Source organism: Variovorax frigidus, assembly GCF_051216515.1.
Taxonomy (GTDB): Bacteria; Pseudomonadota; Gammaproteobacteria; order Burkholderiales; family Burkholderiaceae_C; genus Variovorax.
The window spans coordinates 385522-607484 of sequence record NZ_JBPJZF010000005.1; the positions used below are offsets into that span (position 1 = coordinate 385522).

Annotated in this window: 201 protein-coding genes, 1 tRNA gene, 2 pseudogenes and 1 other annotated feature (1 of these 205 running past the window's edge); of the genes and pseudogenes, 129 read left to right on the top strand and 75 right to left on the bottom strand. The window is 67.2% G+C overall.

Annotated features, from left to right (window positions below; all coding sequences use genetic code 11):
- From ACSFBC_RS17170 to ACSFBC_RS17285, 24 genes are all read left to right on the top strand, one after another.
- On the top strand, positions 1–132 hold the 3' end of the coding sequence (locus ACSFBC_RS17170) for a hypothetical protein (protein ID WP_435511546.1). Its footprint begins 666 nt before the window's first position; 132 of the gene's 798 nt are visible here — the last part of the coding sequence; its start codon lies off the left edge, out of view; its stop codon occupies positions 130–132.
- Between the two features lie 280 nt (positions 133–412).
- Positions 413–922 carry a hypothetical protein gene (locus ACSFBC_RS17175; protein WP_435511547.1) on the top strand — a complete coding sequence of 170 codons (510 nt, stop codon included), beginning with the start codon at positions 413–415 and terminating at the stop codon, positions 920–922.
- Between the two features lie 5 nt (positions 923–927).
- Positions 928–2991, top strand: a complete 2064-nt coding sequence (locus tag ACSFBC_RS17180) for a phage terminase large subunit family protein (RefSeq protein WP_435511748.1) — start codon at positions 928–930, stop codon at positions 2989–2991.
- Positions 2988–3392 carry a Mor transcription activator family protein gene (locus ACSFBC_RS17185; protein ID WP_435511548.1) on the top strand — a complete coding sequence of 135 codons (405 nt, stop codon included), beginning with the start codon at positions 2988–2990 and terminating at the stop codon, positions 3390–3392. The genes ACSFBC_RS17180 and ACSFBC_RS17185 overlap by 4 nt, the downstream gene beginning before the upstream one ends.
- The gene (locus tag ACSFBC_RS17190) at positions 3389–3622 is read left to right on the top strand and encodes a hypothetical protein (RefSeq protein WP_435511549.1); all 234 of its coding nucleotides are present in this window, start codon (positions 3389–3391) and stop codon (positions 3620–3622) included. Before ACSFBC_RS17185 ends, ACSFBC_RS17190 begins: the two co-directional genes overlap by 4 nt.
- A gap of 8 nt (positions 3623–3630) precedes the next feature.
- Positions 3631–5151 carry a phage portal protein gene (locus tag ACSFBC_RS17195; RefSeq protein ID WP_435511550.1) on the top strand — a complete coding sequence of 507 codons (1521 nt, stop codon included), beginning with the start codon at positions 3631–3633 and terminating at the stop codon, positions 5149–5151.
- A 106-nt stretch (positions 5152–5257) separates the two neighbouring features.
- Complete coding sequence (locus tag ACSFBC_RS17200; protein ID WP_435511551.1) at positions 5258–7300, top strand: ClpP-like prohead protease/major capsid protein fusion protein; 2043 nt, start codon at positions 5258–5260, stop codon at positions 7298–7300.
- A gap of 78 nt (positions 7301–7378) precedes the next feature.
- Positions 7379–7723 (top strand): DUF2190 family protein, encoded by a 345-nt coding sequence (locus ACSFBC_RS17205; RefSeq protein WP_435511552.1) that lies wholly within the window; start codon positions 7379–7381, stop codon positions 7721–7723.
- Between the two features lie 19 nt (positions 7724–7742).
- A complete protein-coding gene (locus tag ACSFBC_RS17210) occupies positions 7743–8066 on the top strand; it encodes a head-tail joining protein (protein WP_435511553.1) in 324 nt (107 codons plus the stop codon).
- A gap of 1 nt (position 8067) precedes the next feature.
- The gene (locus ACSFBC_RS17215) at positions 8068–8514 is read left to right on the top strand and encodes a hypothetical protein (RefSeq protein WP_435511554.1); all 447 of its coding nucleotides are present in this window, start codon (positions 8068–8070) and stop codon (positions 8512–8514) included.
- Between the two features lie 12 nt (positions 8515–8526).
- Positions 8527–9171 (top strand): phage tail tube protein, encoded by a 645-nt coding sequence (locus ACSFBC_RS17220; RefSeq protein ID WP_435511555.1) that lies wholly within the window; start codon positions 8527–8529, stop codon positions 9169–9171.
- 3 nt (positions 9172–9174) lie between these two features.
- A complete protein-coding gene (locus ACSFBC_RS17225; RefSeq protein WP_435511556.1) occupies positions 9175–9540 on the top strand; it encodes a hypothetical protein in 366 nt (121 codons plus the stop codon).
- Between the two features lie 65 nt (positions 9541–9605).
- A complete protein-coding gene (locus ACSFBC_RS17230) occupies positions 9606–9875 on the top strand; it encodes a phage tail assembly protein T (RefSeq protein WP_435511749.1) in 270 nt (89 codons plus the stop codon).
- Positions 9876–9887: 12 nt separating this feature from the next.
- On the top strand, positions 9888–12380 hold the full coding sequence (locus ACSFBC_RS17235) for a coiled-coil domain-containing protein (protein ID WP_435511557.1): 2493 nt from the start codon (positions 9888–9890) through the stop codon (positions 12378–12380).
- Complete coding sequence (locus tag ACSFBC_RS17240; protein ID WP_435511558.1) at positions 12380–12979, top strand: DUF2460 domain-containing protein; 600 nt, start codon at positions 12380–12382, stop codon at positions 12977–12979. The genes ACSFBC_RS17235 and ACSFBC_RS17240 overlap by 1 nt, the downstream gene beginning before the upstream one ends.
- On the top strand, positions 12976–13965 hold the full coding sequence (locus ACSFBC_RS17245) for a DUF2163 domain-containing protein (RefSeq protein WP_435511559.1): 990 nt from the start codon (positions 12976–12978) through the stop codon (positions 13963–13965). The genes ACSFBC_RS17240 and ACSFBC_RS17245 overlap by 4 nt, the downstream gene beginning before the upstream one ends.
- A complete protein-coding gene (locus tag ACSFBC_RS17250) occupies positions 13962–14390 on the top strand; it encodes a C40 family peptidase (protein WP_435511560.1) in 429 nt (142 codons plus the stop codon). Before ACSFBC_RS17245 ends, ACSFBC_RS17250 begins: the two co-directional genes overlap by 4 nt.
- On the top strand, positions 14391–17984 hold the full coding sequence (locus ACSFBC_RS17255; RefSeq protein ID WP_435511561.1) for a phage tail protein: 3594 nt from the start codon (positions 14391–14393) through the stop codon (positions 17982–17984).
- 10 nt (positions 17985–17994) lie between these two features.
- The gene (locus tag ACSFBC_RS17260; RefSeq protein ID WP_435511562.1) at positions 17995–18729 is read left to right on the top strand and encodes a DUF2793 domain-containing protein; all 735 of its coding nucleotides are present in this window, start codon (positions 17995–17997) and stop codon (positions 18727–18729) included.
- Positions 18729–19457: a hypothetical protein gene (locus ACSFBC_RS17265; protein ID WP_435511563.1), complete on the top strand. Its 729-nt coding sequence runs from the start codon at positions 18729–18731 to the stop codon at positions 19455–19457. Before ACSFBC_RS17260 ends, ACSFBC_RS17265 begins: the two co-directional genes overlap by 1 nt.
- Before the next feature lie 273 nt (positions 19458–19730).
- On the top strand, positions 19731–20273 hold the full coding sequence (locus ACSFBC_RS17270; RefSeq protein WP_435511564.1) for a hypothetical protein: 543 nt from the start codon (positions 19731–19733) through the stop codon (positions 20271–20273).
- Positions 20260–20754, top strand: a complete 495-nt coding sequence (locus ACSFBC_RS17275) for a hypothetical protein (RefSeq protein ID WP_435511565.1) — start codon at positions 20260–20262, stop codon at positions 20752–20754. The genes ACSFBC_RS17270 and ACSFBC_RS17275 overlap by 14 nt, the downstream gene beginning before the upstream one ends.
- Positions 20755–20761: 7 nt before the next feature.
- The gene (locus ACSFBC_RS17280) at positions 20762–21409 is read left to right on the top strand and encodes a hypothetical protein (protein WP_435511566.1); all 648 of its coding nucleotides are present in this window, start codon (positions 20762–20764) and stop codon (positions 21407–21409) included.
- Positions 21406–21942: a hypothetical protein gene (locus ACSFBC_RS17285; RefSeq protein ID WP_435511567.1), complete on the top strand. Its 537-nt coding sequence runs from the start codon at positions 21406–21408 to the stop codon at positions 21940–21942. Before ACSFBC_RS17280 ends, ACSFBC_RS17285 begins: the two co-directional genes overlap by 4 nt.
- Positions 21943–22005: 63 nt before the next feature.
- On the opposite strand, the gene ACSFBC_RS17290 is transcribed toward ACSFBC_RS17285, so the two are convergent.
- Positions 22006–22221 (bottom strand): hypothetical protein, encoded by a 216-nt coding sequence (locus ACSFBC_RS17290; protein ID WP_435511568.1) that lies wholly within the window; start codon positions 22219–22221, stop codon positions 22006–22008.
- A 38-nt stretch (positions 22222–22259) separates the two neighbouring features.
- Positions 22260–22547, bottom strand: a complete 288-nt coding sequence (locus tag ACSFBC_RS17295; protein WP_435511569.1) for a hypothetical protein — start codon at positions 22545–22547, stop codon at positions 22260–22262.
- A 662-nt stretch (positions 22548–23209) separates the two neighbouring features.
- Between ACSFBC_RS17295 and ACSFBC_RS17300 the strand changes: the two genes are divergently transcribed.
- Complete coding sequence (locus ACSFBC_RS17300; RefSeq protein ID WP_435511570.1) at positions 23210–23446, top strand: hypothetical protein; 237 nt, start codon at positions 23210–23212, stop codon at positions 23444–23446.
- 92 nt (positions 23447–23538) lie between these two features.
- Here the strand turns inward: ACSFBC_RS17300 and ACSFBC_RS17305 are convergent, their stop codons facing one another.
- The 3 genes from ACSFBC_RS17305 to ACSFBC_RS17315 all read right to left on the bottom strand — a co-directional run bounded on the left by ACSFBC_RS17305 (position 23539) and on the right by ACSFBC_RS17315 (position 27676).
- The gene (locus tag ACSFBC_RS17305) at positions 23539–23871 is read right to left on the bottom strand and encodes a hypothetical protein (RefSeq protein ID WP_435511571.1); all 333 of its coding nucleotides are present in this window, start codon (positions 23869–23871) and stop codon (positions 23539–23541) included.
- Positions 23872–24072: 201 nt separating this feature from the next.
- Positions 24073–25842 (bottom strand): CocE/NonD family hydrolase, encoded by a 1770-nt coding sequence (locus ACSFBC_RS17310; RefSeq protein ID WP_435511572.1) that lies wholly within the window; start codon positions 25840–25842, stop codon positions 24073–24075.
- Positions 25843–25945: 103 nt separating this feature from the next.
- The gene (locus tag ACSFBC_RS17315) at positions 25946–27676 is read right to left on the bottom strand and encodes a CocE/NonD family hydrolase (protein ID WP_435511573.1); all 1731 of its coding nucleotides are present in this window, start codon (positions 27674–27676) and stop codon (positions 25946–25948) included.
- A gap of 252 nt (positions 27677–27928) precedes the next feature.
- On the opposite strand from ACSFBC_RS17315, the gene ACSFBC_RS17320 reads away from it, so the two are divergent.
- Positions 27929–28978, top strand: coding sequence for an AraC family transcriptional regulator (locus ACSFBC_RS17320; protein ID WP_435511574.1), 1050 nt, complete (start codon positions 27929–27931; stop codon positions 28976–28978).
- A 208-nt stretch (positions 28979–29186) separates the two neighbouring features.
- Entirely contained in the window at positions 29187–30623 is a 1437-nt protein-coding gene (gene shkS, locus ACSFBC_RS17325; RefSeq protein WP_435511575.1) for a surface-behavior sensor histidine kinase ShkS, read from the top strand.
- Positions 30624–30767: 144 nt separating this feature from the next.
- On the opposite strand, the gene ACSFBC_RS17330 is transcribed toward shkS, so the two are convergent.
- From ACSFBC_RS17330 to ACSFBC_RS17360, 7 genes are all read right to left on the bottom strand, one after another.
- Complete coding sequence (locus tag ACSFBC_RS17330) at positions 30768–31370, bottom strand: response regulator transcription factor (RefSeq protein ID WP_435511576.1); 603 nt, start codon at positions 31368–31370, stop codon at positions 30768–30770.
- Between the two features lie 60 nt (positions 31371–31430).
- Positions 31431–32756 (bottom strand): tryptophan--tRNA ligase, encoded by a 1326-nt coding sequence (locus ACSFBC_RS17335; protein ID WP_435511577.1) that lies wholly within the window; start codon positions 32754–32756, stop codon positions 31431–31433.
- Between the two features lie 19 nt (positions 32757–32775).
- Positions 32776–33447, bottom strand: a complete 672-nt coding sequence (locus tag ACSFBC_RS17340; protein WP_435511578.1) for a site-2 protease family protein — start codon at positions 33445–33447, stop codon at positions 32776–32778.
- Positions 33448–33512: 65 nt separating this feature from the next.
- Positions 33513–34148, bottom strand: coding sequence for an L-threonylcarbamoyladenylate synthase (locus ACSFBC_RS17345; protein ID WP_435511579.1), 636 nt, complete (start codon positions 34146–34148; stop codon positions 33513–33515).
- Between the two features lie 3 nt (positions 34149–34151).
- Positions 34152–35099, bottom strand: a complete 948-nt coding sequence (locus tag ACSFBC_RS17350; RefSeq protein WP_435511580.1) for a DMT family transporter — start codon at positions 35097–35099, stop codon at positions 34152–34154.
- Complete coding sequence (locus ACSFBC_RS17355) at positions 35096–35950, bottom strand: 3',5'-nucleoside bisphosphate phosphatase (RefSeq protein ID WP_435511581.1); 855 nt, start codon at positions 35948–35950, stop codon at positions 35096–35098. The genes ACSFBC_RS17350 and ACSFBC_RS17355 overlap by 4 nt, the downstream gene beginning before the upstream one ends.
- Before the next feature lie 65 nt (positions 35951–36015).
- Entirely contained in the window at positions 36016–37050 is a 1035-nt protein-coding gene (locus tag ACSFBC_RS17360) for a transporter (RefSeq protein WP_435511582.1), read from the bottom strand.
- 141 nt (positions 37051–37191) lie between these two features.
- Between ACSFBC_RS17360 and ppk2 the strand changes: the two genes are divergently transcribed.
- Together ppk2 and ACSFBC_RS17370 are read left to right on the top strand one after the other, a co-directional pair.
- Positions 37192–38109: a polyphosphate kinase 2 gene (gene ppk2, locus ACSFBC_RS17365; protein WP_435511583.1), complete on the top strand. Its 918-nt coding sequence runs from the start codon at positions 37192–37194 to the stop codon at positions 38107–38109.
- A gap of 105 nt (positions 38110–38214) precedes the next feature.
- On the top strand, positions 38215–39258 hold the full coding sequence (locus ACSFBC_RS17370; RefSeq protein WP_435511584.1) for an extracellular catalytic domain type 1 short-chain-length polyhydroxyalkanoate depolymerase: 1044 nt from the start codon (positions 38215–38217) through the stop codon (positions 39256–39258).
- A 30-nt stretch (positions 39259–39288) separates the two neighbouring features.
- On the opposite strand, the gene ACSFBC_RS17375 is transcribed toward ACSFBC_RS17370, so the two are convergent.
- The 6 genes from ACSFBC_RS17375 to ACSFBC_RS17400 form a co-directional block, all read right to left on the bottom strand.
- On the bottom strand, positions 39289–40596 hold the full coding sequence (locus ACSFBC_RS17375; RefSeq protein ID WP_435511585.1) for an amidase: 1308 nt from the start codon (positions 40594–40596) through the stop codon (positions 39289–39291).
- A gap of 28 nt (positions 40597–40624) precedes the next feature.
- The gene (locus ACSFBC_RS17380; RefSeq protein ID WP_435511586.1) at positions 40625–41311 is read right to left on the bottom strand and encodes a DUF2848 domain-containing protein; all 687 of its coding nucleotides are present in this window, start codon (positions 41309–41311) and stop codon (positions 40625–40627) included.
- A gap of 82 nt (positions 41312–41393) precedes the next feature.
- Positions 41394–42677 (bottom strand): TRAP transporter large permease, encoded by a 1284-nt coding sequence (locus tag ACSFBC_RS17385; protein ID WP_435511587.1) that lies wholly within the window; start codon positions 42675–42677, stop codon positions 41394–41396.
- The gene (locus ACSFBC_RS17390; RefSeq protein WP_435511588.1) at positions 42674–43312 is read right to left on the bottom strand and encodes a TRAP transporter small permease subunit; all 639 of its coding nucleotides are present in this window, start codon (positions 43310–43312) and stop codon (positions 42674–42676) included. Before ACSFBC_RS17390 ends, ACSFBC_RS17385 begins: the two co-directional genes overlap by 4 nt.
- Positions 43313–43319: 7 nt before the next feature.
- Complete coding sequence (locus tag ACSFBC_RS17395; protein WP_435511589.1) at positions 43320–44369, bottom strand: TRAP transporter substrate-binding protein; 1050 nt, start codon at positions 44367–44369, stop codon at positions 43320–43322.
- Positions 44370–44438: 69 nt separating this feature from the next.
- Complete coding sequence (locus ACSFBC_RS17400) at positions 44439–45626, bottom strand: M24 family metallopeptidase (RefSeq protein ID WP_435511590.1); 1188 nt, start codon at positions 45624–45626, stop codon at positions 44439–44441.
- A gap of 193 nt (positions 45627–45819) precedes the next feature.
- Here ACSFBC_RS17400 and ACSFBC_RS17405 point away from each other — a divergent pair, with 193 nt between their 5' ends.
- The 12 genes from ACSFBC_RS17405 (at position 45820) to ACSFBC_RS17460 (ending at position 59658) form a co-directional block, all read left to right on the top strand.
- Entirely contained in the window at positions 45820–46455 is a 636-nt protein-coding gene (locus ACSFBC_RS17405; RefSeq protein WP_435511591.1) for a GntR family transcriptional regulator, read from the top strand.
- Between the two features lie 31 nt (positions 46456–46486).
- Positions 46487–47299, top strand: coding sequence for a putative hydro-lyase (locus ACSFBC_RS17410; RefSeq protein WP_435511592.1), 813 nt, complete (start codon positions 46487–46489; stop codon positions 47297–47299).
- Positions 47300–47445: 146 nt separating this feature from the next.
- On the top strand, positions 47446–48714 hold the full coding sequence (urtA, locus tag ACSFBC_RS17415) for an urea ABC transporter substrate-binding protein (protein WP_435511593.1): 1269 nt from the start codon (positions 47446–47448) through the stop codon (positions 48712–48714).
- A gap of 188 nt (positions 48715–48902) precedes the next feature.
- Entirely contained in the window at positions 48903–50450 is a 1548-nt protein-coding gene (urtB, locus tag ACSFBC_RS17420) for an urea ABC transporter permease subunit UrtB (protein WP_435511594.1), read from the top strand.
- Positions 50451–50845: 395 nt separating this feature from the next.
- Positions 50846–52027 (top strand): urea ABC transporter permease subunit UrtC, encoded by a 1182-nt coding sequence (urtC, locus tag ACSFBC_RS17425; protein WP_435511750.1) that lies wholly within the window; start codon positions 50846–50848, stop codon positions 52025–52027.
- Positions 52024–52896 (top strand): urea ABC transporter ATP-binding protein UrtD, encoded by an 873-nt coding sequence (gene urtD / locus ACSFBC_RS17430; protein ID WP_435511595.1) that lies wholly within the window; start codon positions 52024–52026, stop codon positions 52894–52896. The genes urtC and urtD overlap by 4 nt, the downstream gene beginning before the upstream one ends.
- Before the next feature lie 636 nt (positions 52897–53532).
- Positions 53533–54225 (top strand): urea ABC transporter ATP-binding subunit UrtE, encoded by a 693-nt coding sequence (gene urtE / locus ACSFBC_RS17435; RefSeq protein WP_435511596.1) that lies wholly within the window; start codon positions 53533–53535, stop codon positions 54223–54225.
- A gap of 160 nt (positions 54226–54385) precedes the next feature.
- Positions 54386–55663 carry an MFS transporter gene (locus ACSFBC_RS17440; protein ID WP_435511597.1) on the top strand — a complete coding sequence of 426 codons (1278 nt, stop codon included), beginning with the start codon at positions 54386–54388 and terminating at the stop codon, positions 55661–55663.
- A complete protein-coding gene (locus tag ACSFBC_RS17445) occupies positions 55660–55815 on the top strand; it encodes a hypothetical protein (protein ID WP_435511598.1) in 156 nt (51 codons plus the stop codon). The genes ACSFBC_RS17440 and ACSFBC_RS17445 overlap by 4 nt, the downstream gene beginning before the upstream one ends.
- Before the next feature lie 70 nt (positions 55816–55885).
- Positions 55886–56506 (top strand): sugar dehydrogenase complex small subunit, encoded by a 621-nt coding sequence (locus tag ACSFBC_RS17450; RefSeq protein ID WP_435511599.1) that lies wholly within the window; start codon positions 55886–55888, stop codon positions 56504–56506.
- Between the two features lie 59 nt (positions 56507–56565).
- The gene (locus ACSFBC_RS17455; RefSeq protein ID WP_435511600.1) at positions 56566–58218 is read left to right on the top strand and encodes a GMC family oxidoreductase; all 1653 of its coding nucleotides are present in this window, start codon (positions 56566–56568) and stop codon (positions 58216–58218) included.
- A 3-nt stretch (positions 58219–58221) separates the two neighbouring features.
- On the top strand, positions 58222–59658 hold the full coding sequence (locus tag ACSFBC_RS17460) for a cytochrome c (protein WP_435511601.1): 1437 nt from the start codon (positions 58222–58224) through the stop codon (positions 59656–59658).
- On the opposite strand, the gene ACSFBC_RS17465 is transcribed toward ACSFBC_RS17460, so the two are convergent.
- Positions 59618–61075 carry an MFS transporter gene (locus tag ACSFBC_RS17465; protein ID WP_435511602.1) on the bottom strand — a complete coding sequence of 486 codons (1458 nt, stop codon included), beginning with the start codon at positions 61073–61075 and terminating at the stop codon, positions 59618–59620. The two genes, ACSFBC_RS17460 and ACSFBC_RS17465, sit on opposite strands and share 41 nt — an antisense overlap.
- A gap of 157 nt (positions 61076–61232) precedes the next feature.
- Between ACSFBC_RS17465 and ACSFBC_RS17470 the strand changes: the two genes are divergently transcribed.
- A complete protein-coding gene (locus tag ACSFBC_RS17470; protein ID WP_435511603.1) occupies positions 61233–62399 on the top strand; it encodes a GGDEF domain-containing protein in 1167 nt (388 codons plus the stop codon).
- Between the two features lie 5 nt (positions 62400–62404).
- Here the strand turns inward: ACSFBC_RS17470 and ACSFBC_RS17475 are convergent, their stop codons facing one another.
- Genes ACSFBC_RS17475 through ACSFBC_RS17485 form a run of 3 tightly spaced genes read right to left on the bottom strand, consistent with a single transcriptional unit; the run spans position 62405 to position 64813 of the window.
- Complete coding sequence (locus ACSFBC_RS17475; protein WP_435511604.1) at positions 62405–63235, bottom strand: urease accessory protein UreD; 831 nt, start codon at positions 63233–63235, stop codon at positions 62405–62407.
- A 31-nt stretch (positions 63236–63266) separates the two neighbouring features.
- Positions 63267–63788, bottom strand: coding sequence for a nucleoside deaminase (locus ACSFBC_RS17480; protein WP_435511605.1), 522 nt, complete (start codon positions 63786–63788; stop codon positions 63267–63269).
- Positions 63785–64813, bottom strand: a complete 1029-nt coding sequence (locus tag ACSFBC_RS17485; RefSeq protein ID WP_435511606.1) for an ABC transporter substrate-binding protein — start codon at positions 64811–64813, stop codon at positions 63785–63787. The genes ACSFBC_RS17480 and ACSFBC_RS17485 overlap by 4 nt, the downstream gene beginning before the upstream one ends.
- 395 nt (positions 64814–65208) lie before the next feature.
- Here ACSFBC_RS17485 and ACSFBC_RS17490 point away from each other — a divergent pair, with 395 nt between their 5' ends.
- Both ACSFBC_RS17490 and ACSFBC_RS17495 read left to right on the top strand, forming a co-directional pair.
- Positions 65209–66285, top strand: a complete 1077-nt coding sequence (locus ACSFBC_RS17490; RefSeq protein WP_435511607.1) for an aromatic ring-hydroxylating dioxygenase subunit alpha — start codon at positions 65209–65211, stop codon at positions 66283–66285.
- Between the two features lie 49 nt (positions 66286–66334).
- On the top strand, positions 66335–66733 hold the full coding sequence (locus ACSFBC_RS17495; protein WP_435511608.1) for an OsmC family protein: 399 nt from the start codon (positions 66335–66337) through the stop codon (positions 66731–66733).
- 4 nt (positions 66734–66737) lie between these two features.
- Here the strand turns inward: ACSFBC_RS17495 and ACSFBC_RS17500 are convergent, their stop codons facing one another.
- From ACSFBC_RS17500 to gcl, 9 genes are all read right to left on the bottom strand, one after another.
- Positions 66738–67283 carry a hypothetical protein gene (locus ACSFBC_RS17500; protein WP_435511609.1) on the bottom strand — a complete coding sequence of 182 codons (546 nt, stop codon included), beginning with the start codon at positions 67281–67283 and terminating at the stop codon, positions 66738–66740.
- Positions 67284–67350: 67 nt separating this feature from the next.
- Positions 67351–67836, bottom strand: coding sequence for a nucleoside deaminase (locus ACSFBC_RS17505; RefSeq protein WP_435511610.1), 486 nt, complete (start codon positions 67834–67836; stop codon positions 67351–67353).
- 7 nt (positions 67837–67843) lie between these two features.
- On the bottom strand, positions 67844–68617 hold the full coding sequence (locus ACSFBC_RS17510) for an ABC transporter permease (RefSeq protein WP_435511611.1): 774 nt from the start codon (positions 68615–68617) through the stop codon (positions 67844–67846).
- Positions 68614–69480: an ABC transporter ATP-binding protein gene (locus ACSFBC_RS17515; RefSeq protein ID WP_435511612.1), complete on the bottom strand. Its 867-nt coding sequence runs from the start codon at positions 69478–69480 to the stop codon at positions 68614–68616. Before ACSFBC_RS17515 ends, ACSFBC_RS17510 begins: the two co-directional genes overlap by 4 nt.
- Before the next feature lie 130 nt (positions 69481–69610).
- Positions 69611–70642: an ABC transporter substrate-binding protein gene (locus ACSFBC_RS17520; protein WP_435511613.1), complete on the bottom strand. Its 1032-nt coding sequence runs from the start codon at positions 70640–70642 to the stop codon at positions 69611–69613.
- Between the two features lie 158 nt (positions 70643–70800).
- Positions 70801–73101 carry an NADP-dependent malic enzyme gene (locus ACSFBC_RS17525; protein ID WP_435511614.1) on the bottom strand — a complete coding sequence of 767 codons (2301 nt, stop codon included), beginning with the start codon at positions 73099–73101 and terminating at the stop codon, positions 70801–70803.
- A 105-nt stretch (positions 73102–73206) separates the two neighbouring features.
- Complete coding sequence (locus ACSFBC_RS17530; protein WP_435511615.1) at positions 73207–74109, bottom strand: 2-hydroxy-3-oxopropionate reductase; 903 nt, start codon at positions 74107–74109, stop codon at positions 73207–73209.
- Between the two features lie 136 nt (positions 74110–74245).
- Positions 74246–75013 (bottom strand): hydroxypyruvate isomerase, encoded by a 768-nt coding sequence (gene hyi / locus ACSFBC_RS17535; RefSeq protein ID WP_435511616.1) that lies wholly within the window; start codon positions 75011–75013, stop codon positions 74246–74248.
- 138 nt (positions 75014–75151) lie between these two features.
- Positions 75152–76945, bottom strand: coding sequence for a glyoxylate carboligase (gene gcl, locus ACSFBC_RS17540; protein ID WP_435511617.1), 1794 nt, complete (start codon positions 76943–76945; stop codon positions 75152–75154).
- A 191-nt stretch (positions 76946–77136) separates the two neighbouring features.
- Here gcl and ACSFBC_RS17545 point away from each other — a divergent pair, with 191 nt between their 5' ends.
- Positions 77137–78042 (top strand): LysR family transcriptional regulator, encoded by a 906-nt coding sequence (locus ACSFBC_RS17545; protein WP_435511618.1) that lies wholly within the window; start codon positions 77137–77139, stop codon positions 78040–78042.
- A 17-nt stretch (positions 78043–78059) separates the two neighbouring features.
- On the opposite strand, the gene ACSFBC_RS17550 is transcribed toward ACSFBC_RS17545, so the two are convergent.
- The 6 genes from ACSFBC_RS17550 to ACSFBC_RS17575 all read right to left on the bottom strand — a co-directional run bounded on the left by ACSFBC_RS17550 (position 78060) and on the right by ACSFBC_RS17575 (position 84375).
- The gene (locus ACSFBC_RS17550; protein ID WP_435511619.1) at positions 78060–79193 is read right to left on the bottom strand and encodes an AI-2E family transporter; all 1134 of its coding nucleotides are present in this window, start codon (positions 79191–79193) and stop codon (positions 78060–78062) included.
- Positions 79194–79206: 13 nt separating this feature from the next.
- A complete protein-coding gene (locus ACSFBC_RS17555; protein ID WP_435511620.1) occupies positions 79207–79923 on the bottom strand; it encodes a GntR family transcriptional regulator in 717 nt (238 codons plus the stop codon).
- A 5-nt stretch (positions 79924–79928) separates the two neighbouring features.
- Positions 79929–81248 carry a C4-dicarboxylate transporter DctA gene (locus ACSFBC_RS17560; protein WP_435511621.1) on the bottom strand — a complete coding sequence of 440 codons (1320 nt, stop codon included), beginning with the start codon at positions 81246–81248 and terminating at the stop codon, positions 79929–79931.
- A gap of 699 nt (positions 81249–81947) precedes the next feature.
- Complete coding sequence (locus ACSFBC_RS17565) at positions 81948–82370, bottom strand: addiction module antidote protein (RefSeq protein WP_435511622.1); 423 nt, start codon at positions 82368–82370, stop codon at positions 81948–81950.
- A gap of 228 nt (positions 82371–82598) precedes the next feature.
- Positions 82599–82811: a hypothetical protein gene (locus tag ACSFBC_RS17570; RefSeq protein WP_435511623.1), complete on the bottom strand. Its 213-nt coding sequence runs from the start codon at positions 82809–82811 to the stop codon at positions 82599–82601.
- A gap of 67 nt (positions 82812–82878) precedes the next feature.
- Positions 82879–84375, bottom strand: a complete 1497-nt coding sequence (locus ACSFBC_RS17575) for a nucleobase:cation symporter-2 family protein (RefSeq protein ID WP_435511624.1) — start codon at positions 84373–84375, stop codon at positions 82879–82881.
- A gap of 283 nt (positions 84376–84658) precedes the next feature.
- On the opposite strand from ACSFBC_RS17575, the gene ACSFBC_RS17580 reads away from it, so the two are divergent.
- Positions 84659–86530 carry a DUF3857 domain-containing transglutaminase family protein gene (locus ACSFBC_RS17580; RefSeq protein WP_435511625.1) on the top strand — a complete coding sequence of 624 codons (1872 nt, stop codon included), beginning with the start codon at positions 84659–84661 and terminating at the stop codon, positions 86528–86530.
- A 100-nt stretch (positions 86531–86630) separates the two neighbouring features.
- On the opposite strand, the gene ACSFBC_RS17585 is transcribed toward ACSFBC_RS17580, so the two are convergent.
- From ACSFBC_RS17585 to ACSFBC_RS17600, 4 genes are all read right to left on the bottom strand, one after another.
- Positions 86631–87857 carry a M20 family metallopeptidase gene (locus ACSFBC_RS17585; RefSeq protein WP_435511626.1) on the bottom strand — a complete coding sequence of 409 codons (1227 nt, stop codon included), beginning with the start codon at positions 87855–87857 and terminating at the stop codon, positions 86631–86633.
- Positions 87858–88015: 158 nt separating this feature from the next.
- Positions 88016–89794 (bottom strand): 2-oxo-4-hydroxy-4-carboxy-5-ureidoimidazoline decarboxylase, encoded by a 1779-nt coding sequence (uraD, locus tag ACSFBC_RS17590; RefSeq protein ID WP_435511627.1) that lies wholly within the window; start codon positions 89792–89794, stop codon positions 88016–88018.
- The gene (gene puuE, locus ACSFBC_RS17595; RefSeq protein WP_435511628.1) at positions 89791–90753 is read right to left on the bottom strand and encodes an allantoinase PuuE; all 963 of its coding nucleotides are present in this window, start codon (positions 90751–90753) and stop codon (positions 89791–89793) included. The genes uraD and puuE overlap by 4 nt, the downstream gene beginning before the upstream one ends.
- Positions 90750–91415 carry a GntR family transcriptional regulator gene (locus ACSFBC_RS17600; protein WP_435511629.1) on the bottom strand — a complete coding sequence of 222 codons (666 nt, stop codon included), beginning with the start codon at positions 91413–91415 and terminating at the stop codon, positions 90750–90752. Before ACSFBC_RS17600 ends, puuE begins: the two co-directional genes overlap by 4 nt.
- Positions 91416–91499: 84 nt before the next feature.
- On the opposite strand from ACSFBC_RS17600, the gene uraH reads away from it, so the two are divergent.
- Positions 91500–91850, top strand: a complete 351-nt coding sequence (gene uraH / locus ACSFBC_RS17605; protein WP_435511630.1) for a hydroxyisourate hydrolase — start codon at positions 91500–91502, stop codon at positions 91848–91850.
- A gap of 4 nt (positions 91851–91854) precedes the next feature.
- Here the strand turns inward: uraH and ACSFBC_RS17610 are convergent, their stop codons facing one another.
- Entirely contained in the window at positions 91855–92373 is a 519-nt protein-coding gene (locus tag ACSFBC_RS17610) for a hypothetical protein (RefSeq protein ID WP_435511631.1), read from the bottom strand.
- Positions 92374–92441: 68 nt separating this feature from the next.
- On the opposite strand from ACSFBC_RS17610, the gene xdhC reads away from it, so the two are divergent.
- Complete coding sequence (xdhC, locus tag ACSFBC_RS17615) at positions 92442–93242, top strand: xanthine dehydrogenase accessory protein XdhC (protein WP_435511632.1); 801 nt, start codon at positions 92442–92444, stop codon at positions 93240–93242.
- 16 nt (positions 93243–93258) lie between these two features.
- Here the strand turns inward: xdhC and ACSFBC_RS17620 are convergent, their stop codons facing one another.
- Complete coding sequence (locus tag ACSFBC_RS17620) at positions 93259–93612, bottom strand: VOC family protein (RefSeq protein WP_435511633.1); 354 nt, start codon at positions 93610–93612, stop codon at positions 93259–93261.
- Between the two features lie 235 nt (positions 93613–93847).
- On the opposite strand from ACSFBC_RS17620, the gene ACSFBC_RS17625 reads away from it, so the two are divergent.
- Positions 93848–95053, top strand: a complete 1206-nt coding sequence (locus tag ACSFBC_RS17625; protein ID WP_435511634.1) for a urate hydroxylase PuuD — start codon at positions 93848–93850, stop codon at positions 95051–95053.
- 559 nt (positions 95054–95612) lie between these two features.
- Entirely contained in the window at positions 95613–95777 is a 165-nt protein-coding gene (locus ACSFBC_RS17630) for a hypothetical protein (protein WP_435511635.1), read from the top strand.
- A 23-nt stretch (positions 95778–95800) separates the two neighbouring features.
- Here the strand turns inward: ACSFBC_RS17630 and ACSFBC_RS17635 are convergent, their stop codons facing one another.
- The 8 genes from ACSFBC_RS17635 to ACSFBC_RS17670 form a co-directional block, all read right to left on the bottom strand.
- Positions 95801–96145, bottom strand: a complete 345-nt coding sequence (locus ACSFBC_RS17635; protein WP_435511636.1) for a DUF3325 domain-containing protein — start codon at positions 96143–96145, stop codon at positions 95801–95803.
- Positions 96142–96465: a DUF3649 domain-containing protein gene (locus tag ACSFBC_RS17640; protein WP_435511637.1), complete on the bottom strand. Its 324-nt coding sequence runs from the start codon at positions 96463–96465 to the stop codon at positions 96142–96144. Before ACSFBC_RS17640 ends, ACSFBC_RS17635 begins: the two co-directional genes overlap by 4 nt.
- A 5-nt stretch (positions 96466–96470) precedes the next feature.
- Positions 96471–97190, bottom strand: a complete 720-nt coding sequence (locus ACSFBC_RS17645) for a nickel uptake transporter family protein (RefSeq protein ID WP_435511638.1) — start codon at positions 97188–97190, stop codon at positions 96471–96473.
- Complete coding sequence (locus ACSFBC_RS17650) at positions 97187–98821, bottom strand: PepSY-associated TM helix domain-containing protein (RefSeq protein ID WP_435511639.1); 1635 nt, start codon at positions 98819–98821, stop codon at positions 97187–97189. Before ACSFBC_RS17650 ends, ACSFBC_RS17645 begins: the two co-directional genes overlap by 4 nt.
- A gap of 37 nt (positions 98822–98858) precedes the next feature.
- Positions 98859–101480, bottom strand: coding sequence for a TonB-dependent siderophore receptor (locus ACSFBC_RS17655; RefSeq protein ID WP_435511640.1), 2622 nt, complete (start codon positions 101478–101480; stop codon positions 98859–98861).
- A 300-nt stretch (positions 101481–101780) separates the two neighbouring features.
- Positions 101781–102749, bottom strand: coding sequence for a FecR family protein (locus ACSFBC_RS17660; protein WP_435511641.1), 969 nt, complete (start codon positions 102747–102749; stop codon positions 101781–101783).
- 61 nt (positions 102750–102810) lie between these two features.
- On the bottom strand, positions 102811–103386 hold the full coding sequence (locus ACSFBC_RS17665) for a sigma-70 family RNA polymerase sigma factor (RefSeq protein ID WP_435511642.1): 576 nt from the start codon (positions 103384–103386) through the stop codon (positions 102811–102813).
- Positions 103387–103602: 216 nt separating this feature from the next.
- Positions 103603–105414, bottom strand: a complete 1812-nt coding sequence (locus ACSFBC_RS17670) for an acyclic terpene utilization AtuA family protein (RefSeq protein ID WP_435511643.1) — start codon at positions 105412–105414, stop codon at positions 103603–103605.
- 167 nt (positions 105415–105581) lie between these two features.
- Between ACSFBC_RS17670 and ACSFBC_RS17675 the strand changes: the two genes are divergently transcribed.
- Positions 105582–106133 carry a DUF2889 domain-containing protein gene (locus tag ACSFBC_RS17675; RefSeq protein WP_435511644.1) on the top strand — a complete coding sequence of 184 codons (552 nt, stop codon included), beginning with the start codon at positions 105582–105584 and terminating at the stop codon, positions 106131–106133.
- On the opposite strand, the gene ACSFBC_RS17680 is transcribed toward ACSFBC_RS17675, so the two are convergent.
- Positions 106130–107689, bottom strand: coding sequence for a class I adenylate-forming enzyme family protein (locus tag ACSFBC_RS17680; protein WP_435511645.1), 1560 nt, complete (start codon positions 107687–107689; stop codon positions 106130–106132). The genes ACSFBC_RS17675 and ACSFBC_RS17680 overlap by 4 nt on opposite strands.
- Positions 107690–107831: 142 nt before the next feature.
- Here ACSFBC_RS17680 and ACSFBC_RS17685 point away from each other — a divergent pair, with 142 nt between their 5' ends.
- From ACSFBC_RS17685 to ACSFBC_RS17695, 3 genes are read left to right on the top strand one after another with little or no spacing between them, the layout of a single operon-like run.
- Positions 107832–109007 carry an acyl-CoA dehydrogenase family protein gene (locus ACSFBC_RS17685; RefSeq protein ID WP_435511646.1) on the top strand — a complete coding sequence of 392 codons (1176 nt, stop codon included), beginning with the start codon at positions 107832–107834 and terminating at the stop codon, positions 109005–109007.
- Positions 109008–109028: 21 nt separating this feature from the next.
- Positions 109029–109838 (top strand): TIGR03084 family metal-binding protein, encoded by an 810-nt coding sequence (locus ACSFBC_RS17690; RefSeq protein WP_435511647.1) that lies wholly within the window; start codon positions 109029–109031, stop codon positions 109836–109838.
- A complete protein-coding gene (locus tag ACSFBC_RS17695) occupies positions 109835–110704 on the top strand; it encodes a phosphatidylglycerol lysyltransferase domain-containing protein (RefSeq protein ID WP_435511648.1) in 870 nt (289 codons plus the stop codon). The genes ACSFBC_RS17690 and ACSFBC_RS17695 overlap by 4 nt, the downstream gene beginning before the upstream one ends.
- A gap of 19 nt (positions 110705–110723) precedes the next feature.
- On the opposite strand, the gene ACSFBC_RS17700 is transcribed toward ACSFBC_RS17695, so the two are convergent.
- A complete protein-coding gene (locus tag ACSFBC_RS17700; protein ID WP_435511649.1) occupies positions 110724–110927 on the bottom strand; it encodes a hypothetical protein in 204 nt (67 codons plus the stop codon).
- An 81-nt stretch (positions 110928–111008) separates the two neighbouring features.
- Between ACSFBC_RS17700 and ACSFBC_RS17705 the strand changes: the two genes are divergently transcribed.
- The 10 genes from ACSFBC_RS17705 to ACSFBC_RS17750 are packed head-to-tail and all read left to right on the top strand — an operon-like array spanning position 111009 to position 122924.
- Entirely contained in the window at positions 111009–112631 is a 1623-nt protein-coding gene (locus tag ACSFBC_RS17705) for an acyl-CoA carboxylase subunit beta (RefSeq protein ID WP_435511650.1), read from the top strand.
- Positions 112632–112653: 22 nt separating this feature from the next.
- Positions 112654–113808 carry an acyl-CoA dehydrogenase family protein gene (locus ACSFBC_RS17710; protein ID WP_435511651.1) on the top strand — a complete coding sequence of 385 codons (1155 nt, stop codon included), beginning with the start codon at positions 112654–112656 and terminating at the stop codon, positions 113806–113808.
- 22 nt (positions 113809–113830) lie between these two features.
- The gene (locus ACSFBC_RS17715) at positions 113831–115831 is read left to right on the top strand and encodes an acetyl-CoA carboxylase biotin carboxylase subunit (RefSeq protein ID WP_435511652.1); all 2001 of its coding nucleotides are present in this window, start codon (positions 113831–113833) and stop codon (positions 115829–115831) included.
- Between the two features lie 48 nt (positions 115832–115879).
- Complete coding sequence (locus ACSFBC_RS17720; protein ID WP_435511653.1) at positions 115880–116665, top strand: enoyl-CoA hydratase/isomerase family protein; 786 nt, start codon at positions 115880–115882, stop codon at positions 116663–116665.
- Complete coding sequence (locus tag ACSFBC_RS17725; RefSeq protein ID WP_435511654.1) at positions 116650–118230, top strand: acyl-CoA synthetase; 1581 nt, start codon at positions 116650–116652, stop codon at positions 118228–118230. The genes ACSFBC_RS17720 and ACSFBC_RS17725 overlap by 16 nt, the downstream gene beginning before the upstream one ends.
- 2 nt (positions 118231–118232) lie before the next feature.
- Positions 118233–118847: a methyltransferase domain-containing protein gene (locus ACSFBC_RS17730; protein ID WP_435511655.1), complete on the top strand. Its 615-nt coding sequence runs from the start codon at positions 118233–118235 to the stop codon at positions 118845–118847.
- 22 nt (positions 118848–118869) lie between these two features.
- Positions 118870–120087, top strand: a complete 1218-nt coding sequence (locus ACSFBC_RS17735; protein ID WP_435511656.1) for an acyl-CoA dehydrogenase family protein — start codon at positions 118870–118872, stop codon at positions 120085–120087.
- Positions 120084–121154: a phosphotransferase family protein gene (locus tag ACSFBC_RS17740; RefSeq protein ID WP_435511657.1), complete on the top strand. Its 1071-nt coding sequence runs from the start codon at positions 120084–120086 to the stop codon at positions 121152–121154. The genes ACSFBC_RS17735 and ACSFBC_RS17740 overlap by 4 nt, the downstream gene beginning before the upstream one ends.
- Positions 121151–121918: a glucose 1-dehydrogenase gene (locus ACSFBC_RS17745; RefSeq protein WP_435511658.1), complete on the top strand. Its 768-nt coding sequence runs from the start codon at positions 121151–121153 to the stop codon at positions 121916–121918. The genes ACSFBC_RS17740 and ACSFBC_RS17745 overlap by 4 nt, the downstream gene beginning before the upstream one ends.
- Before the next feature lie 10 nt (positions 121919–121928).
- Positions 121929–122924 carry an NADPH:quinone oxidoreductase family protein gene (locus ACSFBC_RS17750; RefSeq protein WP_435511659.1) on the top strand — a complete coding sequence of 332 codons (996 nt, stop codon included), beginning with the start codon at positions 121929–121931 and terminating at the stop codon, positions 122922–122924.
- A gap of 23 nt (positions 122925–122947) precedes the next feature.
- Here ACSFBC_RS17750 and ACSFBC_RS17755 read toward each other — a convergent pair whose 3' ends face one another.
- The gene (locus ACSFBC_RS17755) at positions 122948–123934 is read right to left on the bottom strand and encodes an alpha/beta fold hydrolase (RefSeq protein WP_435511660.1); all 987 of its coding nucleotides are present in this window, start codon (positions 123932–123934) and stop codon (positions 122948–122950) included.
- Positions 123935–124208: 274 nt separating this feature from the next.
- On the opposite strand from ACSFBC_RS17755, the gene ACSFBC_RS17760 reads away from it, so the two are divergent.
- The 6 genes from ACSFBC_RS17760 to ACSFBC_RS17785 all read left to right on the top strand — a co-directional run bounded on the left by ACSFBC_RS17760 (position 124209) and on the right by ACSFBC_RS17785 (position 130989).
- Entirely contained in the window at positions 124209–125390 is a 1182-nt protein-coding gene (locus ACSFBC_RS17760; RefSeq protein WP_435511661.1) for an ABC transporter substrate-binding protein, read from the top strand.
- 25 nt (positions 125391–125415) lie between these two features.
- Positions 125416–126291 (top strand): branched-chain amino acid ABC transporter permease, encoded by an 876-nt coding sequence (locus ACSFBC_RS17765; RefSeq protein ID WP_435511662.1) that lies wholly within the window; start codon positions 125416–125418, stop codon positions 126289–126291.
- Entirely contained in the window at positions 126288–127364 is a 1077-nt protein-coding gene (locus tag ACSFBC_RS17770) for a branched-chain amino acid ABC transporter permease (RefSeq protein ID WP_435511663.1), read from the top strand. Before ACSFBC_RS17765 ends, ACSFBC_RS17770 begins: the two co-directional genes overlap by 4 nt.
- A gap of 145 nt (positions 127365–127509) precedes the next feature.
- The gene (locus ACSFBC_RS17775; protein WP_435511664.1) at positions 127510–128310 is read left to right on the top strand and encodes an ABC transporter ATP-binding protein; all 801 of its coding nucleotides are present in this window, start codon (positions 127510–127512) and stop codon (positions 128308–128310) included.
- A complete protein-coding gene (locus ACSFBC_RS17780; protein ID WP_435511665.1) occupies positions 128307–129110 on the top strand; it encodes an ABC transporter ATP-binding protein in 804 nt (267 codons plus the stop codon). The genes ACSFBC_RS17775 and ACSFBC_RS17780 overlap by 4 nt, the downstream gene beginning before the upstream one ends.
- A 34-nt stretch (positions 129111–129144) precedes the next feature.
- Entirely contained in the window at positions 129145–130989 is a 1845-nt protein-coding gene (locus tag ACSFBC_RS17785) for an AMP-dependent synthetase/ligase (RefSeq protein WP_435511666.1), read from the top strand.
- 16 nt (positions 130990–131005) lie between these two features.
- On the opposite strand, the gene ACSFBC_RS17790 is transcribed toward ACSFBC_RS17785, so the two are convergent.
- Positions 131006–131767, bottom strand: a complete 762-nt coding sequence (locus ACSFBC_RS17790; protein WP_435511667.1) for an SDR family oxidoreductase — start codon at positions 131765–131767, stop codon at positions 131006–131008.
- A gap of 221 nt (positions 131768–131988) precedes the next feature.
- Here ACSFBC_RS17790 and ACSFBC_RS17795 point away from each other — a divergent pair, with 221 nt between their 5' ends.
- The 10 genes from ACSFBC_RS17795 to ACSFBC_RS17840 all read left to right on the top strand — a co-directional run bounded on the left by ACSFBC_RS17795 (position 131989) and on the right by ACSFBC_RS17840 (position 144011).
- Positions 131989–133047 carry a zinc-binding dehydrogenase gene (locus ACSFBC_RS17795; protein WP_435511668.1) on the top strand — a complete coding sequence of 353 codons (1059 nt, stop codon included), beginning with the start codon at positions 131989–131991 and terminating at the stop codon, positions 133045–133047.
- A gap of 72 nt (positions 133048–133119) precedes the next feature.
- A complete protein-coding gene (locus tag ACSFBC_RS17800) occupies positions 133120–135231 on the top strand; it encodes a 3-hydroxyacyl-CoA dehydrogenase NAD-binding domain-containing protein (protein WP_435511669.1) in 2112 nt (703 codons plus the stop codon).
- Between the two features lie 46 nt (positions 135232–135277).
- Positions 135278–136462, top strand: a complete 1185-nt coding sequence (locus ACSFBC_RS17805) for an acetyl-CoA C-acyltransferase (RefSeq protein WP_435511670.1) — start codon at positions 135278–135280, stop codon at positions 136460–136462.
- Between the two features lie 33 nt (positions 136463–136495).
- Positions 136496–138061 carry a long-chain-fatty-acid--CoA ligase gene (locus ACSFBC_RS17810; RefSeq protein ID WP_435511671.1) on the top strand — a complete coding sequence of 522 codons (1566 nt, stop codon included), beginning with the start codon at positions 136496–136498 and terminating at the stop codon, positions 138059–138061.
- 56 nt (positions 138062–138117) lie between these two features.
- Positions 138118–139308: a substrate-binding domain-containing protein gene (locus tag ACSFBC_RS17815; RefSeq protein ID WP_435511751.1), complete on the top strand. Its 1191-nt coding sequence runs from the start codon at positions 138118–138120 to the stop codon at positions 139306–139308.
- Between the two features lie 219 nt (positions 139309–139527).
- On the top strand, positions 139528–140331 hold the full coding sequence (locus tag ACSFBC_RS17820; protein ID WP_435511672.1) for an ABC transporter ATP-binding protein: 804 nt from the start codon (positions 139528–139530) through the stop codon (positions 140329–140331).
- A complete protein-coding gene (locus ACSFBC_RS17825) occupies positions 140324–141070 on the top strand; it encodes an ABC transporter ATP-binding protein (protein ID WP_435511673.1) in 747 nt (248 codons plus the stop codon). The genes ACSFBC_RS17820 and ACSFBC_RS17825 overlap by 8 nt, the downstream gene beginning before the upstream one ends.
- Before the next feature lie 27 nt (positions 141071–141097).
- Entirely contained in the window at positions 141098–142144 is a 1047-nt protein-coding gene (locus tag ACSFBC_RS17830) for a branched-chain amino acid ABC transporter permease (protein ID WP_435511674.1), read from the top strand.
- An 11-nt stretch (positions 142145–142155) separates the two neighbouring features.
- Entirely contained in the window at positions 142156–143235 is a 1080-nt protein-coding gene (locus ACSFBC_RS17835) for a branched-chain amino acid ABC transporter permease (RefSeq protein ID WP_435511675.1), read from the top strand.
- Positions 143232–144011, top strand: a complete 780-nt coding sequence (locus tag ACSFBC_RS17840) for a crotonase/enoyl-CoA hydratase family protein (RefSeq protein ID WP_435511676.1) — start codon at positions 143232–143234, stop codon at positions 144009–144011. The genes ACSFBC_RS17835 and ACSFBC_RS17840 overlap by 4 nt, the downstream gene beginning before the upstream one ends.
- Positions 144012–144015: 4 nt before the next feature.
- On the opposite strand, the gene ACSFBC_RS17845 is transcribed toward ACSFBC_RS17840, so the two are convergent.
- Positions 144016–144744, bottom strand: coding sequence for a GntR family transcriptional regulator (locus ACSFBC_RS17845; RefSeq protein ID WP_435511677.1), 729 nt, complete (start codon positions 144742–144744; stop codon positions 144016–144018).
- A 195-nt stretch (positions 144745–144939) separates the two neighbouring features.
- Between ACSFBC_RS17845 and ACSFBC_RS17850 the strand changes: the two genes are divergently transcribed.
- The 10 genes from ACSFBC_RS17850 to ACSFBC_RS17895 all read left to right on the top strand — a co-directional run bounded on the left by ACSFBC_RS17850 (position 144940) and on the right by ACSFBC_RS17895 (position 156893).
- The gene (locus ACSFBC_RS17850) at positions 144940–146556 is read left to right on the top strand and encodes an AMP-binding protein (RefSeq protein ID WP_435511678.1); all 1617 of its coding nucleotides are present in this window, start codon (positions 144940–144942) and stop codon (positions 146554–146556) included.
- On the top strand, positions 146553–148145 hold the full coding sequence (locus ACSFBC_RS17855; protein WP_435511679.1) for an acyl-CoA carboxylase subunit beta: 1593 nt from the start codon (positions 146553–146555) through the stop codon (positions 148143–148145). Before ACSFBC_RS17850 ends, ACSFBC_RS17855 begins: the two co-directional genes overlap by 4 nt.
- A gap of 120 nt (positions 148146–148265) precedes the next feature.
- Positions 148266–149057, top strand: coding sequence for an enoyl-CoA hydratase-related protein (locus ACSFBC_RS17860; protein WP_435511680.1), 792 nt, complete (start codon positions 148266–148268; stop codon positions 149055–149057).
- Between the two features lie 30 nt (positions 149058–149087).
- On the top strand, positions 149088–150266 hold the full coding sequence (locus ACSFBC_RS17865) for an ABC transporter substrate-binding protein (protein WP_435511681.1): 1179 nt from the start codon (positions 149088–149090) through the stop codon (positions 150264–150266).
- 5 nt (positions 150267–150271) lie between these two features.
- A complete protein-coding gene (locus ACSFBC_RS17870) occupies positions 150272–151846 on the top strand; it encodes a class I adenylate-forming enzyme family protein (RefSeq protein ID WP_435511682.1) in 1575 nt (524 codons plus the stop codon).
- Complete coding sequence (locus ACSFBC_RS17875) at positions 151843–152673, top strand: crotonase/enoyl-CoA hydratase family protein (RefSeq protein WP_435511683.1); 831 nt, start codon at positions 151843–151845, stop codon at positions 152671–152673. Before ACSFBC_RS17870 ends, ACSFBC_RS17875 begins: the two co-directional genes overlap by 4 nt.
- A 134-nt stretch (positions 152674–152807) precedes the next feature.
- Entirely contained in the window at positions 152808–153866 is a 1059-nt protein-coding gene (locus tag ACSFBC_RS17880; RefSeq protein WP_435511684.1) for a phosphotransferase, read from the top strand.
- Positions 153867–153930: 64 nt separating this feature from the next.
- Positions 153931–155133, top strand: coding sequence for an acyl-CoA dehydrogenase family protein (locus ACSFBC_RS17885; protein WP_435511685.1), 1203 nt, complete (start codon positions 153931–153933; stop codon positions 155131–155133).
- Positions 155134–155187: 54 nt separating this feature from the next.
- A complete protein-coding gene (locus ACSFBC_RS17890; protein ID WP_435511686.1) occupies positions 155188–156039 on the top strand; it encodes a helix-turn-helix transcriptional regulator in 852 nt (283 codons plus the stop codon).
- Positions 156040–156080: 41 nt separating this feature from the next.
- Positions 156081–156893 carry an SDR family oxidoreductase gene (locus ACSFBC_RS17895; protein ID WP_435511687.1) on the top strand — a complete coding sequence of 271 codons (813 nt, stop codon included), beginning with the start codon at positions 156081–156083 and terminating at the stop codon, positions 156891–156893.
- Positions 156894–157115: 222 nt separating this feature from the next.
- Here the strand turns inward: ACSFBC_RS17895 and ACSFBC_RS17900 are convergent, their stop codons facing one another.
- On the bottom strand, positions 157116–158060 hold the full coding sequence (locus ACSFBC_RS17900) for a LysR family transcriptional regulator (RefSeq protein WP_435511688.1): 945 nt from the start codon (positions 158058–158060) through the stop codon (positions 157116–157118).
- A gap of 74 nt (positions 158061–158134) precedes the next feature.
- Between ACSFBC_RS17900 and ACSFBC_RS17905 the strand changes: the two genes are divergently transcribed.
- The 5 genes from ACSFBC_RS17905 to ACSFBC_RS17925 are packed head-to-tail and all read left to right on the top strand — an operon-like array spanning position 158135 to position 162832.
- Positions 158135–158803, top strand: coding sequence for an RraA family protein (locus ACSFBC_RS17905; RefSeq protein WP_435511689.1), 669 nt, complete (start codon positions 158135–158137; stop codon positions 158801–158803).
- The gene (locus ACSFBC_RS17910) at positions 158800–160176 is read left to right on the top strand and encodes an amidase (protein ID WP_435511690.1); all 1377 of its coding nucleotides are present in this window, start codon (positions 158800–158802) and stop codon (positions 160174–160176) included. The genes ACSFBC_RS17905 and ACSFBC_RS17910 overlap by 4 nt, the downstream gene beginning before the upstream one ends.
- The gene (locus ACSFBC_RS17915; protein WP_435511691.1) at positions 160169–161125 is read left to right on the top strand and encodes a Bug family tripartite tricarboxylate transporter substrate binding protein; all 957 of its coding nucleotides are present in this window, start codon (positions 160169–160171) and stop codon (positions 161123–161125) included. Before ACSFBC_RS17910 ends, ACSFBC_RS17915 begins: the two co-directional genes overlap by 8 nt.
- 20 nt (positions 161126–161145) lie before the next feature.
- The gene (locus ACSFBC_RS17920) at positions 161146–162120 is read left to right on the top strand and encodes a tripartite tricarboxylate transporter substrate binding protein (RefSeq protein WP_435511692.1); all 975 of its coding nucleotides are present in this window, start codon (positions 161146–161148) and stop codon (positions 162118–162120) included.
- 22 nt (positions 162121–162142) lie between these two features.
- Positions 162143–162832 carry a hypothetical protein gene (locus ACSFBC_RS17925; protein WP_435511693.1) on the top strand — a complete coding sequence of 230 codons (690 nt, stop codon included), beginning with the start codon at positions 162143–162145 and terminating at the stop codon, positions 162830–162832.
- A 15-nt stretch (positions 162833–162847) separates the two neighbouring features.
- On the opposite strand, the pseudogene ACSFBC_RS17930 reads toward ACSFBC_RS17925, so the two are convergent.
- A pseudogene (locus ACSFBC_RS17930) lies at positions 162848–163913 on the bottom strand (transposase); the annotation flags it as partial.
- Positions 163519–163635: a sequence feature (AL1L pseudoknot), on the bottom strand. (Overlaps the previous pseudogene by 117 nt.)
- Positions 163914–163930: 17 nt before the next feature.
- Between ACSFBC_RS17930 and ACSFBC_RS17935 the strand changes: the two are divergent.
- The 11 genes and pseudogenes from ACSFBC_RS17935 to ACSFBC_RS17985 all read left to right on the top strand — a co-directional run bounded on the left by ACSFBC_RS17935 (position 163931) and on the right by ACSFBC_RS17985 (position 183447).
- Entirely contained in the window at positions 163931–164278 is a 348-nt protein-coding gene (locus ACSFBC_RS17935) for a sigma factor-like helix-turn-helix DNA-binding protein (RefSeq protein ID WP_435511694.1), read from the top strand.
- Positions 164279–164446: 168 nt separating this feature from the next.
- Complete coding sequence (locus ACSFBC_RS17940) at positions 164447–164572, top strand: hypothetical protein (RefSeq protein ID WP_435511695.1); 126 nt, start codon at positions 164447–164449, stop codon at positions 164570–164572.
- 51 nt (positions 164573–164623) lie between these two features.
- A complete protein-coding gene (locus ACSFBC_RS17945) occupies positions 164624–164890 on the top strand; it encodes a DUF3363 domain-containing protein (protein WP_435511696.1) in 267 nt (88 codons plus the stop codon).
- Between the two features lie 464 nt (positions 164891–165354).
- On the top strand, positions 165355–165951 hold the full coding sequence (locus ACSFBC_RS17950; RefSeq protein ID WP_435511697.1) for an STN domain-containing protein: 597 nt from the start codon (positions 165355–165357) through the stop codon (positions 165949–165951).
- Positions 165948–166463 (top strand): RNA polymerase sigma factor, encoded by a 516-nt coding sequence (locus ACSFBC_RS17955; protein WP_435511698.1) that lies wholly within the window; start codon positions 165948–165950, stop codon positions 166461–166463. Before ACSFBC_RS17950 ends, ACSFBC_RS17955 begins: the two co-directional genes overlap by 4 nt.
- Before the next feature lie 122 nt (positions 166464–166585).
- Positions 166586–167578 carry a FecR family protein gene (locus ACSFBC_RS17960; protein WP_435511699.1) on the top strand — a complete coding sequence of 331 codons (993 nt, stop codon included), beginning with the start codon at positions 166586–166588 and terminating at the stop codon, positions 167576–167578.
- A 282-nt stretch (positions 167579–167860) separates the two neighbouring features.
- Entirely contained in the window at positions 167861–180895 is a 13035-nt protein-coding gene (locus ACSFBC_RS17965; RefSeq protein ID WP_435511700.1) for a filamentous haemagglutinin family protein, read from the top strand.
- Positions 180896–181096: 201 nt separating this feature from the next.
- Positions 181097–181762, top strand: a complete 666-nt coding sequence (locus ACSFBC_RS17970) for an RNA polymerase sigma factor (RefSeq protein ID WP_435511701.1) — start codon at positions 181097–181099, stop codon at positions 181760–181762.
- Positions 181737–182747, top strand: a complete 1011-nt coding sequence (locus tag ACSFBC_RS17975; RefSeq protein ID WP_435511702.1) for a LysR family transcriptional regulator — start codon at positions 181737–181739, stop codon at positions 182745–182747. The genes ACSFBC_RS17970 and ACSFBC_RS17975 overlap by 26 nt, the downstream gene beginning before the upstream one ends.
- A gap of 115 nt (positions 182748–182862) precedes the next feature.
- Positions 182863–183003: pseudogene (locus ACSFBC_RS17980) on the top strand (LysR family transcriptional regulator); the annotation flags it as partial.
- 231 nt (positions 183004–183234) lie between these two features.
- Positions 183235–183447 (top strand): helix-turn-helix transcriptional regulator, encoded by a 213-nt coding sequence (locus tag ACSFBC_RS17985; RefSeq protein WP_435511703.1) that lies wholly within the window; start codon positions 183235–183237, stop codon positions 183445–183447.
- 187 nt (positions 183448–183634) lie between these two features.
- Here the strand turns inward: ACSFBC_RS17985 and ACSFBC_RS17990 are convergent.
- Positions 183635–183710, bottom strand: a tRNA-Lys gene (locus ACSFBC_RS17990).
- 94 nt (positions 183711–183804) lie between these two features.
- Here ACSFBC_RS17990 and ACSFBC_RS17995 point away from each other — a divergent pair.
- Positions 183805–184527, top strand: coding sequence for an SDR family NAD(P)-dependent oxidoreductase (locus tag ACSFBC_RS17995; RefSeq protein WP_435511752.1), 723 nt, complete (start codon positions 183805–183807; stop codon positions 184525–184527).
- Positions 184528–184884: 357 nt separating this feature from the next.
- Positions 184885–185226: an H-NS histone family protein gene (locus ACSFBC_RS18000; RefSeq protein ID WP_435511704.1), complete on the top strand. Its 342-nt coding sequence runs from the start codon at positions 184885–184887 to the stop codon at positions 185224–185226.
- 87 nt (positions 185227–185313) lie between these two features.
- On the opposite strand, the gene ACSFBC_RS18005 is transcribed toward ACSFBC_RS18000, so the two are convergent.
- Positions 185314–186300 carry an NADPH:quinone oxidoreductase family protein gene (locus ACSFBC_RS18005; RefSeq protein WP_435511753.1) on the bottom strand — a complete coding sequence of 329 codons (987 nt, stop codon included), beginning with the start codon at positions 186298–186300 and terminating at the stop codon, positions 185314–185316.
- Between the two features lie 125 nt (positions 186301–186425).
- Between ACSFBC_RS18005 and surE the strand changes: the two genes are divergently transcribed.
- From surE to rlmD, 4 genes are all read left to right on the top strand, one after another.
- Positions 186426–187184: a 5'/3'-nucleotidase SurE gene (surE, locus tag ACSFBC_RS18010; protein WP_435511705.1), complete on the top strand. Its 759-nt coding sequence runs from the start codon at positions 186426–186428 to the stop codon at positions 187182–187184.
- A 10-nt stretch (positions 187185–187194) separates the two neighbouring features.
- Positions 187195–187977, top strand: coding sequence for a protein-L-isoaspartate(D-aspartate) O-methyltransferase (locus tag ACSFBC_RS18015; protein ID WP_435511706.1), 783 nt, complete (start codon positions 187195–187197; stop codon positions 187975–187977).
- 12 nt (positions 187978–187989) lie between these two features.
- A complete protein-coding gene (locus ACSFBC_RS18020) occupies positions 187990–188892 on the top strand; it encodes a peptidoglycan DD-metalloendopeptidase family protein (RefSeq protein ID WP_435511707.1) in 903 nt (300 codons plus the stop codon).
- A 100-nt stretch (positions 188893–188992) separates the two neighbouring features.
- Positions 188993–190438, top strand: coding sequence for a 23S rRNA (uracil(1939)-C(5))-methyltransferase RlmD (rlmD, locus tag ACSFBC_RS18025; RefSeq protein WP_435511708.1), 1446 nt, complete (start codon positions 188993–188995; stop codon positions 190436–190438).
- 42 nt (positions 190439–190480) lie between these two features.
- Here rlmD and ACSFBC_RS18030 read toward each other — a convergent pair whose 3' ends face one another.
- Complete coding sequence (locus ACSFBC_RS18030) at positions 190481–191182, bottom strand: Bax inhibitor-1/YccA family protein (protein WP_435511709.1); 702 nt, start codon at positions 191180–191182, stop codon at positions 190481–190483.
- 159 nt (positions 191183–191341) lie between these two features.
- Between ACSFBC_RS18030 and ACSFBC_RS18035 the strand changes: the two genes are divergently transcribed.
- Complete coding sequence (locus ACSFBC_RS18035; RefSeq protein WP_435511710.1) at positions 191342–191749, top strand: GlcG/HbpS family heme-binding protein; 408 nt, start codon at positions 191342–191344, stop codon at positions 191747–191749.
- 181 nt (positions 191750–191930) lie between these two features.
- On the opposite strand, the gene hemP is transcribed toward ACSFBC_RS18035, so the two are convergent.
- The 13 genes from hemP to bfr all read right to left on the bottom strand — a co-directional run bounded on the left by hemP (position 191931) and on the right by bfr (position 203136).
- Positions 191931–192143: a hemin uptake protein HemP gene (hemP, locus tag ACSFBC_RS18040; RefSeq protein ID WP_435511711.1), complete on the bottom strand. Its 213-nt coding sequence runs from the start codon at positions 192141–192143 to the stop codon at positions 191931–191933.
- Between the two features lie 100 nt (positions 192144–192243).
- On the bottom strand, positions 192244–192660 hold the full coding sequence (locus ACSFBC_RS18045) for an ExbD/TolR family protein (protein ID WP_435511712.1): 417 nt from the start codon (positions 192658–192660) through the stop codon (positions 192244–192246).
- 43 nt (positions 192661–192703) lie between these two features.
- Entirely contained in the window at positions 192704–193414 is a 711-nt protein-coding gene (locus ACSFBC_RS18050) for a MotA/TolQ/ExbB proton channel family protein (protein WP_435511713.1), read from the bottom strand.
- A gap of 20 nt (positions 193415–193434) precedes the next feature.
- Complete coding sequence (locus ACSFBC_RS18055) at positions 193435–194133, bottom strand: energy transducer TonB (RefSeq protein ID WP_435511754.1); 699 nt, start codon at positions 194131–194133, stop codon at positions 193435–193437.
- 96 nt (positions 194134–194229) lie between these two features.
- Positions 194230–194502 (bottom strand): (2Fe-2S)-binding protein, encoded by a 273-nt coding sequence (locus ACSFBC_RS18060; RefSeq protein ID WP_435511714.1) that lies wholly within the window; start codon positions 194500–194502, stop codon positions 194230–194232.
- A 112-nt stretch (positions 194503–194614) separates the two neighbouring features.
- Positions 194615–195295, bottom strand: coding sequence for a Fe2+-dependent dioxygenase (locus ACSFBC_RS18065; RefSeq protein WP_435511715.1), 681 nt, complete (start codon positions 195293–195295; stop codon positions 194615–194617).
- Positions 195296–195383: 88 nt separating this feature from the next.
- Positions 195384–197771: a catecholate siderophore receptor Fiu gene (locus ACSFBC_RS18070; RefSeq protein ID WP_435511716.1), complete on the bottom strand. Its 2388-nt coding sequence runs from the start codon at positions 197769–197771 to the stop codon at positions 195384–195386.
- A 220-nt stretch (positions 197772–197991) separates the two neighbouring features.
- A complete protein-coding gene (locus tag ACSFBC_RS18075) occupies positions 197992–199344 on the bottom strand; it encodes a sulfite reductase subunit alpha (protein ID WP_435511717.1) in 1353 nt (450 codons plus the stop codon).
- 2 nt (positions 199345–199346) lie between these two features.
- The gene (locus ACSFBC_RS18080) at positions 199347–200366 is read right to left on the bottom strand and encodes an FAD:protein FMN transferase (protein WP_435511718.1); all 1020 of its coding nucleotides are present in this window, start codon (positions 200364–200366) and stop codon (positions 199347–199349) included.
- Positions 200367–200389: 23 nt separating this feature from the next.
- Positions 200390–201211 (bottom strand): DUF4198 domain-containing protein, encoded by an 822-nt coding sequence (locus ACSFBC_RS18085; protein WP_435511719.1) that lies wholly within the window; start codon positions 201209–201211, stop codon positions 200390–200392.
- Positions 201212–201246: 35 nt separating this feature from the next.
- The gene (locus ACSFBC_RS18090; RefSeq protein WP_435511720.1) at positions 201247–201774 is read right to left on the bottom strand and encodes a DUF2271 domain-containing protein; all 528 of its coding nucleotides are present in this window, start codon (positions 201772–201774) and stop codon (positions 201247–201249) included.
- 30 nt (positions 201775–201804) lie between these two features.
- Positions 201805–202452 carry a PepSY-associated TM helix domain-containing protein gene (locus ACSFBC_RS18095; RefSeq protein ID WP_435511721.1) on the bottom strand — a complete coding sequence of 216 codons (648 nt, stop codon included), beginning with the start codon at positions 202450–202452 and terminating at the stop codon, positions 201805–201807.
- A 207-nt stretch (positions 202453–202659) separates the two neighbouring features.
- A complete protein-coding gene (gene bfr, locus ACSFBC_RS18100) occupies positions 202660–203136 on the bottom strand; it encodes a bacterioferritin (RefSeq protein WP_435511722.1) in 477 nt (158 codons plus the stop codon).
- Between the two features lie 262 nt (positions 203137–203398).
- On the opposite strand from bfr, the gene ahpC reads away from it, so the two are divergent.
- The 8 genes from ahpC to ACSFBC_RS18140 all read left to right on the top strand — a co-directional run bounded on the left by ahpC (position 203399) and on the right by ACSFBC_RS18140 (position 212251).
- Positions 203399–203962: an alkyl hydroperoxide reductase subunit C gene (gene ahpC, locus ACSFBC_RS18105; RefSeq protein WP_056520682.1), complete on the top strand. Its 564-nt coding sequence runs from the start codon at positions 203399–203401 to the stop codon at positions 203960–203962.
- 95 nt (positions 203963–204057) lie between these two features.
- Positions 204058–205644 (top strand): alkyl hydroperoxide reductase subunit F, encoded by a 1587-nt coding sequence (gene ahpF / locus ACSFBC_RS18110; RefSeq protein WP_435511723.1) that lies wholly within the window; start codon positions 204058–204060, stop codon positions 205642–205644.
- A gap of 143 nt (positions 205645–205787) precedes the next feature.
- A complete protein-coding gene (locus ACSFBC_RS18115) occupies positions 205788–208028 on the top strand; it encodes a TonB-dependent hemoglobin/transferrin/lactoferrin family receptor (RefSeq protein WP_435511724.1) in 2241 nt (746 codons plus the stop codon).
- 26 nt (positions 208029–208054) lie between these two features.
- The gene (locus ACSFBC_RS18120; protein ID WP_435511725.1) at positions 208055–209125 is read left to right on the top strand and encodes a hemin-degrading factor; all 1071 of its coding nucleotides are present in this window, start codon (positions 208055–208057) and stop codon (positions 209123–209125) included.
- The gene (locus ACSFBC_RS18125; protein ID WP_435511726.1) at positions 209122–209499 is read left to right on the top strand and encodes a VOC family protein; all 378 of its coding nucleotides are present in this window, start codon (positions 209122–209124) and stop codon (positions 209497–209499) included. Before ACSFBC_RS18120 ends, ACSFBC_RS18125 begins: the two co-directional genes overlap by 4 nt.
- A gap of 7 nt (positions 209500–209506) precedes the next feature.
- Positions 209507–210379, top strand: a complete 873-nt coding sequence (locus ACSFBC_RS18130) for a heme/hemin ABC transporter substrate-binding protein (RefSeq protein ID WP_435511727.1) — start codon at positions 209507–209509, stop codon at positions 210377–210379.
- Positions 210380–210437: 58 nt separating this feature from the next.
- Positions 210438–211475, top strand: a complete 1038-nt coding sequence (locus ACSFBC_RS18135) for a FecCD family ABC transporter permease (protein ID WP_435511728.1) — start codon at positions 210438–210440, stop codon at positions 211473–211475.
- Positions 211472–212251 carry a heme ABC transporter ATP-binding protein gene (locus tag ACSFBC_RS18140; RefSeq protein ID WP_435511729.1) on the top strand — a complete coding sequence of 260 codons (780 nt, stop codon included), beginning with the start codon at positions 211472–211474 and terminating at the stop codon, positions 212249–212251. Before ACSFBC_RS18135 ends, ACSFBC_RS18140 begins: the two co-directional genes overlap by 4 nt.
- Before the next feature lie 4 nt (positions 212252–212255).
- On the opposite strand, the gene ppsR is transcribed toward ACSFBC_RS18140, so the two are convergent.
- Positions 212256–213077 (bottom strand): posphoenolpyruvate synthetase regulatory kinase/phosphorylase PpsR, encoded by an 822-nt coding sequence (gene ppsR, locus ACSFBC_RS18145; RefSeq protein WP_219210014.1) that lies wholly within the window; start codon positions 213075–213077, stop codon positions 212256–212258.
- Between the two features lie 201 nt (positions 213078–213278).
- On the opposite strand from ppsR, the gene ppsA reads away from it, so the two are divergent.
- From ppsA to ACSFBC_RS18185, 8 genes are all read left to right on the top strand, one after another.
- The gene (ppsA, locus tag ACSFBC_RS18150) at positions 213279–215672 is read left to right on the top strand and encodes a phosphoenolpyruvate synthase (protein WP_435511730.1); all 2394 of its coding nucleotides are present in this window, start codon (positions 213279–213281) and stop codon (positions 215670–215672) included.
- Between the two features lie 151 nt (positions 215673–215823).
- Positions 215824–216309: a hypothetical protein gene (locus ACSFBC_RS18155; RefSeq protein WP_435511731.1), complete on the top strand. Its 486-nt coding sequence runs from the start codon at positions 215824–215826 to the stop codon at positions 216307–216309.
- A 102-nt stretch (positions 216310–216411) separates the two neighbouring features.
- The gene (gene rpsF / locus ACSFBC_RS18160) at positions 216412–216786 is read left to right on the top strand and encodes a 30S ribosomal protein S6 (RefSeq protein ID WP_183026194.1); all 375 of its coding nucleotides are present in this window, start codon (positions 216412–216414) and stop codon (positions 216784–216786) included.
- Between the two features lie 4 nt (positions 216787–216790).
- A complete protein-coding gene (priB, locus tag ACSFBC_RS18165) occupies positions 216791–217096 on the top strand; it encodes a primosomal replication protein N (RefSeq protein WP_435511732.1) in 306 nt (101 codons plus the stop codon).
- 21 nt (positions 217097–217117) lie between these two features.
- On the top strand, positions 217118–217399 hold the full coding sequence (gene rpsR / locus ACSFBC_RS18170) for a 30S ribosomal protein S18 (protein ID WP_007830781.1): 282 nt from the start codon (positions 217118–217120) through the stop codon (positions 217397–217399).
- Between the two features lie 11 nt (positions 217400–217410).
- Positions 217411–217863 carry a 50S ribosomal protein L9 gene (gene rplI / locus ACSFBC_RS18175; RefSeq protein WP_435511733.1) on the top strand — a complete coding sequence of 151 codons (453 nt, stop codon included), beginning with the start codon at positions 217411–217413 and terminating at the stop codon, positions 217861–217863.
- Between the two features lie 178 nt (positions 217864–218041).
- Entirely contained in the window at positions 218042–219451 is a 1410-nt protein-coding gene (gene dnaB, locus ACSFBC_RS18180) for a replicative DNA helicase (RefSeq protein ID WP_183026192.1), read from the top strand.
- A gap of 2 nt (positions 219452–219453) precedes the next feature.
- Complete coding sequence (locus ACSFBC_RS18185; protein WP_435511734.1) at positions 219454–221436, top strand: UvrD-helicase domain-containing protein; 1983 nt, start codon at positions 219454–219456, stop codon at positions 221434–221436.
- Positions 221437–221963 lie beyond the last annotated feature (527 nt).

Consider the following 221963-nt stretch of genomic DNA (forward strand, 5'->3'; position numbering starts at 1 on the left):
GGAACATATCGCGCGCGGTTCCACTTCAACGACGTTGCAGAGGCCACGGTGACTCGAGTCTTCCCGGGGCATTTGCAGGAGTCGGTGATCCGGGCGCTCGCTACGGCCAAGCCGGCTCGAGGGGCGTCATGACGAGTAGAAAAGTTATGGACGCTAACCCTCTGTCCTGCCCACTTTTTTTCGTTCGTGAGATGTCGAGGTCGGGTCGCCTCGAGGTGGCGATTCGGGGCCGCCTCGGGCAGTGCACACCCTTGGTGCATCCCCACCCCCCCTTTCGCGGGTCCCTCCGCCGAGGGTCGAGTACGGGTAATTCGAAGCGCGTTCGCGGCCTGTTCACAGAACTCACTAAGGGGGTTAAGTGAAGATGGTCGTTGACTTGGATGATCAGGTTTCACAAGCGCGCTTCGCCGAGATGGTTGGCGTCAGCGAGGCGAGCATCAGCCAACGCGTCTCGGAGGGCGTGCTGACGCGCGGCGACACCGCGGGCGAGTGGCTGGTGGCGTACTGCGAGCGACTGCGCGACCAGGCCGCTGGACGTGCCGGCGCCGAGGTCGGCGGCCTAGACCTGGTGCAGGAGCGCGCGGCGCTTGCGCGCGAGCAGCGCGAAGGGCAGGCCATCAAGAACGCCGTGGCCCGCCGCGAGTTCGCGCCCGTCGGGCTGCTGGCGGATGTGCTCGGCCAGGCCGCGAGCGCGGTGGTCGACCGCTTTGACCAGCTCGAGGGCACGCTGCGCAAGGCCGTTCCTGACCTGCCCGACGAAGCGAAGACTGCCGTGCTCATGGTGATCGCCAACGCACGCAACGAATGGATTCGCGCCACCGAGCGCCTGGTCGTCGAGCAGATCGATGCGATGGCCGAACCTGAGGCGAACGCCGACAGCACGCCCGACAGCGCTCTGGACCTGGAGGGCGCACCGTTTTGACCACCATGCCTCCCGTGTTGCATCCGGAGACTGCAGCCGCCATCAAGGTCGCGCTGCGCATGGGCCTCGATAGCTTGCGTGCCGATCCGCCGCGGCGTCTCGGCGACTGGGCTGCGGACGAGTTCAAGCTCGCGGGTGAGAGCAGTCACCAGAAGGGCGCCTGGCTGGCCTGGGCCTTTCAGGTGGGCATCCTCGACTTCATGTCCGACGACCGCATCGAGGAGCTCGATGTGATGAAGGCTAAGCGCGTCGGCTACACCAAGATGGTCACGGCCTTCGTCTGCTACAACATCGCGCACCGCCGCCGCAAGCAGGCGCTGTGGCAGCCCACGGACGACGACCGCGACAGCTACGTCAAGAGCGAGATCGATCCGCTGCTTGATCCGCTCACTGGCGTGCCCGCAGTAAATCGCGCGCGCCGACAGGGCCGCGGCACGGGTGACGAGACGATCCGCTACAAGCCGTTCCGCGACAGCGCGCTGCATCTGCTCGGCGGCAAGGCTGCGCGCGCATACCGGCGCATCACCGTGGCCGTGGCCATCCTCGATGAGTGGTCTGCTTTCGACCAACAGGTCGAGAAGTCCGGCGACCCCGGCGGCCTGGCCAAGGGCCGACTCGAAGGCGCCCCGTACCCCAAGTTCGTCGGCGGCAGCACGCCACGGCTCAAGGGCTTGTGCCACGTGGAACGTGCCTGCGGCGAGGCGCAGGGCATGGTCCGCTTCCACATAGATTGCCCGCACTGCGGCGCCGATCACCCGCTTACGTGGGGCGGCAAGCATCTGCCCCACGGCTTCAAGTGGGAGCGCGGACAGCCAGAGACTGTCCGCCACGTTTGCCCGCATTGCCGCGAGCCGATGACCCAGGCGGACTACTTGCGCGGCGGCGCGCCGATGACAGGCGCATGGGTGTGCAGCCGAACCGATCGTCGCTACGGTGCGGATCGGATCTGGCGCGATGCCAAGGGGATGCCATGCAATCCGCCGCGCACGCTCGGCCTGCACGTGTGGACGGCATACAGCCCGCAGCGCAGCTGGACCAGCATCGTCGAGGAGTTCGAGAGCGCGTTGCGCGCGCTGGAGAAGGGCGACGTGGGCCCGATGCAGCTCTTCGTCAACGAGACGCTCGGCGAGACCTGGGAGCTGGCCGGCGAGCGCACCGACGAGCATGCGCTGCAACTGCGCGCAGAGCCGTACCGCATCGGCACGGTGCCGGCCGGCGGCCTAGTGCTGACCGCCGGCATCGACGTGCAACGCGACCGATGGGAGATTGCGGTCTGGGCATGGGGCCGTGGCCTAGAGTCCTGGGTGGTCGACGTAGCCGTGCTCGACGGCAACCCCGCATCCGATGACGACTGGCAGCAGGTCACTGACTACCTGCAGCGTCGATACCTGCAGACGGGCGGCGGTGGCCGGTCGCTCGGGCTCTCAGCGATAAGCATCGACTCCTCCGACCAGACCCAGGCCGTCTACAACTGGGTATCGAAGGCGCAGCACACGCTGCCGCAGCTGCGCGCGATCAAGGGCGACGGCAACGAGAACGTCAACATCCTCGGCGCGAGCAGCCTGCAGGAGATCAATTACCGCGGTCGCAAAGTAGTGCGCGGCATCAAGCTCTGGCGCGTCGGCGTCGATGCGGCAAAGGATCTGTTGCTGGGGCAGCTCGCCCTGACCAAGCCCGGCCCCGGCTATCTGCACTTCAGCGACGAGCTGAAGAAAGAGTTTTACGAGCAGCTGACCGCCGAGCAGCGTGTGCTCGCGAAAGTGAACGGTCGAGAGGCCTACCGATGGGTGAAGCGCCGGCCGCGCAACGAGCAGCTCGACAACCGCAACTATGCGCTGCACGCCGCCTATGGGCTGGGCCTGCACAAGTACACCGACGAGCGCTGGTCACGCCTTGAAGCGGCCGTGCAGCCGCCGACAGACGACCTGTTCGCCGCGGCGCCCATCTTGGTTCCGCTGGCGCAGCACGACGCCGCCGCGCCGAACCCGGCACCACCACCTTCCAGCACGCCGCGGGCCGCCGCCGCGCCGCGCTCCTTTGCTTCCGATGAATGGAGTAACCGCCTGTGATCGAACTACCTTTTTGCGTTGCCTCAAGCCAGCCCGACGATGCCGCCGCGCAGCTCGAGCAGGACATCATCACCATCGTGCGCGAGGAGACCGGCATGCATCTGGGCATTGCCACCATGTTCTCCGAAGCCCTCGTGCGCGGGCTGCGCCGCCGGCTGGGCGGTCAGGAACTCTACATTCCGGCGCCCGACCGCACCGAGCGTGACACGGCCATCCGGCGCGACTACAACGGTCGGAACATGGATGAGCTGATGCGCACGCACCAGATCGGCCGCACGAGGTTCTACGAGATCATCGGCGCGCGGCCCGATCGGGAACGCCGTGGCACCGTCCCGCAGGCGAAAAATCCGCCTTCGCCCCTAAAAAGCGGACAGCCCAACGGATACGGTGAGGCACCATGAGTACCGCCACCGAAATGCTCGCCAGCTATCTGGCCGCCGAAGCCGCCGTGCTTTCGGGAAAGACCATCCAGTTCGCCGGTCGCACCCTGACCAACGAGAACCTCAGCGAGATCCGTAAGGGCCGCATCGAGTGGGAGCGGCGCGTGTCCGGCGAGACGGGCCGAGGGCCGACGATCGGCGGCCTGTCGTTCTCCGTCGCTCGATTCGACGGCCGAGGATGCGACCGATGAGCGCCGCGATGAACCTCATCGACCGCATCGTCGCCTGGCGCGATCCCGTTGTGGGTCTTCGTCGCGCCCAGGCGCGTGTTGCGCTCGCGCACTATGAGGGCGCCAAGCCCAGCCGGCAGCGGCAACGTCGCATGGACAACAGCAGTCCCAACACCCTGGCCGGCAACAGCGCCGCGGCGTTGCGAGCGCACGCGCGGTATCTCGAGCGGAATCATGACCTTTCGCGCGGTGCGCTGCGCGTGCTGGTCAACAACGTGGTGGGGCCGAGCGGTATCGGCATCGAGCCGCAGCCGCGTCGCGCCGACGGCTCCATCCACGCCGAGTACGCGCGGGACCTGCGCGAAGCGTTTCGCGATTGGCAGCGGCGGCCGGAGGTCACGGGCAAATACCGATGGGCGCTCGCGCAGCGCCTCATGGCCTACACCTGGCTGCGCGACGGTGAAGCCTTCGCGCAGCAACTGTCCGGTCCGGTGCCGTTCCTCAAGCACGGCACGCGCGTGCCGTTCTCGCTCGAGCTGTTCGAGCCCGACTTCGTGCCGCTGGACTACGACGACATGAGCCGGGGCATCCGGCAAGGCATCCAGTCGAACGCGTGGGGCCAGGCCACGGCGTACATGGTCTTTAAGGGCGATCCGCGGGACGGGCTGTTCTTCGCCGGGCAAGATGGTCTGAAGTCCATTCCTGCGGAGCGCATGCTGCACGTTGCGACGCTCGACCGCCTGCATCAGCAGCGCGGCGTGTCGGAGTTCGCCAGCGTGCTCACGCGTGTCGAGGATCTCAAGGACTACGAGGAGAGCGAGCGCATCGCGGCGAAGGTCGCGGCCTCGCTGACGGCCTTCGTCAAACGCACGGACCCGGAAGTTGGCTACAACTCCGCCAACCTGCCGAAGGACGCCGAAGGCAACCCGCTGCCGCGCGATCTGCACATGCAGCCCGGAATGATCATCGACTCGCTCACCGTTGGCGAAGAGATCGGGATGATCGACAGCAACCGGCCCAACCCCAACCTGGTGACTTGGCGATCCGGACAGCTGCGCGCTTTCGCCGCGGGAATCGGTGCCAGCTACTCGAGCGTGAGCCGCGACTACGAGGGCAGCTACAGCGCGCAGCGGCAGGAGCTGGTGGAGCAGTGGGTGCACTACGCTGTGCTGGCCGATGAGTTCGTGGGCATGTTCGTTCAGCCGACGTGGGAGTCGTTCGTGCAGGCGGCGAGCCTGAGCGGTGTCGTGCGCACGCCCGCCGATGTACGGCCGGGCTCGGAGGACGATGCACTGTTCATCGGCCAAAGCATGCCCTGGATCGACCCCGTGAAAGAGGCGAATGCCTGGGAGAAGCTGGTGCAGGCCGGCTTCGCGAGCGAGGTGGAGGTCATCCGCAAGCGCGGCGGCAACCCGCGCGATGTCGTCGAGCAGATCAGCCAGTTCCGCGATGAGGTGGCGGGCAAGGGGCTGATCTTCACCAGCAATGCGGCCAACACACCGGGCGTGCCGTCCGCGGTCGTCGAAGCGCCGGAGCCGGCGGTCGAGTAGAAGGCGCCGACGCGCTGCCGTTGTCTCCAAATAATCCGGTTTCTTCCCTAAAAACCGGACGCCGCTTTTTCGACACTGAGTGCTCTCAACAGAGGTCACTCAGCCCATGTCAAAAGCGCAAAACACCTGGTACGCAATCCGCCGCCGCACAGCGGTCGCGGCGGCCGTCATCGGCGTCGCAGCAGCTGCAGAGATATTCATCTACGGCGACATCGGCGAGAGCTGGTGGGAAGAGACCGTATCAGCTGCCAGCTTCGTGCGCGACCTGCAGGAGCTGGATGTCGAAGCGATCACGGTGCGCATCAACAGCATCGGCGGCTCGGTGCCGGACGGTCTGGCCATCTACAACGCCATCCGCCGCCACAAGGCCACGATCACCACCGAGGTGGATGGCATGGCCTTCTCGATCGCCAGCCTGATCGCGATGGCCGGCGACAAGGTGCACATGGCGAACAACGCCATGCTGATGATCCATGCGCCCTGGACCTACGCCGCCGGCAATAGCGCAGAGCTGCGCGAGCAGGCCGACCAGCTCGACACCTGGGCCGCGGCCATGTCGACCAGCTACGCCGCGCGCACGGGCGATCAGCCCGGCATGTTGGCCTTGCTGACCGACGGCAAGGATCACTATTACACCGCCGACGAGGCGCTTGCCGCCAAGCTGATCGACACCGTGACCGACCCCATGCCGGTGTCTGCCAGCGCCGCGCGTGACCTTCCTCTCAATCGATATCGCTCGCTGCCTGCGTCTCTTGCGCAAGCGGCGGGAATTCCCGCGGCAGCCGCCGCACCTTCTCCGGAGCCTTTCATGCCCCAAACCATTCCGCAGGCGGCCACCCCGAACCCCGCCAATCCCGCCGCCCTGGTGGTGCCTGATGCCGCCGCAGTGCTGGCTGCCGACAAGCAGCGCCGCGACGGCATCCGTGCCAGCTTCGCGCGCTTCGCCGCGCAGACCGGCGTCGCCGATCTGCAGCGCACCTGCGAAGACGATCACAACGTCACCGTCGAAGCGGCCGGCACGCGCCTGTTGGCGCACCTGGCAACGGGCGTGACTCCGGTGGCCGGCGGCCACGTCAACACCGTCGAAGACGAAACCGACAAGCAGCGCGCCGCGGCTTCGCAGGCCGTGATGGCCCGCGCTGGTCTCGACAAGCCTGAAGGTGCGAACCCGTATCGCGGCTACACGCTGTCGGAGCTGGCCCGCGCCAGCCTGGCCCGCGCCGGCATGCGCACCGAAGGAATGGACAAGATGTCGTTCATCGGTGCCGCATTCACGCACAGCACGAGCGACTTCCCCGGCCTTCTGGCCAACGTCGCGAACAAGGCCATGCTGAAGGGCTACCTGGAAGCCGAGGAAACGTTTCAACTCTGGACCCGCGCCGGCACGCTGCCCGACTTCAAGACCGGCAAGCGCGTCGACCTCAACGCCTTCCCGAGCCTGCGTCGGGTTGTCGAGGGTGCCGAGTACAAGTACGCCAGCATCGGAGAACGTGCCGAGAGCGTCGTGCTTGCTACCTACGGCGAGCTCTTCAGCATCACGCGCCAGGCTGTCATCAACGATGACCTCGATGCCTTCACGCGCATCCCTCGCCTGATGGGTCGCGCGGCCATCCGCACCGTGGGCGACCTGGTGTACGCCATCCTGACGGCGAACCCCGTCATGAGCGACGGCGTGGCGCTGTTCCATGCGACGCACGGCAACCTGCTGACCGGCTCGGTCATCAACACGGCCAGCGTCGACGCGATGCAAGCGGCCATGGCGGTGCAGAAGCAGGGGTCGGCGACGCTGAACATCGGCATGCAGTACCTCATCGTGCCGCGCGCTTTGAAGGGCCTGGCCAACGTGGTTCGCGCCAGCGAGTACGACGTCGGCACCAGCAAGGCGAACACGATCCCGAACTCAGTGCGCGACACCTTCGAGGTGATCTCCGATGCGCGTCTCGATGCGGCGTCCAGCACGGCCTGGTTCGGTGCTGCCAATCCCAACAGCGCCGACACGATCGAGGTGAACTACCTCGACGGCAACGACCAGCCTTACCTCGAGCAGAAGACCGGCTGGACGGTCGATGGCACCGAGTTCAAGGTGCGCATCGACGCAGGCGTCGCGCCGCTCGACTACCGCACCCTGGCCAAGAACTCGGGCGCCTGAGCGACTGGCTGACCCAAGGCCCGGCGGGTCGCCGCCGGGCCGCAGCGAACTCCATTCCCAACTTTCGAGGACAGCATCATGAAGAACTTCATTCAGCGGGGCGACGTGCTCACCCTGACCCCGGCCGCCGATGTGCTCTCCGGCGTCGGTTACCTGTTCGGCGTGGGCCTCTTCGGCGTCGCTGTGGCTGACACCCTCAGCGGCACGCCCGGCGCCTTCATCACCGAGGGCGTGGTCAACATGCCGAAGACCAGCGCGCTCGCGATCGCAGTCGGCGACCACGTCTACTGGGACGCAACGAACAAGGTGGTCAACAAGACGGCCACGGCGCAGCAGTGCATCGGCATCGCAGTCGAGGCGGCCGCCAACCCTTCGGCCAACGTCGCGGTGAAACTCGGCGCCTACGTCGCCGTCGCTGCCTGATCTGCCGCCTCGCGCCGCCATGCTTGCAGCCTTCGCAATCCTCGAACTCCGCGCAAACGCTGTGGTGATCGAAAATCTCTCGAATCGAGAGGTGACGGTCCCTGCGTTGGATCTGACGTTCGTGGGAATGTTCGAGGATGCGGGCGTCGACGCGCTGGACGGCATGGTTGAAACCACCCAGCCGCGCCTGACCGTCTCGCTAGCCGATGCAGCGGAGCTTCCGCGGCAGACGGTCATTGTGCTGCGCAACCCGGCGACCCTCGCAACGGCGTCTTACCAGGTTGTGGGATCGGATCCCGATGGCGCGGGCTTCATGGTTTATCAGCTGCGTTCGGTGACCTGACATGGCGCACGTTCAACAGCAGATCCTCGATGGCGTACAGACCGCGCTCATTGCCGCGGCGACCGCTGCCGGCGCCCGCGTGTACCTCGATCGCGTCGACACGCTTGAGGAGGGTGACCTGCCTGCGCTGCTGGTTCAGGAATCTCCGGAAGGCGAGTCCATCGACCCGAAGACCGTGAGTGGCCTGGAGCAGCGGACGTTCTCTGTGTTGGTGGCGGCTGTGGTCGCACACGGCACCGACTACGCCAAGGAGGCGCGAGCGCTGGGTTTGCAGGTCGAGCAGGTGCTCGGCGTCTCGTCCTTCGCTGTCCCTAAGCCCGGGCGAGCTCGTATCGTCGCGTCGCGCATCACGCTGAGCGGCGAGGGCAATCAGGCCATGGCTGCGAAAGAGCAGACGTGGCGGTTCACTTATTTCACCCGGCGCGGTGCGCCGGATACCGCATCTTGAACGGAGTCCACCATGTCTGAAGTCCAACTCTGGTCCGACGTGAATGTCGATGTGCAGACAGCACTCGCCGCGCCGAAGACCATCACCGCCATCTCGAAGGCGACCACCGCAGTGGCCAGCGCCACGGGCCACGGCTACACCGAGGGCGACATCGTCCTGCTGAAAGTCTCCGGCATGGTCGACATCGACTATGCCGTTGTGCGCGTCGGCACGGTGACCACCGACACATTCCAGCTCGAGGGCATCGACTCGCTGGACTTCCCCGACTTCGTCTCCGGCACCGCGGAAGAGGTCACCTTCGGTGCCAGCGCTGCCACGTTCACCGAGGTGAATGCGACGGGCGGCGAGGCCGACCAGGTGCTGATTCAGACCATCCACACGAAACGCGGCTACAACAAGCCGGGCAACGAGACGCCGCTGAACTTCTCGTTCGGTTCCCTCTGGGTCCCTTCGGACCCCGCGCTGGTCGAGCTCAAGAAAGCGTCGCGGACGCGCACCGTGCGCGCAATCCGCTTTGTGTTCGCCGACGGGACGCTGGGCCTGTTCTCGGGCTACCCCTCGGCCAGCCTGGTGCCCACGGGATCCGCGGGCGCGCCGGTGACCACGCCGGTCACGATCAATGCGCGCGGCTGGTTCCAAGACTACGAGGCCGCGTAACTCATGGCACTCGAGCGAAGCCAGATCAAGCTGCCGGTGCTGCCGAAGAAGGTCATCGACTTTCCTCTGCTGGGTGGCGAGGTGATCGTCCGCGGCCTGTTGTTGTCCGAGCAGTTGGCCAACACGTCCCGCCAGGTGTCGGAGCGCGAGCCTCGGCCCGGAGAGACGGAGGGCGAGGCCTCTGCGCGTGCCAACGGGGTCATGGCGCTGCGCCTGCTGTCGCAGGTAGTAGTCGACGCGGAGGGCAAACCGCTTCTCACTCTTGAAGAGTGGGAGGCGCTCAGCGCTTCCAGCCCTGGCGAGCTTTTCGAGTTCGCCCGCGCCGCCGCTGACTTCGCAGTCGGCGGGCAGGACGTCGCAAAAAACTGATCGCCCAGCCCGAGCGCCGATTTGCCTTCGTTCTCGCGCTCGCGCTGGGCTGCACCGTCGAAGAGCTGGGCGCGCGTCTATCTGTTCAGGAGTTTGCGGAATGGCAAGTGATCTTCTCGGCCGAGCAGCTGCATCCGGCAGTCGCACGCATCCGGCATGCCCAGGTGCTGGCCGCGACGTACCAGGGCCAGAGCACGAAGCGGAGCGGCAAGGGCTGGGATGCCAGCGACTTCCTCGCGGCGGATCCATGGATGGTCCGGAAGGTCGCGCCCGTTGTTCAGGGGGCGCAAGCGCGGCGTATGGCTGCGCTCTCGGGCCGCGGGCGCAAGCGATGATCGAGGATTGAGATGGCGACAAACAAAGCCGAGATCGTTCTCTCAGCCGTCGATCGGACGAAGGCGACCTTCGCCTCCATCGGACAGTCATTCGATGGCTTGCAGAGCCGAGTAGGGAAGTTCGCCGGCATCGCCGGAAAACTCACAGGCATCGGTATCGCGGTAAGTGGCGCCTTCGCCGCACTGGAAAACATCAAGGCCATTCAGGTTCTCGACCAACTGGATGACCTGGCCGAGAAAACCGGTATCAGCGTGGAGAAGCTCAGCGAGCTGCGCTTTGCCGGCGAGGCGGTAGGCACGCCCATCGCGGCTCTGGCGACCGGCATCTCGAAGCTCGGCAAGACCATGGCAGAGGCTGCGGGTGGCGGCAAGGAAGCCGTCTCGGTCTTCAAGACCCTGGGTGTCGAGTTCGCCAATGCCGACGGCACGCTGCGCAGTAGCGACGAGGTGCTGCGCGACGTGGCCGATCGCTTCTCCACCTATGAGGATGGAGCCGCCAAGGCTGCACTCGCGCAGAAGATCTTCGGCAAGAGTGGCGAGGACATGATTCCGCTGCTGAACCAGGGCGCCCTTGGAATCACCAAACTGCGCACCGAGGCCGAGCAGCTGGGAGCCATCTACGACAGCAAGACCGCGAAGGCTGCGGCCGACTTCAACGACAACTTGACGAAGATCAAGCTGTCGTCGGAGGCAGCCGCGGTGTCGATCGCCGGGCCGCTGGTTGCGTCGCTCGCGTCGCTGAGCTCCAAGTTCCTCGAGGCGAAGAAGAATGGAGGGCTGTGGTCCGCCGCAATGGCGACGCTCGGTGCTGGCGTCGACAACTATTGGGCCGGGGTTCGCGACATCTATGGCATGGACCCCAAACCAGGGACTGCTCCAAAGTTCGCGGACCCCCGCTTGCTGGGTGACGTGGGCTCGATCGCAGACCAGACGTCGGCGTGGAAGAAGCAGGCGCCAGTGGTGCCAACTGCTGCCGGCGCGAAGGGCCCCACGGACGACCCTACGAAGAAGTTACTCGATAACCGGCTGAAGGAGCTGCAGCGCGCCTCCGATGCGGAGCGTGAGCTGCTGGCTTCGCGCAACGAGTTCCTCAACCTTTACAACGAACAGGGGCTGCTGTCGATCGCTGACTACTTCGGCCAGCGGCAGACCATCCTCGACGAGGCGACAAAGAAGCAGATCGCGTCGTACGACCAGCAGATCAAGGCGCTCGAGGAATACCAGGCGAAAGCGCCGAAGGCCACCGATCGCGCCGAGACCGAGGGCAAGATTGCCGACTTGGTCGAGAAGCGGTCCAAGCTCGAGCGCGAGGCCGGTACGCAGGCCATCAAGTCCGGCATCGAGCGCCAAAAGGTCGTGAAGGAATATCGCGACGATCTGGATGAGGTGAATGCGAAGTTGCTGGAGATGCAGGGCCGGTTGGGCGAGGCCGCGGCCATTCGCTTCGACAGGCAGTTCGACGGCCTGCTGAAGCTCTTCAGCGCCAACAACAACGCGCAGGCCGTCGAGATGGTCCGCAACCTGAAGCAGATCCAGGTCGCGCAGGCAGAGATTGGCAAGCTCCAACAAGGCTTCACCCTCGTGCAGGGTGACCTGCAGATGGCCGAGGAGCGCATCACGATCGCGCGCGAGCGCGGCACGATTGGCGAGATCGCGAGCCTTCGTGCCAGTGGCGAAGCACGCCAGCGTGCGCTCGGCCAGCTGCGTGAGCAACTCGCTCTCTTCGAGCAGATCGATGCCGCGGCGCGTACGCCCGAACAGCAGCAGTCCGTTGAGCGGATGAAGTTGCAGGTCGAGCAGCTAGAGGCCCAGCTGGATCCGCTCGCAGACCGCTTCAACACGATGATTTCCGACTCGGCCGGCAGCGCGCTGGCTGACGTGTTCTCGGGAGCCAAGTCGCCGAAGGACGCGGCCAAGCAATTCTTTGCCTCGGTTACGAACGGCATCGGTGGGATGGTGGCCAAGGACCTCTCGGCGAGCTTCTTCAAGAGCGTACTCGGTGGGGAGGGCGGGGGCATCGGCGGCATGCTCTCCAAACTGTTCGGCGGTGGCAGCGCTGGCGGCCTCGGGGGCCTGTTGGGCGGCAAGGGCGCTGTGCTGGGCTCCAGCCCTGTGAACGCGATGTACGTGCGCTCCGCTGATCCCCTCACGGGTGGGACTGGTGGGGCTGGGTCCTTGGGGGGCTTCCTCAGCAACTCGGACTGGCTCGGCGGCGTTGCAAGTGGCATGCAGGGCGACGGCCTGGAGAACCTCTTGGGCCTGACGGGCGCCTTCGGGACGATGCCGAGCTTTGCAGTCGGCACGCCATTCGTGCCTGAAGACATGATCGCGAAGATTCACAGGGGCGAGCGCATTGTCACGGCCGAAGAGAACCGGCGCACCGGTGGCGGTGGCTTCACGCAGAACGTGCAGTTCGCGGTGGAGGGAAGGATCGATCGGAGCACCGAAACCCAGCTCGCGCAGAAGACGCGGCGGGCGACGGTGTCGGCGGCGGCGAGGTTCTGATGGCCTATCTCGACACCTACCTCGACATCGACCCTGCCTATGGGTGGCAGGGTGGGCCATCGTTCCAGACGCGCATCGTCTCGATGAAGAACGGCCGAGAGCGTCGCAATGCCGAGCGTTCCGAGGCCCGCCACTCCTTCGGCATCAGCTTCGAGCACATCGAGCGTGAGGAGTATCGCAAGGTCAAGCAGCACCACCTCGTGTGCCGTGGCCGACTGCACTGCTTCCCGTTCCGCGATGCGCTGGACTTCGAGGCGGCCGGCGAGATATTCGGTCAAGGCGACGGAGCCACGACAGTGTTCCAGCTGTGCAAGATCTCGGTGCTCGACGGCGTCAGCTATGTGCGGAACTGCTACGTGATCCCGAAGGCGGTGATTACCGAAAACGGGTCGCCCGTCACGCCGACCATCGACCCGCGACGCGGCCTCGTTACTTTCTCGGCCGCGCCGGCTGCCGGCGTCATCCTGCGGTGGTCTGGGCAGTTCGACATCTGGGTGCGCTTCGACCAAGACGATCTGCCGTTCTCGATCCCGGCTTTCGAGATGGCAACGGGTGCGATCGACCTGATCGAAGTGCCGCCGCCGGGAGAGGGTGAATGAGGTCGATTTCCCCTGAGCTTCAAGCTCACTTCGACAGTGGCGCAACGACGGTGACTGACCTGATCCGTTTCGATCCCGTGGTGCCTGGGTATCCCTCCTTTGGTGCCACGTTGCTTGATCGGGACGTTGTCTATGACGACGGGAACGGAGCGATCGTCTACCGCGCTGCGATCGGTATGGCCTTGTCGAACATTTCGGCGTCTGCGGGCATGGACGTGGATAACGCCGAGAGCGAGCACTTGCTCCCTGAGTTCGACCTCGACATCACTGAGGCGGCCATCGCCGCAGGGGCTTTCGACTTCGCGTGGTTCACCGTGATGCGCGTGAACTACGAAGACCTGTCCATGGGCCACGTCGTGTTGCCTGCGGGGCATGGCCAGCTGGGCCAGGTGAAGACCGTCGACGGGCTGACATGGGTGCCGGAGCTCAACGGCTTGGTGAAGCTGCTCAAGCAGTCGATCGTCGAGAAGGACTCGCTGACGTGCCGGGCGATCTTCGGCAGCCAGCCGTTGGGCTCTGGCGCGCCGGTGGAGCAGCGATTTCCGTGCGGCAAGGACACCACCGGCCTGTGGGTCGAAGTCATCGTCACCTCGGTGGACCTCGAGACGAACCGCACGTTCACCGCCAGCGCGCTCGGTGCGGCCGCCGGTGCCTACGTGCCCGGCATGCTGCGGTGGCTCACCGGAGCCAACACCGGCCGCAGCCACGAGGTGGAAGAGCAGGCCGCTGACGGCACGATCAACCTCGCGTTCGAAACGATGTTTCCGATCGAGGTCGGAGACACCTTCGAGATCCGACCCGACTGCACGAAGCAGGTCAACGGCCCGAACGGCTGCAAGGTGCACTTCGCCACCGAGTGGGTGCTGCACTTCCGAGGCGAGCCGCTGATTCCTGTGGCCGACGCTGACCAGATCAACATGCCGGGCGCCTCCATGAACCTCAATACTTCCGGCACCGGCGGCCAGTACGAAGGCGGTGGCGAATGAGCGCGCTTGTCACGTCCGCGCGCAAGTACCTGGGCGCGCCATTCCAGCACCGCGGCCGCACGGCGAAGGGCCTGGACTGTGCCGGCCTGGCCTGGCTCGCCTACGCTGACCTGGGCTACACCCCGCCCGACCTTCGCCGCTACGGCCGCACCCCGCATCGCGACGGCCTCATGCAGGCCATGAGCGACGCGCTGGGCGAACCGGCGTGGGAAGGCCGCGCCGTGCCGCGCGAGCTGCTGCAGGTCGGCGACGTCGTCGTGATGCGCTTCGTTGAGGAGCCGCACCACGTCGCGATCGTCTGCGACTCGGCCTCGCATGGCCTGGGCCTGATCCACTGCTACGGCAACATCGGCCGCGTGGTCGAGCATGGCCTCGACGCGATGTGGCAGGACCGCATCCTTGCCGTCTTTCGGAGGCCCGTCTAAATGGCAAAGACCATCCTCCCGATCGCCGGCGCGGTCGTCGGTGCGTTCTTCGGAATGCCGCAGCTCGGCTATGCGATCGGCTCGCTGGTAGCCGCAGCGATCCCCGGCGAGGCCCAAGGCCCGCGCATCGGTGAGACCGGCGCCCAGACATCGCAGGAGGGCTCGCCGCGCGCCATCATCTACGGCACGGCCATGTGCTCGGGCAACGTCATCGCCAGCGGCCCGCTGATCAAGCGTGAAGTCGAGGAGAACCAGGGTGGGAAGGGCGGCACCGATGTGTCCACAGAGCACGCCTACCGCTCCTATGCAGTGCGGGTGTCAGAGCCCATCGCCGGGTTCCTGCGCATTTGGGAAGACGACAAGCTGGTCTATGACATGCGGTACGGCTCGACGATGCTGGCCGAGTCGGCGAAGTGGGCGGCGAACAAGGTGTTCTACCTCGGCGACGAAGCGCAACTGCCCGACCCCACGTTGCAGATGATCTTCGGTGTCGGCGAGGTGCCGGCGCATCGGGGCTCGGCCTATGTCGTCTTCATCGAGGAGGACCTGACAGACCGCCGCGGTTCCATCCCCCAGTACCGATTCGAGGTCGCGACTTCCGTTGAGGACGTGACCGTCGACCTCACCAAGATCGATTCGCTAGAACGGTCCGGTTCTACTGGCTATGGGACTTCCACGAATTACTTCCTAGACCCGTTGCCGCTGGAGACGCCCGGCAACGTGTGGCTCTGCGTTTGGACGATGGTGCCCATCTTCGCGACAAACGTCAGCCTCCAGGTGAAGATCGCGGGGCTGGTCGTCTGGTCGAGACTTCTCTCGTTGAACGCTGGCGTGCCGATGGCGTTCAAGGTGCAGATCAACGCACCCGCCGACGGGAGGTCGATGACTGCCGGCGTCGAAGGCACCATCGTTGGCGCGCTGGGCGTGTTCATCGGGGGGCTGACGGGCGACGAGGACTTCTTCCCCGACCACGTGCCAGGGCAAGACCCGCCGAACTCCTACGAGCCCGAGGACCCGTACTTCGGCTTGATCCGTGACCAGGAGGGCGTGCTCTTCAGCGCTGGGCCCATCGCGCAATACGTCTGGGGCCCTGACTCCGTCGTGGCCGGCGTGATCGGATCGCCGATGGTGTTGAGTGACATCGTCGCCGACATTCACGCGCGTTGCGATTTCCCCGAGGACAAGGTCGACGTCTCCGAACTGGGCAATTTGGTGGCCGGCTTGGTGCTCGCTGGTGAGTACAGCGGCGCCGACGCGATCAACACGCTGCGCAGCCTATACCTGTTTGACCGCGCTGACTTCGACAAGAAGATCCACTACCCGAAGCGCGGCGGCGCGGTGGTGGCCACGCTGACCTACGACGACCTAGTCGAGGAACCCGAAACCTCGCGCCGCGAACAGGCGATCGAGTACCCGAAGAAGCTGCACCTGGGCTACCAGAACGCGGTGGGCGGCTACGCCGTCGCCAAGGCCACCAGCAGCCGCAGCAGCCCCGATGTGCGCGTCGTTGGCGAGACGACGGTGCAGGTGCCAGTGGTCCTCACGCCGGACCAGGCCGCGCAGGCCGCAGCGATCCTGCACAAGGTGGCATACGCGGAAGCCGAGGGCGAGGTGAAGCTCTCGGTTCCTGACAGCTTCCTGCGCTTCGTGCCCAGCAATTGCATCGGCCTGGCGTTGCGCGGCCGTGTGAGCCGCCTGCGCATCGAGCAGATGGACGTCGCCGCCGGCATCATCGAGTTCACGCTGCGTCACGACCGGCAGAGCGCCTACACATCGAACGTGACCGGCGTGCCGATCCCAGCGCCCACGCCTCCGCCGCCGACCATCGTGGGCGACTCTGTGCTGGCCGTGATCGACATCTCGGCGCGCATCGACAGCGAGGATGACCTGCACTACCTGGTCGCGGCCACTGGCGGCATGCCGGCCTGGGCCGGCGCGACGGTGCAGCGCAGCCTCGATGGCGGCGCGAGCTACGTGAATGCGGCGGACGTCGGCCGCGGCGTCATCATGGGCTCCCTGGTCAACGACCTAGCCAGCGCTTCGGAACTCTTCACCGACACGACTAACGTGATCCGCGTGCGTCTGTTCCGCGACACCCTGCGGATCGAAGACATCACGGAGACGCAGTTCCTCAGCGAGGGCGGGGCGTTCGTGATCATGCGTCCCGACGGCTCGAGCGAGGTGCTGCAGTACCGCGACGCAGTCGAAGTTTCGACGGGCGTGTTCGACTTGAGCCACCTGCACCGCGGCCAGCTCAACTCGGGCGCGTCTGCGCACCTCGCCGGCGCAGTGCTGGTGGGGCTGGGCCGGGCGGTCCACGTCAATGCGCAGTCGGCATGGATCGGCGCCGAGCTGACGCACCGCGCTGTGAGCAATGGCGAGTCCCCAGAGCTTGCCGACGAGCAAACTGCGATCTACACCGGAAAGTCGCAGCGCGAGTGGCCCGTGGCCTACCTATCGACCACTTTTGACGGCACAACGCTGGCAGCCAGTTGGACGCCGCGGCATCGCCTGGGCAGCGAGGATGCACCCGTGGCCTCGATCAATTTCCAGGGCTACCGAGTGACGATCACCAACCTGCTGCAGACGATCGCCTTCGACACGACGTCGCAGAATTTCAGCGTCGACGCCTCGGCCATGGCGCTTCCGTTCTCGTTGTCAGTGGCGGCCCTGAACCGCATCACCGGGCCGGGTGAGGCGACCGTCGAGATCATCGGTGGCGTGCTGCCGCCTTCGGTTTATCGCCCGAGCGGGCTTGAGGTGTCGTCGACGGCTGACGTCGCCCACCAGATCGGCGACACCATCGTGATCATGGGAAGGGCGGGGGCATCCGCTTCGATCGCGTTCTATGACTCGGCGACGTTCGTGCAGGACGGGGCGCACGGCGTTGCTGCATCTGAGCCTGTCGCCGCAGTCAGCGAAGGAGATCTGACCTTCTGCGTTTTCGCCATGGCATCCGGAGACGCGAAGATCTTGCGGTTCGACCGGCTGGCCGGCTTCCTTCCCACGCACACCGTCGACCTGACCGAACCCATCACCGACATCTGCGTCGGAGGAGGGTTTCTGTGGGCTTCCGATCCGTTCAACGGCTGGACTCTGAAATACGACATTGCCGATCTCTCGCTGCTGAGCTACGTGCCCGCGCCATCTCAGCATGTGGTCAGCGATGGGGCGACGGTCTATGCCGGTGGTGTTTCAGCGGATATCACTCGGATCGACATTGCGTCGATGACGCTAGACACCTTCCCACTCGTGGGATCGTCTGGCGTCACCGGACTCTGTTTGGCGGGCGGCAAGCTGATCGTCCACGAAGGCGAAGTCAATGCCTACAACCCAAGCACCGGCACGCGACTGTTGAAGTTGTCTGACGGCGCGGATCAGGTGTCGGCCGCAGGCGGTGCAGTAGTGGTGTTCGGCGGCCTATCTCAGCCGGGCGTGGTCTACGAGGCGGCCACCCTCACGCCGGTTGCATCGGTTGAAGACCCAATCCGAGAAACCATGAACGTCCTTGCACTCACCGATCAGCGCGTCCTCGTGGCCGTTAACCCGACCGTGAGCGATCCCGTGCCGCGCGCGCAAATCTGGATTCCTTGAAAGAGACCCCATGAGCACTCCCTTCACTCCGCCCGCGTTCTGGCTCTCAGGCACGAACCAGAACGCCATACCGGCGAATGACAACGCCCTGCGGTTCTGGATCTCTCAGGCCGACGTCGACGACACCACCACCGCACAGCCGGCCAGTCCCGCTGAAGGCCAGTGCCACATCATCCAGGCCACGCACACAGGCGCGCAGTGGTCGGCTTTCACGCCGAACGATCTGGCCATCTTCAGCGGCGGCACCTGGTACGCCTTCGCGCCTGTCGAAGGCAACAAGGTCACCATCGGTGGGGCGATCTACGTTTTCAACGCCGGTGCGTGGGTGGCCGCGGGAGGTGGTGGCGGGTCGGTGGATTCGGTGAACGGCCGCACCGGCGCTGTAGTCTTGCCGACCTGCATCCCGATCGCCTGCAGCGACGAGACTACGGCGCTTACGGCCGGCGTCGGCAAGGTGACCTTCCGCATGCCGTTTGCCATGACCGGCGTGACAGTGCGGGCATCGCTCACCACATCCCAGGCATCGGGCTCGATCCTCACGGTCGACGTGAACGAAGGCGGCACGTCGATCCTGTCGACCAAACTGACCATCGACAACACCGAGAAGACCAGCACGACGGCCGCGACGCCGCCAGTAGTGAGCGATGCCGCGCTGGCCAGCGATGCCGAGATCACGATCGACATCGACCAGATCGGCGACGGCACCGCGAAGGGGCTGAAGGTCTACCTGATCGGGACCGTCTGATGTTGCTCAACCCCTATCGATTCGGGAGCGCGCCGCCACCACCCGGGGGCTACTTTGGCGAGGTGATGGCCGACTCGCCGATCATCTACTGGCGTCTGGACGAGACAAGCGGCACAGTCATGGGAGACGTGTCCGGCAACGGCAACAGCGGGGTATATCGGGCAACCGACGTTGCATCGGAGTCTGTAGCAGGGCTGCTCACGGACGACAGCAATAAGGCGGTTGCCATCCCCTCGGGCCTACCAGGCTACGCACACGGCATGAAACGGGACGTGTGCCCGTTCAACACGGACACGTCGTGGACGTTCACGGGGCTGGTCAAGCCGGCGACCGAAGGGACGGTGCTCCAGATCGGTGATCCTTTCGGTGGTTCTTTCATGCCCGAGCTGGGGGTGGTCGATGGTGACGGCCCGGGTCAGTTCAAGTTCCGCGTTCTCCGCTCCGGCGTGGCTCTCCTGTTCATCACCGGAAACTATAACTACGGTGACCCACACCATTTTGGGCTGCGCGCGATCGCGGGAGGTGGCATCTCGCTGCTGGTCGACGGCATCGGCGTCGGCACTTCCGCAGCAGCGTTCAGCAGCTCAAACACCGGCGAGATCCGTATCGCCTCGGCACTCCACGCGGGGTCCTACCAGACGCAGTTGGCCGGCACGTTCGACGAGCTGGCCTTCTTCACCGCTGCCCTCTCGGATGCGCGCATTGCCGCGCAGGCGGCAGCAGTTTGACCGGCCCGCACACCACCCCTCTGCAACCCGCTTTGGCGGGTTTTTATTGGTGAGCGCGTCTTTCGAATAGTCCGGTTTCTTCCCTGGAAACCGGACGGTTGGATTGGGACACTGGGTTTCCAACAAGGCTGCAACACGTGACCACGACCCTATCTGAACCCGCCTTGGCGGGTTTTTTCATGCCTGAAAGGTTCCCATGACCGCCTTCTCCATCACCTCGCTCGGCTGCGCGCTCGCGCAGCGGGCCGACCGCCGCGCGGGATGAAAACGACCATGACCGTCCATCCATCTGACCTTCTGCGCTACCTCGGCACCTCGCAAGTGATCCGGCTTGGCAGCGACCGTGCCGAGGTGCGCAGCCTGTCGTTCATCGTCATGTCGTTCCTGCTGTACCAGCTGGTCGAGCCTGGCGTCTACATCGTCTTCGTGCGCGACAGCATCACGCACAAGGTCGCGGGCCTGACCTACGCGCCGCTGCTGGCCGCGGGCTACTTCATCAGCGCCGCGCTCGTGCTGCCGCACCTTCTGGCCCTGGCGTTCGCGCCTGGGCTTCTGGCATGCCGGGCGCCGCGCAAGCTTGCGGCCGTCGGCGCCTTCATGGGCGCGATTCTCTGGGGCACGCTGGCACTGCTCTCGGCGCCGCTCGACTTCGACTGGGTCACGCCGGTCTACATCGCGCGGGCCATGTTCGACCTCTGGATCGCGGTGCTGATGGGCATTTCGCTCAACGCACAGCAAGCCCGGCTGAAGGCAGAGGATCTCGCGCGGGACGGCACCGCGGCCGAAGCGCAAGGAGGTGCCGATGTCGGCCGGTAGTGTTCGCCGCATGGCCCTGGTGTGGGTGGTCTGCTATTCGTGGATGGTGTACGCCTATGCGGCCATCCCGACGCTGTCGGCCGAGGTGTCTGGCTACGACTACAGCAGCCTGATGTGGGCTGCGCTGTTCGGCTTCATGGGCGGCGTGGGCGGCACGATCGTCTCGCTCATGTCGGACAAGGTGATCGTGCTCTACGTCTGGCGCCAGATGCTGCGCGACCTGGTCGTCGCGCTGATCGGCGGGGCCTTCATCTACGTGGTCTTCCTGTGGCTGCAGACGGTGTCCCCATCGATCTTCAACAAGGAGCTGCGCATGCTGGCCATCGTGCTGGCCGGTGCCAGCAAGGGCCGATGGAAGGACGCGGCAACGCGCCTCGTCGCCGAGGGCCTGGCCAACGCCAGCGCCAAGCTTTTTGGCAGCCAGCCGAAGCCCCCCGAGGTGCCGCCGCCGTCTGTGGCCGCGCCGCTTTCCGACAAGTGAGGTGCCTATGACCCGCACGAAAGAAGACTGGGCCCGGATCCTGACCATGTGCGGGATCAAGTCGGCACAGGTCGCGATGTGGTCGGGCGTGTTCGCGCACACGCCGAGGATGGACCGCTTCAGCCAGGGCGACGCCGACCTGGCGCAGTTCCTGGCCAACGTCCTGGTCGAAAGCCAGGGCCTGCAGAAGCTGAAGGAGAGCGGCAACTACAGCGCCGCGCGCATTCGCGAGCTCGGCAACGCATCGCCGCCCGGCAGCCGGTGGCGCTCCCTGGTGCCGCGCGCCGAGGAGCTGGCGTTCAACGAGCAGAGGTTCTTCGAGGCCTGCTACGGCGGCCGCGGCGGCAACCGGCCGGAGGGCGCTGGCGACGGAGCACGCTACCCGGGCCGCGGGCTGATCATGCTGACCTTCTACGACGGGTATCTCTGGCAGGGCAAGCGCAGCGGCCAGGATCTGACCGTTCTGCCCGAGCTCGCCGAGCAGCCGCACTTCGCGCTCGAGTTCGCCTTCGACTGGTGGGAGGGCAAGGTGCCCGACGCCTACCTGGCCGACACGGTCAAGGTGCGCCGCGTGGTCAACGGCGGCACGTTCGGCCTGCGCGACGTCGAGGAGATGCTCGTGAAGGCGCGCCGCGCCCTGCAGGTGGCCGCGTGATCGCCGCCGTCCGTCTGCTGCTGGCGGACTGGAAGCTGCTGCTGGTCGCCTTGCTGCTGGCCGTGCTGGGCCTGCAGACGGTGCGCCTGGCCAACCGCGGCGAGGACCTGGCCGCCGAGCGACTCGCGCGCGTCACCGAGACCAACGACCGCAACCGCGCCGCGCTGCGCGAGTCCGAGCGCGTCGCCACCCTGCAACTCACCCACGCTGCCCAGCAGCAGGAGACCGTCCATGCCTTCGAACAAACCGTGCGCGCGCTGGAGACTGGGCGCGCTGCCGATGCTGCTCGCGCTGACCGCGTGCGCCGCCAGTTCGCCGCCACCGCCGCCCGTGATCGCGAAGCGGCCCGTAGCGACCCCGCTGCCTGCGAACGTGTCGCAGATCGATCCGAAGTCATCGCAGCCGCTGCTGCGGAGGGTGGAGAGCTACTTGCTGAAACTCGACGCGCTCTCGAGCAGCGAGACGCCGAGGTGACCCTGCTGCTGGGCATCGTGCGCAACGACCGCGCGTTGCTCCAGCCCGCCGCCCAGTAACGCGGCCGTGTCCTGAACGCGCGACCTTTTACTCAGCCCCCCGGAGTGAGAGGCTCACCAGGCTCAGTTCGACGTTTCTTTCGCCCGTTCCTCGAATGTGCGCCGCAGGTCGAGTAACGCGCTTTCCGTCGTGTCCATCATGTTTGCCACCTCGTCCGGGCTAAGTTCGGGATATCCTGGGGTTGCACGAAGAAAGTGGTCAAGCTTCTCGCACGCCGCCTTCCAAGCGAGAGCCGCGATCATCTGGTCTGGTGTCAGGCGAGGGTTGTTTCGTGGCATTTAGAAATCTTAGCTGTCTGGACCGACCTGCAGCAGATTCAGGCCAGGCGAACCTCGAAGAATGCTTCGTGGGAATAGCCCAGGCCTTGGAAGCCGGCTTGCACACCCAGATGACGTGCGACCATGTACGCCGCAGCCGCCTCAGCGTCCGCCTTCCCTAGCTGGTCAGCATCAGCGGCATGGGTGAACGCGCGGTAGCAATGCGGCACATTCATGGCTCCTCCGAGCTTCGCCTCGAACGCACGTCTATAACGTGCTTCAGCATCTTGACGCTCTTCGTCTGAAAGGTCGTCGGGGTAGTCAACAAGGGTGACGGTGTAGGTCATGGCGGCAGTCTAAGCGGCGGCCGCTTAAGACTAAAGCGCCAAGCAGGGGAACCGTTGAAAGAGAGCCGGCAGGCGCATCCTGCCTTCCAGCGCCGGCCGATTCAGCGCCCGTTGTTTCAGGTCTTGCGCTTGCAACCAATCTGCAGCTGTCGGTTGACGCGTACCTTCTTCGGCAGACAGTGTCTGGATCAGGGCAATGAGCTCGAGCCGTTTGAACATGCGCCGAACGTGATGCGGTACTGAACGCGAACGTGTAGGGGAATGCCGCAAGCTCGGCCGCTCGGCATGCGGTTCGTGTTCGGGCGCAGCTGTGATACGAGGCGAATTCTTGCGGTCCGCAATCTCTCAAATCTCCGGACACTCCCTCGACTCGATCCAGTGTGTACCCGGACCGTGAATGGCGTTACCGGCCTTGACCATCGACTCGAGCAGCAAAACGCTGAAGTTCGTCTGCTCTTGCCATTCAAGCAGATTGAGGATTTCCTCACGGATGTGCAAGATCTCGGGCTTCCAATGTAGGCGTATTTCTGTCATCTGTACGCATTTTCCTACGCCCGCATACATTGTTCAATGTCTTAAGACCATTCGACATGACTGTCAAGGAGCTGGCCTCGAGCGGTTGATCGCTTGCGCGCGCCGCGGCGTGCGAGCAGAGTACGGCCATGAACCAGACGGACGTGATGGTACGAATCGTTGAGTTGGCCAAGGTCGGTGGCGCTATGCCGCTACAGGAGGCCGTAGCGGCCCTCGCAGCGGTCATCGATCACCTGGATATGTATAGCGACACCTACGAGGCCGATGTAGCGGCATTGATGGGGGTCGGAGCCGCCATCTGCGTGCTCAATGGGCCAGGCGCTGGTCACGATCCAGAATGGGTGCCGCCCGTACTGAGGCCGTGAGACGGTCGAGCAGAAGCGCGGGCAGATTGCGCAAGTTGAGGTAGTGAGGATGCCCGCGGATTCAAATCGTGCGTCGTCGGTCTGTAGGCATGTTAGTAGGCATCGCTCGGGAATATCGCTTGCAGGCCGCGCCAATGCTTGAGATTCGCCTCCCTCCCTCTCCTCCAGTGATCGATCCGTGCGGACCGACCACTGCACAGAAGCCCCGCATGACGGGGCTTTTTTGCGTCTGCATGCACCGCAGGCTTCAGCATCGACCAGGTCGTGGCGGCCTCGGACGGGTACCACAGCCGATGGCGTCGCGCATGGCCGAGAAGCGGCCCTCGTCGATCGAGTCGTACCTGCTGATCCAGACCGTCGAATGCCGTAGCCGTCTTGTCGCAGGCGGCCATTGCGATGGGCGAGACGATGCTGGGTGACTGCATGGGGTCGGTGTACCGGGCGGCCTCGGGCGGCCCCGAGCGGCGTTGGAAGTCGGTACAGGTCGGCCTTGGTCTGGGCAAGGGTGGTGGCAGAGGCCATCGCGAAGGCGAGGTCGAGCGGCGGTGACGCAGCGACAGCGTCATCGGATTTTTTGGCAGGGGAGAGGGCGCCGAGGCCCGGCGTGGGGCGCCGGGCCGGTGCGCTCAGGGGTTCGGGTTCCCCGATGGCCGGACGAAGGGGATGCCAGGCACCGGGAGTTGCAGCGTCGACTGACTTTCCGGGCCGAACTCGAAGCGCACGCCGAAGCGCTCGCCTGGATGGACGGGCGGCGCGTACAGGCTGTCCATGGTGTCCAGGACGACACCGATGTGGTGGCCTGCAGGCACGTCGTAGGCGGTCCCTGAGAATTCGAGCGGCAGGTCGACGGCCTTGCCTGGCGTCGCCCAATGCAGGGTGGCCGTGCCGTGGGAGATCAGCACACCGGTGCCGACCGCATCGACGTCGTACAGATAGGCCACCACCTGGGCGCGTGCTTGCGATGGCGTGACGCGCAGGCGCAGTTTGGGAATCCCCCGGATTTTCTGGACACGCTGCAGCGGGGGACCTTCGAAGCGGATGCCGGTGGCCAGCGCGACCGAGGGCAGCGCATTGACCACTGGAAGATTCAGGCTCTCGCCCAGTGTGGACACGACGGGGACCGGCCCGCTGGTGGCGGTTGTATCGGAGAAGTTCTGGATCAGGTCGGAGCCACGGGCGTTGTTGGGTGACGAGGAGATCGAGCCCTTGTCTCCCTTGCCGCACAGGCACGAAGGGTCGAAGCGCGGCATTCCACGCGGGCCCAGGTAATAGGTTTCGTCCCCGAGGTTGCGTGCGGGCCAGTTGTCGAAGGACTCGCGCCGGTCGCTGAACTTGATCTGCATCGTCACCTTGGGCTCGGTGTCGATGCCGTTGGCAACGCCCTTGAGCCAGCGGTCGAACCAGCGGTGCGCCTGGTCGTAGGGGTAGTTGTCGATGCCCGTCAGCGCGCCTGGCAATTCCGCGGAGGCATGAATGCCGGGGTTGAAGATGATCTTCTTCGGCACCGTGAGCCTGGCGAACATCTCCAGCGTCGAGTTGGGCGTGAACAGGTCGTCCTGGAAATTCTTGCTGATGAACACCGGCGCGCCACGGGCATTGATGGCGTCCACATAGCTCGACGGCGAGCGCAGCTTGCTCCATTCCCTGAGTTCGGCGATGCGCGCCGCCGGGGTGTCTGGGCTCATGATGGACTGCATGTTCGGGTTCACCTCGTCACCGAGCCGGCCGCCCGTGTTGCCGAGGAGGGCGAGGAGCGAGCCCCAGGTCACGTTGGGCGAGCCCCCCGAGTAGAGCTCGTCGATCAGCGAGCCCCAGGTCGACAGCGCCGCCACGGTCTTGATGCGTCGGTCGTGCGCCAATGCGATCAGCGAGATGCCGCCGCCGTGGGAGATACCGCTGGCGCCGATGTTGTTCACGTCCACGGGCGCGTTGGCGAGCAGCCAGTCGATCACCGACGACACGTCGCGCACGTCTTCGGACGCGGCCACATGGACCTGGCCCTCCGACAGACCGAAGCCGCGCGTGGTGTAGCTCGCCACCACGTAGCCGTCCTTGGCGAGGCGCTGTTGCTGGCCGAGGTACTCGATCCGGCCCCGATTGGCCCAGCTGGCGACCATCAGCACGGTCGGAAATTTCTGCGTGGCGTTGGTGCGCCGCGGCAGGAAAAGATTGGCCGCGAGCTTGGTGCCGTCGAAGCTGGCGACAGTCACGGCCGGCAGCCAGCAGGTGCCGTCGATGGGCGAGACGATGCCCGGCGACGTCACGGGGTCGGTGTAGCGCGCGGCCTCGGCTGGCGTGGGAAGTCGACACAGTTCGGACGCGGTCTGGGCGAAGGTGGTGGCAGAGGCCAGCGCGAAGGCAAGGCCGAGCAGTGGCCAGCGGAGGGACAGAGGCATGGAAGCACTCCTTGAAAGAGGGGCGGTTTCAAGGCCCGGCGTCGAGGCGCCGGGCAAGCGGACGCCCGGGGCAGGGCGCCCCGGGGTGCGAGACGAAGGTCTGTCAGCGCGTCGGCAACACCAGAGTGGACTGCCGTTCCGGGCTGAACTCGAAGCGCAGGCCGAAGCGCTCGCCCGGGTTCACCGGCGACCCGTACAGGCTGTCGGCGGTGTCGAACACGACGCCGATGTGGTGGCCTGCAGGCACGTCGTAGGCGGTGGCTGCGAACTCGAGGGGCACGTCGAGGGTCTGGCCCGGCGTGGCCCAGTGCAGCGTGGTGGCGCCATGGGTGATCAGCACGCCGGTGCCGATGGCGTCGACGTCGTAGAGGTAGGCCGAGATCTGCGAACGTGCCTGGGTCGGCGTGACACGCAGGTTCAGCTTGGCGATGCCGCGGATCTTCTGCACGCTGCGCAGGGCTGGCGCTTCGAAGCGGATGCCCGACGCCAGCGCGACCGAAGGCAGCGAGTTGATCACCGGCACATTCAAGCCCTCGCCGAAGGTCGAGAGGATGGGGATCGGGCCGCTGGTGGCGGTGGTGTCGGAGAAGTTCTGGATCAGGTCGGCGCCCTTGGTGCTGTTGGGCGACGAAGAGATCGTCCCCTTGTCGCCTTTGCCGCACAGGCAGGCGGGGTCGAAGCGCGGCAGGCCGCGCGGGCCGAGGTAGTAGGTCTTGTCGCTGAGTTCGGGGGCGGGCCAGTTGGCGAAGGATTCGCGCCGCTCGCTGAACTTGATCTGCATCGTCACCTTGGGCTCGGTGTCGATGCCGTTGGGGATGCCCTTGAGCCAGCGGTCGAACCAGCGGTGGGCCTGGTCATAGGGATAGCTGGAGGTGCCGAGGAACGCGCTGAGCAGTTCGGCGCCTGCATGAACGCCGGGGTTGAAGACGATCTTCTTCGGCACCGTGAGCCTGGCGAACATCTCCAGCGTCGAGTTGGGCGTGAACAGATCGTCCTGGAAGTTCTTGCTGAAGAACACCGGCGCGCCGCGCGCATTGATGGCATCCACATAGCTCGACGGCGAGCGCACCTTGCTCCATTCCCTGAGTTCGGCGATCTTCGCGGCCGAGGTGTTCGGATTCATCGTGGCCTGCGTGATCTCGTTCAACTCGGGCGAGGGGCGGCCCACGAGGTTGCCGCTGAGGCTGAGGATGGTGCCCCAGGTCAGGTTGGCCGTGCCCCGGGTGTACATCTCGTCGATCAGCGAACCCCAGCCCGACAGTGCCGCCACGGTCTTGATCCGCTTGTCCTGGGCCAGCGCCATCAAGGACAGGCCGGCGCCGTAGGAGATGCCGCTGCTGGCGATGTTGTCGACGTCCACGGGCGCGTTGACCAGCAGCCAGTCGATCACCGACGACACATCGCGCACGTCTTCGGGCGCGGCGACGCCGACCTTGCCCTCGGAAAGCCAGAAACCGCGCGCGGTGTAGCTGGCCGCCACGTAGCCGTCCCTGGCGAGTTTCTGCTGCTGGCCGATGTACTCGAGCCGGCCCGGCTCGGCCCAACTGCCGATCATCAGCACGGTCGGAAACTTCTGTGTGGCGTTGGTGCGCCGCGGAAGAAAGAGATTGGCCGCGAGCTGGGTGCCGTCGAAGCTGGTGATGGTCACGGCCGGCAGCCAGCAGGTGCCGTCGATGGGCGAGACGATGCCCGGGGACTTCATGGGGTCGGTGAACCGGGCCGCCTCCGGTGGTGTGGGAAGCCGACACAGTTCGGCTGCGGTCTGGGCCTGCGTGGCCGACGTGGCCAGCGCCAGGCCGAAGCCGAGTGCGATCCACAGTGAAGAAATGCGCATGAATTGTCTCCCTGACATTGTGATGGGGGTTTTGCGCGATGCGCCTCGAACGTTCTGGCGTCTACGCTTTCCGACAGTTGCCGTTCCTTCTCCACGCGACGCAACGCAAGCGCCGGCATGGCGAAGGGAACGCTGGCATCGTAGGAGCGCCTGCGATGGGGTGTCTTCGCTCGGCGGGCCAAACGCTTCGCTTCGCCGTGTGGGGTAAACCATGGGGCGCGAGGACGAAAGAGAAGCAAGGGGAGCAAAAAAATGAGCGAAAGATCGACATCCGCGATCTGGGTGCGAGGCATCGTCGAAGCACTGTCGGCGACCGGCCTGGACATGAAGAGACTGTGTGCCGAGGCCGCGATCGACGACACGGCGCTGGCGGATGCGAGCGCGGTGTATCCGACCGAAAAGATCACCTTGCTGTGGCAGCTTGCGGTCGCGCGATCGGGCGACGCGGCCATTGCGTTGCGCGCGGCGGACGGCGTGCGCCCCGCGATCTTCGGCGTGGTGGGCTACGCGATGATGTCCAGCGCGAACCTGTCGGCGGCGCTGGAACGGCTGATCCGCTACCTGCAGATCATCAGCCACGCGGCCGACGTGCGCTCGGAAATGCAGAGCGACGGCACCGCCTTCATGCTCGAGTTGCACGGTGGCGAGGCGCCGGTGCCGCGCCAGCGTTTCGAGTTCGACCTGCTCACGCTGCTGGCCTTCGGTCGCTGGGTGCTCGGGCGCGAGTTGCGGCCGCTGGCCGTGACATTGACGCACGACGCGCCGCCCGACCCGCAACCCTATCTGCGGGCTTTTCGGTGCATGCCGCAGTTCGGCGCGCGCAGCAATGGCGCGGTGCTGGCGCGCGCGGATCTGGAGGCGCCGCTGCCCACCTTCCATCCGCAACTGGCCGAACTGCACGACCGCTTTGCCGGCGACCGCATCGAGGCGCTGGAGAAGCTCCAGGCCACCTACACGCAACGCGTGCGCCAACTGGTGGCCGATCGCCTGCCCGAGGGCGAGCCGGGGCGCACGGCCATTGCGCGCGCGCTGGGCGTGGCCGAACGCACGCTGCAGCGTCGCCTGCAGGACGAAGGCACGAGTTTCCATGCGCTGATCGACGAAACCCGTCGCGAAGGGGCCGAACGCCATCTGGCGCAGCCGCATCTGTCGCTGGCCGAGGTGGCCTATCTGCTGGGCTTCGCGAGCCAGGGGAATCTCACGCGGGCCTGTCGTCGCTGGTTCGACATGACGCCGAGGCAGTACCGCGCGCGGGCCACGGCCGCCGATTCGGCGTTGCAGGTCTCGGGCCGGCAGGCCTGAGCATGCGGGACTGACGCCCCGCGAAGACCGCTTGACGCTGGTTTTTCGGGCTGCCGGTCGAGCCTGAGGGGCGTCTTCGCGTCACGCGGCCCTCACCCGAAGATCATCCGGCCTTCGAACACCCGCGCTGCCCCTAGAATCTCGCCACGCCAGGCCCTCCGAAAGGGGCATTTCTCCAGGCCAGTCAGACAGACAGAGGTAGTGAGCCATGAAGGGTAATTCGTCGTTCGTGGGTCTCGGCAACTCGTCTTTTGCGAGTCTGACGCCGGCCCCCGCGACAGTGGACGAAGCCGAACCATGGGTCCGCGGCGAGCTCATTCGCAGCCTGATGCGCGCGGCCCGCGGTTCCTACCTGCTGGCGGCCGCGCTCATGCCGGCCATGATCGGCCTGAGCTGGGGCCACGTGCCGCAATGGCAACTGTTCGTCTGGCTCGCGATCGGCATCGCCGCCACCGGCTGCCGCGTGTGGGGCGAGAGGCGCTACATGCGCGACTACGCCGACAAGGACTCCGTCTCGCAGCAGGAGTTCGTCGACCGCTACCGCTGGCTGTGGGGCACCAGTGCCTTCGCCTGGGGCCTGTCGATCCTGATCTTCTTCGAGCGCACGCCGATCGTGAACCAGTTCATGAGCTGGCTCATCGTGGCCGGCGTGGCCACCTTCCCGCTCAATGGGCTGGCGCTCTATCCACCGCTGCTGCGCCGCTATGTCAACGTGCTCTTCATCACGATGATGAGCGCGGTGGCCTTCCGGGTGGTCGAAATGCATTTCCAGCGGCCGCACTTCCACTACGGTTTCCTGCTGCTGCCGGTGCTGCACTGGTGGCTGTTGCTGCGGGCCGGGCGGCGCATCCACGAGACCGCGCGCAACAGCTTCGAGCTGCTGTTCCACAACCACATCCTGATCAACTCGCTGACCCAACAGCGCCAGGCCGCAGTCTCGGCCGTGGCGATGAAGAACCGCTTCCTGGCCAGCGCCGCGCACGACATGCGCCAGCCGGTGCTCGCGCTCTCGCTGTACGCCGACTGGCTGCGCAACGAGCCGGAGCTGGTACAGGAGATCGCGCCGAAGATCGTGCGCGCCACCCATGCGGTGAACGCGCTCTTCGATTCGCTGTTCGACCTGGCGCGCATCGATTCGGGTCAGGTCCGGCTGCACATCGAGCGCGTCGACGTGGGGCAGCTGCTGCACGACCTGGAATTGCAATACCGCCCGGTGGCCGAAGCCAAGGGCCTGCGTTTCCGGGTGCATGTGTGCCGCGGCACCGTGCTGACCGACCCGATCCGGGTGCGCCGCATGATCGGCAACCTGCTGGCCAACGCCATCAAGTACACGAGCGAAGGCGGCATCCTGCTGGCGTCGCGCCAGACGCCCGACGGCTTGCGCGTCGAGGTCTGGGACACCGGCATCGGCATCGCGCGCGAGCATCTGCGCGACGTCTTCCTGGAGTTCTACAAGGTGGCCGACCACGCCGGCACCTCCGACGGCTTCGGCCTCGGCCTGGCCATCGTGGCCCGCCTGTCCCATGCGCTGGGCCACCCCGTGAGCGTCCGCTCCCGCCTCGGCCGCGGCAGCGTGTTCCGCGTGGCGCTCAACGACGCCGACGAATCCCAGGCGCAAACGAGAATCTCCGGCGCCGTAGGTTAAGACCCGAAAGAAAAATGCCCTCGACAGAGGGCATTTTCACTTCCAGGGACACCGCGGAACCGGCTTCGCCGGGCCGCCGGTGTCGCCCCCGGAGGGGGAGGGCGGAAGCGACACGAAGTGCGCGCCCCGCCTTCGGGGGAGAACCTAGGAAGTCGAGAGCAGCCCATGGTTGCGCGCATGGTGCAACGCCTGGGTCCGGCTCTTCACGCCCAGGCGGCGGAACAGGCGCCACAGGTGCACCTTGACCGTGTGCTCGCTGATCTCCAGTTCGGTCGCGATGTCGCGGTTGCTCATGCCCTTGTCCAGCATCGCGATCAGCTGGGTCTGGCGCTTGGACAGCTTGCTGTTGGCGGAAGCCGCGAGCGACTCTTCGGCTTCGGCGTCGGCCATCAGCAGGCCGCGCAGCACCGCGGTCAGTTCGGCGGAACTGGCCGACTTCTCGATGTAGGTGTCGGCACCGGCTTCGATGCAGGCCTCTTCCATGTCGGCGGCAGGCGAGGCCGAGTACACGGCGATCGGCACGTCGGGATAGATCTGCTTGACCGCGATCACGCCCGAGCAGCCGGTGGTGTCGGGCAGCTTCAGGTCCAGGCAGAACAGATCGGGCATGCCGTGCTGCTTGACCGCGTTGGTCAGCTTGTCGAGCCGCTCGAGCTCGACGATGTTCTCGGCCGGACGAAGGCGGCGCAGCACCATCACGATGGCGTCGCGCATCAGGGGGTGATCGTCGATGACGTAAATGCTCATGGTTTGCTTTCTTTGTGCACGCGCGGCCGATGGTGGTGGTCTCTCGCGTGGTTTGTTCGTTTAACCACCGCTGGCCAGTCGGGCCAGCACCTCCAATGCGTCCGTTGCCGCACGCAAGCCCTCATTGTCAACCGGTTCCAGCTGTTCGGCGAGTGCGGCCAGCGCCGCGCCGCGCTCGGCCTGCAAGGTGCCGATGGCCCGGCCGGCTTCCTGCGGGGAGGCGAAGGCGCGGCTTTGCAGCAGCAGCGTGCCGTCCGCGTCGAGCAGCTTGAAGTAGAAACGGCCGTCGCTTTCGCGGTACTGCTTGAAGCTGGGCCTGGCGGTCTTGGCGGCCTTCGGGGCAGCGGTCGCGGCCGGCGTCTCGAGCTTGCGCAGGCCCACCGCGTGGCGCAGCCGGCCGATGAAGGGGCGCGACAGCGCGCGGGCCTTTTCGGCGCCGGCCAGCAGGATGCGCTCGATCTGCGCCGGGTCGTTGATCAGTTCCTCGTAGCGCGCGCGCAGCGGCGCGATCTCGCGGTCGATGCGCTCGAACAGGATCTGCTTGGCGTCGCTCCAGGCGATGCCGTCGGCGAAGGCCTGGCGCAGCGCGGCGGTTTCCTCGGCGTCGGCGAAGGCCTGGTAGATCTGGAACAGCGCCGAGCCCTCGGTGTCCTTGGGCTCGCCCGGCGCGCGCGAGTCGGTCACGATGCCGCCGATGAGCTTCTGCAACTGGGCGCGCGGCGTGAACAGCGGGATCGTGTTGTCGTAGCTCTTGCTCATCTTGCGGCCGTCGAGGCCCGGCAGCGTGGCCACCGCCTCGTCGATGTCGGCCTCGGGCAGCGTGAAGTGGTCGCCGTACAGGTGGTTGAAGCGTTGCGCCATGTCGCGCGCCATCTCGATGTGCTGGACCTGGTCGCGCCCCACGGGCACCTTGTGGGCGTTGAACAGCAGGATGTCCGCGCCCATCAGCACCGGGTACATGAAAAGGCCGGCGCTCACGTCGGCGTCCGGGTCCTCGCCCTTGGCGGTGTTCTTGTCGACCGAGGCCTTGTAGGCATGGGCGCGGTTGAGCAGGCCCTTGCCGGTGACGCAGGTCAGGAACCAGCTGAGCTCGGGAATCTCGGGGATGTCCGACTGGCGGTAGAAGGTCACGCGCTCGGGGTCGAGCCCGCAGGCCAGCCAGGTGGCGGCGATCTCCAGCGTCGAGCGCTGGATGCGCGCCGGGTCGTCGACCTTGATCAGCGCGTGGTAGTCGGCCAGGAAATAGAAGCTCTGCACGTCGGCCCGGCGGCTGAAGCGCACCGAATGGCGCACCGAGCCCACGTAGTTGCCCAGGTGCGGCGTGCCGCTGGTCGTGATACCGGTGAGGACGCGGAGGGTGGCGGAAGAAGGGGAGGAGGTGGTCATGACGGGAAACGAAGCGGGCTTAGCGCAACAGCGCGGTGAGCGGCGAGATCAGCAGGCCGATGGCCTGCGAGCCGAAGGCCATGAGCGGCTGCAGCCACCAGGTGCTGACGATGCCGGCCAGCACCAGCGCCATCACGATGAAGAAGCCGAAGGGTTCGATGCGGATCAGCAGGTTCTGGGCGGCGCCGCGCGGCAGCAGGCCGGCCAGCACGCGGCCGCCGTCGAGCGGCGGCAGCGGGAACAGGTTGAAGGCCCACATCACCAGATTGACCAGCACGCCGCCCTGCGCCATCTTGAGGAAGAAGGTCTCGTCCACGCCGGCGGCCAGCAGCCCGACCAGCAGCAGCGCCCAGCCGATCGCCATCACGAAGTTGGAAGCCGGCCCCGCCAGCGCCACCCAGATCATGTCGCGCTTGGGGTTGTGCAGCCGGCCGAACTGGACCGGCACCGGCTTCGCGTAGCCGAACAGGAAGGCGCCCGAGGTGGCGAAGTACAGCATCAGCGGCATCAGGATCGTGCCGACCGGGTCGATGTGCTTGAGCGGGTTGAGCGTCACGCGGCCGAGCGCGTAGGCCGTGTCGTCGCCGAAGTGGCGGGCTGCATAGCCGTGGGCCGCTTCATGCACGGTGATGGCGAAGACCACCGGCAAGGCGTAGATCAGGACGGTTTGAACGAGGTTGGAGATATCCACCGGACGATTGTCTCAGACGCTCTCGACGCGCTTGCGGGCCCGGCCGTATCCCGGCGGCCCCTGTGTCACAGGCCCAGCACCGCCACCGGACCGCGGCCCTGGCGCACCACCACCGGATCGTCGCCAGTGCCCATCGGCGTCAGGTCGACCACCGTGGTCGGCTCGGAGGCGCAGGCGCCGGCGTCGATCACCGCGCCGATCTGCTTCTCGAAGCGCGCGCGGATCTGCTGGGCGTCGTTCAGGGGCTCGGTCTCGCCCGGCGGGATCAGCGTGGTCGCGAGCAGCGGTGCGCCGTGCAGCGCGAGCAGTTCGCCCAACACCTTGTGGTCGGGCACGCGCAGGCCGATGGTCTTGCGCTGCGGATGGCTCACGCGGCGCGGCACTTCCTTGGTCGCCTCGAGCAAGAAGGTGTAGGGCCCGGGCGTCGCGGCCTTGAGCAGCCGGTACTGCTTGTTGTCGACCTTGGCGTAGTTGGACAACTCGCTCAGGTCGCGGCACAAGAGCGTGAGGTGGTGCTTGTCGTCGACCTGGCGGATGCGGCGCAGCCGGTCGACCGCGTCCTTGTCGTCGAGATGGCAGGCCAGCGCGTAGCTGGAGTCGGTCGGCACGGCGATCACCTCGCCGCGCTCGAGCAGCGCCACGGCTTGCTTCAACAGACGTTGCTGCGGATTTTCGGGATGGACTTCGAAGAATTGCGCCATGGGTCAGCCTTCCACTGGTTCGATCGGGACACGGCGCTCGCGCACCGTCAGCCAGGCGCCGGCCGCGCCGCAGATGGCGATCATGCCCATGCCGACCAGCGACACCGCGTCGGGGACCTGGGAGAACATGAGCCAGCCACCGAGCATCGCGAAGGCGATCTGGGCATAGAGATAGGGGGTGAGCGTCGAGGCCGGTGCGCGCTGGTAGGCCAGGATCAGCATGAAGTGCCCGACCGTGCCGGCCAGCCCCATCAGGCTCAGCAGCGCCCACCAGTGCCACGAGGGCAGGGCCTGCCAGACGAAGGGCAGCGCGACCGATGCCAGCAGCGTGCCGACCCAGCCGGTGTAGAAATGCATGGTCAGCGGGTTCTCGGTCTGCGCCAGCTTGCTGGTCAGCACCTGGAAGCAGGCATTGCTCGCCACCAGCCCGAGCGGCAGCAGCACCGCCCAATTGAACGCGCCGCCACCCGGCCGCAGGATCACCAGCGTGCCCAGGAAGCCGCCGGCCACCAGCGTCCAGCGCAGCACCGATACCTGCTCCTTGAGCACGGTGGCGGCCAGCAGCGTGACCGCCAGCGGCGCGATCAGCACGATCGAGGTGAACTCGGCCAGCGGCATGTAGCGCAGGCTGAAGAAGGCGAAGATGCTGGTCGTGAGCAGCAGCGCGCCGCGCAGCGCGTGGTACTTCGGGTGGGCGGTGCGCAGCAGCGAGGTGCCGTGGCGCGGCAGCAGCACCAGCGTGGTCACTGCCGCCTGGAAGGCGTAGCGGAACCACACGCCCATCAGGATCGGCACCGCGGTGATCGAGATCTTGGTGGCGGTGTCGAGTGTGGCGAAGCAGGCCACGGCGACCAGCACCAGGCCGATGCCCGCGAGGATGCGCTCCGAGGCCAGGTCGCGGGTGGGGCGCGGGGGGGCGTGCGCCGCTGCGTCTTCCTGCGCGGCGCTCACTGAATGCGGTCTTCGAGCAGTTCCCAGACCGGGGTCAGCGTGCCTGGCAGCCAGGGCAGCTTGCCCAGGTCCATGTGGCTCTCGTCGGGGCTGTGGAAGTCGCTGCCGCGCGAGGCGGCAAAGCCGTATTCGACGGCCTTCTCGGCGTACTCGACGTATTCGGCCGGCGCGTGGCTGCCGGTCACGACCTCGATCGCGCGGCCGCCGTGGGCCTGGAATTCGGTGAAGAGCGCGTGCTCCTCGTTGGCCGTGAAGTTGTAGCGCCCCGGATGGGCGACCACCGCGATGCCGCGGGCCTCGGTGATCCAGCGCACCGCGTCCTTGAGCGCGGCCCAGCGGTGCGGCACGTAGCCGGGCTTGCCTTCGGTCAGGTACTTGCGGAACACCTCGGGCGTGTCCTTGCAGACGCCGCTCTCGACCAGGAAGCGCGCGAAGTGCGTGCGGGAGATCAGTTCGGGGTTGCCCACGAAGCGCAGCGCGCCCTCGTAGGCGCCGACGATGCCGACCTTGGCCAGGCCCTCGGACATCTCCTGGGCCCGTGCGCCGCGGCCGCCGCGCGTGGCCTGCAGGCCGGCGCGCAGGCCGGCGTCGTCGGGGTCGAAACCCAGGCCGACGATGTGCACGGTCTCGCCGGCGAAGGTCACCGAGATCTCGGCGCCGGTCAGGTATTTCATGCCGTGGGCCCGGGCCGCGGCGATGGCGCGGTGCTGGCCGCCGATCTCGTCGTGGTCGGTCAGGGCCCAGAGCTCGACGCCGTTGGCGGCCGCCCGCTCGGCCAGCGCTTCGGGCGTGAGCGTGCCGTCGGACACCACGGAATGGCAATGCAGGTCGGCGTTGAGGATGGAAGGCACGCCACGATTTTAGGCCCTCGCTTCAAAGGCCGCCGGGCACGCCCGCGACAACCCTGCATGGCGCTCTACCCGTCCTTGCGACGCCGCGCCACCCAGGCCGCCACGACCGTGAAGCCGAGCACGATCGTCACCACGATCCAGAAGCCGTGTGGATGGTCGGCCAGCGGGATGCCGCCGACGTTCATGCCGAACAGGCCGGCCAGGATGTTGATCGGCAGCGCCAGCACGGTCACCACCGTCAGCACGAACAGGCTGCGGCCGTTGTCCTCGTTGACGCTCGCCGCGATCTCCTCCTGCAGCAGCTTGATGCGTTCCTGCAGGCCCTGCATGTCGCGCAGCACCACCGAGAACTCCTCGGTCGCGCCGCGCAGCTCCTGCACGTCGTCCTCGGCCATCCAGGCCGGCGGGTGCTGGAGCAGCCGGAACAGCGAGGCCGGCTCGGGCGCCAGCAGCCGCTGCAGCCGGACCAGCAACCGGCGCAGCACGCCCAGGCGCGCGCGCTTGTGGTCGAGCCGGCCGCTGAGCAGCTCGTCCTCGACGCCGTCGATGCGCGTGGTCACGCCGCGCACGATGCCGACCAGCCCTTCGGCCTGGGTGCGCAGCAGCTGCTCCAGCAGCGCCACGCTGGAACGCGGCGATTGGCCGTTGCGCACCGCGGTGCGCAGCGCGTCCACCGTGCGCAAGGGCTGGGTGCGGGCCGTGACCACCAACTGCGGCCCGACGCTGGCCCAGAGCGTGGCGATGTCCGAGGGCTCGAAGCCGAAATCGAAGTGCACGTCGTTCACCACCGCGATCAGCGCGTCCTCGTCGCGCTCGATGCGGGTCGAATGGGTGCCGTCCTTGAGCGTTTCGTAGAACGTGTCGCTCAGGCCGGCGTGGCGCAGCATCCAGCGCTCGGCCTGGGTGTTGTTGAGATTGAAGTGCAGCCAGAGGAAGGCGGCCGGCGCCTTGTCGCCGGCCAGCCACTGCGCGGCCTCGGCCGCATCGACCGCGCGGGCCGCGCCGCCGCTGTCGAAGAGGTAGGCGCAGATCAGGCCGGCGTCGTCGGAAGCAGAAGGCAGGGCGGGCAGGGCGGCCGGGCCGGTGCCGGGCGTGGTCATGGTCAAGGGCGCATGTCGGACAAGGAGGAGAGGCCGATGCTTGCGCGGCGATGTGACAGAGACATGTCAGTGTCGGGAAAGTGTCATGTCGCCGTCACAACGGCTCGTCAGCATCCCTTCACCTCCTTCAGAGCCCACCCCATGTCCTTGCCCAATGCACACCCCGACCACGACGACCTGATGCGGCGCATCGCCCGCGACCTGGTCGACAGCTACGACGAAGAGCTGGAGCTCGAGATCGAGGACCGCAACGTCGACGAGGACGGCGCGCCCGTCGGCATCGACAAGGCGGCCCGCGCGGCCTATTTCCGCGAGCTGTTCCGCCTCCAGGGCGAGCTGGTCAAGCTGCAGGACTGGGTGCAGCACAGCAAGCAGAAGGTGGTGATCCTGTTCGAGGGGCGCGACGCGGCCGGCAAGGGCGGCGTGATCAAGCGCATCACCCAGCGGTTGAACCCGCGCGTGGCCCGGGTCGCGGCCTTGCCCGCGCCCAACGACCGCGAGCGCACCCAGTGGTATTTCCAGCGCTATGTGGCCCATCTGCCCGCGGCCGGCGAGATGGTGCTGTTCGACCGCAGCTGGTACAACCGCGCCGGCGTCGAGCATGTGATGGGCTTCTGCTCCGACGACGAATACGAGGAGTTCTTCCGCACCGTTCCCGACTTCGAGCGCATGCTGGTGCGCTCGGGCATCACGCTGATCAAGTACTGGTTCTCGATCACCGACGACGAGCAGCACCTGCGCTTCCTGGGCCGCATCCACGACCCGCTCAAGCAATGGAAACTGAGCCCGATGGACCTCGAAAGCCGCCGCCGCTGGGAGGAGTACACCAAGGCCAAGGAAACGATGCTGGAGCGCACCCACATCGCCGAAGCGCCCTGGTGGGTGGTGCAGGCGGTCGACAAGAAGAAGGCGCGCCTGAACTGCATCGCGCACCTGCTCGACCAGTTGCCCTACCGCGAGGTGCTGCATGCGTCGATCGATCTGCCGGCCCGCGTGCGCAACCCCGACTACCTGCGCCAGCCGGTGCCGGCGGCGATGTACGTGCCCGAGCGTTACTGACGCGCAACAGGGTAGGGCCTGTTCACACTATTTCCGCGATCCCCTGAAATAGTGTGAACAGGCCCTAGACGACCCGGCGCACGCGGAAGCTGCTACCGTGCGCCCATGGCCCGACGTTCCACCACTTCCGCGCTGACGCGTGCCTACACACGCAACCTGAAAGCGCTCACGAAGGCCACGCTGGGCACGGGCAAGAAGATGGCGGCCCGGATGCAGCACGCCGCCGTGCAGCAGAACAAGGCGCCACCCGGCGCCGGCGACTGGCTCGCGGGCATGGCGGTCGGCCCGGCCGGCGCGCGGCGCTACCACCTCTATCGGCCGCCCGGCCTGCAACTCGCGCCCGGCGAGAAGATCCCGCTGCTGGTGATGCTGCACGGCTGCGGCCAGACCGGCCGCGACTTCGCCGCCAGCACCCGCATGAACCGGCTCGCCACGCGCGAGCGCTTCCTGGTGCTCTACCCCGAACAGGACCGCATGGCCAACCCCCAGGGCTGCTGGAACTGGTACGACACACGCTCGGGCAAGGCCCGGGCCGAGGCTGCGACCCTGATGGCCGCGGTCGACCAGGTCTGCCTGTTCCATCCGGTGGACCGCGAGCGCATCGCCATCGCAGGCCTGTCGGCCGGTGCCAGCATGGCGGTGCTGGTCGCGACCCATTTTCCGGGGCGCTTCAAGGCCGTCGCCATGCATTCGGGCGTGGCGCCGGGCGCGGCCCAGTCCTCGGCCACGGCGCTGGGCGCGATGCGCGGGCGCCGCACGCCGGTGGTGTCGGTCACCGCCGTCGGCAAGGCGATCGGCGCCGCCGCGGTGGGTGCCAGCCTGCCGCCACTGCTGGTGCTGCACGGCGATGCCGACACGGTGGTGAGCGCGGGCAATGCAGGCGCCACCGCCGCGGTCTGGGCCACCGCGACCGGTGCGACCGTCGGGGTCGAGCGCATGCAGCAGCGCGGCAAGCGCCGGCCGATGCGCATCACCGACTACGCGCGCGCAGGCCGCACGCTGGTGCGGCTGTGCGAGATCGGCGGCCTGGGCCACGCCTGGAGCGGCGGCCTGGCGAGCCAGGCCTTCAGCGACGCGAGCGGCCCCGATGCGTCCCGGCTGGTCTGGGCCTTCGTTTCAGAGCAGTTCCAGGGCCCGCGCGCCGTCTGACGCGGACAGCGGACCTGCCTTGCGCCTGCCTCAGCGACTCGCGGCCAACATGCGCTCGATGGCCGCGCCCACGGCGAGCAATTCGCGGTCGCGTCCACGGCGGCCGACGACCATCAGGCCCACCGGCAGCCCGCCAGCGACCGGCAGCGGAAGAGACAGCGCGGGGAGGTCGTAGAAGTTGAAGACGGAGGGGTTGCGCAGCAACAGGCCATTGATCTTCATGAAGGCTTCTTCGGTCAGCACGTCGGCAATGCGCGGCGCGAGCACCGGCACCGTCGGCAGCACCAGCACGTCGAGGTCGGCCAGGCGCGCGTCGAGCTGCGGCAGCAGCGCGGTTCGGGCCTGCTGCAGTCCCACGTAGCTGGCCGCGTCGATCGTCTGGCCCTTGCGGATGCGAGAAAGGACGATCGGGTCGTAGGCCTCGGCCTGCGTCGCCACGGTGGCCTGGTGAATCCAGGCGGCCTCGGCGGCGACCAGGGTGCCGCGCTCCTGCAAGCGGAAGGGTTCGCCGAGCAGGTCGTCGAGCGCCTCGTCGCGAACTGCCGCGCCCGACCGGGACAGCGCGCCCAGTGCCTTCTCGAAAGCCGCCAGCACCTCGTCCTGCGCCTGCGTGAAGAGCAGCCCGCGCGGCACGCCCACGCGCAGCCCGCGCGTCGTGCGGGCCTCGAGCGGCATCGCGTCCTGGCCGGCCAGCACGGCATCGGCCGCGGCGGCATCGGCCACGCTGTGGCAGAGCGGTCCGATGGTGTCGAGCGTGTACGACAGGGGGTAGGCACCCTCGCGACTCACGCGCGACTGCGTCGGCTTGAAGCCGACCAGGCCGTTCAGCGCGGACGGAATGCGGACCGAGCCGCCGGTGTCCGAGCCGATGGCGAATTCGACCAGGCCGCGCCCGGCCGATACGCCCGCGCCCGACGACGAGCCGCCGGGGATGCGCGCCACGTCGTGCGCATTGCCGGGCGTGCCGTAGTGCGGGTTGACGCCCACGCCCGAGAACGCGAACTCCGTCATGTTCGTCTTGCCGACGATGACTGCGCCGGCGGCGCGCAGCCGGCGCACCACCAGGGCATCCTGTACGGCCGGCGCAGCGTCGCGTCGCACGACGGAGCCGGCGGTGGTGGCTTCTCCCGCCACGTCGAACAGGTCCTTGATAGACACCAGCCGGCCGTCCAGCGGGCCGAGTGTGCGTCCGGCGAGGTGGCGAGCGTCTGCGGCCCGTGCCGCCTCGCGCGCCTCGTCGGCATAGAGGCGCGTGAAGATGCGCGAGCCTTCGTCGCCCAGGCGGGCGATCTCGGCCAGTGCGGCCTCCAGTTTCAGGGTCGATGTGGCGTCGGTCATGGGCGGGTCTGGGGGAGTGGAGAGGGTGTCAGGCGATTTCCGGGAGGATCTCGACGACGTAGCGATGATGCAGCGAGCGACCGAGCTTCGGGTCGTGCAGTTCCATCTCGAACACCTGCGACGGGCGGATGCCGCCTTGCACGGCCACGGTGCCGCAGGTCATGCCGGTGCCTGCAGGCAGCGTCGACGCGCCGGCGGTGTAGCCGGCGATCAGGTCGGGCGGCGTGCGCAGCGTGGCCAGCGGACCTTCCTGGTAGGACACGCGCTGGCCGTTCTCTTCGATGGTCGAGCGGATGATGAGTTCGTCCCAATGGTCGGCGACGTCGGCATAGCGCCAGGCGCTGTGGGCCACCGGCTTGATGCAGAGCTGCTTCGACAGCGCGACGCTGTGCGACTCGAGCTTGCGGTCGGTGTGGTCCGACGCGATGCTGACCATCAGCTCGCCGTCGACATCGAACACGAAGGCCTCGACCTCGCCCGACGAATGGGGGCCCACTGCCTGCACGCGCTCGGCCTGCGTCAGCTGGTTGTCGGCGATGCGGTAGTAGAGCGGTACGGCGCTGGGGCGCGGCACGCCGATGGCGGCCAGCTCTTCGATGTGGTGCTCGATGGCGGCATGGTCGCGGCCGGCCCAGCCTGCCACCACCACGTTGGAAATGTCGACGGTGGCGGTGCGTGCGCCGTCCTGCGCTTCGATGCGGAATTCAAGTTTCATGGGAGTCTTTGGGGGAGGGGAAAGGCGCCGGGCACCGCGGATGCGGCGCTTGCCCGGCGCATGGAAAAGTGCGATGCGGTGATCAGCCGAAGAGCTGCGGCAGCCACAGGGCCAGGCCCGGGAATGCCGCCAGCAGCGCCAGCATCACGAACATCGCGAACACGAAGGGCAGGGAGCCGACGATGACCGCGGTCATGGAGCCGGACTTGCGCAGGCTCTGCACCACGAAGAGGTTCAGTCCCACCGGCGGGGTGATCAGCGCGGCCTCGACCAGCACGATGATGACGATGCCCAGCCAGATCGGGTCGTAGCCCAGCGCGATCATGATGGGCGCGACGATCGGGATCGTCGTGATCATCATCGACAGCGTCTCCATGAAGCAGCCGAGCACCAGGTAGAAGACCACCACCACCAGCAGCATCCAGCCCGGCGACAGGCCGAGGCCCTGGATCGAGCTGGTCAGCGCGGTGGTCAGGCCGGTGGCCGACATCACGAAGTTCAGGAAGCTGGCCGCGATGACGATCAACATGATCATCGCGGTCGAGCGCATGGTGCCTTCGATCGACTCGCGCAGCATGGACCACGTCAGCTTGCCGTAGCAGGCGGCCAGGATGAAGGCCCCCAGCACGCCCAGCGCCGCGGCTTCGGTCGGCGTCGCCAGGCCGGCGTAGATCGAACCCACCACCAGCAGGAAGATGCCCATCGGCGGCGCCAGGTGCACCAGGCTCGCGAGGCGCTGTCCCCAGCTGGCGTGGATCTTCTTGCCGCCCCACGAGGGCTTGACCACGCAGGCCACGATGATCATCAGCATGAACAGCGCAGCCATCGCGAAGCCGGGAATGATGCCGGCCAGGTACAGCTTGGGCACCGAGGAGTTGGTCAGCACGCCGTAGATCACGAGGTTGATCGACGGCGGGATCAGGATGCCCAGCGTGCCGCCGGCGGCCAGGCTGCCGAGGAACAGCGGCTCGTTGTAGCCATAGCGCTTGATCTGAGGAATGGCCACGGTGCCGACCGTCGCCGCCGTGGCGACGCTGGAGCCCGAGGTGGCCGAGAACAGCGTGGACGCGCCGATGTTGGCGTGCATCAGGCCGCCCGGCAGCCACGAGAGCCACAGGCTCATCGCGCCGTACATGCGCTCTGCGAAGCCGGCCCGCAGCAGCACCTCGCCGAGCATGATGAACAGCGGGATCGCCACCATCAGGAACTCGTTGTTGGCGCTCCACGACAGCTCGCCCAACGCGCGCGACAGCGGCAGCATGGAGTACAGCGGATCGAGGATGAGGCCGAGGACGCCGAGTGCGGCGCCGACGGGGATGCTGATGCCGATGAGCACCAGCAGCAGGACGAGAGCGGTCGCGATCATGCCGATGCCTCCCGGACCAGACGCTCGCCGGTGGCGGCTTCCTCGTCGGCTTCTTCCTGCGCGGAACGCACGCCGCACAGCGCCTTGACGCGTTCGATGTCGCCCGTGACGAGTGCCAGCGAGGCGCGCAGCAGCATCACGGCCAGCACGATGCACATCCAGCCGAGCCCGAGCAGCCACAGACCTTGCGGGATCCACAGCGGCGTGGCGAGCGTGGTGTTGGCCGTCGATTTTTGGGCCCACGAGGTGCCGACCACGTCGTAGGCATACCAGGTCAGGAAGGCCATGAACACGCCCAGCGCCACCAGCGACAGCCAGTCGAGCACCGCCGACAGGCGCGTGGGCAGCAGGGCGTAGAGCACGTCGACGCGCACGTTGGCGCGCTGCAGCGTGGCGAAGGCCAGGGCCCACGACGTGCTGATGGCGAAGGCATAGCTCGACAGTTCGTCGGCCCCGCCCGTGGTGAAGCCCAGGAACTTGCGCGCCAGCACGTCGAAGGAAATGAGCAGCACGCTGCCGATGGTCAGCGCGCCGCCGAACCAGACGGCGCCGAGCGACAGCGCCTCGGCGCTGCGCAGGATGCGCCCCAGGCCCGCGAAGCGGTCCGCCTGCGATGAAGAATCTACGCCTTGCATGATCGGCTTACTTCCGTGCGGTCAGGCCCACGACCTTGCCGATCGTGTCGTTGAAGCTCGTCACGCAGGAGGCCGAGCAGCGGGCGGCCCACTTCGGCAGGACGCTTTCGTCGAGCACCTTCTTCAGCAGCACCTTGTCGGCCGCGCTCGGCGTCACCAGGGTCATCTTGCCCTTGACCGGCAGCGTGCAGGCGGCGGCGCCGGTGTTGCAGTCATAGCCCTGCTGGGTCTGGTCGGCGGCGGCCTTCCAGATGTCGTCGGTCAACTTCCTGACGTGGGTCTCGAGGAAGGCGCGGACCTCGGGCTTGAGGTTGTTCCAGGTCTTCTTGTTGACCGCGTGGATCTGCTGGTTCCAGTTGATCGGCAATGCGACCAGGTGCGTCGACACCTCGTACCACTTGGCCGAGTAGCCCGACAGCGAACCGGTGATGGCGCAATCGACCACCTTGTTCTGCAGCGCCGGCACCACTTCGCCGAAGGCCATGGTGACGCCCGTCCCGCCCAGCGCCTCGACGAATTCGGCCTGCGTGCGGCTGCTGGTGCGGACCTTCTTGCCCTTCAGGTCGGCCAGACTGGCGATGGGCGCATTGCAGAACAGCACCTGCGCGGGGTAGGTCGAGAAGCCCAGCACCTTGGCGTTGGAGCCTTCGTCGTAGAACTTGGCGTAGACCGGCGCGAAGGCATTGGTCACCTCGCGCGCGGTCTTGACGTCGGGCGCCAGGCCGGCGAGGTCGATGGCTTCGTTGATCGGGTTGTCGCTTGCGAAGTACGACAGCGTGGCGGTGCCGAATTCGATCACGCCTTGCGACATCAGGCGCATGAGTTCGGGGCCCTTCAGGCCCATCTCGTTGAAGCCCTTGATGTCCGCCGTGACCTGGCCCTTCGACAGCTCGGGGATGGTCTTGAGCCAGAACGGTTTTTCGTAGTCGTTGTAGGCGCTGAGGTTGCTCAGGCCGCCGACGATCTTCAATTGCGTCTTGGGCAGTTCCTGCGCCTGGGCGGCGCCGAAGCCGGCGGCCGCGGCCAGCAGCAGGGAGAGGGCGAATCGCTTTTTCATTTCAAAGACTCCTGAGTGGGAAAAGCAAAAAAGAAAACAGGGAAAAACAGGCCGGTGCGGCGGTCAGGGTCATGACCAGTCCGCCAGTTCACGGGGGAAGGAGAGCAGGCACTCGGCACGGTCTTCGTGGAGCAGCACCATCTCGCCGAGGGCCGCGCCGCCGAGGCCGGGCACGAACAGGTTCGGATGCAGCTCGAGCAGCATGCCGGCGCGCGCCAGCGGTGCCAAAGCCGGCGCCGGTGGCGCGGCGCCGAACCACTGGGGAAAGGCCCGGGTCGCGTGCGCCTCTTCGTACGAATGGCCCAACCCGTGCCCGTAGCGGAAATGCGTGCTGCCGTCCTCGCCGATCGGCAGGCGCGCCTGCATGGCCGCCTCCACCGCGTCGAGCGGCGTGCCGCACCGCAGGGCACCGAGTCCGGCCTCCATCGCCGCCGACGTGCGCGCATGCAGGCGCGCCAGCTCGGGGCTCGGTGGGCCCCGGTGTCCCATCCGGATGCCGTGGCCCCAGTGACCGTCGACCGTGAGCATGATGCCGAACAGCACCTGATCGCCGGGTTGCGGGACCCGCAGGCACTCTTCCTTCCAATAGCGCGGATAGTCGGCCTGCGGCATGGCGGTCAGCCAGGTGCGGCAGTAGTCGGCGCCGAGTTCGAGCGCGAGCTGCGACAGTGCGATCTGGATGCGCCAGGCCGGCAGGCCGCGCCGCAACGCCGGGCCCAGGGCCTCGAACAGGCGATCGCACAGCGCAGCCGCCTCGCGGTGTGCTGCTTGCTGTGCGCTGTCCAGCACGCTGCGGGCCGCGTCCAGCCAGCCGTCGAAGGGCCGAAGCGTGTACGCCGCGAGTTCGGCTTGCAGCGGCGCCCAGGCGGCCTGCGGCAACTCGTCGAAGCCGACCGTCGCCACCCCCCGTGCGGCGCCGAGCAGCGCCGGCAGGCAGGCGCCCCAGCTGGCGGGCGCCGCGTCGATCACCATGAATTCGGGGTGCTGCTGCCGTGCCAGCGGCACCAGAAAGGGGCTTCCGACCAGAAGCGTGCACGCCGACGCGGTGCACACCAGCAGGGACATGGCTTCGTGCCCGTCCCATTGCGTGAGGTAGCGCAGGGCGCCATGGGAGCGCGAGCCCGCGCCCAGGCTGCTGCCGTGCCCGAACACGAGCACGGCCTGGAAACCCTCTTGCGACGCCTGTGTCAGCAGGGCCTGGCGCCGTGCGGCGCAGGGGACGGCAAAGCGGCTGAAGAGAGATGAATCGGGTGTCATGGTCGGCGAAGACGGTTCGATGGCAGGAGTGTGACTTTAATGTTACTGTGAAATTTCACATCAGTATTAACGTGATATCAAGCGAGTTTCATGCCAATATCTGAGCTGCGCTACAGTTCGTCTTTTTTGCCCCGGAAGTCCCGTGTCCGTCACCTCGCGTCCCCGCAAGCCCCGCACTCCGGCCTCCGTGCCCGTGGCGGATGTCTCCCAGAACGAGCAGGCCTATGTGCTGCTGAAGGAGCGCTTGACGACGCTGGCCTACAAGCCCGGCGACTATCTCAACACCGCGTCGCTGATGGACGGACTCGGGCTCGGCCGCACGCCGATCAACCACGCGCTGCACCGGCTGTCCACCGAGGGGCTGGTGCAGATCATTCCGCGCAAGGGCGTGATGGTGTCGCCGCTGTCGATCGACGAGGCGCTGGACCTGATCGACGTGCGCCAGGTCAACGAGGCCCTGTGCGTGCAGTTGGCCACGGTGCGCATGACGGCGGCCGAACTCTCCGGGATCCGCGCGCTGGCCGATCGCTTCGATGCCGCCGTGGCCCAGCGCGACATGACGCGCATCATGAATTGCGACCGCCTGTTCCATGAGGCAGTGGCGGCCGCGTCGCGCAACCAGGTGCTCATCGAGATCCTCAAGGTGCTGCATGCGCGCTCGCAGCGCTTCTGGGCCATCTCGCTGTCGGCCGAAGGCCACCTTGCCGAAGTCAGTGCCGAGCACCAGGACATCATCGCGGGCCTCGCGCAAGGCAGTGCCGAGGCCGCGACGCGGGCGGTGCAGTCGCACATCGAATCCTTCCGGCGCTCGCTGCTGCAGCGCCGCTGAGTCCCTTCCGGATCTTCGCCGAACCCTTGCCATGACTTCTTCGACCCCAACCGCCGGGCATCGCTTCGACACGCCTGCCGCCGCACGCCAGGCGATCCGCCGTGGCGAGTGGACGACCCACACCAGCGGGCTGGCGCCCGCCAACTTGCAGGGCAATGTCGTGATCCTGCCGGCGGCGCAGGCGGCCGACTTCCTGCGCTTCTGCCAGGCCAACCCGAAGCCCTGCCCCTTGCTGGCGGTGTCCGATGTGGGCGTGCCGCTGCTGCCGGCCCTGGGGCACGACGTCGACATCCGCACCGATGTGCCGGCCTACCGCGTCTATCGCGACGGCGTGCTTGCCGAGGACGGCATCGCCGACATCCGCGCCCTGTGGCGCGACGACCTCGTGAGCTTCGTGCTCGGTTGCTCCTTCTCCTTCGAGCATGGGCTGATGGAGGCGGGCATCCCCTTGCGCCATGTCCAGCAGGGCCGCAACGTGGCCATGTACAAGACGAACATTCCCACCGTGCCCGCAGGCCCCTTCCACGGACCGATGGTCGTCTCGATGCGGCCGATGAAGGCTGCCGACGTCATCAAGGCGGTGCTCGTGACGGCGCGCACGCCGCGCGTGCACGGCGCGCCCGTGCACATCGGCGACCCGGGTCTCATCGGCATCGCGGATCTGGCGGTGCCCGACTTCGGCGATGCGGTCGATGTGATGTCCGACGAGCTGCCCGTGTTCTGGGCCTGCGGCGTGACACCGCAAGCGATCGTGATGGCCGCCAGGCCGGCCTTCTGCATCACGCATGCGCCGGGTCACATGCTGATCACCGACCTGCTCAACAGCGAACTGCCGTTCGCATAAGCGGCGGGCAGGGCGCCGCCGTCCCTGCTGTACGCCACCCGGCGTATTCCGTCCTTCTCCCGCGCCGAAGAGACTTGCTCCCAGTGCCGGCCCTCATCCCGAGGGCGGCAAGGGTTCCAAGTCCCACTCCGAGGAGAAGTCTCACCATGCAACGCCGTTTCACTCTCAAGGCGCTCACCGCCGCCGTCGCGCTGGCCAGCCTCTCCGCTGCGCCCGCATTCGCCGCCGACACCATCAAGGTCGGCGTGCTGCACTCGCTGTCGGGCACGATGGCGATCTCCGAAACCGTGTTGAAAGACACGGTGCTGATGGCCATCGAGGACATCAACAAGAAGGGCGGCGTGATGGGCAAGCAGCTCGAGCCCGTGATCGTCGACCCGGCCTCCAACTGGCCGCTGTTCGCCGAAAAGACCAAGCAGCTGCTGGGCCAGGACAAGGTCTCGGTGATCTTCGGCTGCTGGACCTCGGTGTCGCGCAAGTCGGTGCTGCCGGTGGTCGAGGAAATGAACGGCCTCCTGTTCTACCCCGTGCAGTACGAGGGTGAAGAGCTCTCGAAGAACGTGTTCTATACGGGCGCGGCGCCCAACCAGCAGGCCATTCCGGCGGTCGACTACCTGATGAGCAAGGAAGGCGGCGGCGCCAAGCGCTGGGTGCTGCTGGGCACCGACTACGTGTACCCGCGCACCACCAACAAGATCCTGCGCGCCTACCTCAAGAGCAAGGGCGTGGCCGACAAGGACATCGACGAGAAGTACACCCCCTTCGGCCACAGCGACTACCAGACCATCGTGGCCGACGTGAAGAAGTTCTCGGCCGGCGGCAAGACGGCGGTGGTGTCGACCATCAACGGCGACTCGAACGTGCCGTTCTACAAGGAACTGGGCAATGCGGGCCTGAAGGCCAAGGACGTGCCTGTGGTCGCCTTCTCGGTGGGCGAGGAAGAACTGCGCGGCGTCGACACCAAGCCGCTGGTGGGCCACCTGGCCGCCTGGAACTACTTCATGTTGATCAAGAACCCGACCAACACCGCGTTCATCAAGCAGTGGAGCGACTACGCCAAGGCCAAGAAGATCCCGGGCCACATGGACAAGCCGCTGACCAACGACCCGATGGAAGCCACCTGGATCGGCATCCACATGTGGAAGCAGGCCGTCGAGAAGGCCAAGTCGACCGACACCGACAAGGTGATCGCCGCCATGGCCGGCCAGACCTTCAACGCACCCTCGGGCATCGTCTCGAAGATGGACGAGAAGAACCATCACCTGCACAAGAGCGTGTTCATCGGCGAGATCAAGGCCGACGGCCAGTTCAACGTGGTGTGGAAGACGCCGGGCCCGGTCAAGGCCAAGCCGTGGAGCCCGTACATCGAAGGCAACGACAAGAAGCCGGACCAGCCTGCGGGCAAGTCGATGTAACCCGCGACCCCTTGCCTGGCTCCCTCTCCCCTCGGGGAGAGGGCGGGGGTGAGGGCCGCGGCGATCGATCTGGCCGCCGCGTTTGTTTGAAGGCCGCAAGCCCTCACCCCAACCCTCTCCCCAAGGGGAGAGGGGGCAACACGAACTTCATCATGCTTCGACGAACCCTTCACTGCGCACTCGCCGCCATGCTGCTCATGGCAACGGCCGCCCACGCGCTGACCGCCGACGAAGCCCGGGCCATCGCCTCCGGCGAATCCGAAGCCCGCATCGCTGCGCTCAACAAGGCCGTGCTCACGGCCGACGACAAGACGGCCGCCTTCCTCCAGGCCATGGCCGACGACGCGGTCAAGTACACCGAAGACAAGGTCTTCGTGCTGAAGGACGACAAGGGCTACGACCCCGTGACCGGCACCGAACTCAAGGTGCCCGACACCGCCGAAGACGTCGTGAACAACAACCTCATGCGCGGCGCACTCGATGCCGCGCAGGCCGCGCTCAAGCTGTCGAGCAAGGACGATGCGACGCGCGGGGAAGCCGCCCGGGCCTTGTTCAAGGAGCCGGACGAGTCGCGCCTTCCGATGGTCGAGAAGGCGCTCGCCGCCGAGACCGACCCGAAGATCAAGGCGCAGCTCGAACTCGTGCGCGCCGCCAGCCTGCTCACCAGCGCCGACAAGGGCAAGCGCCTCATCGCCGCCAAGGAACTGGGCAACAACCGCAACCCCGACACCAAGCTGCTGCTCAACCAGCGCCTGGCCGACGAGACCGAGCCCGACGTCAAGACCGCCATCGCCGCGTCCATCGCGAGCATCGACGGCGCGCTCGTGTGGGGCGACCGCATCAACGCGGTGTTCAGCGGCATCAGCCTGGGCTCGGTGCTGCTGCTGGCCGCGCTGGGCCTGGCCATCACCTACGGCTTGATGGGCGTGATCAACATGGCGCACGGCGAGCTGATGATGATCGGCGCCTACGCCACCTACGTGATGCAGGGCCTGTTCCAGAAGTACCTGCCGGAGTCGGCCTTCGGCTTCTACCTGGTGGCGGCCATCCCGGTGTCCTTCGGGGTGTCGGCGCTGGTCGGCGCGGTGCTCGAGCGCGGCGTGATCCGCTTCCTCTACGGCCGGCCGCTCGAGACCCTGCTCGCCACCTGGGGCATCAGCCTGATGCTGCAGCAGCTGGTGCGCACGCTGTTCGGCGCGCAGAACGTGGGGGTCGAGAACCCGGCCTGGATGAGCGGCGGCTTCAGCATGCTGAGCAACGTGACGCTGCCCTGGAACCGCATCTGCATCGTGATCTTCGCGGTGCTGGTGCTGCTGGCCATGGGCTGGCTCATCGGCCGCACGCGGCTGGGCCTGTTCGTGCGCGGCGTGACGCAGAACCGCCCGATCGCTTCCTGCATGGGCGTGAACACCGCGCGCATCGACACCTACGCCTTCGCGCTGGGTTCGGGCATCGCCGGCCTCGCGGGCTGCGCGCTGAGCCAGATCGGCAACGTCGGTCCCGACCTGGGCCAGAGCTACATCGTCGACTCCTTCATGGTGGTGGTGATGGGCGGCGTGGGCCAGCTCGCGGGCACGGTGTACGCGGCCATGGGCCTGGGCATTCTCAACAAGTTCATCGAAGGCTGGGCCGGCGCGGTGCTCGCGAAGATCGCGGTGCTCGTTTTCATCATCATCTTCATCCAGAAGCGCCCGCAAGGCATCTTCGCGATGAAGGGCCGGAGCGCGGAAGCATGAAGACCCCAGGAATTTCCAACACCGCAACGACCGTTTGGGCTGAGCCTACCCCTGCCGTTCAGGCTGAGCCTGCCCTTACCGTTCAGGTGGAGCCTGCCCCTACCGTTTGGGTTGAGCCTGCCCTTGCCGTTCGGGCTGAGCCCGCCCCTACCGTTCGGGCCGAGCCTGCCCTTACCGTTTGGGCTGAGCCCGCCCCTACCGTTCGGGCTGAGCTTGTCGAAGCCGGGGCAGACACTTCGACAGGCTCAGTGCGAACGGGTGGTGCCTCAGCACGAACGGGTGGTGCCTCAGCGCAAACGGGCGGTGCCTCAGCACAGGCGGGCGGCCCCTCAGCACGACCGGATGGCGCCTCTGCGCGAACGGGCGGTGGGTCTGCACTTCCTGCCAAAGGCCCGCTGTTGAGCGGCAAGGGCTGGACGGCCTTCTTCGTCGCACTGATCGTGGTCTGCGCGATCGCGCCGATGCTCAATCTGCTGGTGCCGCGCGAGAGCGCGTTCTACATGAGCGACTACGCGGTCGCGCTGGTCGGCAAGATCATGTGCTACGCCATCTGCGCGCTGGCCATGGACCTGATCTGGGGCTACACCGGCATCCTGTCACTGGGCCACGGCATGTTCTTCGCGCTGGGCGGCTACATGATGGGCATGTACCTGATGCGCCAGATCGGCACCGACGGCAACTACAAGAGCGCTCTGCCCGACTTCATGGTCTTCCTCGACTGGAAGACGCTGCCCTGGCACTGGACCTTCTCGGGCAGCTTCGTGATGACGCTGATCCTGATCGTCGCGGTGCCCGGCCTGATCGCCTTCGTGTTCGGCTTCTTCGCCTTCCGCTCGCGCATCAAGGGCGTGTACTTCTCGATCATCACGCAGGCCATGACCTTCGCGGCGATGCTGCTGTTCTTCCGCAACGAGACCGGCTTCGGCGGCAACAACGGCTTCACCGACTTCAAGCGCATCCTGGACATCCCAATCGCCACGCAGGGCATGCGCATGACGCTGTTCGTGCTCACCGGCCTGACCCTGCTGGGCTTCTTCCTGTTCAGCCAATGGCTGATCCGCAGCAAGTTCGGCCGCGTGCTGCAGGCCATCCGCGATGCGGAGACGCGCGTGATGTTCTCGGGCTACAACCCGCTGCCCTACAAGCTCACGATCTGGGTCATCTCGGCCATCATGTGCGGCGTGGCGGGCGCGCTCTACGTGCCGCAGGTGGGCATCATCAACCCGGGCGAGATGAGTGCCGCCAACTCGATCGAGATCGCGGTCTGGGCCGCGGTCGGCGGTCGGGCCACGCTGATCGGCCCGATCCTCGGTGCCTTCATCGTCAACGGCGCGAAGAGCTGGCTCACGGTGGCCTACCCCGAGTACTGGCTGTACTTCCTCGGCGCGCTGTTCATCGCCGTGACGCTGTTCCTGCCCAACGGCATCGTGGGCCTGGTGCGCAAGTGGCGCGCGAAGGACAAGGTGCCCAGCGACGGCCGTCTCGAGGCGCAGCGTGCGCTGGCCGCGTCCGAAGGCGTCGAGCCCGCGGCCCTGCCTTCGCACACCACCGCCACGCCCGAAGGAGTTCGCGCATGACCCCCGACCTGATGGAGCAGGGCGCCGAGCGCATCGCGAAGGTCCATGGCCCGGTGCTCGGCCAGACCGAATCCGGCGGCCGCGCGGCGGACTTCGGCCGCCATGCGACGCCGGGCGAAGTCGACGTCACGCACGGCCGCATCCTGTATCTCGAAGACGTATGCGTGAGCTTCGACGGCTTCAAGGCGATCAACAAGCTGAGCCTGGACATCGCACCGGGCGAACTGCGCTGCATCATCGGCCCGAACGGCGCGGGAAAGACCACGATGATGGACATCATCACCGGCAAGACGCGGCCCGATTCGGGCACCGTGTTCTTCGGCAGCACGATCGACCTGCTGCGCCACAAGGAAGCCGACATCGCGCAACTGGGCATCGGCCGCAAGTTCCAGAAGCCGACGGTGTTCGAGCAGCTCACGGTGTTCGAAAACCTCGAGCTCGCGCTGAAGACGAACAAGGGCGTGCGGCAATCGATGCTGTTCCGGCTCGATTCGGCGCAGAGCGATCGGCTGGCCGAGGTGCTGGAGACCATTCATCTTGCCGACAGCGTCTCGCGCATGGCCGGCAACCTGAGCCATGGGCAGAAGCAATGGCTGGAGATCGGCATGCTGCTGATGCAGGACCCGAAGCTGCTGCTGCTCGACGAGCCGGTGGCGGGGATGACCGACGAGGAGACTGCGCGTACGGCGGAGCTGTTCCTCACGTTGAAAGGAAAGCACTCGCTGATGGTGGTCGAGCATGACATGAGCTTCATCCGGACCATCTCGGAGATCGTCACGGTGCTGTGCGATGGGGCTGTGTTGGCGCAGGGGACGCTGGATGAGGTGCAGGGGGATGAGCGGGTGATCGAGGTTTATCTTGGTCGTTAGTGCGCTTCGATTGAGTCCTGAGGCCGGGATTTCGCCCCGGCGGGCGACTCACTTTTCTTTGCTTCGCCAAAGAAAAGTAAGCAAAAGAAAGGCGACCCCACTGGCTGCGACCCCTGCGCTTCGCTCCGGGGCACCTTGCGGTGCTCACGTTTCGCGGGGTCTCGCAGAACTCGCTTCGCTCAGACAGCTGCGAGCCCTGATCCGCGAAACGCTCCGCGCCTCAGCGCATCCAGAGGGGCTTGAAGAGCGCACGGGCCTTTGCTTCGCTCGGCCCACAACGCACCGCGGCGCGAAGCGCACGCGGTGCTGGGCAGCTGCAAGCAGGTCGTTGGCATTGGCTTTACTCGGGCCGAGCGAAGCAATGGCCCGTTCGGTTCCCGCTCCCAAAATCCCTTCTGTCTGCGCCGAGGAACGCAGCGTTTTGCGGATCAGGGCTCGCTCATGTTTGAGCGAAGCGAGTGCTAGCGAGACCCCGCGAAACGTGAGCACCGCAGGTTGCCCGCAGCGAAGCGGAGGGACGCAGACAGCAGGGTCGCCTTTTCTTTGCTTACTTTCTTTTGGCGAAGCAAAAGAAAGTGAGTCGCCCGCCGGGGCGAGACCCGGCCCCGCCCTCAAACAAAGCGCAGAGGCACAAGAATGCTCACGGTAAAAAACATCCACCAGTACTACGGCGGCTCCCACATCCTCCGAGACCTCAGCTTCGAAGCCAGGCAGGGCAAGGTCACGGTACTGCTGGGCCGCAACGGCGTAGGCAAGACCACCCTGCTCAAGTCGCTGATGGGCCTGGTCCCCATCAAGAGCGGCAGCATCGAATTCGACGGCCAGCAGATCCAGAAGAAGACCCCTTACGACAGGGCCAGAGCCGGCATCGGCTTCGTCCCCCAGGGAAGAGAAATCTTCGCGCGGCTCACGGTGGAAGAGAACCTGCGCATGGGCCTGGCCTACAAGAGCGGCAGCACCCCGATCCCGTCGGAGCTGTTCGAGCTGTTCCCCGTGCTCAAGCAGATGATCCACAGAAGAGGTGGCGACCTCTCCGGCGGCCAGCAGCAGCAGCTCGCCATCGCGCGCGCCTTGGCGCCCCAGCCCAAGCTGCTGATCCTGGACGAACCCACCGAGGGCATCCAGCCTTCGATCATCAAGGACATCGGCCGGGTGATCCGCATGCTGGCCGACCGCGGCGACATGGCGATCGTGCTGTGCGAGCAGTACTACGACTTCGCGCAGGAACTGGCCGACGACTACCTGGTGATGGAGCGCGGCGAGGTCATCGCACGCGGGCTGGGCAAGGACATGGAAGCCCACGGCGTACGCCAACTGGTCGCGATCTGAGCGGCGCCCGCGCTTCGTCCGACGAACGCGCGCGGTTGTTTGCGCACGGCCTGCACGCACGCGTGCTGCGTGATAAGGTTCGCAACCCTAGGGTTAACACTTAGCCCTGTCGGCGTTGCTTCTGACGGAGCCTGCCGGCTCCCCACGCTCTGCCGCAGCCATGACCACGCCTTCTCTCCCCACCGACATCGACGCCGCGGCGTCTTCCGCGCCGCGCACCGCCGACGCCGACCGCACGCTGCTGCGCGCCGTGCTGGCGCTGGGCATCGGCGGTTTCTCCATCGGCACCGGCGAGTTCGTGATCATGGGCCTGCTGCCCGAGGTCGCAAAGGACATCGGCGCGACCATCCCGCAGGCCGGCCACGTGATCAGCGCCTACGCGCTGGGCGTGGTGATCGGCGCGCCGGTGCTGGCCGTGCTGGCCGCCGGCTGGAACCGCCGTGCGCTGCTCATCGCGCTGATGGGCGTCTATGCGCTGGGCAATTTCGCCTCGGCGATGGCGCCGGGCTACCTCTCGCTCAACCTGCTGCGCTTCTTCACCGGGCTGCCTCACGGCACCTACTTCGGCGTGGCCGCGCTGGTGGCCGCCACACTCGCGCCGCCGGGGCAGCGCGCCCGCGCGGTCGGGCTGGTGATGCTCGGGCTCACCGGCGCCACGCTGGTGGGCGTGCCCATCGCGGCCTGGCTGGGCCAGGTCTTCGGCTGGCGCGCGGCCTTCGTCTTCGTCGGGCTGATCGCGCTGCTGGCCATGGTGATGCTGCGCCGCGGCGTGCCCGACATGCCGGCCGCGACGGGTGCAAGCCCGATGCGCGAACTCGGCGCGCTGCGCCGTCCGCAGGTCTGGCTCACGCTGGGCATCGGCGCCATCGGCTTCGGTGGCATGTTCGCGGTGTTCAGCTACATCAAGCCCACGCTGATCGAGGTGGCCGGCTTCTCGCTGGGCGCCGTGCCCTTCGTGCTGGCGCTGTTCGGCCTGGGCATGGTGACCGGCAACATCGTCGGCTCGCGGCTGGCCGACAAGTCGCTGATGCGCACCATCGGCGGCCTGCTCGTGTGGTCGGTGGTGGTGCTGATCGGCTTCGTGTTCGCCGCGCACCACGTGGTCACGGCAGGCCTCGCCACCTTCTTCCTCGGCACCATCGTGGCCATCGGCGCCCCGCTGCAGATCCGGCTGATGGACGTGGCCGGCGAAGCCCAGACGCTGGCCGCCGCGCTCAATCATTCGGCCTTCAACACGGCCAATGCGCTCGGCGCCTGGCTGGGCGGCGTGGCCATCACGGCCGGCCTGGGCTGGACCTCGACCGGCTGGGTCGGCGCGCTGCTGGGCGTGGCCGGGCTGGGCATCTTCGCGTGGTCGCTCAAGACCGATCGGCGCAGCGTCTCCACCCGGTCGGCACCGGCACCGGCACCGGCACCGGTGGCCGCGGAACGCGCATGAACCTGAAGAAGGTCGCTTCCCCCACGGCCCTGCCGTGGCTGGTGGCGGCGGCCTTCTTCATGGAGAAGCTCGACGGCAGGGTGATCGTCACCGCGCTGCCGCAGATGGCGAAGTCCTTCGGCGTGCGCCGGCCGCTGGCCCGGCCAGGCTGAGTTTTCGCGGCGCGCGGCCGAGGTCGCGCGCCATTTCTTCATCTCGACAGCGGCCACAGAGGAGAGACCCATGACCCCCGAGAATTCCAAGCCTTCGGGCCCCCCGCGATTCACGCGCCGCGAGGCCGTGCTGGCCGCGGCGGCCGTCGCATCGACCTCGCTGCTGGGCTGGCCCGCGAGCGGCGTGACGCAGCCCGCGGCGGCGGCAGCGGCCACCGGCACCGCGGTCGATGCCGCAGCCGTCGCGCGCTTCTTCGCCTTCTCCAAGGCCATCACCGGCCACGAGGACATCGACGCCGTGACGGCCGGCCGCATCCGCGACGCGATGGTGCAGGGCGATGGCGCCTTCGCCGCGCATGCCGAGACGCTGGCCGGCCTGCTCCAGCCCGGCATGGCGCCCGACGCGCTGCTGGCCGCGGCCTCGGACGCGGGCCTGCGCGACGCGGCACTGGCCGTGGTCTCGGCCTGGTACACCGGCACCGTGACGGCGGGTCCCACCCCCACCGTCGTGGCCTACGAGCAGGCGCTGATGTACCGGCCCGTGGCCGACGGCCTCTCGGTGCCGACCTACTGCAACGAAGGGCCGCTGTGGTGGACCGCCGCGCCGCCCGAGGTCGGCGTGCCGACGCCGCAGCAGGCCGCGCAGGCCCAGCCCAAACCGCCGCCGCCGCCGGTGATGCGCACCCAGTAGCCGCAGCGCAAACCCTTCGCATCGCTTATTCCCCATAACAACACCAAGAAAAAAACACGATGAAAAAAGCAGTCTTCACGGCCGATGGCGATGCCACCGCCGACGTGATCGTGGTCGGCTCCGGCGTGGTCGGCGCGATGATCGCCGACCAGCTCGCGGGCGCCGGCCACTCGGTGCTGATGCTCGAGGCCGGCCCGCGCATCCAGCGTGCACAGGCGGTCGAGAACTGGCGCAACATGCCCTTCGGCAACCGCGTGGGCTCGGACTTCCAGGGCCTGTTCCCGCAGTCGCCGATGGCGCCCGCGCCGCTGTACTTCCCGCCCAACAACTACGTGGGCCTGTCGGGTCCCGACGGCCAGGGCTTCCAGCAGGGCTACCTGCGCGTGGTCGGCGGCACCACCTGGCACTGGGCCGCGTCGAGCTGGCGGCACCTGCCGGTGGACCTGCGCATGAAGTCGACCTACGGCGTGGGCCGCGACTGGCCCATCAGCTACGACGAGCTCGAGCCCTACTACTGCCGCGCCGAGGAAGAGATGGGCGTGGCCGGCCCGAACGATCCCGCGCAGCAGTCGCCTTCGGAACGCAGCAAGCCCTACCCGATGGACATGGTGCCTTGGAGCTACGGCGACAAGCGCTTCGCCGAGGTGGTCAACGCGCACGGCTACCGCTCGGTGCCGATTCCGCAGGGTCGCAGCACGCGGCCCTGGAACGGCCGTCCGACCTGCTGCGGCAACAACAACTGCCAGCCGATCTGTCCGATCGGCGCGATGTACAACGGCATCCACCATGTGCAGACCGCCGAGGCCAAGGGCACGACGCTGCTGCCCGAAGCCGTGGCCTACAGGATCGACACCGATGCCAACAACCGCATCACGGCGGTCCACTGGTACGACAAGGAAAAGAAGTCGCACAAGGCCACCGGACGCCAGTTCGTGATCGCCTGCAACAGCCTGGAGACCCCGCGCCTGCTGCTGCTCGCGGCCAACGAGCGCAACCCGACGGGCATCGCCAACAGCTCCGACCAGGTCGGCCGCAACATGATGGACCACTCGGGCTTCCACTGCACCTTCCTGGCCAACGAGCCGCTGTGGATCGGCCGCGGTCCGGCGCAGAGCAGCTGCCTGGTGGGCCCGCGCGACGGCGGCTTCCGCAGCGAGTACTCGTCGAACAAGATGATCCTCAACAACATCACGCGCGTCGGCCCGGCCACGCAGCAGGCGCTCAAGCTCGGGCTGGTGGGCAAGGCGCTGGACGAGGAGATCCGCCGCCGCGCGGCCTTCGGCGTCGACCTCTCGATCAGCCTCGAGCCGCTGCCCGACCCGAACAACCGGCTCACGCTGAGCGCCACCCGCCGCGACCCGCTGGGCCTGGCCTGCCCCGAGATCCACTACGACGTGGGCGATTACGTGCGCAAGGGCGCGGCGGCCGCGCACAAGCAGCTCGAGCACATCGGCCAGCTCTTCGGCGCGACCGAGTTCAACATCACGACTTCGCTCAACGCCAACAACCACATCATGGGCGGCACCATCATGGGCGCCGACCGGAAGGACTCGGTGGTCGACGGCGATTGCCGCACGCACGACCACGACAACCTCTGGCTGCCCGGCGGCGGGCCGATCCCCTCGGCCAGCGTGGTCAACAGCACGCTGACCATGGCGGCGCTGGGCCTGAAGGCCGCCGACGCCATCGGCCGCGCACTGGCGAAGGGCTGAGCCATGACGCTGCATTCACTGATCCGCCGCACGGCATCGGCGCTGGGGTTCGCGATGGTGCTCGCCCAGGCCGCCACGGCGCAACAGGCCCCGTCCGCGGAACTGATCGACAAGGGCCGCCAGCTCGCCATCGCCGCCGACTGCATGGCCTGCCACACCGCGCCCGGCGGCAAGGGCAAGCCCTTCGCGGGCGGCTACGCGATCGAATCGCCGCTGGGCGCCATCTACGCCACCAACATCACGCCGTCGAAGACGGCCGGCATCGGCGACTACAGCGAGGCCGAGTTCGCCCGCGCCCTGCGCCAGGGCGTGCGCCGCGACGGCGCGCGGCTGTACCCGGCCATGCCCTACACCTCGTACACGCAACTCAGCGACGCGGACACCACGGCGCTCTACGCCTACTTCATGCACGGCGTGGCGCCGGTCGACACCGAGGCCGCGCAGACGGCGCTGCCGTTCCCCTTCAGCCTGCGCTTCTCGATGGCCGCATGGAACCTGCTGTTCCTCGACGACCGCCGCTTCGAGCCCGACGTCTCGAAGAGCGCCGAATGGAACCGCGGCGCCTACCTGGCCGGCGCGCTGGGCCACTGCAGCGCCTGCCACACGCCGCGCAATGCGCTGATGGCCGAGCAGGGCGGCAAGGCGCTGGCCGGCGGCATGGTCGGGCCCTGGCTCGCGCCCAACATCACGTCGGACCCGGTCAGCGGCATCGGCGGCTGGAGCGAGGCCGAACTGGTGCAGTACCTGCGCACCGGTCGCGTCGAAGGCAAGGCGCAGGCCGCGGGCGGCATGGCCGAGGCGGTGGAGAACAGCCTGCAGCACCTGCCCGAGGCCGACCTGAAGGCCATCGCCGTGTACCTGAAGGGCACGGTGCCGATCCGCGACAAGGCCGACGCCGAGGGCGCGAAGCCCGCGCATGCCTGGGGCGCCGCATGGAGCAGCGAGGCCACGAAGCGCGGCACGGCACCCTTCAACAACCCGCAGCTGCTCACCACCGGCGAGCAGCTCTACAACGGCTACTGCGCGAGCTGCCACCAGGCCAGCGGCGCGGGCAGCCGCAACCAGGCCTATCCCTCGCTGTTCCACAACACCGCGACCGGCCTGGCCAACCCGGCCAACCTGGTGGCGGCGATCCTCTATGGCGTGGAACGCAAGGTGGGCGACGAACACGTGCTGATGCCGCGCTTCGATGCGCTGTCGTACGTCGATCCGCTGACCGACGTGCAGATCGCGGCCATCGCCAACCATGTGCTCACGCGCTATGGCAACAGCACCGTCACGGTGAGCGAGCGCGACGTGGCCGTGGCGCGCGCGGGCGGCGCGAAGCCGCTGCTGGCGCAGGCGCAGCCCTTCATGCTGCCGGCGATGGTCGCGGGGCTGGTGCTGGTGATCGTGCTGCTCAGCGTCTGGCTGCGGCGGCGTCGTCGCCTGCAGCGCTGAGTTCCGAGCCCATGGGCGGCGCGATGTCCTCGAGCGAACGGCGCTCGGCATTCACGCCCCAGCGCAGCGCGATCAGGCCGGCGGCGATCACCAGCGCCGCGCCGATCGCATAGCCGACCGCCACCGCGCCGCGGCTGCCGGTGTCGATCAGGAGGCCGAACAGCAGCGGTGCCGCGAAGCCGCCGGCCCCGGTGCCCACCGCGTAGAACAGCGAGATGGCGAGCGCACGCATCTCGAGCGGGAACACCTCGCTCACCGTGAGGTAGGCCGAGCTGGCCGCGGCCGAAGCGAGGAAGAACACCGCCGACCAGCACAGCGCCTGCGTCAGCGCGTTCAGCCAGCCGGCCATGAAGGCCGCGCCGGTCAGCGCGAGGCCGATGCCCGACAGCACATAGGTGAACGCGATCATGCGGCGCCGCCCCACGCGGTCGAACAGCGGGCCCAGCAGCAGCGGCCCCAGCACGTTGCCGAGCGCGAAGGGAAAGATGTAGAGCGCCACGCGGCCGTCGGGCACGCCGTGGAAGCGCGTGAGCACCAGGGCGTAGGTGAAGAAGATCGCGTTGTAGAAGAAGGCCTGCGACACCATCAGCGAGAGTGCGACCACGCTGCGCTTTCGGTAGCGGTGCAGCAGCACTTCGGCCACCTGGCGCAGCGAGGGCGCGGCCTGGCGGGTGAACACCAGCCGCTGCGTCACCGGCGCCAGCGGTCCGTGCTGGGCGGCCACCTCGGCCTCGATGCGCGCGACCACGGCTTCGGCCTCGTCGGCGCGGCCGTGCGCGATCAGCCAGCGCGGGCTCTCGGGCACATGGCGGCGCACCAGCAGGATCGCGAGCGCGAGCAGCGCCCCCAGCCCGAAGCCTGCGCGCCAGCCCCACACGGGCCCCAGCACGCGCGGATCGAGCAGCACCAGGCTCAGGCCCGCGCCCAGTGCGGCCCCGATCCAGAAGCTGCCGTTGATCGCCAGGTTGACCCGACCGCGCACGCGCGCCGGAATCAGCTCGTCGATGGCCGAGTTGATGGCCGCGTACTCGCCGCCGATGCCCACGCCGGTGAAGAAGCGGCACAGCGCGAAGAACAGGAAGCCGGGCGAAAACGCCGTGGCGAAACTGGCCACCGTGTAGACCGCCAGCGTGATCAGGAACAGCTTCTTGCGGCCCCAGCGGTCGGCCAGCCGGCCGAAGATCAGCGCCCCGACCACCGCGCCGCCGATGTAGAGCGAGCCCGCACCGCCGATCTGCGCGGCCGAGAGCGCGAGCGTGTCGTCCCGTTCGAGCACGCCGCCCAGCGAGCCCACCAAGGTGACCTCGAGCCCGTCGAGCACCCAGGCCACGCCGAGCGCGATCACCACGCGCCAGTGCCAGCGCGACCAGGGCAGGCGGTCGAGGCGGGCGGGGATGTCGGTGGAGGTCGGCGTCATGCGGCGGGCGGGGCGAATGGCGTCCTCACTGTAGGCAGCGCCCTGGCGGGGTGCTGTCGGCGAAGGCGCCGAATGCAGTCATAGACCTCTTGGCGGGAGCGCGCCCGGGGTCGGTTACGCTTGATCTCCCCCGTCCAGCCTCGCCGCCATGCCGACCTTGTCCTCCGCCCTGGACCCTCGCTCCGTCATCGTGCTTGCCGGCGTGATGGGCTTGCTGATGTCGTTGGTGATGTTCTCCATGCGCCGCAGCTACCCGGCGGGCATCCGCGGTTTGCGCGAATGGACGTTGGCGCCCCTGATATGTTTTGGGAGCACGGTGCTGTTCGCCATGCGCGGCGTGCTGCCCGATGTGCTGACCGTTCCGCTCGCCAACATGGTGCTGTTCCAGGGCTGCATCACCTACTACGCCGGCAGCCAGCTGTTCCTGGGCCATGCGCGCGATACGCGCGGCTGGAGCCTCGTGACGCTGCTGCTGGGGGCGGTGCTGTTCTGGTATTCGCATTTCCAGCCCGACTACACGATGCGGCTGGCGGTCTTCACGCTCACCATTTCGCTGTTGTTCGCGGCACATGCCCGGCTCTACTTGCGGCATTCCCTGGCGCAGCTCGGCCTGCGCGTGATGACGGGCCTGCTGCTGCTGCAGGCCACGGTGGCGGGACTGCGCTTCATGACCGTGCTGCTGGGCGCGGCCGGCACCGACCTGCTCCAGCCGTCCTGGATGCAGGTGGTCTACATCGTGATGTATTCCTTCACCGCGCTGCTGATGAGCATCGCCGGGGTGCTGATGGCCACCGACCGGGTCCGCATGGAGTTCGAGTTCATGGCCACCCACGACCCGCTGACCGGCGTGCTGAACCGGCGCGCGCTGTTCGCGCAGTCCCAGAAGGCCTTCGCGCGCAGCCAGCGCGGCGAGGTGCCGATGGCGCTGCTGATGCTGGACGCCGATCACTTCAAGCGCATCAACGACGCCTTCGGCCACCAGACCGGCGACGCGGTGCTGCGCGAACTGGCGCAGCGGCTGCAGGAGCCGCTTCCAGCCGCAGCACACTTCGGCCGCTACGGCGGCGAGGAGTTTCTCGCGGTGCTGCCGGGCCTGACGCCCGACGCGGCCCATGCCGTGGCCGAGCGACTGCGCGAAGGCCTCGCGCGGCCCTTCGATGCCGGCTCGCCGCTGGCAGCCGTCGGCATCGACAAGCTCACGGTGAGCATCGGCATGGCCGCGTTCCAGGGCGCGAGCGATACGCTGGATGCGATGCTGGCGCGCGCCGATGCGGCGCTCTACCGCGCCAAGGCGGCGGGCCGCAATCGCGTCGAGGTGGCCTGAGCGCCCTACATCGCCCAGATGCGCGGCGCCCCGGGCGGCCTCTGCCACAGCGCGGTGCGCCATGCCTGCCAGACCTGGCGCAGCAGCTGCATCGCGGGCTCGACCACCGGCGCGAGCACGCGCAGCACCACCACCTCGGCATGCGGGCCGGTCGCGCCCGCGCTGGCGACCAGCGGGTGCGCGTCGGTCAGCGTGCGCGCGATGTCGAGCAGGGCCTCGCGCCGGGCGCGCGGGATCGGCGTGCCGGCCACGAAGAACAGCGAGGCGATGCATCGGTGGCCGGCCAGCCCGATCGGGCTTTGCAGCAGGCGCTGGTCGGTGGCGTCGATGCGGCCGCGTTCGAGCCACACGCCCGGCACCTCGATGTGCTGCAGCAGGCTGCCGCGTTCGAAGGGCAGGTTGGCACCGGGCAGGCCCAGCGCGCTCACATCCCAGCCCAGCAGTTCGGCGCCGGGCGCGAGGTCCATCCGCAACCGGTTCTCGGCGCGGCAGCCGCTGTAGCACAGCGCTTCGAGCGGCAGCCATTCGAGCCGCGCGTCGGCCTCGAGCTTGATCTGCGTGCGCTGGATGGCCGCCTCGCCTTCGGAGCGGTAGAAGCGCGTGGCGCCGGGTGTGGTCACCAGGCCATGGCTGCCGGGCGCGCCGGTGATCGCGATGTCCAGGGTGTCGCCGCCCACCAGCCCGCCGGGCGGATGCACCAGCACGTTGTGGCAGACCGCGTCACCCTCGGGATAGAGGCTCTGGAGGATGCGCAGCGGTCCGTCGTGGCGAAAGCGTGCGACGCTGCGTTGGTTTTCGGCGCTGTAGTCGAGCGCGAGTCGGGCGTGCCATGGCATGGAGGGAGTCTAGCGATCGGTGGCGCGGACCTCAGGCCTTCCAGGCACCCTCGTGCGCCGCGCTCGCCTCGTCGATCAGCGCGGGCCCGATGCACTCGATCGGATGCGGCGAGGCCGCGAACACGTCGCGGCACGAGAGTTCGGCGTCGCGCTGGTCCTGGCGCTCGCCGCGGAACACGCGCAGCCGCTCGGCGTCGATGCCGAACACCACGCGGCCGATGTTGGCCCAGAAGATCGCGCCCGCGCACATCACGCAGGGCTCGGCCGACGAGTACAGCGTGGCGCCGGCCAGCAATGCGCGGTCGGGGCGCCGGGGCGCGAGCGCGCGGATCGCGCTGACCTCCGCGTGGCCGGTGCAGTCGCCGGTCTCGAAGCTGTTGTTGTAGCCCTCGGCCAGCACCTCGCCCTCGGCCGACACGATGACCGCGCCGAAGGGCCGGTTGCCGCGGCGGCCCGAGGCATGCGACCACAGGATCGCCTTGCGCAGGTAGCGGCCGTCGCGCTCGTCGAGCGTGGTTTCGAGGGGGAGGGCGGTGGTGGATGTGAATTTCATGTCTTGACCATGCGTTCGCCGCGCGCGGGCAGCATCGAACCGTTGAAGATCGCGTCGGCCGAGGGGCGGGTCTTGAGGCCGAAGACCTCGGCCACCTCGTCGACCTGCTGCTCGAGCAGCAGCTTGCGGATGTCGCCCACGCCGTGCGCGCGGGTGTCGGGTGCGGCCACGTATTGTGCGGTGATGCCCCAGCGTTCGAGCTCGACCTTCTCGTCGAGGATCGGCTCGCGCAGGCGCATGGCCGCGATCGACGGCGCGGGCGCGGCCAGCGTCTCCATGATCGCCCGGTGGGTGGCGCGCAGGAAGCCCGCGACCACCGTCGGCTTTTCGGCGATCAGCCGGCTGCTCGCGAGGATGGCGTTGCCGTAGAGGTTGACGCCGGCGTCCGAATACCGGAGCACCGACAGCTCCTCCATCTTCATGCGTGCGAACAGCGAGACGGCCGAGTCGTGGAAGTAGGTGGCGGCATCGACGTCGCCGCGCACCATCACGTTGTCGCGGGCGCTGAAGTCGGTGGTCTGCCACTGGAAGGCATCGGGCTTCATGCCCTTCTTGCGCGCCACCATCGGCCAGGCGCGGCGGGTCGACTCGACGGCCGCGGCCGCCACCTTCTTGCCCTGCAGGCTGGCGAAGTCGGCGGTCACGCCGCGATCCTTGCGACCGATGATCACGAAGGGTGCGCGGTTGTAGTACTGGTAGACCGCCTGCACCATCGGCGTGCCCGCGTTCTGTGCATTGAACTCGATCAGCGAGCTGATGTCGCCCAGGCCCAGCTGGTAGACGCCGCTCGCGATGCGCATGATCGACGCCACCGAGCCCGCACCGGTGTCGATGCTCACGTCCAGGCCCTCGTCCTGGTAGTAGCCGCGGCTGTGGGCCAGGAAGAAGGGCGCGGTCTGGCCGTTGATGCGGAAGTCGAGCGTGAACTTCAGCGGCGTGAGCTTGGCGCTCTGCGCGAGGATGAACGGCGCCGACAGGCTGGCGGCGATGGCGGTGGAGGTGGCGAGAAAGCTGCGGCGTTGCATAAGAAGAGACCTCTGCTGGAAATCGTGGTGTCTTGAATGAAGCCCGCTGCATCACGCTGCAAGGGGCGCTTCAAGAGCAATTTCCGGGCGGCGCACGCGGGAGGTGCGGTGCGCTGCTGAACGCTTCTACTCTTGGAGGTGTTGAAGCACGAGGCATGCCAATGCCTTTTTCTCCCTCCCCTTCCGGGGGAGGGCAGGGGTGGGGGCACGCAGCCTTCGATGTGCACGCCGCAGCCCCCATCCCAGCCTTCCCCCGGCGGGGGAAGGAGCAAGAGAAGCAGTCTCTGGTGCGCAACTTGCTTGTGTATCGGCTCAGAGTAGAAGCGTTCAGCCGGTGGCCCCGGTGGGAAATTGCTCTTTCATGTTTGTTCCCACGCAACCGAAGGAGTCCGCTCATGCTCGTCACCCAACAACCCGTCTTCCGCAAGTTCTGGCATGCGGTCATGCCGCTCACCGACCTGGCGCAGGGCCCGAAACCGTTCCGGCTGCTGGGCGAGGACATCGTGCTGTTCATCGACGCCGACGGCCAGCCGGCTGCCCTGCGCGACCGCTGCTGCCACCGCACCGCGAAGCTGTCGAAGGGCTGGTGCGTCGATGCCGAAGGCCAGGCCTGCGCATCGGGCGCGATCCAGTGCGGCTACCACGGCTGGACCTACGACCGCAGCGGCCAGGTGATCCGCATCCCGCAGTACGAGGCCGACCGCAAGATTTCGGCCGAGTACAGGACAACCGCCTACCACTGCACCGCCCGCTACGGCTATGCCTGGGTCGCACTGGAAGACCCGATCGCCGACATCCCCGCCGTGCCCGAGTTCCACGACCCGGCCTACCGCACCATCTTCCAGTTCCATGAAGAGTGGCAGACCAGCCCGATGCGGGCGCTCGAGAACTCCTTCGACAACTCGCACTTCAGCTTCGTGCACCGCGCCACCTTCGGCGTGCCCGACCAGCCCAAGCCCAGCAAATACGAGTTCGTCGAGCGCGAGAACGGCTTCTATGCCGAGACGGTGATCGCCGCGGCCAATCCGGCGCGCTTCCATGCGATCAGCGGCGTGAGCGAGCCGGTGACGCAGCGCCACATGCGCAACGCCTACTTCCTGCCTTTCTCGCGCCGGCTCGACATCGAGTACCCCTCGGGCATCCGCCACATCATCATCAACTGCTTCACGCCCATCGACGACGGCCGCATGCAGCTGTGCCAATGGCTCTACCGCAACGACACCGAGGCCGATTGCCCGGCACAGTTGCTGATCGACTTCGACGAGGAGATCACGCGCGAGGACAAGGACATCCTCGAATCGACCGACCCCGACGCCATGGTCGATACGCGCCGCCGCGGCGTCGAGTACTCGATGGAGTCCGACAAGCCCGGCATCATGATCCGCCGCCATTTGATGCAGCTGTTGGCGAAGCACGGCGAGAGCGAGGTGCACCGCGGCGCGCGCACCATCCCGCTGATGCAGGCGGCCTGAGACCGCCGGGGGCGGCGCTACCATGGCCGCACACTTCCCAGGAGCCCCCATGAGCATTTCAGTCCGCCGCGACGGCACCACCGGTACGCGCCACACCGTGCACGTGCGCAACCATGCTTTCGCGGTCGATGCCTCGCCCGCGGGCGGCGGTGCCGATGCGGGCCCTTCGCCGCACGACCTCTACGACGCCGCGCTGGCCTCGTGCAAGGCGCTCACGGTGCTGCTCTATGCGCAGCGCAAGAACATGCCGGTCGAAGACATCGAGGTGAAGATCGAGCGCGACGACAGCCAGGAGCGCCAGGGCGTCTACCGGCTCAAGGCCTCGCTGCACGTGACCGGCGCACTCGACGACGCGCAGCGCGCGGAGCTGCTGCGCGTGGCCGCCAAGTGCCCGGTGCACCGGCTCATGGTCGACGTGAAGACCGAGATCGAAACCGGCTGGGCCTGAGCGTCTAAGCGGCAGGCGTGTCCAGCACCGCCAGCACCCGCCCGTCGCCGATGAAGGATTCACCCACCAGCATCCGGAACACCGTGCCGGGCTGGAACTTCGGCAGCGCGAGCGCCGGCGTGAGGAACTCGACCGGCAGCCTTTGTGCGGTGCCGCGGCGGAAGCTGCCGCCTTCAGGCACCTTCCATTTGCCGGAGAACCCTTCGTTGCCGAGCACGAAGGCGCAGTGATGCTCGCCCTCGGCGATGGCGATGTCCTCGGCCGGCACCGAGGGCGGACGCAGCGTGAGTTCGACCTGCACCTGCGGCCGGAAAGGGGTGGCTTCGGCGAAGGTGGCAACCGGGGTTTCCTCCGCCGGCTTGCGCTTGATGCGGCCGACCAGCCAGGCGATCACGTTGCCGATCACCGGAATCCACAGCAGCATCAGCAGCGTGCCGATGTCGCGCGCGGTGGTGCCGGGCAGGCTCAGGTGCCGCAACGCGGCGCCGCCCAGGGCGACGCACAGAAGGATGATGACGATGAGTTTGCGGCGGGCTTGGATTTGGGTCATGGAGGCGAAGGGCAACAGTGGGCGACGAGAGCCCGCGCCACTGTAACCACTTGGGGTGCGGCCGGACTCAGCCGGCGCCGTCGCGTGCCCAGAAGCCGCGGTGCGTCGCGGTCATCTCGTCGGCCACTTCGGGCACCGGCCCGATGACCTCGATGCGCTTCTGGCCGCGCGCGAAGACCTCGCGGCAGGGCAGCGACAGCGTGGGGTTCTCGGGATGGTCGCCGGTCAGAGCGAGCAGCGCCGACTCTTCGGCGCCATAGACCACGCGCCCGATGTTGGCCCAATAGGCCGTGCCCGCGCACATGGCACAGGGCTCGAACGTGGTCACCAGCGTGCATTGCCACAGGTAGTCGGCCTGCCAGTTGAGCGCCGCGGTGCGCGCCAGCGTGGCCTCGGCGTGCTGCACCGTGTCGATGTTGCCCTGCTCGGCCAGCACCGTCTCGCCGTCAGGCGCGATCAGCACCGCGCCGAAGGGATGGCGGCCCATGGCCATCGCGCGCCGGGCCACGGCGTCGGCGCGGCGCAGCGCCTTCGTGATCTGTTCAGGTGTCATGCGCCGATTATTGGTCTTGTGATCCGCGATGGGCCCAGCCGGTGGTGTGCTTCTCCACCACGCTGAAGAGTTCATACATCCCCATCGCCATCGCGCCCACCACCATCAGGCCCGCGAAGGCCAGGCCCATCTGCATGGCCGAGCCGGCGGAGATCAGCAGGTAGCCGATGCCTTCGTTGGCGGCGGTCATCTCGCTGACCGTCGTGCCGACGAAGGCCAGCGTGATCGCGACCTTGAGCGAGGCGAAGAAGTAGGGCATGGAGCGCGGCAGGCCGATCTTCATCAGCACGTCCCAGCGCTTGGCGCCCAGCACGCGCAGCACGTCTTCCAGCTCGGGTTCGAGCGTGGCCAGGCCGGTCGCGATGTTCACCATGATCGGGAAGAAGCTGATCAGGAAGGCCGTGAGGATCGCCGGCCCGACGCCGATGCCGAACCACACCACCAGGATCGGCACGAAGGCCGCCTTGGGCAGCGCGTTGAAGGCCGTCATCAGCGGGTACATCGCCGCATAGGCGAGGCGCGAGCTGCCGACCACGAAGCCCAGCAGCACGCCCACCACGATCGCCAGGCCGAAGCCCGCCATCGTGACCCAGAAGGTGCGCCAGGCATGGCCCGCGATGATCTCCTTGAACTCCCAGAACTGGTTCCAGATGCGGATCGGGCTCGGGAAGATGAAGTCCGAGACCTCGAAGCCCGAGCAGACGATCTGCCAGAGCACGAGCACCGCGACCAGCAGGATCCAGGGCGACCAGCGTTCGATCTGCTTGCTGTTGTTCTTCATGCGGCGGCTCCTGCGGCGGCGGTTTGTGCGGCGCTGATGCCCGTATTGCGGATGGCGCCGATGTGGCTGCGCAGCTCGAGCACGATGTCGGTGAATTCCTTGGTGTAGGTGAGCTCGAGCTCGCGCGGGCGCGGCAGCTCGATTTCGCGCTTGACCACGAAGCGCCCGGGGCTCTTGCTCATCACGTAGACCGTGTCGGCCAGGAACACGCTCTCGCGCAGATCGTGCGTGACCAGGATCACGTTGAACTGCTGCTCGGTCCAGAGGTCGCGCAGGATGCACCAGAGCTCTTCGCGCGTGAAGGCGTCGAGCGCGCCGAAGGGCTCGTCGAGCAGCAGCATCTTGGGCTCGTGGATCAGCGCGCGGCAGATGCTCGCGCGCTGCTGCATGCCGCCCGAGAGCTGCCACGGGAACTTGTCTTCATAGCCTGCCAGGCCCACTTTCTGCAGCAGCTTGCGCGCGCGCTCCACGTACTCCTTGCGCTTGGCCTTGAAGCTCGAGCGGTAGGGCTCGACGATCTCCAGCGGCAGCAGCACGTTGTCGACCGTGGTGCGCCAGGGCAGCAGCGAGGGCGCCTGGAAGGCCATGCCCGAGATCTTGAGCGGGCCGGTCACCGGCTGGCCGTCGATGCGGATCTTGCCCATCGAGGGCATCTTGAGCCCGGTCGTGAGCTTCATGAAGGTCGACTTGCCGCAGCCCGAGGGGCCGACGATGGCGATGAACTCGCCGCGCTTGACCTGCAGGTCGATGGCCTCGACCGCGAAGTGGTTCTCGCGCAGCAGCTCCTCGTTGTAGGCGAGCCAGACGTCCTGGAAGTCGACGAAGGGGGTGTCAATGACGGGGGTATGGGAGTCAACTGGCATGCATGCGTCCGGTTCGGTGGGTGACGTGTCTTCGCCAGGCATGCCGCCGATCCGGCTTTGCCGGGCGGCTGGCATGGCCCCCTGCAAGGGGGAGGCGACTCCACGAAGTGGGGGCGCTTCGGGGGTGTGCCTATTTCTTGAGGATGTTGAGTTCGGCGGCCGACGGCAGCAGCGCCGCGGTCCACACCGCATCCGGGCTCACGCGTGTCTTGGTGTTGAAGGCGTCCGATACCTGCGAAGCCATCAGCGCCATGCGGCCGGCGTTGACCGCGCCGAAGCCTTCGGCCCGCGCATCGGGGCTGTTGATCACGGTGTCGATGGCCAGTTGCAGGCGGCGCGTCTCGAGCTTGCTGTCGATGATGCCGTCGCGCGCCTTGACCGACTCGATCGCCACGGCCGGATTGGCGATGACTTCCTTCGCGCCCTTGGCGAAGGCCGAGAGGAAGGCCTTCACCGCCGCCGGGTTCTCCTTGATGAGCTTGGGCGACGCGATGATCACGTTGCCGTAAAGCTTCACGCCGTAGTCGGGGTAGGGCAGGATCACCACGTCGACCGCCTTGGCGCCGCGCGCCTCGAGGTTGAGCAGCGAAGTGAAGGTGAAGCCGGTGATGGCGTCGATGTCGCCGCGCACGAGCATGGTCTCGCGCAGGCTCGGGTCCATCGCGGTCCAGTTGACCGCGCCCACGTTGTTGGCCTTGGCGAAGATCGGGAAGGCGCGGCGGCCCGCGTCGAACACCGGCGCGCCGAGCTTCTTGCCGGCCAGGTCCGCGGGCTTGGTGATGCCGCTCTTCTTGAGCGCCATGACCGAGGCCGGCGTGTTGTTGTAGACCATCATCACCGCGACCGGCTTGTTCGGGCTGTCGGGGTTGTTGGCGTGGAATTCCATCAGCGCCGCGAGATCGGCGAAGCCCATCTCGTAGGCGCCCGAGGCCACGCGCGTCACGGTGCCGCCCGAGCCGTTGCCCGCGTCGATGCTCACGTCGAGGCCGGCGTTCTTGAAGTAGCCCTTGGCGGCCGGGTGCAGGAACAGCGCGGCTGGTCCTTCGAAGCGCCAGTCGAGCTGGAACTTGATCGGTGTCGTGCTCTGGGCGAAGACCGGCGAGAGGCCGAAGCTGAGCGCAGAGGCGGCAAGGAAGGACTGGAGCAGTTGGCGCTTGTTCATGGGTGACTCGCTAAGGGAATGTCACCTCCAGAAGCAATAACGGTGCCTGCACGCCCTTGGTGCGGTTTCTCCCGGGGGCCCAAAGAAGTGCGCCGTGTGCTTCAAGTGAAAACGCCCCGCACGGCGCACCGTGTCGGGGCGTTCTCGGCAGCGATGCACTATTTCTGGATCGACGCCTGCGCCACCGCCAGCGCCGTCATGTTGAGCACGCGGCGCACCGTGGCCGAGGGCGTGAGGATGTGCACCGTGGCCGCGGCGCCCAGCAGGATCGGGCCGACCGTGATGCCGTTGCCGCCGGTCATCTTGAGCACGTTGAACAGGATGTTCGCAGCGTCGAGGTTGGGGCAGATCAGCAGGTTGGCCTCGCCGGTCAGCGTGCTGGTGGGCAGCGAGGTGCGGCGGATGTCTTCCGACAGGGCCGCATCGCCGTGCATCTCGCCGTCGCATTCGACGTCGGGCGCCATCTTGGCGAACAGGTCGCGCGCGATGCGCATCTTGCGGGCCGAGGCGCGCTCGGAGGTGCCGAAGTTCGAGTGCGACAGGAAGGCCACCTTGGGCGGCAGGCCGAAGCGGCGGACTTCCTCGGCCGCCATCAGCGCAATGTGGGCCAGCTGCTCGGCCGTCGGGTCTTCGTGCACGCTGGTGTCGGCGATGAACAGCGTGTACTTCTCCAGCGTCAGCGCGTTGAGCGTGGCGAAGCCTGGCGCACCGCGCTTCGTGCCCAGCAGCTGCTGCAGGATCTTGAGGTGGCTGTCGAAGCGGCCGACCAGCCCGCACAGCATGGCATCGGCATCGCCCAGGTGCACCATCAGCGCGGCGATGCTGGTGTTGGAGCGGCGCACCATGCTCTTCGAGGCCTCGGGCGTGATGCCCTGGCGGCCCATGAGCTGGTGGTAGGCCTCCCAGTAGGTGCGGAAGCGCGGATCGTTCTCGGGGTCGACCACTTCGGCATCGACGCCCAGGCGCAGGTGCAGGCCGGCCTTCTTGATGCGCGCCTCGATCACCGAAGGGCGGCCGATCAGGATCGGCTTGGCCAGGCCTTCGTCCACCGCCAGCTGGGCGGCGCGCAGCACGCGGTCGTCCTCGCCTTCGGCATAGGCCACGCGCTTCTTGGTCGCAAGCTTGGCGGCGCCGAACACCGGGCGCATGAACATGCCGGTCTGGTAGACGAAGCGCGTCAGGTGCTGGCGGTAGGCCTCCATGTCCTCGATCGGGCGGGTCGCCACGCCGGAGGCGGCGGCGGCCTTGGCCACGGCCGGCGCGATGCGCAGGATCAGGCGCGAATCGAAGGGCTTGGGGATCAGGTAGTCGGGGCCGAAGGTGAGCTCCTGGCCCGCATAGGCGGTGGCCACTTCCTCGCTGATGTCGGCCTTGGTCAGTTCGGCGATCTCGCGCACGCAGGCCAGCTTCATCTCTTCCGTGATCTTGGTGGCGCCGCAATCGAGCGCGCCGCGGAAGATGTAGGGGAAGCACAGCACGTTGTTGACCTGGTTCGGATAGTCCGAGCGGCCGGTGGCGATGATGCAGTCGGGCCGCACTTCCTTGGCCAGCTCGGGCCGGATCTCGGGCTCGGGGTTGGCCAGCGCCAGGATGATGGGCTGCGTGCCCATGCCCTTGACCATGTCCTGCGTGACCACGCCCGGCGCCGAGCAGCCGAGGAACACGTCGGCGTCCTTCATCACGTCGGCCAGCGTGCGTGCGCCGCTGTCGGTCTGCGCGAAGCGTGCCTTCGATTCGTCGAAGCCGCCCGCGCGGCCGACGTAGATCAGGCCCTTGGAGTCGACCACGTGGATGTTGGCCTTGCGCGCGCCCATGCCGACCATCACGTCCAGGCAGGCCAGCGCCGCAGCGCCCGCGCCCGAGACCGCGATCTTCACGTCCTCGATCTTCTTGCCGACCAGCTCCAGGCCGTTGATCAGCGCGGCGGCCGAGATGATGGCCGTGCCGTGCTGGTCGTCGTGGAACACCGGGATGTTCATGCGCTCGCGCAGCTTCTGCTCGATGTAGAAGCACTCGGGCGCCTTGATGTCCTCGAGGTTGATGCCGCCCAGCGTGGGCTCGAGCGCCGCGATGATCTCGACCAGCTTGTCGGGGTCGGTCTCGGCCAGCTCGATGTCGAACACGTCGATGCCGGCGAACTTCTTGAACAGGCAGCCCTTGCCTTCCATCACCGGCTTGGCGGCCAGCGGGCCGATGTTGCCCAGGCCCAGCACCGCGGTGCCGTTGGTGACCACGCCGACCAGGTTGCCGCGCGAGGTGTATTCGGCCGCGAGGCTGGGATCTGCTTCGATGTCGAGGCAGGGGTAGGCCACGCCGGGTGAGTAGGCCAGCGACAGGTCGCGTTGGTTCAGCAGCGGCTTGGTGGGCGTGACGGAAATCTTGCCGCGCACGGGGCTGCGGTGGTATTCGCGCGCTGCTTCGCGCAGGGCTTCTTCGGCGGGTGACAGGGTGGTGGCCATGGGTATCTCCGGGATCTTCGTTGTCAGTCAAAAAACACAAGGAGAGGCTACCGCAAAGCGGTACCTCTCCTGTACGGTGGAAATACGGCTGCGGGCTGCGCCGGATCATTCCCGGGGATCGGGTGCCACCGGGTGCTGCGCCAGGGTCTCCAGCGCCTTGACCAGCGCCGAATGGTCGGATTGCGCATGGCCCAGCGCGGCGCAGGTGTTCATCAGCTGCGCGGCCGCCGCGGTCTGCGGCAGCGCCATGCCCAGGGTGCGCGCGCCCTGCAGCGCGAGCTGCAGATCCTTCTGGTGCAGCGCGATGCGAAAGCCCGGCGCGAAGGTGCGCTGGATCATGCGTTCGCCATGCACCTCGAGCACGCGCGAAGACGCGAAGCCGCCCATCAGCGCCTGCCGCACCTTGGCCGGATCGGCACCGGCCTTGGACGCGAAGACCAGCGCCTCGGCCACCGCCGCGATGTTGAGCGCCACGATGATCTGGTTCGCCACCTTGGTGACCTGGCCCGCGCCGACGTCGCCCACGTGCGTGATGTTCTTGCCCATCGCGTCGAGCAGCGGTCGGACGCGTGCGAAGTCGGCCTCGGAGCCGCCGCACATGATGGTCAGGCTGGCCGCGCGCGCGCCGACCTCGCCGCCCGAGACGGGCGCATCGACGTAGCCGCATCCCAGTGCCGCGATCCGCTGCGCGAATTCACGCGTGGCGATCGGGTCGATCGAGCTGCAGTCGACCACCAGCTTGCCGGCCGCGAGCCCTGCGGCCACGCCGTCCTCGGCGAACAGCACCTTCTCCACGTCGGGCGTGTCCGGCACCATGAGGAACACGATGTCGGCCTGCCGCGCGACCTCTGCCGCCGAGGCGCAGATCCGGGCCTGCGAGGCGAAAGGCTCGGGTGCGCCGCTGCGCGTGTGGACGAACAGCGCGTGGCCCGCGTCGAGCAGGTGGGCCGCCATGGGCGCGCCCATGATGCCGAGGCCGATGAAGCCGATTTTCTGGGGGGATGCCATTGGATTTCCTTGTCAAGAGAGAGCGATGCCCGTGCAGTGCCAGCGACCGCCGCGGAACCGGCTTTGCCGGGCCGCAGGCGGTGCCCCCTGCAAGGGGGAGGGAGGCCACACGAAGTGGGCAAGCCTGGGGGTGTGCCTAGGGGCGCCACTGGAGGCCTTCGACGGTGCTGCCGCGCGGCTTGTACTCGCAGCCGATCCAGCCGTCATAGCCCAGCGCATCGATGTGCCTGAAGAGCCAGGGGTAGTTGATTTCGCCCGTGCCCGGCTCGCCGCGGCCCGGGTTGTCGGCCAGCTGGATGTGGCCGATGCGCGCCAGGTGCTTCGTGAGCGTCTGGCCCAGCTCGCCCTCCATGCGCTGCGCGTGGTAAATGTCGTATTGCAGGCGCAGGTTGGCCGAGCCGACCTCGTCGATCAGCGCCAGCGCCTGGTCGGTGCGCGTGAGAAAGAAGCCGGGGATGTCGAAGCTGTTGACCGGCTCGATCAGCAGCCGGATGCCGGCCGCCTCAAGCTGGCGCGCCGCGAGGTGCAGGTTGTAGACCACCGTCTGCCGGGCGAGCGGGGCATCGACGCCCGCCGGCAGCTTGCCGACCAGGCAATTGACCTGCGGGCAGCCGAGCGCGGTCGCGTAGTCGATCGCCATGGCGACGCCTTCGGCGAACTCGCTCGTGCGATCCGGGTGGCAGGCGATGCCGCGCTCGCCTTGCTCCCAGTCGCCGGCCGGCAGGTTGTGCAGCACCTGCTGCAGGCCGTTGGCGCGCAGCGCCGCGGCGAGTTCCTTCCGGTCGAAGGCATAGGGGAAGAGGTATTCCACGCCTTCGAAGCCGGCCTGGGCGGCGGCTTCGAAGCGTTGCATGAAGGGCAGCTCGGTGAAGAGCATCGTGAGGTTGGCAGCGAATTGGGGCATGGTCGAGATTCTGAAAGGTGGGAGCGCGCTTCTTTCCAGGAACACCGCGGAACCGGCTTTGCCGGGCCGCTGGTGTTGCCCCCGGTCGGGGGGTGGAGAAGCGACACGAAGTGCGCGTAGCCTGGGGGTGAGCTTTTGCTAATCCAGCATCGCCACGGCCAGCGCCGTGGGCGCATCGGCCATGCTCTCGGCCAGCGGCTCGAACTCGTTGATCGCGTCGATCTCGGTGCCCATCGCGATGTTGGTCACACGCGCCAGCATCACCTCGATCACCACAGGCACGCTGAACTCGGCCATCAACGCCTCGGCGCGGGCGATGGCTGGCGCCATCTCTTCCTGCGTGCGCACGCGGATCGCCTTGCAGCCCAGGCCTTCGACCACCTTCAGGTGGTCCACGCCGTAGCTGCGCTCGGTGCCGGCATCGGGCGCCGCGTTGATGTTGTCGAACGCGAGCTGTACGCAGTAGTCCATCTCGAAGCCGCGCTGTGCCTGGCGGATCAACCCGAGGTAGGCGTTGTTGACCACGATGTGCAGGTAGGGCAGCTTGAACTGCGCGCCCACGGCCAGCTCTTCGATCATGAACTGGAAGTCGTAGTCGCCCGAGAGCGCGACGATCTTGCGCGTGGGGTCTGCCGCGCGCACGCCCAGCGCGGCGGGGATGGTCCAGCCCAGCGGGCCGGCCTGGCCGCAGTTGATCCAGTGGCGCGGGTTGTACACGTGCAGGAACTGCGCCGCCGCGATCTGCGACAGGCCGATGGTGCTCACGTAGCAGGTGTCGCGCTCCAGGTGATTGTTCATGCACTGGTACACGCGCTGCGGCTTCATGGGCACGTCGGCGAAGTTGGTCTTGCGCAGCATCGTCTTCTTGCGCTCGCGGCATTCACCGGCCCAGGCGCCGCGTTCGGGCAAGCGACCCGCGGCCTTCATCTCTTCGGCGACCTGCACGAACATTTCGAGCGCGGCCTTGGCATCGGAGACGATGCCGAAGTCGGGCGTGAACACGCGGCCGATCTGCGTGGGCTCGATGTCGACGTGCACGAAGGTGCGGCCTTTGGTGTAGACCTCGACCGAGCCCGTGTGGCGGTTGGCCCAGCGGTTGCCGATGCCCAGCACGAAGTCGCTCGCGAGCAGGGTCGCATTGCCGTAGCGGTGGCTGGTCTGCAGGCCGCACATGCCGGCCATCAGCGGATGGTCGTCGGCGATCGCGCCCCAGGCCATCAGCGTGGGAATCACCGGCACGCCGGTGGCTTCGGCAAAGCGTACGAGCAATGCGCTCGCATCGGCGTTGATCACGCCGCCGCCGGCCACGATCAGCGGGCGCTCGGCGGCACTGAGCATCGCCAATGCCTTCTCGATCTGTGCGCGCGTGGCAGCCGGCTTGTAGGGCACGAGCGGCGCGTAGCTGTCGATGTCGAACTCGATCTGCGCCATCTGCACGTCGAAGGGCAGGTCGATCAGCACCGGGCCGGGCCGGCCCGAGCGCATCAGGTGGAAGGCCTGCTGGAACACCTGCGGCACCTGGCCGGGTTCGCGCACCGTGACCGACCACTTGGTCACGGGCTTGGAGATCGACTCGATGTCCACCGCCTGGAAGTCCTCCTTGTAGAGCCGTGCACGCGGTGCCTGGCCGGTGATGCAGAGGATGGGGATCGAATCGGCCCAGGCAGAGTAGAGGCCGGTGATCATGTCGGTGCCGGCCGGCCCCGAGGTGCCGATGCACACGCCGATGTTGCCGGCCACGGCGCGGGTGTAGCCCTCGGCCATGTGCGAGGCGCCCTCGACGTGGCGCGCGAGGATGTGGGCGATGCTGCCGCGGCCGCGCAGTGCCGAATACAGCGGATTGATGGCTGCGCCCGGCACGCCGAAGGCCTGCGTCACGCCTTCCTTTTCCATCACCAGCACGGCGGCCTGAGCCGCGGTCATCTTTGCCATGGGAACTCTCCTTGAGGTGGACTCACTGTAGGAAGCCGGGCGTGTTCGAAGAAGAGGGCGGTGGACCATAAAACCTATTCCATGGTGGAATAAGTGGCTAGGATGGTCGCCGCCGGGCCGCCCCAAGGCGACCGGGCCCCCTTGGGGGGCAGTGATACACGCAGTGATGAGCGTGGGGGCCAGGAGGATTTATGGATCGCTTGCTTGCCATGGAGATGTTCGTGCGCGTGGTGGAGACCGGAAGCTTCTCCAAGGCCGCGCGCGAATTCAACACCACCCAGCCCACCGTGACCAAGCAGGTCGCGGCCACCGAAGCGCGGTTGAAGGTGCGGCTGCTCAACCGCAACACGCGGGGCGTGAGCCTCACCGAGCCCGGTGCGCTGTACTACGAGAAGTGCAAGAGCATCGTGCGCGACGCGCAGGAGGCCGACAGCATCGTGCAGCTGCGGCAGAACCAGGCGCAGGGGCTGCTGCGCATCGGCACCTCGGTGGCCTTCGGTCGCCGCGTGGTGGTGCCGCTGGCGCTGGCCTACATGCGCCGGCATCCGCAGCTGCAGCTCGACCTGAGCTTCGAGGACCGCTATGTCGACCTGATCGCGCAGGGCATCGATGTCGCGATCCGCATGGGCAAACTGGCCGACTCCTCGTTGGGTGCGCGCTACCTCGGCGTCAACCCGTGGGTCATGGTCGCGTCACCCGGCTATCTGAAGAAGCACGGCACGCCCCGGCGCGCGCAGGACCTGGGCGCGCACGTGGCGCTGATCTACAGCAGCGTGGTGGGCGACGAGTTCTGGCGCATGCACACGCCCAAGGGCGATCCGGTCACGGTGCCGGTGACCGGCCGCTTTCGCTCGAACAACCTGTCGGCCGTGCTGGCGGCCGCGCGCGACGGGCTGGGGATCGCGCTGATGCCGCGCTATGTTGCGAGCGAGTCGCTGGCGGCCGGCACGCTGCTGGCCGTGCTGGGCGATCACACGCTGCCCGAGCAGGAGATCCACGCCGTCTTTCCTTCGCCCAAGCTGGTTCCGGGCAAGGTGTCGGGCTTCGTGGCTTTCCTGCAGGGGCACTTCGACGAGGGCTGGTGGAACGGCGGCTGAGGCCGTTTGCCGGTTTCTCAGTGCTTCTGGCGGTTCGCCTCGATCACGACGGGATCGGGCGCGCTGAGCGGGTCGTCCGGGTTGTCCGACTCGTGGCCGGCGCCCACATGGACGGAGTCGGCGAACAGGCTCCAGGCCGCCATGAACAGCGCGGCGATCACCGGGCCGATCACGAAGCCGTTGATGCCGAACAGCGCCATGCCGCCGATGGTGGAGATCAGCACCACGTAGTCGGGCATCTGCGTGTCCTTGCCGACCAGCAGCGGGCGCAGGATGTTGTCGATCAGGCCGATCACGAAGACGCCGACGAAGAGCAGGCCCAGGCCCTTGGCGACCGCGCCGCTGGCCAGGAAGTAGATCGCCACCGGGGCCCAGATCAGGGCCGCGCCCACCGCGGGCAGCAGCGACAGGAAGGCCATCACCACGCCCCAGAGCAAGGCGCCCTGCACGCCGAGGAACCAGAGGGACAGGCCGCCGATCGTGCCCTGCACCGCGGCCACCACCACGTTGCCCTTGACGGTGGCGCGGATCACGGTGGTGAACTTGTTGAGCAGGTAGTGGGTGTGCGGGCGTGCGAGCGGCAGGGCTTCGCGGATCGTCTTCGACAGGTCGGCGCCGTCGCGCAGCAGGAAGAACAGCAGGTAGAGCATCACGAAGAAGCTCACCACGAAATCGAAGGTGTTCTGGCCGATGCTCAGCGCCTGCTGCGCGATCACCTGGGTGCCCTGGGCTGCGCCGGCCGAGAGCTTGGTCAGCATCGCTTCCATGTTGCCCAGGCCGAAGCGGTCGAGCAGGTTCAGCACGGGCCGGGGCATGGCCGAGACGATCTGCTGGAAGTAGTTGGCGAAGTTGAGTTCGCCGGTGCGCAGGCGCTGCGTGACGGTGGCCACGTCCTGCACCAGCGAGGCCGCGATCATCGACAGCGGCAGGAACACGATCACCAGGCAGATCGCCAGCGTGGCCAGCGCTGCCAGCGTGCGGCGCTTGCGCATCTTCACCAGCAGGCGCTTGTAGAGCGGGTTGAACAGGATGGCCAGCGCCACGCCCCACAGCACCGCGCCGGCAAAGGGCAGCAGGATCCAGAAGAAGGCGACCGAGACGGCCGCCAGCAGGAAGAGGAAGAAACCGCGCTGGAGTGAGGGTGAGGTCATGAGCGCCCCGACTTTAGCCGAGCTTCGCCTCCCCGAGCGTTCGCTGCTGCGGCAAGGGTGTCAGCGCCACGCGCAAGCGCTCGTGGGCGTTTGCGCCGCCGTCCTCCCGCCGGCCCAGCGCCTGCTCGACCTGGCCGATGTGCGCGAGCATGAGCTTTCGCGCCAGCGCCGGGTCGCCGCGTTCGAGCGCCCCCACGATGGCCTCGTGCTCGGTGCACGACTGCCGCGCGTCGTGCGTCGACTGGTAGAGCGACGCGGCCAGCGTGGTGCGCGCCGTGAGGTCGCGCAGTACGTCGCAAAGAAGCCGGTGACCCATCTGCTCGGCCAGGCAGACGTGGAAGTCGGCCAGCAGGAAGGCGCGGGTGGCGGCATCGGCGCCGTCGATGGCGCGCTGCTCCTGGCCGATGTGCTCGCGCAGCTTGCGGATCACCTTCTGCAGCGGCGGGCCGGCGTCGGCCAGGATGCCGGCCTCGACGATGCGGCGCGCGGCGAAGGCGTCCTGCGCCTCCTCGGCCGAGGGCTCCACCACATACCAGCCACGGCGCGGCTGCACCTTGACGAAGCCGCGGGCCTGCAACTGCATCAGCGCCTCGCGCACCATGGTGCGGCTCACGTCGAAGGTCTCGGCCAGCGTCTGTTCGCCCAGCCGCTCGCCCGGCGCCAGCTTCTGCGCCAGGATGGCCTCGACCACGCGCGCGGCGATGGCGGTGGGGCTGACGTCGGTGGCCATGCGAGTCAGTGGCCGGTCGCCAGCGGGGCGGCACCGGCGTCGGCCAGCGGCTCGTCGTCGGGCGCATAGGTGCCGTCGAGCACCGCGTGTGCGCGTTCGCGATCGATGTCGCCTTCCCAGGCCGCGATGGCGACGGTGGCCACGCAGTTGCCGATCAGGTTGCCCAACGCGCGGGCGATGCCCATGAACCAGTCGACCGACAGCACCAGCACCAGCCCGATGGCCGGGATCGCGGGAATGGCATGCAGCGTGGCGGCCAGCACCACGATGGCCGAGCCCGGCACGCCATGCGCGCCCTTCGACGTGACCAGCGCGATCGCCAGGATCGTCATCAGGTCCGCCATCGAGATCGGCGTGTTGGTGGCCTGGGCGATGAACACCGCGGCCAGCGTGATGTAGATCGAGAAAGCGTCGAGGTTGAACGAGTAGCCTGTGGGAATCACCAGGCCGACCGTCGAATCGCGGATGCCCATGCGACGCAGCTTGGCCATGATCTGCGGCAGCACGCTGTCCGAGGAGGTGGTGGCGAACACCACGGCCAGTTCCTCGCGCAGGTAGCGCAGCAGCTTCCAGAGGCTGAAGCCCGAGAAGCGCATCACGAGGCCGAGCACCACGAACACGAAGACCAGCACCGCGCCGTAGAAGAGCGCCACCAGCATGCCCAGTTGCTTGAGCGAGCCGATGCCGTACTGGCCGACGGTGAAGGCGATCGCACCCAGCACGCCCAGCGGCGCCAGCTTGATGAGGATGCCCATGATCTTGAACAGCACCAGCGAGAGCGCGTCCACCACCACCGCCACCGGCTTGCCACGCTCGCCCAGCAGCGTGAGCGCGCAACCGAACAGCACCGCGAACAGCAGCACCTGCAGCACGTCGCCGGTGGCGAAGGCGTTCACCACCGTGGTGGGAATGAGCTTCATCAGAAAGTCGACCGTGCCGCCGCTGGTGAGCTTGTCGGCATTGGAGGCATAGGCGCTCATGGCGGCCGGATCGAGCTTGGACGGATCGACGTTCATGCCCACGCCCGGCTCGAACACGAAGGCCAGCACCAGGCCCATCGCGAGCGCGATGGTGGTCAGCACCTCGAAGTAGATGAGCGCCTTCACGCCCACCCGGCCCACGCGCCTCAGGTCGCCCGCGCCGGCGATGCCATGCACCACCACGCAGAACACCAGCACCGGGATGATCATCTTGATCAGCTTGATGAACCCGTCACCCAGCGGTTTGAGCTTGACGGCGTACTCGGGAGCGAACAGCCCCGCGAGCACGCCCAGCACCAGCGCGATGACCACCTGACCGAAAAGAGATTTGGCAAAGCGAGGCATGGAGTCTCCTGTTGTCTTTCGAGGTTTGCATGCAAGGATCGCTCTTTCTTGCATGCAAGAAATGTAGGCAAGATGGATTCGAGAGGAAACAGGGTATTCCCCCGCCTGTGGCTTACTGGGTCTAACCAGCGGGTACGAGTCAGCTCGACCAAAGCTTGGGCATCGAACGCGAGGCGCAACGCCGACCAGGCGGTCTGCGCGTTGACGCTCGACTACGCCGGCGCGCTGGGCCTGGCCGCGTCGGGCATGCAGCCTTCTACTTCGACGGCGTGCGCATCGCGACCTATGCCGACACCAGCAGCAACAGCGCGCTTGACTGGAAGGCCTTGAGCTTTCAGTTCAGCGGCGCGGCAGGTCAATTCCGCGAACCTGGCGCTCGACCTTACGGCCTGGGACTGAGGCAGGCTCGCCGTGAAGCCGCCATCCGGTTTCACGGGTACGTTGCAGCTGCAGTTGCGCGCCACGAGCACCGAAGCTGGCAATTGCGCGGAGCGCAGGTCTTGGGCAGACGCTGAGAAGAGAAGGAGGCCGTAGAGTGAACCAGGACGCAACTGCTTGGCGGCGAATGGCTGCAGGAACCCAAGCAGACGGCCAAGGCCCATTGGGCATAGCTCGTTGCGGGTCAAGTCACAGTCCGGGCCTGAGTGTGTTCGCCCACAACGATTTTGGCGTGGTGACGCGAGATCTGCATTTGATGAATCAGATGGGCTGGGCCACGAGTTTCACGCCCAGCGCTTTGCACACGCGGTTGATGGTGTCAAAGCGCGGGTGGGCGTCAGCGCGCAGCGCCTTGTACAGGCTTTCGCGCCCGATTCCTGCATCCTTGGCGATCTGCGTCATGCCACGCGCCTTGGCAATATGACCCAACGCATACGCCAACTCGCTGTCGTCACCATCGGTCAGAACCTGGGACAGGTATTCGGCCACGGCCGCGTCACTGCCTAGATAGTCCGCCATATCAAACTCCGGCAAGTCGTTGATCTTCTTTTTTTTGGTCATGGTGCATCCTTCCTCAATGGTTCCAGCCACTGCTCTCGCGGTGGCAATGTCGGCCTGCTGGGTGCTCTTGTCACCATCACCCAGCATGATGATCAATGTCCCGCCACGCTCGATGTCGGACATGCGCCAGCTGGGCCGAAGAACTCGCGCATTTCAAAAACGCCACTACCGATGAACTTGATATCCCGCAAGTTTCCGCGCCGCGCCTTGTCAAGGCGCCGTGCCAACCTGATGCGCGTTGCTCTATCGCGCTGACATCGAACCATGCAACGAACCCGGGCAATCGGCAGACCGCAAACATGAAAAAATCGTATTCGATCGAATACGAATCTGTCAATGGTGAGGGCTTGGTTATGCGGTCGTGGTGATGCCGGAGAAACCGTTCACACGGGCGATCTCCTCGCGCATCAAGACCGTGGATCGCGTCATCGACTCGGCGGCGGGAACGTTCGGCGTGCTGGTGGAGCTGGACAACGCGAAGCAGGCATTGCCGGGCGGCATTCGCTGCAAGTTGCGACTGAGCGGGGCGAGTCGATAGTCGCGTTCCGGGTGGCCTTGGCTCAAGGGGGCGTGCGGGACGCTCGTCGCGCCGGCCCGGCGCCGGACCGACGCAGCCCATGAACCAAGAGCCTCAATGCGCTTCTGCCTGCTTGGCCGCGGCGATGATGGCCTGCTCGTCGTGCTTCGCGCCGTTCAGGAACAGGTTCAGCAGCACCGCCGTGATCGAGGCCAGCAAGATGCCCGACTCGATCAGCGAGTGCAGGCCGTGCGGCATCCACTGCTTGAAGTTGGGCGCGATCAGCGGAATCATGCCGACGCCGATCGACACCGCGACGATCATCGGGTTGTGGCGGTTGGTCTTGAAGTCCACGCCCGAGAGGATGCGGATGCCGGTGGCCGCCACCATGCCGAACATCACCAGGCCCGCACCGCCCAGCACCACGGTCGGCAGCGACTCGATCAGCGCCGCCATCTTGGGCAGCAGGCCCAGCACCACCAGGATCACGCCGCCGGCCGCGCAGACGTAGCGGCTCTTGATGCCGGTGATCGCGACCAGGCCCACGTTCTGCGAGAAGCTGGTGTACGGGAAGGTGTTGAAGATGCCGCCGATCAGCGTGCCCAGGCCGTCGGTGCGCAAGCCCTTGGCCAGCGCCTTCTGGTCGACCTCGCGGTCGGTCATCTCGCCGAGCGCCAGGAACATGCCGGTGGATTCGATCATCACCACGATCATGATCAGCGTCATGGTGAGGATCAGGATCGGGTCGAACGCCGGCATGCCGAAGTGGAAGGGCAGCACGATGTCGAACCAGGGCGCCTTGCCGACCTTCTCGTAGGTCATGATGCCCATCACCGAGGCCACCACGGCGCCGATCACGATGCCCAGCAGCACCGAGATGTTGGCGATGAAGCCCTTGGCGTACTTCACGATCAGCAGGATCGACACCAGCACCAGCGCGGCCACGCCCAGGCCCGTGAGGTCGGCGTATTTGGGGTTGGGCATGGTGGGCATGATCGCGAAGCCCTTGGGCACCGGCGGGATCGAGCTGCCGGGCGAGGTGGCCTCGGCCAGCCACTTGGCATAGACCGGGTCGACCACAGCGGGCGCGGTCGGGCCGAAGGGGTTGCCGAAGATCCAGTTGATGCCCACGCGCATCAGGCTGATGCCGATCACCGCGATGATCGTGCCGGTGACCACCGGCGGGAAGAAGCGCAGCATGCGGCTGACCATGGGCGCGATCAGTACCGAGATGATGCCGGCCCCGATGATCGAGCCGAACAGCAGCTGTGCCCCCGCGGTGCCGGGGTTGGCATTGGCGATGGCGACCATCGGCGCGACCGATGCGAAGGTCACGCCCATCATCACCGGCAGCTTGATGCCGAACCACTGTGTGGCACCCAGCGACTGGATCAGCGTGGCGATGCCGCAGCAGAACAGGTCGGCCGAGATCAGCAGCGCGACCTCGTCGGGCGTGAGCTTGAGCGCGCGGCCCACGATCAGCGGCACCGCGACGGCACCGGCATACATCACCAGCACATGCTGCAGCCCGAGGGCCGAAACCTTGCCAAGGGGAAGCCGCTGGTCCACGGGATGGACCGTGGCGGGCGGTGCGGACGAGTGAGTGCTCATGGCGAAACTCCTGCTGAAAACGACGGAAGGTCGACGATCAGTCCACATTAACTGTATACAAAGATGTGCGCAATAGTGGTTTCGATGGGTTGGTGCGCACTGGAAGGCGCAGAAAGCAGAAGGCCCGCGCGAAGCGGCCTTGAGCGGGGAGAGCCGTCATTAATTTGAATTTTTGTGAACTGGCATTCGGCGCCGTTGCTTTTTTTGCACCGCGTCCTAGACTCCCAGCGGAGCCAGGGGTCACCGCCCCAAGCCGACAGAGAAACAAAAAATGGGAGACAACATGTTGCGCTTCTGGATGGCTTTTCTTTTGCTGGCAAGTTCTCACCTTGCCACCGCACAACCGGTGGCCCCTGCACCTGCATCCGAAAAAGGCTTTGCACCAGGCATCGCCTACGAGCGGCGCCACGTTGACTACGCGGTGGAGCATGACGGTCGGTTCGTCAAGGAAAGTGAGTCGCTCCGGCTGGTGCTCAACGAAGCGGGGGTGCGTGAGGCGGCCCAAATCTCGCTGCCTTACAGCGCCAGTCTGCAGACACTCGAAGTCGTTTTCGCGCGCCTGATCACGGCGGACGGCAAGGAACTCCACCTTCCCTCGTCGGCCATCTTCGAGCAGGAGCCCTATGCCTCGCAAGGGGCGCCGATGTTCAGCGACTACAAGGTCAAGACCCTCGTGTTTTCGCAGGTCATGCCCGGTACGCGCATCCATCTGAAGACGCGTCTCACGCAGCGCGTTCCGATCCTGCCGAAGCAGTTCAGTGCCTTCGAGTTCATCTCGCCGCATTCTTCACGGCATGACTTCGTGTTCACGGTGACCGCGCCCAATGACATGGCGCTGGATGTGCAGGCGATCGATCTGCCGCATGTGCAGGACGTCCTGGCCGACGGGCGTGTGCGGCACACTTTTCGGGGTGACAACGCGCTGGCGGTGGCGCCGGAGTCGGGCAGTGTGGCGCGCAGCGACTACAGCCCCCGCATGCTTGTCAGCACCATGCCGACCGGCGCCGATCTCGCCAGCGCCTACCGTCAGCTCGCAGGGGACATGACAGCGCCGACCGCGCGCGTGTCCGCATTGGCGGAGCAGGCGACCGATGGCATTTCCAATCCGCGCCTGCAGGCCAAGGCACTCTATGACTGGGTCCGGCTGAACATCCGCTATGTCAGTGTGGTGCTCGAGCGTGGCGGTTTCGTGCCGCGCTCGCTCGACAGCATTCTCGCGAATGGATACGGCGACTGCAAGGACCAGGCAGTCCTCTTGGTAGCACTCCTGCGCGCCAAAGGCATCGACGCTACGCCGGTGCTGATCGGCGCAGGCAATGCCTTCTGGATGCCGCGCCCCGGTGCGCTCCAGGCGTTCAACCACATGATCACCTATGTGCCTTCCCTGGACCTTTACCTGGACAGCACAGCACGCTTCACGCCCTTCGGGGCGCTGCCGACTGGCGACGGTGGCAAGCAGGTGCTGCATGTCAACACCGGCCAGTGGGCGCGCACGCCCATCGCCGAAGGTGGAACGACAGCAGCCATCCAACGGATCGACGTAGCCGAAGATGGATCTGCTGCCATCAAGCTCTCCGTTCGTGGAACCGGCTCGGGTGCCGGCGCGGTGCGCAGCACTTTCTCTGCGCTGCAATCGACGCCCGATGAACAGGTGGTAAACAGCATGCTGACGCAGGCCGGCCTCAGCGGAAAGGGCGTACTACGCCGACCCGACCTGCGGGGAGACAGCGACGAGGCGGAGTTCGGGCTGGACTACAGCGCGCCAAATTTCGTGGACCTGCCAGGGCCGGGCGTGCTTCGCGTTCCGGCAGCGGGTTCGAGCGCGCTGGCGTCCTGGGTCCGGTTGCTGAAGACTGAACGCCGGTATCCCACCGGATGCCCCGACGGCAAAGTGAGCGAGACACTGGAACTCAGGCTCCCCCGAAGCGTGCGCCTGCAGCGGGATCCGGCATCTGAACACCACTCGCTCAGCTTGTCGGGTAGTCGCATCGACTACCAGCAGACGGTGCGGCGCGAGGGAGACACCTTCAAGCTTTCGCGACGCATCACCATGGTCGCCACGCAGCCGGTCTGTACGACTGTCGACGTGGAAGCCCAAAAGGCGTTTGCTCAAAAGGTCGAGCGCAGTTTGCGAACGCAACTCGTGTACGAGTAGCACCGGTCTAAGTCGCCACTTGCAGCTTGGATGCAGGGGGGTGTCCCCTCCCAACCTCATTTTCCGGAAGCGGTCGCCAATCTGGCGGGTGCGCGCTGGCTCAGGCCAACAGATCACTCAGCGTGCGCGCGATGACCTTGGTCGCGCGCCGCAGGTCTTCGAGCACCACGCGCTCGTCGCTGCGCTTGGCATGCGACTCGAGCACGGTGCGCGGCCCGGCGCCGTAGATCACGCCCGGGATGCCGGCTTCGCCGTACAGGCGCACGTCGGTGTACAGCGGCGTGCCCATGGCCTTGATGGGTTCGCCGAACACGTCCTGGCCGTGCTTCTGGATCGCGTCGACCAGCGGCTTGTTGCCGGCCAGCGGCTTCATCGAGTTGGCCAGCAGCAGGCGCTTGATCTCCACCGTGATGCCGGCGCTTTCGGCGGCGGCATCGGCGATCACCTGGCGGATGGCGGCCTCGACCTCGACCGGGTTCTCCTCGGGAATCATGCGGCGGTCGAGCTTGAACACCACCTTGCCGGGCACCACGTTGGTGTTGGTGCCGCCTTCGATGCGGCCGACGTTGAGGTAGGGGTGCGTGATGCCCTCGACCTTCGACGTGACCTGCTGGTAGCGCGTGTTCTGCGCATAGAGCGCGTTGAGGATCCTGACCGCGCCCTGCAGCGCATCGACGCCGCTCGTGGGGATGGCGGCGTGCGCCATCTTGCCGTGCACCGTGACTTCCATCTGCAGGCAGCCGTTGTGTGCGGTGACCACTTCGTAGCTGAAGCCGGCCGCGATCATCAGGTCGGGCTTGGTGAGGCCGTTCTTGAGCAGCCAGCCCGGGCCGAGGATGCCGCCGAATTCCTCGTCGTAGGTGAAGTGCAGTTCGACGGCGCCCTGGGTGGGCTTGGCCACGGCCTCGAGCGCACGCAGCGCGAAGGTGAAGCTCGCGAAGTCGCTCTTGCTCACCGCGGTGGCGCGGCCGTAGAGGCTGCCGTCGACGATCTCTCCGCCGTAGGGGTCGTGCGTCCAGCCGTCACCCGGGGGCACCACATCGCCGTGCGCATTGAGCGCGACCGTGCGGCCGCCGTTGCCATAGGGGCGGCGCACGATCAGGTTGGTGATCGATTCGAGGCCGTAGTCCTGCACTTCCTGCGCGGGCACGGCGTGCTTCTCGGCCTCGAAGCCGAAGTCCTTGAGCAGCTCGGCCGTGCGCTCGGCGTGCGGTGCGTTGTTGCCGGGCGGCGTGTCGGTAGGCACCTGCACCAGTTGCTGCAGGAACTTCACTTCTTCGTCGAAGTGGGCGTCGATCCAGGCGTCGAGCTTGGCGTAGTCGGTCATAGAAGGCCTCTTCAGATGGCAGGTTCAGGTTCGGATCGCGCGTTGCGTGCGGCGATGTCTTTGTCGGGAAACACCGTGGAACCGGCTTTGCCGGGCCACCGGTGTTGCCCCCTTGAGGGGGAGGCAGCGACACGCAGTGCGCTGCATCGGGGGTGGGCTCATTCAGCGGCCAGGCCTTCGAGCAAGAGCTGGAAAGCCTGCACGGCCAACTGGATGTCGTCGTTGGTGCTCGATTCGAGCGGGTTGTGGCTGATGCCCGAGTTGATGCCGCGCACGAAGAGCATGGCCTGCGGCATGACTTCGTGCAGCTTCATGGCGTCGTGGCCGGCCCCGCTGGGCATGCGGAACAGCGGGATGCCCAGGGCATCGACCGCCTTCTCCCAACGCTGCTGCCAGGCGGGCGCGCTGGGCGCGGCGGCGGCGCGCATGGTCTCCTCCAGCTCGAAGCGCACGCCGCGGCGCTCGCAGATGGCTTGGAGTTCGGCCACCACGTCGGTCGCCAGCGCGTCGCGCTGCGCGTTGTCCGGCGCGCGCAGGTCGAGGCTGAACTTGCAGCGGCCCGGCACCACGTTGATCGAGCCGCTGGGCACTTCGAGCATGCCCACGGTGCCGACCGAGTCGCCATCCTTCGCGGCGCGCTGCTCGGTGTAGAGGATCAGCTCGGCCACCGCGGCAGCGGCGTCGCGGCGGCGGTCCATGGGCGTCGTGCCGGCGTGGCTGGCCATGCCGATCACCTCGCCCACGTAGCGCACGCTGCCGTTGATCGAGGTCACGATGCCCAGCGGCAGGTCGAGCTCGGTCAGCACCGGGCCCTGCTCGATATGCACCTCGACAAAGCCGAGGTAGCGCGCCGGATCGCGCTGGATCTTCGGGATGTCCTCCTGCTTGAGGCCGGCGTGCTGCATGGCCTCGCGCATGGTGATGCCGTCGGCGTCCTTCTGGTCGAGCCAGCGTGGATCGAAATGGCCGATGAGCGCGCCCGAGCCCAGGAAGGTGGCCTTGTAGCGCTGGCCTTCTTCCTCGGCGAAACCCACGACCTCGAAGGCGAAGGGCAGGCGCCTGTTCTGTTTCTTGAGTTCGCGCACGCAGGCGATCGGCACGAAGATGCCCAGCCGGCCGTCGTACTTGCCGCCGTTGCGCACGGTGTCGTAGTGCGAGCCGGTGAGCAGCGTCTTGGCGTCGGGCGTGGCGCCCTCGTAGCGGCCGACCACGTTGCCGACCGCGTCGATGTGCACGGTGTCGAAGCCCGTGGCCAGCATCAACGCCGAGATCTGCGCGGCGCAGGCGCGGTGCGCGTCGGTCAGGTAGGTGACGGTGAGCTGGCCCTTCTCGGCATAGCCGGGATCGGTGTGCACCGAGAGCTGCTCCTGCCAGTCCCAGACGTCGTTGCCCAGCGTGAGGTCGGCGGCGAACTTGTCGTCGAGCCGGATTTCGGCGATGCGGTGGATGTTGCGCAGCGCCTCGCCGCGCTCGAAGGCCGGATGGTGGTGCAGCCGGCGCGCGAAGGTTTCGATGATCTCGCGCTTGGGCAGGCCGGCACCGCGCGGGCCGCGCACCGCGAGGATGAAGGGGAAGCCGAACTTCGCGTTGTAGTCGGCGTTGAGCTGCTGGAGGGTGGCGAACTCTTCGGGCGTGCAGTCGGTCAGGCCGGCCTTGCGCTGCTCGTGGGTCGACTCGGCGGTCAGCGTCTTGCTGACCATGGCCTTGCCCGCGAGCTCGGGGTGGGCCGCGATCAGGCCGATCTGCTCGTCGGCCGAGGCGGTGTTCACGGCCTGCGCCAGCGCATGCTTGAGGTGCGCGAGCGAGCGGAAGGGTCGCGCGGTCAGCGCGCGCTCGGCGATCCAGGGCGAGTGCTCGTAGACACCGTCGAGCAGCGCGACGGCCTCCGCCGGTGCGGCGGCGTTGAGTTGGGCGACGGTGAGAGGGGTCAGACTCATGATGCGGCTCCGGCTTCAAAAGGATGTGTCTGCTTCCAGTGGCGTGCGATATCCACCCGGCGGCAGATCCACACCTTGTCGTGCTGTGCGATGTGGTCGAGGAAGCGCTGCAATGCGGTGATGCGGCCGGGCCGCCCCAGCAGGCGGCAATGCATGCCGATGCTCATCATCTTCGGGCTGTCGTCGCCGTTCGGGTCGCCTTCGGCATAGAGCGCGTCGAAGCTGTCCTTCATGTACTGGAAGAACGGGTCGGCGTGCGAGTAGCCCTGCGGCAGCGCGAAGCGCATGTCGTTGACGTCGAGCGTGTAGGGCACGATGAGCTGCGGCACCATGCTGCCGTCGGTCTTCTGCACCTTCATCCAGAACGGCAGGTCGTCGCCGTAGTAGTCGCTGTCGTATTCGAAGCCGCCGTAGTCGGCCACCAGCCGGCGCGTGCGCGGGCTGTCGCGGCCGGTGTACCAGCCCAGCGCGCGTTCGCCGGTGAGCTGTTCGATGGCTTCCATGCCCAGGCGCATGTGCTCGCGCTCGGTGGCTTCGTCGAGGTTCTGGTAGTGGATCCAGCGCCAGCCGTGGCAGGCGATCTCGTGGCCCAGTTCCTGGAAGGCGGCCGTGAGTTCGGGGTAGCGCTGCAGCGCCATGCCCACGCCGAACACCGTCAGCGGCAGGCCGCGCTTCTCGAACTCGCGCAGGATGCGCCAGACGCCGGCCCGCGAGCCGTACTCGTAGATGCCTTCCATGCTGATGTGGCGGTCCGGGTAGCTGGCCGGATTGAACATCTCCGACAGGAACTGCTCGGAGCCCGCGTCGCCGTGCAGCGTGGCGTTCTCGCCGCCTTCCTCGTAGTTGAGGACGAACTGCACCGCGATGCGGGCGCCGCCGGGCCAGCGTGCATGCGGCGGATTGCGGCCGTAGCCCACCAGGTCGCGCGGGTAAGGCAGGGTGGAGTCGTAAACGGTCATGACAAGGCTTGCGAGATGTCGTTGGTGGGCACTTTGCGGTCGAAGGTCAGTTCGGCCTCGACGTGTTCGAGGTGTTCGGTCATGAGGCGCACGGCGCGCTCTTCGTCGCGGGCGGCCAGTGCCTTCACGATGTCGGCGTGCTCGTCGTGCGAATGCTCGGCCGCGGTGCTGCTCTGGTACATCAACGTGATGAGTGCGCAACGCGAGACCAGTTCGCCCAGCATCTGCGCCAGTACTTCGTTGCCCATGAGCTCGGCCATGCGCACGTGGAAGTCGCCCAGCAGTTCGTTGCGCTGCCGTGCGCTGCCGCCGGACACCGCGTCCTTCTCGTGCGCCACGTGTTCGCGCAGCGCCTTGATCCGGGCCGGCGTGCTCTGGCGCACGAAGGCGCGCGTCATCTCGGCTTCGAGCATGCGGCGCACCGCGAAGACCTGCCGCGCCTCGTCGACCGTGGGCGCGGCCACGAAGGCGCCGCGCGCGGGCTCGAGCCGGATCAGCCGGTTCTGCGACAGCTGGAACAGCGCCTGGCGCACCAGCGTGCGCGAGACGCCGAAATGATCGGCCAGTTTCTGCTCGGCGAGCTTGCTGCCGGGCTGCAGGCGGTGCTCGACAATCGCCTTGGTCAGTGCGTCGACGATCGCGCCGGTGGTGGAGGGCTCCATGCTTTCATGATAGACCCGAATCCCACAACTGTATACACTTTTGTCCACCAAACTACCGGCACTGCCGGACCGAAGGAGCGAGCTATGGGCCTGAGCACCCACGTACTGGACACGATGCATGGCGGGCCCGCCGCGGGCATGACGGTGGCGCTGTACACCACGCAAGGCGAACAGGCCACGCTGGTCAAGCGCTTCACGCTGAACGCCGACGGCCGCAGCGACGGGCCGCTGTACGACAACGACAGCCTGCGCGCGGGCACCTACCGCCTGACCTTCGACGTGGCGGGGTATTTCAAGGCGCGCGGCGTGCAGCTGCCCGAGCCCAATTTCCTGGACAAGGTCTCGCTCGATTTCGGCGTGGCCCACACCGACCAGCACTACCACGTGCCCTTGCTGGTCAGCCCGTGGAGCTATTCCACGTACCGCGGGTCCTGAGCGGCTACAGCTGGCCCTCGGTGAGGGTGTCCAGCTGGAAGCGGCCGCCCTTGTCCCAGAGCCAGGTGTCGGTCCAGGTCACGGCGCCCAGGCGCTGTGCGACCGGGAAGGGCGCGGCCGCGAGCACGGTGCGCTCGATCTCGGCGATCACTTCGGGAGCGTGCTGCGGCGCACGCATCCAGTGCATCGACAGCACCTTGCCGCCGGTGTCCAGGTTCACCTGCAGCGTGCCCACGGCATAGAGCACGGCGGGCAGCTTGCCGCTGTAGATGCGGTCCTTGTTGGCGTCGTAGACGTGGCGCGCCGCGTCGCGCCGGTAGTCGCGCGGGTTGGCCGCGACCGAGGCCCGCGGCACCGGCTGCTGGACCGGGCCCGTCGGCGCGGAGGTGGCGCCGCTGAGCTGGCCGGGCACCTGGCCGGGCGTGGTGGCGGTGGGGGCGGTGCCGCAACCGGCGAGCCAGAGCGTGGCGGACAGGGCGGCGGCGAGCGCGACATGGCGCGGTGTGGGGCAGGGAAAAATCATCGCCGTTGTTATACCGTGCATACGCCTGGCGCACGCAACGGCGTGTGATCCGGGAGGACAATCCCGCGATGATCCCGGCCCTCGACCAACTGCTGCAGCGCCTCGGCCGCGAGGCCGCGGTGCTGGTGCGCGTCGCGTCGACACAGGGCTCGGTGCCGCGCGAGGCCGGCACCTGGATGGCGGTCTGGCAGGGCGACCTGACCGGCACCATCGGCGGTGGCCAGCTGGAATTCCAGGCGGTGCAGGAGGCGCGTGCCTGGTTGGCCGGCGGAGACCCGATCGAGACCGTGCGCCGCTACCCTCTGGGTCCCAGCCTCGGTCAATGCTGCGGCGGCGTGGTGTTCCTGGCCTTCCAGCGGGTCACCGCGTGCGATGTGCCGGTGCTGACCCGCGAGCTCGGCGCGCACTTCAAGCCGGTCGCGCTGTTCGGCGGCGGCCATGTGGGTGCCGCGCTGGCCCGGCTGATGGCCACGCTGCCGTTCTCGGTGCGCTGGATCGACAGCCGCGAGGGCGTGTTCGCGCCCGCGCTGCCGGTGCAGATCGAGACCGAACACTCCGAGCCGGTGCAGGGCGCGGTGGCCGGGCTGGCGCCGGGCTCGCGCGTGCTGATCATGAGCTTCAGCCATGCCGAGGACTTCGACGTGGTGGTGGCCTGCCTGCAGCGCCTGCGTGCGCGCGACGACCTGCCTTTCGTGGGCCTGATCGGCAGCAAGACCAAGTGGGCGACCTTCCGTCACCGGCTGGAGGCGCGCGGCTTCACGCCCGAGGAGCTGGCGCGCATCACCTGCCCGATCGGCGTGCCGGGCATCGAGGGCAAGGAGCCCGAGGTGATCGCGGTCGCGGTGGCGGCGCAACTGCTGATGCAGTGAGCCCGGCCGGGCCGGCTCAGGGCGTCGACCAGACCGCCAGTTCGTAGCCGTCGGGGTCCACGAAGTGGAAGCGTCGGCCGCCCGGGAATGCGAACACCGGCCGGGAGATCGTCGCGCCCGCAGCCTCGATGCGCCGCTGCGTCTCGGCCAGATCGTCGGCGTACAGGATCACCAGCGGGCCGCCGGGGCGCACCGGTTCGCCGGTGGTGAAGCCGCCGGTCAGCCGGCCGTCGCTGAACTCGGTGTAGGTCGGACCGTAGTCGGTGAAGGACCAGCCGAACACGGCGCCATAGAAAGCCTTGCTGCGCGCGATGTCCGCGACGTTGAACTCGATGTTGTCGATCTGCCGGTCTCGGCCTGTGGCTGCCATGGGGGAATGTTGCTGAGTGAAGGTGGCCCGAATTGTGCAATGCGATCCGGTAAATCCCTGCCCCTAAAAACCACCAACCACGCCGAGATTGTGTATACACTTTGGTCCACAACAAGCCGCAGCGGAGCGAGGTCGCCAGACCTGCGTTCGCGGCCATTCATCTGCTTACAGCGCCCGCAGTGGTGAGCAGATTCAAACTCTCACAAGGCGCACCCACGCGCCGACAAGGTTGAGCATGGAAAGCTACTACCTCGACTGGGCCAACCTGCTGCTGCGCTGGGTCCACGTCATCACCGCCGTCGCCTGGATCGGTGCCTCCTTCTATTTCGTGATGCTGGACAACAGCCTCGAGAAACCGCAGGACGCCGAGTCGCTCGACAAGGGCGTCGGCGGCGAGCAATGGGCGGTGCACGGCGGCGGCTTCTACAACATGCAGAAGTACACGCTGGCGCCCAAGAAGGTGCCCGACCACCTGCACTGGTCGTATTGGGAAAGCTATTCGACCTGGCTCACCGGCTTCGCGCTGTTCACGATGTCCTATCTGTGGAACGCCAGCACCTACCTGATCGACAAGAGCAAGATGGACTGGGAGCCGGGTGCCGCGATCTCGGTGGCACTCGCGTTCTTCGTGGTGTTCTGGATCGTCTACGACGGCATCTGCCAGATCTTCGGGCGACGCAAGAACGGCGACACCATCGTCGGCGTGCTGATCGCCCTCTTCATCGTGTTCGCGACCTGGCTGGCCTGCCAGTGGTTCGCCGGCCGCGCGGCCTTCCTGCTGGTCGGTGCCATGATGGCCACGACCATGAGCGGCAACGTGTTCTTCTGGATCATCCCGGGCCAGCGCAAGAACGTGCAGGCGTTGCGCGAGGGCCGGCCGGTCGACCCGGTGCACGGCCAGCGCGGCAAGCAGCGCAGCGTGCACAACACCTACTTCACGCTGCCGGTGCTGTTCGCGATGCTGAGCAACCACTACAGCTTCACCTACACCCACAAGTACAACTGGGTCGTGCTGCTGCTGATCATGCTGGGCGGCGCGGCCATTCGCCAGTTCTTCGTGGTGCGTCACCGCTTCAAGCTGGGCAATGCGCGCCATCCGCTGCCTTACGCGCTGTTCGGCATCGCGGTGCTGGGCCTGACCATCGTCTGGATGAAGCCCGAGCCGGTGGCCGCGCCCGTGGCCGGCGCCGTGGTGCCCAAGGTGGCTTTCGGCGACGTGCAGAAGGTGCTGGAGCAGCGCTGCTACATGTGCCACGGCGCGGCTGTGCAGATGAAGAACGTGCGGCTCGACACGCCCGACCAGATCACGGCCCATGCACAGGCGGTGTACCAGCAGGTGGTGGTCACGAAGATCATGCCGATGAACAACGCCACGCAGATGACCGACGCGGAACGCGCGCTGATCGGCCGCTGGTTCCAGGCTGGCGCAAAGACCGACTGAGCGTCGGTTCCAAAGGTTGGTTGAGGGCGCTACGCATGGCTTTGACGGTGTCAAGGCGTCTTCCATCAAAGATGATTGGGCAAAGGATGGAAAGGGCGCATGGGTCCAAATCACTCCTGACCCGGCGGCAGCTCGCGAGGTCGAACGCGAAGTGGTCGAATTCATAAGGGCAACTCTCACTAAGTAGGTTCCTCGCGAGAATGGCTGACCCTAGGCGTTGATTTCACCCCACGTGTAGCCGGATACCTTGCCCATCTCAAAGCGACGCAATCGTTCGACCGAGCACGGCAAGCAGAACTCAACGCGCGGCTCTCCACACTTGCACTGCCGCCTGCCTGTGAGGCGATGGCGCACCAAAGAGTCGCGGACGTGCTGCCGCCCCAATGACCGCGGAGCGCGCCTGCTCCACTTCGCGCAACAGGGTGGTCAGCTTGAACCTGCAGGGCAATAGAGGCACCAGATCCTTCTCGCCCGGCGGCGACGGAATCTGCGCGCCCCGCGCCACCGCAGAACATCCCCGCGCGTGGTGACTTCCATTGCGCCGAGAAGGTCTCGCTCGATGGTTAAATACCTCCAGCCTCAGGTGGGCATCGTCGTGCGCATCAACCAGCGCACCGCCACCGTCGACACCGGCAATAGGCATTCATGGCGAGTGCCGTTCCACATGCTGCGCCACGTCTTCGACATCTGTGTGTTCGGCCGTGGTCAAGAGGCCATGCGCTGACGCTTTCCGCTTCTCCACCTCGTTCATCCCGTGATGAGGGACAGCATGACGACGGCGCCCGATGCGATGGCCGCACCTGCGGTCCAGCGTGGGATGTAGAGCAGCGTCCAGGCGACCAGCATGGCGCCCGCCGTGAGCAAGCCGCACCACAGGACCAGGCCCACGCTCCAACCCGAGCCGGCGATGCAGCGCCAGAGGCCCAGCGCCAGCAGCAGCCAGCCCGCGATGCGCAAGCCGATTCGATGCCGGCGCGAAGGCTCGTCGCGGCCCGTCAGTTGCGCGTAGTGCCGGTCGATCGCCAGACTCAACGCAGCCATGCCGGCAAAGCACAGGGCGGGCGCGGTGAACGATGCGAATGCGCTGCTCATGCCACGCGCTTCAGAATCAGCAGCAGCACGCCCAGCACGGCCGCGCTGGCAGCCAGCCCGAGCCAGGCCCGCGTGGCGCTGCGCGGGGTGAAGACCCACATCAGTACCACCGCGTAGATTGCGAAGCTCCACAGCGTGGCTGTCAGCACCGACTCCGCGCGCGATGCATCGGAGATGCGCGGCAGCAGCAGCGCCAGCGCTGCGGTAAAGAGCGCCGCGAGCGCATAGCCGCCCACGGCGGCGGCCAGCACGCGGCTGACCACGTGCCAGCGGTAGCGGGCACTCTCGCTGCACAGAAGGGAGCGGATCGGTACGCTCATCGCCCTCACTGCGCCACGAAACTCAGCGTGGTCGTGTAGCCGAGCTTCTCGACTTTCTGGCCGGCAACCTCCACCTCGCCCACCGCCGGCGCCTCATGCGTTCCGATCAGGATGTAGCGGCCCTTGTCCTTGACCGACACCTCGATGCGGCCGGCCTTGTCGGTCTTGAAGCCCTTGGTCCACTTGTCGGGCGTGACCACCGTCACTTTTTTGTCTGCTTGCGGCTGACCCTTGAACAGCAGCGTGAAGGTGTTGCCATTGGCCGTGACCGGCACCAGCTCGAAGTCCAGCACCGCCTGGGTGTCGCTTCGGCCGGCGCGCGAAGTGAACACAGCCGCTTGGAACTTGCCGTCGCGTCCCTTCCAGGGTTTGAAGACCTGGTCGTTGTACAGGCGCACGTCGGCTGCGCCAGAAACTGCTGCTTCCAAGTAGTCCTCCTTGACGGCGAGCTTGGCCAGGCTCTTGGGGTCCGTGGTGAATACCTGCGTGGTGGCGGCCAACTTGGCGACAGATTCGCCAGTGTCGTGCGCATCGTCGGCATCGCCGACATAGACGCGCACCGGGCCGGCGGCATCACGCTCCAGCCAGACCTGGTGGGCTTGGGCGCCCAGAGCGCCGGATGCGAGGGCCAGGGTGAGGATGGATTTCTTGAACATGGATGGGTCCTTGGATTGAGAGAGAAGACGAAAGGAAAAACGGGGGAAGGAAATCGGGCGCAGCGTCACGTTGCCTCTGCCGGGGGCGACTCGATGCGAGGCGCAGACACTGGGCGCGCCGCCCGGGGCTGGACGGCGCCGGCGTGAAGCCTTCGCCGCACCCGGAGCGCCGCCATGGCGAAGAACGCTCCCAGCGTCAGGGCGGTGAGATCGAAGCCCGCGAGCACCCAGTCGCCCGCGGGGAGCGTCACGCCCAGGTGCCGGTGTGTGGTCAGCGCGTTGAGCACAGGCAGCAGCGCAAAGACGCCGGCCGCGATCCAGAGTTCGTCGACCCAGGCGCGCAGCGCAGGGCGGAAAGCCGGATAGACCAGCATCGCAGCCCAGGCGATGAACATCGCGTGCACTTCCCAATCGCGCCGACCCGCGAAGTCCGCCGGGATCAGGCGGTTGGCCCAGAAGTAGATGGCGATGGCCACGGGCAGGCCCGCGATGGCGCCGATGTTCAGGCACTGCACCAGCCGGAAGCCGAACTCGGGGCGCCGGCCGGCCTTCTGCAGCTTGTCCTGCTTGACCTTGCGCTTGACCGTCCACAGCACCAGGCCGGTTGCGATCATGGCGCAGCCCAGCAGGCCCACGAGGAAGTACGCCCAGCGCAGCAGCGCACCGGCAAAGAGCCCTTCGTGCAGCGCCAGCAGCGTCATCTGGGTCTGGCGAGCCGCCGACGCCGGCGCTTCGTCGACCGGCGCGCCGGTGGCACCGCGGAACCGCAAGCTTGGGGGGGCGATGTCCGGGCCACCTTCCGCCCGCGCGCGCACGGTCACGATGGCGGCTGCATCGCCCGGATATTGCACCCAGAGACTACCCACGCGTCCTGCCCCCCATTGATGCTCTGCCGTGCGCATCGCATCGACCAGCGGAGCCAGCGTCGTGGGCTGCCCCAAGGGCCGGGCCCGGTTGGCTGGCAGGAGTTCGCCCTGGTATTGCTGGCGGCTCTCCGGCCCGACACCATAAGCGGCGGACCTGCCGGCGGGCATGTATTCGTACATGAAGAACACCAACCCGCTGTAGGTGATCATCAGGAAGAAAGGCAGCGAGGTGACGCTGATGAGATTGTGCGCATCGCGCCACGAGCGCTGGCCCTTTCCTGGTCGAAACGTGAAGAAGTCAGCAAAGATCTTCTTGTGCGTGACGATGCCACTGAGGATGGCGATCAGCATGAACATGGAGCAGATGCCCACAAGCCGTATCGCGACGTCGTAAGGCATGTAGCGCAGCTCATAGTGCATCCGATAGAGCAACTGGCCGCCACCGGTTTGTCGCACCTTCTGCGCAGACACCGTGTCGCCGGTCGCCGCATCTAGCGCGGCGCGCTGCGCGCGGCCCCGTTGGCCGCGAGAGGCACCCGTCCCCTGCCAAGACACCTCGAGCTGCGGCTGCGCACGACTGCCCGGTAGGTCGATGCTCCAGAACTGCGCTCCCGGCGCTACTTTCTCTAGGTGTGCCTGGGCCATTGCGACCATGCCGGAGATGTCGGCGGAAGGCGCCGGCGCGAGCGGAAGTTCCGGCCGCATCCAGCGGTCGATCTCGTGAGAGAAGTAGCCGGCCGTCCCCGTAACGAACACAAAAAACAGCACCCAACCAACGGTCAGGCCAGCCCAGGTATGCAGCCAGGCCATGCACTGGCGAAATCCCTCTTTCATGGATGACGATTCGGCGGCTGCTTGGGAGAGTCGACCATCATCGGAACTTGCCGCGCAGCGTCACCATCACGTTGCGCGGTTCGCCGTAGAAGTTGCCGCCGGACGAACCGGCCAGTGTGCGGTAGTAGGTCTTGTCGAACAGATTGTTGACGTTCAGCGTGACCGTCCATTGTGGGTTGACGCGGTACTCGGCCATGGCGTTCCACACGGCATATCCGGCTTGTGTGTAGTCGTACGCGACCGACGGGCCGTTGTACTGCCCGGTCGCGGCGTTGAAGCCCGCCGCCGTGCCCTTCACGTACTGCGCACTCTGGACCGTCGCGCCGCCGCCGATCTTCCACGCTGCCAGCACGTCGGGGAGTTGCCAGGTGCCCCACAGCTTGATGAGATGCCGCGGTGTGATCGTGCTGAAGGCCGCGTTCTCGGTCTTGTTGCGGTTGTCGTTGTAGGTGTAGCCCGCGGTCAGGTTCACGCCGCGCGCGACCTCGCCGTTGACCTCCGCATCGAAACCCTGGCTGATGACCTTGCCCTGGGCCAGGTAGCAGCAGCTTCCGGCGAAAGCCGAGCTGGACGACGTGTAGTTCGGGTCGCGAACGGCGCGCCCGTCCTGCACGATGCGGTAGATCGCAAAGGCGGCGTTGAGCCGTCCATCGAGCAGCTCACCCTTCACGCCCACTTCGGCATTGCTGCCGCGCATCGGATCGAGCCCGGTGCCGGGCGCAGGGCCGGCCTTCAGGTTGGCCTGCGGCTTGTAGATTTCGGCGTAACTCACATAGCCGCTCCACGTATCGCTGAAGTCGTAGACCAGGCCACCGAACGGCGTGACCTTGGTGGGCTCCGAGTAGTTCGTGATGCTGCTGACCGACCAGGCCCCGTTCGTGCCCAGGGTGCTGTAGACCTGGTTGTACTTGTACTTGTTGGCACGCGCGCCAAGGATCAGCTTTGTCCTGTCGGCCACTTCCAGCCGCAACGTGCCGTACATGCCGTACTGCTTTTGCTCATTCGGTGAGTAGTCTCGCGTCCAGTTGCCTGTGGGGGGCTCGGGCCAGGGCGTCAGGTCGGGATTGAAGACGTTGACGGGCCGGCCCGAGGGAAAGGCCCCCGCATGAACGGGCGTGCCCTGCCAGCGGCTGGTGATGTCCTGGGTGTCCGCGCCGAGCAGCACTTCGTGCGTGCGGCCGAACAGGTCGAAGGCGCCACTCAGGTTCAGATCGAACAGGCTCTGCTCGTTCGAGGTCGCAGTGGTCGTGCCGCGCCACAGGCTGGTCTGGCCGTTCAGGGCGACGGCGCCCTGGTAGAAGCCGCCCTTCTGATAACCCTCTTGCTGCGTTCGGGTGGCGTTGGCGCGCAGCGTCCAGCGGTTGGCCAGGCGCCAGGCCAGCTTGGCGAACACCTCTTTCGAATCGATGTCGCGGAACGACCAGTCCGTGGTCAACCCCGTGCTTCGGGGCAACCCGATATCGGCACCGTTGCTGTATCGCGGCACCGTGGCTGAGGTTCCGTTGGCGCGCACGCGTTGCTCGCGCGCACCCAGCGTCAGCACGGCGCGAGGGCCGATATCCGCCTCGAGAACGCCATAGAACAAGGGGTTCTCGGTCGAGTTGTTGTCATAGAAGTAGTCCCGCTTCTCGTAGGCGACTACCGCGCGGCCACGCAATTTCCCGTCGAAAGCCAGGGGGCCGGACGCGTCGATTTCAGTGCGGTAGTTGTCCCAGCTCCCGGCCGACAGCGTCACACCGAACTGCGGTGTGACCGTCGGCATCTTGCGCACCAAGTTGACGGCGCCACCCGGGTTGCCCGTGCCGTTCAGTAGGCCGGCCGCGCCGCGCAACAGTTCGACGCGGTCGTACTCGGCCAGGTCGTAGGTGGCATAGCCATAAACGCTGGAGGATGTGGACAGGGGAGCGCCACCGTCGAACTGAATGCTGTCGATCTCGAAACCGCGCGAATAGATTTTCTCGAAGCGGTCCTCCCCATCCTGGACGGTAATGCCGACAGCCTGCTCGGCGGCCTTGCCCACGCTGGTGATGTTCTGGTCGGCCAGTCGCTGGTGGGTGAGGACCGACACGGACTGCGGCAGTTCGCGCATTGCCTGGGCCGTCTTGCCCACGGTGATGGCTTCGCTTGTGTAGGAGCCGGTGCCTTCGCTTTCGCCGTCGCGGCGGGCAGTGACTCGGATTTCGCGAAGGGAATATTCTGACGCCGAAGAAACTTCTGCAGTCCGTTCAAGCAGGTAGCTCCCGTTTTCCTGCGGGATCGCTTGCACTCCGCTGCCCTTGAGTATTGCGGCCAACCCGGCCTGGGGGGTAAACGTGCCGTGCAAGCCAAGGCTTTTCTTGTTTTGCGCCATGTCGATAGAGCCAGCAACCAGGATGCCGGCTTCACCTAGGAAGCGTGTCAGCACGTCGCTGAGCGGGCCCGCCGGGATGTCATATCGGCGCGAGGTGTCTGCAGTCGCCCTCTGCTCCGCACGCCGGGCAGTAGGGTCAGAGGTGCCCTGAGCCTGCGCATGGGATACCCAGCCGCCTGCAGAAGCCACGCTGCCGGCCAACAACAGATGAAGAAGTGCGGATGAGGGCGCGGGCACACAACGAGCGGGCACCGAAGCGGCCGCTTCGGTGGATGGCGCGGAACGACAGAGCGAACGATGGCGGAACATGAAACCCTTTTCCTCAATTGATTCAATACAGAGACGCGAACTCCTTTCCTGCCCATCGCGCAACTGCGCCCCCAGGGCTGCCGTGGCTTCGACTTGAGTCTTAGGGGTCTGGCTGGGCGACCGAACCGCTGGCATGGCGCCGAGGGGTGGATCGTTGCGCGGTGGTTTGAAGTTCCTGCCGTGTTAATCGAACAGCTCGGGAAAATGTGGAAGTCCTCTTTTGAACTTCCTTACAAAACTATCTGTGCCTGACTGCTCTCATCGCGTCGGCAGAACGACGGGCCTGTCGAAAAGGCCGCATCACCTCGTAGAGCGGGCTTCAGGCGCATGGGCCTCGATGGTTGTCCACCAGGGCAGCGGTTGGCGCGTCTGGATGGGTAGCACAGCACGAAGCATGGCCAGTGCGCGATCCGTGTCGTTGAGTGGATAGCTGCCCAGCACCGGCAGGTCGGCGATTTCCGAGGCCAACGCCAAGTGTCCGGCATGGTAAGGACGCAGTTCGGAGACGACTTCGGACAGGGGAATGCCATTGGCCAGCAGGATCCCTCGGCGCCATGCTTCGCGCGCCGGATCCGCGGGCTCGGCAGCAGCGATCGCGCTGGCATCAAAGCGGGCTTGCCGTCCCGCGCGAAGGAGTAGCGTGTCTCCGCTGCCTGCGGTTTTCACTTCCACGGCACCGTCATACACCGCAATGAAGGTGTCATCGCCCTCCATCCTGGTGGTGAAGCGCGTGCCCAAAGCTCGCAGGCGTCCGTGGGGAGTGTCTACGACGAACGGCCGCGTTGGGTCAGGCGCCGTTTCGATCAGGATTTCGCCGGTTCGCAACCTCAAACGGCGCAAGTCGGCGCTGTAATACTGATCGAAGGCACTCGCGGTGTTGAGCCATACATTCGTGCCATCGAGCAATGCGGTCTGGCGCATCTCGCCGGTGCCGGTGCGGTGGTCCGCCACCCATGCCATCGCCAAGTCAGGCAAGGGCGTATGACGCCACAAGCGCCAACCAAGAAGCCCCGACCCTGCCGTGCCTGCCACGCTGAGCAGCAGGCGTCGTCGGGCCAACCGAGCGTTGGCCGAGTCATAGGCATCCACGGCCAATCGGGGGGCCGGGCTAGCCTGGATGGGCTGGAACCGTTGGCTTATGCGTTCGACGAAGACCCATGCTTGACGGTGCTCCGCGCTGCTGTCCATCCAGGTTTGCCAGCGAGTGCGGTCGACATCGGTCGCCTCACCGGACTGCAACACGGAGAACCATGTGGCTGCATGTTCCATTGCGTCATGCGACGGCTGAGTCGCTGCCACCCCGACAGGGACCAGAGGGCGGCTCACGCTGTCAAGGTCTCGCAACAGGGCCGCTTTCCGGTGGGAGCACGGTCATCAGTCGGCCGTCGGTCAAATGCCGAGCTTCAAGCTTCATGCAATGGAGCATGGCCTGCGCGATATAGGTTCCCACCATGCGTGAGGAGACACCCAGTTCCTGTGCGACCTCTTGATGCGTCATCTGGCAGGCCATCGACAGCACGAAAGCCCGCGCCGTCTTGAGAGGAAGGCTTCCGAGCAAGACATCGATCTCCTGCAGCGCCTCCAGCACCATTGCCTGATGTTCCGCCGAAGGAGCCAACGCTTCCGGACGATTCGCCAGTGTGTCGAGCCAGGCCTGTTCGATTTCGCGCCGGCGCCACAGATCGATGCACAGACCGTTGGCCATGGTGCGCAGATAGACGCGAGCCTTCGGCACGCTTTCGAACTGGCGGGGACTTGCTAGAAGACGCACAAAGGCATCCTGCGCAAGATCTGCAGCATCGAACGCGTTGCCGAGGCGGCGTCGCAGCCACCCCTGCAGCCACCCGTGGTGTGTGGCATACAGGTTCTCGATACTCGGCAGTTCGTTGCAAAGGTGCGCGGCCACGGGACATCCCAATCAATACGATGACAATGCCCGTCATGCAGATGCTGAGATGTGGCGGCGGCTGGACCTGTAGCGGGGGACGTGACGGGATTCGGTCAATTATAGACTCGAGGATGAGAACCATTCGCATTTTGCGCGCTGCACTCTGTTGCTGCCGTGAAGTTCATCTTTCGGGCAGCGCCGGTGCTCAATGGGCGTGGTCCATGGACTCGGCCTCTACAAACGACGCGCATCTCGTGCGACGCGTTGAGGAACCAAGATCTCAATATCAAGCAGCATCTGCGCCATGCCCTTGCCCAGGGGGTCCATGCGCATCGAAGAGGGGCCGCCGCCGTCGAGCGCCTCGTGCACCAGCAGGTTCATCGAGGCCGTGCCCGGCAGGTAGAAGCGCGTGACCTTGCCCGCTGGTAGGTGCCTGAAATAGGCCTCGACCACCTCCGGCCGCAGCCGGTCCCAGAGCAGCGGCAGCCATTCGGGGCGGCGCGCGATCAGGCCGATGTTGGAGATGTTGCCCTTGTCGCCGCTGCGCCCGTAGGCCAGATCGACCAGCCGCACGGCTTCGAGCGGCTGGCCCTGGTCGTCCCACGCGGCCGGCATCGGCTGCGGCAGGGCGGCGGCCTCGCTCGCGCCCGGCGCGGTACGCACTCCGTGGGGCTCGCCGTCGAGCACGAACCTCAGCGGCACCGCGTCCTTGTCCAGCAAAAAGGAGAAGGGCTTGATCAGCGGCGAGACCGCGGGACGGCCGCCACCGGGGCTGGTGGTGCCGGGCGCCCACGAGGTGCCAGAGGGCGCGATCTCGCGCGCGAACATCGCGAGCGCGGCCTTCTGCGGATGGTTGGCCACCACGCGCATCATCACCTCGCGCACATGCCGCGTGCGGGCGTGCGGGCCGTAGAGCGTCTCGCAGCCGATGACCTCGATGTAGGTCGAGGTGAAGGGCGGCAGGCCGCCCTCGCGCAGGATCCCGCTGGTGCGCTCGATGATCGCCTCGGCGGTGCGACGCGCCTTCTTCTCGGCGTCGATGCCGATCATCACCATGCTGCCCGCGCAGCGGAAGCCGTCGAGCTGCGTGGCGGAGACCTTGTACTGCGGCGTGGGCGCGCGGCCCTTGGCCGGGCTCACGTGCACGCGGTTCTCGCCCTGCTGCGTGATATTCACGTCGCGGAAGTCGCAGCTCACGTCGGGCAGGAGGTAGGCGCCCGGGTCGCCGATCTCGTAGAGCATCTGTTCGGCGACGTTGGCGCTGATCACCTTGCCGCCCGTGCCCTCGGGCTTGGTCACGACAAAGCTGCCGTCGGCGTGGCATTCGACGATCGGGTAGCCCATGTGGGCCCAGTCGGGGATGTCCTCCCAGTCGGTGTGCAGGCCGCCCGTGGCCTGGCAGCCGCATTCGATGATGTGGCCGGCCAGGCTGCCCGAGGCCAGCAGGTCGTAGTCTCCGGGCTGCCAGCCGAACTCGTGGATCAGCGGGCCCAGCGTGACCGCGCTGTCCACACAGCGTCCGGTGATCACCACCTGCGCGCCGGCGTCTAGCGCCGCCGCGATCGGCGCGGCGCCCAGGTAGGCATTGGCGCTCAGCACCTTCTCGGGCAGCGCTTCGCCGGTGAACATGTCGCGCGTGCCGCGCTCGCGCAGCGCGGGCATCAGCGGGCTCACGTCGTCGCCCTCGATCACCGCGATGCGCAGCGTGATGCCCTGCGCCTCGGCCACCGCCCTGAGCGCGGCCGCGCAGCCGTGCGGGTTGATGCCGCCTGCGTTGCTCACCACCTTGATGCCCTGCCGCTGGATCTCGGCCAGCACCGGCTTCATCGCGATGTCGACGAAGTCGGTGGCGTAGCCCAGCTCGGGGTTCTTGGCGCGGGCTGAGGCGAGGATCGACATCGTCGTCTCGGCCAGGTAGTCGAAGACCAGGTAGTCGAGGCGGCCGCCCTTCACCAGTTGCGGCGCGGCGACCATGCTGTCGCCCCAGAAGCCGGATGCGCCACCGATGCGGACGGTGCGGGCCGTTGTGTTGGGTGTGTTCGTCATTGGATGTCCTTGCTCGGATCAGCTTATCGAAGCCCCTCGTGCGGGGCTTGCGCCGAGTCGCTGATGCGGCGCAGCGCCTCGGCGCAAGACGGGCGCGGAGGCGGGCGTCAAGATGCTTCGACCGGCCTTCGTCCGCCCCCGAGAATCCGCCCCTCGAGAGATCGTCCATGCCCCTGTCCCCTCCACGCGCCGAGCGCAAGCTGGCGCACACCCGCACCCTCACGATCCGCGGCCACGAGCGCAGCGACGGGCTGTTCGACATCGAGGGGCACCTGGTCGACGTGCGGCCCGAGGCCGTGCAGTTCGCGGGCGGCGGCCGGGCAGCGGGCGAACCTATCCACGTGATGTGGCTGCGCCTGACGGTCGATGCCGAGGCCCTGATCGTCGACGTCGAGGCGGTCACCGATGCCGGCCCCTTCGACGCCATGTGCGGCACCATCGCACCCGCCTACCGCGGCCTGATCGGCCTGCGCGTGGGCGCGGGCTTTCGCGGCCACGTGCGGCGCCTGCTGACCGGCGTGCGCGGCTGCACCCACATGAGCGAGCTGCTCTCGACCATGGCCACGGCCGTGATCCAGACCCTCGCGGGCAGCCGGCCGCAGCCCGAGGACCAGCGGCCCTTCCAGCTCGATGGCTGCCATGCGCTGGCCGGCGACGGGCCAGCGGTCGCGCGCTACTACCCGCGCTGGCACCGGCGCGGCGATCCCCCAAGTGACTAGGTTTCGCTGCGCAGCTGCGCCTTGAGGATCTTGCCGGCGGGCGTCAGCGGCAGTTCGCTGCGCAGCACCACCTGGCGCGGCATCTTGTAGTCGGCGATGCGGCCCACGCAATGCGCGAGCACCTCGGCTTCCGTCAGGCCGCTGCCTTCGCGGGCCACCACGAAGTAGCGGCCGATCTCGCCCAGCACCGGGTCGGGCACGCCGATGCCGGCCACCATCACCACCGCGGGATGGGTGGCGATCAATGCCTCGACCTCGGCCGGGTACACGTTGAAGCCGCCCTGGATGTACATGTCCTTCATCCGGCCCTTGAGCGTGATCAGCCCGTGCGCATCGACGCAGCCCAGGTCGCCGGTGCGCAGCCAACCGCCGTCGAACGCACCCTGGCCCGCGGCGGCGCCGATGTAGTCCTGCACCACGCCCAGGCCGCGAAACTGCAGCTCGCCGATCTCGCCCGCCGGAAGCTCGGCACCGTCGGGCCCCATCACGCGCAGCTGCGCGCCGTCGAGTGGTGCGCCGATGCTGTGCATCAGCGCCTCGTCGTTGCATTGCCAGGGCGTCATCACCAGCGCGCCCGAGGCTTCGGACAGGCCGTAGAGGTTCATGATCTGTGCCGCCGGCATGCGTTGCTGCAGGTGGCCGAGCAGCGTGGCGTCGACGTTGGAGCCGCCGGTGATCACGAGCCGCACCGAACCGAGGTCGACCGCCGCCGACTCCGGGTGCATCAGCAGCAGCGTCATCATCGTCGGCACGCCGATCAGGATCGCCGGCGGATGGCGGCGGATCATGTCGAGCACCGTCTTGGCCTTGAACACCGGCACCAGCTCGCAACTGCCGCCCGCGAGCAGCTGCGAGAGGATGCCGCAGGTGATGCCGCCGACGTGGTTGAAGGGGTTGGCCAGCTGCACCAGGTCGCCGGGCCGCGTGCGCGTGTGGCGGGACTGGCCGTGCGCCGACGCGAGCAGGCTGGCATGCGTGAGTGCACAGCCCTTGGGGCGGCCGGTGGTGCCCGAGGTGTAGATCACCATCGTCAGGTCGGTGGCCTGCACCGCGGGCGTGGCCCGGCCGAGCGCTGCCTCGTAGATCGGCGAGGCCGCCATGGCGGCGAAGACCTCGCCGTCGAGCGTGACCACCTCGCGCAGCGCGGGCAGCGTGGGGGCCAGGCGCTCGAGCATCGCCTGGAAGTCGAAGCCGTCGATCTCGCGCGTGGCGAACACCGCCTTCGACTGGCTGTCGGCCAGCATGAAGGCGATCTCCGCCTCGCGGTAGCGCGGGCTCAGCGCGACCACCGCCACACCGATGCGCGCGGCCGCGAAGAAGAGCTGCAGCCACTCGATCTGGTTGTGCGAGAGCAGCGCGATGCGGTCGCCGCGTACCAGGCCGCGACGCAGCAGTGCGCCCGCCAGCCGCTGGCTCGCTGCCGCCATGTCGGCGAAGGAGAAGCGCCGATCGCCGTCGATGTAGGCGACGACGTCGGGATGCAGCATCGCCGCAGCGTGGAGCGCGGCGTGCAGCAGCGAGGGGGGCGAATCGGTGGTGTGGGTGGCTTCGGTCATGGCGCGGGCTGGGTGGGACGGGTGCGCACAGCCTAAGAACCGCGCCCCGTTCCTGGCTTGCGTGCAGTCGCTGTCCGCAGCCACTTCGCGCAAGACCTGCCCAGGGGCCGAAGCTAGCCTCCTCGGAGCACAAGGAGCCCCCATGGAATTCTTCGAAGCGCCGCCGCTTCCCTTCTATTTCACGCCCGAACACGAGCAGTTCCGCGCCGGCCTGCGCGACTTCATCGCCCGCGAGATCACGCCCCACGTCAACGAATGGGACGAGGCCGAGACCTTCCCGCGTTCGCTCTACGGCCGTGCGGCCGAGATGGGCGTGCAGGGCCTGGGCTACCCCGAGGAATACGGCGGCACGCCGGCCGACATCTTCTACCAGCTGGTGGTCGCCGAGGAGTTCGCGCGCTGCGGCGGCGGCGGCGTGCAGGCCTCGCTCAACTCGCACAGCATCGCGCTGCCGCCGATCCTCAAGGCCGGCAGCGACGCGATCAAGCGCCGCGTGATCCCGCCGGTGCTGGCCGGCGAGAAGATCGCCGCGCTCGCGGTGACCGAACCCTCGGGCGGCTCCGACGTGGCCAACCTGCGCACGACCGCGGTGCGCGACGGCGACCACTACGTGGTCAACGGCGAGAAGACCTTCATCACCTCGGGCATGCGCGCCGACTTCATCACCACCGCCGTGCGCACCGATCCCGCGATCAAGGGTGCGGGCGGCATCTCGGTGCTGCTCATCGACGGCGACACGCCCGGCCTCACGCGCACCGCGCTGCAGAAGATGGGCTGGTGGAGCTCCGACACCGCGCACCTGCGCTTCGACAACTGCCGCGTGCCCGTCGCCAACCTGGTGGGTGAGGAGAACAAAGGCTTCAAGACCTTCATGAACAACTTCAACAGCGAGCGGCTGTTCATGTCGGCGCTGGCCTGCGGCTATGCCGAGGTCTGCCTGCAGGAGGCGCTCGACTGGACGCGGCAGCGCACGCTCGCGGGCAGCACTTTGTCGCAGCGGCAGGTGGTGCGACACAAGCTGATGGACATGACGCTGCGCATCGACGCCGCGCGCGCGCTGCTCTACGACCTGGCCTACCGCATCGAGCACCGGCTCGCGCGGCCCGAGCACTTGGTGGCGCGCGTCTGTCTGGCAAAGGTGCAGGCCACGCAGGCCATGCAGTTCTGCGCCGACCAGGCGGTACAGCTGCTGGGCGGCATGGGCTTCATGCGCGGCACGCGCAGCGAGCGCATCTACCGCGAGGTCAAGGTGATGATGATCGGCGGCGGCTCGGAAGAGGTCATGAAGGACCTCGCCGCGCGGCAGCTCGGCGTCTGAGTAAAAGAGGAAAGCCCCGCGATGAAACAGACGATCGACGACCTGCGCGCCGAGTACGCGCAACTGGCCGACCTGGCCCGCACGCTCACCCCCGCCCAGTGGGCCGAGCGCAGCGCCTTCCACGGCTGGACGCCCTGGGACGAGGTCGCGCACCTGTGTTTCTTCGACGAGACCGCGCTGCTCTCGGCCACCGATGCCGAGGCTTTCGCGCACGACACGTCCACGCTGCTGGCCGAGCTGGCCACCGGCCGCGAGATCAGCACGATCGCGCGGACCAAATACGCGCACCTCGGCGGCCCGGCCCTGCTGGCCCACTGGGAGCCGATCTCGGCACGCCTCACGGACGCCCTGGCGGTGCTCGACCCCAAGGCGCGCCTGCCCTGGTACGGCCCGTCGATGAGTGCGCGCTCCTTCGCGACCGCACGCCTGATGGAGACCTGGGCCCATGGCCAGGACGTATGGGACGTGGCGCGCCGCCGCCGCCCCGCGAGCGACCGGTTGCGCCACATCGCGCACATCGGCGTCACCACCTTCGGCTGGAGCTTCGTCAACCGCAAGCGGCCGGTGCCCGACGTGATGCCCTGCGTCGAACTGCAGCCACCGCACGGTGGCGAACCCTGGACCTGGGGCGACCCGGCGTCGCCCGAACGGGTCACGGGTTCGGCGCTCGATTTCTGCCTGCTGGTGACGCAGCGCCGCAACCTGGCCGACACCGGACTGGCGTACACCGACGGGGCGGCGCGCGAATGGTTGTCGATCGCGCAGTGCTTCGCCGGCGAGCCCGCGGACGCACCCGCGCCCGGCGTGCGCAAGGTGGCGTACACCGATTGAACGGCCTGCCGATCACGCTGGCGCTGCAGCCCCGGATCGAGGCCGCGCTCGGCGCGCTGCGCCACGGCACCGGTGCGCAGTGCCTGTCGGACCATGCGTTCTCCAACCTCTATCTGTTCCGCGAGGCGCACGGCTACCGCTTCGCACCCGGCGACTGGCCCGGCGTGGCCGGCCGGACCTATGACGGCATGCTGCACTTCATGCCACTGTTCGACGTCGCGACCGCGCCGGCGGCAGTGCTGGGCGCGTTGATCCAAACGCACGGCTGCCTCTATCCATTGGCCGGCGCACAGGCCGACGCGCTGCCGTCGGAGGCCTTCGGCCTGGCGTCGTCGGAGGACGATTCCGACTACCTCTACGCCGCCGCCAGCCTGCGCGACTACGCGGGCCGCGCGCTGGCCAAGAAGCGCAACCTGGTGCGGCAGTTCCTCGCGCAACACGCGCCACAGGCCGTGCCCTTCGATGCGTCGCAGGCCGGGGCGGCGCGCTCGGTGCTGCGCGGCTGGATGGCGCACAAGGGCAAGGGCGAAGGCGAAGCCGACGAGCGCGCCTGCCTCGAAGCGATCGACCATGCGGCGCGCTTCGGCTTCGAAGGCTTCGTGCATTTCGTGGGCGCGCTGCCCGTGGCCTTCCTGCTGGTGCAGGAACTGCAGCCCGGCGTGTTCGCGGTGCGCTTCGCCAAGGGGCTCGACAGCCACGTGGGCATCTACCCCTACATGTTCCAGCACTTCTGCCGCGTGTTCGCGCGGCCGGTGCACTGGCTGAACTTCGAGCAGGACATGGGGCTGGCGGGCTTCAGGCGCAGCAAGCGCTCGTACCGGCCGAGCGCGCTGCTGCCGAAGTGGCGGGTGACGCTGCGCGGTTGAGGCGCAGCGCCGGTGCGCGTCAGCGCTTGTCGCGGATCGGCAGGTTGATCTCCGACGCCGGGATCTCGCGCTTGCCGGCGATCAGCGCGACCTTGATGTCGCCGGTCTGCGCGAAGGCGAAGCGGCCCGTGTGCGCGGCAAGCGCGCCGGCGGTGGCGGCCACGCTTGCGTCCAGTGGCCGCGTGGGCTCGGACGACGCGTTGGCGGCAGCCACTTCGCGCAAGACCGCCTCCTGGCCTTTGCCTAAGCTGACCCCCATACACCAGTCCGCAAACGCCACCCGGCACCTGCAGAACCACAGCACATGGCAATCATCGAGTCGAACGTTTCCCCCGGCAGCGAGGCCTTCGAGGCGAACCGCACCGGCATGCTGGCCCTGATCGACCGCGTCCGCGGCTACGAAAAGCGCAGCATCGCCACCTCGGGCAAGTCCCGCGAGCGCTTCGAGAAGCGCGGCCAGCTGCTGCCGCGCGAGCGGCTGTCGCTGCTGCTCGACCCGGGCACGCCCTTCCTCGAGATCGGCTCGCTGGCCGGGCTCGGCCTGGACAACCCCGACCTGGAAAAGAGCGTGCCGGGCGGCGGCGTGATCGGCGGCATCGGCTGGGTGTCGGGCGTGCGCGTGATGGTCAACGCTTCCGACTCGGGCATCGATGCCGGCGCGCTGCAGCCCATGGGCATCCCCAAGCAGCTGCGCATGCAGGAGCTGGCGCTGGAGAACAAGCTGCCCTATGTGCAGCTGGTCGAGAGCGCGGGCGCGAACCTCATGACCTACAAGGTCGAGGAGTTCGTCACCGGAGGCAACCTGTTCCGCAACATCGCGCGCATCTCGGCCGCCGGCCTGCCGGTGGTGACGGTCACGCACGGCTCGTCCACCGCGGGCGGCGCCTACCAGACCGGCCTGTCCGACTACATCGTCATGGTGCGGGGCCGCTCGCGGGCCTTCCTCGCGGGTCCGCCGCTGCTCAAGGCCGCGACCGGCGAGATCGCGACCGAGGAAGAGCTCGGCGGCGCGCTGATGCACACCTCGATTTCGGGCCTGGGCGACTACCTGGCCGAGGACGACCGCGACGCGATTCGGCTGGCGCGCGAGATCCTGGCCAACATCGACTGGCATCGCGGCATGCCCGCCGAGCCGGTGCGCAGCTTCAAGCCGCCGCGCTACGACGCCGAGGAACTGCTGGGCGTGATGCCCATCGATCACAAGCGGCCGGTCGACATGAAGCAGGTCATCGCACGCATCGCCGACGATTCCGAGTTCCTCGAGTTCGGCGAGAACTACGGCAGCGCGACGGTGGTCGGCCACATCAAGATCGAAGGCATGCCGCTGGGCGTGATCACCAACAACGGCCCGATCGACCCGGCCGGCGCCACCAAGGCCACGCACTTCATCCAGGCCTGCTGCCAGTCGAAGACGCCGATCCTCTACCTCAACAACACGACCGGCTTCATGGTCGGCAAGGACTACGAGGAGGCCGGCATCATCAAGCACGGCTCCAAGATGATCCAGGCCGTGACCAGCGCCACCGTGCCGCAGATCACCATCTACTGCGGCGCCTCCTTCGGCGCCGGCAACTACGGCATGTGCGGCCGCGGCTTCCACCCCCGCTTCTGCTTCTCCTGGCCCAACGCCAAGACCGCCGTGATGGGCGGCGAACAGGCCGCGCAGACCATGGTCAACGTGACCGAGGCGGCGATGAAGCGCAAGGGCGGTGAGGTCGACCGCGAGAAGCTCGCCGAGATGGAGCGCCGCATCATCGACCGCTTCGACAGCCAGATGAGCGTGTTCACCACCAGCGCGCACCTGCTCGACGACGGCGTGATCGACCCGCGCGACACGCGCGCGGTGCTGAGCAAGGTGCTCTCGATCTGCCGCGATGCCGAACGCCGCGAGCCGCAGAAGATGCAGTTCTCGGTGGCGCGGCCCTGAGCCACCCGAGCCGAGGTACGCCATGCACCTGACCCCCGAACACGCCACGCTGCGCGACACGCTCAAGCGCTTCATCGACAAGGAGGTGAATCCCCATGTCGACGAATGGGAGCGCGCCGAAGTCTTTCCCGCTCACCAGGTGTTCAAACGCCTGGGTGAGCTGGGCATGCTGGGCCTGACCAAGCCGGTCGAGGACGGCGGCGCCGGCCTCGACTATTCCTACGGCGCGGTGATGGCCGAGACGCTCGCGCACATCAACTGCGGCGGCGTGCCGATGGCCATCGGCGTGCAGACCGACATGGCGACACCCGCGCTCGCGCACCGCGGCAACGCCGAGCTGCGCGCGGAATTCCTCGCGCCCGCGATCGCCGGTGACTACGTGGCCTGCCTGGGCGTGTCGGAAGTCGGCAGCGGCTCCGACGTGGCCTCGATCAAGACCACCGCGCGCAAGGACGGCGGCGACTACGTGATCAACGGCGGCAAGATGTGGACCACCAACGGCACGCAGGCCGACTTCTGCTGCGTGCTCGCCAACACCTCCGAAGGCGCTTCGCACCGCAACAAGTCGCTGATCGTGGTGCCCATGAAGACCAAGGGCGTGCAGGTCGCGCGCAAGCTGCGCAAGATGGGCATGCACTCGTCGGACACGGCGCAGGTCCATTTCGACGACGTGCGCGTGCCGCAGCGCCACCGCATCGGCGAGGAGGGCATGGGCTTCATCTACCAGATGGAGCAGTTCCAGATCGAGCGCCTCTGGGGCGCGCTCAACAACGCCGGCATGGCGCAGCGCGCCATCGACACCACCATCGGCTACACGCGCGAGCGCCGCGCCTTCGGCCGCTCGATCCTCGACAACCAGTGGGTGCATTACCGGCTGGCCGAGATGCAGACCGAGGTGGCCGCCTTGCGCGCCCTCTGCTGGCAGGGCGTGGAGGAGGTGGTGGCCGGGCAGGACGCCACGCGCACCGCCACCATGGCCAAGCTCAAGGCCGGCCGCGTGATCCGCGAGGTGGCCGACGGCTGCCTGCAGTTCTGGGGCGGCATGGGCTTCGTCGACGAGAGCCCCATCTCGCGCATCTTCCGCGACGGCCGGCTCACCTCGATCGGCGGCGGCGCCGACGAGGTGATGCTCCAGATCCTCAGCAAGTTCATGGGCACCTTCCCGTCCGCTCACTGAAAAAACCATCGACGTACGTTCCATGACCGCCTCGACCTCCCAGCTCACTCCCTTCCGCAAGATCCTGATCGCCAACCGCGGCGAGATTGCCTTGCGCGTCATCCGCAGCGCGCGTGCGCTCGGCTATCGCACGGTCGCCGTGTACTCGACGGCCGACGTCGGCGCGCGCCACGTGCGCGAGGCCGACCAGGCCGTGTGCATCGGCGAGCCGCTGCCCGCACAGTCCTACCTGAACATCCCGGCGGTCATCGAGGCCGCGAAGCGCAGCGGTGCCGACGCGGTGCACCCGGGCTACGGCTTCCTGGCCGAGAACGAGGACTTCGCGCAGGCTTGCCAGGACGCGGGCCTGGTGTTCATCGGCCCTTCGGCCGAAGCCATCGTGTCGATGGGCAACAAGGCCGGCGCCAAGACGCTGATGCAGGCGGCCGGCGTGCCCTGCATTCCGGGCTACCAGGGCGACGACCAGAGCGAGGAGCGGCTCGCGGCCGAGGCCGTGCGCATCGGCTTCCCGGTGATGATCAAGGCCACGGCCGGCGGCGGCGGCCGCGGCATGCGGCTGGTGCCCTCGGCCAGGGAATTTCCCGAGCTGCTGCGCAGCGCGCGCTCCGAGGCGCAGAGCGCCTTCGGCGACCCCGAGGTGATCCTCGAGCGCGCCATCGTGGAGCCGCGCCACATCGAGATCCAGGTTTTCGCCGACCGCCACGGCAACGCGATCCACCTGGGCGAGCGCGACTGCTCGGTGCAGCGGCGCCACCAGAAGCTGATCGAGGAGGCGCCGTCGCCCGCCGTGAATGCCGAGCTGCGCGCGCGCATGGGCGCCACCGCGGTGGCGGCGGTCAAGGCCATCCGCTATGAAGGCGCGGGCACGCTCGAGTTCCTGCTCGACGCAGAGGGCAGCTACTATTTCATGGAAATGAACACCCGGCTGCAGGTCGAGCATCCGGTGACCGAGGCCATCACCGGCCTCGACCTGGTCGCACTGCAACTGCGCGTGGCCGGCGGCGAGCCGTTGCCGATCACGCAGGAGCAGGTCACGTTCAATGGCCATGCGATTGAGGTGCGCTTGTGCGCCGAAGACGCAGACAAGGGCTTCATGCCCCAGAGCGGCACCATGGCGCTGTGGGAGATGCCGACGCAATTGCGCGTCGAGCACGCCTTGCGCTCGGGCGGGGAGATTCCGCCCTATTACGACTCGATGATCGCCAAGGTCATCAGCCATGGCGACACGCGCGAGGCCGCGCGGCGCCAGCTGATGGCCGGGCTCGAGGATGCGGTGGCGCTGGGCGTGACCACCAACCAGGCCTTCCTGCACCGCTGCCTGGGGCACGCGGTGTTCGCGGCCGGCGGCGCCACCACCGCCTTCATCGCGCAGAACCAGGACGCGCTGCTCGCGCTGGACACCGAAGCCCGCGCGCGCGTCGCCGCCATCGCGGCCGTGCTGCTCTACGAGACCACCGGTGCGCGCCGCGCGCCGTCGACCGGCCGGCGCATGACGCACAGTCTGCCGATCTCGCTGCGCTTCGACGTCGAGGGCAGCGCGGTGAGCGCGAGCATCGTGCTGCGGCAGCAGCGCCATTTCGAGGTCTCGATCGGCGACGCGGCGCATGTCGTCGAGCTGGCCGAGATCGGCGAGCATGCCGCGCGCTTCGTCTGCGACGGCCTCTATGAAAGTGCGGCCTTCCACCGAGATGATACCACGCTGCTGCTGCACTACCGCGGCATCCCGGTGCGCGTCGAGGACAAGACCCGCGCCGCCACCGCGCGCCAGGGCGAGGCCGGCGGCGACGGCAAGGTGCGCGCCTCGATGAACGGCCGCGTGGTCGCGGTGATGGCGGCCGTCGGCGACATGGTCGAGGCGGGCCAGCCGGTGCTCACGCTCGAGGCCATGAAGATGGAACACATCCACGCCGCGCCGGTGGCCGGCAAGGTCATCGCGCTGCACGTGAAGACCGGCGACCAGGTCGCGGCCAGCCGCGTGGTGGTCGAGATCGAGGTGGCCGCCAAGGATGCGGTCGCGGCCTAGGCACACAGGGCGCACGGCCGGCGCCCCGGGAACAAGGAGCGAGACAAGATGAGCGAGACGAACGAACCCGCGGTGCGGGTGGAGAAGCGCGGCCACGCGATGTGGGTCACGATCAACCGGCCCGACAAGCGCAACGCGATCAACAAGGACGTGGTGGCCGGCATCCGCGACGGCTGGCGCCGCGCCCATGCCGACCCCGAGGTGCGCGTGATCGTGCTTACTGCCGCGGGCGAGAAGGCCTTCTGCGCGGGCGGCGACCTGCAGCCGGGCGCGGGCTTCGCGTTCGACCTGTCGCAGCCCAACATCGACTACGCCGACATGCTGCGCGAGGTGCAGAACGCCACGTTGCCCAGCATCGCGCGCATCAACGGCGTCTGCATGGCCGGCGGCGTGGGCCTGCTGTGCATGACCGACATGGCGGTCGCGGCCGACCATGTGCAGTTCGGCCTGCCCGAGGTCAAGATCGGCCTGTTCCCGATGCAGGTGCTGAGCCTGCTGCAGGACATCGTGCCGCGCCGCACGCTGCGCGAGTGGTGCCTCACGGGCGAGCCCTTCGGCGCGGCCGAGGCCAGGGAGGCCGGCCTGCTCAACTACGCCGTGCCGGCCGAGGAACTCGATGCCAAGACGCAATGGCTGGTCGACCGCCTCGCCGGCAAGTCGCCCACGGCGCTGCGCCGCGGCAAGTACGCGATGCGCGCCATGGCCGCGATGTCCTTCGACGAAGGCATCGCCTACACCGAGAGCCAGATCGCGCTGCTCGCGATGACCGAGGACGCGCGCGAAGGCCTGGCTTCGTTCAACGAGAAACGGAAGCCGGTATGGACCGGACGCTGAAGGCCCCGGCGCCGACCGACCGCGGCGCCCATGCGGTCGGCCTGGCCGACTGGTTGAGCCGGCGCGCGGCCCGTGCGCCGCACCATCCGGCGCTGAGCTGCGAGGACGTGCACTGGACCTACGGCGAACTGGTCGACCGCATCGAGCGCATGTCGGCGGTGCTGGCCGCGGGCGGTGTGGATACGGGCGCGCGCGTCGGCTACCTGGGTCTCAACGACCCGATGTTCGTCGTGGTGCTGTTCGCCACCGCGCGGCTCGGCGCGATCTGCGTGCCGCTCAACTTCCGGCTCAGCGGCACGGAACTGTGCTTCGTGATCAACGACGCGGGCGTGCACACGCTGGTGGTGGGCGAGGAGCACATCGCGGTGATCGACCCGGTGCGCGGCACGCTGGCCTGCAGCCGCTACATCCACCGCGGCGCGGGCGCGCCGGGCTGGGAGCCGGCCGCCGCGCTGCTGGCCGACGCGCCGCCGGCGCCGGCCGCCGTGCCGGTGCGCGCCGAGGACGTGGCGGTGATCATGTACACCTCGGGCACCACCGGCCATCCCAAGGGCGCGATGCTCACGCACGGCAACTTCTGGACCAACAACCTCAACGAGATGTTCCTCTGGGACATGGTCTCGACCGACGTCACGCTGAACTTCGCGCCGATGTTCCACGTCGGCGGCCTGCTGTGCGGCAGCATGACCACGCTGCTGGCCGGCGGCCATCTGGTGCTGCAGCGCGGCTTCGATCCGCAGGCGGTGCTCGACGCGGTGGCGACACATCGCGTGAGCGTGACCTTCGCCGTGCCGGCCATGCTGCTGTTCATCAGCCAGCACGCCGGCTTCGAGGCTGCGAACCTGTCCTCGCTGCGGCTGGTGTCGGTGGGCGGTGCGCCCATGCCCGAGCCGCTGCTGCGGCTCTACGGCGCGCGCGGCATCCCGGTGCACCAGGGCTACGGCATGACCGAGACCGCCTCGATGATCACCTTCCTGCATCCCGACCGCTCGGGCGACAAGCTGGGCTCGAGCGGCACGCCGCCGCTCCTGACCGAGATCAAACTCATCGACGTGATGGGCGACGAGGTCACCGCGCCCGGCGCCACCGGCGAGATCTGCGTGCGCGGCGGCAACGTGATGTCCGGCTACTGGAACCGGCCCGAGGCCAACGCCGCGGCCTTCACCGCCGACGGCTGGTTCCGCAGCGGCGACGTGGGCTACCGCGATGCCGAGGGCTTCCTGTTCGTCTGCGACCGGCTCAAGGACATGGTGATCAGCGGCGGCGAGAACATCTATCCGGCCGAGGTCGAGAGCGTGCTCTACGACCACCCCGACGTTGCCGAGGCGGCCGTGATCGGCGCGCCCGATGCGCAATGGGGCGAGCGCGTGGTCGCGGTGATCGCGCCCAGGCCCGGCAGGACCGTCACGCTCGAGGGCCTGCGCGAATTCGCTCAGGCACGACTCGCGCGCTACAAGCTGCCCAAGGAACTGCGGTTGGTCGAGGCGCTGCCGCGCAATCCGACCGGCAAGGTGCTCAAGGCCAAGCTGCGCGAGTCCGACGCCGCTGCCGCCGCGAAGGGTTGAACATGGCCGGCCCCACCCCTGCGTTCTGGCAGCAGCGCTTCGAGACGGGCAGCACGCCCTGGGACCGCGGCGCGGCGGGCCCGCAACTGCAGCGCTGGCTCGACAGCGGCGCCGTCGCGCCCGGCCAGCGCGTGGTGGTGCCGGGCTGCGGCAGCGGCTGGGAGGTCGCGGCGCTGGCGGCCGCGGGCATGGACGCGGTCGGCCTCGACTATGTGGAGGCGGCCGTGGAACGCACGCGGGCGCTGCTCGCGGCGCACGGCCTCGCGGCCGAGGTGGCGCAGGCCGACGTGCTGCAGTGGCGGCCACCGGTGCCGGTCGATGCGGTCTACGAGCAGACCTGTCTGTGCGCGCTGCACCCCGACCACTGGAGCGCCTATGCGGCGCAGCTCGCGGCCTGGATCCGACCGGGCGGCCGGCTGCTCGCGCTGTTCATGCAGAAGCGCGAGGCCTCGGCCGGCGACGGCGTGGTCAGCGGGCCGCCCTACCACTGCGACATCCATGCGATGCGCGCGCTGTTCCCGTCCACCGCCTGGGCCTGGCCCAAGCCACCCTATGCCCACGTGGCGCACCCGAGCGGTGCCTACGAACTGGCTGTCGCACTGGTGCGGCAGGCCTGACATCACCAGGACCGGAGACACGATGGACTTCAAGCATTCCGACACCTCGCTGCAACTGCAGCAGCGCGTGCGCGATTTCATGGAGGCGCACGTCTATCCGGTCGAACATCTCTACTACCAGCAGGTGCAGGCCAGCGACCACCCCTACCGCACGCCGGCCGTGCTGCAGGAGCTCAAGGCGCTGGCGCGGGCGCAGGGCCTGTGGAACCTGTTCCTCTCCTCGGCCAAGGGCGGCCTGAGCAACCTCGACTACGCGCCGGTCAAGGAGATCATGGGCCGCGTGCTCTGGGCGCCCGAGGTCTTCAACTGCTCGGCACCCGACACCGGCAACATGGAGGTGCTGTCGCACTACGGCACGCCCGCGCAGAAGGAGCGCTGGCTCGCGCCGCTGATGGCGGGCACCATCCGCTCGGCCTTCTCGATGACCGAGCCGGCTGTGGCGTCGAGCGACGCGACCAACATCCAGTGCGAGATTCGCCGCGACGGCGGCGACTACGTGATCAACGGTCGAAAATGGTTCACCTCGGGCGCGCTCAACGAGGAGTGCGCACTGCTCATCGTGATGGGCAAGACCGACCCCGACCACGCCGACCGCCACCGGCAGCAGTCGATGATCCTGGTGCCCAAGAACACGCCCGGCGTGCGCATCGTGCGCGACATCACGGCCTTCGGCTACGACGATGCGCCCGTGGGCCACCCGGAGATCGTCTACGACAACGTGCGCGTGCCGGCATCGAACATGCTGCTGGGCGAAGGCCGCGGCTTCGAGATCGCGCAGGGCCGGCTCGGCCCGGGCCGCATCCATCACTGCATGCGGTTGATCGGCTGCGCGCAGCGCGCGCTGGAGATGATGTGCGAGCGTGCCAACACGCGCGTGGCCTTCGGCCGGGCGCTGGGCGAGCAGGGCTCGGTGCGCGAGGACATCGCGCATTCCTTCTGCGAGATCGAACAGGCGCGGCTGCTCACGCTGCGTGCGGCCGACAAGATGGACCGCGAGGGCAACAAGGCGGCCAAGGACCTGATCGCGGCGGCCAAGATCGTGGTGCCCAGCATGGCGGCGCGCGTGATCGATCGCGCGATCCAGGTCTTCGGCGGCGCGGGCGTGTCGCAGGACACCTTCCTGCCGCGTGCCTATGTCTATGCGCGCTTCATCCGCATCGGCGACGGTCCCGACCAGGTGCACCTGTCGGCGATCGGAAAGGAACTTCTCAAGCGCAGCGCTGCGCACGCCACGGCGTGACGGCGCCGGTCGTCAGTGCGCCGCCGCTCGACCTGGCGCGGCTCGGCCGCTATCTCGAGGCGCAGGCGCCGGGCTTCCACGGGCTGCGCAGCGCCGAGCGTTTCGTCGGCGGCAACTCGAACCCGATCTGGCGCGTGCAGGCCGACAGCGGGCGCTACATCCTGCGCACGCAACCCGCGGGCCAGCTGCTGAAGTCTGCGCACGCGCTGGACCGCGAGGCGCGCATCCTCACGGCGCTGCGGCGCAGCGCGGTGCCGGTGCCGCAGCTGCGCGTGCTGTGCAACGACCTCGACGTGGTGGGCGTGCAGTTCTACCTGATGGACTTCGTCGAGGGCGTGGTGCACCGCCACGTCGGCCTGCCCGAGGTGCCGCCGGCGCGGCGCCGCGCGGTGTACGACGCGGCCATCGACAGCCTGGTGGCGATCCATCGTGTCGACCTCGATGCGCTGGGCCTGCGCGACTTCGGCCGCACGGGCAACTATTTCGAACGCCAGCTGCACCGCTGGACGCAGCAGTACCGCGCCGCCATGCCCGAGGGCTCGGCTCCGATGGACGCGCTGATCGCGCGGCTCGAGGCGCTGGTGCCGCGCGAGGACCATCCGGTGGTGCTGCTGCACGGCGATTCGCGGCTCGACAACCTGATGTTCGACGCCAGCGGCAGCCGCGTGATCGCGGTGCTCGACTGGGAGCTGTCGACGCTGGGGCATCCGCTCGCCGACCTGGGGCAGTTCCTGGGCGTGCAGGAGCTGCCGCCCGGCTACCTGCTGCCCGGCCTGCGCGGCGTCGACCGCGCGGCGGAGCGCCTGCCCACGCAGGACGAACTGGCCGCGCGCTACCTGCACGCGATGCGCATGGACCCGGCCACCGACCTGCGCTTCTACAAGGCCTTCGCGATGTTCCGGCAGGCGGCCATGTCCGCGGGCCTGCGCCGCCGGGCTGCGCTGGGCACGGCCGTGGCCGAGAGCGCGCTGGCCTTCGGCGACACGATGGACGTGTTCGTGCTGGCCGGACTGGACATCCTCGACCCCGGCGCGGGGCCCGACAGACCCGTGGAGACAAGCCAATGACCGTCAACCATCCCTTCGACCTGAGCGGCAAGGTCGCCCTGGTCACCGGCTCGTCCCAAGGCATCGGCGCCGCGACCGCGCGCGTGCTGGCGCAGGCCGGCGCGCACGTGGTGATCAGCAGCCGCAAGCTCGACGACTGCGAGCGCGTGGCCCAGGCGCTGCGCGACGAAGGCCTGAAGGCCGAGGCCCGCGCCTGCCACATCGGGCGCATGGAAGACATTGCGTCGATGGGCGCGCACCTGCAGGCCGTGCACGGCGGCCTCGACATCCTGGTGAACAACGCGGTGCTCAGCCCCTGGCGCACCATCGAGGACATCGACGCCGGCCTGTTCGCCAAGACCGTCGACGTGAACCTGCGCGGCTACTGGTTCCTGTCGAGCGAGGCGGTCAAACTGATGAAGCCGCGCGGCGGCGGCAGCATCGTGAACATCTCCTCGGTCTCGGCGCTGCACCCGGAGAAGATGCTCGGCCTCTACGGCACGCTCAAGACCGCGCTGATCGGCATGAGCCGCGCCTTCGCGCTCGAGTACGGGCCTTTCGGCATCCGCGCCAACACCGTGCTGCCCGGCGTGATCGAGACCAGGCTGGCCGAGGCTTTCGACGGCGAGGCGCGCGAGCGCATCCTGCAGAAGACGCCGGTGCGCCGCGTCGGCCGGCCCGAGGAGATCGGCTACGCGGTGCTCTACCTCAGCGCCGCGTCGGGCGCCTTCACCACCGGCGCGGGCCTGGTGGTCGACGGCGGCATGTCCATTTCAATGCTTTGAAGGAAAAAACATGAAAGCCGTTCTCGCCAAACGCCATGGTCCGCCCGAGTCGCTGGTGGTGGAAGAGGTCGCGCCCCTGCAGGCCGGACCGGGCGAGGTGATCGTCAGCGTGCACGCCAGCGCGGTCAACTTTCCCGACACGCTGATCATCGAGAACCGCTACCAGTTCAAACCCGCGCTGCCCTTCTCGCCGGGCGGCGAGGTGGCGGGCACGGTCAAGCAGGTGGGCGAGGGCGTGCAGGGCTTCGCGCCGGGCGACCGCGTGATCGCGGTCTGCGGCTGGGGCGGCTACGCGGAAGAGGTGCGCACCAGGCCCGAGAAGCTGGTGCCGCTGCCCACGGGCATCGACATGGAAGCCGCGGCCGCACTGGTGATCACCTACGGCACCTCGCACTACGCACTCAAGGACCGTGCGGCCCTCCAGCCCGGCGAGACGCTGCTGGTGCTGGGCGCGGCCGGCGGCACCGGGATCTCCGCCGTCGAGCTGGGCAAGCTCATGGGCGCGCGCGTGATCGCTGCGGCCTCGACCGACGAGAAGCTCGCGCTGTGCAAGGCGCACGGCGCCGACGAGACCATCAACTACACGCGCGAAGACCTGCGCGAGCGCCTCAAGGCGCTGACCGGCGGGCGCGGCGTCGACGTGGTCTACGACCCGGTGGGCGGCAGCTACACCGAGCCCGCGCTGCGCAGCATGGCCTGGCGCGGGCGCTACCTGGTGATCGGCTTCACCGCGGGCGAGATCCCCCGGCCCGCGCTGAACCTGGTGCTGCTCAAGGGCTGCTCGATCGTGGGCGTGTTCTACGGTGGCTTCGCCCAGGCCGAGCCGGTGCGCTACCAGGCCTTCATGGACGAGCTCGTGGGCTGGCTCGCGCAGGGACGCATCCGACCGGCGATCACCGCGCGCTACCCGCTGGAGCAGGCTGCGCAGGCGCTGCGGGTGGTGGCCGACCGCAAGGCGACGGGCAAGATCATGCTGAGCACGGCCCTGGGACGCGGCGAATCCTGAACCGGTGCGGCAGGCGGGGCCGTTCAGCGCCTCGTGCGCCGCGCGAGCCAGTCGAGCAGCAAAGCATTCACCGCGTCGGGCCGTTCCTGCTGCGTCCAGTGGCCGCAGTCGGCCAGCGTGTGGCGCTCGAGGTCGGGCACGATGCGCTCCATGCCGCGCGTGGTGGCGGGCGGCAGGAAGAAGTCGTCCGCGGCACTGACCATCAAGGCCGGTACGCCGATGTGATCCGGTGTCGTGGCCGTGTCCAGCCAGTTGCGGTGCAGGTTGCGATACCAGTTCAGCGCGCCTTCGAAACCGGTGCGCTCGTAGGCCTGCGTGAAGACGCGCAGCGCGTCGGCATCGAGCAGCGGCGCGCCCATGACCTCGGGCTCGCCGGTGAACATCGTGGCCGGCAGGGCCTGGATGCGCGCCGGGAGCTGCGCGAACTGCGCCAGGGTGACGGCCGGCCGCCGCATCAGGCCGCGGAAGGTCGCCTCCACATCCTGCACCAGCAGGGCCTCGCCGACACCCGGCTGCTGGAACGTGACCATGTAGTGCTCCGGCCCGCGGGCCGTCCGCATGGTCTGGACCAGGTCGGCTTCGGTGCGGCGCGTGTAGGGCGTGTTCAGCGAGGCGATGCCGAGCACGCGCGACGCATGGTCGCGTGCCAGCGTCCAGGCGAGCGCGCCGCCGAAGTCGTGGCCCACCACCACTGCGCGCTCGATGCCCAGCGCATCGAGCAGCCCGGTCATGTCGAGCGCCAGGTTCTGCATGCGGTAGCTGTCGAGCGAACCTTGCGGGCCCGTTTCTCCGTAGCCGCGCAGGTCCGGTGCGATCACGCCATAGCCCGCCGCCGCCAACGCGCGGACCTGGTGGCGCCAGGAGAAGGCGAGCTCCGGAAAGCCGTGCAGCAGCAGCACCGTGGGCCGCGCCGCGTCGGTGGGCGGCACCACGCTGGTGGCCATGAGGATGCCGTTGGTGGGCACGCGGCGCCAGCCGGGCAGGGCGTCGAAGGGCAAGGGGACGGGCATGGGGTTGTCCTTGTGCTTCCGAGGGGTTCGAGACGCGGGCGCCGGACGGCGCGTACGGCATGCGTCGGGTGCCGATTCTGTGGCGGCGCGGCGTGCAGGTCTTGTGCTTTGTCGCCGCGTCGGCATCGCCGAGGTCCTCGCGTGAACGGCCCTTGGGACTTTCCCCAGGACGCGGGCAGGCCAGCGACTCGGCACAAGACCGCACGCGGGGGGGCGGCAAGACTGCACGGGTGGCCGATCGCTCCCGATCGCCGAAGTCCGAGGAGTTTGCGAGATGAACACGAAACGTGCCGGCGTCGCGGTCGCATGCCTGGTGGCAGCGGCCGCGGCAGTCCCCGGGGCCGCGAGCGCCCAGGCCACGCAGGGCGTGAGCAGGACCGAGGTGCTGGTCGGCACCATCCAGGACCTGTCGGGCCCGATCGCGGCCTTCGGCAAGGAGACCGTCAATGGCATGAACATGCGCATCGAGGAGTTCAATGCGGCCGGCGGCACCGCGGGCCGAAAGATCCGCCTGATCGTCGAGGACTCGAGCTACGACACCAAGAAGGCCGTGCTGGCCGCGCAGAAGCTGGTGCAGAACGACAAGATTTTCGTCACGGTCGCGAACATCGGCACCGCGCTGGCGCTGACCACCATGCCGATCTTCACCGAGGGCGGCGTGATCCATGCGTTTCCGCTCGCGTCCGCGCGCGGCCTCTACGACCCGCCGAACCCGCTGGCCTTCGCGTTCGCCGTGCCCTACTACCAGCAGGGCCGCGTGATCGTGAAGGCCCTGACCAAGACCCGCGACGACCGCAAATGGTGCTCGCTGATGCAGGACGACGAGCTGGGCACCGAGCTCATGAAGGGCGTCGAGTCACAGCTCGGGGAGCTGAAGAGGAAGGTGCTCGAGAAGACCACCTACAAGCGCGGCGCGACCGACTTCTCGTCGCAGGTGGCGCGGCTCAGGAGCGCCGGCTGCGACACGGTGGTGATGGGCACCACGCTGCGCGAGACCATCGGTACGCTCAACGAGGCGAAGAAGGTCGGCTTCGCACCCGACTTCATCGGCACCTCGGCCTCGTATTCGCACCTGGTGCCCAAGCTCGGCGGGCCGGTGACCGAAGGCTTCCTGTCCTCGCATGCGAGTTCGCAGCCCTATGCCGACGATGCCTCGAAGGAGCTGCGCGACTGGTTTGCCGCCTACAAGGCCAAGTACAACGAGGACCCGGGCCAGTACGCGGTGTTCGGCTACGGCGCGATGGACTGGACCATCAAGACGCTCGAGAAGGTCGGCCCCGACCTCACGACCCAGCGTTTCGTGCAAGCCATGGAGACCTCGACCTTCCCGCGCGACAAGCTGGGCTTCGACACCATGAGCTTCTCCAAGACCAAGCGCCTGGGCTCCGAAGCGGTGCGCATCTCCAGGCTGGCCAACGGCCGCTGGGTGCCGATCACCGACTACCTGCAGCCCTGAGCGGCCGACGCCACGAGGACCCGTCTTGGAATTCCTACAGCTGTTGATCTCCGGCGCCGCGCTCGGCTGCATCTATGCGCTGATCGCGCTCGGCTTCGTGCTGATCTACAAGGCGACCGAGACCGTCAACTTCGCGCAGGGCGAGCTGATGATGCTCGGCGCCTGCACCGGCTACCTGCTGATGCTTTGGTTCAAGCTGCCGTTCCTGTGGGCCGCACTGGTCAGCGTCGCGGGCATGGCGGGCTTCGGCATGCTGCTCGAGCGCGCGGTGATCCGGCCCATCCTGGGCCAGCCGCAGTTCACCGTGGTGATGCTGACCATCGGCCTGGGCTACATCACGCGCGGCCTGGTCACCATGCTGCCGGGCATCGGCACCGACACGCACGTGCTCGACGTGCCCTACCGCGGCCAGGTCTGGAAGCTCGGCACGCTGGTGCTGAGCGCGGAGCAGGGCGCGGTGATCGGCATCACGCTCGCGCTGTGCCTGGCCCTGTTCCTGATGTTCAAGTACACCAAGCTCGGCGTGGCCATGCAGGCGGCCTCGCAGAACCAGCTGGCCGCCTACTACATGGGCATCCCGGTGCGACGCCTCAACGGCATGGTGTGGGGCCTGTCGGCGGCGGTGGCCACGGTGGCCGGACTGCTGCTCGCGCCCATCACCTTCGTGCACGTGAACATGGGCTTCATCGGGCTGAAGGCCTTCCCGGCCGCGGTGGTCGGGGGCTTCGGCAGCCTGCCGGGCGCGGTGGTGGGCGGGCTGATCATCGGCATCGTCGAGGCGCTCGCGGGCTTCTATTTGCCCGAGGGCTTCAAGGACGTGGCGGCGTATGTGGTGGTGCTGCTGATGCTGGTGGTCAAGCCCAGCGGATTGTTCGGCGAGAAGCAGCGGAAGAAAGTATGAGATTCATCTTCAGAACCAGCTACCGCCAGGACTATCGCCTCGCGCAGCACAGCGGCCAGGTGTTCTGGTACGGCCTGCTGCTTGTGGCGCTGGTGGCCGCACCTTGGATCGTCGGCACCTACTGGACTTCGCAGCTCACCTTCGTGCTGATCTACGCGATCGCCGGGCTGGGCCTGATGGTGCTCGCGGGCTACACCGGCCTGGTGTCGATCGGGCACGCGGCCTTCCTGGGCGTGGGCGCCTACACGCAGGCCGTGCTCACGGGGCAGGGCTGGTCCTTCCCCGTGGCGCTGGCGGCATCGGCCGGGCTTTCGGCGGCGGTGGGCGTGGTGGTCGGGTTGCCGGCGCTGCGCGTCAAGGGCATCTACCTCGCGGTGGCGACGCTGGCCTTCGGCTTCATCGTCGAGGAGGTGATGGCGCGCTGGGAGCACGTCACGGGCGGCAACGCGGGCCTGTCGGTGAAGGCGCCCGCGATGTTCGGCTGGACGGCCAGCAGCGCGCCGGCCTTCTACCTGGTGGTGCTGGTGGTGTGCCTGCTCGTGACGCTGGCGGTGATGAACCTGTTGCGCAGCTCGACCGGCCGGGCCTTCATTGCGATCCGCGACTCCGAGATCTCGGCGCAGAGCATGGGCATCCATCTGGCGCGCTACAAGACCCTGTCCTTCGCACTGTCGGCGGCCATCGTGGGTGTGGCGGGTGCGCTGTACGCGCACAAGCTGCGCTTCATCTCGCCCGAGCAGTTCGGCATCGCGCAGTCGATCGACCTGCTGCTGCTGGTGGTCGTGGGCGGGCTGGGGTCGGTGCACGGTGCGTTCTTCGGTGCCATCTTCCTGATCACGATGCCGCAGGCCATCGCGTTGTTCAAGGACTGGCTGCCGCCCGCGATCGGCCAGGCCGCGGGGCTGCAGGCGGTGGTGTTCGGCATCGTGCTCATGGGCTTCGTGCTGTTCGAGCCGACCGGCCTGTACGGCCGCTGGGTCAAGCTGCGGACCTACCTGGAGCTGTTCCCGACCTACCGTCGCGGCATGTTCCGCCGCCAGAAAACCTTCCAGAAATCGGAGCGAGTCCGGTGAAGCCCACCCCCGTTCCTTGCGCACTTCGTGTCGCCGTCTTCCCCCTCAAGGGGGCGCACCCAGCGGCCCGGCAAAGCCGGTTCCGCGGGCGCTCGCGACCGGGACGCACGCCGATCTACCGCCTTGCGTTCATGGGAGCAGCTGGATGACGGAAATTCTTTTGTCGGCCAGGGACCTGAGCGTGCGCTTCGGCGGTGTGCTGGCCGTCAACCAGGTCAGCTTCGACGTGCGCAAGGGCGAGGTCTTCACCTTGATCGGTCCCAACGGCGCGGGCAAGACCACGGTGTTCAACCTGATCAGCCGCATCTACCTGCCGACCACCGGCACGCTGGCCTTCGACGGCCGGCCGATCGACCGCACGCCGGCGCACGGCATCGCGGCGCTGGGCATCGCGCGCACCTTCCAGAACATCGAGCTCTTCGAGCACGCGACCGTGCTGCAGAACCTGCTGATCGGCTTCCACACGCACCGGCGCTCGGGGTTCTGGAGCGACCTGGTGTTCGCGCCGGCCGCGCGCCGCAACGAGATCGCCGCGCGCCGCAAGGCGGAGGAGGTGATCGAGCTGCTGCGCCTGATGCGCTACCGCGACCAGCGCGTGGCCGGATTGCCCTACGGCGTGCGCAAGGTGGTCGAGCTCGCGCGTGCGCTGTGCAGTGCCCCCAAGCTGCTGCTGCTCGACGAGCCTTCGTCGGGCCTCAACGCCGAGGAGACCGAGGACATGGCGTGGTGGATCCAGGACATCCAGCGCGAGCTGGGCATCACCGTGCTGATGGTCGAGCACGACATGACGCTGGTGTCGCGCGTGTCGGATCGCGTGCTGGCGATGAATCAGGGCGAGGTGCTGGCGCTAGGCACGCCGGCCGAGGTGCAGGCGCACCCCGGCGTGATCGAGGCCTACCTCGGCACGATCGACGATGTGTCGAGCCTGCGAAGGGAGGTCGCATGAGCGCGCTGATCGTCGCAGACCCCGCGACCGCCGACGTGGTGCTCAAGCTGTCCAACCTGGAGAGCTCCTATGGCCCGATCAAGGCGATCCGCGGCGTGAGCCTGCGCGTGCGGCGCGGCGAGATCGCGACCGTGCTGGGCTCCAACGGCGCCGGCAAGAGCACCATCCTGAAAACCATCTCTGGCGTGCTCGATCCGGTCAAGGGCAGCGTGGAATTCAAGGGTGCCGACATCACCGGCCAGGACCCGGCCGCCATCGTGCGCGCCGGCCTGAGCCAGGTGCCCGAGGGCCGCGAGGTGTTCCCGCTGCTGTCGGTGCGCGACAACCTGATGATGGGCGCCTTCACACGCAAGGACCGCGACGGCGTGGCACGCGACATCGAAGGCGTGTACGGCTACTTCCCGATCCTGCGCGAGCGTGCCGCGCAGGACGCAGGGCTGCTTTCGGGTGGCCAGCAGCAGATGCTCGCGATCTCGCGCGCGCTCATGGCCGAGCCCGAGCTGATCCTGCTCGACGAGCCCAGCCTGGGCCTGAGCCCGCGGCTGACCAAGGAGATCTTCGAGATCATCGTGCGCATCAACCGCGAGCGCGGCACCACCATCCTGCTGGTCGAGCAGAACGCCAACATGGCGCTCAACGCCGCAGACTTCGGCTACGTGCTGGAGAACGGCCGCATCGTGATGGAAGACCGCTGCAGCGCGCTGCGCGAGAAGGACGACATCAAGGAGTTCTACCTCGGCGCCAAGGACGACGGCGTGCGCGGCGAGCGGCGCTGGAAAAAGAAGAAGACCTGGCGCTGAACGCGCCGCCTCCCGGACCCCCAGGAAACACGACATGGCCACACCTCCTTCCTTCGTGCCCGTTCCGGCGGACATCGACACCGTGCCGCGGCTGTTCCGCCACGCGGTGCGCACGCGCGGCGACGCGGTGATGCTGCGGCAGAAGGAGCTCGGCATCTGGCGCGCCTACAGCTATGCGGAGGTGGGCCTGATCGTCGACGAGCTGGCCCGCGGCCTGGCCGCGCTGGGACTGCGTCCGGGCGACGTGCTGTCTGTGCTCTCGAACACCTGCCGCGAGTGGCTGTGGATGGACCTGGCCGGCCTCACGGCCGGCGCGGTGGTCAACGGCATCTATCCCACCGATGCGGCATCGCAGGTCGAGTACCTGTGCCGGGACTCGGGCTCCACGCTGCTGGTGGTGGAGAACGAGGAGCAGCTCGACAAGTTCCTCGAGGTCGAGGCGCGGCTGCCGGCCGTGCGCCATGTGGTGGTGTTCGACATGGAAGGGCTGGCGCGGCTCGACGACGCACGCGTGATGTCGCTCGAGGCGCTGCGCGAACTGGGCCGGGTCCACAAGGCCGCACAGCCCGCGCTGATCGACGAGCGCATCGCCAGCCGCGGACCGGCCGACCTGGCGGTGCTGGTCTACACCTCGGGCACCACCGGACGCCCCAAGGGCGCGATGATCTCGCATGCCAACGTGATGGCCGCGAGCCGCACGCTCGAAGCCTTCCTGCCGCGCACCTCGTTGCGCGAGCGGGCCGCCTTCCTGCCGCTGTGCCACGTGTCCGAGCGCATCTTCGGCGAGTACTACGCGCTGCTGGCCGGCCAGACGCTGAACTTCGTCGAGGACCCCGAGACCATCTTCGACAACATCCGCGAGATCCAGCCCGACGTGTTCATGGCCGTGCCGCGCATCTGGGAGAAGCTCTATTCGAGCGTGTCGACCGCGATGCGCGAGGCCACGCGGCTCGAGCAATGGGCCTACCGGCGCGCGCTCGCGGTGGGCGAACGCGTGGGGCGTCACAAAGAGAAGCGCGAGCCCGTGCCGGCGCTGCTGCGCGCACGCCACTGGCTGGCACGCAAGCTGGTGCTGGACAATGTGCGCGGCCTCCTGGGCCTGGGCCGCGTGGAGCTGGCCATCACCGGCGCCGCACCGATCTCGGCCGACCTGATCCGCTGGTACGGGGCCCTGGGCATCGAACTCAACGAGCTCTGGGGCATGACCGAGCTGACCGGCGCCGCCACCTGCAACCCGCGGGGCCGCAGCCGCCCGGGCAGCATCGGCGTGCCGCTGCCGGGCTCGGAGGTCCGGCTGTCTGCGCAGGGCGAGCTGCAGGTGCGCGGCGGCCAGGTCTTCATGGGCTACCTCAACCTGCCGGAGAAGACGGCCGAGGCCTTCGAGGACGGCTGGCTGCGCACCGGTGACGTGGGGCGCATGGACGACGACGGCTACTTCTACATCACCGACCGGATGAAGGACATCATCATCACGGCGGGCGGCAAGAACGTCACGCCTTCGGAGTGGGAGAACCAGCTCAAGTTCAGCCCCTACGTGACCGATGCGGTGGTCATTGGCGACAAGCGTGCCTACCTGAGCTGCCTGGTGATGATCGACCAGGACAACGTCGAGCAATGGGCGCAGGAGCGCTCGGTGGCTTTCTCCGACTACCGTTCATTGACGCGCAGCCACGAGGTCGTGAGCCTGATCGCCGAGGAGGTCGAGAAGGTCAACCGGCATTTCGCGCGGGTCGAGCAGATCAAGCAGTTCCGCCTGCTCGAGAACCAGCTGAGCGCCGAAGACGAGGAGCTCACGCCGACCATGAAGCTCAAGCGCTCTCTGGTCAACCGCAAGTATGCGGCGCTGATTGATGCGATGTACGAAGAGCGCGCGGCCTGAGCGAAGTGGCCGCTGCTCAGCCTGCCTGGCCGTGCAAGCGCCGCATGCCCCGCAGCCAGCGTTCCGGGTCTTCCACCTTGCGGCGCAGCTGTTCCTGGACGAAGCCGTGCGTGAGGATCAGGAAGCGCTCCTGCGCGAGCGCCTCGACCACGGTGGCCGCCACCGCGTCGGCATCGATCAGGCCTTGCGCCAGCACGCGGCGAACGTCCGATTCGGCCTGCAGCAGCGGCGTGTCGACCGCGCCCGGGCACAGGCAGCTCACGCGGATGCCGCGATCGCCATAGGTGATCGACAGCCACTCCGCGAACGCCACCGCCGCATGCTTGCTGACCGCGTAGGGCGCATCGAACTGCGACAGCAATCCGGCCGCCGAAGCAGTCTGCAGGAAATAACCGCTGCCGCGCGCCAGCATGCGCGGCAGCAGCGCACGGGCGGCGCGTACGTGCGCCATGAGGTTGACATCCATCACGCGCTGCCAGTCGGCGTCGGGCAGTTCCGGTCCGCCGACGGCGGTGATGCCGGCGTTCGAGCAGAACAGGTCGATCGGGCCGTGCTGCACCTCGACCGCATCGACCAGCGCTTCGATCGCGCCCTCGGCGCTCACGTCGAGCGCCGCCGCATGGCCGCCCATGCGGGCTGCCTCCATCCGCGCGCGCTCGCCGTCACGATCGGCCAGGACCACGGCGCGCGCGCCTTCGGCGACGAAACGCCGGCCCATCGCCAGCCCGATGCCGCTGGCGCCGCCGGTGACGACGACGACCTTGTCTCTCAACTCCATGGCCGATCTCCTGGCGGGTCGGCTGTCGATCCGCGCAACGCAGGCTAGAACCTGCTTTCCGCGGCGTCTTGCGTCCAATCGCTGCCCGTCGCATCTCGGCGCGCCGGTGCCGCCAGCACGTCAGCGAGTGCGCGCAAGTCAACCCCTGGCCGTGCCACTAGCCTTCGCGCAACGCCGCCACGGTGCGGCTTCCACGCGAATCCAAGGCCATGCCATCCACCATGAAAGCAGCCGTCTTCCGCGGCGTCGATCGGCTCCTGTCCATCGAGGACGTGCCCTTGCCCCAGGCCGGTCCCGGCGAACTGGTGCTGCGGGTCTTCCATTGCGGGGTCTGCGGCTCCGATCTGCATGCCACGCATCCGGGCCTGTTCACGGTCAGGAGCGGCACGGTGCTGGGCCACGAGTTCGCCGGCGAGATCGTCGAGAGCGGGGCGGCGGACTGGAAGCCGGGCGAGCGCGTGACCGCGCTGCCCAACAATGCCTGCGGCAGCTGCACGGCCGAGGGCCACCGCGAATGCCGCGACGGGCTCGGCATGACCTGCCCGCACAACCGGCTCACCGGTTTCAGCCCGAGCCGGCCCGGTGGCCTGGCGGAGTACGTCAAGGTGCCGGTGGGCCAGGCGCTGCGGCTGCCTGACGCGGTGGGCGACCGCGAGGGCGCGCTGATCGAGCCGCTGGCGGTCGGGCTGCACGCGGTGCAGTCCGGGAAGGTGGGGCTGGCCGACCGCGTGCTGGTGATCGGCGGCGGCCCGATCGGGCTGGCGGTCAGTGCCTTCTCGCGCCAGGCCGGTGCCACGCATGTGGTGGTCAGCGAGTTCGCGCCCGGCCGGCGCGAGATTGCGGCCCGCTTCGGCGCGACCGCCGCCATCGACCCCGCGGCGGGCGACGTGGGCGAAGCCTTTGCCCGGGCCACCGGCGGCATGCCCGACGTGATCTTCGAGTGCGTGGGCGCCGCCGGGCTCATCCAGCAGTGCGTGGACCTGTCGAAGCCGCGCGGCCGCGTGGTGGTGGTCGGCGTGTGCCCGACCGAAGACCGGGTGCTGCCGCAGCGCGCCATGGCCAAGGAGATCAGCCTGCGGTTCGTGATGGGCTACGGCAAGCCCGACTGGCGCCGCGTGCTCGATCTGCTGGACGCCGGCAGCATCGATCCGGCGCCGATGGTGACCGATACGGTGAGCCTGGCCGAGCTGCCGGCCGCCTTCGAGGCGCTGCGCCGGCCTACCACGCAGATCAAGCTGCTGGTGCGGCCCGGGTCGATCCCGACCCGTTCAGCGACTTGACGCAAGAGACGTGAATACCCCTTTGCTAGCCTTCCCCGATGACTTCGCCGTGCGCTTCGCAGCGTCTTTTCCATGACTGAACTCGTCTCTCTCGAACGGCACGGCGACACCGCGGTGCTGACCATTTCGAACCCGCCGGTCAATGCGCTGTCGCCCGCCGTGGTGGCGGGTCTCGCGGCCGCCGTGGCGGCCTTCGAGGCCGACCGTTCCTACAAGGCGCTGCTGCTGCACAGCAGCGGCCGCACCTTCGTCGCCGGTGGCGACATCCATTCCTTCGACGACCCGAATTTCTCCGCCACGCTGTTCAACGGCACGCTCGCGCGCATCGAGGCGCTCGACCGTCCGGTGGCTGCGGCGCTGCACGGCACTGTGCTCGGCGGCGGGCTCGAGCTGGCGCTGGCCTGCCACTGGCGCGTAGCCCTGCCCACCACCAAGGTCGGGCTGCCCGAGGTCAAGCTCGGGATCCTGCCGGGCTCGCTGGGCACGCAGCGGCTGCCGCGTCTCGCGGGCGTGAAGCTCGCGCTCGACCTGATCGCCTCGGGTCGCAGCATCGGCGCCGAAGCCGCCCGCGCCGCGGGCATCGTCGACGAGGTGCGCGAGGGCGCGCCGCTCGCGGTTGGCCTGGCCTTCGTGCAGCAGCTGCTGGCCAAGGGCGCCGGCCCGCGCCGCACGAGCGAGCGCGCCGTGCCCGACGAAGGGCTGCCCGCGGACTTCTTCGACCAGGCGCTCCAGGAGGCTGCGAAACGCAAACCCTTCCATCCCTCGGCGCGCAACATCGTGCTGGCGGTGCAGGCCGCGGCCACGCTGCCCTTCGCCGAAGGCGAGGCGGCCGAGGCGCGGCTGTTCGAGGAATTGCGCGTCTCGCGCGAGTCGCAGGCCATGCGCCATCTGTTCTTCGCCGAGCGCCAGGCCGCGAAGATCCCGGGCCTGGCCCGCGGCGTCGCGTTGCGCCCGGTGCGCACCGTCGGCATCCTGGGCGCGGGCACCATGGGCGGCGGCATTGCGATGAACTTCGCCAACGCCGGCATTCCGACCGTGCTGGTCGAGGCCACGCAGGCCGCGCTCGATCGCGGCCTGGGCCTGATCCGCGGCAACTACGAGGCCAGCGCCGCCAAGGGCCGGCTCACGAGCGCGCAGGTTGCGCAACGCATGGCGCTGCTGCGCGGCACGCTCGACGACGCGGCGCTGGGCGACTGCGACCTGGTGATCGAGGCGGTGTTCGAGAACATGGACCTGAAGAAGCAGGTCTGCGCGCGGCTGGGCCAGGTCTGCAGGCCCGGCGCCATCATCGCGACCAACACCTCGACGCTCGACGTCGACGTGCTGGCCGCGGCCACGGGCCGGCCGGCCGATGTGGTCGGCATGCACTTCTTCAGCCCGGCCAACGTGATGCGCCTGCTCGAGGTGGTGCGCGGCGAGAAGACCGCGCCCGAGGTGCTGGCCACCGTGATGCAGCTGGCCCGCACCATCGGCAAGGTGGCGGTGGTGTCGGGCATCTGCTACGGCTTCATCGGCAACCGGATGGCCGAGGTCTACATGCGCGAGGCCGAATTCCTGATGATGGAAGGCGCGAGCCCGTCGGGGATCGATGGCGCGGTCGAGGCGCTGGGGATGGCAATGGGGCCGTGCCGCATGCTCGACATGGCCGGCATCGACGTGGGCGCGAAGACGGTCATCGAATACGGCAAGGCCGGCGGCCTGCCGCCCGACGACAGCTACCGCGCGGTGGTGCGCCGGATGTTCGAGCTGGGCCGCTTCGGCCAGAAGACCGGTGCCGGCTACTACCGCTACGACGGCCGCAAGCCCGTGGAAGACCCCGAGACCGCACGCATCGCGGCGGAGATGGCCGCCGCCCACGGCATCGCGCGGCGCACGGACATCGGCGCCGAGGAAATCGTCGAACGGCTGTTCTACCCGCTGGTCAACGAGGGCGCGAAGATCCTGGAGGAGGGCATCGCCTACCGGCCCGGCGACATCGACATCGTCTGGACCGCGGGCTACGGCTTCCCCGACCACCAGGGCGGTCCGCTGTGGATGGCCGACCGCATCGGCCTGGCGGCCATCGTCGACCGGCTCGCGCACCACGGCCGCACGCGCGGCAACGCCTTCGGCTACTGGACCGTGTCGCCGCTGCTGGCTTCGCTGGCGCGCGACGGCCGGCGCCTGTCCGACTGGCGCGCCTGAGCGGCCCTCTGTTTTCGTACCCACTCGACACCACCGAAAGAATTCCATGAGAGAAGCCGTCATCGTTTCCACCGCGCGTACCGGCATCGGCCGTGCCTACAAAGGCGCGCTGAACCACACCCGATCGCCGTCGATGCTGGCCCACGCCATCTCGCACGCGGTGCAGCGTGCCAAGGTCGACGGCGCCGAGATCGAGGATGCCGTCATCGGCTGCGTGCTGACCGGTGGCACGGCCGGCATGAACCTCGCACGCAACGCGGTGCTCGCGGCCGGGCTGCCCGCCACGGTGTCGGGCCAGACCATGGACCGTCAGTGTGCCTCGGGCCTGATGGCGATCGCCACCGCGGCCAAGCAGGTGATGGTCGACGGCATGGACGTCGTGATCGCGGGCGGCCACGACAACATCTCCGCGGTGCAGGAGGCCTACATGGCCTGGGTGGCGAAGGAGAAGGACCCGCGCGTGATCGCGCACGCCCCCAACGCCTATATGCCGATGCTGCAGACGGCCGAGTTCGTGGCGAAGAAGTACGGCATCTCGCGCGAGGCGCAGGACCGCTATTCGCTCGCCTCGCAGCAGCGCACGGCGGCGGCGCAGGCGGCCGGCCGCTTCGATGCTGAGATCGTGCCCTTCACCACCACCATGGCGGTGGTCGACAAGGCGACCAAGGAGGTGTCGTACCGCGAAGTCACGCTCGAACGCGACGAGGGCAACCGCCCCGAGACCACGCTCGAAGGCCTGCTGTCGCTCAAGCCCGTGATCGAGGGCGGCGTGGTGACCGCGGGCAACGCCAGCCAGCTCTCCGACGGCGCCTCGGCCTGCGTGGTGATGGAGCGCGGCCTGGCCGAGCGCCGCGGCCTGGCGCCGCTGGGCATCTACCGCGGCATGTCGGTGGTCGGCTGCGCGCCCGAAGAAATGGGCATCGGGCCGGTCTACGCGATCCCCAAGCTGCTCAAGCAGCACGGGCTCACGGTCGACGACATCGGCCTCTGGGAGCTCAACGAGGCCTTCGCCTGCCAGGTGCTGTACTGCCGCGACCACCTGGGCATCGATCCCGAGAAATACAACGTGAACGGCGGCGGCATCTCGATCGGCCACCCCTACGGCATGACCGGCGCGCGCGTGGCGGGTCATGCGCTGATCGAGGGCAAGCGCCGCGGCGTGAGGTACGTGGTGACCACGATGTGCGTGGGCGGCGGCATGGGCGCCGCAGCGTTGTTCGAGGTGGCTTGAGCCTCCGGTAGAAAAAAAGAGACGGAGACAGACATGCAGGACCAGACCCTGATCGACAGCCTGAAGCGGCAACTGGCCGAGCGCCCCGACGAGATCGCCTACCGCAGCGGCGAGCGGCGTTTGAGCTATCGCGACGTAGAGGCGCACAGCAACCGCATCGCCAACGCGCTGGCCGCGGCCGGCGTGCAGCGCGACACGCGGGTGGCGGTGCTGACCAAGCACCACATCGAATGCATCCTCGTGACGCTGGCCGCGTGCAAGCTGGGCGCCGTGTGCATGCCGGTCAACTGGCGGCTCGCGGCCCCCGAGATCGAGTACATCGTCAACAACGGCGAGGCGCCATTCCTCATGGCCGATGCGGAGTTCCTGCCGGTGGTGGAGAAGGCCGACATGCCCGGCGTGAAGACGCTGGTGTGCACCGGCGCGGCCACCGGCGGCATCCCTTCGTTGGCCGATTGGTATGCGGGCGCCTCCGACGCCTTCACGCCCGTGGCGGCCGACACGCACGATGCGGCACTGCAGCTGTACTCGTCGGGCACCACCGGCTTGCCCAAGGGCATCGTGCTGTCGCATGCCGGGCTGCTGTCGACCTCGCGCGTGGTGGCCAAGGAATGGAAATTCGACCATCGCCACGTGCTGGGCAATCCGTTGCCGGTGTTCCATGTCGCGGGCATGACGATGCTGCTGCTCACGCTCTACACGGGCGGCCAGACCTCGGCCTATGCCGAGTTCGACCCCAAGGGCTACCTGCAGGCCTTTGCGCGGCACGGCATCACGCACACCTTCGTGGTGCCGGCCATGATCCTGTTCATGCTGCAGGTGCCCGATGCCAGGTCGCACGACTTCGGCACGCTGCAGCTCATGGCCTACGGCGGCTCGCCGGTGAGCGAGACGGTGCTGCAGCAGGCCTTCGAGGTCTTCGGCTGCGACTTCCTGCAGGTGTACGGCCTGACCGAGGTCTCGGGCCCCGCGACCTTCCTGTTCCCCGAGGACCACCGTTCGGGGGATGCCGAACTGCTGCGTTCGGCGGGCCGGCCCATCGGCGGTGGCCGGCTGCGCATCGTCGATCCGATCGGCCTGCAGGACCTGCCCGACGGCGAGGTCGGCGAGATCTGGATCGAGTCCGACCGCAACCTCAAGGAGTACTGGCGCAACCCGCAGGCCACGGCCGCGGCCTACCCCGAAGGCCGCAACGCCAACGGTGGCTGGTTCCGCTCTGGCGACGGCGGCTACCTTCAGCACGGCTACCTCTACATCAACGACCGCATCAAGGACATGATCCTTTCGGGCGGCGAGAACATCTACCCGGCCGAGGTCGAGAACGTGCTGATGCGGCACCCCGCGGTGGCCGACGGCGCTGTGATCGGCGTGCCCGATGCGACCTGGGGCGAGGCGGTCAAGGCCTGCGTGGTGCTGCGGCCCGGCACCACCGCCGAGGCGCGCGACATCATCGATTTCATGCGCGCCAACCTCGCGCACTACAAATGCCCGAAGAGCATCGACATCGTCGACGCGCTGCCGCGCAACCCCAGCGGCAAGGTGTTGAAGCGCCTGCTGCGCGAGCCCTACTGGAAGGGCCAGCAGCGCGCGGTCGGATAGGGCGACGCACAGCCGTTGCAAGCGTTACCCAGACAAATCACAAGGAGACAAGCATGCTGAAGAAACTCATCCTCGCGGCCACCGCCGCGCTGACCTGCTGGATCGCGCCGCAAGCGATGGCACAGGAGAAGCCGATCAAGATCGCGCTGATCGCGAGCAAGACCGGTCCCTCGGAGGCCTATGCGCGCGACACCGAGCGCGGCCTGCGCCTGGGCCTGGAATACCTCACGCAGGGCTCGATGACGCTGCTCAACCGGAAGATCGAGGTGATCGTCAAGGACGACCAGATGAAGCCCGAACTGTCGAAGGCGATGCTCACCGAGGCGCTGGCCGACGACAAGGCCGACATCGCGGTCGGCACCTCGTGGTCGGGCGGCGCGCTGTCGATGGCGCCGGTGGCCGAGGAGTACGGCAAGATCCTGATGGTCGAGCCGGCCATCGCCGATTCCCTGACCGGTTCGGCCTGGAACAAGTACCTGTTCCGCGCCAGCCGCAATTCCTTCCAGGACGCGCTGGCCAGCGCGGCCGGCCTCAAGGACGGCGACAACATCGCCTTCCTCGCGCCCGACTACGTCTACGGCAAGGACGGCGTGAAGGCCTTCAAGGACGCGCTGGTCTCGACCAAGAGCAAGGCCAAGGTCATCCACGAGGAATTCATTCCGCTGTCGACTTCGGACTTCACCGCGCCGATGCAGCGCGTCTTCGATCGCATGAAGGACCTGCAGGGCAAGAAGTACCTGGTGGTGATCTGGGGCGCGCCGAACCCGATCCGCAAGATCTCGGAACTGAACCCGGGCCGCTACGGCATCGAGTTCCTGTCGATCGGCGGCGCCAACCTCGAGAACGCCAAGCCCTGGAAGGGCCTGGACGTGTCGGGCGGCACCTTCTACTACTACGGCTTCCCCAAGAACCCGATGAACGACTGGCTGGTCACCGAGCACCAGAAGCGCTACCAGGTGCCGCCGGACCTGTTCACCGCGGGTGGCTTCGTCACCGCCGCGGCCATCGTCGCAGGCATCCGGAAGGCCGGCTCGGTCGACACCCCCAAGCTCATCGCCGCCATGGAAGGCATGGAGTTCGACACGCCCAAAGGCAAGATGAGCTTCCGCAAGGAAGACCACCAGGCGCTGCAGTCGCAGTACCAGTTCCGCATGAAGAAGTCGCCGACCAGCGAGTGGGACCTGTTCGACCTGGTGCGCGAGATCCCGGCGTCGGAGATGCCGTTGCCGATCACGGTCAAGCGCTGAGATGTGGCACACCCCCAGTCTTCGCGCACTTCGTGTCGCTGCGCCAACCCCCTCACCGGGGGCGATACCAGCGGCCCGGCAAAGCCGGTTCCACGGTATCCCTGGCTCTCCCCCGAGGGCTTCGCGCGCTGCGTGTCGCTTCGCCTTCCCCCTTCCGGGGGCGACACCAGCGGCCCGGCAAAGCCGGTTCCGCGGCGTCCCCGAACGGGAGCCTGCGACATGACGGCATCGACGCCTTCCCCGCCCGCGCTCGCGAGCCGCGGGCTCGGCATCCGCTTCGGCGGCCATGCCGCGGTCGACGACGTGACGGCCGAGTTCGCGGCCGGCACGTTGACCGCGATCGTCGGCCCCAACGGCGCCGGCAAGACGACCTACTTCAACCTGCTGTCGGGCCAGCTCTCGGCGAGCGCGGGCGCGGTGTACTTCAAGGGCGAGGACATCACGCGGCTGAACGCCGCCCAGCGCACCGTGCGCGGCATCGGGCGCGCCTTCCAGCTGACCAACCTGTTCCCGCGCCTGAGCGTGGCGGAGAACGTGCGGCTGGCGGTGCAGAGCCGGCATCGCGCGGGCTTCAACATGCTCGCCATGTGGCGCAGCCGCCGCGACCTGATCGACCAGGCCGAGGCCTACCTCGAGCAGGTCGGCCTGGCGGCGCGACGCGACGACCTCGCGGCCAAGCTGCCGCACGGTGACAAGCGCAAGCTTGAGGTCGCGATCCTGATGGCGCTGGAGCCCGAGATCGTGATGTTCGACGAGCCCACCGCGGGCATGAGCGTCGACGAGGTGCCGGTGATCCTCGAACTGATCCGCCGCCTCAAGGCGCGCGGCGACAAGACCATCCTGCTGGTGGAGCACAAGATGGACGTGATCCATTCGCTGGCCGACCGCATCGTCGTGCTGCACAACGGGCGGTTGGTGGCCGACGGCCTGCCGGCCGAGGTGATGGCCTCGGCCATCGTGCAGGAAGCCTACCTGGGCGTGAAGCGCACGCCGGCCGCACGCCGGGAGGCCGCGCATGCCTGAAGCCCGCACCCACGACGCCACGCCGCTGCTCACGCTCGCGGGCGTGCACACCCACATCGGCGAGTACCACATCCTGCAGGGCGTGGACCTGGTGGTGCCGCGCGCCGGCCTCACCGTGCTGCTGGGCCGCAACGGCGCGGGCAAGAGCACCACGCTGCGCACCATCATGGGCCTGTGGCAGGCCAGCCGCGGCAAGCTCATGTTCGACGGCGCCGACATCACGGCCGAGAAGACGCCCGAGATCTCGCGCCGGGGCATCGCCTTCGTGCCCGAGGACATGGGCATCTTCTCGGGCCTGACGGTGCAGGAGAACCTGCGCCTGGCGGCCATCAGCGGACGCTTCGACGAGGCGCGGCTGGAATGGATCTTCGGCCTGTTCCCTGCGCTCAAGCGCTTCTGGCTGCGGCCCGGCGGCACGCTGTCGGGCGGGCAGAAGCAGATGGTCGCGATCGCGCGCGCCATCATCGAGCCGCGCAAGCTGCTCCTGATCGACGAGCCGACCAAGGGCCTGGCGCCCGCCATCGTCGACAACCTCGCGCAGGCCTTCGAAGACCTCAAGGCCCGCGACACCACCATCCTGCTCGTCGAGCAGAACTTCCATTTCGTGCGTTCGCTGGGCGACCACGTCGCGGTGATGGACGACGGCCGCATCGTGCACGCCGGCAGCATGCAGGCGCTCTCGGAAGACGAAGCGCTGCAGGCGCGGCTGCTCGGCCTGCACGCCGGCGCGGTGCACTAGCGTCCGCGCCCATTGAACGGAGAGCCCATGGCTGCCATCGAATCGACCCTGACGCCGGAAACGGCGACGCCCCCGCCCGTGCTCGCGGCCTTGCCCGGCCGCACGCGCGACCTCGTGCCCGGCGCGATCATCCTCGCCTTCATCGCCATCGCGCTGCCCGTGATCGGCAGCGTGCCGACCTGGATCACGCTGACCGTGGCCGCGCTCGCGATGGGCATGATGCTGTTCATCATGGCCAGCGGGCTCACGCTGGTCTTCGGCCTGATGGACGTGATGAACCTCGGCCACGCCGCCTTCGTGGCGGTAGGGGCCTACACCGCCACGCTCCTGGTCGGGCCGCTGCGGCACCTGCTCGAATCGCCCTCGGTGTGGGGCAGCCTCGCCGCCATCGCGGCCGTGATCGCGTTCTCGATGGTGGTCACGGCCGCGCTCGGCTGGGTCTACGAGCGGCTGTTCATCAAGCCGGTGTATGGCGATCACCTCAAGCAGATCCTGATCACCATCGGTTCGATGATCATCATCGAGCAGCTGGTGCTGGTGCTCTTCGGCGCCAACCAGATGCTGCTGCCGCTGCCCGAGGCGGTGCGCGGCTCCTTCCTGTTCGGCGACGTGGCCATCGAGCGCTACCGGCTGGTGGCGGTGGCGGTGGGCGTGGTGGTGTTCATCGGCCTGACGCTGCTGCTCAACCGCACGCGCATCGGGCTGCTGATCCGCGCCGGTGTTGAGAACCGCTCGATGGTCGAGGCGCTGGGCTACCGCATCCGCGGCATCTTCGTCGGCGTGTTCGTCGCGGGTTCGGCGCTGGCCGGCCTGGGCGGCGTGATGTGGGCCTTCTACCGCGAGCAGTTCACGGTCGCGATCGGCGCCGAGGTGCTGGTGCAGATGCTGATCATCGTGATCATCGGCGGCCTGGGCTCGGTCACCGGCTGCTTCGCCGGCGCGATGCTGATCGCGCTGAGCACCAACTACGTGAGCTTCCTGCTGCCCGACCTGGCGCTGGTGTCGAACATCATCGTGATGATGATCGTGCTGCTCTGGCGCCCGCAGGGGCTCTATCCCGTCAACAAGCACTAGCGGCCGCCATCATGCTGACCCGACTCCTCTCCGGCGACTTCCCGCGCAGCCGCATGCTCTCGACGCTGCTGGTGCTGATCCTGCTGTACCTCGCGACCGCGCCCTTCCTGTTCTCGGGTGCGCGCTCGCTCAACGTGGCCGCCACCGTCTGCGTGTTCATCGTGCTGGTGGCGTCCTTCGATCTGCTGCTGGGGTACTGCGGCGTGGTGTCCTTCGCGCACGCGATGTTCTACGGCATCGGTGCCTACGGCGTGGCGATCGCGATGTACAAGATGGGCCCGACCTGGACCGCGATGACCACGGGCGCCGTGGCCGCGATCGCGGTCTCGGTGCTGCTGTCCTTCCTGATCGCGCTGATCTCGCTGCGGGTGAAGGCCATCTTCTACACGATGATGACGCTGGCTTTCGGCGCTGCGTTCGGGGCGCTGGTGATGCGGCTGAGCAGCATCACCGGCGGCGACGACGGTCGCACCTTCCGCCTGCCCGAGGTGCTGACGCCGGCCTACCGGCTGTTCGAGGAGCCGGTCTTCGGCACCGCCATCAACGGCCGCGTGCTGACCTACTACCTGATCTTCTTCGTCTCGGCCGCGCTGTTCCTGTTGATGCTGAGGGTGGTGAACTCCCGCTTCGGACGGGTGCTCGAAGCCATCCGCGAGAACGACTTCCGGGCCGAGGCCATCGGCTATCGCACCCTCTACTACCGCATTGCGATCAACTGCCTGGCCGCCGCGCTGGCGACCTGCGCGGGCATTCTGATGGCGCTGTGGCTTCGTTATGTCGGACCGCAGACCACGGTGGGTTTCAACGTGATGCTCAACATCCTGCTGATGGCGGTGATCGGCGGGCTGGGCACGGTCTATGGCGCGGTGGTGGGCGCGGTGCTGTTCATCGTGGCCGAGAACTACCTGCAGAGCCTGATGGGCGGCCTGAGCGGCTCGCTCACGTCGGTGCCGCTGCTGGCCAAGCTGTTCCATCCCGACCGCTGGATGCTCTGGTTCGGCCTGGTGTTCGTGCTGTCGGTCTACTTCTTCCCCAGCGGCATCGTCGGCAAGCTGCGCACCGCGCTGCCGGGCAGCAAGGGGCTGCGATGAGCGCGCCGCGAACGCAAGCCGTCGGCACGCACATCGAGGGGCATGTGCTGGTCGTCACCATCCAGCGGCCCGAGGTGCGCAACGCGGTCGACATGGCGGTTGCACTGGGCATCGCTGCGGCGATGCAGGAACTCGATGCGAACCCGGCGCTGCACGTGGGCATCCTCACCGGCGCCGGCGGCACCTTCTGCGCCGGGATGGACCTGAAGGCCTTCGCATTCGAGGGCGTCGAGCCCGCAATCGAAGGCCGCGGCTTCGCCGGCCTGTGCGAGGCACCGCCGCGCAAGCCGCTGATCGCCGCGGTCGAGGGCCATGCGGTGGCCGGCGGCTTCGAGATCGTGCTGGCCTGCGACATGGTCGTGGCGGCGCGCGGCGTCAGCTTCGGCCTGCCGGAGACCAAGCGCGGCCTGGTCGCCTCCTCGGGCGGCCTGATGCGCCTGCCGCACCGGTTGTCGGCCAACCTGGCGATGGAGATGGCGCTGCTGGGCGACCCGATCTCGGCCGAGCAGGCGCAGGCTTGGGGCCTGGTCAACCGTCTGGTCGAGAAGGGCGAGGCGCTCGCCGCCGCGTTGAAGCTGGCGCAGGCCATCGACGCCAACGCGCCGCTGGCCGTGGCCGCGAGCAAGCAGATCGTGCAGGGCTCGCGCACCTGGAGCGACGCCGAGATGTTCGAGCGCCAGCGCGCGATCGCGACGGCGGTCAACGCATCGGCGGACGCACGCGAGGGCGCCGCGGCCTTTGCGCAGAAGCGGCCTGCGCAGTGGCAAGGCCGCTGAGCGCTCAGTTCAGCCTGAAGTCCGACATGCGCGGCAGCGTGCGCTCGCCGGACTTCTGCAGGTGCCGGCGCATGCGTTTCTCGGCCTTGTCCTGGTCGCCCTCGAGAATGGCCTCGGTGATGGCGCGGTACTCGGCCACCATCGAGCGCAGGTCGGCCGTCGTGAGCGAGTGATAGAACTGCGCGCGGAACAGGTGGGCGCGCGCCTGAGGCAGCACGCGGTCGAGCTCGCTGCTGTTGGCGATCTCGAACATCACCTTGTAGTAATTGGCGCGTTCGTCGAGCACGCGGTCGAGCGCCTCGGGGCTCTCGGCGTGGATGAGTTTCTGCGCCGCGGCCTCGAAGCGGCGCGCGTTGTGGCCGATGCCGATGTTGGCCGCGGCCAGCCGCGCCGCCAGGCCCGACAGCACCTCCAGCACGCCGAGCAGGCTGGCCGCGTCCTCGCGCGAGAGCGAGCGGATCACCGCGCCGCGGTGCGGCGTGAGGTCGACCACGCCGCTCGACGCGAGGATGCGCAGCGCCTCGCGCACCGTGCTGCGGCTCACGCCGAGATCGCGCGTGAGGTCGGCCTCGATCAGCCGCTGGCCGACCGTGAAGCGGCGCATCAGGATGCCCTTGCTGATGGCGTCGGCCACGCGGTCGGGGGTGCTGCGCGGATGCGCGGTCTTTTCCTCGGCAGCCTTCCCCCTGGCGACCTCGGACCGGGTGGCAGGTGCTTTCTCAGTGTTGTTCATGCGGGCTCGCGCGGTGCGGATGAGGAATCGCCGGCAGGCCGACGGATGCGCTGATTTTAGAAGCAGCCGACCCGACGCCCCCAAGGGAAAGCACGGTGATGGCGCCGTCGATTGTCTGGCAATACTTGCAGACAATCCGAATTGAACATTCACCGTTCAAACCTTGCAGGTGCATCGAAGGAGAGACCCCGCTTCATGAGCCAGACGATCGACGACGTCATGAGCCTGCCGCCGCTGGCGCAGCGCACGCTGTCCGCGGTGCTCGAGGGCCACCTGCGCGAGCGCGCCGACCAGATGGCGGTGCGCGACACCGAGCGCGGCATGGGCTACGCGGCGCTGTACGAAGAGGCGCTGGCCTTCGCGGCGGGCTTCTCGCAGCTGGGCGTGGCGCGGCAGGAGCCGGTGCTGCTGATGCTCGACAACCACCTCGACTTCGTGGTCGCCTGGTGGGCGCTGTCGCTCAGCGGGCGCGTCGAGGTGCCGGTGAACACGGCCTACAAGGGCTCGATCCTCGCGCACGTGATCAACAACTCGGGGGCGCGCGTGATCGTCATCGATGCGGCGTACGCACCTTTGCTCGATGCGGTGGCAGACAAACTGGATCGCCTTTCGCATGTGGTCGTGCGCGGCGCCGAGGCGCCGGTCACGTTGCCGGCGCGCCTGCGGCAGCGGCCCTGGGCCGCGCTGCGCGGGCCGCGCGAGGCGCCCGCGCAGCTCGAGCCCTGGGACCTGATCGGCATCATGTACACCTCGGGCACCACCGGGCCATCGAAGGGTGTGCGTGTCACGCATGCGCATGCCTACGGCTATGCGGCGCCGCAGGTTCTCGGCCTGGCCGACTCCGACGACGTGTCGCTGTGCACGCTGCCGCTGTTCCACATCGGCGGGCAGTGGGCCGCGATCTACAACAACCTGATCGCGGGCGGCAGCAACGTGCTGCTGCCGCGCTTCTCGGCCACAACCTTCTGGGACGACGTGCGCCGCCACGGCTGCACCTACACGATGCTGCTGGGCGCGATGGCCAATTTCCTGTTTCGCCAGCCCGCGCGGCCCGACGACGCGGTGCACCCGCTGCGGCGCGTGATGATGGTGCCGGTGATGGCGCAGATCGACGCGTTCAAGGCCCGCTTCGGCATCGAGGCCGTGTGTACCGCCTACGGCCTGACCGAGGGCTCGACCGTGCTGCGCGCGCCCGTGGGTCGCGCCGAGCCGGGCAAGGTTGGCTGGCCGCGGCCGGACTTCGAGGTGCGGCTGGTCGACGGCCACGACCGGCCGGTCGCCGACGGCGAGATGGGTGAGCTGGTGATCCGCACGCAGGAGCCGTGGATGGTGATGGACGGCTACCACGACATGCCGCAGGCCACGGCCGATGCCTGGCGCAACCAGTGGCTGCACACCGGCGATGCATTCCGGCGCGAGCCCGACGGGCAGTTCGTCTTCCTCGACCGCATCAAGGACGCGATGCGCCGCCGCGGCGAAAACGTCTCGAGCTTCGAGGTCGAGAAGGAGATCAATGAGCACCCGGCGGTGCTCGAGTGCGCGGTGATCGCGGTGGCCAGCGATGCCAGCGAAGACGAGATCAAGGCCTGCGTGGTGAGCCGCGAAGGGCAGGGCGTGACGGCCGCCGCGCTGCTCGCCTTCCTCGACGAGCGACTGCCGTACTTCATGGTGCCGCGCTACGTGGAATTCATGGCCGAACTGCCCAAGACACCGACCGCCAAGATCCGCAAGCAGCAACTGCGCGAGACCGGCGTCAATGCCCAGACCTACGACCGCACGGCCGATCCCGCGGCGCCCCCAAGGAAGAGATGAGCAACGACACCTCCCAGGATTCGAACGGCGCGACGCGCCAGGCCTTCGACCACTTCATCGCACGCCGCGACGCGCTGTCCGACGCGGCCCGCCCCAAGGCCATCGCGCGCCAGCATGCGCTGGGCAAGCTGTCGGCGCGCGAGCGCATCGCGCTGCTGGTCGACCCCGGCAGCTTCCACGAGATCGGTGCACTGGTCGAACCCAAGCGCGACACCTTCGACACCGAATCGCTGCAGGCGCCCTTCGACGGCGTGATCACCGGCCATGCGCGCATCGACGGGCGGCCGGTCTGCCTGTGCGCCTTCGACTTCACCGTGCTGGGCGGCTCGAACGGCCGCATCGGTGAGACCAAGGTCGAGCGGCTGGCGCAGCATGCGCTCGAGCACGGCTGCCCCTTCGTGATGCTGCTCGACGGCGGCGGCCACCGGATCCAGGAAGGGCTCGACAGCCGCCATTTCGCGCAGGGCTCACGCTACTTCCAGACCGCTGTCGCGCTCTCGGGCTGGGTGCCCACCGTGGCTGTGGTGATGGGGCCGGGCTTTGCGGGCCCCTCGAACTTCGCGGCGCTCTGCGATTTCGTGGTGATGGTGCGCGGCACCTCGACCATGGGCATCGCCGGGCCGGCGCTGGTGACCGCGGCCACGGGCGAGGTGGCCGACAAGGAGGCGATCGGCGGTGCCGCGGTGCAGGCCGACCGCAACGGCCTGGCCGACATCGCGGCCGGCGACGACGCCGAGGCGCTGGCGCTGGTGCGCGCCTACCTGGGCTACATGCCGTCGAACGCACGCCTGCCCGCGCCCGCGGCGCCCTCGCGCGAGCCCGATGCGCAGGCCGAGGCCGGTTTGCCCACCGTGATGCCCGACAACCCGCGCAAACCCTACGACATCGGCGCGGTGATCGCGGGCGTGGCCGACGAGGGCTCCTTCCTCGAACTCAAGCCTGGCTTCGCGCCCAACCTGGTGGTGGGCTTCGCGCGGCTCGAGGGCCGGGCCGTGGGCCTCGTGGCCAACCAGCCGCTGCACCTGGCGGGAACGCTCGACGCCAAGGCTTGCGAGAAGGGTGCGCACTTCGTCTCGGTCTGCGATGCCTTCGGCCTGCCGCTGGTCTACCTGGTCGACCTGCCGGGCTTCCTCGTCGGCAGCCAGGCCGAGGACACAGCGCTGGCGCGGCGCAGTGCGCGCCTGCTGTTCGAACTGGGGCAGGCCACGGTGCCGCGCGTGTCGGTGGTGCTGCGCAAGGGCTACGGCCTGGGCTATATCGCGATGTGCGGCGGACGCAGCTTCGACGCCGATCTCTGCGTGGCCTGGCCCACGGCCGAGATCTGCGCGATGTCGGTCGAGGGTGCGGTCGACGTGGCCTACCAGAGGCAGGTGAACGCGGCGCCGGTGCCGACCGAAAAGCGCGAGCAGCTGATTGCGCGCTTTCGCGAGCAACTGGGCGCACTGCATGCGGCCGGGCATTTCGGCATCGACGACGTGATCGATCCCCGCGACACGCGCTCGGTGATCGCCGCCACCTTTGCGCGCTGCCTGCCGCGCAAGACCAGCCGCGGCTGGCCCGACAAGCGGCACGGCATCTCGCCGATCTGACATGGGTGTTTCCCCGGGGGAGGGCGGCCCGGGCCGCAGCGCCTGGACACAAGACGCCTTCCGGGGCGCTGCCTACGCTGCGGGCATGTCGCCGACCTGGCGATCCGAAAGGTCCCCCCGATGTCTTCCGCCGTGCTGCTGGACCGTCGCGACGGCATCGCCGTCATCACCCTGAACCGCCCCGAGCGCGCCAACGTGCTCGACCTGGAACTGTCGGCCGCGCTGATCGCGGCCGTCGAGGCGGTGGCGGGGGACGCGAGCGTGCGCGCGGTGCTGCTACGCGCCGAGGGGCGGCATTTCTGCGGCGGCGGCGACATCGGCGACTTCGTGAAAGCGCGCGCCGACATCGGCACGCTGCTCGACACCCACATCCCGCCGCTGCACCGCGCGATCGAGCGGCTCGCGGGGCTGCCGGTGCCGGTGGTGAGCGCGCTCAACGGACCCATCGGCGGCGGCGGCATCGGCCTGGCCTTGAGCGCCGACATCGTGCTGGCGGCCGAATCGATGAAGCTGCGCGGCGGCTATTCGGCCATCGGCCTCACGCCCGACGTGGGCGCCTCGTGGTTCCTCGCGCGCCGCGTGGGTGCGGCGCGCGCCAAGGAAATCTTCTTCACGAACGAGCCGTTGTCGGCGCAGCGCTGCCTCGACTGGGGCATCGTGTCCGCGGTCTGGCCCGATGCCGAACTGGGTGCGCGTGCCATGGGACTGGTCTCCTCGCTGGCGCGCAGCGCCACCGGCGCGCTGGGCCGGACCAAGCGCCTGGTCGACCTCGCCCCGCTGCATTCGCTGGCCGAGCACCTCGGCCAGGAACACGCCGCCATGGTCGCGTCGGGCCGCACGGCCGATGCGATCGAAGGCGTCACCGCATTTGCCGAGAAGCGGGCACCGGTTTTCGGCCGCAAGCCTTCCTGAGCCGATCACCACCCAAAGAAGGAGACATCGATGTTGCGCAGAAACCTGATCACCACGGCCCTGCTGCTCGGGGCCGCCGGCCTCGCCCTCGCCCAGGGCAAGGGCGTGAGCGACAGCGAGATCGTGCTGGGCACGATCACCGACCTGTCGGGCCCGATCGCCAACTACGGCAAGGAGTCCCGCAACGGCATGAACATGGCCGTCGAGGAGATCAATGCCAGGGGCGGGATCCAGGGCCGCAAGGTCCGGCTGGTGGTCGAGGACCATGGCTACGAGCCCAAGCGCGCGGTGCTGGCCGCGCAGAAGCTGGTCACGCAGGAGAACGTGTTCGCGATCCTCGGCCACCTGGGCACCGCGACCAACATGGCGGCGCTGCCCTTCCTGATCGAGAACAAGGTCTTCAACTTCATGCCTCAGGGCGCTTCGAAGGACCTGTACGAACCGCCGAGCCCGTACAAGGTGGCGCTCGCGCCGTCGTACTTCTCGATGTCGGCGTCGACACTCGACTTCATGATGAAGAAGAAGCCGTACAAGCGCGTCGGCGTGCTCTACCAGGACGACGACTACGGCCGCGAGGCCTTCGAGGGCGTCGAGGCCTACCTCAAGGCCAAGGGCATGGCGGTGGCCGAGAAGACCACCTACAAGCGCGGGGCGACCGACTTCTCCTCGCAGATGGCGCGGCTCAAGGCGGCCAACTGCGACCTGGTCTTCAATGCCTCGACCCTGCGCGAGTTCATCGGCTCGGTCGGCGAGGCGCGCAAGATCGGCTTCAGCCCCGACTTCCTGGGCACCGCCGCCAACTATTCGCAGCAGGTTCCTACATTGGGCGGCGCGGCCATGGAAGGCGTCTACGGCGCGACCTTCATTCCCTTGCCCTACGCCGACGACGCCAACCCGGCGGTGCGCGAATGGTTCGCGGCCTACAAGAAGCGCTTCGGCGACGACCCGGGCCTGTATTCGATGTACGCCTATTACGCGATGACGACTTTCGCCAAGGTCGCGGACAAGGCCGGCAAGGCGCTCACGGCCGAAAGCTTCAATGCCGCGATGGAAGCGACCAAACTCGGCCCCGACGTGCTGGGCAACCCGGGATTCAACGTCTCGAAGGACAACCGGCTGAGCAACCAGAAGGTGCGCATGACCCAGATCGTCAACGGCAAATGGGTGCTGGCGAGCGAGTACCTCGAACCGGTCGGCGTGTCGAAGTGACATCCATGGACCTGGCGCCGCGCCGGCGCATCGGCCGCGTGGCGCTGGGCGATCTGCTGCACCGCGCGGCACGCCGCTTCGGCGCGCGCGCCGCGCTGATCGACGGCGAGCACCGCACCAGCTTCCGCACGCTCGACGAGGACGCCAACCGCATGGCCCATGCGCTGGCCGCCGCGGGCCTGGTGGCGGGCGACCGCGTGGCCATGCTGTGCGACAACTCGGCGGAGATGGTGGTCGCGATGTTCGGCATCTACAAGGCCGGGCTGGTGTGGGTGCCGATCAACACCGCGCTCGCGCCGGAGGCGGTGGGATTCATCCTCGCGCACGCGCAGGCGCGCCACCTGGTGGCCGATGTGCGGCTGCTGGCCGACGCGGTGCTGCGTGCGCACGTCGATCGCGCGGGCCTGGCGGTCACGGTCTGCCAGGCGGACGCGGCCGAGCGGCCGGCCGCATGGGTTTCACTCGGTGAGCGCATCGCAGGCTGCCCGTGCACCCAGCCCGACACCGACATAGACGGCGATGCGCTGGTGCAGATCATGTACACCAGCGGCACCACCGGGCGCCAGAAGGGCGTGATGCACTCGCACGCCTCGGTTCATTCGGTGCTGATGTCCAATCTGGTCGAATGGGGCATGGGCGTGGACGGCGAGGTGTTCAGCTGCCATTTGCCGTTGTTCCATGTCGGGCAGCACGTGGTGCTGCTGTCGGCGCTGCTGTGCGGCGCGAGTTCGGTACTGATGCGCGGCTTCGATGCCGACGCGGTGCTGCCGGCGATCGCGCGGCACCGCATCGGCCTGCTGGTCGGGCTGCCGACGATGTACCGCGCGCTGCTCGAGCATCCCGACCGACAGCACACCGACCTGTCGAGCCTCAAGCTGTGCATCTACGCGATGGCGCCGATGTCGAAAACGCTGCTCACTGCATTGCTCGACGGCCTGTGCAACCGCTTTGCGCTGTGCTCGGGCCAGACCGAGATGTACACCGCCGCCACCATCTTCCGGCCCGAGCAGCAATTGCAGCGCTTCGGCGCCTACTGGGGCGTGGCCACGCTGGCCGATGAGCTGGGCGTGATGTCGGACGACGGCCGCCTGCTGGGCCCGGGCGAGGTCGGCGAGATCGTCTACCGCGGCCCCAACGTGATGCTCGGCTACTACCAAGACCCCGAGGCCACGGCCCATGCCTCGCGCTTCGGCTGGCACCATTCGGGCGACCTGGGGCGCTGGGACGACGACGGCGAACTGCTCTTCCTCGACCGCATCAAGGACATGGTCAAGACCGGCGGCGAGAACGTGCCGTCGATCAAGGTCGAGGAGGTGCTGCTGCGCCATCCCGCGGTGCGCGCCGCGGCCGTGGTCGGCCTGCCGCACGCGCGCTGGGGGGAGGCCATCACCGCCTTCGTGGTGCTCGACCCGACGCAGGAGGACGTCGACATCGAAGCGCATTGCCGCGCGCATCTCGGCCGCTTCGAGGTGCCCAAGGCTTTCTTGCGGCTCGCATCGCTGCCCGTGACCTCGACCGGAAAGATCCAGAAGTTCGCGTTGCGCCAGGCCCATCTGCGGCATTTCGAGGAGGAAGAATGAACACCACGGCCGCCCCCGCCTTCGAGACCCTGAATGTGTCGCTGCAGGCAGGGGTGGCCCGCATCGAGCTCAACCGCCCGCACAAGGCCAATGCGATCAATGCCGCGATGTGGCGCGAACTGCGCGAGGCGATGGAATGGCTGGACACCACGCCGCAGGCGCGCGTGGGCATCCTGTCGGCGGCGGGCGCGCATTTCTCGGCCGGGCTCGACCTGGCGATGCTCGACGAACTCAAGGCGCAGACCGAAGACGCCTGCGACGGCCGCTCGCGCGAGAAGACGCGACGCAACATCCTCGACCTGCAGGGTACGGTCACGGCCATCGAGCGCTGCCGCAAGCCCGTGATCGCCGAGATCCATGCGGCCTGCGTGGGTGGCGGCATCGACATCGTCACGGCCTGCGACATGCGCTACTGCTGCGAAGACGCCTGGTTCTCGGTCAAGGAGATCGACGTGGGCCTGGTGGCCGACGTGGGCACGCTGCAGCGCCTGCCGCGGCTGGTGGGGGAGGGCATGGCGCGCGAGCTGGCCTACACCGCGCGGCGCTTCTCGGGCGCCGAGGCCGCGCGCATGCGCCTGGTCAACTGCTGCCACGAGACCCGTGCCGAGCTCTCGGCGGCGGTGGCCGACATCGCGGCGCAGCTCGCGGCCAAGTCGCCGCTGTGCCTGCGCGGCACCAAGGAAATGATCTCCTACGTGCGCGACCGGCCGGTGGCCGACGGCCTCAACTACATCGCCACATGGAACGCCGCGATGCTGTATTCCGAGGACCTGGACGAGGCCCTGCGCGCCGCGCGCGAACACCGCGTGCCCACGTTTCGCGACTGAGGTCGGGGCCAGGGACGGGCCCGCATTCCCGCTGTCGCACAGGCGATCGTCGGCGTAAACCCCCGGTAGATTGTCAGACAATAATGCCATACCATTCTTCGCATGAGAGGTCATGAATGTTGAATGATGCGGCTGTGAGTACATCGAACGGCGCCCCCCGGGCGTTGGACCTGCAGGCGCTGTCGTCATGGCTGCAGGCGCACATCCCGGGCTTTCGCGGCGCCGCGGCGCTGGAGCGCTTCAAGGGCGGCCAGTCGAATCCGACCTACCTGCTGACCGACGGCGCGGGCACCCGCTACGTGCTGCGCAAGAAACCCGACGGCGCACTGCTGCCCTCGGCCCATGCCGTCGACCGCGAGTACCGGGTGATCGCCGCGCTGAGTGGCAGCGAGGTGCCGGTGGCGCGTGCGCTGGGCTACTGCGCCGATGCCTCGGTGATCGGCACGCCCTTCTACGTGATGGCCTTCGTCGAGGGCCGCGTGCTCTGGGACCCGGCCCTGCCCGGTTGCGAGCGTGCCGAGCGCGCCGCGATCTACGAGGACATGAGCCGCGTGGTCGCGGCGCTGCACGGCGTGGACCCGGCCGCGGTCGGCCTGGCGGACTACGGTCGCAGCGGCGGCTTCTTCACGCGCCAGATCGGCCGCTGGACCGCGCAGTACCAGGCCTCGGTCACCCAGCCGATCCCGGCGATGGAGCGCCTCATCGAGTGGCTGCCCGCGCACGTGCCGCCCGGCGACGAGACCTGCCTCTTCCATGGCGACCTGCGCATCGACAACATGATCTTCCACCCGAGCGAGCCGCGTGTGCTGGCGGTGCTCGACTGGGAGCTGTCCACGCTGGGCCATCCGCTGGCGGACTTCGCGTACCACGCGCTGCCCTGGCGGCTGACGGCCGCGCAGTTCCGCGGCATGGCCGGCGTCGACCTTGCGGCGCTGGGCATTCCCGACGAACGCAGCTACCTCGACGCCTACTGCCGCCGTACCGGCCGCGCGCCGGTCGATCCCGCGCACTGGGAGTTCTACCTGGCCTACAGCATGTTCCGTCTGGCCGCGATCCTGCAGGGCATCCTGAAGCGCGCGCTGGACGGCACGGCCTCGAGCGCCGAGGCGCGCGAGACGGGCGCGAAGGCGCGGCCCATCGCCGAGGCCGCCTGGCGTCAGGTCGAAGCCCATTTCCCGCGCGGCGAGCGCTAGCGCCGCGCCTCCTTCTCTCCACGCCCCGCGCGACATCGGCAAGACGCCACCCAGAAAGGTTCATGTGTTCGAGTTCTCTCCCAAGGTTCAGGATCTGCAGAGGCGCCTCCGCGCGTTCATGGAAGAACATATCTATCCCAACGAGGAGCGCTACTACAAGGAGGCCGAGACGCTGGGCCCCTGGAAGGTGGCGCCGGTGCTCGACGAGCTCAAGCCCAAGGCACGCGAGGCCGGGCTCTGGAACCTGTTCCTCCCCGAGTCGAGCCACGGCGCGGGCCTGACGAACTTCGAGTACGCGCCGCTGTGCGAGATCATGGGCCGCTCGCACCTCGCGCCCGAGGTCTTCAACTGCTCGGCGCCCGACACCGGCAACATGGAAGTGCTGGCGCGCTACGGCACGCCCGAGCACCAGGAGCGCTGGCTCAAGCCGCTGCTGGCGGGCGAGATCCGCTCCTGCTTCGCGATGACCGAACCGGGCGTGGCCTCGAGCGATGCGACCAACATCGAGTCGAGCATCGTGCGCGATGGCGACCACTACGTGATCAACGGCCACAAGTGGTACACCACCAACGCCACCGATCCGCGCTGCAGGATCGGCATCTTCATGGGCAAGTCCGACCCGGACAACGCCGACCGTCACAAGCAGCAGTCGATGATCCTCGTGCCCATGGACACGCCCGGCGTGACGGTGGTGCGGCCGATCGCGGTGTTCGGCTTCTACGGCGTGCCGGACCGCGCGTCGGAGGTGCTGTTCGAGGACGTGCGCGTGCCGGCCTCGAACATGCTGCTGGGCGAGGGCCGCGGTTTCGAGATCGCGCAGGGCCGGCTCGGACCGGGCCGCATCCACCACTGCATGCGGCTGGTCGGGCTGGCCGAGCGCATGCTGGAGCGCATGTGCCGGCGCAGCCTGTCGCGCGTGGCCTTCGGCAAGACCATCGCGCAGCAGGGCGTGACGCTGGAGCGCATCGCGCACTCGCGCATCCTGATCGAGCAGTCGCGCCTGCTCACGCTCAACGCCGCGCACCGCATGGACACCGTAGGCAACAAGGTCGCCAAGGCCGACATCGCGATGATCAAGGTGGCGGCCCCGCAGATGGCCTGCCAGGTGATCGACTGGGTGATCCAGGCGCATGGCGGCGGCGGCACCAACAACGACCTGGGCATCGCCTCGGCCTACGCGACCGCACGCCTGCTGCGCCTGGCCGACGGCCCGGACGAGGTGCATTGCGCGCAGCTTGGCAAACTGGAGCTCGCCAAGTACCGTTGACGACTCGACGCAAGCCTTGGCGCGGGGCCGCCGATATAAACAGGAGACAACACCATGCAGATTCAGATCGATTCGAGCGAATTGCAGCCTTCGCGGAGCACCTCCACAGCGCCGTCCGAGCGCGTGATGTGGCTCAACGCCGATCGCGTGCTCTATGTCGGCCTGCTGGGCGAACCGTCGGTGCGCACCTTCGGCGCCTTCAGCATCTACGTGTCGCTGCGCAGGCCGCACCGGATCTGCGTGGACGGCGGCGAGTGGGAGGAAACCCTGCTGTCGGTCGTGCCGCCCTACGTGGGCCACCGCATCGAGTCCGAGGACCGGATGATCTGCAACATCCTGATCGAGTCGGAGACGGTGCGCCTGCGCGACCTGCCCGAGCACATCCGCACTGGTCGCGGCGCGGTGCGCGACGAGAAGGCGCTTCAGACCATGCGCGACGCGCTGGACAAGTTCAAGCGCTGCGCCACCCGCCAGTACGCGCGTACCGAGGACTTCGACGAGAACTTCTTTGGCGATGCGCTGCCGGCTCGCGTGATCGACAAGCGCATGAGCGCGGTGGTGGACAAGATCAAGTGCGACCCCAACAGCCACACCTCGGCCGAGGAATGCGCGGTGGCCAGCCACCTGTCGGTGTCGCGCTTCCTGCACCTGTTCAAGGCTGAGGTGGGCTCGCCGTTCCGCAGTTTCCGGACCTGGCAGCGCGCGCGCAGCGTCCTCTATTACGTGACGCAGAACGCCAATCTCACGAACATCGCGCTCGACGTCGGCTACCCCGACGCGACGCACTTCAGCCATTCGATCCGCCAGATCTACGGCCTCACGCCCAAGTCGATCTTCGCGGGTTGCCGCCGGCTGGCGCTGTACGGCAGCGGCACGGCCGCCTCGCCCCGCTCGGGCTTCAACTGACCGGCGGCGAGTCCCTTTCCTTCACCGACCCAGAGAACCCCATGCAGCTCGGCATCGATTTCACGGACCGCCACGTCGTCGTCTTCGGCGGCACCACGGGCATCAACTTCGGCATCGCGGATGCCTTTGCGCGCCAGGGCGCGCGTGTGACCGTGGCCAGCCGCAAGCGCGAGAACGTCGACGCGGCCGTGGATTCGCTGGGCCGCCACGGTGGTGCGGTGCACGGCGTGGTGGCGGACGTGCGCGACTTCGACGCGGTGGGCGCGGCCTTCGCCGAGTCGGTGGAGAAGCTCGGCCCGATCGACGTGCTGATATCCGGGGCCGCGGGCAACTTCCTGTGCGAGGCCAAGGAAATGTCGTCCAACGGCTTCAAGGTGGTGGTGGACATCGATCTGGTCGGCACCTTCCATGTATTGCGCCAAGCGCATGCGCACCTGCGCAAGCCGGGCGGGGCGGTGATCAACATCACCGCCCCGCAGTCTTTCGTGCCGATGCGTTACCAGGCCCATGCGAGTGCGGCCAAGGCCGGCGTCGACCAGTTCACGCGCGTGCTCGCGCTCGAGTGGGGCGGGGAGGGCGTGCGGCTCAACTCGATCTCACCCGGCCCGATCGACGGCACCGAGGGCTTCCGCAAGCTGATGGCGCCGACCCCCGAAGCCCGCGAGTTCGCGCGCACCCAGGTGCCGCTGCAGCGCTTCGGTTCGCTCGACGACATCGCCAACTTGGCGCTGTTCCTGGCCTCACCCTATGCGGCCTACATCTCTGGCGCGGTCGTGCCCTGCGACGGCGGTGGGGCGCTCGAGAGCGTCAAGCCTGCACTTGAAGCGGCCGGTAGATCGCTTTCAACGTCATAGGGCGCGGAGCGTCTACTGGTCAACCAATGGACATAGGAACTGCATAGTGCACGCAGTGCCGAAAATTGCTCATGCCGGAGCGTTCGTCTACGCGACGTCCATGCGGCTGACACAAGAGATTCAGACGAAGCGCAAGCGCATCGAGGAGCACTTCGGCTGGGCACGGCCTTAGGGGCGTCCGCCACACGGCCTACCGAGGGATCCGGCGTGTGGACGCAACCGCTAAGGAACTTTGCAAACCTCGTCGGCGTGAAAGAAGCCGGTGTCCTGCAGGTTGCGCAGCACAATGTCCAGAATGCGCGCCGTCGTGTCACTGCGGTGATGTGCCAAATACGAGAAGTAGTAGGGCACGTTCGGCACCACTGGCTTGGCGTGCAACACCTGCAAGGATTTTTCGGCGACCTGCTGGCGTGTGATCGATGCAGGTAGCATGGCAATCGCATGGCCGGAGGCGACCAGCGCGACCATGAGCGAGAGCGAGTTGCAACTGCTGTATTCCTCCAAAGCATAGCCGTCCGAGGCCAGCCAGCGCGATGCCGATTCATGCAGCGTCGACGGCGGCGCATTGCAGACGATGCGATGATTCAGGGCGTGGGCCGGAAGAAACTCCTCCTCCGGCATCATCAGGTCGTGGGCTGCCACCCACTGGTGTTGGGTGAGCCCGATGAACTGGCTTGTCACGTCGGGCTGGCTGCTTTGCCCCGTGTGCAAGGCCATGTCCAGTTCATGGCTGTTGATCTTCTGGAGGAGCAGGGCGCCTCCACCCACCGTCAGGTCCACGCGAAGCGCCGGATAGCTGTCCTTGATGTCCTTGAGGATCTGCGGCATCCCGATGATCGCGCAGGACTCGTCCACCCCCATGCGCACCAGACCTGTGATGGTGCGCCGCAGATCGAGCCGCGCCATGTCTTGTGCCGACGCCAGCACGCGTTCCGCATAGACCAGCACATTGCGGCCCAACTCCGTCACCAGAAGGCGCTGGCTCTGGCGCTCGAACAGCTGAATACCCAGCTCCTCCTCCAGGTCGCGAATGCGGTGCGAGATCGCAGGCTGGCTGAGATGAAGTTGGCGAGCCGCTGCGTGCACCGTGCCGAGACGCGCGGTCCACACGAAAGCTTCCAACTGGTGGAGGGTGAACCTCGTTGATAAAGAACTTGTATCAACCATCGTGAGAATTGATCAGTATCGGTGCCGGGGGCGGCTGCCTACGATTGCCGTCATTCACAACGACGATATCCGAAATGACAGCCATTGAACTAGGAGAGTTGCCGCAGCCTTGCGCGCAGCAACTGCTGGCCCTGCTGAAGGAGGTCGAACCGGCCACCATCGGCCACTTTCACGATCAAGGATTTCTGCATGGCCGGATCAAGGCCATGACGGCGCTGGGGCGCAGCGTCGGCACTGCAGTCACTGTGCGCTGCGAGGGCTTGGACGGATCCATCCTGCACCATGCACTGGGACAGTTACGGGCCGGTGATTTCCTGTTCGTCGACCGTGCAGGCGATGAGACGATCGCGTGCATGGGAGGCGCCAGCATGCTGGCGGCACGTCTGCGCGGTGTTGCAGGCGTGGTCGTGGATGGCTGTGTGACGGACATCGCGGAATTGCGCGAGCTCGGCGTGCCGGTGTGGGCCCGTGGCCTGAGCGCCCGCACCACCCGTGTTCTCGGACACTCGGGAAGCTTTTGCCGTCCGGTGGACTGCGGGGGCGTGCGAGTGCATCCCGGCGATGCCGTGGTGGCCGATGAGAACGGCATTCTGGTGATGTCGCCCGAGGAGGCGTGGGCCCTGGCCCGGAAAGCGATTGGCCTGCAATTGGCGGAGCAACAGACCTTGGCACGGCTGCGTGCCGGCGAGTCCTATTCCGAGGTATTGGACACGCGACTTGCGCTTAGTGAGGTGGCGGAATGACGAACTCTCATCAGACCAAGCCGCCCGCGTTCGCGCCGATGGTGGAACTCTCGCGTGCCTTGCGAGCCGGGGAGACGAGTTCGGTGATCCTTACGCGGGAGTGCCTTCGCCGCATCGCCGCGCATGACGCCGTCTTCAAGAGCTTCCTGGCTGTCTATGAGGAAGAAGCTCTGGCTGCGGCGACCCTGGCCGATCAGGAGCTTCGCGCTGGCCGTGACCGCGGCCTGCTGCACGGCATCCCGTTGGCGTTGAAGGATCTGGTGGACATGCAGGGCAAGCCCACAACGGCAGGTTCCCCGCTACTGTCGGACAACATCGTGCACCAGGACGCGGCTATCGTCCGGCGCATCGTCGATGCCGGTGGTGTCATCGTCGGAAAGACCCATCTGGTGCAGTTCGCGCTGGGCGCTTGGGGCACCAACACGCACATGGACACGCCGCGCAATCCAGCTGGTCGCGCCACTGATACCTTGGTGGCAGGGGGCTCCAGCAGCGGATCGGCGGTGGCAGTAGCGGCGAACCTGGTCCCTTGGGCGGTCGGCTCGGACACCGGCGGCTCGGTTCGCGTGCCCGCGGCCTTCTGCGGCATCGTCGGCTTCAAACCAACCATCGATGCGTTGCCGCGTGGGGGCGTCTACCCGCTCAGCGGCAGCCTGGACAGCCTGGGCTTGTTCGCGTCGTCGGTGCAGGATGCCCGGCTTTGCTTCGAGGCGCTTGTTGGTGCGTCCCGTGCAACGCCCACGGCCCACCGGCGAATCGGCGTCCTGGAAGCGGGCGAGCTCGCACCACTCACTCCGGCCGTCGCACGGTGTCATGCGCAGAGCGTGCAGAGTCTTGAGCACGCAGGCTTCAGCCTGGTGCCGTTTCGCTTTCCAGCGCCGCTGGCGGCATTCAAGGAGCCCACCAACTTCATCATGATCGCCGAGGGCGCTTGTGTGAATGACCGTTTCCTGGACGACCCGAACGCACCGATGGATCCCTCGGTGCGGCCGCGATTCATGGCCGCCCGCGCGACCACGGCCGTCCAGTACCTGCAAGCGCAAGCCACCGCGTCGCGCTGGCAGCAGGCCTTCGCCGACGAGATGGACCGGCTGGAGATATCCGCCATCGCCATGCCCGTGACGGCCATGACGGCGCCTCGGATCGAAGACGTCGATCAACAGGTAGCACCGGTCCACTTCACGCGTGCGGTCAACCTGCTGGCGCTGTGCGCCATCTCGCTGCCCGCGGGTCAAGACGACGACGAGCGGCCTGTCGGGCTGCAACTGGTCGGGCGTGCGGGCAACGATCACGCGCTGCTTGAGATCGCCGCTCATGTCGCCGCAGCGCTGCAGCCCGCGCGCGCTCTGGAGCAGGAGCCCGGCCATGCTTAGCAAGCTGCTTGGCCTGCTGCTGGCCGTCGTCGTTCCATGCGCCGCCGCCCAGGACTACCCGCTCAAGCCGGTGCGACTGGTCGTTCCGTTCCCTCCGGGCGGCAGCGTGGACCTGGTTGCGCGCCTGGTCGGCAAGAGCCTGCAGGACATCCTGAAGCAGCCCTTTGTTGTCGACAACAGGCCGGGCGCCTCCGGCAACATCGGTGCGGCCTATGTCGCGAAAGCGCCCCTGGACGGCTACACCCTGCTGGTCGGCAGCGCCGGCGTCTTCGCCGCGAACCAGTTCTTGTACGCCAGTCCGCCCTTCGATCCGCTGCAGGCCTTTGCCCCCATCATGCGGATCGTCGATCAGCCCAACATTCTGGTTGTGGGCAACCAGTCGCCTGCGCACAGCGTGAAGGAACTGATCGCGATGGCCAAGGCACGGCCTGGAAAGGTGACTTTCGGCAGCGCTGGTGTTGGATCTGCTCAGCACTTCTCTACAGAGGTTTTCATGCAACAGACCAAGCTCCAACTGCTCCACGTCCCGTACAAGGGCGGCGCTCCGGCGCTTGTAGACCTCATGGGCGGACAGATCGACATGCTGTTCGACACCTCGCCAACAGCCTTGCCATACGCCAAGAGCGGCAAGCTGCGCGCGCTGGCCGTCACCAGCCACGCGCGCTCGCCGCTGCTCCCAGACGTTCCCACGATGAAGGAGGCGGGCCTGCCCGACTTCGAGGTGGTCACCTGGACCGGCATCGCGGCGCCAGCCGGCACCCCTCCTGCCGTGATCGACAGGATCAATGCGGCGATCAAGACGGCGCTGCGCGGTGATTTGCGCCGGCAGTTGGAGGAGGTCGCGCTCATTCCCGTCGGGGACTCGCCCGAAGCCTTTCGTGACTTCATCCGCAACGACGCGGAAAACTACGCGCGGTTGGTGAAGGCCGCAAACATCACGCCTCAGTGATTCAACTCGCTTGGACCCATATGAACGCCATCTTGAAACGTGTGTTGTTTGCCTCCTCACTCGCTGCGGCAGCGTTTTCGGCGGCGGCGGGTTATCCGGACAAGCCCATCCGGATCGTGGTGCCTTACCCCCCGGGAGGCGCATCAGATCAAGTGTCGAGATTGATCGGGCAGCAGCTCTCGCAGCGGCTCAAACAGCCGATTCTCATCGAGAACAAGCCAGGTGCGACCGAGCAGATTGGTGCCGGCTACGTTGCAAAAGCCGGCCCGGACGGCTACACGATCCTGCTGGCGTCTACCGCGGGCTTGTCGGTCAATCCAACGCTCTACAAGGGGCGACTTGCATATGACCCGGAAAAGGACTTCGCGCCGATCGTGATGGCGGTGACGCTTCCCAGTGTCGTCATGGTTCATCCGTCGCTGCCGGTCAGTTCGTTCGACGAACTCACAGCGTTTGCGCGCTCTTCACCGACACCGCTCAACTACGCGTCCAGTGGCCCCGGCAACCCCAGCCATCTGGGCATGGAGTTGTACAAACGGTTGTCGTCCATTGACATGACGCACGTGCCCTACAAGGGTGGAGCGCCCGCACTGCAAGATCTGATGTCTGGTCAGGTACCGGTGATGATGGCCATCGGCCCGGAGTCGATGCCGATGGCCAAGGCGGGCAAGTTGAAGGCGTTGGCAGTCACCACGGCAAAGCGCTCAAACGCTTATCCCGGGCTGCCTGCCGTCTCCGAAAGCAAGGGCTTTGCCAACTTCGAGTTGCTGCACTGGTTTGCACTGTTGGCACCCGCTCGGACGCCTGAAGCAGTGATTGCACTGCTGAACAAGAACGTGAATGAGATCCTGCAGGATCCTGACATGAAGAAAAAGTTGATCGACATGGGCATGGAAATCGAGGGTGGTTCGCCCCAGAAACTGGCTGAGACGATCAAGCGGGATCGACTCAAGTGGGAGAAAGTGATCACCGAAGCGAACATCCGGATCGATTGATCCCTCTATCGATCTGAACTACTTGAAGAGAACAGAAATGGTTTTTGCGGGCAATGGAATTTTGATGTCGTCGATGGAAGTTCTCCCCGAGGAGGAGGCTGACTTCAACGAGTGGTTTGATCGCGAGCACCTGGCGGAGAGGGTGGCGATTCCTGGCTTTCTTGAGGCGCGCCGATATGTATCGCTCGGCGCGCCTACCCGGTACCTACAGATCTACAACTCCATTGAGTTCGCCGTGCTCGACAGCGCACCCTACCGTGCGGCCCTGGCGAACCAGACCGAATGGTCCAATCACCATATTTCCCGATTCATCGCGCCCACACGTGTCGTGGGACGACTGGTGCGGAGCGCTGGGGTGGCGCGAGGTGTCGCCGTCGCACTGGTACGACTGCGCCCGTTGGACGACTCGGCCATGATGCCCGCGCTTGCGAGCATGCTGAATCTGGTGGACCAACTGGGCGTGGCTTCAATCCACTTTGTCGAAGCAGATGCGGGCCTCTCCAGGCCCGTGACGGCGGACTCTGACTATGTGGGCGGCGAAGATTGCTACGTTCTCATCGAATGCACCAGCGAGGCTGTCGCCGAACGAATCGCGACCGATATAGAGGTGCCGGTGCGAGCATATGGGAAGCTGATTGACGTGCAGGTTTTTCGATATCGAATGGAGATCAGTGCATCCACGCTCTTGCGTGAATCGCCCCGGCTGTCATGAAGGCCGGTCGGTTTAAGTCAGACCGCCACCGCGGTGGGTCTGACTGGCGAGTTGTCGGTGGTAGTTTGCCTCGGCCTCAGCAGGCGGGATGTACCCGATGGGTTCGAGCAGACGGTGGTGGTTGAACCAGGACACCCACTCGAGCGTTGCGAACTCGACGGCCTCCCTGGTTTTCCATGGCGCCCGGCGGTGAATCAGTTCGGCCTTGTACAGACCGTTGATGGTCTCGGCCAAGGCGTTGTCATAGCTGTCGCCCTTGCTGCCCACGGACGGCTCGATGCCGGCTTCGGCCAGCCGCTCGGTGTAGCGGATGCTGACGTATTGCCAGCCCCTATCGGAGTGGCAGACCAGTCTGCCATCGCGTTCGGGCTGGCGGGCATACAGGGCCTGCTCCAGCGCATCGAGCACGAAGTCCGTGCGCATTGAACTGCTCACCCGCCAGCCCACGATGCGGCGGGCGAACACGTCGATGACGAAGGCCACGTACAGCCAGCCCTGCCAGGTGGAAACGTACGTGAAGTCGCTGACCCACAGCTGGTTGGGCCGCTCGGCATGGAACTGCCGGTTGACCCGGTCCAGCGGGCATGGGGCCTTGGCTTCTGCGGCATGAGCATCTCGTCGCGTTTGGCGCGGGCACAGCGCCTGTGGGGCTCGCGCAGCAGCGCGGCATGGCGCCGGTAGGCCGATGGGGCGACCTGCAAAACCGTGCAGAGCGGCTCGACCCCCAAGGCATCGCGATGCTTGTCGATGAAGGCCTTCACGACTTCAGTCGGCGGTCGAGCTCCGCCTGGGCGAAAAAAGCGCTGGCCAGCTTCAATATCTCATTGGCTCGGCGCAGCTCCTTGACCTCGCGCTCCAGCTCCTCCATCCGCTGGGCTTCGCTGCTCGTCACGCCTTCACGCACGCCGGTATCGACTTCGGCGCGCTTGACCCATTCGTTCAAGGTCTGCGGCACGCAGCCAATCTTGGGGGCGATGGACTCGATGGCTGCCCACAGCGACGGGTACTCCCCGCGCTGCTCCTGCACCATCCTCACCGCGCGCTCGCGCACTTCAGGTGAGAACTTGTTCGACTTGCTCATGGCTCAATCCTCTTAGAGTGTTGAGCCTCCGCGAAACCCGCGGCGGTTCAGTACGCGAGCGGCGTGGAATCAGAGCTGGACGCACTGGCAGACCATTCACCCGGCCCCGACGTCATTGCCGAGCCCGCTCCGAGCTGGAAGCGGTCGAGCGCGTCTTGCAACACCTGCCACGCCGCCACCGCTCGGTGCTGGTCGCCCTTCGCCTCGAAGACAAATCCCGCCAGGAAGTCGCCACCTGGCTTCGTATCTCCCTGCGCAGCGTGGACACCGCACTGCGCCAGGCCCTGGACCACTGCGCCGAAGCATCCGGCCAGACGGTGATGGTGGGCATCAACACACACCGACGCGGTTTGCCTCAACGCTGACTCCGTCCGCCGCAGGGGGGGCGCGAATCTTGTGTGAGTCGTCAAGAAGGAGATATCGAATGCGAGCGGGACTTTGACACATGCGCTACTTCATCGCCATGGGCGAGGAGTTGCACTTCGCGCGCGGCCGCACGCCTGCACGTGGACCAGTCGGCCCTGTCCAAGGCCATGAAGGAACTGGAAGATGATCTGGGTGTGGGCTTGCGCGATCGCGCCATCCGGCTCACACGGCTGCGGCCAAACTCGAAGACTGTGCACATATGCCCGCCATCTGATGAGCAAGCTGGAGCGTGATCTGGGCAAGCGGCTGGACTGGGTGGGGTTGGCGGTCTGCTCCAAGAAGCCTTGCAGAAGAGCACCGATTTCCCGGTCGACCAGTGCCTGGTCGAGCGGCACGGCCGCCCTGTGATCTTGGCGCGCAATATTCTGACCACCCTGCGCTGGCGAGCGGCTGCAGCAGCAGCGCTGGACATCGCGAAGGCCACCGGGCTGGTCCACCGGCAGGGGGCGGATGGGGAGCGCATCAGCGGCGTCTATCGGCGGTCGGCCCAACTCGCCAGCGGGCGCTTCGCCATGCTCGACGATGGGCCGGGGTTCGGCCTGGTGCCGTAGAAGCCTGTGATCGGGCAACGCCTGGGTCAGACACTCTCGGCGGTGGTGCACGGCGGCGGGGTGTCCTGGGAGCTGGGCAGCAGCGAGGCGTGGGTCGGTGATCAGCCCGCAGGTCAAGGCGTGGCAGGTTCTGCGGAGAGATTTCGCGTTTGTAACATTACAGTCACCATCTGATGACACCATGACAGATTCCATAATGGTGCGTATACCTTGCAAAGCCGATCACTCCCTCCGTCATGGTGCCCGCGATACGGCCACGGGCATGGTGACGTTCGCTTTAAAGCAGGGGGCGAAGGTCGGCCGGGATGTACGCGCCTGCGGCCGAACTGACCCGCACAGCGGCGATCCTGGGAATGCTATGCGGCGTTGCATCCGCGTGCGCCGGGGCCGATGATCGAGCCGCTTTAAGCCCTGCCAGTGACGCGAAGGAAGCGGCCGCCCCGGGGCGGCTGCCGGATGGACTGGTGCAGTTCGATATCCCGTCCCAAATTTTGGCCATCGCGCTGCAACGCTATGCCGCAGCAGCCAGGCGCCCGGCGGTGTTCAGCAGTGCCCTGGTGGCCGGCAAGCGGTCGAATTCGGTCCTGGGACGTCATTCCCCCGATGAAGCCTTGCGGCTCCTGCTGAACGGGACCGGCTTGGTCGCGCAAAAGGGAAAAAGCGGCCCCGAGGAAGCCTTTGTCCTGAAACGCGAGGCCTCGGTCGACACTGCTGCTGTGGACGTCAATGGGCTGGATCTGGACTACGGCGGCTGGGTGCAGAGCCAGGTCTGGGACGCACTCTGCGCCGACGCCCGCACGGCACCGGGCGACTACCGGGCGTTGTTGCAGTTCGAGGTGGATGCGGGGGGGCAGATCCGCCAAGGGCGCCTGCTCACGTCGACGGGCAATGCCCAGCGTGATACCGCCGTGCGCAGTGTGCTGGCGCTAGTTCGGGTAGGTCGGGCGCCGCCCCCTTCCATGGCGCAGCCGCTGACGATGCTGCTGCTGCCCCGCGAGGCGGAGCGTGCCCACGACGGGGAAGCACTCTGCAGCCAGAACGAGAAGGCGTCGCGCTCATGACGGAAGATGCCCGCCCGATCCTGTCGGACTATCTCGCCCGGCACTATGGCAGTCTCAAGCGGCGCGTGACGCAACTTCTGGGCAATGCCGACCTGGCGTCCGACGCACTGCACGATACCTGGCTGCGGCTGCAAGGCGACGATAAGGGCAGCCCGGTCCAAAGCCCGGGCAGTTATCTGGTGCGAGCAGCCGTCAATACCGCGCTGAACGTCCAGCGTCGGCAGAACCGTTCGCTGTCATTGGATGAGATCGAGTCCCTGATGGAATTGTCCGATCCGGCACCAGGGCCTGAAAGGTTGGCCGAAATCCGGTCGGAGGTGCAAACGGCGCAGAAGTACATCGACCGCCTGCCCGAGCGTCGCCGAGCGATCCTGCTGCTGGTGCGTTGGGAGGAGTTGCCGCATAAAGAGGTCGCCCGGCGCTTGGGGGTGTCGCTGCGCGTCGTCGAAAACGAATTGAAGCGTGCCCACGACTATCTGGATGCGCAAATGGACAATGAAAAAAATAGTTGAGGGTTTTCGGCGATGCCGTTTGTCATAGCACGTGAACAGACCAAATTTGACAGCTCTCAGCCCCTGGATCGTCCGGCCAGACCCTGTGGCCACCGTCGCGCGAGGCGGCCTGGGGTGATGCGATGAACACGGGCGCCCCCGATCGCTCCGTCCAAGCGGAAGCGTTGCGCACGCAGGCGCGTGCCTGGTTGCGCCTGCTCGCGTCTGAGAATGTCTCGACTGCCGACGCCGAGGCATTCAAGCGTTGGCTTGGTACCAGCACGGCCCATAAGACGGCGTTCAGCGAAGTGAAGCATCGCTGGGCGGTGATGAAACCCGCAGCCGGCGAATACCTGCGTTCCCATCCGCATGCCACGACCTTGCACGGCACGGCGTCAGGTACGACGTCCCTGGGCCGGCGCGCCTTGCTGGGCGGTGCCGTGAGCGCCGCCGCGCTGGGGGGTGTCGCGGTGATGTATCCGCCGGGAGGGCGCTGGCCGTCTCCCACGGAATGGACGGCTGATGACCGCACGGCCGTCGGCGAGCAGCGCCTCGTGGCGCTGAATCCCCAAGCCACGGTGGTGCTCAACACCCAGACGAGCATTCGGCGCCAATCCGAACACGGCTCAATCATCGGCATCGACCTGATCAAAGGCGAAGCCGCGATCGATCTGGGCAACGCCGTGGAGCGCTTCACCGTCGTGGCGGGGGCGGGCCGCAGCATGGCAGATCGAGGGCGATTCGAGGTCCGCCATCTCCAGGGCAAGGTCTGCGTGACCTGCGTCGAGGGAGTCGTGAGGATCGAGCACCCATTGGGCGCCCGCACATTGCAAGCGCACCAACAGGCCGTCTACGACGCGGTGGCCGTGAGCGGGGTTGCCACCGTGCAGCCGGAAGAAATAGCGGCATGGCGCCGGGGCGAGTTGGTATTCAATGAGGCACGGCTCGTCGATGTACTGGCGGAAATCAATCGGTATCGGGTCGGCCACGTGATGCTGCTGAACGATGCGACGCGCGAGCAACGGGTGACGGGCCGTTTTCTCATCACGGCTTTGGACGCTGCGCTGTCGCAGTTGGAAAACTCCTTCGATCTGAATGCGCGCTCATTGCCCGGCGGGCTCCTTGTGCTGAGCTGAGCTCAACGCTCTTTGTGATGAACTGATGACGCATCGCAATGTGTCCTCTGGTTTGCCTTGCCCGCTTGTTACGCAGTCTGTGTCCCGCAAACCCGCATGAACACTGGGTTCGCAAAAAAAGTTGAGGGATTTGGGGGTTCCCGGTTGTCTTAGCAGATCGGAAATTCTGGGTGCCGTCGGCAATGCTTGCCGCGGCCCCACGAAGTTCCATAGACATGGCTGGCTGCCCGAGCGCAGACGGCATCGGCTTTGACATAACCGGACCATCGGCGGGAACCTCACATGACAACACATGCATGCAAAGGCAAGGAATATTCCAAACGCACGGAGGATCGTGTATTGCGCATGGCGCCCATTGCGAGGGCTATTGCCATCACGCTGGCAGCCGGCGGGGTGATCGGCCATGCCCAGGCCCAGCGCGCTTTCAGTCCTGCCTGGTTTGCGGACAAGGGGTCGCTTCAGAACACGGCCTCGCAAACGGGCAGGCTGCCCAACGGCATGCCGGCATCAAGCCTGACAAACCCGGCATTGCAGCAACAGCAGGCGAGCGCGCAACTGCAACGGTCGATCAGCAACCTGACTGTGGCGGCGCAGGCCATTGCCGCCCGGCAGGCTGCGCAGGCCGCGGCACGTGATGCGGCGCTGAAAGGTCCGTCGCCGGTGCCCAACGGCCTGGCCGATGGCGGCCTGAAGGCAGACACCGACAGCCTCACGGCAGGCTGGCACAACGCCAACGCACCCGTGCAGACACTGCAGGCCGACGGCGGCACGAACGTGGCGATCCAGCAGACCGGTGACAAGGCCATCCTGAACTGGGAAACCTTCAACGTCGGCAAGCGAACCACTGTGGAGTTTCAGCAGCAGGCCGACTGGGCTGTGCTCAACCGGGTGAACGATACGCAGGCGAGGCCTTCGCAGATTCAGGGCCAGATCAAGGCCAACGGCACGGTGCTGATCGTCAACCGCAACGGCATCGTCTTCAGCGGCAGCAGCCAGACCGACACGCGCAATCTGGTGGTGGCCGCCGCCAATCTCAGCGATGCGCAGTTCCGCGACAACGGTTTGTACGGTCGGAGTGTCACGTCGGCGACCTTCACCGGTGCCGGTGGCGCCGTGAAGGTCGAGCAGGGCGCGCAGATCGTCACGCGCGAGCCGCAGTCGGTCACCAACGGCGGCGGTTATGTGATGCTGCTCGGCACGGAGGTCGAGAACGCCGGCGAGATCACCACGCGCAAAGGCCAGACCCAACTGGCAGCCGGTGACAGTTTTCGTATCCGCAAGGGCGTGGGCACCGACAGCAACCAGTTCTCCACCACCCGTGGCAGCGAGATCGCGCCGCAGTTCAATGCCGGCAGCACGGCCGGCAAGGTGGGCAACACCGGCCTCATCCTCGCCCGCGAAGGTGATATCACCCTGGCCGGCCGCGATGTGCGCCAGGACGGCGCCACGATCAGCACCACCACCGTCAACACCCGCGGCACGATTCACCTGCTGAACTCGGCCAGTGACACGCTGGGCCAGGTCACCCTGGGCAAGGACGCGGTCACCGCCGTCCTGATCGAAGACGACGGCAAGACCACCGCGCTCGACAGCCAGCGCGACGCGCTGATCAAGGAATCGGCGACGCTGGACCAGCAGCGCCTCAGTGCGGCCGTCCTCGCCGGCGCGACCAAGAACTTCGACAACTACTCCACGCTGTCGGACCGCCGCGACCTCTCGCGTATCGAAATCGTCGGCGGAGGCAGGGTGAATTTTGCAGGCGACAGCCTGACGCTCGCCACCGGCGGCCAGCTTGCGGTGACCGCCAGCAACAGCGCGTCGCTGGGCCAAGGCACGGTCCATGTCAATCAGGGCGCGCAACTGGACGTGTCCGGCGCGGTCGGCGTGCAGATGGCGATGGAGAGCAACAACATCAAGGTCAACGTGCAGGGCAACGAACTGCGCGATGCGCCGCTCAACCGTGACGCGGGCAAGCTGTTCAACCGCAACCTCTGGGTCGACCGCCGCAGACTGACCCTGGTGCCGGCCGGCACCGGGGGCTACGAGTCCGACCGCTGGTACACCGCCGGCGGCCTGCTGGAAGTCAGCGGCTACCTTGGCAACCAGGGCCACGGCATCGGTGAGTGGGCGGCGCAGGGTGGCATCGTCAATCTCACCGCCGACAATGTCGTCACCCAGGCTGGCTCGCGCATCAATCTCGCGGGCGGCACGCTGGATGTCGCCACCGGCTACATCCAACAGACCTGGCTCAAGGGCAGCGACGGCAATCTGTACACGGCGGGCCAGGCGCCGGGCGATCTGGTTTACAGCGGTGTGTACGTCGGCTACGAAGACCAGCATGTGCGCTGGGGCGTTACCGAGACCTACTACAACCCGCTGATCGCTCCGCAGCGGCGGCTCGAAAACGGCTATACCGTCGGCCGCGACGCCGGCAAGCTGGAGATCTCGGCGGCCAACGCGACGTTGGACGGCGACATCAACGCGCAGGTATTCAACAGCGGCCGGCAGATCGACGTGCGGCCGGCGACCGTCGCCGACGCCTACAAGCTGAGCCAGACCCAGGCCGCGATGGCAGGCCGATTGTTGATCCAGACCTACGATCCGACCCTGGACCCCAATTCCGGCAGTCCCCGTCTGCGCCGGATTGTCGATGTCAGCCTGAATGCCGCGCCGCCTGCCGATGACGTGCAGGGCAATTCCGTCTGGCTCAACCTCGACCGCCTCAACGACGCCGGTCTCGGCGGGCTGAGCGTGGTGACGCTCGGCAATCTGGGCATCGGTGGCGGCTTGACGCTGGCGGCGGGCGGGGCGCTCGGTATCGAAGCCAACCTGATCACGCTCGGCGGTGACCTGAGCGCCCGTGGCGGCTCGGTACGCATCACAGGTGGCACCGGACCGTACGGCGAAATAGGCGACCTGACCATCGCCGATGGCATCACCATTGACACCCGTGGCCTGTGGACCAACGCCGCTCTTGATCCTTCGAGCGCCTGGGGCATTGCCTTCCGCAACGGCGGCGCGGTGTCGCTCAACATTGCCGGCGCGCTGGCGCTGGAATCCGGCTCGCGCATCGACGCTTCGGCCGGCGGCGCGGTGCTGGCGGATGGCTCCACGCGGGGTGGCAACGGCGGCAACATCAGCCTGAGCGCCGGCGGCCTCGTGATCGACGGCGGCGGCGAAATCGCCTCCTATGGCTTCGGCAAGGGCGGCAAGCTCACCATCAATACGCCGGCGGCCATTTCCATCGGCGGCACGCTGACGCAAACCAGCGGCCAGCTCGCCGCCGGCGAAGCCGCGCCCTTCGACCTCACCGTGAGCGAAGACTTCACCCTGCCGGCGGGGTCCACGCTGCCGTTCGAGCTGAACGTGTCCTCAGGCGCTTTCCTCCTGCTCGGCGAGCCGGTGCCGCCCGGCGTGACCCTCAATATCTCGTTCAGGAATCCGCAAATCGTCGGACCGAACGGCTGGACCCCGCCCATGGGCGGGGTGTTCGCTCGCGACCCGGTGACGGGCACCCAGGGCTATAGGTCGCCCGGCCAGTTGATTCCGGCCGGTTATCAGGTGATCGCCATCAATAGTGACTTCCCGGCCGGTTATGTCTTGCCGGCCGACGCTTTCACCGCGCCGATTCCGATCTATCCGAAGACGACGACCTATGCCGCCGGTACCGTGCTCGCGGCGGACCTGAGGGTGCGCCCCGGCACCCTCCTCACTCGTGGCATGACCCTGCCGATGGCCGTGCAGGTGCTGCCGGTCTTCGATATCACCGACGCCGACGCTTTCTTCCAGCAGGGCTTCTCGGCCTACAACCTGTCCGGCGCCGCCGGCCTGATCGTGCAGCCCGGCACCCGGATCGATGTGGCCATGCCGGTCTACCGCTACACCGGCGCCAGCCTGGGCACAGGCGCCCCGCAGCAGACGCTGGCCGGTGACGCGCTGGCCGGGGCCGTTGAACTGGCCCTGCCGCCGCTGTTTGCAGAGAATCCCGTCAAAGGCACGCTCAAGCAGCGCGCCGGCGCCGATCTTTCGCTCACCGGCGGCATCCCCGGCGTGGCGCTGCTGGGTGGTGTGGCAACCCCGCTGTCCAGCGGTGCCCTCATCGTTGGTGAGGGTGCTGCCATCCGTGTTGATCCGGGCCACAGCATCAGCCTGACCAGCAAAGGCCAGATTGACGTCGAAGGCAGCCTGGTCGCGCCGGGCGGCAGCATTAGCGTGGTCAACACGCGCACGATCGCTGATGTGTATAGCGCCCACCGCACTGCCTTTCCCAATGACTCCGGCTACGAGAGCGACGACCCCACCGATGCGCTGTCGGTGTGGATCGGCGAGCACGCCGTGCTCGATGCTGCCGGTCGCGCCTATACCGCGCTGGATATCCAGGGCAATCCCTATGGCATCGTGCTGGACGGTGGCTCGGTCTTGCTGGGCGGTGCGGGCGGAAATGATCCCGGCGCCATTGGTGGCGTGCTGTCCACCGCTGCCTATGTGGTGGTGCGCCCGGGTGCGCTCATCGATGTTTCCGGCGCCAGCGCCAGCCTGAGCCTGGGCGATGGCAACGGTGGCCGCGTGCTGCGCGACATCGCCAGCGACGGCGGCGCCATCAGCGTCAACTCCTTCCTGAGCTTCTTCCTCGCCGGTGAAATGCGCGCGCAGGCCGGCGGTGCCGGCGCGGCCGGCGGCAGCCTGGCGCTCGTTCTGGAGTCGCCCCCATACGCAGGGGTTCGCGACGGCAGTACCCGTCCCGGACGTGTCCTCTACGTGACGCAGGATTATGTGCCCGGCGCACTGGCCGACGACCTGAAGCCCGGCGAACTGGACGACGGCTTCGTCCCCGCCCAGGCCCGCATCAGCGCCGAGCAGATCGAGCAGGGCGGTTTCGACAGTCTCTCGCTGTGGGGCCGCTCCGCCATCGCCTTCGACGGCGACGTCAACCTGAGCCTTGGCCGCAGCCTCAGCTTGCAGCAGGGCTTCCTGCAGCAGACCCAGGCCGGCGCCAACGTCATCCTGAGCGCGCCCTATGTGCTGTTTGACGGGGGCACCCTGCTCAGGGGCTACTACAACGGCGAGCCTTGGCCGGCGCCGACCAGGCTGCCCGCCTTTGCCAATGGCGGCACGCTCAAGGTTGAGTCCGGTCTGATGGATCTGCGCAACGTCGTTCGCAGCAACTACGACCAGACCCTCCTGCAAAGCAGCGGCGACCTGCGCTTCCTGGCGAGCACGATGCCGGCGCCCGATGCCGGCCTGGGCGCTAGTGGTACTGGCATCACTGAACTGCGCACCTTCGGCGATCTCGAACTCAATGCCGCTCAGATTTATCCGGCCAGCGGCGTGGTTGCGTATGTCCAGGTCGGCGGCCGGACCAACACCACCCACGGCGAACCTTCGCGGCTTAGCATCCTCTCGACCTCGGCAGGGGATGATCTGCCCGCCCAGCCGTATTCCCTGTTCGGCAGCCTGACCCTGAGCGCCGGCATCATCGAGCAGGGCGGCGTGCTGCGCGCGCCCTTCGGCCAGCTGGCCCTGAACGGCAGGCAGAAAGTGGAACTGCTGCCCGGTAGCATCACCTCCATCAGCACCCGGGATCTGGTGACTCCCTTCGGTGGCACGGTGGATGGCGTGACCTACACCTACAACGGCGCCGCCGCGCCCGCGCCTGACCTGATCAGCGGCGACTGGACCAGCAGCTTCACCGTAGGTGCGCCTACCGTGTACGGCAACACCGGCCTGGCCATCACCTCGCCCTCGCTGGTCAGCGCTGCCGGCTCGCTGCTCGATGTATCCGGCGGTGGCCAGTTCGTGGGCGGTGCCTTCATCACCGGCCGTGGCGGTTCCGTCGATAACTTGCTCAATCCACGCAACGCCGGAGGCAAGGTCTACGCCCTCGTCCCCGGCGCGCAGCCCGGCGTGGCCCCGGTGGCGGGCGGCTACTACAACGCCTGGACCGGCGCCGTGCCAACCATCGGCCAGCAGATCACCATTGCCGACGGCGCGCCCGGCCTGCCAGCCGGCACCTACACGCTGATGCCGGCCAACTACGCCCTGCTGCCCGGCGCCTGGCGCGTCGAACTCGGCGGCCAGACCAGCAACTTCGCCGGCGCGCTGAGGCAGCCCGACGGCTCCTGGGTGACTTCGGGTGTACAGGGCATTGCCAACACCAATATCCGCGACAGCCTCGGCACACGGGTCACGCTGACCGATGGCGCCACGCTGCGCACCTGGTCGACCTACAACGGTCAGACCTACGACCAGTTCCAGCTCGCGCAGGCGACAACCTTCGGCACCCTGAGGCCGATGCTGGCCAGCGACGGCAAGAGCCTGCGGTTCAACGCCCTCATCGCCGCCGACAGCCCCGCCAGCAGCGCGCTGGTCTTCAACGGCAGCGCCGATTTCTCGGCGGCGAAGGGCGGCCTGCCCGGCAGCTTCACCCTGGCCGGCGCCACCGGCATCTCCGCCTACGTCCATGTCACCAACCTCATCATTACCGCGCCCGGCAGCAACACCAGCAACGACGCCCTTACCGTCACCGTTTCCGGCGCCGAGCTGGGCAAGGTGGACGCGCCCAATCTCTACGTGGGCGGCAGGCCCAGCAAGGGTTACGACGCCCCGAACATCGGCCTCAGCGGTGCCAACTGGGCGGACGCCATGCTGGACAACCTGGTCGTGGAAAGCGGGGTGTCGCTGACCGGCGGGCAAGTGGTGCTGGGTGCCAACAAGAAGATCACGATGCAGGAAGGCGCCAGCATCAACACCCTGGGCCAGGGGGTCACCTGGATGGATTCGTCCGCCGGCCTGCTGTTCGGTTCCGCGCCGTCGATCGACGGCAGCTACGCCGCGCTGCTGGTGTCCAACGGCCGGTTCACGCTGGATGCGCCGTCCGGCCTGTTCGGCACCAACATCGAATTGCAGGACGGTGTATCCCTGTACTCCGAAGGCTCCGTCGGTTTCTATTCCGACCTTGGCGTATCGCTGACTGGCAAGCCGCAGATCGGCACGCGCAACCTCTCGCTCGCCGTTCCGTCCTTCAACATCGGCTCCGACACCGCGCTGGCCGCCGCCGGCACGCTGCCGGCCGGCATGAACCTCAACCAGGGCATCCTCGACACGCTGTTCGCCGGCAACCCGGTGCTGGGGGCTCCTACCGTCGAGAGCCTGAGCCTCACTGCCACGCAGTCGATCAACTTCTTCGGCAGCGTCGACCTCAATACCCTTAACCCGGCCACCGGCAAATCGCGCCTGGCGCAGTTCGTGCTCAACAGCCCGGCCATCTATGGCTATGGCAGCGCCGGCGACGTCGTACGCCTGACCGCCGATACGCTGGTCTGGAACGACACCCTGCGCGCCGTCAGCCGCCAGGACGTTTTCGAAACCCGCTACGTTAGCGCGCCTCCCGGCGCGCCGCTGGCGAGCGGACTGGGCAGCGGCAGCTTGCAGATCGACGCCAACACTATCGTCATCGGCAACCCGACGCCGTCCAAGCCGGACACCACCATCCCCTATAACCGCCTGATGCTCGGGTTCTCGGAGGTCAATTTCAACGCCGCCGAACGCATCACCGGCAACGCCAAGGGCAGCATCTCGGTCTATCAGACCGGTGCCGACCCGAGCGTGAAATTCGATCCTGCAACCTACGTCGGCACCGGCGGCAACCTGCGTCTCAACACGCCGCTGCTGACCGGTGCTGCGGGCTCGGTCATCAGCTACTACGTCGGCGGCGCGCTCGACGTAACCGCGCCTGCCGGCCGCACGGCGGCGGTCACCCAGGACATTGGCGCCGAACTGAACCTGCACGCCAACACCATCGACATCGCCTCGGCGGTGGTGCTGCCCAGCGGCAAGCTGACCCTGAGCGCCGATCAGGGCGTGACCCTGGCCCAAGGTTCGCTGCTCGACGTCTCCGGCCTGCGCCTGAGCTTCTTCAACGTGACCCGCGATACCTGGGGCGGCGACATCCGGATCAGCAGCGAACACGGCAGCATCGTGCAGCAGGCCGGCTCGACCATCGACGTCTCGGCGGAACACCAGGACGCCGGCACGCTGCGCCTGAGCGCGCTCGACGCCGCCAACGGCGCCGTGCTGCTTGGCGGCAGCTTGCTTGGCAGTGGCGCCAACGGGTACAACGGCGGCGGCATTGATGTGCGCGCGCAGCGTATCGGTGGCAGCGCCGCGAGCCTGAGCACGGATTTCGCGGCCCTCAACGCGGCATTGAACGGTGCCGGTTTCTTCGGCGCGCGCGCCTTCGATCTGCGCCAGGGCGATCTCGCCATCGGCGACGAACTCAAAGCACACGACGTCGCGGTATCGGTCGATGGCGGCAGCCTCACCGTCAACGGCAAGATCGACGCTTCCGGCGAACGGGCCGGCAGCATCCGCCTTGCGGCGCGCGATGATGTCCGCCTGACCGGAAGCGCCGTGCTGGACGCGCACGGCAGCAAATTGCAGGTGGACGGCTACGGACAGGCCATCGAGGCCAAGAACCGCGGCAACATCGAGCTGACCTCGGCCCAGGGCTGGTTGCGGTTGGGCGACGGCATCACCCTGGACGTGTCCGCGCCGGGCGTGGACTACGGACGGGTGACGCTGAACGCGCGCCGCGCCAGCGAGACCGGCGGCGACATCCTGATCAATGCCGCCGGCCGCGTGAACGTGCGCGGGGCCAAGCGCGTAGCGGTCAACGGTTTCTGGACCTATTCACCCACCGACATCGACGGCAGCATCGTGCAGGACAACGGCGGTACCACGCCGGTGGCCGGCGACGGCAGGCTGGGCTTCGACCAGATCGACGCGCGCAACCAGGTCTTCTACGCCAATGCGCTGGCCAACAGCGCCCTGCAGGCGCGGCTCGCCGGCCTCAAGGCGCAGGGCAGTGCCTACCATCTGCGCCCCGGCGTGGAGATCGTCAGTACGGATGCTTCGAACGGCAAGCTCACGTTCAAGGGCGATCTCAATCTTGCGGGCTATCGCTACGGCCCGAATGCCGGCCGCGATCCGGCTTCGGCCAGCTACGGCGCCGGCGAACCGCTGGCGCTGACCGTGCGCGCGGCGGGCGATCTTGACATCAAGGGAAGCATCACTGATGGCTTCGGGTTGCCGAAGGCGTCACCCGATGACGCTCCCATCCTGCTGTCCGCCGGCCAGACGCTGACTGCCGACTTCACCCTGCCAGACAGCGCGACGCTGGGCGCCGGCACCAAGCTGGGTGCCGGTGTCATCCTGCCCGTTAACGTGGAGCTGCAAGGCGCCGAGGTGCTGCGCGAGGGGCAGGCGGCGATGGTAGACATCACTCTGCATCCGACCACCAGGGATGAATACGGCTCCCTGATCTATGGATTCGGTGGGACCAATGCATCGGGCGAGTTGTTGACCCCGGTCACGGTCGTGGCCGGCCAGGTGGATGACTTCTACTACAACGGCGCGAGCTTCTATCCGGGAGACACCATCTACTATCCCCTGGGCGACAACGCCGTCATCTATGCCGGCACCATCCTGAGTTCGGCGGTGCCCGGCTATGCGGACGTCAAGCTCAAGGACGGGGCGAAAGTGGTGGCCAACAGGGCGCTGCCGCAAGAGGTGAAGCTGTCCGGCGACTACACCCTGGCCGCCGCCCTGACTGCGACCGGCACCATCACCACGATGACCCAGACTTACACCGCGGGCATGACGATTCCGGCCGGAACCGTGCTGCCGAGCGGCACGGCGGTGGGCACAGGCGCCGCCTTGCCGTTCGATTTCTACATCGAGGGCACCACCTGGCAAGCCGGCAATCCCCTGGTGCTTGCCGGCGGCTACACCCTCGCAACCGGTCTGAATGTCCCGGCGGGCACCGTGCTTCCGGCCGGCAGCACAGTGGCCTCGACCGTTTACTCGTCCGCCACGCGGCCGGTGTGGGCGGTGGCGCCGATGCTGGCGGCGGGCAGCGAGTCGGCCTCGATTCGCCTGGTCGGCGGCGCCGATCTCAGCGGCGCCGATACGCGCACGCTGCTGTCGACAGCGGCGCTGCATGGTGCCGGCAACCTCACCCTGAACGATCCGCGTATCGATAACACGGCAAAGCTCCCGATCTTCAGCGTGCTGCGCACCGGTACCGGTGACCTCGACATCCTCGCCGGCGGCAATTTCTCGCAGGCCTCGCCGTTTGGCGTCTACACCGCGGGCACGCAGCTCGACCTGCCTTCCGGCAACGAAGCCTTCACGCCGGCCCGGCCTCCTCTCATCAGCGGTGGGTCCAGCATCACCGGCATCGCGGACTACGACGCCGCGCTCAATGCGCGCACGACCTGGTTCCCGGACCACGGCGGCGACCTGCTGATTGCAGTGCAGGGCGACCTCACCGGCAACGTCTGGAGCAATGATGGTGGCACCGGCGGCGCCAATAACTACGACGTGCCCGCCTGGCTCTGGCATCAAGGCGCGGCCGAGATGGGGCACCCGCCGGCCTGGTCGATCAACTTCGGCACCTTCGTGTCGGCAGGCGGCCGCTACAACGAGTCGACCTCTAAGCTAGACCCGGTGGTGCGGGTCGCCGGCTTCACCGGCTTCGGTGCGCTGGGCGGCGGCAACGCGACGCTGCGGGTCGATGGCGACGCGGGCCTGCTCCAGACCTACAACCAATACATGCAGTCTGGCCAGACGCTTCAGACCAGCACCGGCCTGATCGTTGCCGTCGGTGCCACCGGCCGCGTTACGCAGGTCACCACCACGCGAGATGGCGCGGTCACCGGCGGCACGCTGGTGCAGACCGGCGGCGGAGACCTGACCCTGAAGATCGGCGGCGGCCTCAATGCCGTGCAGGCCAGCCTGAGCAACGCGAGTGCAATGATGGGCACGCTGACCAACCTGCGTGGCGACATGAATGTGTCGGCGGGCGCGATCGGTGGCCTCAGCCTGGGTTATGGCACCAAGGCCGCACAGGACCCGCGCGGCGTCGATGTCTACACGGCCCAGCGCGTGAATCAATACCAGTCCGGCCCGATCGTGGTGCCGGGGGATGGCGCGGTGAACTTCCAGAGCCGTGGCGATCTGGTGATGAGCGAGTTCCAGGACGCGCCCATGCTCCTTCCGCCCGTCCGCCAGAGCAGCCTCCGTTGGGTCTACAGCTTCTACGGCAGCTTGCTGGACTACCCGGGCAAGGCCGGTGGCGTCGACTACAACTGGTTCTCGCTGTGGACGCCGGCGACCGCTATCTCGTTGTTCTCGACCGGTGGCAACTTGGTGCCTTTCGTTGGCGGTTACGGCAGCAAGCAGTATCTGCCTGCGCAGTTCGAGGCGGTGGCGGGCAGCGGCAGCATCTACTATGGTTCGGAGTCCAGTAATCAGCCGGCCACCATCGAGTTGCTGCCCTCGGCCACCGGCCAGTTGCAACTGCTGGCGATGGACTCGATCTACGCGACGGCGCGCGCATCCGGCCTCACGCTGGGCATGTCGGGCGCCCAGGCCGGCCTCAACGACCTGCCCAACCCGTTCAAGCCGGCCTGGACGCTGCTGCCGCCGGGTTACAGCAGCGGTGCGTCGGGCGTGATCATTGATCCCAACTGCCTCTGCGGCACCAATACGCTGCTGACGATTTCACCGCCGGCCTTCGACGGCGAGCCTTCGACCTACACCAGCAGCGTGGGCTACTTCGCCTTCCAGGGACCGGATACGCCGACAGATGTCCTGCATGCCGGCGACCTTGAGCCGATCCGCTTCTACGCCGTGAACGGCGACATCGTCGGCGCGGTGCTGGGCCGCATTGCTGGGGGCGATGGCACCCCGGTCACCTACATGGTGGCGAAGGCGATGCAAGTCCATGCCGGGCAGGACATCGTTGGCTTCGGCCTGCTGGGAGCGCCAGGCGCTTCCGGCAATACCGGCAGCTACCTCATGAACGCCAACGCCACCGACGTGTCGACGCTCGAGGCGGGCGGCGACATCTTCTACGCCAACGTCAAGATCGCCGGGCCGGGCACGCTGGAAGTGACCGCCGGCGGCAACCTCTACCAGGGCAACAATGGCAGTCTGGTCAGCATCGGCCCGGTGATTCCCGGCGATACGCGCCCCGGTGCCGACATCGTGGCGCAGGTGGGTTTCGGCACCGCCGGTGCGGACTACGCCACGCTTGCCAGGCTGTATCTCGATCCGGCCAACCAGGCCAACCTGGAACTGCCGCTGGCCGAGCAGAGCGGCAAGGTGGCGTACACCTACGACGAGGAACTGGCCGCGTGGCTGCGGGAGCGTTACGGCTTTGATGCGGCGGACGCTTCCGCTGCGCGGTCTTACTTCGATGGCCTTGCCCCCGAGCAGCAGCGCATCTTTCTGCGCACGGTGTACTACGCCGAGCTGCGCGCCGGCGGCCGCGAATACAACGATCCGGACAGCCGCCGCTTCAACTCCTACCTGCGCGGCCGGCAGATGATCGCCATGCTGTTCCCCGAGACCGACGCCCAGGGCAACGCGATCGCACGCGGCGGCGACCTCATCCAGTTCGGCGCCTCGGGCATCCAGACGCAGTTCGGCGGCGACATCCTGGCACTCGTGCCGGCCGGACAGATCATCATCGGCGTGCAGGGCGAGGCGCCGCCCGCAACCTCGGGTCTCATCACGCAGGGCGCAGGCGACATCCAGCTCTATAGCCAGGGCAGTATCCTGCTCGGCCTGTCGCGCATCATGACCACGTTCGGCGGCGACATCCTGGCCTGGTCGGCCGAAGGCGACATCAACGCCGGCCGCGGCAGCAAGACCACCTTGGTGTACACGCCGCCCAAGCGCACCTACGACCAATGGGGCAACGTGAAACTCTCGCCGCAGGTGCCGAGCACCGGCGCCGGCATCGCGACGCTGAACCCGATTCCGGAAATTCCGCCGGGCGACGTAGACCTGATCGCGCCGCTGGGCACGATCGACGCGGGCGAAGCCGGCATCCGGGTCTCGGGCAATGTGAATCTTGCCGCGCTGCACGTGGTCAATGCCGAGAATATCCAGGTGCAAGGCGAGGCCATGGGCATCCCGACGGTGGCTGCGGTGAACGTGGCTGCGCTGACCAATGCCAGCGCGGCGGCGAGTTCGGCGGCTACGGCGGCGCAAGACGTGCTGCAGCGCGAGCGCGCATCGGCCCGACAGAGCCTGCCGTCGATCTTCACGGTGCGGGTGCTGGGGTTTGGCAGTGAATCGTTGGACCCGAGTGACAAGAGCGAGACCTCGCCATCGAGCGGAAATTCGTCGAAGCCGGTCAACTACGACGCATCGAAACTCTTGCAACTCGTAGGCAATGGCAAGCAATTCGATCCCAAGCTAATGGCGCGGCTGACCAGCGAAGAGCGCCGAGCATTGCAAGGGCGCTAGTCCTCAATCACCGCGCTTCTCTGACCTGTTCCCCGCTCTTGGCGGGGAACAGGCTGGGGAACCCTTTGCCCGCGATCCGCCATGACTGCACTCCAACCTGTTTCCGCATCTGGTGGTAGCGTGCCGCGCTTGCGGCTGCGTCGATCTCGCGCGACCGCTGTAACCGGGCGTCCTGCATCCGATTCGCGAGTTCACACCGTCATGGACATGAGCGCCTGGCATCGCCTCGCATCGTTCGAGGCTACTGATTCCGTTGCCGTGGAGACGCTTTCCGAAGAGGACTGCGGCGCCGCGCTGCGCGAGTTCCTGGCCGCCAACTACACCCGCCTGCACCAACGCCTGCTGTGCCACCTGGGCTCTCCCGACCTGGCCAGCGACTGCCTGCACGATGCCTGGCTGCGTCTGGGCGAGATGAACGTATCCGAGCCTGTGCAAAATCCGGAGGCCTACGTCTACCGCGTGGCCTGCAACCTAGCGATGGACCGCTTGCGCAGCAACCGGCCCTGGCAGTACGCGAGCGACGTCGATTCCGAGTTGGAGGCGTTGAGCGATCAATCGCCCGGCCCCGATGTCATCGCCGAAGCTCGCTCCGAACTGGAAGCGGTCGAGCGCGCCATGGAGCACCTGCCGCGCCGCCACCGCTCGGTGCTGGTCGCCCTTCGCTTGGAGGACAAGACCCGCCAGGAGGTCGCCGCCTGGCTTCGCATCTCCCTGCGCAGCGTGGACACCGCGCTGCGTCAGGCCCTGGACCACTGCGCCGAAGCCTCCGGCCAGACGGTGATGGTGGGCGTGAGCTCACCCCGACGCGGCTTGTCCCAACGCTGGCGGACCCCGTCCGCCGATGGGGGCACCGCGAATCTTGTGTGAGTGGTTAAGTAAGGATAAGCAGACATCGAATGCAAACAGGCCTGAAACACATGCGCTACTTCATTCCATGGAGAGGAGTTGCACTTCGCGCGCGGCAGCACGCCTGTACATTGATCAGTCGGCCCTGTCCCAGGCCATGAAGGAACTGGAGGACGACATGGGCGTGGGCCTGCTCGATCGCGCCATCCGGATCACACGGCTGACCGACGAGGGCCAAGTGTTCCTGGAAGAGTGTCGACGGGTGCTGGCGGTCGTGCAGCAGGCGCGCGACATGGCGCGCTCTGCCGGCCAGGGCTACCGGGGGTACCTGCGCATCGCCATCTCCGACGCCCTGGCGCAGCCGCGCATGACGGAACTGTTCACCCTGTGCCGGGACGAAGACCCCGAGGTGGAGATACGCCTCTTTGAGATGCCGGTGGTCCAGTTGATCCGGGCCGTGCAGCAGGACGAGGTCGATGCGGGCTTCACGCTGTTCCATGAGCCGGGCGAAGGCTACACCGCCGAGGCGCTGTGGCACGACGAGGTGGCTGTGGCGATGCCCGCGCGCCACCCGCTGTTCGGGCGCAAGCGGGTGAAGCTGGCCGAGGCGGTGCAGTACCCGTTGATCCTGGCCCACCCCGAGCTGTGCCAGGGCGGCTATGCCTATGTGGATGCGATGCTGGAGAAACTCCCGGACGAGAACGTGCAGCCGGTGATCGCCGAACACGTCTCGGGCCACGAGAGCATGCTGATGCTGATCGGTGCCGGCTATGGGGTGGGCTTTGCCATCGAATCGCAGATCGCGCACTTCCATCGTGCGGACGTGGTGGTCCGGCCGATGGAGACGGGACTGCCGCCGGTGACCACTTACCTGATGCGCCAAGCCAACAAGCCATCCGAGCAACTGGCCAAGTTCATCGAGCGGGCGCGGCGGATTGGTGGACTGCAGCAGGGGCCGGATGCAGAGGCGCAGGCCGAGCCCTCGCCGGATGCCCCGAAAGACTGAACCGGTACCGGCGCCGCACGCCGAAACATGAGCGGCCCCCGCCGAGTCCTGGAGTCGGTGCCGGTTGGAGTCTGAGCCGCATTCCCTCAATCAAGAAAATGAGACACGCATGCCCCTGAACATGAGACACCTTCGGCTCTTCATCGCCGTTGCCGAGGAAGAGCACTTCGGTCGTGCCGCAGGAAAGCTGCACAAGACCCAGCCCTCCCTGTCCTTGACGATCAAGGAGTTGGAGGAAGACCTGGGTGTGGCACTGGCACTGGGACCGCATCCTGGCCGGCGCTGCGCTGTCCACGCTGCTTTCATCGCGCGTGATCGCGGCTTCAAGGCCATGTTGGTCAAAACGACAACGCCCAAGACTGATTGAATCAGTCCGGCATTTCATGATCCGCAGCAACCTTGCTGCGCTTCGCTGGACAGCGATGGCACGGGTGTGTCATCGAGGGGAGATGAAGCATTCTGAGTCCATCACAGACCAGGAGTCCTCATGCCTCAGGAACTGCAAGACCAGCCGCCTGCAGACAGGTTCAATTCTTCGGCGCCGGCGTTCTATCGCATTGCCGACGTATTGCGAATCACGGCGTTGAGCCGTGCCACGCTGTACCGGCGTATCTCCGATAGGAAGTTCCCACAGCCAGTGCATTTGGGAGGAAGGGCATGCGGTTGGACCCCCGAGGCGCTGCAAAGCCTGGATCAATGACCCGCAGGGATATGTCACACCACGTTCCCGTGCGTAGTGCCCGGTGTGGCTCTGGCGATACGCAGCGAACTGCGAGCCGGACACAGGAAAATTTCGGACACGAGTCGGACACGGAGAGCGCAGGCGACTCGGGAAAGAAAAAAGCACTTAGGCTTGTGACCTAAGTGCTTGATTCGGTTGGTATTTCTGGTGGGCCCTGAGTGACTCGAACACTCGACCTACGGATTAAGAGTCCGCTGCTCTACCAACTGAGCTAAGAGCCCCTGAGAAGCATTGCTGCTATCAGGCAAGACTGCGATTATAGCCACAGAAAAAGCACTGTCGTACGATCCAATCATCTTCTTTGGAAAAAACTTCATGGCCACTCCTCTTCCCCCTTCATCCACACCTCCGGCGCACGTCGTCGTCACGGGGGCGGCAGGCGCGCTGGGGCGCGCCACCGTGCAGCGGTTCCTCGACGAGGGCGCGCGCATCGCGCTCATCGGCCGTAACGAGCAACAGCTCGTCGATGCCTTTCCCGGTCTGAACAACTCGCAGCACCTGCTGGTCGCGGCCGACGTCACGTCGGCCGACAGCATGCAGGCCGCGTCGGCGCGGATTGCCAAGGCGTTCCACCGCATCGACACCGTGGTGCACACCGCGGGCGGTTTCGAGATGGGGCCGACCGTGCACGCACTCGACCGCGCCGCATGGGATCGGATGATGGATCTGAACGCCTGGTCCTTCGTGGCCGTGGCGCAGGCTTTCGCCCCACTGATGATCGCGCAGGGGCAGGGCAGCGTGATCGCGGTGAGTGCGAAGGTCGCGGGCCGCGGTCTGGCTGCGATGTCTGCCTACATCGCCTCCAAGAGCGCGCTGCAGCGATTGGTGGAGGCAATGGCGGCCGAGCTGGCGCCGCACGGCATCCGGGTCAACAGCATCGCGCCGAGCGTGCTCGACACGTCTGCCAATCGCCAGGCGATGCCGGATGCGAATCCGTCGGACTGGGTGTCGACCGCCGTCGCCGCTCAGACCATCGCGTTCCTGGCCTCACCTGCGGCGCAGGCCCTGAATGGGCAGCACCTGGCGTTGGGCGCCTGAGCACGTCGGTCTGCTGCACAAAATTGAGAGCCAGCAAAAGCCCCGGTGGTTGAAGTCGGGGCTTTCTCTTTGTAATTCGCTTTACCAACGGTCGTACGGCCGTGTCCGGTCTCAATTGCCGAGGGTTTCGTTGCGCTGGAAACCATGATGGCCGCGTCTATTGAGCGCCCTCGCCGATCGTGTGCGGGGTCAGCATCCGATCAAAGTGAAGGATTGTAGAGTTCATGTCAGGCGGAAGGTTCAAAAAATCCGGTTGCCAAACCAACGTGTAAGACGGAGCCTAAATTTTGTTACCGCTGCTTGTGCCTATAGGATTTTGAATTAAAATTTTTCCTTTCAATCCGAATGAGAACTTCGATGGCCTCCACTCTCGCCGACATCAATTCCCAGATCAAAAAGAACGAAGAGCACATCGCTCAATTGCGCGCGCAGGCCGAAGAGCTGCGCAACCACGAACGAGCAGGTGTGATCGACGAACTGCGCCAGAAGATCGCTGAATACGGACTGACCGCCAGCGACCTGAAGCTGACGACGCGCGCAACCGGCAAGCGCACCGTCGCTGCAGCGCCCGTCAAGGCTGCTGCCAAGTACCGCGGCCCGACCGGCGAAACCTGGTCGGGTGGCCGTGGCCGCAAGCCGCGCTGGGTGACCGAAGCGCTGGCGGCCGGCAAGTCGTTGTCCGACTACGAAATCAAGTGAGCAGAGGGTGAGGCGAAGCGCCCCGGCCTTCTGTTCTCCCAATGAAAAGGCCCGCACATGCGGGCCTTTTTTTATTGCCTGAGCGGGTCAGTTCACCATGACGAGTTTGCCTTTGACCCCGCGCGAGCCCATGTAGGCGTAGGCGGCCTTCAATTCGGCCATCGGCATGGTCTGGTCGATCACGGGCTTGATCTTTCCCTGGGCATACCATTGCGCCAATTCGGCCATCATTTGGGCGTTGGCCTGCGGTTCGCGCTTGGCGAAATCGCCCCAGAACACGCCGACCAGCGAGGCGCCCTTGAGCAGTGTCAAATTCAGGGGCAGCGTCGGAATGCCGCCAGCGGCGAATCCCACCACCAGATAGCGTCCGCGCCAGCCGATCGAGCGGAATGCCGGTTCGGCGAAATCGCCACCCACCGGGTCATAGATCACATCCGGGCCTTTGCCGTCGGTCGCAGTCTTGATGGCATCGCGGAATCCACCGGGCAATGCATGCTTGCTGTAGTTGATGCTGATATCGGCGCCGATCGATTCGCAAAGCGCGCATTTTTCGTCGGTCGACGCCGCAGCGATGACCCTGGCGCCTGCGGCTTTTGCGATCTGGATCGCGGCGGTGCCGACACCGCCGGCCGCACCGAGCACCAGCACGGTCTCGCCGGCCTTGAGCTGGGCTCGGTCCATGAGCGCATGCCAGGAGGTGCCGTAGGTCATGATGAACGCCGCCGCATCGACGTGGCTGAAGCCGTCCGGCAAGGGCATGCAGAGGGCGGCGAGGGCAAGGGTGTGGGTGGCGAAGCCGCCGGTGCCCGAGAGGCATGCCACGTTCTGGCCGGGCTTGAGGTTCTTGACGCCTTCGCCCACGGCGCGCACCACGCCGGCGTATTCCGATCCGGGCACGAACGGCAATGGCGGCTTGATCTGGTATTTGTTCTGGACGATCAGCAGGTCGGGGAAATTCAGACTCGCGGCCTTGATCTCGATGAGCACCTGGCCGGGGCCGGGCGTCGGTGTGGGCTGTTCGGTCCAGGTGAGGGCGTCGACGCCGGTGGGGGTTTCGCAAAGCCAAGCGTGCATGCAGGTGTCTCCTTCGAAGGGTCGTTCGGACGGTGTATCGAGGCGATGATAGGGCGGAGGCCCGGACGCTCTTGTCCCTGCCGTGACCGGCCCGCGGCCTACAATCGCGCGCACTCTCAGACGCCATGAAGATACTCATTTCCAACGACGACGGCTTCCAGGCTCCCGGCCTCGTCGCATTGCACGATGCGCTCAAGGACGTGGCCGACGTGGAGGTCATAGCCCCCGAGCACAACAACAGCGCCAAGTCGAACGCCTTGACGCTGTCGGCGCCGCTGTACGTGCATCGCGCGCACAACGGCTTCCGCTATGTGACCGGCACACCGGCCGATTGCGTGCACATCGCGCTCAAGGGTGTGCTCGACTACCGGCCCGACCTGGTGGTGTCCGGCATCAACAACGGCGCCAACATGGGCGACGACACCATCTATTCGGGCACCGTGGGCGCGGCCATGGAGGCCTATCTGTTCGGCATCCCCGCCATCGCCTTCTCGCAGACCGAGAAGGGCTGGGCCAACGTCGATGCGGCCGCGCGCGTGGCGCGCCGGCTGGTCGAGCGCATCGAGCGCGAGCGCATGCTCGAAGGGCCGGCCTGGCTGCTCAACGTCAATGTGCCGAACCTGCCTTTCGACGCGCTCAAGCCGATCAAGGTGTGCCGCCTCGGGCGACGCCATGCTTCCGAGAAGGTGGTCACGCAGGAGAGCCCGCGCGGCGAGACGATGTACTGGATCGCCGGTGCCGGCGGCGCCAAGGACAGCGGCGAGGGCACCGATTTCCACGCCACGGCCGCGGGCCATGTGGCGCTGACCCCCTTGCAGATCGACCTGACCGACCATGCCAATCTCGGCCAATGGGGCGAGACGGTGACGCGGTTGCTGCGGTGAAGCCGCACTGATGGCGACGCCACCTCCCGCACGTCCCGGCTTTCCGGTGCGCCTGACTTCCACCGCGTCGGCGGTCACGCGGGGCCGGCAGCCGTCGGTGCCGATGGTGCCGCTGGTTTCCGCCACGCCGTCGATGGCCTCCGATGCGGTGCGCGCGCGCATGGTGCAGCGGCTGGCCGCGCAAGGTGTGGCCGATACCCGCGTGCTGCGTGCGATGGGCGCGGTCGAGCGGCACCGCTTCGTCGACAGCGCCCTGGTCAACCAGGCGTACGAAGACACCAGCCTGCCGATCGGCCTGGGCCAGACCATCTCCAAGCCCAACGTGGTGGCTCGCATGATCGAGCTGCTGCTGGCCGCGCCTGCCATGGCCAACCGGCCCCACGACAAACTCGGTCGCGTGCTGGAGATCGGCACCGGTTGCGGCTATCAGGCGACCGTGTTGAGCCATGTGGCCAGCGAGGTGTACAGCATCGAGCGGCTGCGAGGGCTGCACGAACGCGCGCGCGCCAACATCCGTCATTTCCGCCTGGCCACGCTGCACCTGATACTGGGTGACGGCATGATCGGCTACGCCAAGGGCGCGCCCTATGCGGGCATCATTGCCGCGGCCGGCGGCGAAGCGGTGCCCGAGGCCTGGATCGAACAACTGGCCGTGGGCGGGCGCATCGTGGCGCCCACGCATTCCGCCAGTGGCGGCCAGGCATTGGTCGTGATCGATAAAACCGTCACGGGGCTGCAGCGACGCATTCTCGAGGCGGTCCATTTTGTCCCCCTAAAATCGGGGATCGCTTGAAGGAAGAAAAACATGCAGGGTTATCGCAATCGGAGCTGGTTGACCGGCTTGATGCTGGTGTCGATGCTCGTGATTGCGGGCTGTTCCACGCCGAGTGGCCCCGTGCCCGTCGAAGACCGTGGCACCATGGCTCGCGCAGGCACCGGCAGCACGCCGGCCAATGGGCTCCCGCCCATCACCACCGATGCATCGGGCAAGCCTTTGCCGGGCATCGAGAACTACGGCAAGCCCGGCTACTACGCCGTGCGCCCGGGTGACACCATCCGCCGCATCGCCAACGAAACCGGCCAGACCTGGCAGAACATCGCGCGCTGGAACAGCCTGGACAACCCCGACCTGATCGAAGTGGGTCAGGTGTTGCGCGTCGTTGCGCCGTCGGCCTCGACCGCCGTGGCCGCAGCGCCCGCGACCGTCGAATCCAACGGCGTGGTCACGCGTCCGGTGGCGCCGCAACCCGCTGTCGTCGCGTCGGCGCCTGCCGCCGCCGCGGCCGCGGCCAGCGCACCGGCCAAGCCGGCGACGCCGCCGGCGGCCGCCTCAGGCGACGAGGACCTGGGCTGGATCTGGCCTGCGCAGGGCTCGCTGATCGCGGGCTTCGACGAAGCCAAGAACAAGGGCCTGGACATCAGCGGCAAGGCCGGCGATTCCGTCTTGGCCGCGGCGGACGGCCGCGTGGTGTATGCCGGTGCCGGCCTGCGCGGCTACGGCAACCTGATCATCCTCAAGCACAACAACACCTACCTCACGGCCTATGCGCACAACCAGGCGCTGCTGGTGAAGGAAGACCAGTCGGTGCAGAAGGGGCAGAAGATCGCCGAGATGGGCAACAGCGACGCCGATCGCGTGAAGCTGCATTTCGAGATCCGCCGCCAGGGCAAGCCGGTCGACCCCGCGCGCTACCTGCCTTCGCGATAACGCCTTTTCACTCCTCCCGTGCGGCGCGCGATCCCCTGGGACGCGCGCCGCATCGTTATGCGACGCCGTAGCACCGACGGCGGTCTGAGAAAATCTCCCCATGACCGATTCGACGACAGAAGAAAAAGGGGAGGCCGTTGTTGTCGCTCCCCACGATGAATGGCTGAAGGTCGAGTCCCTCGATCTCGAGGCACAAGGCGTGGCCCACCGGGCCGATGGCATGGTGGTCTTCATCGAGGGCGCATTGCCTTTCGAGGAAGTGAAGTTCAACCAGCATCGCAAGAAGAACAACTGGGCCCAGGGCACGGTGACCGAGATCCGTCGCGAGTCGTCGCAGCGCGTGCGCCCCGGCTGCCCGCATTTCGGCCTGCACACCGGCGCGTGCGGCGGCTGCAAGATGCAGCACCTCGATGCCGCGGCCCAGGTGGCCGTCAAGCAGCGGGCGCTGGAAGACAACCTGTGGCACCTGGGCAAGGTGCGCCCCGAGACCATGCTGCGGCCGCTCGCCGGCCCGACCTGGCATTACCGCTACCGGGCGCGGCTGTCGGTGCGCTACGTGGTCAAGAAGGGCACGGTGCTGATCGGCTTCCACGAGCGCAAGAGCCGCTACCTGGCCGACATGGAAGTCTGCCCGGTGCTGCCGGTTCAGGTCAGCGACATGCTGATGCCGCTGCGCGCGCTGATCGGGTCGCTCGACGCGCGCGACACTTGCCCGCAGATCGAGCTGGCCTGCGGCGACGCGCCCGGCACCACCCGACTGGGCGTGATCGCGCTCGTGCTGCGCCACCTGCAGCCGCTGTCCGCTGCCGACCTGCAGCGCCTGCGCGACTTCGCCGCGCAGAACGAGGGCGTGCAATGGTGGCTGCAGCCCAAGGGTCCGGACACGGTGAAGCTGCTCGACGAAGGTGGTCCGCTGCTGTCCTACGGCCTGCCGGAGTTCGGCGTGACCATGCCCTTCAAGCCGACCGACTTCACGCAGGTCAATCCGCACATCAACCGCGTGCTGGTGGGCCGCGCGTTGCGCCTGCTCGACGTGCAGCGCGACGAACGCGTGATCGACTGGTTCTGCGGCCTGGGCAATTTCACCTTGCCGTTGGCCACGCTGGCGCGCGAGGTGCTGGGCATCGAGGGCAGCGACACGCTGGTGGCCCGGGCCACCGACAACTTCCAGCGCAACCGCCCCGAGCTGCCGGCGCGCGGTGCGCTGGCCGCCACGCGTTTCGTGGCCCGCGATCTGTTCGAGATGACGCCTGCGATGCTGGTGGCCGATGGCGCGGCCGACAAGTGGCTGGTCGACCCGCCGCGCGAGGGTGCGTTCGCACTGGTCAAGGCGCTGGCCGACCTGCATCAGCAGGAAGGCCCGCGCACGGACGGCTGGACGCCACCCCGGCGCATCGTCTATGTGAGCTGCAACCCGTCGACGCTGGCGCGCGATGCCGGCGTGCTGGTGCTCCAGGCCGGCTACCGCTGCGTCGCGGCCGGCATGGTGAACATGTTCCCCCACACGGCGCACGTCGAGTCGATCGCGGTTTTCGAACGCGCATGAAAAAAGGCCCCTCGGGGCCTTTTTGCTCGGGGCGAAGCGTTCTCAGTCGCGCTCGCCGCCGAAGATGCCCAGCAGGGCCAGCAGGCTCTGGAACACGTTGAACAGGTCGAGGTACAGCGCGAGCGTGGCGCTGATGTAGTTGGTCTCGCCGCCGTCCATGATCTGCTTGAGGTCATAGAGCATGAAGGCCGAGAAGATGCCGATGGCGGCCACCGAGATGGCCATCATGCCGGCGCTCGAGCCGACGAAGACGTTGATGACGGCGCCGATCATCAGCACCATCGCGCCGACGAACAGCCACTTGCCCATGCCCGACAGGTCGCGCTTGATCACCGTGGCCAGCGAGGCCATCACGAAGAACACGCCGGCGGTGCCGCCGAAGGCCGTCATGATGAGTTCGGAGCCGTTCTTGAAGCCCAGCACCATCGCGATCAGCCGCGAGAGCATCAGGCCCATGAAGAAGGTGAAGGCCAGCAGCACCGGCACGCCGGCGGCCGAGTTCTTGGTCTTCTCGATGGCGAACATGAAGCCGAAGGCGCCGACCATGAAGACCACCAGGCCGAAACCGCCGGAGAGCGAGCGGGTGATGCCGGTGGAGACGCCCATCCAGGCGCCCAGAACGGTGGGCAGCAGGCTCAGCGCCAGCAGCCAGTAGGTATTGCGCAGGACGCGCTGGCGTTCGGCCTGCGGCAGCGCCTGGCCGTAGCCAGCGGTGGTGTCGAGGGTGGTGACGCGGTCGTTCATTGCTGAAACTCCAGGTTGGCTGCAGGACTGCAGATCGAACATTCTAGGGGCGCAAACCGAAGCCTACGGCAAAAACCGCCCGCCGTGCTGCCCTCACGCCAGCAGGGTTTTGAGGCCCCCGACGTTATGCTCGCAGGTTCACTCCCTCTGCCATATGCCATGAAGACAAAGTCCTTTCTCGAACTCGCCGACGTCAAGACCATCGCCGCAGCTGCCGAAGCCGAAGCCCTGAAGAACAACTGGGCCGTGACCATCGCGATCTCCGACGACGCCGGCAACCTGCTGTGGCTGCAGCGCCTCGACGGCGCGGCCGCGCTCTCCTCGCACATCGCACCGGCCAAGGCCCACACGGCGGCACTGGGTCGCCGCGAAAGCAAGGTCTACGAGGACATCATCAACGGGGGGCGCACGGCTTTCCTGACGGCGCCCTTCGTGCAGGGCCTGCTCGAAGGCGGCGTGCCGATCGTGAAGGACGGCCAGGTGATCGGCGCCGTCGGCGTCAGCGGCGTGAAGTCGAACGAAGACGCGCAGATCGCCAAGGCCGGCATCGCGGCGCTCGGCCTGTAAGAACACCCCACCTCCCAAGCAAAACGCCGACCTGAGGGTCGGCGTTTTCTTTGGATGGCGGCAAAGTGGAAAAAAAAGCTTGGCTGGTCGGCAGGCCGTTGGCTAGCAAAAAACGACCCTTTGGAGAGTGATCTCCTCGAGTCGCCCCACGATGAAACTTGCGCGAGAGGCGAACCGGCCCTTACTTCGTAAGGATCAGCTTGCCGAGTTTGGTGGCTTGCAGGCGGTACAGCGAGCCGTTGTGCATGATGCCGACCGTCTTGCTGCCGCGCAGCAGGTCGGTGCTTTCCACCATCGGCGTCGGGCGCGTGGCCTGAGCGGAGACCATGCCGCTGCCCGCTTGGTCGAGCGAGGGGTGGCTCAGGACGGGGGAGGCGATGGGGTTGGCTTGCATCTGGAGTTCCTTGATCGAAACGATGACTGAATGATAATGATTCGCAATAATTTAGTCAATCACCGCGATCGCTTTTTTTCAGTCGCTTCGATGGATCCCTTTACTTCGCGGCGTTCGGCTCGGTGATGAAGCCGATCTTGCGCACGCCGGCTTCGCGCGCGGCCGACATGGCTTGCGCCACGCGCTCGTAGCGAACGGCCTTGTCGCCGCGGATGTGCAGCTCGGGCTGCGGGTCCTTGCCGGCCTCGGCTGCGAGCAGCTGGGGCAGGGCGCTGTCCTCGATCTTGTTCTCGTTCCAGTAGTAGCTGCCGTCGGCGGCCACCGTGAACAGGATGTTCTGCGGCTTGGTCTGCTCGGGCTCGCTGGTCGCCTGCGGCAGGTCGATATTCACAGCGTGCTTCATCACGGGCACCGTGATGATGAAGATGATCAGCAGGACCAGCATGACGTCGACCAGCGGCGTCATGTTGATCTCGTTCATCACCTCATCGGGTTCGTCTTGGGTTCCGAAGGCCATGGGTCATGCCTCCCGATGGGTCTGGACTTGGGTGTGCATGGTCTCAGCCTTTCTTGAGCGGCACGATGGTCGCGTCGGTCGCCTGGACGCGCGCACCGGTCACGAAGTAGGCGTGCAGGTCGTGGGCGAAGCTGTTGAGCTTGGTCAGCACGAACTTGTTGCCGCGCACCAGGGCGTTGTAGCCCAGCACCGCAGGGATGGCCACGGCCAGGCCGAGCGCCGTCATGATCAGCGCCTCGCCGATCGGGCCCGCCACCTTGTCGATGGTGGCCTGGCCGGCCGAGCCGATGCTCATCAGCGCGTGGTAGATGCCCCACACCGTGCCGAACAGGCCGATGAAGGGCGCGGTCGAACCCACCGAGGCCAGGATCGCCAGGCCCGATTGCAGGCGGGCGGTGAATTCGTCGATGCCGTTGCGCAGGGCGCGCGTGATCCAGTCGCTCACGTCCAGCGCGTCATGCAGATGCGCCTTGGTGTTGCGGTGGTGGGCGGCGGCTTCGCGGCCTTCCAGGGCCAGGCCGCGGAAGGGGTTGCTTTCGTCCTTGCCCAGCTTGTTCAGCGCGGTCGCGAAATCCTCGCTGTGCCAGAAGTCCTGCGATTGGCGCGCCAGGCGCTTGTACTTGATGACGTCGATCGCCTTGATGAAGATGACGATCCAGGATGCCAGCGACATGCCGATCAACAGGACGGCAACGAACTTCGTGACGAAGTCGCCCTGACTCCATACGTTCATCAGGCCAAATTGGGAATCCATACGAAACTGCTCCAGAAAAATTAGTTGAGAACCCAGTGGATCGGCACGTTGAACTCCATCGGTTCAACCACTCCATTTCGTTTGCCCGGCACGTAGCGCCAGCTCAGGACGGCCGTGCGTGCGGCTTCGTCGAGGCGCTCGTAGCCGCTCGACTCGCGGATGCTGGCGCTCTTGGGCAGGCCATCGACCCCGATCAACACGCGGACGATGGTCTTGCCCTGCTCGCCCAAGCGCTTGCTCATGGCGGGATACACCGGCTTCGGGTTGTTCAGGTAGTCGGCATTGCTCGTTGGCAGTTGCACCGAAGGCGGCGCGGGCGGGGCCGGCGGCGGGGCCGGTGGCGCGGGCGGGGCCGGCGGTGCGGGGGGAGCGAGCGGCGGGGCCGGCGGTTGCGGTTCGGTCACGCCGGTCGGGGCGTCGGGGGCCGGCGCGGGCGTGCGGATGGCCATCGGTCGCGGCGGCGGCGGTGTCTTGACCTGCTTGGGCTGCGGCTTCGGCGGAGGAGGGGGGGGCGGCGGCAATTCCTTGGGCTTGGGCGGTTCGACGAACTCGCTCAGGATTTCCACGGGAATGATCACTTCGGCGGCTTTGCGGATCAGACCGCTCTGCAGCGCCCAGAGTGCGGCCACATGGAACAGCACCACGCTGCCCGCGATGACGGCATTGCGGGACAGGCCCAGCGCCGTGGGAGGAGACGAAGAAAAGCGGTCGGACACGATTCACCCATCGATCAGGATTTGCCGGGGCAAACCCTAGTGCAGCACAAACCGCTGTCTATTTGCGAAAAATCCACCAGACCGAGCCGGCGACGAAGATCAGGCTGCCAGCGAGTGCGGAGAAGAGTTCCATGCGCTGCTTTCCCGGATGGAAGTCGCAAGCTGAATGGTCCGGGCCCCGTCATCGCGGTTGAGTGCGGCGACCGGGTGCGAAGCACTGCACTGCGCGACGACGTCGCGGGCACAGCCTTCGCATCGACCACATTGCGTGGCAACACCCAGTTCGAACTGCACTTCGTCGAAAGTCATGCCGGCGCGCGCATGACGTGCGATTTCCCGGTCGGACACTCGGCGGCACACGCAGACGATCATGGCAGTGAAGGCGCTTTGGCTGGCTGGTTGAAGAAAGCCAATTATAAATACGAATTCGTCGCATTTGCAATGACTATCCCTTGGCGCTGCCGGGGTTCCCCGCGCCGCCGCCTCAGACCTCGGACCAGATGCGCAGCAGGTTGTGGTAGTGGTTGGTCAGGGCGACCGTCTCATCGACGTCGCCAAGGCGCCCGCGCAGCTTCTGGATGGACTGGTCGAGTTCGAACAGCATGCCGCGCTTCTGGTCGTCGCGCACCATGCTCTGAAGCCAAAAGAAAGAACACACCCGGGCGCCGCGCGTCACCGGATGCACCCGGTGGAGACTGCTCGACGGGTAGAGGATCAGGTCGCCGGCCGGCAGCTTGACGTCGTGCGTGCCGTAGGTGTCGACCACTTGGAGTTCGCCCCCCTCGTAGTCGTCCGGACCACTCAGGAAGAGGGTGCACGACAGGTCGGTGCGCAACTGCAGGCCGGTACCGGGCACCGAACGCACGGCGCCATCGACGTGCAGGCCATAGTGCTCGCCGCCTTCGTAGCGATTGAACAGCGGCGGCATGAAGCGCAAGGGCAGTGCCGCGGAAAAGAACAGGGTGCTGCGCGCCAGGGCGGCCAGCACCAGGCCACCGAGCCGGGCCGTGACCGGCGACTGTTCCGCCAGCTGGCGATTGCGCTTGACCTGCGCGCCTTGCGCGCCGACCGTCTCGCGCCCGTCGACCCAGTCGGTCGCATCCAGCGCAGCGCGCATCTCGCGCACCTGGACCGCGCTCAGCACTTCGGGAATGTGCAGCATCATTTCAGCAGTCTCACGATGAAAAAAGCCCCGGCGGGAGCGCCGAGGCTGGGAGTGTCGCACCCGACCGGATGCGACAGGCCGACGCAGCTCAGAAGGCGAAGTTGGCGGTCAGACGCGCGGTGCGCGGGGCGCCCGGGGTGTAGCGGTAGCCGCTTTTGTTGATCGCCGCGACGTATTCCTTGTCGAACACGTTGTACAGGTTGAACTGCAGGTCGATGTTCTTGTTGATGCGGTAGGAGGCCATCGCATCGACCACCCAGTACGCATCGACCGAGGCCGGCGTGCCGACGGCACCGTCGGTGCCGCGGTGCAGCTTGCCGTTGTAGCGCGCGCCGCCGCCGACGGTCAGGCCGAAGGGCAGCACGTAGGTGGTCCATGCGGTGAAGGCATTCTTGGGCGTGTAGGCCAGTGCGGTGCCGCCATCCGCCAGCACGACCGGGCCGCTGGCGACCTTGGTGTCCATGGTGGTGAAGCCCGCGCTGACGCCCCAGGCGTCGTTGATGGCGCCGGCCGCGCCGAGCTCGATGCCCTGGACGCGCTTCTTGCCGGTCTGATAGTAAAACTGCGAGGCCGCGTCCTGGACCACTTCATTGGTCACGTCGGTGCGGTAGATGGCGGCCGTCAGCGCCAGGCGCTTGTTCAGCACGTCCCACTTGGTGCCGAGCTCCATGGTCTTGGCCTTCTGCGGCTCGAAATCGATGCGCGCCGCGCTGTTGCCCGTACCGCCCGCGCTGAGCGCGAAGTTGGCGCCGCCCGGCGGTTGCGCCGCGGTGCCGTAGGCCGCGTAGACGCTGCCGTTCTCGGCCGGCTTGTAGACCACGCCGATCTTGCCGGTGAACAGGTTGTCCGACAGCTTCAGCGAGGTGGGCATGAGCGTGCCGGGCGGCAGCTTCGGTGCCGTGGTGGTGGTCGACAGCGTGGCGCCCGTGTAGTCCGTGCTGTAGTGGTCGAAGCGGATGCCACCGGTGATCTGCCACTGCTCGTTGAGCTTCAGGGTGTCGAAGGCGTACAGACCGATGGTCGTGGTGGTGCCCTTGCTGTCGGCGCCACTGCGGATCCGCTGGTAGCCCGTCACGTTCGGATCGGGTGCGTAGAGGTTGGCCGCGGGCCAGGCGCCGTTGTTGACGGGTTGGCCGTTCGCTGTCGCTGCTGGCCCGAAGAAGCCGCGGCTGCTCTGCTCTTCGCGCATCAGTTCGACCCCGGCGCTCAGCGAGTGGGCGACCGAGCCCGTCTTGAACTTCGCGTTCAGGTTCGTCTGGTTGGCGAAGATCGTGTTTTCCTGCAGCTTGTTGGTGGGCAGGTTGCGCGACACGGTCCAGGTGGCGGGATTGCCCGCCACGGGCGTGGCCAGGAAGGCCGAGGTCGGCGTGATGGGGACCAGCACGCCCTTCGCATCCAGCGTCCGGCCGGCGCCCATGAAGGCGGTCAGCATGTAATCCTGCGACGTCTTGCCGTAGCGCGTCGTGTTGCGGATCGTCATGTCGGGCGTGATGTCGTGCTCGACCCGCGCGGTGAACATGTCGCTCTTGACCTTGTCGAAGTCGGACGAGGTGCCGTAGAAATTGCTCGAGTCGACCCGGCCGGCGGTGTCGAGGAAGCTGCGGCGCGCCGCTCCCAGCTTGAGCGCATCGGGGTTCGTGTAGCCGGGCAGCCCGATGGTCGGCACGCCGCCGTCGGGGATGTTGTCCTGCTGCACATGCACGTAGTCGAAGAACAGGCGTGTGGGGGTGTTGAGGCCGAGCGCCAGCGACGGTGCGATGCCCCAGCGCTTGTTCTTCACGACGTCGCGGCCGGCCACGTCGGCATCTTCGCCGACCAGGTTCAAGCGGAAGGCGCCACCGGCACCGTTCTCGCCGCTCAGGGCCTTGTTCCAGTCGAGGCTGCCGCGCTTGTAGCTGTCGGTGCCCAGGCCGATCGAGCCGGTGAAGCTGTCTTCGAGCTTCGGCTTCTTGGTGATCAGGTTGATGTAGCCGGTGGGCGAGGTGCGGCCCACGTCGGTGCCGGCCGGGCCCTTCACCACCTCGACCTGTTCGATGTTGAACACGTCGCGCGAGACCGAGCCCAGGTCGCGCACGCCGTCCACGAAGATGCTGCTGGAGCTGTCGAAGCCCCGCATGTAGATCGCGTCGCCGGTGCTGGTGTTGCCGTTCTCGCCCAGGTAGAAGGCGCTGGCGCCCGGCGTGTTGCGCAGGGCTTCCGACAGCGTGGTCGCGCCTTGTTCGCGAATGATCTGTTCCTTGATCACCGAGATGGTCTGCGGCGTGTCGACCAGCGGCGCGGTGAACTTGCTGTTGGCCGAGGTGTCGGCCTTGTAGTCGGCGGCGGTGATGGAGTCCTGCACACGCACTTCCTTGAGCGTGTTGGCGGTCTGCGCGGCCACCGGCATCGCGAAGGCCGCGAGCGTGGCGGCGGCGATGCCGCTCAGAGGGACGATGGCGCGTGTTGTGGTGTGCTTGCGACTTTGGATATAGGCCATGGATGTTCTCTGGAAGAGACGGGAAAAATGTGAGAACTCGACTGGCGGATCAGGCGCTGCACGCGGGCGCGTGCAGGCGAAAGACTGGCTGGGTGGAGGTGCCTCGGGACTGCGGTGCGCGAGGCGTGCGAATGATAATGACTATCAATACCTGATGTCACGAAATGCGCGAGGATTGTTGCCGCGTAGCAACGAAACGCGGCCGCAGACCGCGGCACCTTCAGTACACGTCGCGCCGGTAGCGGCCGCTGGCGGTGAGTTCGCGCACCGTCGTGTCGCCGGCGATCTGGCGCAGCGCCGCGTCGACGCCGCCGGCCATGCCTTGCAGGCTGCCGCACACGTAGACGGCCGCGCCGCGCGCCAGCCAGGCCTGCACGTCGTCGGCCGCCTGCAGCAGGCGGTGCTGCACGTAGAGGCGTTCGGCCTGGTCGCGCGAGAACACGCGGTCCAGCCGCTGCAGCACGCCGCTGGCCAGCCAGGCCGCGAGTTCGTCGCTGTAGAGTCCGTCGTGCGCGACATGCCGTTCGCCGAACAGCAGCCAGTTCTCGTGCTGGCCGGCCCGTGCGCGGGCGCGCAGATGGCTGCGCAGGCCGGCCAGGCCGGTGCCGTTGCCGATCAGGATCAGCGGGCGGTCGGCATTGCCGTCGAGCCGGAAGTTGCGGTGTGTGCGCACGCGCAGCGCGACCGAATCGCCCAGGGCCAGCGTCGAGGTGAGCAGGCCCGAGGCCTTGCCCAGCGTGCCGTCCGGATGGCACTCCTGGCGCACCAGCAACTGCAGTTCGCCGTCGGTGGCGAGCGAGGCGATCGAGTAGTCGCGCGGCCGGCCCGGGTCGTCGGCCAGCGCGATCTGCGCCAGGTCGCCGGACTGCCAATGCATCGCCATGCCTGCGGGAGGGCGCAGGCCGAGATGGAAGACGGGGCCACCCTCGCTGCCCGGGTTGAGCCGTTCGCGCGCGACCAGTTGCCAAGGCGCGAAGGCCATCTCTTCCGTGTCGGCGGTGGCGCCACCCCATTGCGCATGCCATTCGGCCAGTGCTGCGGGATCGCCGTTGTCGACCTCGATGCGCGGCGCGATCGGCAGGGCACCGCTGGCCTGCAGCCAGTCGTCGAGAGCGCGCGCGAAGCCGCAGAAGTGCGCGTACTGGCGGTCGCCCAGTGCCAGCAACGCGTAGCGCAGCGTGGGCAGCGACTCGGGCGCCCCCATCAAGTTCTCGGTGAACAGGCTCGCGTCGTCTGGCGCATCGCCTTCGCCGTAGGTGCTGGCGATGAAGAGTGCCTGCCGCGCGGCCCGCAGCGTGGGCGCATCGAGGTCGTTGAGCGACAGCACGCGCACCGGCGTGCCCTGTGCGTGCAACGCACGTCCGGTCTGCCAGGCCAGGGCTTCGGCCTGGCCGGTCTGGCTCGCGAACAGCACCAGGACCGGCGCCTGCGCGCCGTCGCCGGCCAGCGCGGTCGCCGCACGCGCATCCGCGGCATGACGGCGACGCTGGCGGCGCCAGATCGCCAGGCACATCGCCGCATAGGCCAGCACCATCAGGCCCGCGGCCAGGGCGCGCAGAAGCGGTTCGGTCATCTTCAGGTGTTCAGCGCGCGCCAGACCGCGGTCGTCGTGACGCGCGGTGCGCTGCCGTCACGGCAGACGAAGAGCGCGGCGATGCCGTGCTGCTGCGCGAAGACCGGGCCGTCGATGGCTCCCAGCACCGTGAGCGCAGTGGCCAGCGCATCGGCCTGCATGCAGTGGGCGTGCAGTACCGTGACCGAGGCCAGCGCGGCCGAGGCGGGCTCGCCCGTGCGCGGATCGATGGTGTGCGACCAGCGACGCTCGGCGTGCGCGTGGGCATGCCAGCGATCGCCCGAGGTCGCGATGGAGAGATCGTTCAACGCCACCGGCGGCAGGTCTTCGCCGTCCGCATCGACGCGTACGCACCAGGAGGCGCCGCCAGGGCGCCGGCCCAGGCCGCGCAACTCGCCGCCCACTTCGACCAGCAGGTCGCGCAGGCCCAGGGCCTGCAGCGCCTCGGCCACCTGATCGACCGCGAAGCCCTTGGCCACGCCGGAAAGGTCCAGCAGGAGCCCGCCCGGCTGCGTGATGCAGCCTTCAATGGGATCGAATTCGAGCCGCTGCCAGCCGGTGCGCGAGCGCGCTGCGGCCTGTGCGGCGGGCGAGGGTGGCACCACCGCTTCGGCCAAGCGGTGTGCATGCGCGCCGAACCCCCAGAGCGCGACCAGCGCGCCGACGGTCGGGTCGATCGCACCGTCGCTGGTCTGCGCCCAGTGCAGCGCACAGCCCAGCACCTCTGCGAAGGCCGGAGGGAGCATATGGCGGCTGCCGGCGGGAGCGGCGTTGAAGCGGCTGATGTCCGAGCCGGGTTCCCAGGTGCTCATCTGCGCGATCACGCGATCCAGCGCCGTCTGCACGGCGGCCTCGACGGTGTCGAGCGCCAGCATCGCCGGGTTGTCGAACACCAGCGACCAGGTCGTGCCCATCGTGCGACCGGCCAGCTTTTGAAGGCTGGCCGGATCGGCGCGGCGCGGGGCGGCCGCATTCGCGTAGCCGCCGGCGCGCCAGGTGGCGAACGATGGGCGCTCCGTCACGGCTTCTTTCGAGGCGGCAAGGCTCAGGGCATCACTTCCACGGTGGCGGCGTAGCTCAGGCGGCGTTCCTTGGCTTGCGGCAGCGTGGTCTTGCTGTCCTTGGTGCTGGCATCGATCCAGTACATGCCGGCGGTCGGCCAGGTCACGCTGAACTGGCCCTTGTCGTCGGTCTTGAGCTTCAGTTCGCCCAGCGCATCGCGGTACTGCGTGTTGCCGGCGGTCACCGTGACTTCCAGGTTCTTGGCCGGCTGGCCGTCGACGTGCAGCGTGAAGCTGGACTTCTCGCCCTTGGCCAGGTCGGTGAGCGCACCGCTGGACGCCACCAGTTCCAGGCCCTGGCCGATGGCCTTGGGCGCGGACGGCTTGCCGACCGAGACGAAGGTTTCGATGCGGCCGATCGACTGGGTGAGGACCACGTCCTGCGCGTCGGCGGGGATGTCCTTGGCGATCGATTCGGCCGTGCCGCGCGCGCGCTTGGGCTGGCCGGTGGCCTTGTCCTTCCAGCTCGCGAAGGCGCCGCTGTTGACCACCGCGATGCGGTAGGTGCCCGGCAGCGCGGCGTTGACGTCGAACACGCTGCGGTGCTTGAGCTTGGCTTCGCTCTCGGCCTTGACTGCGCTGCCGTCCGGCGCCGTGATCTGCAGGTTCTCGAGCCGCATGGCCGCATGGTTGGCGACGAACAGGTCGTTCGAGATGGCGGCGTCGACCGAGATGGTGTCGGGCTTGGACAGCACGGTGGTCGAGGGCAGCAGCCAGGCGTTGTGGGCATGGGCGGCGCCGAGCGTGGCAGCCAGGGTCGCGGCCAGGGTCGCGGCCAGGGCGATGGAGCGAAGCGAGAGGTTCATGTTGGGGTTCCGGTGAAGGGTTGGATCGGAGAAGCTCAGGGCTTGAGTTCGAGTTTGATTTCGCCCAGCTCCGTGCTTCCGCTGGCGCTCTGCTGGTCTTTTTTGGCCGGCGGCCATTGGAAGGGAATCGTCACCACCTCGCGGCCACCGACTTCGCGCGCGGCCTCGACCACGAACTTGTAGGCGCCCGGTGCGAGCTTGGCGCTTGCCGCATCGGCCAGGTTGATCGGGTGCTTGCCGGCGGGCTTGGTCGCGCCGGTCACGCCGTCGATCGGCACCTCGAGGTCGCGGCCGGTGCGGCGCCACCACTGGCGCAGGTCCTTGAGCCACTTGGTGCCTTCGCCCTCGGGGTTGTTGGTCTTGGTCCGCACGTCGTACCAGACGGCGACCGTGGCGGCCACGCTGTTGTCGGCGCGTTCGATCCAGGCCGCCACGTAGGGGCGGTGGTACTCGGACGCGTTGATGCGCGGCACTTCGATGCTGGCCCCGAGACCGGCCGCGAAGACAGGGGCGCCGAACAGGGCGGCGAGCGCTGGCACGGCCAGGGAGTAGCGGACTTGCACGGAGAAGCCTTTCTTTTTCGAGCGAACGATCTAGTGGATGAACAGCAATGCCAGCAGCACCGGAATGACCAGGCCCATGCCGACCATCGGCCAGGTGAAGGGCCGGTTGCCGGCGTGCATCTTGAGAATGAAGAGGCCGGTGATCGAGAACACCAGCGTGGCCCCGGCGAAGATGTCGATGAACCAGCTCCAGGCCACGCCGGTGTGGCGGCCCTTGTGCAAGTCGTTGAGGTAGGAGATCCAGCCGCGGTCGGTGCGTTCGTACTCGACCTCGCCGTCGTCCAGGTTGAGCCGCATCCAGGCGTCGCCGCCGGGGCGGGGCAGCGAGAGGTAGATTTCTTCTGCCGACCACTCGGCCTCGCCGGTCGTGTCGATCTGCCAGGTCTTCTTCACCCAGGCCTGCAGCTCGGCGGGCAGTTCGGCCCGGCCCTTGCGGTTCTTCACGATCTCGCCCGCCTGCAGCGCGAGCCGCTCGCGCTGGGCTGCATCGACGCTCGCACGCAGCGTGGTGATCCGCGGCTTGGATTCGATCTGCGACGCGTGGTTGAGCGTGAAGCCGGTGACGCTGAACAGGATCATCCCGATCAGGCACAGCGCCGAACTCACCCAGTGCCATTCGTGCAGGGTCTTGAGCCAGTAGGCACGGCGGCGGTTCTCGGGAGCGGAGGCGGTCTTCATTGGAAGGGGCGGATTCTAGCCCTTCAAATGAGAATGAATGTCATTCTTGGGCGGGCCGTCCGACAGGAGAAACGCCGCGCAGTGGCCGCGCGCCCGAGGGAGGGCGCTCCGGATTCCATAGCGTGTGAAGTTGCGTAAAGCAACCCGATCGACCATGAAAAAACGGGACCGAAGTCCCGTTCCAAGAAGTCCGGCCCGCCGGGCTGCTTACTGAAGCTCGCCCATCTGCGATTGCAGGTAGTTCTGCAGGCCGACGCGGTCGACCAGATCGATCTGGGTTTCCAGGAAGTCGATGTGCTCTTCGGTGTCGTCGAGGATCTTCTGCAGCAGGTCGCGCGAAACGTAATCGCGCACCGTCTCGCAATGGGCGATGCCGGCCTTGATGGTGGCTTGGGCGCCGTACTCGGCCTTGAGGTCGCAGGCCAGCAGTTCGGGCACGTCTTCACCGACGTTCAGCTTGGCCAGGTCCTGCAGGTTGGGCAGGCCGTCGAGCATGAAGATGCGGTCCATGAGCCAGTCGGCGTGCTTCATCTCGCCGATCGACTCCTCGTATTCCTTCTTGGCCAGCTTGTCCAGGCCCCAGTGCTTGAGCATCCGGTAGTGCAGGAAGTACTGGTTGATTGCAGTCAGCTCGTTCTTGAGCTGCGCCTGCAGATGTTCGATGACTTGTGGGTCGCCCTTCATGATCGTTTTCCTTGTTCTGAAAGAGGGGATTGTCCGGGCCCTCGCAGCGCCCGCGCAAGCAATCCCATGCGCAGCCGGTCTGCATGCGTACGAGGGTGATAGGCGTTCGTATTCGGCCGCGAAGCGGCGCGTCGTCCGTCTTCGCCTTTCATAGGGTCCACCGATGCAATCGATAGTTCATTGCTATGAATTTGTCTTATTTGGTAGTTATACTCATGGCTCGCACCTATTTTTGTCCACCCGCAGCATCCAAGGAATCAACATGTCCCTGATCAACACCCAAGTCCAGCCCTTCAAAACCCAGGCCTACCTCAACGGCAAGTTCATCGATGTGTCCGACGAGACGCTCAAGGGCAAGTGGTCGGTGCTGATCTTCATGCCGGCGGCCTTCACCTTCAATTGCCCGACCGAAGTCGAAGACGCGGCCGACAACTACCCCGAATTCCAGAAGCTGGGTGCCGAGGTCTACATCGTGACCACCGACACGCACTTCTCGCACAAGGTCTGGCACGACACCTCGCCGGCCGTCGGCAAGGCCAAGTTCCCGCTGGTGGGCGACCCGACCCACACGCTGACCAACGCCTTCGGCGTGCACATCCCCGAAGAAGGCCTGGCACTGCGCGGCACCTTCGTGATCAACCCGGACGGCATCATCAAGACCGCCGAAGTGCACTCGAACGAAATCGCCCGCGACGTCAAGGAAACCCTGCGCAAGCTCAAGGCCGCCGTGTACACCGCTGCACACCCGAACGAAGTCTGCCCGGCCAAGTGGAATGACGGCGACAAGACCATCGCGCCGTCGTTCGACCTCGTCGGCAAGATCTAAGCAAGCGCCCCGCGCAGAAAAGCCCGGGCGCTCACGAGGCCCCGGGCCTTTTTGGCCCCAGTTGATAGTTTTAAGATATCGAAAGTGAGTCCGTCATGCTCGACGCAAGCACCAAAGCCCAATTGAAGAGTTACCTCGAACGCGCCACGCAGCCGATCGAGATCGTCGCCTCGCTCGACGACAGCAAGGCCTCGGGCGAGCTGCTGTCGCTGCTGAAGGACGTCGCCGAATCGTCGCCGCTGGTCAAGCTCAGCGAAAGCCGCGACGACAACCATCGCAAGCCCTCCTTCTCGGTCAACCGCCCGAGCGAGAACCACGGTCCGCGTTTCGCCGGCCTGCCGATGGGCCATGAATTCACCTCGCTGATCCTGGCATTGCTCCAGATCGGCGGCTATCCCCCGAAGGTCGAGCAGGAAGTGCTCGACCAGATCAAGGCGCTCGACGGCGATTTCGAATTCGAGATCTACGTCTCGCTGACCTGTCACAACTGCCCCGACGTGGTCCAGGCGCTGAACCTGATGGCGGTGCAGAACCCGCGCATCCGCACCACGATGATCGAAGGCGGCACCTTCCCCGACGAAGTCGCGGAACGCCAGATCATGGCGGTGCCCACGGTGTTCTTGAACGGCACCGAGTTCGGCCAGGGCCGCATGAGCCTCGAGGAAATCCTCGCGAAGATCGACACCAGCGGCGTCGAACGCGAAGCGAAGAAGATCGACGCCAAGGCGCCGTTCGACGTGCTGATCGTCGGCGGTGGCCCGGCCGGTGCCGCGGCGGCCGTGTATGCCGCACGCAAGGGCATCCGCACCGGCGTGGCCTCGGAGCGTTTCGGTGGCCAGGTGCTCGACACCATGGGCATCGAGAACTTCATCTCGGTCAAGGAGACCGTCGGACCGAAGTTCGCGGTGGCGCTCGAGGAGCACGTGCGGGCCTACGACGTCGACATCATGAATCTGCAGCGCGCCGCGGCGCTGGTGCCGGGCGACGACTACGTCGAGATCAAGCTGGAGAGCGGCGCGTCGCTCAGGAGCCGCACCGTGATCCTCTCGACCGGCGCACGCTGGCGCAACATCAACGTGCCCGGCGAGCACGAGTTCAAGAACAAGGGCGTGGCCTACTGCCCGCATTGCGACGGTCCGCTGTTCAAGGGCAAGCGCGTCGCGGTGGTGGGCGGCGGCAACTCGGGTGTCGAGGCCGCGATCGACCTGGCCGGCATCGTGGGCCATGTGACGCTGATCGAGTTCGACAAGCAGTTGCGCGCCGACGAGGTACTGCAGCGCAAGCTGCGCAGCCTGAAGAACGTCGATGTGTTCACGAACGCGCAGACCACCGAGATCACCGGCGACCAGACGGTCAACGGCCTGGTCTACAAGGACCGTGCGAGCGGCGAACTGCACACCGTGGCGCTCGAAGGCGTGTTCATCCAGATCGGCCTGGTGCCCAACACCGACTGGCTCAAGGGCACGGTCGAGCTGTCGAAGCACGGCGAGATCGTGGTCGATGCCAGGGGCCAGACCTCGGTGCCGGGCGTGTTCGCCGCGGGCGACGCGACCACCGTGCCGTTCAAGCAGATCATCATCGCGGCCGGCGACGGCGCGAAGGCGGCACTGAGTGCCTTCGATCACCTGATCCGCACGCCGGCACCGGCGGAGCAGACCGAGAAAGTCCTGGCCGTCGCCTGAGGTCATTGCTTCAGATGAGAATTATTCTCATATAATTCGGCGGCCCGGGCATCGTGCCCGGCCACCGCCAGCCAGACGGCCCGCACGATGTGCGCGCACGGGTCCAGCGAGCAGTTTCACCCACTGTTCCCTGGACCTTTGCTTTGGCCTCTCTTCCTTCCCCTCATCGTCTTTCCACCCTCTGCGCGCTGATCGCCATCGGCTTCGGCATGGCATCGCCTGCCTCGGCGCAGCAGGCCGAGTCCGCTCGCACGGCTGCCCTGGGCGAGGTCGTGGTGAGCGGTTCGCGCACCGAACAGAAGAAGGACGACCTGGCCGCCAGCGTCGAAGTCATCGATCGCGAGGCCATCGAGGCGCAGCAGATCCATGACATCCGCGACGCGGTGCGCGTCCTGCCCAACGTGTCGGTCAAGCGGGCGCCGGCGCGCTTCGGCCTGGCCGCGGGCAACACCGGCCGCGACGGCAACGCGGGCTTCAACATCCGTGGGCTCGATGGCAACCGCGTGCTGCTGCTGACCGACGGCATCCGCTCGCCGCGCAGCTACGTCTTCAGCGCCAACGCCTTCGGCCGCGACTACTTCGACATCGGGCTGGTCGAACGCATCGAGATCATCAAGGGGCCGGCGTCGGCGCTCTACGGCTCCGACGGCCTCGCGGGCCTGGTCAACTTCATCACGCGCGAGCCGGCCTCCTTTCTGCAGGACGGCAAGACCTTCGGCGGCAGCGCGAGCGCGGGCTACAGCGGCGACGACAAGGGCTGGCACACCGGCCTCACGCTGGCCGGCAAGCCCAGCGAGACCGTGCAGTGGCTGCTGTCCGCGAACCTCCACCGTGCGCACGCGCTGGAGAACATGGGCGACAACGATGCGGCCAACATCGACCGCACCACGCCCAACCCCGAACGCAGCCGCGGCAATTCGCTGCTGGGCAAGGTGATCCTCACGCCCAACGTCGACCAGCGCCACAGCTTCACCTTCGAACACGTCGAGAAGACGTCGCGCTACGACCTGCTGTCCGGCATCGCCAAGCCGCCCCATGCCGCGGCCTCGGTCGTCGGCCTGAACGCCAAGACCGACCAGGAGCGCAACCGCCTGACCTACGACGGCCGTCTGCGGGTGCACTCGGCGCTGGCCGACAACCTGCAGGCCGTGGTGAGCTACCAGAAGGCCGACTCGCGCGAGTACATCCTCGAGGACCGCTTCAGCTCGCCCGACCGCATCCGCGACGTGACCTACGACGAGAACACGCTGCAACTGGGCCTGCAGGCCGACAAGACGATCCGCATGGGCAAGCACTGGGCGCAGCGCATCACCTACGGCTTCGACTACACGCTGGCGAAGATCGAGAACATGCAGACCGGCCTGGTGCCGCCGGCCGGGGAAACCTATCCGCTCAAACGCTTCCCCGACACCAAGGAGCGCACCAGCGCGCTCTACGTGCAGGACGAGTTCATTCACGACCGCTGGAGCATCACGCCCGGCGTGCGCATCGACCGCTTCTCCATCGACGCCGACCAGGCCGGTTTCAACGCCACCGCGGTCTCGCTGTCCGACTCGGCCGTGTCGCCCAAGCTGGGCGTGCTGTTCCGGGCCGCGCCGCAATGGAGCGTCTACGGCAACTACGCCGCGGGCTTCAAGGCGCCCAACGCCTTCCAGGTCAACAACTTCTTCGAAAACGTCACCTCGGGCTACAAGACCATTCCCAATCCGAACCTCAAGCCCGAGAAGAGCCAGAACTTCGAGCTGGGCTTGCGCGGCCGCACCGGCCTCGTCAACTTCGACGTGGCCGCCTTCACCGGCGACTACAGGGACCTGATCGAGAACGACCGGCTGGTCGGCGGCCGCGGCATTCCGCGCATCGACCCGCTGATCTACCAGTCGGTGAACATCGGGCGCGCGCGCATCAGCGGCTTCGAGGTCAAGGGCGAGGTCGACTGGACGTCCTCCGGCCGCGGCTTCTCGCTGCCCTTCGCCTACGGCCAGACGCGCGGGCGCGACCGTACGACCAACACGCCACTGAATTCGGTCGATCCGCAGAAGCTTTACGTCGGCCTCAAGTACCAGGCGCCGGTGTGGAGCGTGCGGGTCGATGCGGTCCACCATTCGGCCAAGAAGAGCGCCGACGTCGACCACAGCGAGATCGTCGCGGCCACGCGCAACCCGGCGGCCACGCAGTTCGTCACGCCCTCGGCCACCACGCTGGACCTGAGCGCGCAGTGGCGCATCCGAAAGGACTTGCGCCTGAACGCATCGGTGGTCAACCTGACCGACAAGAAGTACTGGATGTGGAGCGACGTGCGCGGCGTGGCGTCGAACTCGAACCTCCGCGATGCCTACACGCAGCCCGGCCGCAGCTTCAATGTGTCGCTCGTGGCCGATTTTTGATTCACGCCTGAAGAAGGACGAACACGATGAACGTTCATGAGATTCGAGAGCAGTTCGCCGCCTTGCGCGCGCAGGGCCGCCGCCACAAGGATGCGGCCGAGGCGCTGTCGATCAGCGAAGGCGAGGCCATCGCCGCCCACGCGGGCGAACATGCGCAGGCCTTGCGCGCCACGCCGCTGCGCGGCCCCTGGCTCGAGCTGCTGCAATCCCTGGAGCTCTGCGGCCCGGTGCTGGCGCTGACGCGCAACCAGTCGACGGTGCACGAGAAGACCGGCATCTACCAGAAGCTCTCGGGCTCGGGCCACGTCGCGCTGGCGCTGGGCGAGGACATCGATCTGCGCCTGTTCTTCGGCCAGTGGCACGCCGGCTTCGCGGTCAGCGAGGCGGCTGCCAACGCCGACCAGCCGCCGTCGCTGAGCCTGCAGTTCTACGATGCGCACGGCCTTGCGGTGCACAAGATCTTCGCGCGCGATGCGACCGATCGCTCGGCGCTGCAATCGGTGATCGATGCGCACACCGACCTGTCGCTCGCGCCGACGTTCACGCCGGCCCCGCCCAAGGCACCGCCGCGGCCCGATGCGCAGATCGATGCCGACGGCCTGCGCACGGCCTGGGCCGCGATGCAGGACACGCACCAGTTCTTCGGCCTGCTCAACACCTTCGAGGTCGAGCGCCAGCAGAGCTTCCGGCTCGCGCAGGGGCGCTTCACGCAACGCGCGGCCCCCTCGGCGATTCGTGCGCTGCTGCACGAGGCGGCGTTCGAGGGCGTGCCGATCATGGTGTTCGTGTCCAACGCCGGCTGCATCCAGATCCACACCGGCCCGGTGGTGCGCATCGAGCCGATGGAGATGCGCGGCATGCAGTGGCTCAACGTGCTCGACCCGGGCTTCAACCTGCACCTGCGCGAGGACCTGATCGACGCCGTGTGGATCGTCGAGAAGCCGACCAGCGACGGCATCGTGACCTCGGTCGAGGCCTTCGACCGCGACGGCAACCTGATGGCCATGTTCTTCGGCGCGCGCAAGCCCGGCGCCGCCGAGCGCGAAGACTGGCGCGCCGTCGTGCGCAAGCTGGAGCGCGCGGAGGCCACGGCATGAGCAATCTCAAGACCGTCGAGATCAAGGCCTTCGTGCCCGCCAAGGACTATGCGCAGTCGCAGGCCTTCTACCGCGAGCTCGGCTTCACGATGGCTTCGGACGGCGGTGGCGTCTCCTACTTCCACCACGGGTCGACGAGCTTCCTGCTGTGTGACTTCTATGTGCCGGCATTGGCCGAGAACCTCTCGATGCACCTGCTGGTGGAAGACGTGCAGGCCTGGTGGGCGCAGGTGCAGGCCAGCGGCGTGGTCGAACGCTACGGCGTGCGGATCACACCACCGGTCGAGCAGCCCTGGGCCATGATCGATTTCACGCTGACCGATCCAGCCGGCGTGTGCTGGCGCATCGCTCAGAACATCCCGCGCAAGGCCTGAGCACCGCATGAACACCCCGTCTTTCTCCGATTCGCGGCGCGATGCGCTGCGGCTGGCCTTGGCGTCGGCCGGTCTGCTTGCGTTGCCAGCGCTGGCGCTAGCCAGGCCGCCGCGCCTGGTCACGATCAGCGGCGCCATCACCGAGGTGGTCTATGTGCTGGGCGCCGAAGTCCAGCTCGTGGGCACCGACACCACGAGCATCTACCCGGCCGCCGCGTTGAAGACGCCCAAGGTCGGCTACATGCGCCAACTCTCGGCCGAGGGCCTGCTGTCCTTGAAGCCCGATGCGGTGATCGCCACCACCGAATCCGGGCCGACCGTGGTGCTCGACCAGTTGCGCAGTGCCGGCGTGAAGCTCGAACTGGTCGAGGCCGACCACAGCTGGGCCGAGGTGCAGCGCAAGGTGCAGGCCGTGGGCCGCGCCGCCGCGCGCGAAGCGCAGGCCCGCGCGCTGCAGGCGACGCTCGACGCCGAATGGGCGCAGGTGCGGCAGCGCGTGGCCGCGGCGTCGGGGCGCAAGCCGCGCGTGCTCTTCGTGCTCTCGCACAGCGCCACGCCGCAGGTCTCGGGCGAGAAGACCGCCGCGCATGCGGTGATCGGCTTTGCCGGCGGTGTGAACTGCCTGAGCGGCTTCCAGGGCTACCGTCCGATGACGGCCGAGGCCATGGCCAGCGCCGCACCCGACGTGATCCTGACGACCACTCAGAGCCTCGAGGCGCACGGCGGCATCGACAAGTTCTGGCAACGACCCGAACTGGCGTTGACGCCCGCCTTCAGGAAGCGCGCACTGATGGCGCACGATGCGGTGCTGCTGCTGGGCTTCGGGCCGCGGCTGCCGGGCGCGATCGGCGAGTTGCACACGCAATTTCAGGCCGCATGAGCGCCGCCCGGCCGCCCGAAGGCGCGCAGCAGCGAAGCCCGCAGGGCGAAGGTTTGAAATGAGCACGCGCTGGTCAGCGCGCACGGTGCTCGGCACCGGCGTGATGCTGCTCGCGCTGACGCTCGCCGTGGCGGCGTCCTCGGGCGCTTATGCGATCAGCGGCGCGCAGCTGCTCGGCGTGATGCGCGATCTCTGGCAGGGCGCGGCGCAACCCTCGCCCGAGCACCTGGTCTTCGTCAACATCCGGCTGCCGCGCCTGGTGCTGGGTCTCGTGGCCGGGGCCGGCCTGGGCATGGCGGGCACGCTGATGCAGGGACTGTTCCGCAATCCGCTGGCCGACCCGGGCCTGATCGGCATCAGCAGCGGCGCCGCGCTGGCGGCGGGCGTGACCATCGTGCTCGGCGCCTCGTTCTTTCCGGACCTTCCGCGCAGCCTGGGCAGCTGGACGCTGGTGGCGACGGCCTTCGGCGGCGGCTTTCTCGTGACGCTGCTGATCTACAGCCTGTCGCAGAGCGAGGGCGGCACGCGGATGGCGCTGATGCTGCTCGCGGGCATCGCGATCAATGCGCTCGCCGGTGCGGGCCTGGGCTTCCTGAGCGTGATGGCCAGCGACGAGCAGTTGCGCAGCCTGCAGTTCTGGCTGCTCGGCAGCCTGGGCGGCGCGCGCTGGGGCGCGGTGCTGCTGGTGGGTGGCGTGGTGCTGGTCGCGCTCGCAGCGGGCATGACGCTCGCGCGGCCGCTCAACGCCATCGCGCTGGGCGAGGCGCAGGCGGCCATGCTGGGCGTCGATGTCGAGCGCATCAAGCGGTGCGCGATCTGGGTCACGGCCTTCGCGGTCGGCGCCGTGACCGCCACCACCGGGATCATCGGCTTCGTCGGCTTGATCGCGCCGCACTGGGTGCGCTTGCTGGCCGGGCCCGACCACCGCATCGTGCTGCCGGCCTCGGCCCTGCTGGGCGCGGTGCTGGTGCTGGCCGCCGACACCGTGGCGCGCACCGCCATGGCGCCCACCGAGTTGCCGCTGGGCGTGCTCACGGCCGCGATCGGCGTGCCGATGTTCCTGCTGATGCTGCGGCATTTCCGGGGGCGGCTGTGACGCTGGCCTGCATCGACGTGTCGGTCGCCGTCGGCGGCAAGACGCTGCTGCCCCGGGCCAGCGCCCGCTTCCTGCCGGGGCGCGTGGCCGCGATCCTCGGGCCCAACGGCGCGGGCAAGTCGACGCTGCTGTCGCTGCTGAGCGGCCAGCGTGCGCCCACTCAAGGCCGGGTGCTGCTGGAGGAGCGCCCACTCTCCGCGCACAGCCCGGCCGCGCTGGCGCTGCGCCGTGCGGTGATGCCGCAGGAGAGCGCGGTGGCCTTCGATTTCACGGCGGTCGACATCGTGGCGCTGGGGCGCTATCCGCACCGGCGCAAACCGAGCGCGGACGAGGATGCGATCGTGGCCGCGGCGATGGCCCTGACCGACGTGACGGCGCTGGCACCGCGGGTGCTCAATACCTTGTCGGGCGGCGAGAAGGCGAGGGTGCACCTGGCGCGCGCGCTGGCCCAGCTCTGGTCGCCGCGGCCGGACGGCGCGGTGCGCTGGCTGCTGCTCGACGAGCCCACGGCCGCGCTCGACCTGGCCCACCAGCACGCGGCCATGCAGCTGCTGCGCGCGCGGGCGGCCGAAGGCGTCGGCGTGGTGGCCGTGCTGCACGACCTGAACCTGGCGCGGCGCTATGCCGACGACGTGGTGGTGCTGGACGGCGCCGGCGGCATGCACCAGGGGCCGGCCGCCGAGGTGCTGCAACCCGCGCTGATCGAACGGGTGTGGCGCATGCCCTGCCAGCCCGTGACCGGTGCCGACGGCACGGCGCAATTCCTGTTCGGCTGAACGGTCAGTACGTGAGGCGCTGCGGCTGCAGCTCCTGCAGGATCGTCGTCGCGATCTCTTCGATCGACTTGGTCGTGGTGCTGAGCCAGCGGATGCCCGCGCGCCGCATCATGGCTTCGGCCTCGCTGACCTCGTGGCGGCAGTTCTCGAGGCTGGCATAGCGCGAGTTCGGCCGGCGTTCGTTGCGGATCTCGCTCAGGCGCTCGGGCTGGATCGTGAGCCCGAAGATCTTCTTGCGATGCGGCATCAGCGCGGGCGGCAGCTGGCGGCGGTCGAAGTCCTCGGGAATCAGCGGGTAGTTCGCGGCCTTCAGCCCGTGCTGCATGGCCAGGTAGAGCGAAGTGGGCGTCTTGCCGCTGCGGCTCACGCCGACCAGGATCACGTCGGCGCCCTGCAGGTCGCGGTTGCTCTGGCCGTCGTCGTGCGCCAGGCTGAAGTCGATGGCCGCGATGCGCGCGGTGTACTCCTTGCTCTTGCTGACGTCGCTGAAACGGCCGATCCTGTGGTTGGACTTCATCGCCAGCTCGATTTCCAGCGGCCGGACAAAGGTGCCGAACATGTCCAGCAGCATGCCCTTGCAGCCGGTCTCGATCACGCCGAGCACGTCCATGTTGGCCAGCGTGGTGAAGACGATCGGGCGCTGGCCCTCGATTTCGGCCGTGTGGTTGATCTGGCGCACCGCCTGGTGCGCCTTGTCGACCGTGTCGGTGAAAGGCAGCCGGATGTGCCTCGGCTTGATTTCGAACTGCGCCAGCACGGCGTTGCCGAAGGTTTCTGCGGTGATGCCGGTGCCGTCGGAGACGAAGAAAACAGAGCGTGTGGTCATGATGAGGCGGTTTTGTCCTTCGGCACGACCGGCGGGGTCGCGCCTACAATCCGGCCCATTATCGAGATTTCGTCCAGCCGCCTGCACTTTCTCGACACCCCCACACAATCCCATGCTCACCGCGCCCGCACCCAAAGCAACGACAACGATCGTGCAGCGCCGTCCGCATGCGGCACCGGTTTCAACTTCTGGAGCTTTCCCATGTCTGCACTTTTCGACGCGACCGCCTTGGTCGTTCCGTTTGAAAACCTGAGAATGACCGACGTCGAGTCGGTCGGCGGTAAAAACGCCAGTCTCGGCGAGATGATTTCCCAGCTGCCGCAAGGCGTGCGCGTGCCCACGGGCTTCGCCACCACGGCCCATGCGTTTCGTGAGTTCCTGGCCCACGACGGCCTGGCCGACAAGATCAGCAAGCGCCTGGCCGCGCTCGACACCGAGGACGTGCGTGCGCTGGCCGTGGCCGGCGCCGAGATCCGCGCCATGGTCGAGGCCCAGCCCTTTCCGGCCGACCTGCAGAAAGCCATCGGCGAGGCCTTCGCCACGCTGAGCGCGGGCAACCCCGCGGCATCGTTCGCCGTGCGTTCCTCGGCCACCGCCGAAGACCTGCCCGACGCTTCGTTCGCGGGCCAGCAGGAGACCTTCCTCAACGTGGTCGGCATCGACGACGTGCTGCACAAGATGAAGGAAGTGTTCGCTTCCCTCTACAACGACCGCGCCATCAGCTACCGCGTGCACAAGGGCTTCGAGCACGACGTGGTCGCGCTGTCGGCTGGTGTGCAGCGCATGGTGCGCTCCGACCTGGGCGCGGCCGGCGTGATGTTCACCATCGACACCGAGTCTGGCTTCGAGGACGTGGTTTTCATCACCTCGAGCTACGGCCTGGGCGAGACGGTGGTGCAGGGCGCGGTGAACCCTGACGAGTTCTACGTGCACAAGCCGACGCTGCGCGCCGGCAAGCGCGCCGTGATCCGCCGCAACCTGGGTTCCAAGCTGATCCAGATGGAATTCGCCACGCCTGAAGAAAAGAAGGCCGACGGCAAGCTGGTCAAGACCACCGACGTCAAGGCCGAGCAGCGCAACCGCTATTCGCTGAGCGACGCCGACGTCGAGCAGCTGGCCAAGTACGCGCTGGTCATCGAGGAACATTACGGCCGCCCGATGGACATCGAGTGGGGCAAGGACGGCACCGACGGCCACCTCTACATCCTGCAGGCGCGTCCCGAGACCGTGAAGAGCCAGCAGAAGGGCAAGCCCGAACAACGCTACAAGCTGCTGGGCCGCGGCGCCGTGCTGGCCGAAGGCCGTGCCATCGGCCAGAAGATCGGTACCGGCCCGGTGCGCCTGGTGCACAACATCAGCGAGATGGACCAGGTGCAGGCCGGCGACGTGCTGGTCACCGACATGACCGACCCCAACTGGGAACCGGTGATGAAGCGTGCCGCCGCCATCGTGACGAACCGCGGCGGGCGCACCTGCCACGCGGCCATCATCGCGCGTGAACTCGGTATTCCGGCCGTGGTGGGCTGCGGCGACGCCACCGACCTGCTCAAGGACGGCACGCTGGTCACCGTGAGCTGCGCCGAGGGCGACACCGGCTTCATCTACGACGGCCTGCTCGAGACCGAGGTGACCGAGGTGCAGCGCGGCGAGATGCCGCCGGTCGACCTGAAGATCATGATGAACGTCGGCAACCCCCAGCTGGCCTTCGACTTCGCGCAGTTGCCCAACCACGGTGTGGGTCTGGCCCGGCTCGAGTTCATCATCAACAACAACATCGGCGTGCACCCGAAGGCCATCCTCGACTATCCGAACGTCGACCCGGACCTGAAGAAGGCCGTCGAATCGGTGGCGCGTGGCCACGCTTCGCCGCGTGCCTTCTACGTCGACAAGGTGGCCGAAGGCATCGCCACCATCGGTGCGGCCTTCTGGCCCAAGCCGGTGATCGTGCGGCTGTCGGACTTCAAGTCCAACGAGTACCGCAAGCTGATCGGCGGCAGCCGTTACGAGCCGGAAGAAGAGAACCCGATGCTGGGCTTCCGCGGCGCGGCGCGCTACGTCAGCGACGAGTTCCGCGAGGCCTTCCTGATGGAGTGCGAGGCGCTCAAGCGCGTGCGCAACGAGATGGGCCTGACCAACGTGCAGATCATGGTGCCCTTCGTGCGCACCCTGAAGCAGGCCGAGCGCGTGACCGACCTGCTGGCCGCCGAAGGCCTGAAGCGCGGCGAGAACGAGCTCAAGATCATCATGATGTGCGAGGTGCCGAGCAACGCCATCCTGGCCGACGAGTTCCTGCAGTACTTCGACGGCTTCTCGATCGGTTCCAACGACCTGACCCAGCTCACGCTGGGCCTGGACCGCGACTCCGGCCTGGAACTGCTGGCCGCCGACTTCGACGAACGCGACCCGGCCGTCAAGGCGATGCTGAGCCGCGCCATCAAGGCCTGCAAGGCACAGGGCAAATACGTCGGCATCTGCGGCCAGGGCCCGAGCGACCACCCGGACTTCGCGCTGTGGCTGGCCGAGGAAGGCATCGAGTCGATTTCGCTGAACCCCGACAGCGTGATCGACACCTGGCAGCAGCTCGCCAAGCGCTGAGCCGCCTGCACCATGGCGCGGGCCGGTCCCGCGCCATGGCCGGTCCTTTCAAGCGCGCGCAAGGCGCGGCCTTGTGGCCTCTGATGCAATTTGAAGCAAATTGACTTTTTGCTGTCAAACTGGCCGTTCGAGACACAGCTTGGAAGGCACCATGATTCTTCTCAAGACAGAAGCGGGCCAGCGGATCTTCAAGGACCGCTCGATCCGCCTGACGCCGCGGCAGCGTTCCGCATTCATTCTTTGCGACGGTCAGCGCTCGGTCGACGAGGTGCTGGCCTCCGGCATGGGGCTGGTGCGCGAGGACATCGACCAGATGGTCGAACTGGGCCTGCTGGGCACGGGCGATGCGGTGACGGCGCCCAGGCCGGCAGCGGCCGTCGACACGGTCGGGGATGCGATGCCCGCGGCGCCGATCGACTCCCCGCGTTCGCCCCAGCAGCGCTATCAGGATGCCTACCCGGTCGCCACGCAGCTGACCGGCGCGCTCGGCCTGCGCGGGTTCCGGCTCAATCTGGCTGTCGAGGGCACGGCATCGTACGAAGAACTGGTCGCACTGGCGCCGAAGATCCGGGCCGCCGTCGGCCCGGCCAAGGCCGAAATGCTGGACCGCGCGCTGGGCGTGACTGGCGTTTCCTAGGCGCCCACGGCTTGTTGCTATAATCGCCGGCTTTGCCTTGCCACACTGCGCCGACGCTGCGGGTGGCTTTAACCCTTCTACGGAAGATCCACAAGGAGTGCCATGCGTCATTACGAAATCATTTTGCTGATCCATCCGGATCAGAGCGAGCAAGTTCCGGCCATGCTGGAACGCTACAAGGGCCTGATCACGACCGGCGGCGGCAAGATCCACCGCGTCGAGGATTGGGGCCGTCGCCAACTGGCGTACCAGATCAACAAGCTCAACAAGGCGCACTACCTGTGCGTCAACATCGAGGCCGAACAGGCCGTGATGGCCGAGCTGGAACACGCGTTCAAGTTCAACGACGCCGTGCTGCGTCACCTGACCGTTCAGAAGAAGAAGGCCGACACCGGTCCTTCGTCGATGATGAAGACGGTCGAACGCGAAGAAGCCCGCAAGGCTCAGCAGGCCGAATACGCTGCCAACAACAACTGATGATGTGTCTCCGGCTGCCGCGGTCAATCAGCTTCTGTTGACGGCCCGCGTCGTCGAACTCGGTACCCTGCGGTTCACCCCCGCGGGCCTGCCCGCCCTGGACCTGAAGCTCGAACACGAGTCGACGGTCGAAGAGGTCGGAAGGCCCCGGCAGGTCAAGGCGGTCCTCAAGGCCGTCGCCTTCGGCGCAGTGGCCGAACGGTTCGCGACGCAGGCGTTGGGAAGTCTCTGGCGATTCAGAGGCTTTCTGGCGACACCCGGATCGGCCAAGCACCCGGTGCTTCACGTCCAGGATTTTCAGCAAGATTAATTTTCGAAGAGAGGTCCCGAAATGGCCACGTTCAAGAAATTCAACAAAGACAAGCGCCCCAAGCGCAACACCCAGTCGCTGCTGTTCAAGCGCAAGCGCTTCTGCCGCTTCACGGTCGCTGGCGTCGAAGAGATCGACTACAAGGACATCGACACGCTGCGTGACTTCATCAGCGAAAACGGCAAGATCATCCCCGCACGCCTGACCGGCACGCGCGCGATCTACCAGCGTCAACTCAACACCGCCATCAAGCGCGCGCGCTTCCTGGCCATGGTCCCGTACAGCGACCAGCACCGCGTCTAAGGGGAATACACATGCAGATCATTCTTCTGGACAAGGTCGTCAACGTCGGTGCCCTGGGCGATATCGTCAAGGTCAAGGACGGCTACGCTCGCAACTTCCTGATCCCGTCGGGCCGCGCCCGTCGCGCCACGGAAGCCAACAAGGCCGAATTCGAAGCCAAGCGCGTCGAACTCGAAAAGGCTGCGGCCGCCAAGCTGGCCGATTCGCAAGCCCAAGGCGAGAAGCTCGCCGGCACCGCGGTCAAGATCACGCAGAAGGCCGGCGTCGACGGTCGTCTGTTCGGTTCGGTCACCAACGGTGACATCGCCGAAGAGCTGAACAAGCTCGGCTACAAGGTCGTGAAGTCGCAAGTGCGCATGCCCAACGGCCAGATCAAGGTCGTCGGCGACAGCACCGTCAGCGTGGCACTGCACACCGACGTGGTGGTCGACATCACCGTGTCGGTCTACGGCGAAACCGCCTGATCGTCGCTCGCGCTTCGTGCGCGCAGCAGAAGCCGCCTTCGGGCGGCTTTTGTTTTTTCCGACCCCCTTGTCGCGGGTTGTCCCCATCGCTGCACTGGAAAATCACACTTTATCCACAGTGTTGTCCAGTGACGCATCCTGCCGCGCGCCGTAGCATCGGCGATTGCAAGGAAAGCCCATGTCCGCCGTTTTCTCCTATGCCGACAATGATTCGTCGGGCGACCGCGAAGTCGCGAAGTTACGCATCCCCCCTCATTCCATCGAGGCCGAATCCAGTGTGCTGGGTGGCCTGCTGCTCGACAACGGCGCCTGGGACCGCATGGGCGACCTGCTGGTCGATGCCGACTTCTACCGCTACGAACACAAGCTGATCTACGGTGCCATCGGGACGCTGATCAACGGCTCCAAGCCGGCCGACGTGATCACGGTGTTCGAGCACTTGGAGAACCTCGGCAAAGCCGGCGAAGTGGGCGGCCTGCTGTACCTCAACTCGCTCGCGCAGTACGTGCCGAGCGCGAGCAACATCCGCCGTTACGCCGAGATCGTGCGCGAGCGCTCGATCCTGCGCAAGCTGGTGACGGCGGCCGACGAAATCTCGACCGAGGCCTTCAACCCGCAGGGCAAGGCGGTCGACAAGCTGCTCGACGAGGCCGAGCAGAAGATCTTCAACATCGGCGAGGAAGGCTCGCGTTCGAAGCAGGGTTTCCAGGGCATGGACACCCTGGTGCTCGAGCTGCTCGACCGCGTGACCGAGATGGCGGACAACCCGGCCGACATCACGGGCGTGCCGACCGGCTTCATCGACCTGGACCGCATGACCTCCGGCTTCCAGGCCGGCGACATGATCGTGCTGGCCGCGCGCCCCTCGATGGGCAAGACAGCGCTGGCCATCAACATCGCCGAGAACGTGGCGCTCAACGAAGGCTTGCCCGTCGCCATCTTCTCGATGGAAATGGGCGCCTCGCAGCTGGCCGTGCGGATCGTCGGTTCGATCGGCCGCATCGACCAGACCCATCTGCGCACCGGCAAGCTCACCGACGAGGAATGGCCGCGCCTGACCGAGGCCATCGAGAAGCTGCGCACCATCTCGCTGCACATCGACGAGACCCCGGGCCTGACGACCAGCGAGCTGCGCGCCAACTCGCGTCGGCTCGCACGGACCTGCGGACAGCTCGGTCTGATCGTGGTCGACTACCTGCAGCTGATGAGCGTGTCGACCTCCATGAATGACGAGAACCGCGCCACGGCCGTGGGCGAAATCTCGCGCGGCCTGAAGATGCTGGCCAAGGAATTGAAGTGCCCGGTGATCGCGCTGTCGCAGCTCAGCCGCGGCGTGGAATCGCGCACCGACAAGCGTCCCATGATGAGCGACCTGCGCGAATCGGGCGCCATCGAGCAGGACGCGGACGTGATCATGTTCATCTACCGCGACGACTACTACGACAAGAACAGCAAGGAGCCCGGCGTGGCCGAGGTGATCATCAGCAAGCAGCGGAACGGCCCGACGGGCACGGTCAAGCTGGCTTTCCTCAAGTCGATCACCAAGTTCGAAAGCCTGGCCATGGGTGGCGGCGGCGGCGACTTTTGAGCGTGCCGTCGACGGCGGCGGCCCGTCTGCCGCAACCGGCCCAGTTCGTGGTCCGGGGCATCGTCCCCACCGCGGAGCAGGCGGCGATCCAGATCGCGCCCGAGAACACGATCATCGTGGAGGCCAATGCCGGCGCGGCCAAGACCACCACGCTGGCCCTGCGCATGGCCGAATCGTGGACACGCGGTGTTCAACCGCGGGACTGCCTGGCGCTGACCTACACCGACGAGGCGCGCGAGGCGCTCACGCTGGCGTTGGGCCGTATCGGCGTGCCGGTCGCCGTGGTGCGGCAGTTCGGCATCGAGACCTTCGAGTCCTTCTCGCGCACCGTGCTGCGTGAGCTCGACGGTGCCGTGGTGCCGGTCAGGCCGGATGCCGAGGCGCTCAAGGGCGCGGTCTGGGAGGCCATCGAGGCCGTGGCGGGCAACGAGTCGGAGCGCTGGCGCAGCGAGCTGGTGATTCCCTCGACCGGCGACAACGCCACCGTCGAAGCCTTCCTGCAGGTCGACCTGAACCTCAAGGGCCGCATGCTGCTGGACCTGGGCGATCACGAGGGCGCGACGGATCCGGCCTTCGCCGCGTCGCTGGGCTGCGACTACACGCTGCTCAAGATCTTCAAGGCCTACGAGCGGATCCGGCGCGGCGGCCACCCGGACCATCCGGTGTTCCGCGGCCCCTTCGACGCGACCTACGATCTGGCGCGGGCGATCCTCGACGGCGAACTGTCCGAGTCGATGGCGGCCTGGCCGCAGCGCGTGAAGATGGTGATGGTCGACGAGATGCACGACATGAACCAGGCGATGCACCTGATCCTGTCAAAGCTGCTCGGGGCGCACCGCTTCTTCTGTGGCGTGGGCGACGTGGACCAGGTCATCTATTCGGCGGCCGGTGCGGACGCGCGCTTTTTGGGCGACGAGATCGAGCGCACGAACGCCCGCCGCATCCGGCGCTATGCGCTGACGGCCAGTTTCCGCTACGACGCGTCGCTGGCCCGGGCCGTGGCGCGCTTCAAACAGAAGAAGTGCGCCTCGGCCAGTGCGCATGCGACCGTCGTTCGCACCCAGGTCTACGACGACGAAGGCGCGCAGAGCTGCGAAAACCTGCTGGTCGAGGAGATCCGCCAAGCGAAGCTGGGGCGCAAGCGGCAGCCGGCTTTTGCAGTGCTGCTGCGGCACCCGGACCAGTCGGTCGAACTGGAGAACGCGCTGCTCGCAGCCGACATCGCCTACACCACGCGCGGCTTCGACAGCTACCTGATGCGGCCCGAGATACTGCTGGTGCGCGGCCTGCTGGCCGTGGCCGCGGATCGCTTCACCAGCATCGACGATCCGCAAACGCGGCGCCGCGTGGTGGAGGCCTTCGTGTTCTTCTGCGACGTGCGCATCAGCGCGACGGGGCAGGAGAACCGCACGCAGCGCGAGTTGCTCGAGGACGCGATCCGCTACGTCACGGACAACCCGCTGATCCTCAAGCTCTTCTTCGAAAACCAGGTGCTCAAGGGTGTCACGCCCGCCGTGGCGCAGCGCCTGCGTGCCGCGGTGCAGATCGCGCAGACGGCGTCGGGCCCGCAACTGCTCGAACGCGTGGTGACAGCCCTGCGCATGGACCTGCTCGCGGCCGGCGCCTTCGTGCAGGAGGCGCGGCGCGCGGAAGTGCAGGGCAACCTGCGCGGTCTGGCGCATTCGGCGCAACGCTTCGCCACGCCGGCCGACTTCTTTCAGAGCCTCAACGATGCAGAGATCAAGCAGCGCACCTTGCGCAATGCATCGATCGGCGTGCTGCTGGCCGATGTGGCATCGGTCAAGGGGCTGGAGTTCGAGCACGTGGCCCTTCCCTATCTGAAGCAGGGCGAGTTCCCGGGCGACCGGGGCACGCCGCTGGAGGAAGAGAACCTGTTCTATGTGGGCATGACCCGCGCGCGGAGCTCGCTCAGCCTCTACGCACACCGCGAGCAACCCAGCAGCTTCGTCGCACGCCTGCGTTGAGATGCGCCTGGGAAGCCCTGCAGCAGGTGCCGCAGTCTCTCCAGCGCGGCGACGAAGTTCACAGAGGGGTCCGTCGAGGGTAGGGCGCCCGTTTTAGCGCGCTTGCTTCCGCAGAGCTGCGGGCGATGCGCCGGCGGAACCGCAGAAGGTGCGGCTCCTTCCTGAGCATCGCTTCCCAAGCCAGGGGCCTTCAGGAAAGTCCGGTGCCTGACCCGCGCAGGGTGCGCGCTGAGGACGGCCAACTGATGGCAGGCGAGATACTTCAATTTTCTGCCGGGGTGCTTCGAAATCCTTTTTGTTTGGCATATACTCGTGGGCTTCGCTCAGCAGACGTCATGTACGAAAGCGGGTCGGGGTGGATCTGGAAGGTTTCACTCTGGTGGGAGAAAAAAAAGCCGAAAGGTTTGACGAAGTTGCCAAAACCGAGTCATAATCGAAGGCTGCGCTGAAAGCGAATCGCGGTTGAGTTTCAGGAAGACGAGAGTCGAACGAAGCGAGGCGGTGAGGAAGAAGAAGGCGAAAAGAGT

What these genes read in the sequence shown, in the direction of transcription:
- ACSFBC_RS17445 (WP_435511598.1), top strand. Translation starts at nt 55,660, where the DNA reads ATGAACCTGAAGAAGGTCGCTTCCCCCACGGCCCTGCCGTGGCTGGTG.
- ACSFBC_RS18135 (WP_435511728.1), top strand. Translation starts at nt 210,438, where the DNA reads ATGAGCACGCGCTGGTCAGCGCGCACGGTGCTCGGCACCGGCGTGATG.
- rpsF (WP_183026194.1), top strand. Translation starts at nt 216,412, where the DNA reads ATGCGTCATTACGAAATCATTTTGCTGATCCATCCGGATCAGAGCGAG.
- ACSFBC_RS17915 (WP_435511691.1), top strand. Translation starts at nt 160,169, where the DNA reads ATGCTTAGCAAGCTGCTTGGCCTGCTGCTGGCCGTCGTCGTTCCATGC.
- ACSFBC_RS17840 (WP_435511676.1), top strand. Translation starts at nt 143,232, where the DNA reads ATGAGCGCGCCGCGAACGCAAGCCGTCGGCACGCACATCGAGGGGCAT.
- xdhC (WP_435511632.1), top strand. Translation starts at nt 92,442, where the DNA reads ATGATCCCGGCCCTCGACCAACTGCTGCAGCGCCTCGGCCGCGAGGCC.
- ACSFBC_RS17400 (WP_435511590.1), bottom strand. Translation starts at nt 45,626, where the DNA reads ATGACACCCGATTCATCTCTCTTCAGCCGCTTTGCCGTCCCCTGCGCC.
- ACSFBC_RS17940 (WP_435511695.1), top strand. Translation starts at nt 164,447, where the DNA reads ATGAAGGAACTGGAAGATGATCTGGGTGTGGGCTTGCGCGATCGCGCC.
- hemP (WP_435511711.1), bottom strand. Translation starts at nt 192,143, where the DNA reads ATGCAAGCCAACCCCATCGCCTCCCCCGTCCTGAGCCACCCCTCGCTC.
- ACSFBC_RS17900 (WP_435511688.1), bottom strand. Translation starts at nt 158,060, where the DNA reads ATGGTTGATACAAGTTCTTTATCAACGAGGTTCACCCTCCACCAGTTG.
- ACSFBC_RS17550 (WP_435511619.1), bottom strand. Translation starts at nt 79,193, where the DNA reads ATGACCTCACCCTCACTCCAGCGCGGTTTCTTCCTCTTCCTGCTGGCG.
- ACSFBC_RS17635 (WP_435511636.1), bottom strand. Translation starts at nt 96,145, where the DNA reads ATGAGCAGCGCATTCGCATCGTTCACCGCGCCCGCCCTGTGCTTTGCC.
- ACSFBC_RS17770 (WP_435511663.1), top strand. Translation starts at nt 126,288, where the DNA reads ATGAGATTCATCTTCAGAACCAGCTACCGCCAGGACTATCGCCTCGCG.
- ACSFBC_RS17345 (WP_435511579.1), bottom strand. Translation starts at nt 34,148, where the DNA reads ATGGCGCAATTCTTCGAAGTCCATCCCGAAAATCCGCAGCAACGTCTG.
- ACSFBC_RS17715 (WP_435511652.1), top strand. Translation starts at nt 113,831, where the DNA reads ATGACCGCCTCGACCTCCCAGCTCACTCCCTTCCGCAAGATCCTGATC.
- ACSFBC_RS17970 (WP_435511701.1), top strand. Translation starts at nt 181,097, where the DNA reads ATGGACATGAGCGCCTGGCATCGCCTCGCATCGTTCGAGGCTACTGAT.
- rlmD (WP_435511708.1), top strand. Translation starts at nt 188,993, where the DNA reads ATGACCGATTCGACGACAGAAGAAAAAGGGGAGGCCGTTGTTGTCGCT.
- ACSFBC_RS18035 (WP_435511710.1), top strand. Translation starts at nt 191,342, where the DNA reads ATGAAGACAAAGTCCTTTCTCGAACTCGCCGACGTCAAGACCATCGCC.
- ACSFBC_RS18015 (WP_435511706.1), top strand. Translation starts at nt 187,195, where the DNA reads ATGGCGACGCCACCTCCCGCACGTCCCGGCTTTCCGGTGCGCCTGACT.
- ACSFBC_RS17890 (WP_435511686.1), top strand. Translation starts at nt 155,188, where the DNA reads ATGCAGATTCAGATCGATTCGAGCGAATTGCAGCCTTCGCGGAGCACC.
- ACSFBC_RS17705 (WP_435511650.1), top strand. Translation starts at nt 111,009, where the DNA reads ATGGCAATCATCGAGTCGAACGTTTCCCCCGGCAGCGAGGCCTTCGAG.
- ACSFBC_RS17395 (WP_435511589.1), bottom strand. Translation starts at nt 44,369, where the DNA reads ATGAAAAAGCGATTCGCCCTCTCCCTGCTGCTGGCCGCGGCCGCCGGC.
- ACSFBC_RS17260 (WP_435511562.1), top strand. Translation starts at nt 17,995, where the DNA reads ATGAGCACTCCCTTCACTCCGCCCGCGTTCTGGCTCTCAGGCACGAAC.
- ACSFBC_RS17680 (WP_435511645.1), bottom strand. Translation starts at nt 107,689, where the DNA reads ATGACCGAAGCCACCCACACCACCGATTCGCCCCCCTCGCTGCTGCAC.
- ACSFBC_RS17735 (WP_435511656.1), top strand. Translation starts at nt 118,870, where the DNA reads ATGGACTTCAAGCATTCCGACACCTCGCTGCAACTGCAGCAGCGCGTG.
- ACSFBC_RS17625 (WP_435511634.1), top strand. Translation starts at nt 93,848, where the DNA reads ATGGAAAGCTACTACCTCGACTGGGCCAACCTGCTGCTGCGCTGGGTC.
- ACSFBC_RS17655 (WP_435511640.1), bottom strand. Translation starts at nt 101,480, where the DNA reads ATGTTCCGCCATCGTTCGCTCTGTCGTTCCGCGCCATCCACCGAAGCG.
- ACSFBC_RS18045 (WP_435511712.1), bottom strand. Translation starts at nt 192,660, where the DNA reads ATGGCCTTCGGAACCCAAGACGAACCCGATGAGGTGATGAACGAGATC.
- ACSFBC_RS17965 (WP_435511700.1), top strand. Translation starts at nt 167,861, where the DNA reads ATGACAACACATGCATGCAAAGGCAAGGAATATTCCAAACGCACGGAG.
- ACSFBC_RS17555 (WP_435511620.1), bottom strand. Translation starts at nt 79,923, where the DNA reads ATGGCCACCGACGTCAGCCCCACCGCCATCGCCGCGCGCGTGGTCGAG.
- ACSFBC_RS17475 (WP_435511604.1), bottom strand. Translation starts at nt 63,235, where the DNA reads ATGCCATGGCACGCCCGACTCGCGCTCGACTACAGCGCCGAAAACCAA.
- ACSFBC_RS17760 (WP_435511661.1), top strand. Translation starts at nt 124,209, where the DNA reads ATGAACACGAAACGTGCCGGCGTCGCGGTCGCATGCCTGGTGGCAGCG.
- urtD (WP_435511595.1), top strand. Translation starts at nt 52,024, where the DNA reads ATGACCCCCGACCTGATGGAGCAGGGCGCCGAGCGCATCGCGAAGGTC.
- ACSFBC_RS17585 (WP_435511626.1), bottom strand. Translation starts at nt 87,857, where the DNA reads ATGACCGACTACGCCAAGCTCGACGCCTGGATCGACGCCCACTTCGAC.
- ACSFBC_RS18095 (WP_435511721.1), bottom strand. Translation starts at nt 202,452, where the DNA reads ATGAAGACCGCCTCCGCTCCCGAGAACCGCCGCCGTGCCTACTGGCTC.
- ACSFBC_RS17335 (WP_435511577.1), bottom strand. Translation starts at nt 32,756, where the DNA reads ATGACCACCTCCTCCCCTTCTTCCGCCACCCTCCGCGTCCTCACCGGT.
- ACSFBC_RS17215 (WP_435511554.1), top strand. Translation starts at nt 8,068, where the DNA reads ATGGCGCACGTTCAACAGCAGATCCTCGATGGCGTACAGACCGCGCTC.
- ACSFBC_RS17450 (WP_435511599.1), top strand. Translation starts at nt 55,886, where the DNA reads ATGACCCCCGAGAATTCCAAGCCTTCGGGCCCCCCGCGATTCACGCGC.
- rpsR (WP_007830781.1), top strand. Translation starts at nt 217,118, where the DNA reads ATGGCCACGTTCAAGAAATTCAACAAAGACAAGCGCCCCAAGCGCAAC.
- ACSFBC_RS18060 (WP_435511714.1), bottom strand. Translation starts at nt 194,502, where the DNA reads ATGATCGTCTGCGTGTGCCGCCGAGTGTCCGACCGGGAAATCGCACGT.
- ACSFBC_RS17820 (WP_435511672.1), top strand. Translation starts at nt 139,528, where the DNA reads ATGACGGCATCGACGCCTTCCCCGCCCGCGCTCGCGAGCCGCGGGCTC.
- ppsR (WP_219210014.1), bottom strand. Translation starts at nt 213,077, where the DNA reads ATGACCACACGCTCTGTTTTCTTCGTCTCCGACGGCACCGGCATCACC.
- ACSFBC_RS17210 (WP_435511553.1), top strand. Translation starts at nt 7,743, where the DNA reads ATGCTTGCAGCCTTCGCAATCCTCGAACTCCGCGCAAACGCTGTGGTG.
- ACSFBC_RS17850 (WP_435511678.1), top strand. Translation starts at nt 144,940, where the DNA reads ATGAGCCAGACGATCGACGACGTCATGAGCCTGCCGCCGCTGGCGCAG.
- ACSFBC_RS17380 (WP_435511586.1), bottom strand. Translation starts at nt 41,311, where the DNA reads ATGAAACTTGAATTCCGCATCGAAGCGCAGGACGGCGCACGCACCGCC.
- puuE (WP_435511628.1), bottom strand. Translation starts at nt 90,753, where the DNA reads ATGACCGTTTACGACTCCACCCTGCCTTACCCGCGCGACCTGGTGGGC.
- hyi (WP_435511616.1), bottom strand. Translation starts at nt 75,013, where the DNA reads ATGCCCCAATTCGCTGCCAACCTCACGATGCTCTTCACCGAGCTGCCC.
- ACSFBC_RS17870 (WP_435511682.1), top strand. Translation starts at nt 150,272, where the DNA reads ATGGACCTGGCGCCGCGCCGGCGCATCGGCCGCGTGGCGCTGGGCGAT.
- ACSFBC_RS17455 (WP_435511600.1), top strand. Translation starts at nt 56,566, where the DNA reads ATGAAAAAAGCAGTCTTCACGGCCGATGGCGATGCCACCGCCGACGTG.
- ACSFBC_RS17300 (WP_435511570.1), top strand. Translation starts at nt 23,210, where the DNA reads ATGAACCAGACGGACGTGATGGTACGAATCGTTGAGTTGGCCAAGGTC.
- surE (WP_435511705.1), top strand. Translation starts at nt 186,426, where the DNA reads ATGAAGATACTCATTTCCAACGACGACGGCTTCCAGGCTCCCGGCCTC.
- ACSFBC_RS17685 (WP_435511646.1), top strand. Translation starts at nt 107,832, where the DNA reads ATGGAATTCTTCGAAGCGCCGCCGCTTCCCTTCTATTTCACGCCCGAA.
- ACSFBC_RS18075 (WP_435511717.1), bottom strand. Translation starts at nt 199,344, where the DNA reads ATGACCGAACCGCTTCTGCGCGCCCTGGCCGCGGGCCTGATGGTGCTG.
- ACSFBC_RS17805 (WP_435511670.1), top strand. Translation starts at nt 135,278, where the DNA reads ATGAGAGAAGCCGTCATCGTTTCCACCGCGCGTACCGGCATCGGCCGT.
- ACSFBC_RS17565 (WP_435511622.1), bottom strand. Translation starts at nt 82,370, where the DNA reads ATGTCCGACATCGAGCGTGGCGGGACATTGATCATCATGCTGGGTGAT.
- ACSFBC_RS17955 (WP_435511698.1), top strand. Translation starts at nt 165,948, where the DNA reads ATGACGGAAGATGCCCGCCCGATCCTGTCGGACTATCTCGCCCGGCAC.
- ACSFBC_RS17290 (WP_435511568.1), bottom strand. Translation starts at nt 22,221, where the DNA reads ATGCCACGAAACAACCCTCGCCTGACACCAGACCAGATGATCGCGGCT.
- ACSFBC_RS17270 (WP_435511564.1), top strand. Translation starts at nt 19,731, where the DNA reads ATGACCGTCCATCCATCTGACCTTCTGCGCTACCTCGGCACCTCGCAA.
- ACSFBC_RS17675 (WP_435511644.1), top strand. Translation starts at nt 105,582, where the DNA reads ATGCCCCTGTCCCCTCCACGCGCCGAGCGCAAGCTGGCGCACACCCGC.
- ACSFBC_RS17220 (WP_435511555.1), top strand. Translation starts at nt 8,527, where the DNA reads ATGTCTGAAGTCCAACTCTGGTCCGACGTGAATGTCGATGTGCAGACA.
- ACSFBC_RS17515 (WP_435511612.1), bottom strand. Translation starts at nt 69,480, where the DNA reads ATGCCAGTTGACTCCCATACCCCCGTCATTGACACCCCCTTCGTCGAC.
- gcl (WP_435511617.1), bottom strand. Translation starts at nt 76,945, where the DNA reads ATGGCAAAGATGACCGCGGCTCAGGCCGCCGTGCTGGTGATGGAAAAG.
- ACSFBC_RS17525 (WP_435511614.1), bottom strand. Translation starts at nt 73,101, where the DNA reads ATGGCCACCACCCTGTCACCCGCCGAAGAAGCCCTGCGCGAAGCAGCG.
- ACSFBC_RS17690 (WP_435511647.1), top strand. Translation starts at nt 109,029, where the DNA reads ATGAAACAGACGATCGACGACCTGCGCGCCGAGTACGCGCAACTGGCC.
- ahpC (WP_056520682.1), top strand. Translation starts at nt 203,399, where the DNA reads ATGTCCCTGATCAACACCCAAGTCCAGCCCTTCAAAACCCAGGCCTAC.
- ACSFBC_RS17985 (WP_435511703.1), top strand. Translation starts at nt 183,235, where the DNA reads ATGCCTCAGGAACTGCAAGACCAGCCGCCTGCAGACAGGTTCAATTCT.
- ACSFBC_RS17960 (WP_435511699.1), top strand. Translation starts at nt 166,586, where the DNA reads ATGAACACGGGCGCCCCCGATCGCTCCGTCCAAGCGGAAGCGTTGCGC.
- ACSFBC_RS17640 (WP_435511637.1), bottom strand. Translation starts at nt 96,465, where the DNA reads ATGAGCGTACCGATCCGCTCCCTTCTGTGCAGCGAGAGTGCCCGCTAC.
- ACSFBC_RS17800 (WP_435511669.1), top strand. Translation starts at nt 133,120, where the DNA reads ATGACTGAACTCGTCTCTCTCGAACGGCACGGCGACACCGCGGTGCTG.
- ACSFBC_RS17190 (WP_435511549.1), top strand. Translation starts at nt 3,389, where the DNA reads ATGAGTACCGCCACCGAAATGCTCGCCAGCTATCTGGCCGCCGAAGCC.
- ACSFBC_RS17545 (WP_435511618.1), top strand. Translation starts at nt 77,137, where the DNA reads ATGGATCGCTTGCTTGCCATGGAGATGTTCGTGCGCGTGGTGGAGACC.
- ppsA (WP_435511730.1), top strand. Translation starts at nt 213,279, where the DNA reads ATGTCTGCACTTTTCGACGCGACCGCCTTGGTCGTTCCGTTTGAAAAC.
- ACSFBC_RS17440 (WP_435511597.1), top strand. Translation starts at nt 54,386, where the DNA reads ATGACCACGCCTTCTCTCCCCACCGACATCGACGCCGCGGCGTCTTCC.
- ACSFBC_RS17460 (WP_435511601.1), top strand. Translation starts at nt 58,222, where the DNA reads ATGACGCTGCATTCACTGATCCGCCGCACGGCATCGGCGCTGGGGTTC.
- ACSFBC_RS17560 (WP_435511621.1), bottom strand. Translation starts at nt 81,248, where the DNA reads ATGCCTCGCTTTGCCAAATCTCTTTTCGGTCAGGTGGTCATCGCGCTG.
- ACSFBC_RS17905 (WP_435511689.1), top strand. Translation starts at nt 158,135, where the DNA reads ATGACAGCCATTGAACTAGGAGAGTTGCCGCAGCCTTGCGCGCAGCAA.
- ACSFBC_RS17200 (WP_435511551.1), top strand. Translation starts at nt 5,258, where the DNA reads ATGTCAAAAGCGCAAAACACCTGGTACGCAATCCGCCGCCGCACAGCG.
- ACSFBC_RS17810 (WP_435511671.1), top strand. Translation starts at nt 136,496, where the DNA reads ATGCAGGACCAGACCCTGATCGACAGCCTGAAGCGGCAACTGGCCGAG.
- ACSFBC_RS17280 (WP_435511566.1), top strand. Translation starts at nt 20,762, where the DNA reads ATGACCCGCACGAAAGAAGACTGGGCCCGGATCCTGACCATGTGCGGG.
- ACSFBC_RS17180 (WP_435511748.1), top strand. Translation starts at nt 928, where the DNA reads ATGCCTCCCGTGTTGCATCCGGAGACTGCAGCCGCCATCAAGGTCGCG.
- ACSFBC_RS17855 (WP_435511679.1), top strand. Translation starts at nt 146,553, where the DNA reads ATGAGCAACGACACCTCCCAGGATTCGAACGGCGCGACGCGCCAGGCC.
- ACSFBC_RS18005 (WP_435511753.1), bottom strand. Translation starts at nt 186,300, where the DNA reads ATGCACGCTTGGCTTTGCGAAACCCCCACCGGCGTCGACGCCCTCACC.
- uraD (WP_435511627.1), bottom strand. Translation starts at nt 89,794, where the DNA reads ATGAGTCTGACCCCTCTCACCGTCGCCCAACTCAACGCCGCCGCACCG.
- ACSFBC_RS17775 (WP_435511664.1), top strand. Translation starts at nt 127,510, where the DNA reads ATGACGGAAATTCTTTTGTCGGCCAGGGACCTGAGCGTGCGCTTCGGC.
- urtA (WP_435511593.1), top strand. Translation starts at nt 47,446, where the DNA reads ATGCAACGCCGTTTCACTCTCAAGGCGCTCACCGCCGCCGTCGCGCTG.
- ACSFBC_RS17315 (WP_435511573.1), bottom strand. Translation starts at nt 27,676, where the DNA reads ATGCGCATTTCTTCACTGTGGATCGCACTCGGCTTCGGCCTGGCGCTG.
- uraH (WP_435511630.1), top strand. Translation starts at nt 91,500, where the DNA reads ATGGGCCTGAGCACCCACGTACTGGACACGATGCATGGCGGGCCCGCC.
- ACSFBC_RS17530 (WP_435511615.1), bottom strand. Translation starts at nt 74,109, where the DNA reads ATGGCATCCCCCCAGAAAATCGGCTTCATCGGCCTCGGCATCATGGGC.
- urtE (WP_435511596.1), top strand. Translation starts at nt 53,533, where the DNA reads ATGCTCACGGTAAAAAACATCCACCAGTACTACGGCGGCTCCCACATC.
- ACSFBC_RS17580 (WP_435511625.1), top strand. Translation starts at nt 84,659, where the DNA reads ATGTTGCGCTTCTGGATGGCTTTTCTTTTGCTGGCAAGTTCTCACCTT.
- ACSFBC_RS17245 (WP_435511559.1), top strand. Translation starts at nt 12,976, where the DNA reads ATGAGGTCGATTTCCCCTGAGCTTCAAGCTCACTTCGACAGTGGCGCA.
- ACSFBC_RS17520 (WP_435511613.1), bottom strand. Translation starts at nt 70,642, where the DNA reads ATGAACAAGCGCCAACTGCTCCAGTCCTTCCTTGCCGCCTCTGCGCTC.
- dnaB (WP_183026192.1), top strand. Translation starts at nt 218,042, where the DNA reads ATGTCCGCCGTTTTCTCCTATGCCGACAATGATTCGTCGGGCGACCGC.
- ACSFBC_RS18085 (WP_435511719.1), bottom strand. Translation starts at nt 201,211, where the DNA reads ATGAACCTCTCGCTTCGCTCCATCGCCCTGGCCGCGACCCTGGCCGCG.
- ACSFBC_RS17320 (WP_435511574.1), top strand. Translation starts at nt 27,929, where the DNA reads ATGAGCGAAAGATCGACATCCGCGATCTGGGTGCGAGGCATCGTCGAA.
- ACSFBC_RS17860 (WP_435511680.1), top strand. Translation starts at nt 148,266, where the DNA reads ATGTCTTCCGCCGTGCTGCTGGACCGTCGCGACGGCATCGCCGTCATC.
- ACSFBC_RS17785 (WP_435511666.1), top strand. Translation starts at nt 129,145, where the DNA reads ATGGCCACACCTCCTTCCTTCGTGCCCGTTCCGGCGGACATCGACACC.
- ACSFBC_RS17485 (WP_435511606.1), bottom strand. Translation starts at nt 64,813, where the DNA reads ATGCAACGCCGCAGCTTTCTCGCCACCTCCACCGCCATCGCCGCCAGC.
- ppk2 (WP_435511583.1), top strand. Translation starts at nt 37,192, where the DNA reads ATGTCCTTGCCCAATGCACACCCCGACCACGACGACCTGATGCGGCGC.
- ACSFBC_RS17370 (WP_435511584.1), top strand. Translation starts at nt 38,215, where the DNA reads ATGGCCCGACGTTCCACCACTTCCGCGCTGACGCGTGCCTACACACGC.
- ACSFBC_RS17490 (WP_435511607.1), top strand. Translation starts at nt 65,209, where the DNA reads ATGCTCGTCACCCAACAACCCGTCTTCCGCAAGTTCTGGCATGCGGTC.
- ACSFBC_RS17360 (WP_435511582.1), bottom strand. Translation starts at nt 37,050, where the DNA reads ATGACCACGCCCGGCACCGGCCCGGCCGCCCTGCCCGCCCTGCCTTCT.
- ACSFBC_RS17660 (WP_435511641.1), bottom strand. Translation starts at nt 102,749, where the DNA reads ATGGAACATGCAGCCACATGGTTCTCCGTGTTGCAGTCCGGTGAGGCG.
- ACSFBC_RS17510 (WP_435511611.1), bottom strand. Translation starts at nt 68,617, where the DNA reads ATGAAGAACAACAGCAAGCAGATCGAACGCTGGTCGCCCTGGATCCTG.
- ACSFBC_RS18070 (WP_435511716.1), bottom strand. Translation starts at nt 197,771, where the DNA reads ATGGCCTATATCCAAAGTCGCAAGCACACCACAACACGCGCCATCGTC.
- ACSFBC_RS17825 (WP_435511673.1), top strand. Translation starts at nt 140,324, where the DNA reads ATGCCTGAAGCCCGCACCCACGACGCCACGCCGCTGCTCACGCTCGCG.
- ahpF (WP_435511723.1), top strand. Translation starts at nt 204,058, where the DNA reads ATGCTCGACGCAAGCACCAAAGCCCAATTGAAGAGTTACCTCGAACGC.
- ACSFBC_RS17505 (WP_435511610.1), bottom strand. Translation starts at nt 67,836, where the DNA reads ATGACACCTGAACAGATCACGAAGGCGCTGCGCCGCGCCGACGCCGTG.
- ACSFBC_RS17835 (WP_435511675.1), top strand. Translation starts at nt 142,156, where the DNA reads ATGCTGACCCGACTCCTCTCCGGCGACTTCCCGCGCAGCCGCATGCTC.
- ACSFBC_RS18000 (WP_435511704.1), top strand. Translation starts at nt 184,885, where the DNA reads ATGGCCTCCACTCTCGCCGACATCAATTCCCAGATCAAAAAGAACGAA.
- shkS (WP_435511575.1), top strand. Translation starts at nt 29,187, where the DNA reads ATGAAGGGTAATTCGTCGTTCGTGGGTCTCGGCAACTCGTCTTTTGCG.
- ACSFBC_RS17195 (WP_435511550.1), top strand. Translation starts at nt 3,631, where the DNA reads ATGAACCTCATCGACCGCATCGTCGCCTGGCGCGATCCCGTTGTGGGT.
- ACSFBC_RS17780 (WP_435511665.1), top strand. Translation starts at nt 128,307, where the DNA reads ATGAGCGCGCTGATCGTCGCAGACCCCGCGACCGCCGACGTGGTGCTC.
- ACSFBC_RS18120 (WP_435511725.1), top strand. Translation starts at nt 208,055, where the DNA reads ATGAACGTTCATGAGATTCGAGAGCAGTTCGCCGCCTTGCGCGCGCAG.
- ACSFBC_RS18065 (WP_435511715.1), bottom strand. Translation starts at nt 195,295, where the DNA reads ATGATGCTGCACATTCCCGAAGTGCTGAGCGCGGTCCAGGTGCGCGAG.
- urtB (WP_435511594.1), top strand. Translation starts at nt 48,903, where the DNA reads ATGCTGCTCATGGCAACGGCCGCCCACGCGCTGACCGCCGACGAAGCC.
- ACSFBC_RS17845 (WP_435511677.1), bottom strand. Translation starts at nt 144,744, where the DNA reads ATGAACAACACTGAGAAAGCACCTGCCACCCGGTCCGAGGTCGCCAGG.
- ACSFBC_RS17830 (WP_435511674.1), top strand. Translation starts at nt 141,098, where the DNA reads ATGGCTGCCATCGAATCGACCCTGACGCCGGAAACGGCGACGCCCCCG.
- ACSFBC_RS17410 (WP_435511592.1), top strand. Translation starts at nt 46,487, where the DNA reads ATGACTTCTTCGACCCCAACCGCCGGGCATCGCTTCGACACGCCTGCC.
- ACSFBC_RS17390 (WP_435511588.1), bottom strand. Translation starts at nt 43,312, where the DNA reads ATGCAAGGCGTAGATTCTTCATCGCAGGCGGACCGCTTCGCGGGCCTG.
- ACSFBC_RS17875 (WP_435511683.1), top strand. Translation starts at nt 151,843, where the DNA reads ATGAACACCACGGCCGCCCCCGCCTTCGAGACCCTGAATGTGTCGCTG.
- ACSFBC_RS17620 (WP_435511633.1), bottom strand. Translation starts at nt 93,612, where the DNA reads ATGGCAGCCACAGGCCGAGACCGGCAGATCGACAACATCGAGTTCAAC.
- ACSFBC_RS17495 (WP_435511608.1), top strand. Translation starts at nt 66,335, where the DNA reads ATGAGCATTTCAGTCCGCCGCGACGGCACCACCGGTACGCGCCACACC.
- ACSFBC_RS18020 (WP_435511707.1), top strand. Translation starts at nt 187,990, where the DNA reads ATGCAGGGTTATCGCAATCGGAGCTGGTTGACCGGCTTGATGCTGGTG.
- ACSFBC_RS18050 (WP_435511713.1), bottom strand. Translation starts at nt 193,414, where the DNA reads ATGGATTCCCAATTTGGCCTGATGAACGTATGGAGTCAGGGCGACTTC.
- ACSFBC_RS17385 (WP_435511587.1), bottom strand. Translation starts at nt 42,677, where the DNA reads ATGATCGCGACCGCTCTCGTCCTGCTGCTGGTGCTCATCGGCATCAGC.
- ACSFBC_RS17725 (WP_435511654.1), top strand. Translation starts at nt 116,650, where the DNA reads ATGGACCGGACGCTGAAGGCCCCGGCGCCGACCGACCGCGGCGCCCAT.
- ACSFBC_RS17670 (WP_435511643.1), bottom strand. Translation starts at nt 105,414, where the DNA reads ATGACGAACACACCCAACACAACGGCCCGCACCGTCCGCATCGGTGGC.
- ACSFBC_RS17790 (WP_435511667.1), bottom strand. Translation starts at nt 131,767, where the DNA reads ATGGAGTTGAGAGACAAGGTCGTCGTCGTCACCGGCGGCGCCAGCGGC.
- ACSFBC_RS17720 (WP_435511653.1), top strand. Translation starts at nt 115,880, where the DNA reads ATGAGCGAGACGAACGAACCCGCGGTGCGGGTGGAGAAGCGCGGCCAC.
- ACSFBC_RS17225 (WP_435511556.1), top strand. Translation starts at nt 9,175, where the DNA reads ATGGCACTCGAGCGAAGCCAGATCAAGCTGCCGGTGCTGCCGAAGAAG.
- ACSFBC_RS18030 (WP_435511709.1), bottom strand. Translation starts at nt 191,182, where the DNA reads ATGAACGACCGCGTCACCACCCTCGACACCACCGCTGGCTACGGCCAG.
- ACSFBC_RS17250 (WP_435511560.1), top strand. Translation starts at nt 13,962, where the DNA reads ATGAGCGCGCTTGTCACGTCCGCGCGCAAGTACCTGGGCGCGCCATTC.
- ACSFBC_RS17995 (WP_435511752.1), top strand. Translation starts at nt 183,805, where the DNA reads ATGGCCACTCCTCTTCCCCCTTCATCCACACCTCCGGCGCACGTCGTC.
- ACSFBC_RS18125 (WP_435511726.1), top strand. Translation starts at nt 209,122, where the DNA reads ATGAGCAATCTCAAGACCGTCGAGATCAAGGCCTTCGTGCCCGCCAAG.
- ACSFBC_RS17710 (WP_435511651.1), top strand. Translation starts at nt 112,654, where the DNA reads ATGCACCTGACCCCCGAACACGCCACGCTGCGCGACACGCTCAAGCGC.
- ACSFBC_RS17750 (WP_435511659.1), top strand. Translation starts at nt 121,929, where the DNA reads ATGAAAGCCGTTCTCGCCAAACGCCATGGTCCGCCCGAGTCGCTGGTG.
- ACSFBC_RS17480 (WP_435511605.1), bottom strand. Translation starts at nt 63,788, where the DNA reads ATGAAATTCACATCCACCACCGCCCTCCCCCTCGAAACCACGCTCGAC.
- ACSFBC_RS17795 (WP_435511668.1), top strand. Translation starts at nt 131,989, where the DNA reads ATGAAAGCAGCCGTCTTCCGCGGCGTCGATCGGCTCCTGTCCATCGAG.
- ACSFBC_RS17330 (WP_435511576.1), bottom strand. Translation starts at nt 31,370, where the DNA reads ATGAGCATTTACGTCATCGACGATCACCCCCTGATGCGCGACGCCATC.
- ACSFBC_RS17630 (WP_435511635.1), top strand. Translation starts at nt 95,613, where the DNA reads ATGGTTAAATACCTCCAGCCTCAGGTGGGCATCGTCGTGCGCATCAAC.
- ACSFBC_RS17975 (WP_435511702.1), top strand. Translation starts at nt 181,737, where the DNA reads ATGGGGGCACCGCGAATCTTGTGTGAGTGGTTAAGTAAGGATAAGCAG.
- ACSFBC_RS17310 (WP_435511572.1), bottom strand. Translation starts at nt 25,842, where the DNA reads ATGCCTCTGTCCCTCCGCTGGCCACTGCTCGGCCTTGCCTTCGCGCTG.
- ACSFBC_RS17205 (WP_435511552.1), top strand. Translation starts at nt 7,379, where the DNA reads ATGAAGAACTTCATTCAGCGGGGCGACGTGCTCACCCTGACCCCGGCC.
- ACSFBC_RS17465 (WP_435511602.1), bottom strand. Translation starts at nt 61,075, where the DNA reads ATGACGCCGACCTCCACCGACATCCCCGCCCGCCTCGACCGCCTGCCC.
- ACSFBC_RS17610 (WP_435511631.1), bottom strand. Translation starts at nt 92,373, where the DNA reads ATGATTTTTCCCTGCCCCACACCGCGCCATGTCGCGCTCGCCGCCGCC.
- ACSFBC_RS17575 (WP_435511624.1), bottom strand. Translation starts at nt 84,375, where the DNA reads ATGAGCACTCACTCGTCCGCACCGCCCGCCACGGTCCATCCCGTGGAC.
- ACSFBC_RS17265 (WP_435511563.1), top strand. Translation starts at nt 18,729, where the DNA reads ATGTTGCTCAACCCCTATCGATTCGGGAGCGCGCCGCCACCACCCGGG.
- ACSFBC_RS17295 (WP_435511569.1), bottom strand. Translation starts at nt 22,547, where the DNA reads ATGACCTACACCGTCACCCTTGTTGACTACCCCGACGACCTTTCAGAC.
- rplI (WP_435511733.1), top strand. Translation starts at nt 217,411, where the DNA reads ATGCAGATCATTCTTCTGGACAAGGTCGTCAACGTCGGTGCCCTGGGC.
- ACSFBC_RS17305 (WP_435511571.1), bottom strand. Translation starts at nt 23,871, where the DNA reads ATGCAGTCACCCAGCATCGTCTCGCCCATCGCAATGGCCGCCTGCGAC.
- ACSFBC_RS18130 (WP_435511727.1), top strand. Translation starts at nt 209,507, where the DNA reads ATGAACACCCCGTCTTTCTCCGATTCGCGGCGCGATGCGCTGCGGCTG.
- bfr (WP_435511722.1), bottom strand. Translation starts at nt 203,136, where the DNA reads ATGAAGGGCGACCCACAAGTCATCGAACATCTGCAGGCGCAGCTCAAG.
- ACSFBC_RS17865 (WP_435511681.1), top strand. Translation starts at nt 149,088, where the DNA reads ATGTTGCGCAGAAACCTGATCACCACGGCCCTGCTGCTCGGGGCCGCC.
- ACSFBC_RS17175 (WP_435511547.1), top strand. Translation starts at nt 413, where the DNA reads ATGGTTGGCGTCAGCGAGGCGAGCATCAGCCAACGCGTCTCGGAGGGC.
- ACSFBC_RS17920 (WP_435511692.1), top strand. Translation starts at nt 161,146, where the DNA reads ATGAACGCCATCTTGAAACGTGTGTTGTTTGCCTCCTCACTCGCTGCG.
- ACSFBC_RS17910 (WP_435511690.1), top strand. Translation starts at nt 158,800, where the DNA reads ATGACGAACTCTCATCAGACCAAGCCGCCCGCGTTCGCGCCGATGGTG.
- ACSFBC_RS17275 (WP_435511565.1), top strand. Translation starts at nt 20,260, where the DNA reads ATGTCGGCCGGTAGTGTTCGCCGCATGGCCCTGGTGTGGGTGGTCTGC.
- ACSFBC_RS17240 (WP_435511558.1), top strand. Translation starts at nt 12,380, where the DNA reads ATGGCCTATCTCGACACCTACCTCGACATCGACCCTGCCTATGGGTGG.
- ACSFBC_RS17235 (WP_435511557.1), top strand. Translation starts at nt 9,888, where the DNA reads ATGGCGACAAACAAAGCCGAGATCGTTCTCTCAGCCGTCGATCGGACG.
- ACSFBC_RS17375 (WP_435511585.1), bottom strand. Translation starts at nt 40,596, where the DNA reads ATGACCGACGCCACATCGACCCTGAAACTGGAGGCCGCACTGGCCGAG.
- ACSFBC_RS17255 (WP_435511561.1), top strand. Translation starts at nt 14,391, where the DNA reads ATGGCAAAGACCATCCTCCCGATCGCCGGCGCGGTCGTCGGTGCGTTC.
- ACSFBC_RS17895 (WP_435511687.1), top strand. Translation starts at nt 156,081, where the DNA reads ATGCAGCTCGGCATCGATTTCACGGACCGCCACGTCGTCGTCTTCGGC.
- ACSFBC_RS17730 (WP_435511655.1), top strand. Translation starts at nt 118,233, where the DNA reads ATGGCCGGCCCCACCCCTGCGTTCTGGCAGCAGCGCTTCGAGACGGGC.
- ACSFBC_RS18155 (WP_435511731.1), top strand. Translation starts at nt 215,824, where the DNA reads ATGATTCTTCTCAAGACAGAAGCGGGCCAGCGGATCTTCAAGGACCGC.
- ACSFBC_RS17500 (WP_435511609.1), bottom strand. Translation starts at nt 67,283, where the DNA reads ATGACCCAAATCCAAGCCCGCCGCAAACTCATCGTCATCATCCTTCTG.
- ACSFBC_RS17600 (WP_435511629.1), bottom strand. Translation starts at nt 91,415, where the DNA reads ATGGAGCCCTCCACCACCGGCGCGATCGTCGACGCACTGACCAAGGCG.
- ACSFBC_RS17745 (WP_435511658.1), top strand. Translation starts at nt 121,151, where the DNA reads ATGACCGTCAACCATCCCTTCGACCTGAGCGGCAAGGTCGCCCTGGTC.
- ACSFBC_RS17650 (WP_435511639.1), bottom strand. Translation starts at nt 98,821, where the DNA reads ATGAAAGAGGGATTTCGCCAGTGCATGGCCTGGCTGCATACCTGGGCT.
- ACSFBC_RS17755 (WP_435511660.1), bottom strand. Translation starts at nt 123,934, where the DNA reads ATGCCCGTCCCCTTGCCCTTCGACGCCCTGCCCGGCTGGCGCCGCGTG.